Origin of the sequence: Streptosporangium vulgare (assembly GCF_042428775.1) — a bacterium.
Taxonomy (GTDB): Bacteria; Actinomycetota; Actinomycetes; order Streptosporangiales; family Streptosporangiaceae; genus Streptosporangium; species Streptosporangium vulgare.
Genome location: NZ_JBHMBS010000006.1, coordinates 282,626 through 469,846 on the forward strand (window position 1 = coordinate 282,626; position 187,221 = coordinate 469,846).

The 187,221-nt window shown below is 71.0% G+C and carries 159 protein-coding genes, 5 tRNA genes, 1 other RNA gene and 2 pseudogenes (1 of these 167 running past the window's edge); 80 read left to right on the forward strand and 87 right to left on the reverse strand.

The window, feature by feature from the left end; all coding sequences use genetic code 11:
• On the forward strand, positions 1-5 hold the final stretch of the coding sequence (locus ACFFRH_RS15525) for a ClpX C4-type zinc finger protein (RefSeq protein ID WP_344744205.1). 367 nt of this gene lie to the left of the window's left edge; the window shows 5 of its 372 coding nt (coding positions 368-372); the start codon falls outside the window, past its left edge; its stop codon occupies positions 3-5.
• 175 nt (positions 6-180) lie between these two features.
• On the opposite strand, the gene ACFFRH_RS15530 is transcribed toward ACFFRH_RS15525, so the two are convergent.
• Positions 181-441: a hypothetical protein gene (locus tag ACFFRH_RS15530; RefSeq protein WP_344744204.1), complete on the reverse strand. Its 261-nt coding sequence runs from the start codon at positions 439-441 to the stop codon at positions 181-183.
• Positions 442-760: 319 nt separating this feature from the next.
• Between ACFFRH_RS15530 and ACFFRH_RS15535 the strand changes: the two genes are divergently transcribed.
• The gene (locus tag ACFFRH_RS15535) at positions 761-1,354 is read left to right on the forward strand and encodes an NADPH-dependent FMN reductase (RefSeq protein WP_344744203.1); all 594 of its coding nucleotides are present in this window, start codon (positions 761-763) and stop codon (positions 1,352-1,354) included.
• A gap of 37 nt (positions 1,355-1,391) precedes the next feature.
• Here the strand turns inward: ACFFRH_RS15535 and ACFFRH_RS15540 are convergent, their stop codons facing one another.
• On the reverse strand, positions 1,392-2,324 hold the full coding sequence (locus ACFFRH_RS15540) for an NADP-dependent oxidoreductase (RefSeq protein WP_386157130.1): 933 nt from the start codon (positions 2,322-2,324) through the stop codon (positions 1,392-1,394).
• A 95-nt stretch (positions 2,325-2,419) separates the two neighbouring features.
• Between ACFFRH_RS15540 and ACFFRH_RS15545 the strand changes: the two genes are divergently transcribed.
• The gene (locus ACFFRH_RS15545; protein ID WP_386157133.1) at positions 2,420-2,836 is read left to right on the forward strand and encodes a winged helix-turn-helix transcriptional regulator; all 417 of its coding nucleotides are present in this window, start codon (positions 2,420-2,422) and stop codon (positions 2,834-2,836) included.
• A gap of 323 nt (positions 2,837-3,159) precedes the next feature.
• Here the strand turns inward: ACFFRH_RS15545 and ACFFRH_RS15550 are convergent, their stop codons facing one another.
• The 9 genes from ACFFRH_RS15550 to ACFFRH_RS15590 all read right to left on the reverse strand — a co-directional run bounded on the left by ACFFRH_RS15550 (position 3,160) and on the right by ACFFRH_RS15590 (position 10,401).
• Positions 3,160-4,185: a CHRD domain-containing protein gene (locus ACFFRH_RS15550; RefSeq protein WP_386157135.1), complete on the reverse strand. Its 1,026-nt coding sequence runs from the start codon at positions 4,183-4,185 to the stop codon at positions 3,160-3,162.
• A 118-nt stretch (positions 4,186-4,303) separates the two neighbouring features.
• On the reverse strand, positions 4,304-5,044 hold the full coding sequence (locus ACFFRH_RS15555; protein ID WP_386157138.1) for an anti-sigma factor family protein: 741 nt from the start codon (positions 5,042-5,044) through the stop codon (positions 4,304-4,306).
• A complete protein-coding gene (locus ACFFRH_RS15560; protein ID WP_386157141.1) occupies positions 5,041-5,613 on the reverse strand; it encodes a sigma-70 family RNA polymerase sigma factor in 573 nt (190 codons plus the stop codon). The genes ACFFRH_RS15555 and ACFFRH_RS15560 overlap by 4 nt, the downstream gene beginning before the upstream one ends.
• Before the next feature lie 59 nt (positions 5,614-5,672).
• On the reverse strand, positions 5,673-5,822 hold the full coding sequence (locus ACFFRH_RS15565) for a hypothetical protein (RefSeq protein ID WP_386157143.1): 150 nt from the start codon (positions 5,820-5,822) through the stop codon (positions 5,673-5,675).
• 396 nt (positions 5,823-6,218) lie between these two features.
• Positions 6,219-6,962 (reverse strand): phosphodiesterase, encoded by a 744-nt coding sequence (locus ACFFRH_RS15570; protein ID WP_386157145.1) that lies wholly within the window; start codon positions 6,960-6,962, stop codon positions 6,219-6,221.
• Positions 6,963-7,308: 346 nt separating this feature from the next.
• Complete coding sequence (locus ACFFRH_RS15575) at positions 7,309-8,061, reverse strand: SDR family NAD(P)-dependent oxidoreductase (protein ID WP_386157148.1); 753 nt, start codon at positions 8,059-8,061, stop codon at positions 7,309-7,311.
• A 21-nt stretch (positions 8,062-8,082) separates the two neighbouring features.
• Positions 8,083-8,664: a TetR/AcrR family transcriptional regulator gene (locus ACFFRH_RS15580; RefSeq protein ID WP_386157151.1), complete on the reverse strand. Its 582-nt coding sequence runs from the start codon at positions 8,662-8,664 to the stop codon at positions 8,083-8,085.
• A 106-nt stretch (positions 8,665-8,770) separates the two neighbouring features.
• Positions 8,771-9,505, reverse strand: a complete 735-nt coding sequence (locus ACFFRH_RS15585; protein WP_386157154.1) for an ABC transporter permease — start codon at positions 9,503-9,505, stop codon at positions 8,771-8,773.
• Positions 9,502-10,401 (reverse strand): ABC transporter ATP-binding protein, encoded by a 900-nt coding sequence (locus ACFFRH_RS15590; protein WP_386157157.1) that lies wholly within the window; start codon positions 10,399-10,401, stop codon positions 9,502-9,504. The genes ACFFRH_RS15585 and ACFFRH_RS15590 overlap by 4 nt, the downstream gene beginning before the upstream one ends.
• 156 nt (positions 10,402-10,557) lie before the next feature.
• On the opposite strand from ACFFRH_RS15590, the gene ACFFRH_RS15595 reads away from it, so the two are divergent.
• From ACFFRH_RS15595 to dnaN, 3 genes are all read left to right on the forward strand, one after another.
• On the forward strand, positions 10,558-12,093 hold the full coding sequence (locus ACFFRH_RS15595) for a sensor histidine kinase (protein ID WP_386157159.1): 1,536 nt from the start codon (positions 10,558-10,560) through the stop codon (positions 12,091-12,093).
• Between the two features lie 2 nt (positions 12,094-12,095).
• Entirely contained in the window at positions 12,096-12,749 is a 654-nt protein-coding gene (locus ACFFRH_RS15600; protein ID WP_344742930.1) for a LuxR C-terminal-related transcriptional regulator, read from the forward strand.
• A 130-nt stretch (positions 12,750-12,879) separates the two neighbouring features.
• A complete protein-coding gene (dnaN, locus tag ACFFRH_RS15605; protein ID WP_344742924.1) occupies positions 12,880-13,983 on the forward strand; it encodes a DNA polymerase III subunit beta in 1,104 nt (367 codons plus the stop codon).
• 94 nt (positions 13,984-14,077) lie between these two features.
• Here the strand turns inward: dnaN and ACFFRH_RS15610 are convergent, their stop codons facing one another.
• The 5 genes from ACFFRH_RS15610 to upp all read right to left on the reverse strand — a co-directional run bounded on the left by ACFFRH_RS15610 (position 14,078) and on the right by upp (position 18,324).
• The gene (locus tag ACFFRH_RS15610) at positions 14,078-14,779 is read right to left on the reverse strand and encodes a FadR/GntR family transcriptional regulator (protein WP_344742921.1); all 702 of its coding nucleotides are present in this window, start codon (positions 14,777-14,779) and stop codon (positions 14,078-14,080) included.
• Between the two features lie 107 nt (positions 14,780-14,886).
• Positions 14,887-16,248 carry a helix-turn-helix domain-containing protein gene (locus ACFFRH_RS15615; RefSeq protein WP_344742920.1) on the reverse strand — a complete coding sequence of 454 codons (1,362 nt, stop codon included), beginning with the start codon at positions 16,246-16,248 and terminating at the stop codon, positions 14,887-14,889.
• Between the two features lie 158 nt (positions 16,249-16,406).
• Complete coding sequence (locus ACFFRH_RS15620) at positions 16,407-16,937, reverse strand: PH domain-containing protein (RefSeq protein WP_344742919.1); 531 nt, start codon at positions 16,935-16,937, stop codon at positions 16,407-16,409.
• Positions 16,938-17,262: 325 nt separating this feature from the next.
• Positions 17,263-17,493: a hypothetical protein gene (locus ACFFRH_RS15625; RefSeq protein WP_329087977.1), complete on the reverse strand. Its 231-nt coding sequence runs from the start codon at positions 17,491-17,493 to the stop codon at positions 17,263-17,265.
• A gap of 192 nt (positions 17,494-17,685) precedes the next feature.
• Complete coding sequence (gene upp, locus ACFFRH_RS15630; RefSeq protein ID WP_344742929.1) at positions 17,686-18,324, reverse strand: uracil phosphoribosyltransferase; 639 nt, start codon at positions 18,322-18,324, stop codon at positions 17,686-17,688.
• Between the two features lie 179 nt (positions 18,325-18,503).
• Here upp and ACFFRH_RS15635 point away from each other — a divergent pair, with 179 nt between their 5' ends.
• From ACFFRH_RS15635 to ACFFRH_RS15650, 4 genes are all read left to right on the forward strand, one after another.
• Complete coding sequence (locus ACFFRH_RS15635; protein ID WP_344742916.1) at positions 18,504-19,013, forward strand: tRNA adenosine deaminase-associated protein; 510 nt, start codon at positions 18,504-18,506, stop codon at positions 19,011-19,013.
• A 16-nt stretch (positions 19,014-19,029) separates the two neighbouring features.
• Entirely contained in the window at positions 19,030-19,518 is a 489-nt protein-coding gene (locus ACFFRH_RS15640) for a tRNA adenosine deaminase-associated protein (RefSeq protein ID WP_344742915.1), read from the forward strand.
• A 232-nt stretch (positions 19,519-19,750) separates the two neighbouring features.
• Positions 19,751-20,194, forward strand: a complete 444-nt coding sequence (gene tadA / locus ACFFRH_RS15645; RefSeq protein ID WP_344742928.1) for a tRNA adenosine(34) deaminase TadA — start codon at positions 19,751-19,753, stop codon at positions 20,192-20,194.
• 24 nt (positions 20,195-20,218) lie between these two features.
• A tRNA-Ser gene (locus ACFFRH_RS15650) sits at positions 20,219-20,308 on the forward strand.
• Between the two features lie 144 nt (positions 20,309-20,452).
• Here ACFFRH_RS15650 and ACFFRH_RS15655 read toward each other — a convergent pair.
• From ACFFRH_RS15655 to ACFFRH_RS15665, 3 genes are all read right to left on the reverse strand, one after another.
• Positions 20,453-20,755 (reverse strand): type II toxin-antitoxin system VapB family antitoxin, encoded by a 303-nt coding sequence (locus ACFFRH_RS15655; RefSeq protein WP_344742913.1) that lies wholly within the window; start codon positions 20,753-20,755, stop codon positions 20,453-20,455.
• Positions 20,756-20,826: 71 nt separating this feature from the next.
• A complete protein-coding gene (gene ypfJ / locus ACFFRH_RS15660; protein WP_344742912.1) occupies positions 20,827-21,693 on the reverse strand; it encodes a KPN_02809 family neutral zinc metallopeptidase in 867 nt (288 codons plus the stop codon).
• A gap of 490 nt (positions 21,694-22,183) precedes the next feature.
• Positions 22,184-22,272: transfer RNA gene (locus ACFFRH_RS15665), tRNA-Ser, on the reverse strand.
• 108 nt (positions 22,273-22,380) lie between these two features.
• On the opposite strand from ACFFRH_RS15665, the gene ffs reads away from it, so the two are divergent.
• Positions 22,381-22,476: signal recognition particle sRNA small type (gene ffs, locus ACFFRH_RS15670), an RNA gene on the forward strand.
• Between the two features lie 29 nt (positions 22,477-22,505).
• Positions 22,506-24,740 (forward strand): DNA polymerase III subunit gamma and tau, encoded by a 2,235-nt coding sequence (locus ACFFRH_RS15675; RefSeq protein ID WP_386157169.1) that lies wholly within the window; start codon positions 22,506-22,508, stop codon positions 24,738-24,740.
• Between the two features lie 108 nt (positions 24,741-24,848).
• Here ACFFRH_RS15675 and ACFFRH_RS15680 read toward each other — a convergent pair whose 3' ends face one another.
• Positions 24,849-26,330 (reverse strand): helix-turn-helix domain-containing protein, encoded by a 1,482-nt coding sequence (locus tag ACFFRH_RS15680; protein ID WP_386157172.1) that lies wholly within the window; start codon positions 26,328-26,330, stop codon positions 24,849-24,851.
• 329 nt (positions 26,331-26,659) lie between these two features.
• On the opposite strand from ACFFRH_RS15680, the gene ACFFRH_RS15685 reads away from it, so the two are divergent.
• From ACFFRH_RS15685 to ACFFRH_RS15705, 5 genes are all read left to right on the forward strand, one after another.
• On the forward strand, positions 26,660-27,013 hold the full coding sequence (locus ACFFRH_RS15685; protein WP_350968708.1) for a YbaB/EbfC family nucleoid-associated protein: 354 nt from the start codon (positions 26,660-26,662) through the stop codon (positions 27,011-27,013).
• Positions 27,014-27,016: 3 nt separating this feature from the next.
• Positions 27,017-27,616: a recombination mediator RecR gene (gene recR, locus ACFFRH_RS15690; RefSeq protein ID WP_362688050.1), complete on the forward strand. Its 600-nt coding sequence runs from the start codon at positions 27,017-27,019 to the stop codon at positions 27,614-27,616.
• On the forward strand, positions 27,609-28,142 hold the full coding sequence (locus ACFFRH_RS15695) for a DUF5063 domain-containing protein (protein ID WP_344743938.1): 534 nt from the start codon (positions 27,609-27,611) through the stop codon (positions 28,140-28,142). Before recR ends, ACFFRH_RS15695 begins: the two co-directional genes overlap by 8 nt.
• Positions 28,143-28,232: 90 nt before the next feature.
• Entirely contained in the window at positions 28,233-29,507 is a 1,275-nt protein-coding gene (locus ACFFRH_RS15700) for an aspartate kinase (RefSeq protein ID WP_344743937.1), read from the forward strand.
• On the forward strand, positions 29,504-30,571 hold the full coding sequence (locus ACFFRH_RS15705; protein ID WP_344743936.1) for an aspartate-semialdehyde dehydrogenase: 1,068 nt from the start codon (positions 29,504-29,506) through the stop codon (positions 30,569-30,571). Before ACFFRH_RS15700 ends, ACFFRH_RS15705 begins: the two co-directional genes overlap by 4 nt.
• Before the next feature lie 240 nt (positions 30,572-30,811).
• On the opposite strand, the gene ACFFRH_RS15710 is transcribed toward ACFFRH_RS15705, so the two are convergent.
• Positions 30,812-31,339 (reverse strand): hypothetical protein, encoded by a 528-nt coding sequence (locus ACFFRH_RS15710; RefSeq protein WP_344743935.1) that lies wholly within the window; start codon positions 31,337-31,339, stop codon positions 30,812-30,814.
• A gap of 971 nt (positions 31,340-32,310) precedes the next feature.
• On the opposite strand from ACFFRH_RS15710, the gene ACFFRH_RS15715 reads away from it, so the two are divergent.
• Positions 32,311-33,045 carry a TetR/AcrR family transcriptional regulator gene (locus tag ACFFRH_RS15715; protein WP_386157180.1) on the forward strand — a complete coding sequence of 245 codons (735 nt, stop codon included), beginning with the start codon at positions 32,311-32,313 and terminating at the stop codon, positions 33,043-33,045.
• A gap of 81 nt (positions 33,046-33,126) precedes the next feature.
• Positions 33,127-33,894 (forward strand): bestrophin-like domain, encoded by a 768-nt coding sequence (locus ACFFRH_RS15720; RefSeq protein ID WP_344743933.1) that lies wholly within the window; start codon positions 33,127-33,129, stop codon positions 33,892-33,894.
• Between the two features lie 110 nt (positions 33,895-34,004).
• Here ACFFRH_RS15720 and ACFFRH_RS15725 read toward each other — a convergent pair whose 3' ends face one another.
• On the reverse strand, positions 34,005-34,154 hold the full coding sequence (locus ACFFRH_RS15725) for a hypothetical protein (protein ID WP_344743932.1): 150 nt from the start codon (positions 34,152-34,154) through the stop codon (positions 34,005-34,007).
• A gap of 838 nt (positions 34,155-34,992) precedes the next feature.
• On the opposite strand from ACFFRH_RS15725, the gene ACFFRH_RS15730 reads away from it, so the two are divergent.
• From ACFFRH_RS15730 to ACFFRH_RS15740, 3 genes are all read left to right on the forward strand, one after another.
• Positions 34,993-35,961, forward strand: a complete 969-nt coding sequence (locus ACFFRH_RS15730) for an LLM class F420-dependent oxidoreductase (RefSeq protein WP_344743931.1) — start codon at positions 34,993-34,995, stop codon at positions 35,959-35,961.
• A gap of 3 nt (positions 35,962-35,964) precedes the next feature.
• A complete protein-coding gene (locus ACFFRH_RS15735) occupies positions 35,965-37,389 on the forward strand; it encodes an amidase (protein WP_344743930.1) in 1,425 nt (474 codons plus the stop codon).
• 253 nt (positions 37,390-37,642) lie between these two features.
• A complete protein-coding gene (locus tag ACFFRH_RS15740; RefSeq protein WP_344743929.1) occupies positions 37,643-37,981 on the forward strand; it encodes a YkvA family protein in 339 nt (112 codons plus the stop codon).
• A 278-nt stretch (positions 37,982-38,259) separates the two neighbouring features.
• On the opposite strand, the gene ACFFRH_RS15745 is transcribed toward ACFFRH_RS15740, so the two are convergent.
• Positions 38,260-39,456, reverse strand: coding sequence for an amidohydrolase family protein (locus tag ACFFRH_RS15745; RefSeq protein WP_344743927.1), 1,197 nt, complete (start codon positions 39,454-39,456; stop codon positions 38,260-38,262).
• Between the two features lie 332 nt (positions 39,457-39,788).
• Positions 39,789-40,526 carry a tyrosine-protein phosphatase gene (locus tag ACFFRH_RS15750; protein WP_344743926.1) on the reverse strand — a complete coding sequence of 246 codons (738 nt, stop codon included), beginning with the start codon at positions 40,524-40,526 and terminating at the stop codon, positions 39,789-39,791.
• Between the two features lie 47 nt (positions 40,527-40,573).
• Here ACFFRH_RS15750 and ACFFRH_RS15755 point away from each other — a divergent pair, with 47 nt between their 5' ends.
• Positions 40,574-41,260, forward strand: a complete 687-nt coding sequence (locus ACFFRH_RS15755; protein WP_344743925.1) for a hypothetical protein — start codon at positions 40,574-40,576, stop codon at positions 41,258-41,260.
• Between the two features lie 159 nt (positions 41,261-41,419).
• Here ACFFRH_RS15755 and ACFFRH_RS15760 read toward each other — a convergent pair whose 3' ends face one another.
• Positions 41,420-42,319 carry an SURF1 family cytochrome oxidase biogenesis protein gene (locus tag ACFFRH_RS15760; RefSeq protein ID WP_344743924.1) on the reverse strand — a complete coding sequence of 300 codons (900 nt, stop codon included), beginning with the start codon at positions 42,317-42,319 and terminating at the stop codon, positions 41,420-41,422.
• Positions 42,320-42,507: 188 nt separating this feature from the next.
• Here ACFFRH_RS15760 and ACFFRH_RS15765 point away from each other — a divergent pair, with 188 nt between their 5' ends.
• Positions 42,508-43,230: a VC0807 family protein gene (locus ACFFRH_RS15765; protein ID WP_344743923.1), complete on the forward strand. Its 723-nt coding sequence runs from the start codon at positions 42,508-42,510 to the stop codon at positions 43,228-43,230.
• Here the strand turns inward: ACFFRH_RS15765 and ACFFRH_RS15770 are convergent.
• Positions 43,115-43,708, reverse strand: a complete 594-nt coding sequence (locus ACFFRH_RS15770) for a winged helix-turn-helix transcriptional regulator (RefSeq protein WP_344743921.1) — start codon at positions 43,706-43,708, stop codon at positions 43,115-43,117. The genes ACFFRH_RS15765 and ACFFRH_RS15770 overlap by 116 nt on opposite strands.
• A gap of 88 nt (positions 43,709-43,796) precedes the next feature.
• On the opposite strand from ACFFRH_RS15770, the gene ACFFRH_RS15775 reads away from it, so the two are divergent.
• Positions 43,797-44,498 carry a GNAT family N-acetyltransferase gene (locus ACFFRH_RS15775; RefSeq protein ID WP_386157189.1) on the forward strand — a complete coding sequence of 234 codons (702 nt, stop codon included), beginning with the start codon at positions 43,797-43,799 and terminating at the stop codon, positions 44,496-44,498.
• A 340-nt stretch (positions 44,499-44,838) separates the two neighbouring features.
• On the forward strand, positions 44,839-45,444 hold the full coding sequence (locus tag ACFFRH_RS15780; protein WP_386157192.1) for a TetR/AcrR family transcriptional regulator: 606 nt from the start codon (positions 44,839-44,841) through the stop codon (positions 45,442-45,444).
• 144 nt (positions 45,445-45,588) lie between these two features.
• Here the strand turns inward: ACFFRH_RS15780 and ACFFRH_RS15785 are convergent, their stop codons facing one another.
• Entirely contained in the window at positions 45,589-45,900 is a 312-nt protein-coding gene (locus ACFFRH_RS15785) for a hypothetical protein (RefSeq protein WP_344743918.1), read from the reverse strand.
• A 140-nt stretch (positions 45,901-46,040) separates the two neighbouring features.
• Between ACFFRH_RS15785 and ACFFRH_RS15790 the strand changes: the two genes are divergently transcribed.
• Positions 46,041-47,546, forward strand: a complete 1,506-nt coding sequence (locus ACFFRH_RS15790) for a DUF7059 domain-containing protein (RefSeq protein WP_344743917.1) — start codon at positions 46,041-46,043, stop codon at positions 47,544-47,546.
• Between the two features lie 314 nt (positions 47,547-47,860).
• Here the strand turns inward: ACFFRH_RS15790 and ACFFRH_RS15795 are convergent, their stop codons facing one another.
• On the reverse strand, positions 47,861-51,019 hold the full coding sequence (locus tag ACFFRH_RS15795; protein ID WP_344743915.1) for an AfsR/SARP family transcriptional regulator: 3,159 nt from the start codon (positions 51,017-51,019) through the stop codon (positions 47,861-47,863).
• Between the two features lie 303 nt (positions 51,020-51,322).
• Here ACFFRH_RS15795 and ACFFRH_RS15800 point away from each other — a divergent pair, with 303 nt between their 5' ends.
• Positions 51,323-51,811, forward strand: coding sequence for a hypothetical protein (locus ACFFRH_RS15800; RefSeq protein WP_344743914.1), 489 nt, complete (start codon positions 51,323-51,325; stop codon positions 51,809-51,811).
• A 303-nt stretch (positions 51,812-52,114) separates the two neighbouring features.
• Here ACFFRH_RS15800 and ACFFRH_RS15805 read toward each other — a convergent pair whose 3' ends face one another.
• Positions 52,115-52,759 carry a GNAT family N-acetyltransferase gene (locus ACFFRH_RS15805; RefSeq protein ID WP_344743913.1) on the reverse strand — a complete coding sequence of 215 codons (645 nt, stop codon included), beginning with the start codon at positions 52,757-52,759 and terminating at the stop codon, positions 52,115-52,117.
• Positions 52,760-52,932: 173 nt separating this feature from the next.
• Positions 52,933-54,213 (reverse strand): pyridoxal phosphate-dependent aminotransferase, encoded by a 1,281-nt coding sequence (locus ACFFRH_RS15810; protein WP_344743912.1) that lies wholly within the window; start codon positions 54,211-54,213, stop codon positions 52,933-52,935.
• A 200-nt stretch (positions 54,214-54,413) separates the two neighbouring features.
• Between ACFFRH_RS15810 and ACFFRH_RS15815 the strand changes: the two genes are divergently transcribed.
• Positions 54,414-55,397, forward strand: coding sequence for a LysR family transcriptional regulator (locus ACFFRH_RS15815; protein WP_386157198.1), 984 nt, complete (start codon positions 54,414-54,416; stop codon positions 55,395-55,397).
• A 73-nt stretch (positions 55,398-55,470) separates the two neighbouring features.
• Positions 55,471-56,139 carry a ribonuclease HII gene (rnhB, locus tag ACFFRH_RS15820; RefSeq protein WP_344743911.1) on the forward strand — a complete coding sequence of 223 codons (669 nt, stop codon included), beginning with the start codon at positions 55,471-55,473 and terminating at the stop codon, positions 56,137-56,139.
• 127 nt (positions 56,140-56,266) lie between these two features.
• On the opposite strand, the gene ACFFRH_RS15825 is transcribed toward rnhB, so the two are convergent.
• Together ACFFRH_RS15825 and ACFFRH_RS15830 are read right to left on the reverse strand one after the other, a co-directional pair.
• On the reverse strand, positions 56,267-56,653 hold the full coding sequence (locus ACFFRH_RS15825) for an SCO5389 family protein (protein ID WP_344743910.1): 387 nt from the start codon (positions 56,651-56,653) through the stop codon (positions 56,267-56,269).
• A gap of 63 nt (positions 56,654-56,716) precedes the next feature.
• Complete coding sequence (locus ACFFRH_RS15830; protein WP_344743909.1) at positions 56,717-57,682, reverse strand: ATP-binding protein; 966 nt, start codon at positions 57,680-57,682, stop codon at positions 56,717-56,719.
• A gap of 1,082 nt (positions 57,683-58,764) precedes the next feature.
• On the opposite strand from ACFFRH_RS15830, the gene ACFFRH_RS15835 reads away from it, so the two are divergent.
• A complete protein-coding gene (locus ACFFRH_RS15835) occupies positions 58,765-60,267 on the forward strand; it encodes a DUF7927 domain-containing protein (RefSeq protein ID WP_344743906.1) in 1,503 nt (500 codons plus the stop codon).
• 22 nt (positions 60,268-60,289) lie between these two features.
• Here ACFFRH_RS15835 and ACFFRH_RS15840 read toward each other — a convergent pair whose 3' ends face one another.
• Together ACFFRH_RS15840 and ACFFRH_RS15845 are read right to left on the reverse strand one after the other, a co-directional pair.
• The gene (locus ACFFRH_RS15840) at positions 60,290-60,850 is read right to left on the reverse strand and encodes a COG1361 family protein (protein WP_344743905.1); all 561 of its coding nucleotides are present in this window, start codon (positions 60,848-60,850) and stop codon (positions 60,290-60,292) included.
• Between the two features lie 211 nt (positions 60,851-61,061).
• Complete coding sequence (locus ACFFRH_RS15845) at positions 61,062-62,447, reverse strand: LCP family protein (protein WP_344743904.1); 1,386 nt, start codon at positions 62,445-62,447, stop codon at positions 61,062-61,064.
• A 229-nt stretch (positions 62,448-62,676) separates the two neighbouring features.
• On the opposite strand from ACFFRH_RS15845, the gene ACFFRH_RS15850 reads away from it, so the two are divergent.
• Positions 62,677-63,588 carry a hypothetical protein gene (locus tag ACFFRH_RS15850; protein WP_344743903.1) on the forward strand — a complete coding sequence of 304 codons (912 nt, stop codon included), beginning with the start codon at positions 62,677-62,679 and terminating at the stop codon, positions 63,586-63,588.
• On the opposite strand, the gene ACFFRH_RS15855 is transcribed toward ACFFRH_RS15850, so the two are convergent.
• The 5 genes from ACFFRH_RS15855 to ACFFRH_RS15875 form a co-directional block, all read right to left on the reverse strand.
• A complete protein-coding gene (locus tag ACFFRH_RS15855) occupies positions 63,546-64,478 on the reverse strand; it encodes an NAD-dependent epimerase/dehydratase family protein (protein ID WP_344743902.1) in 933 nt (310 codons plus the stop codon). The genes ACFFRH_RS15850 and ACFFRH_RS15855 overlap by 43 nt on opposite strands.
• A 79-nt stretch (positions 64,479-64,557) precedes the next feature.
• Entirely contained in the window at positions 64,558-66,339 is a 1,782-nt protein-coding gene (locus ACFFRH_RS15860) for a class I adenylate-forming enzyme family protein (protein ID WP_344743900.1), read from the reverse strand.
• Positions 66,336-67,466 carry a cytochrome P450 gene (locus ACFFRH_RS15865; protein ID WP_344743899.1) on the reverse strand — a complete coding sequence of 377 codons (1,131 nt, stop codon included), beginning with the start codon at positions 67,464-67,466 and terminating at the stop codon, positions 66,336-66,338. The genes ACFFRH_RS15860 and ACFFRH_RS15865 overlap by 4 nt, the downstream gene beginning before the upstream one ends.
• Positions 67,463-68,194: a glycosyltransferase gene (locus ACFFRH_RS15870; RefSeq protein WP_344743898.1), complete on the reverse strand. Its 732-nt coding sequence runs from the start codon at positions 68,192-68,194 to the stop codon at positions 67,463-67,465. Before ACFFRH_RS15870 ends, ACFFRH_RS15865 begins: the two co-directional genes overlap by 4 nt.
• Entirely contained in the window at positions 68,194-69,153 is a 960-nt protein-coding gene (locus ACFFRH_RS15875) for a 3-oxoacyl-ACP synthase III family protein (protein WP_344743896.1), read from the reverse strand. The genes ACFFRH_RS15870 and ACFFRH_RS15875 overlap by 1 nt, the downstream gene beginning before the upstream one ends.
• A 171-nt stretch (positions 69,154-69,324) precedes the next feature.
• Here ACFFRH_RS15875 and ACFFRH_RS15880 point away from each other — a divergent pair, with 171 nt between their 5' ends.
• Both ACFFRH_RS15880 and ACFFRH_RS15885 read left to right on the forward strand, forming a co-directional pair.
• Complete coding sequence (locus ACFFRH_RS15880) at positions 69,325-70,764, forward strand: MFS transporter (RefSeq protein ID WP_386157206.1); 1,440 nt, start codon at positions 69,325-69,327, stop codon at positions 70,762-70,764.
• Positions 70,765-70,911: 147 nt separating this feature from the next.
• Positions 70,912-72,270: an ABC transporter substrate-binding protein gene (locus ACFFRH_RS15885; RefSeq protein WP_344743894.1), complete on the forward strand. Its 1,359-nt coding sequence runs from the start codon at positions 70,912-70,914 to the stop codon at positions 72,268-72,270.
• A gap of 172 nt (positions 72,271-72,442) precedes the next feature.
• On the opposite strand, the gene ACFFRH_RS15890 is transcribed toward ACFFRH_RS15885, so the two are convergent.
• The 3 genes from ACFFRH_RS15890 to ACFFRH_RS15900 form a co-directional block, all read right to left on the reverse strand.
• Positions 72,443-73,408, reverse strand: a complete 966-nt coding sequence (locus tag ACFFRH_RS15890; protein ID WP_344743893.1) for a GlxA family transcriptional regulator — start codon at positions 73,406-73,408, stop codon at positions 72,443-72,445.
• A 93-nt stretch (positions 73,409-73,501) separates the two neighbouring features.
• Positions 73,502-74,836: a sensor histidine kinase gene (locus tag ACFFRH_RS15895; protein ID WP_344743891.1), complete on the reverse strand. Its 1,335-nt coding sequence runs from the start codon at positions 74,834-74,836 to the stop codon at positions 73,502-73,504.
• 331 nt (positions 74,837-75,167) lie between these two features.
• On the reverse strand, positions 75,168-76,598 hold the full coding sequence (locus ACFFRH_RS15900) for an LCP family protein (RefSeq protein WP_344743890.1): 1,431 nt from the start codon (positions 76,596-76,598) through the stop codon (positions 75,168-75,170).
• A 174-nt stretch (positions 76,599-76,772) separates the two neighbouring features.
• On the opposite strand from ACFFRH_RS15900, the gene ACFFRH_RS15905 reads away from it, so the two are divergent.
• On the forward strand, positions 76,773-77,285 hold the full coding sequence (locus ACFFRH_RS15905) for a GNAT family N-acetyltransferase (RefSeq protein ID WP_386157211.1): 513 nt from the start codon (positions 76,773-76,775) through the stop codon (positions 77,283-77,285).
• 158 nt (positions 77,286-77,443) lie between these two features.
• On the opposite strand, the gene ACFFRH_RS15910 is transcribed toward ACFFRH_RS15905, so the two are convergent.
• Complete coding sequence (locus ACFFRH_RS15910) at positions 77,444-78,226, reverse strand: glycoside hydrolase family 16 protein (protein WP_344743886.1); 783 nt, start codon at positions 78,224-78,226, stop codon at positions 77,444-77,446.
• 30 nt (positions 78,227-78,256) lie between these two features.
• On the opposite strand from ACFFRH_RS15910, the gene ACFFRH_RS15915 reads away from it, so the two are divergent.
• A complete protein-coding gene (locus ACFFRH_RS15915) occupies positions 78,257-78,601 on the forward strand; it encodes a hypothetical protein (protein WP_344743885.1) in 345 nt (114 codons plus the stop codon).
• A gap of 72 nt (positions 78,602-78,673) precedes the next feature.
• Positions 78,674-79,633, forward strand: coding sequence for a hypothetical protein (locus ACFFRH_RS15920; RefSeq protein WP_344743884.1), 960 nt, complete (start codon positions 78,674-78,676; stop codon positions 79,631-79,633).
• 143 nt (positions 79,634-79,776) lie between these two features.
• On the opposite strand, the gene ACFFRH_RS15925 is transcribed toward ACFFRH_RS15920, so the two are convergent.
• From ACFFRH_RS15925 to ACFFRH_RS15955, 7 genes are all read right to left on the reverse strand, one after another.
• The gene (locus tag ACFFRH_RS15925) at positions 79,777-80,535 is read right to left on the reverse strand and encodes a hypothetical protein (RefSeq protein WP_344743883.1); all 759 of its coding nucleotides are present in this window, start codon (positions 80,533-80,535) and stop codon (positions 79,777-79,779) included.
• Positions 80,535-81,533 carry a MinD/ParA family ATP-binding protein gene (locus tag ACFFRH_RS15930; RefSeq protein WP_344743882.1) on the reverse strand — a complete coding sequence of 333 codons (999 nt, stop codon included), beginning with the start codon at positions 81,531-81,533 and terminating at the stop codon, positions 80,535-80,537. Before ACFFRH_RS15930 ends, ACFFRH_RS15925 begins: the two co-directional genes overlap by 1 nt.
• A 38-nt stretch (positions 81,534-81,571) precedes the next feature.
• Positions 81,572-83,755: a hypothetical protein gene (locus ACFFRH_RS15935; RefSeq protein ID WP_386157217.1), complete on the reverse strand. Its 2,184-nt coding sequence runs from the start codon at positions 83,753-83,755 to the stop codon at positions 81,572-81,574.
• The gene (locus ACFFRH_RS15940) at positions 83,752-85,743 is read right to left on the reverse strand and encodes a hypothetical protein (protein ID WP_344743879.1); all 1,992 of its coding nucleotides are present in this window, start codon (positions 85,741-85,743) and stop codon (positions 83,752-83,754) included. The genes ACFFRH_RS15935 and ACFFRH_RS15940 overlap by 4 nt, the downstream gene beginning before the upstream one ends.
• Positions 85,744-85,806: 63 nt before the next feature.
• On the reverse strand, positions 85,807-86,949 hold the full coding sequence (locus ACFFRH_RS15945) for a DUF8094 domain-containing protein (RefSeq protein ID WP_386157220.1): 1,143 nt from the start codon (positions 86,947-86,949) through the stop codon (positions 85,807-85,809).
• A gap of 957 nt (positions 86,950-87,906) precedes the next feature.
• On the reverse strand, positions 87,907-88,140 hold the full coding sequence (locus ACFFRH_RS15950) for a hypothetical protein (protein ID WP_344743876.1): 234 nt from the start codon (positions 88,138-88,140) through the stop codon (positions 87,907-87,909).
• Positions 88,127-88,375: a DUF6400 family protein gene (locus ACFFRH_RS15955; protein ID WP_344743875.1), complete on the reverse strand. Its 249-nt coding sequence runs from the start codon at positions 88,373-88,375 to the stop codon at positions 88,127-88,129. Before ACFFRH_RS15955 ends, ACFFRH_RS15950 begins: the two co-directional genes overlap by 14 nt.
• Positions 88,376-88,801: 426 nt before the next feature.
• Here ACFFRH_RS15955 and ACFFRH_RS15960 point away from each other — a divergent pair, with 426 nt between their 5' ends.
• Positions 88,802-89,032 (forward strand): hypothetical protein, encoded by a 231-nt coding sequence (locus tag ACFFRH_RS15960; RefSeq protein ID WP_344743874.1) that lies wholly within the window; start codon positions 88,802-88,804, stop codon positions 89,030-89,032.
• Between the two features lie 237 nt (positions 89,033-89,269).
• Positions 89,270-91,675, forward strand: a complete 2,406-nt coding sequence (locus ACFFRH_RS15965) for a polysaccharide lyase 8 family protein (RefSeq protein WP_344743873.1) — start codon at positions 89,270-89,272, stop codon at positions 91,673-91,675.
• 186 nt (positions 91,676-91,861) lie between these two features.
• Here the strand turns inward: ACFFRH_RS15965 and ACFFRH_RS15970 are convergent, their stop codons facing one another.
• Entirely contained in the window at positions 91,862-93,472 is a 1,611-nt protein-coding gene (locus ACFFRH_RS15970; protein WP_344743872.1) for a pectate lyase family protein, read from the reverse strand.
• A 486-nt stretch (positions 93,473-93,958) separates the two neighbouring features.
• On the reverse strand, positions 93,959-94,528 hold the full coding sequence (locus ACFFRH_RS15975; protein WP_344743871.1) for a dihydrofolate reductase family protein: 570 nt from the start codon (positions 94,526-94,528) through the stop codon (positions 93,959-93,961).
• A 323-nt stretch (positions 94,529-94,851) separates the two neighbouring features.
• Between ACFFRH_RS15975 and ACFFRH_RS15980 the strand changes: the two genes are divergently transcribed.
• Both ACFFRH_RS15980 and ACFFRH_RS15985 read left to right on the forward strand, forming a co-directional pair.
• Entirely contained in the window at positions 94,852-95,712 is an 861-nt protein-coding gene (locus ACFFRH_RS15980) for a 3-methyladenine DNA glycosylase (protein WP_344743870.1), read from the forward strand.
• A gap of 481 nt (positions 95,713-96,193) precedes the next feature.
• Complete coding sequence (locus tag ACFFRH_RS15985) at positions 96,194-97,648, forward strand: glycoside hydrolase family 10 protein (RefSeq protein WP_344743869.1); 1,455 nt, start codon at positions 96,194-96,196, stop codon at positions 97,646-97,648.
• Between the two features lie 176 nt (positions 97,649-97,824).
• Here ACFFRH_RS15985 and ACFFRH_RS15990 read toward each other — a convergent pair whose 3' ends face one another.
• The gene (locus ACFFRH_RS15990; protein WP_344743868.1) at positions 97,825-99,012 is read right to left on the reverse strand and encodes an endo-1,4-beta-xylanase; all 1,188 of its coding nucleotides are present in this window, start codon (positions 99,010-99,012) and stop codon (positions 97,825-97,827) included.
• Positions 99,013-99,821: 809 nt separating this feature from the next.
• On the opposite strand from ACFFRH_RS15990, the gene ACFFRH_RS15995 reads away from it, so the two are divergent.
• The gene (locus ACFFRH_RS15995; RefSeq protein ID WP_344743867.1) at positions 99,822-101,615 is read left to right on the forward strand and encodes a cellulose binding domain-containing protein; all 1,794 of its coding nucleotides are present in this window, start codon (positions 99,822-99,824) and stop codon (positions 101,613-101,615) included.
• Between the two features lie 110 nt (positions 101,616-101,725).
• On the opposite strand, the gene ACFFRH_RS16000 is transcribed toward ACFFRH_RS15995, so the two are convergent.
• Positions 101,726-102,688: a polysaccharide deacetylase family protein gene (locus ACFFRH_RS16000; protein ID WP_386157230.1), complete on the reverse strand. Its 963-nt coding sequence runs from the start codon at positions 102,686-102,688 to the stop codon at positions 101,726-101,728.
• Between the two features lie 650 nt (positions 102,689-103,338).
• Between ACFFRH_RS16000 and xynA the strand changes: the two genes are divergently transcribed.
• Positions 103,339-104,328 carry an endo-1,4-beta-xylanase XynA gene (gene xynA, locus ACFFRH_RS16005; protein WP_386157233.1) on the forward strand — a complete coding sequence of 330 codons (990 nt, stop codon included), beginning with the start codon at positions 103,339-103,341 and terminating at the stop codon, positions 104,326-104,328.
• A gap of 286 nt (positions 104,329-104,614) precedes the next feature.
• Here xynA and ACFFRH_RS16010 read toward each other — a convergent pair whose 3' ends face one another.
• Entirely contained in the window at positions 104,615-104,812 is a 198-nt protein-coding gene (locus ACFFRH_RS16010) for a hypothetical protein (protein WP_386157235.1), read from the reverse strand.
• A gap of 121 nt (positions 104,813-104,933) precedes the next feature.
• Between ACFFRH_RS16010 and ACFFRH_RS16015 the strand changes: the two genes are divergently transcribed.
• Entirely contained in the window at positions 104,934-105,836 is a 903-nt protein-coding gene (locus ACFFRH_RS16015) for an aminoglycoside phosphotransferase family protein (protein ID WP_386157238.1), read from the forward strand.
• Positions 105,837-106,114: 278 nt separating this feature from the next.
• On the opposite strand, the gene ACFFRH_RS16020 is transcribed toward ACFFRH_RS16015, so the two are convergent.
• Positions 106,115-108,955: a carbohydrate-binding protein gene (locus ACFFRH_RS16020; protein ID WP_386157241.1), complete on the reverse strand. Its 2,841-nt coding sequence runs from the start codon at positions 108,953-108,955 to the stop codon at positions 106,115-106,117.
• Between the two features lie 691 nt (positions 108,956-109,646).
• Positions 109,647-111,317 (reverse strand): thiamine pyrophosphate-binding protein, encoded by a 1,671-nt coding sequence (locus tag ACFFRH_RS16025; RefSeq protein WP_344748222.1) that lies wholly within the window; start codon positions 111,315-111,317, stop codon positions 109,647-109,649.
• A 722-nt stretch (positions 111,318-112,039) separates the two neighbouring features.
• On the opposite strand from ACFFRH_RS16025, the gene ACFFRH_RS16030 reads away from it, so the two are divergent.
• The 6 genes from ACFFRH_RS16030 to ACFFRH_RS16055 are packed head-to-tail and all read left to right on the forward strand — an operon-like array spanning position 112,040 to position 117,169.
• Entirely contained in the window at positions 112,040-113,206 is a 1,167-nt protein-coding gene (locus ACFFRH_RS16030) for a glycosyltransferase (protein ID WP_344748223.1), read from the forward strand.
• Positions 113,203-114,522, forward strand: a complete 1,320-nt coding sequence (locus ACFFRH_RS16035; protein WP_344748224.1) for an aromatic ring-hydroxylating oxygenase subunit alpha — start codon at positions 113,203-113,205, stop codon at positions 114,520-114,522. The genes ACFFRH_RS16030 and ACFFRH_RS16035 overlap by 4 nt, the downstream gene beginning before the upstream one ends.
• Entirely contained in the window at positions 114,519-115,031 is a 513-nt protein-coding gene (locus tag ACFFRH_RS16040) for an aromatic-ring-hydroxylating dioxygenase subunit beta (RefSeq protein WP_344748225.1), read from the forward strand. The genes ACFFRH_RS16035 and ACFFRH_RS16040 overlap by 4 nt, the downstream gene beginning before the upstream one ends.
• 7 nt (positions 115,032-115,038) lie before the next feature.
• The gene (locus ACFFRH_RS16045) at positions 115,039-116,247 is read left to right on the forward strand and encodes an MFS transporter (protein WP_344748226.1); all 1,209 of its coding nucleotides are present in this window, start codon (positions 115,039-115,041) and stop codon (positions 116,245-116,247) included.
• 3 nt (positions 116,248-116,250) lie between these two features.
• Positions 116,251-116,643: a carboxymuconolactone decarboxylase family protein gene (locus tag ACFFRH_RS16050; RefSeq protein ID WP_344748227.1), complete on the forward strand. Its 393-nt coding sequence runs from the start codon at positions 116,251-116,253 to the stop codon at positions 116,641-116,643.
• Entirely contained in the window at positions 116,633-117,169 is a 537-nt protein-coding gene (locus ACFFRH_RS16055) for a hypothetical protein (RefSeq protein ID WP_344748228.1), read from the forward strand. Before ACFFRH_RS16050 ends, ACFFRH_RS16055 begins: the two co-directional genes overlap by 11 nt.
• Here ACFFRH_RS16055 and ACFFRH_RS16060 read toward each other — a convergent pair.
• Entirely contained in the window at positions 117,112-117,768 is a 657-nt protein-coding gene (locus ACFFRH_RS16060; protein ID WP_344748230.1) for a flavodoxin family protein, read from the reverse strand. The two genes, ACFFRH_RS16055 and ACFFRH_RS16060, sit on opposite strands and share 58 nt — an antisense overlap.
• A 535-nt stretch (positions 117,769-118,303) precedes the next feature.
• Between ACFFRH_RS16060 and ACFFRH_RS16065 the strand changes: the two genes are divergently transcribed.
• Positions 118,304-119,962 (forward strand): MFS transporter, encoded by a 1,659-nt coding sequence (locus tag ACFFRH_RS16065; protein WP_344748231.1) that lies wholly within the window; start codon positions 118,304-118,306, stop codon positions 119,960-119,962.
• Positions 119,963-119,993: 31 nt separating this feature from the next.
• Positions 119,994-120,191, forward strand: coding sequence for a tautomerase family protein (locus tag ACFFRH_RS16070; protein ID WP_344749865.1), 198 nt, complete (start codon positions 119,994-119,996; stop codon positions 120,189-120,191).
• 53 nt (positions 120,192-120,244) lie between these two features.
• Here ACFFRH_RS16070 and ACFFRH_RS16075 read toward each other — a convergent pair whose 3' ends face one another.
• Positions 120,245-121,009 (reverse strand): SDR family NAD(P)-dependent oxidoreductase, encoded by a 765-nt coding sequence (locus ACFFRH_RS16075; RefSeq protein ID WP_344749866.1) that lies wholly within the window; start codon positions 121,007-121,009, stop codon positions 120,245-120,247.
• A 154-nt stretch (positions 121,010-121,163) separates the two neighbouring features.
• Here ACFFRH_RS16075 and ACFFRH_RS16080 point away from each other — a divergent pair, with 154 nt between their 5' ends.
• The 7 genes from ACFFRH_RS16080 (at position 121,164) to ACFFRH_RS16110 (ending at position 128,597) form a co-directional block, all read left to right on the forward strand.
• Positions 121,164-121,937, forward strand: a complete 774-nt coding sequence (locus tag ACFFRH_RS16080; protein ID WP_386157251.1) for an enoyl-CoA hydratase/isomerase family protein — start codon at positions 121,164-121,166, stop codon at positions 121,935-121,937.
• 92 nt (positions 121,938-122,029) lie between these two features.
• Positions 122,030-123,460: an aldehyde dehydrogenase gene (locus ACFFRH_RS16085; protein WP_344749868.1), complete on the forward strand. Its 1,431-nt coding sequence runs from the start codon at positions 122,030-122,032 to the stop codon at positions 123,458-123,460.
• 49 nt (positions 123,461-123,509) lie between these two features.
• Positions 123,510-123,926, forward strand: a complete 417-nt coding sequence (locus tag ACFFRH_RS16090; protein ID WP_344749869.1) for a RidA family protein — start codon at positions 123,510-123,512, stop codon at positions 123,924-123,926.
• Positions 123,923-125,500 carry an amidohydrolase gene (locus ACFFRH_RS16095; RefSeq protein WP_344749870.1) on the forward strand — a complete coding sequence of 526 codons (1,578 nt, stop codon included), beginning with the start codon at positions 123,923-123,925 and terminating at the stop codon, positions 125,498-125,500. Before ACFFRH_RS16090 ends, ACFFRH_RS16095 begins: the two co-directional genes overlap by 4 nt.
• 21 nt (positions 125,501-125,521) lie before the next feature.
• Complete coding sequence (locus tag ACFFRH_RS16100) at positions 125,522-126,043, forward strand: 3-hydroxyanthranilate 3,4-dioxygenase (RefSeq protein WP_344749871.1); 522 nt, start codon at positions 125,522-125,524, stop codon at positions 126,041-126,043.
• Complete coding sequence (locus tag ACFFRH_RS16105; RefSeq protein WP_344749872.1) at positions 126,040-127,581, forward strand: class I adenylate-forming enzyme family protein; 1,542 nt, start codon at positions 126,040-126,042, stop codon at positions 127,579-127,581. Before ACFFRH_RS16100 ends, ACFFRH_RS16105 begins: the two co-directional genes overlap by 4 nt.
• The gene (locus ACFFRH_RS16110) at positions 127,578-128,597 is read left to right on the forward strand and encodes an amidohydrolase family protein (RefSeq protein WP_344749873.1); all 1,020 of its coding nucleotides are present in this window, start codon (positions 127,578-127,580) and stop codon (positions 128,595-128,597) included. Before ACFFRH_RS16105 ends, ACFFRH_RS16110 begins: the two co-directional genes overlap by 4 nt.
• Here the strand turns inward: ACFFRH_RS16110 and ACFFRH_RS16115 are convergent.
• From ACFFRH_RS16115 to ACFFRH_RS16130, 4 genes are read right to left on the reverse strand one after another with little or no spacing between them, the layout of a single operon-like run.
• Complete coding sequence (locus ACFFRH_RS16115; RefSeq protein ID WP_344749874.1) at positions 128,569-129,390, reverse strand: IclR family transcriptional regulator; 822 nt, start codon at positions 129,388-129,390, stop codon at positions 128,569-128,571. The genes ACFFRH_RS16110 and ACFFRH_RS16115 overlap by 29 nt on opposite strands.
• A 20-nt stretch (positions 129,391-129,410) precedes the next feature.
• On the reverse strand, positions 129,411-130,802 hold the full coding sequence (locus ACFFRH_RS16120) for an MFS transporter (RefSeq protein WP_344749875.1): 1,392 nt from the start codon (positions 130,800-130,802) through the stop codon (positions 129,411-129,413).
• Positions 130,799-131,806 carry an NADPH:quinone oxidoreductase family protein gene (locus ACFFRH_RS16125; RefSeq protein WP_344749876.1) on the reverse strand — a complete coding sequence of 336 codons (1,008 nt, stop codon included), beginning with the start codon at positions 131,804-131,806 and terminating at the stop codon, positions 130,799-130,801. Before ACFFRH_RS16125 ends, ACFFRH_RS16120 begins: the two co-directional genes overlap by 4 nt.
• Positions 131,803-132,990 (reverse strand): CaiB/BaiF CoA transferase family protein, encoded by a 1,188-nt coding sequence (locus ACFFRH_RS16130; protein ID WP_344749877.1) that lies wholly within the window; start codon positions 132,988-132,990, stop codon positions 131,803-131,805. Before ACFFRH_RS16130 ends, ACFFRH_RS16125 begins: the two co-directional genes overlap by 4 nt.
• A gap of 211 nt (positions 132,991-133,201) precedes the next feature.
• Between ACFFRH_RS16130 and ACFFRH_RS16135 the strand changes: the two genes are divergently transcribed.
• Both ACFFRH_RS16135 and ACFFRH_RS16140 read left to right on the forward strand, forming a co-directional pair.
• Positions 133,202-134,005, forward strand: coding sequence for an alpha/beta fold hydrolase (locus ACFFRH_RS16135; RefSeq protein ID WP_386157260.1), 804 nt, complete (start codon positions 133,202-133,204; stop codon positions 134,003-134,005).
• A complete protein-coding gene (locus ACFFRH_RS16140; RefSeq protein ID WP_386157262.1) occupies positions 133,989-134,831 on the forward strand; it encodes an alpha/beta hydrolase in 843 nt (280 codons plus the stop codon). The genes ACFFRH_RS16135 and ACFFRH_RS16140 overlap by 17 nt, the downstream gene beginning before the upstream one ends.
• Positions 134,832-134,843: 12 nt before the next feature.
• Here the strand turns inward: ACFFRH_RS16140 and ACFFRH_RS16145 are convergent, their stop codons facing one another.
• From ACFFRH_RS16145 to ACFFRH_RS16180, 8 genes and pseudogenes are all read right to left on the reverse strand, one after another.
• A complete protein-coding gene (locus tag ACFFRH_RS16145) occupies positions 134,844-136,430 on the reverse strand; it encodes an ATP-binding cassette domain-containing protein (protein WP_386157264.1) in 1,587 nt (528 codons plus the stop codon).
• Positions 136,427-137,233, reverse strand: a complete 807-nt coding sequence (locus tag ACFFRH_RS16150; RefSeq protein ID WP_344749881.1) for an ABC transporter permease — start codon at positions 137,231-137,233, stop codon at positions 136,427-136,429. Before ACFFRH_RS16150 ends, ACFFRH_RS16145 begins: the two co-directional genes overlap by 4 nt.
• Positions 137,230-138,162, reverse strand: coding sequence for an ABC transporter permease (locus ACFFRH_RS16155; RefSeq protein WP_386157268.1), 933 nt, complete (start codon positions 138,160-138,162; stop codon positions 137,230-137,232). Before ACFFRH_RS16155 ends, ACFFRH_RS16150 begins: the two co-directional genes overlap by 4 nt.
• A 1-nt stretch (position 138,163) precedes the next feature.
• The gene (locus ACFFRH_RS16160) at positions 138,164-139,348 is read right to left on the reverse strand and encodes a hypothetical protein (protein WP_344749883.1); all 1,185 of its coding nucleotides are present in this window, start codon (positions 139,346-139,348) and stop codon (positions 138,164-138,166) included.
• Positions 139,345-140,913, reverse strand: coding sequence for an ABC transporter substrate-binding protein (locus tag ACFFRH_RS16165; RefSeq protein WP_386157271.1), 1,569 nt, complete (start codon positions 140,911-140,913; stop codon positions 139,345-139,347). Before ACFFRH_RS16165 ends, ACFFRH_RS16160 begins: the two co-directional genes overlap by 4 nt.
• A gap of 372 nt (positions 140,914-141,285) precedes the next feature.
• Positions 141,286-142,143, reverse strand: coding sequence for an IS3 family transposase (locus tag ACFFRH_RS16170; protein ID WP_344749903.1), 858 nt, complete (start codon positions 142,141-142,143; stop codon positions 141,286-141,288).
• Positions 142,133-142,642: a transposase gene (locus ACFFRH_RS16175; RefSeq protein WP_344749885.1), complete on the reverse strand. Its 510-nt coding sequence runs from the start codon at positions 142,640-142,642 to the stop codon at positions 142,133-142,135. The genes ACFFRH_RS16170 and ACFFRH_RS16175 overlap by 11 nt, the downstream gene beginning before the upstream one ends.
• Positions 142,552-143,095: pseudogene (locus ACFFRH_RS16180) on the reverse strand (helix-turn-helix domain-containing protein). The gene ACFFRH_RS16175 and the pseudogene ACFFRH_RS16180 overlap by 91 nt, the downstream one beginning before the upstream one ends.
• 246 nt (positions 143,096-143,341) lie before the next feature.
• Between ACFFRH_RS16180 and ACFFRH_RS16185 the strand changes: the two are divergent.
• A complete protein-coding gene (locus ACFFRH_RS16185) occupies positions 143,342-143,488 on the forward strand; it encodes a hypothetical protein (protein ID WP_386157275.1) in 147 nt (48 codons plus the stop codon).
• Between the two features lie 15 nt (positions 143,489-143,503).
• On the opposite strand, the gene ACFFRH_RS16190 is transcribed toward ACFFRH_RS16185, so the two are convergent.
• From ACFFRH_RS16190 to ACFFRH_RS16205, 4 genes are all read right to left on the reverse strand, one after another.
• Positions 143,504-144,529, reverse strand: a complete 1,026-nt coding sequence (locus ACFFRH_RS16190; RefSeq protein WP_344749888.1) for a GNAT family N-acetyltransferase — start codon at positions 144,527-144,529, stop codon at positions 143,504-143,506.
• 3 nt (positions 144,530-144,532) lie between these two features.
• Positions 144,533-144,874: a hypothetical protein gene (locus ACFFRH_RS16195; RefSeq protein WP_344749889.1), complete on the reverse strand. Its 342-nt coding sequence runs from the start codon at positions 144,872-144,874 to the stop codon at positions 144,533-144,535.
• 98 nt (positions 144,875-144,972) lie between these two features.
• A complete protein-coding gene (locus ACFFRH_RS16200) occupies positions 144,973-146,073 on the reverse strand; it encodes a GTP-binding protein (RefSeq protein ID WP_344749890.1) in 1,101 nt (366 codons plus the stop codon).
• A 329-nt stretch (positions 146,074-146,402) separates the two neighbouring features.
• Positions 146,403-146,792, reverse strand: coding sequence for an ArsR/SmtB family transcription factor (locus ACFFRH_RS16205; protein ID WP_344749891.1), 390 nt, complete (start codon positions 146,790-146,792; stop codon positions 146,403-146,405).
• A gap of 94 nt (positions 146,793-146,886) precedes the next feature.
• Here ACFFRH_RS16205 and pepN point away from each other — a divergent pair, with 94 nt between their 5' ends.
• A complete protein-coding gene (pepN, locus tag ACFFRH_RS16210) occupies positions 146,887-149,388 on the forward strand; it encodes an aminopeptidase N (RefSeq protein WP_344749892.1) in 2,502 nt (833 codons plus the stop codon).
• 1,385 nt (positions 149,389-150,773) lie between these two features.
• Here pepN and ACFFRH_RS16215 read toward each other — a convergent pair.
• The 8 genes from ACFFRH_RS16215 to ACFFRH_RS16250 all read right to left on the reverse strand — a co-directional run bounded on the left by ACFFRH_RS16215 (position 150,774) and on the right by ACFFRH_RS16250 (position 160,123).
• Positions 150,774-151,997 (reverse strand): NAD(P)/FAD-dependent oxidoreductase, encoded by a 1,224-nt coding sequence (locus ACFFRH_RS16215; protein ID WP_344749893.1) that lies wholly within the window; start codon positions 151,995-151,997, stop codon positions 150,774-150,776.
• 15 nt (positions 151,998-152,012) lie between these two features.
• A complete protein-coding gene (locus tag ACFFRH_RS16220) occupies positions 152,013-153,359 on the reverse strand; it encodes a metallopeptidase TldD-related protein (RefSeq protein ID WP_344749894.1) in 1,347 nt (448 codons plus the stop codon).
• Positions 153,343-154,722 (reverse strand): TldD/PmbA family protein, encoded by a 1,380-nt coding sequence (locus ACFFRH_RS16225; protein WP_344749895.1) that lies wholly within the window; start codon positions 154,720-154,722, stop codon positions 153,343-153,345. Before ACFFRH_RS16225 ends, ACFFRH_RS16220 begins: the two co-directional genes overlap by 17 nt.
• On the reverse strand, positions 154,713-155,636 hold the full coding sequence (locus ACFFRH_RS16230; RefSeq protein WP_344749896.1) for a methyltransferase domain-containing protein: 924 nt from the start codon (positions 155,634-155,636) through the stop codon (positions 154,713-154,715). The genes ACFFRH_RS16225 and ACFFRH_RS16230 overlap by 10 nt, the downstream gene beginning before the upstream one ends.
• Positions 155,591-157,108, reverse strand: a complete 1,518-nt coding sequence (locus ACFFRH_RS16235; protein WP_344749897.1) for a radical SAM/SPASM domain-containing protein — start codon at positions 157,106-157,108, stop codon at positions 155,591-155,593. The genes ACFFRH_RS16230 and ACFFRH_RS16235 overlap by 46 nt, the downstream gene beginning before the upstream one ends.
• Positions 157,109-157,208: 100 nt before the next feature.
• Complete coding sequence (locus tag ACFFRH_RS16240; RefSeq protein ID WP_386157285.1) at positions 157,209-157,433, reverse strand: hypothetical protein; 225 nt, start codon at positions 157,431-157,433, stop codon at positions 157,209-157,211.
• Positions 157,434-157,454: 21 nt separating this feature from the next.
• Positions 157,455-159,155: an OPT/YSL family transporter gene (locus tag ACFFRH_RS16245; RefSeq protein WP_344749898.1), complete on the reverse strand. Its 1,701-nt coding sequence runs from the start codon at positions 159,153-159,155 to the stop codon at positions 157,455-157,457.
• A gap of 236 nt (positions 159,156-159,391) precedes the next feature.
• Complete coding sequence (locus ACFFRH_RS16250; protein ID WP_344749899.1) at positions 159,392-160,123, reverse strand: aquaporin; 732 nt, start codon at positions 160,121-160,123, stop codon at positions 159,392-159,394.
• A 586-nt stretch (positions 160,124-160,709) separates the two neighbouring features.
• On the opposite strand from ACFFRH_RS16250, the pseudogene ACFFRH_RS16255 reads away from it, so the two are divergent.
• A pseudogene (locus tag ACFFRH_RS16255) lies at positions 160,710-160,907 on the forward strand (IS5/IS1182 family transposase); the annotation flags it as partial.
• Between the two features lie 344 nt (positions 160,908-161,251).
• Here the strand turns inward: ACFFRH_RS16255 and ACFFRH_RS16260 are convergent.
• A tRNA-Leu gene (locus ACFFRH_RS16260) sits at positions 161,252-161,337 on the reverse strand.
• Positions 161,338-161,504: 167 nt separating this feature from the next.
• Here ACFFRH_RS16260 and ACFFRH_RS16265 point away from each other — a divergent pair.
• The 3 genes from ACFFRH_RS16265 (at position 161,505) to ACFFRH_RS16275 (ending at position 165,961) form a co-directional block, all read left to right on the forward strand.
• Complete coding sequence (locus ACFFRH_RS16265) at positions 161,505-162,812, forward strand: M20/M25/M40 family metallo-hydrolase (RefSeq protein WP_344749900.1); 1,308 nt, start codon at positions 161,505-161,507, stop codon at positions 162,810-162,812.
• A 110-nt stretch (positions 162,813-162,922) separates the two neighbouring features.
• On the forward strand, positions 162,923-163,543 hold the full coding sequence (locus ACFFRH_RS16270; protein ID WP_386157290.1) for a hypothetical protein: 621 nt from the start codon (positions 162,923-162,925) through the stop codon (positions 163,541-163,543).
• Positions 163,544-163,789: 246 nt separating this feature from the next.
• Positions 163,790-165,961: a chaplin family protein gene (locus ACFFRH_RS16275; RefSeq protein ID WP_344750094.1), complete on the forward strand. Its 2,172-nt coding sequence runs from the start codon at positions 163,790-163,792 to the stop codon at positions 165,959-165,961.
• A gap of 194 nt (positions 165,962-166,155) precedes the next feature.
• Here the strand turns inward: ACFFRH_RS16275 and ACFFRH_RS44755 are convergent, their stop codons facing one another.
• Positions 166,156-166,572, reverse strand: a complete 417-nt coding sequence (locus ACFFRH_RS44755; protein WP_425581893.1) for a DUF5703 family protein — start codon at positions 166,570-166,572, stop codon at positions 166,156-166,158.
• Here ACFFRH_RS44755 and topA point away from each other — a divergent pair.
• The 11 genes from topA (at position 166,499) to ACFFRH_RS16335 (ending at position 181,317) form a co-directional block, all read left to right on the forward strand.
• Positions 166,499-169,150, forward strand: coding sequence for a type I DNA topoisomerase (gene topA / locus ACFFRH_RS16285; RefSeq protein WP_344750095.1), 2,652 nt, complete (start codon positions 166,499-166,501; stop codon positions 169,148-169,150). The two genes, ACFFRH_RS44755 and topA, sit on opposite strands and share 74 nt — an antisense overlap.
• 241 nt (positions 169,151-169,391) lie before the next feature.
• Positions 169,392-170,822, forward strand: coding sequence for a metallophosphoesterase (locus ACFFRH_RS16290; RefSeq protein ID WP_344750096.1), 1,431 nt, complete (start codon positions 169,392-169,394; stop codon positions 170,820-170,822).
• Between the two features lie 257 nt (positions 170,823-171,079).
• Positions 171,080-173,140 carry a dTMP kinase gene (gene tmk, locus ACFFRH_RS16295; RefSeq protein ID WP_386157297.1) on the forward strand — a complete coding sequence of 687 codons (2,061 nt, stop codon included), beginning with the start codon at positions 171,080-171,082 and terminating at the stop codon, positions 173,138-173,140.
• A gap of 30 nt (positions 173,141-173,170) precedes the next feature.
• Positions 173,171-174,352 carry a DNA polymerase III subunit delta' gene (locus ACFFRH_RS16300; protein WP_386157300.1) on the forward strand — a complete coding sequence of 394 codons (1,182 nt, stop codon included), beginning with the start codon at positions 173,171-173,173 and terminating at the stop codon, positions 174,350-174,352.
• 792 nt (positions 174,353-175,144) lie between these two features.
• Positions 175,145-175,927: a hypothetical protein gene (locus tag ACFFRH_RS16305; RefSeq protein WP_386157303.1), complete on the forward strand. Its 783-nt coding sequence runs from the start codon at positions 175,145-175,147 to the stop codon at positions 175,925-175,927.
• The gene (locus ACFFRH_RS16310; protein ID WP_386157306.1) at positions 175,924-177,078 is read left to right on the forward strand and encodes a glycosyltransferase family 4 protein; all 1,155 of its coding nucleotides are present in this window, start codon (positions 175,924-175,926) and stop codon (positions 177,076-177,078) included. The genes ACFFRH_RS16305 and ACFFRH_RS16310 overlap by 4 nt, the downstream gene beginning before the upstream one ends.
• A gap of 65 nt (positions 177,079-177,143) precedes the next feature.
• Positions 177,144-177,671 carry a sigma-70 family RNA polymerase sigma factor gene (locus tag ACFFRH_RS16315; RefSeq protein WP_386157309.1) on the forward strand — a complete coding sequence of 176 codons (528 nt, stop codon included), beginning with the start codon at positions 177,144-177,146 and terminating at the stop codon, positions 177,669-177,671.
• Positions 177,668-178,333, forward strand: coding sequence for a permease-like cell division protein FtsX (locus ACFFRH_RS16320; RefSeq protein WP_344750100.1), 666 nt, complete (start codon positions 177,668-177,670; stop codon positions 178,331-178,333). The genes ACFFRH_RS16315 and ACFFRH_RS16320 overlap by 4 nt, the downstream gene beginning before the upstream one ends.
• A gap of 193 nt (positions 178,334-178,526) precedes the next feature.
• Positions 178,527-179,384: a PSP1 domain-containing protein gene (locus ACFFRH_RS16325; RefSeq protein WP_386157312.1), complete on the forward strand. Its 858-nt coding sequence runs from the start codon at positions 178,527-178,529 to the stop codon at positions 179,382-179,384.
• Between the two features lie 298 nt (positions 179,385-179,682).
• Entirely contained in the window at positions 179,683-181,176 is a 1,494-nt protein-coding gene (locus ACFFRH_RS16330; protein WP_386157315.1) for an alpha/beta hydrolase, read from the forward strand.
• Between the two features lie 64 nt (positions 181,177-181,240).
• Positions 181,241-181,317, forward strand: a tRNA-Thr gene (locus ACFFRH_RS16335).
• Between the two features lie 746 nt (positions 181,318-182,063).
• Here ACFFRH_RS16335 and ACFFRH_RS16340 read toward each other — a convergent pair.
• Positions 182,064-183,980, reverse strand: coding sequence for a multicopper oxidase family protein (locus ACFFRH_RS16340; RefSeq protein ID WP_344750103.1), 1,917 nt, complete (start codon positions 183,978-183,980; stop codon positions 182,064-182,066).
• A 940-nt stretch (positions 183,981-184,920) separates the two neighbouring features.
• Between ACFFRH_RS16340 and ACFFRH_RS16345 the strand changes: the two genes are divergently transcribed.
• A tRNA-Thr gene (locus tag ACFFRH_RS16345) sits at positions 184,921-184,992 on the forward strand.
• A gap of 407 nt (positions 184,993-185,399) precedes the next feature.
• On the opposite strand, the gene ACFFRH_RS16350 is transcribed toward ACFFRH_RS16345, so the two are convergent.
• Positions 185,400-185,945, reverse strand: coding sequence for a TetR/AcrR family transcriptional regulator (locus ACFFRH_RS16350; RefSeq protein ID WP_344750104.1), 546 nt, complete (start codon positions 185,943-185,945; stop codon positions 185,400-185,402).
• Positions 185,946-186,061: 116 nt separating this feature from the next.
• Between ACFFRH_RS16350 and ACFFRH_RS16355 the strand changes: the two genes are divergently transcribed.
• Positions 186,062-186,901, forward strand: coding sequence for an oxidoreductase (locus tag ACFFRH_RS16355; RefSeq protein WP_344750105.1), 840 nt, complete (start codon positions 186,062-186,064; stop codon positions 186,899-186,901).
• The last annotated feature ends 320 nt before the right edge of the window (positions 186,902-187,221 follow it).

Below are 187,221 nucleotides of genomic sequence, written 5' to 3' on the forward strand. Positions count from 1 at the left end.
AGTGACCCGCCGGCCGGGGCCTTCGACGCCGCCGCGGGCTTCGCCTCACGCCGCGGGCCGCATCCGGTGGCGCCGGGATCGGCGCGGGGAACCGGCGCGGGGGCGACACACCGAGCGAGGTCGTCGAGACCCGCGTCTGCGCGGACGCGCGCCCGTGGAACCCCGCCCTCCAGCAGTCTTCTAGTCGCCGCACCCGCACAGGCAGGGCGGGCCGGGCGGCTCGACGGGGTCGGCCCAGTGCAGGGCGACGAACGGCTCGGTGCGACAGGGGTGGTGCACCCGTTCGCGGGTGATGCGGTAGCGGGCGACGGCCTCGGGCTCCTCGGGCGAGCGGCGCGGGACGGGCACGGTGAGGGTGCCGATGTCCTGGTCGATGTGGGTGAGCATGCCGTGGCAGGGGCCGCCCAGGCAGATGGCGTTGCGCGGTGGCGCGGCGGTCATGACGGACCGCCCGGTGCCCGATCACCGGCGGGCGTGTCGGGGCTGACGCTCAACAGCGCGGCGGCCTCGCCGATCCGAAACGTCGTCACGAACCATCACGATACCTTCGCACATTCCGGCATCAAGAGCCGGTATGCCTGGTAAGCACGCATGATCTACTGCTTTGGCATCGCATCTGCCGGATCTAGAGGCGTCCGCGTCCCGCTGATTCCGGCGGGTGCGCGGTTCCGACTTGACGTGAACCTTGGTTGAGGTACGAACCTGTTCACACGGCGCCGCGAGGGCGCGGACAAGCCACTGTGACCAGCGGAGGACCGTCATGCCCGAGGAGCCGATCCGGTTAGCGGTGATCATCGGTAGCGTCCGGGAAGGCCGGCTCGGCTCGACCGTCGCGGAGTGGTTCGCGGGCCGGGCCCGCCGGCACGAGGGCCTCGACGTCGACGTCATCGACCTGGCCGAGATCCCCCTGCCGATGGTGTTGCCCCGGTTCGGGGCCGCGCCGGCCGTGGAGGCGTCGCGGGCCCTGGAAGCCCTGACGCCACGCCTGGCCAGGGCCGACGCGTTCGCCGTCGTGACGCCCGAGTACAACCACAGCTTTCCCGCCTCGTTGAAGAACGCCATCGACTGGCACGACCGGCAGTGGCACGCCAAGCCGGTCGGTTTCGTCTCCTACGGTGGCATCTCCGGAGGTCTGCGGGCGGTCGAGCAGCTCCGCCTGGTCTTCGCCGAGCTGCACGCGGTCACCGTCCGCGACACCGTCAGCTTCCACGGCGCCTGGAAGCACTTCGACGACGAGGGGGCGCCGACCAGCCCGCGGAGTTGCGACGGCGCGGCCGGGATCCTGCTCGACCAGCTGACCTGGTGGGCACGGACGCTGCGCGAGGGCAGGACCGTCCGCCCCTACACCACCTGACCCGGACGGGCGCCTCGACGGACACGCGGCGCCCCGGTCAGGGGATCAGGACGATCTTCCCGGTGGTGCGGCGGGTCGACAGGAGCTCGTGGGCCTTGGCCACCTCGGCCAGCGGCAGCACCTGGTCCAGGTGGACCCTGAGCCGGCCCGACTCCACCAGGGCCGTCAGCCGCGAGAGGTCGGCCGCCGAGGGGCGCACGCTCACCACCGCGAGCCGTACGCCCAGGTCGGCCGCGCGTTCCCGCGTGATGCCGAGGTTGCTCCCCAGCGCCCCCACGAGCAGGCCGCCCGGCTTGAGCGCGACGGCGGAACGTTCCCCGTACTCGCCGCCCACCAGGTCGAACACCACGTCCACCGGCGCGGTCTTCGCGACGAAGTCCGCGGTGGTGTGATCGATCAGGACGTCCGCGCCGAGCTCGCGCAGGAGGTCGTGCTTGGCGGTGCGGGCGGTACCGATGACGTGCGCCCCGAAGGACGCGGCGATCTGGACGGCGAGGTGGCCGACCCCTCCCGCGGCGGCGTGGACGAGAACCCGCTGCCCCTCGGTGACGCGGGCGATGCCGACCAGCGCCTGCCAGGCGGTCAGCCCGGCCAGCGGGAGCCCTCCCGCCTGCTCCACGGGTAGCACGGCGGGCCGGTGGACGATCTCGTTGGGCGAGGCGAGCACGTAGTCGGCGTAGGCGTTGCCGGCGCGGGGGAAGGCGAGCAGGCCCAGCACCTCGTCGCCCGGGGCGAACGCGGACACGCCGGGCCCGGTGGACTCGACCGTGCCCGCGACGTCCCAGCCGAGGGTGAAGGGCGGCGGGCCGAGCAGCGGGAAGAGGCCGGCGCGGACCGCTCCGTCGACCGGGTTGACCCCGGCGGCCCTGACCTTGATCAGGACCTGCCCGTGATCGGGCTCGGGCCGGTCGGCCTCGGCGACACCGAGCACGGAAGGGTCGCCGACGGCGGACTGGGTGATGACGCGCATCGTGATCTCCTCTGAGGGGAAGCTCTTCGGGACCAATCGTCGGCGATCTCGGTATCCCATTGAAAGAAGGCACCTTTTGGAGATATAGGTACCTTATGGAAACCACTTCCGGCCTGCGAGAGCACGGCGCCGCCAACGCGTACCTTCGGGAGTGCGGCTCGCGGAGGGTCCTGGAGGCGATCGCCAACAAGTGGACCTGCCTGCTGGTCGACGCCCTGCGGGACGGCCCGGTCCGGTTCGGCGTGCTCCGCCGCAGGATCGACGGGATCACCCAGAAGAGCCTCACCCAGACGCTGCGGAACATGGAACGCGACGGGATGGTGATCCGCACCGTCTACCCGACGATCCCGCCCCGCGTGGAGTACGAGCTCAGCGCGCTGGGATACAGCGTGGTCACGCTGATGGAGGGCATCAAGAGCTGGTCGGAGAAGCACGTACCCGAGATCATGGCCGCTCGCGAGCTCTACGACGTCCGCGCGGCCGAGGAACCCAGGCCCGTCCAGGTGAACTGAGCGGTCCCGAGCGCGTCGGCGGTCGTCATGTGCGGGTCCGAGCGTGCCATCGGTCGTTACGCGTGCGGGCCTGTCCCCGCGGCTTGAGCAGGCCGGAGCATGCGGGCCAGAGCATGCGGGCCAGAGCATGCGGGTCTGAGCATGCGGGTCTGAGCATGCGGGTCTGAGCGCGTCAGCGGCCGTCGCGCGCGACGGCGCCCGCCACCCGGAGTCGTGCTCCGGGTGGCGGGCGCCGTCGTCTCCAGGGTCACGGATGGCTCGTGGCCGTGGATCCCCTCCGCGTCCGGACGCTCACAGCCGCCGCGTGATCCCCGGACGTCCTTCTACCAGCCGTTGCCGGACCGGTAGAGCTGGCCGCGCACCGCGCCGCCGCCGAACTCGGTGGTGTGCAGGTTGGTGTACCAGTTCTTCGGGTTCTTCTTGATGCCCCGGGCGATGTCGGACTTCACCGACGCGGTGCCGGCGATGCCGGTGACGCCCTTGGGCAGGCCGTTCGTGTCGGCGAAGAAGTCGATCACGACATCGCCGTTCTTGCCCTTCTTGCCGCGGTGGATGTGCCCGTTGGTGGGAGCGGCGAGCTTCTCCCAGATGGTGGCGTAGTAGACCTTCGAGCCCTTGATGCCGACGAGCCACTCGGCGCGGCCGTTCGGGTCGCCGACCTTCTTGCCGGGGGCCGGGACCTCCTGGCGGCCGTCGGCGTTGGAGTGGTAGATGGGGTGCACGCCGCCGGCCAGCACGTTGGCCAGGTTGGTCGGGCTGATCCGGTGCATCTGGGCGCGCACCGCGCCACCCGGGAACTCGGCGGTGTGCAGGTTGAGGTACCAGTTCTTCGGGTTCCTCTTGATCCCGGACAGCAGGCCGCTGTCGTTGATCTTGACGCTGCCGAGGACGGCCTTGCTGCCGCCGGGCAGGGCCTCCATGAAGAAACCGACCTTCACGTCGCCGTTCTTGCCGGCCTTGCCCTGGTGGATGTGGAACGCGGTGGGGGTGGCCGTCCCCTCCCACCGTACGGCGTAGGAGACCTCGTTGCCGCGGATGCGGACGATGGCGATGGCCCTGCCGTTCTTGTCGCCGACGGCGGGACCGCCGCTGACCGGCACCTCGTTCCTCCCGAGCAGGGTGCCCGCGAAGTAGGCGTCGGCTGTGCCCGCGGTATCGGACCGCGTGACCGCGGCTGTGCCGGCCTGCGCGGCCGGGGCGAGGCCCGAGGAGAGCAGGGCCGCGGCGATGGCCACGCCGGAGACGGTGAGGGTGCGCTTGGACATCGTGAACCTCTCGTAGTTGTAAGGGGCTGCTGCGTTCTTCAGCCGGTTGTACGGCGCCCCGGTCACCAGAGGTTCAATGTTCAAATACGTAAAAATGCACATAAGGGAACGGCTCTCAAAAGGCCCTTCCGTTCCGGGGGAGGGCTAGGATGCCCCGCTCAGAGAGTGCTCAGACCGTGCTCTGAGCACGCTCAGACCATGCTCACACCGTGACGGTGAGCAGCGTGTCGCCGCCGGACGTGCGTACCTCGAAGCGGTCTATCCCGGCCCGCTCCCAGGCGACGCCGCCGTGCACGTAGAGCGGTTCGGGAGAGCCGGGAACCCCGTAGCCCCGCTCGGGCACCGCCCATCCGGTGACCACGCGCCGCTCGCCGGTCCGTGAGACGGCGACCAGTTCGCACTCCAGCGGTCCCTTGACGCCCCTGAGCTCCAGGGCCGCGTGGGTGCCCCAGCCCTTCGTCTCCAGCACCAGGCCGCCGGTGACACCGGAGGCGCCCGCGCCCGCGAGCGGCGTGCCGGCCCGGTAGGCGTCCTCGGCGGGGCCGTGCGCGGAGTGGCCGACGGGAACGCTCCCGCTCCCGCTCTCGCCGGAGATCGAGGTGCCCACCGCGATCCCACCGGCGACCAGGGTGACGGCCGCGGCGGCGCCGATCACGAACGTGCCCCTGCGGGCGCGCCGGTCGGCCGCCTTGCGGCGGCGCAGCAGGTTGACCACCTCGGCGGAACCCCGGTCGCCGCTGCCGGTGTCGGTGCCGATGTCGTCGCGTACGTCGTCCAGGGGCCCGATGCCGGCGAGCGCGCCCGCCACCCCGGACAGCTCCTGGAGCTCGGCGGTGCAGGACCGGCACGTGGCCAGGTGGTCCGAGAAGGCCGTCCGGTCGGGCTCTTCGAGGATGCCCAGGGCGTACGCGCCCACGTCGGTGTGCTCCACCCGCGAGGTCATGCCGTCACCCCTCTCTCCTCAAGGGCGACGCGCAGCGCGCGAAGGGCGTAGTACGCCCTCGATTTCACCGTGCCCACCGGGATGCCGAGCGCCTCGGCCGCGTCGTTCACCGACCGGTCGCGCAGGACCGTCTCGTTGAGGATCTCGCGGTGGGCGGGCGACAGCGAGTCGAGCGCGTCCGACACGACGACCTGCCGCAGAAGATCTTCCATCTGATCGGGCATGGGCACACTCTCCAGTGGTCCCTCACCCGCCTCGTGGGGACGCGCGTCCTTACGGCGTTGGTCGTCAATCACGATATGTCTGGCGACCGTCGCGAGCCAAGGCATCAGGGACGACGCGTCGGCGTCGAACCGGTCCGCGCTGCGCCACGCCCGGACCATGGTCTCCTGCACCACGTCCTCGGCCCACTGCACGTCGCCACGGGTGAGCCGTACGACGAAGGAGAGCAGCGGCCGGTGGTACGTCCTGTACAGTTCCGCGACGACCAGCTCGTCGTCGGGGGTGTCGACCGGTCGCAGACGGCGGGACCGGTCCGGCCGGTCACCGGGCCGGGATGAGGCTTTCACGCTGGGGTTCTCTCCGGGGAAATCGGCCGGCGGGGAGGGGCAGGCGCCCTGCCGCGTCATCACGCGCGTCCCGCGGTTCGCACCGGCCGGTCGTGACCGGTGCGCGGGACGGTGTCGCCCGCCTCGTCGTGGGCGCGGACGCCGGGTGGCGGCTCCGCGATCACGGCGGTGCCCGCTGGAGCGGGCCGCCGCAGGGCGTTCACGATCACGCTGTGCCCTCCGAAGGTCGGCCGCCGGACGATTTTCCGGTGTCGGCAGGCAGTACGGCGCCGGATCTCGGAGGGTTCAACAGATCGCGTGGATTTTCGATTATCAGCCGAACTAGCTTCCCATAAGGGGAAAGTATGGCTAATTCCGGGCGAAGGCACCTCTACGAACCGGCGAGCCACCATGGTGTCGCCCAGCCGGAAGCGGCGGGTACGGGATGCGGCGCCGTTCCCCACGCGGAGGCGCGACCGCTCCGCCGTTCCTCACACGAGAGGCGACCCGCCCGCCGGTACGGGGTGCGGCGCCGATCGTCGCGCGGTGTACGGATGTCGGGTGGCCGGTCTCGTGAGGCGTGTCGCTCGGGCCGCGGCACGCCGTGGGGGCGGGCCGCGGCGAGGTCACAGGACCGGGCGGACGTGGGTGATGAGGCGGCCGCCGTCGAAGACGTGCATGGCGATCTGCGGCGGCAGGTCGTAGTCGACGGGGATCGGGGTGTCGAGCTCCTGGTTGAGCCGCAACGTGGAGATGACCCCCGGGGCGACCGACAGCGGCAGGCCCGCGAAGGTGGTGCTCGCCGCGGTGTGGGCGTGACCGGTGATGACGGACACCACCTGCGGGTGCCGCCGCACGACCGCCTCCAGCCGCTCCGGGTTCCGCAGCCGGATCGCGTCCACGTACGGGGTGCCCAGCGACACCGGAGGGTGGTGCATGCCGACGATGACCGGGGTGTCGGGGTTCTCGGCGAGCACGCCGTTCAGCCAGGTGACCGTCTCGTCCTCCAGGAAGCCCTCCGGCCGCCCGGGGACGCTGGAGTCGCACAGCGCGACGATGAGCCCGTCGAGCCTGAGGACCTGGTTGATCGGCCCGTCGCCGTCCTCGTCGAGGTCGAGCAGCGCCTTGCGGAACGCCGAACGGACGTCGTGGTTGCCCGGGCAGATGATCGTCGGATGGCGCGTGGTCAGCAGCTCACGCGCGATCTCGTACTCCTCGATCAGACCGTTGTCGGCGATGTCGCCGGTCACCACGACCGCGTCCAGGGGGCCGGGCAGGTTCTCCAGGTGCCGCATGACGGATCGGGTCCTGTCGATGCTGCGGGGGGAACCGTCGATGTGGACGTCACTTACGTGCGCCAGGATCAGCATCAATCAAGAGTGACATATCCGGCTTCCTGTCGCCGGGCATCCGGGGCGGATGGCAGGAACGCACCGGTCGCGGAAAGCCGGTGTGAGAGGGAGCCGAACGGGACGGGGCGTGACGCCGGGGCGAACGGCGAAGCCGGACGACCGGGGGCGACGCGGAGCGGGCCGCGATGCCGCGACGCCGGGGCAGGCGGTGAACCGGCCGGGTGCACGCCCGCCTGGGGGATGCCGCGTCGAGGTGCACGCCCACTCGCGGGATGCCGCGTCGAGGTACACGCCGGTTCGGGGTGCACGCCTGCTCGAGGTGCATGCCTGCTCGAGGTGCACGCCGGTTCGGGGCGGCGCCGGGTCAGGCGGTGGAGCCGCCGTCCACCACGATGTCGGCGCCGACCACGAAGGCCGCCTCCTCCGAGGCCAGCCACAGGACGCTGCCGGTGATCTCGTCGAGGGAGCCGACCCTGCCGATCGGGAGCTGCCGGCTGATCCGCTCGGCCCGGTCGGCCTCCGTCTCGCCCGGCCGCATGGACATCGAGGTGTCGTGCGGCCCCGGGCTGATCGCGTTGATCCTGACCCCCCGGCCGATGTACTCCAGGGCGGCGGTGCGCGTCAGCGCCGTCACCCCGGCCTTGGAGGCCGCGTAGGCGCCGAGGCCCGGTATGCGCTTGTGCGTCCCCACCTGGGAGGCGACGTTGACGATGACCCCGCCGCCACCGGCCAGCATCGCCGGGATCTCGTGCTTCATCGCGAGGAAGACGCCGGTCAGGTTGACGCCGACGACCCGGGTGAAGTCCTCCTCCGGCAGGTCGGCGACCTCGCCCATGGCGAAGACGCCCGCGTTGTTGATCGCGACGTCCAGCCCGCCGTGCCGCGCGACGACCTGCTCGACCAGCCCGGCGACCGAGGCGGAGTCGGAGACGTCCGCGACGAGGGCGGAGGCCCGGCCGCCGTCCGACTCGACCAGCTTCACGGTCTGCTCCAGCGCCTCCAGGCCCCGGGCGGCCACCACGACGCGGGCGCCCTCGCGGGCGAACCCGCGTGCGACGGCCCTGCCGATGCCCGTCCCGCCCCCGGTCACCAGAACCACCTTGTCCTGAAATTTCATGACGTCTCCTTAGTAGATCGATCAGTCCAGAATGGTGAGAGCCTGGGCGGCGGCGTCGCGCAGCCGTACCGGGTCCGACGTCCCCTTGGCCGTGAGCCGCAACCCCTGGAGGAAGACCAGCAGGAAGCCCGCCAGCGCCCGCGGGTCGCGGTCGGCGGGCAGCTCCCCCTGCGCCCGCGCCCTGGTGAGCGCCGAGGCCAGCGCGGTCTCCAGTGCGGTCCAGTCCCCGTCCACGCACCGGGCCACCCGCTCGTCGCCGGGGAGCATCTCCGCCGCCGCGTTACCGATCATGCAGCCTCGCCGCCCCGCGTCCCCGACGGAGTCGCGGACGTAGCCCTCCACCAGCTCCCTTACCGCGGGAAGCGCGGGTCCCGGACGCGAGAGCGTCTCCATGTAGAGCGGGCGGCGGATCTCCCGGTAGCGCCGCAGCGCCCGGAGGTAGAGCTCGTGCTTGCCGCCGAACGTGGCGTACAGGCTGGCCCGGCCGACCCCCAGGTGCTCCACCAGGTCGCTCACCGACGTCGCCTCGTAGCCGCGCTCCCAGAACAGGTCGAGCGCCGCCTGGAGGGCGGCGTCCGGATCGAACTCCTTCGTCCTCGCCATGGAAGGAACGTAGAACAATCTGGAACGAACAGTCAAATAAGCCGGGGCCCGTCCCTGCCCCTTGTATAGGGACGGACCCCGGCGGCTCCGAGGGCACCCCCGCCCGTCACTCCCAGCGGAAGAACCGCGCGGCCAGCCCGCCCGTGACCAGCACGGTCACCGTCATCACCGCCAGGTGCAGCGGCTGCGGCGCGTGCCCGGCCCACGTGTCGCGGAGCGCGTCGGCGAACGGCGCCATCGGCAGGAAGTCCCCGATCCGCCGCACCAGGTCGGGCATGAGCTCCCGGGGGATCCACATCCCCGCCATGAACAGCAGCGGGAACATCAGCAGCGAGCCGATGCCCGGCGCCACCTTCGCGTTGGGCGCCACCGCGGCGATCAGCAACCCCAGGCCCAGCATCGAGGCCGTGCCGAGCACGAACACCCCCGCGAAGGCGAGCGGGCTCCTGGGCGGGACCGAGCCGAGGACGAGATAGCCCAGGCCGATCAGGAGGACGGTGGCGACGATCGCGACCGCGAGGTTGTTGGCGACCTGGGCGACCAGCAGCCGGACCGGGCTGACCGGGGTGGTGGACATCCGGCGCAGCACGCCGCTCTCCCGGTAGGTCACCAGCGTCGCAGGCAGGACGGTCAGCGCCATCGTCACCACCGCCAGGATCGCCATCATGCCGGGCAGCTGGGTGTCGACGATCCGTTCCCCGCCCAGCTCGGGGAGCGCCTCCCGGTAGCCGGGGATCTGCCCCAGCGCGAGCAGGAGGACGACGGGCAGCATCACCGCGAAGATCGGACCGGCCGGGTCCCGCAGGAAGAGCTTGGCCTCGGTCAGGAGCATCTTGTTCATGCGGAGATCTTCTTTCCGGTGAGGCTGAGGAAGGCGTCGTCGAGGGTCGCCTGCTCCATGCGCAGGTCGGTGGGCACCGCACCCGCGGCGGAGAGGACGGTCGTGATCGCGAGGAGCAGGTTGCCGGTGCCGGTGACCGTGACCTGCTCGCCGCTGCGGCTCACCTCGGTCACCTCGGGCAGGGCCTTGAGCCGGGAGTTGTCGAGCGGCCCGGACAGCCGGAACCTGACGGTCTGCTGCCCGCCCACCCTGGCGATCAGGCCGGACGGGCTGTCCATCGCGACCACCCGGCCGGAGTCGATCAGCGCGAGCCGGTCGCAGAGCCGCTCGGCCTCCTCCATGAAGTGCGTGACGAGCAGGATCGTCACGCCGTCCTCGCGGACCCGCTCGATGAGATCCCAGGTGTCGCGGCGGGCCTGGGGGTCCAGGCCGGTGGTCAGCTCGTCGAGGATCGCCACCCGGGGGCCGCCGACCAGGGCGAGCGCGATCGAGAGCCGCTGCTGCTGGCCGCCGGAGAGCTTGCCGTAGGGGGTGTCGCGCTTGTCGGCGAGTCCGACGCGCTCCAACAGCTCCACCCAGTTCGCCGGCTCGCGGTAGAAGGAGGCGTACAGGTCGAGCGCCTCCCACACCTTGAGCTTCTCCGGCAGCGTGGAGCTCTGCAGCTGGACTCCCAGCCGTTCCTTGAGCTCGGTGCGGTGCAGGCCCCCGAGCACGCTGACGGTGCCGGAGTCGGGGACGCGCAGACCGGCGACGCACTCCACGGTGGTCGTCTTGCCGGCGCCGTTGGGGCCGAGAACGCCGAAGATCTCGCCCTCTTCGACGGTGAACGAGACGTCGTCCACCGCCAGTTGGTCGCGGTACCGCTTGCGGAGGTTGCTGACCTCGATGACCTTCATGTCCACCGACGCTACGAGCCGCGCCGCGCCCGGAGAATCCGTCTACGTCCCCGGTGGGGACGGGCCAGGCACCCGCGGGGGGTGTGGCTACCTCCACCCCCCGGCGGCGTCCGCCACCACTGGGCACGCCCGGCCGTATCACCGACACTTGGACCCATGAGGACATACGCGGTGGCGGTGGGGAAGGCGCTGGCCCTGGGGGCGACGGCGCTGGTCGACGTCGTCCTGATGGCACTGACCCTGGTCGCGTTCGTGCTGGCGTTCGGCCTGGGGATGGTCTTCGTGTTCCCTCCGGCGGCCCAGCTGATCAGGCGCCGCACCGCGCTCGCCAGGAGGCTGAACGGCACGTGGTTCGGGACCGCCGTACCGGTGCCCTACCTGCCTCCGCCGCTGCCGACCCGGCCCCAGCCCGACGGCTGGTACCGCCACGAGCGTCAGCTCTACAGGACGCCGAAGTGGCCCGACTGGAACAACCGCTGGAAGTGGATCGTCGGCGACCCGGCCACCTGGCGGGACGGGCTGTGGCTCTTCCTCAACCCGCTCGCCGTCTGCGCGCTGCCGTTGCTCCCCCTCACCCTGGCCGGATGCGCCGTCCTGACGGCGTGGGCCGCGGCCCCGCCGGTGCTGCCCCTCGCCCTGGGGTGCGCCTCCGCCGTCGCGCTGGCCGCGACGCCGCACCTGCTGCGGGGGTACGCGTGGTGGAACCACCTGCTGCTGTCTCCCACGGCCAGGTCCGTGCTCGCGGCGCGGATCCAGCGACTCGACCAGGCACGCCTGGCGACGGTCGACTCCCAGGCCTCCGAGCTGCGGCGGATCGAGCGCGACCTGCACGACGGGGCGCAGGCGAGGCTCGTCGCGATGGGCATGACGCTCGGCGCGGTCGAGGAGCTGATGGACAAGGACCCTGCGGCGGCGAAGGCCCTGCTCGGCAAGGTCAGGGAGGCCTCCTCCACGGCGCTCGTCGAGCTGCGCGACCTCGTCAAGGGCATCCACCCGCCGGTCCTGGCCGAGCGCGGCCTCGGCGACGCCGTGCGCGCCCTCGCGCTGGACAGCCCGTTGAAGGTCACGGTCACCGTGGATCTGGACACCCGCCCCGACTCGCCCGTGGAGTCGGCCGCCTACTTCTCGATCAGCGAGCTCCTCACCAACGCGGCCCGCCACGGCGGCGCCGAGCGGGTGTGGATCGACATCAGCAGCAACGACCACGCGCTGCGCGTGGTGGTCACCGACGACGGCTCGGGGGGCGCCGACCCGTCCCTCGGCAGCGGCCTGCGCGGCATCGAGCGCAGGCTGGCGGCCTTCGACGGGGTGCTCGCGGTGAGCAGCCCGCGGGGCGGCCCGACCACCGCCACGTTCGACCTGCCCAACGCCCTCCTGAGCGACAAAGGGCCGGACTGCAGGCCGTCCCTGCCCCGTGGCAAGGCCATCATCGTCGGGATCTGCTGGGGGATCGGCTGGCTCCCGCTCTTCCCGCAGGGACTGGTGGCGATGTTCATGAAGATCTTCGGCGCCGAGCACCGCAGCTGGTTCCTCGCGCTCTACCTGCCCGAGCTCCTGCAGTGGCCGCTGATCGTCTTCAACATCCTCCTGGGCCTGTCCATGTACGCCGCGGGCATGCTCATCCCCGTCATGCACGCCCGCCGGCAGCGGCTGGCGGAGGTCCTGCCGGCCCGCCTATGGTTGGGCCGGTGAGCCTGAGAGTCGTCATCGCCGAAGACCTGTACCTCCTGCGGGACGGCCTGGTCCACCTGCTCCAGGCACACGACTTCGAGGTGGTGGCGGCCGTCGAGTCGGGGCCCGAGCTGCTGGGGGCGCTGACCGGGCTGCGGCCCGACGTGGCGGTGGTCGACGTACGCCTCCCGCCCACGTTCACCGACGAGGGGCTCCAGGCCGCGCTGGCGGCGCGCCGGGCCGTCCCCGGCCTGCCGGTGCTCGTGCTGTCCCAGCACGTCGAGCAGCTGTACGCGCGAGAACTCCTGGCCGACGGCTCGGGGGCGATCGGCTACCTCCTCAAGGACCGGGTCTTCAACGCCGAGCAGTTCGTCGACGCGGTCCGCCGGGTCGCCGCGGGTGGCACCGCGATGGACCCCGAGGTGATCGCCAAGCTGCTGGCCAGCACCGCCCGGCACCAGCCGCTCGGCGCGCTGACCCCGCGCGAGCGCGAGGTGCTGGAGCTGATGGCCGAGGGCCGCTCCAACGCGGCCATCTCCCAGCGCCTGTTCCTCAGCGAGAGCGCGGTCGGAAAGCACACGGCCAGCATCTTCTCCAAGCTCGACCTCGCCCCCTCCGACGACGACAACCGCCGCGTACTCGCCGTCCTGACCTACCTCAACGCCGCCCGCGGCTGACGCTCCCCGCCCCCTCCCCGGCCCCCTTTCTCCCCGGCCGCGTAACGGTTCTGTCGGTCTCAGCGGATAACGTGCTGTTGGAGTACGGCTTCCGCGTGTGGGGTGCCGTTCGGGACGAAGGGATGATCAGGTGAAGTTCCGGGTTAACCGTGATGTCCTGGCCGACGCGGTGGCCTGGGTGGCCCGGGTGCTGCCGAACCGGCCGGCCATTCCCGTCCTCTCCGGTCTCCTCCTGGAGGCCGACGACGGAGACCTCGTGCTGTCGGCCTTCGACTACGACGTCTCCGCTCGCGTCTCGATCGACGCGGTCGTGGCGGAGCCCGGCCGGGTGCTGATTCCGGGCCGGATCCTCGCGGAGATCACCCGCAGCCTGCCCGGCGAGGTGGTGGAGGTGCTCACCAGCGGTTCCGAGGCGGTCCTGACCTGCGGCAGCGCGGAGTTCGGCCTGCTGACCATGCCGGTCGAGGACTTCCCGTCCCTCCCCGAGATGCCACCGAAGATCGGCGCGGTCGGCGGCGTGGTCTTCGCGAGCGCGGTCGGCCAGGTGGCTCCGGCGGCCAGCCGTGACGAGAGCCTCCCCATGCTGACCGGCATCCGGGTCGACATCTCCGGTGACGACGTGACCATGGCCGCCACCGACCGCTACCGCATCGCGGCCAGGGAGTTCGGCTGGCGCCCCGAGACGGCCGGCGCCACGGCCGCCGCGATGGTGCCCGCGCGGGTGCTCGTCGACGTGGCCAGGTCGCTGCGCGGCGGCGAGGTGTCGGTGGCGCTGGGAGACGGCGTGGCCGGTTTCGAGAGCGTCGGCCGGGCCACCACGGTCCGCCTGCTCGACGAGCAGTTCATCGACTACCGCTCGCGGCTCACCGACGACTGGTCGATCCGGGCCGACCTGCCGGTGGCGCCGTTCATCGACGCGATCAAGCGGGTGACGCTGGTCGCCGAGCGCAACACCGCGGTCCGGCTCTCGTTCGGCCAGGGGCAGGTCCTCATCCAGGCGGGCGGCGGCGACATCGGCCGGGGCGCCGAGGTCGTCGACGCCGAGCTGTCCGGCGACGACATCCAGATCGCCTTCCAGTCCCAGTTCCTGCTCGACGGCCTGAGCGGGGTCGAGACCGAGCTCGTCCGGCTCAACATGGAGTCGCCGAGCCGCCCGGCCCTCATCACGGAGGTTCCCGGCGACGCCGGCCCCTCCTTCCGTTACCTCGTGATGTCCCTGCGCCTGACGACCTGATCGCCCGCGGCGCCGGACGGCGCTCTACACGACGTGGGCCCCCTCACCGGCCGGTGAGGGGGCCCACGTCATGAGAAGGCGAGGAAGGACAGGATCAGAGGGAGAGCTCCTGCTCCTCCGTCAGGGCGATCAGGATGTGCTCCATGCACGCGTGACCCGCGCGCTCGGCGGCGGCGGCGTCACCGACGGCGATGGCGCGGGCGATCGCCTCGTGCGGGATGTACGTGCTGTTCAGGGTGCTGTTCAGCGAGGTTCCCGCGGCGGTGATGCTGGCGCGCAGCGCCGCCGAGAAGTCCTCGTAGAGATCGATCAGCACGAGGTTGTGGGTGGCGCGGACGACCGCCATGTGGAAGGCGAGGTCGGCCTCGACGAACGCGTCGGGCTCTCCCCTCTCCCAGGCCCGCTCCCGCTCGGCCAGCGCCGCCTCGATCCCGGTGATGTCGGCGTCGGTGCGCCGGGTGGCGGCGAGCCTCGCGGCCTCCACCTCCAGCGCGCGCCGCACCTCCAGGATCTCGAGCTGCTCGGCGGTGCGCAGCCGCCGCAGCATGGCCCCGGAGAGCTCGCTCGTGGCACGGACGTAGGTCCCGTCGCCTTGGCGGCACTCCAGCAGTCCGGCGTGTGTGAGTGCGCGCACCGCCTCGCGCACGGTGTTGCGCCCCACGCCGAGCTGCTCGGCGAGCACGGTCTCGGTAGGAATCTTCGCGTGCATCTGCCAGGAGTTAGAGGTGATCTGCTCCTTGAGTTGATCGATCACTTGGTCGACGAGGGATGCTCGCTGCGCCGTACGCAGACTCACCGTCCGCCTCCTCCGGAGAAACCAATCATCCTACGAATCAATGACTGGTAGACCCTAGTTATTCCGGAGGTGCAAAAACAAATCTGGAACTCCAGAAGTGGGCTGCCCTAACGGACCAGAGCCGAGTCGACTGTCATGCCCACCATCGCGTCGCGCACTCCGGCAGTCTCAAGAGCCCTACGATACGCACTGGTCTGCTCGTCGACCACACCGACCTGGCCGTACAGGTCTCCCAGGTCACGCCAGATCCGCGCGGTCTCCCGGTCGGGACCGGAGAGCTCGTGCCGGACACCGCTCAGCGACTGCCTGGCGGCGTTCAGGACCGTCGTGGCCTCGTCGGCCTGGCCGCGGGCGAGCGCGGCACGGGCGAGGACCAGCCGCGCGGCGGCCCCCAGGGCGCTCGCCGGGTCGCCCAGCGTGTCGAGGGCGGTCTGGGCCAGGGCGGTCGCGCCCCGCTCGTCTCCGGCCCCCAGCTGGACCTGGGCGCGCACGACAAGACTCCTGACGTACTCGTGGACGTGCTCGGGGAACACGGCGAAGACCTCGCTCGCGGCGGTCGCGAACTCGCGGGCCTCGTCGAGCGGCTCGTCGCCGCCGGAGGCGGCGAGATGGGCCCAGTACATCGCGATGAGGGCGAGCTGTGAGGCCATCCGCGCCGGGCGCCCGGTCGCGATCGCGTCGTCGGCGAGGCGGACGGCCAGCGCCGAGTCCTCGCCGTCGGCGGCGGTGATGCTCGCCTGCCAGAGGGCGTGGATCTCCGCGGTGCGGTTGACCGCCGTGGGAACGCCGTTGACCGACAGGACGCTTCGAACGTAGGACAGGCTCGGCGAGCCGGACCCATGGGTGCCGCCGATCTCCATCAGGGAGGCGGCCAGCTCGATGGCGATCTCTCCCTGCGCCAGGGGCAGCCGGTTGACCTCGCCGAGCGCGTGGACGGCCAGGTCGCGGGCGCGAAGGATGTCTCCGGCGCGCTGGTAGCAGCGGCTCAGCGCCACCGCCAGCGGCAGGTCGGCCAGGCGCTCGGGGTGGGCGGCCGCCTCGCGGCGGAGGCGCTCGAACGCCTTCACCGCCGGGCCGACCTTGCCCTGGACCTCCAGGGCGCGGGCACGGCCGAACCGCGCGTGCGCGGCCAGCATCGCGTTCTCCTCGCCGGCGACCTTGACGATCTCGCCGAAGCGGTCCGCCGCGACGGACGGATCCCCGTGGAGGAGCTCCAGCTCCGCGTGGCGCAGCCCGAGTTCGGTGTCGATGCGCTGGCGCGGCTCGATCCCGTGCAGCAGGAACTCGGTGGTGCACCCCAGGCGCTCGGCCAGCAGGCGGGCGACCACGGGGGTCGGGGTCCGCTTGCCGGACTCGATGAGGGAGACGTAGCTGTCGGAAAGGTCCGGCCCTGCGAGCTGGGCCTGGGACATGCGCCTGCTCAGGCGCAGTCCACGGACGCGGTCACCGATGGTTCCCTGACTCGGCATCTGATCTCTCAGGGCGGGGGATGGTCAATGTTCTCGCCATGATTGCATGAAGCGGTCGAATCAGGTAACCCCGAGTGAAAAATCCTCACCGGAAAGTGTCAACGGTCCCTCGTGTCCTGCGGACACCATGATTCCTGTGCCATTACCGACACAGGGCACTAATCATCTGAATCGTTGCCCCCGGGGAAGAGCATCTGGCAGACCTCCAGATAGAGGGTCTCCGGGTAGGGGATGTAATTGACCCTCGACAGCGCCTGGTCCTGACCGGCCGACTCCAGGACGAACTCGCCGTAGCCCAGCATGCGGCCGAGGATCGAGCGCTGGAAGCTCATGTCGGTGACCTTGCCGAGCGGCATCATGTCGACCTTGCGGGTGATGAGCCCGGTGGTGAGCAGCATCCGCTTGGAAGTGACGACGAAGTAGTCGACGGACCACTCGGCGACCTTCCAGACGAAGCGGATCAGCAACAGCAGCCAGGCCCACCAGACGACGACGAGAACGCCGCCACCGCCCTGGTCGCCGAACCACTTGCTCAGCAGTCCGGCGAGGATCAGGCCGCCGAAGACCTCGGCGACCGCGCGAAGCAGCACGGCCGGGTGGCGCCGCACCATGATGACCTGGTGTTCGTGGGGGAGCAGGTAGCGGTTGACCGACGAGGGAGCGGAGTCCCCGTGGGTCACGAGCCTCATGACAGATGTGAGACGAATTGGGCCAGAGAATCGGCCGCCGTGTAAACCGTGTCCATGGCACCCCTCACAGCGTTGGCCGCGTCACCTGGTCGTGTGAACAGGAAAAACGCCACAAATCCGACAGCACCGTATGACAGCACCTTTTTGACCTGCACCTTGGCCTCCTACTACCGCTCACCCACTGCACCCGCCATATACATTACCCAGGGCCATGCCGAGGTAAAGCGCATCGGCTGATTCGGTCTCGTGCGCGTCGCGAGAAACCTGTCCGAGGCCCTCGCGGGGCACTTTCCGCCGGCGCGCCCGTCATCGTCCGCCGCCCGCGTCACCCGCGCTCGCTCGCGACCAGCGCGAGGACCTCGAGGTGCTTGCGGGCGATCCGCTCGACCAGTGCCGGATGGGCATGGCCGACCACCTCCAGCGCTCCGTAGTGGGCCGCCTCTATGCAACGGGTCACCGTGGTCGCCGGATGGATCTCCGAGAACTCGTCCCTGAGCGCGGCGCTGAAGTCCGCGTACGGGTCCGGCTCGGTGTCCGGGATGATTCGCTCGCTCATGGTTCTCCCTGGTGTGCGCCCGCGGCCTCGGCGGACCGGGGACACAGAAGAGATGTCTTCGCCACGCTTAGTACCCGGGGAACCACATTATGTAACGGTCGGCGGGTAGAAGAACCATCCTTTAAGGGAAAAGGATGGTGCGAGATCTCGGGAGGGAGCCGGTGGCATCCGTACGGGGATGCCGGGAGTGCCTCAGACGACGCCGTAGAGGCGGTCTCCCGCGTCGCCCAGGCCGGGGACGATGTAGCCGTGCTCGTTCAGCCGCTCGTCCAGGGCCGCGGTCACCAGGCGGATCGGCTTGCCGGTGCCGGCGAAGGACTCGTCGAGGTGGGCGATCCCCTCGGGCGCGGCCAGCAGGCACAGCGCGGTCACGTCGTCGGCGCCCCGGTCGAAGAGGAACTTGATCGCGGCCGCGAGGGTGCCGCCGGTGGCCAGCATCGGGTCGACCACGTATACCTGGCGGCCCGACAGGTCCTCGGGCAGGCGGGTGGCGTAGGTCTCCGCCTCCAGCGTCGACTCGTTGCGGATCATCCCGAGGAAACCCACCTCGGCCGTCGGCAGCAGCCGGGTCATGCCGTCCAGCATCCCCAGCCCCGCGCGCAGGATCGGGACCACCAGCGGGTACGGCTGCGCCAGCCGCACGCCCCTGGCGGGGGCCACGGGGGTCTCCACCGACCACTCGGTGACGCGGACCTGCCGGGTCGCCTCGTAGGCCAGCAGGGTCACCAACTCGTCGGCGAGACGCCGGAACGTGGGGGAGTCGGTGTTCACATCCCGCAGCGCGGTCAGCTTGTGGGCCACCAGGGGATGGTCGACGACCAGGGTTTCCATGGTGGTCAAAGGTATCCTGGGCCGGCGGGCGGCGATAAGCCGGGGGGAAGACGGGCCACACCTGTTCGACATCGCCCGCTCACTCGGATTTGATCACAATTTGGTCGGAGAGGCCCACGTCGGTGCCTCGCTTCTGAAAGCATTGACCTCCGTAGAGAAAGCATTCGGTGGGGATGGCCATGTCAGACGAAGACTCGCTGGACTTTGCCATCGTGATCTACCGGGAGGACGACCGCTGGGAGGCGGAGATGCTCCCGGTGTCACTCACCTCCGACCTCGAGGGTCTCATCCACGCCCTGCGCCAGCAGCCGAGCATGAGCGGCACGATTGGCCTGGTCGCCGTTGGGGATGAGTTCTTCGTGGCGCTACGGGTGTTCGGGGAGAGGGTCGAGGTGTTCCTCTCCGACATCGCCGCGTCCTGGGACTTCCCGCTCGCGCAGCAGGCGCTGGAATACCTGGACGTGCCGGTTCCCGACGAGGACGAACTCGACGCGATCCTCCAGGACGAGGAGACGGCGCTCCCCGCGGGCGACCTGTCCATCTTCGCGGACCTGGGCCTCGACGAGATGGAGCTCGGCATCCTGTCAGGGGATATCGACCTCCTCCCCGAGGACGTCCTGTCAAGCATCGCCGCGCGGCTGGGGTTCTCCGAGCCGTTCGAACGCGCCATCGACTCTGTGTTCGGCTGACCTCGGGAGATCGGCCATGCCCTCCAGACCATCCAACAGTGTGTTCTCCGCCGCCTTCGTCCGTACGACGGACGGTTGGAACGGTGCGGAGGTCGACCTCAGCGAGGCGGAGATCGCCGACGACCTCGGCGACGCCGTCCAGGAGCATCTGGGGCTCACCGGCGACGAACTGGCCCTGTTGTGCGTGGAGGTGGAGGACGAGTGGTTCGCGATCGTCCGCTACCAGGGCGACCTGGAGCCGCGCACGTTCCTGTCCGACGCCCACGCGGGTCTCTCCGACGACCTGGGTGAGCTCTTCACCGAGCTCGCCGGGGTGGCGGTCGACAAGGACACCCCCGACCTGGGCGTGCGGCCGGCGGGCGACTTCGAGCTGCTGGACGACCTCGGGCTGAGCTCCGAGGAGCTCGTCGAGCTCAGCATGGAGGAGGGCGCGCTCCCCGGGGACACCCTCTCGGTGATCGCCGAGCGGCTGGCGTTCGCCGACGAGCTCGACCGGCTGCGCTGACGGACGCGCCGTGACCAGCCCGACGCCGGCGAGTGCGCGCTGACCGGCCCGGCGCCGACGGACGTACGGTGACCGGCTCGGTGCCGGCGGACGCGCCGGTCGGCTCGGTCCCGGCGCTGGTGCCGGTGTCTGCCGGCGTACGGGTGACGGGTTCGGTGTCCGCGCCGGCGTTCACGTCGGCGTCGGCGGGCGTACGGTGACCGGCTCGGCGCCGGTGGGCTACGTCCGGGAGATGAGGCTCGCCCTGGCGCAGGCCGCCGAGGCCGGAGCCCGCGGGGAGGTACCCGTCGGCGCGGTCGTCCTCGGTCCCGACGGCTCCGTGCTGGCACTCGCGGGAAACGACAGGGAGGTCTCGGCCGACCCCACCGCGCACGCCGAGGTGCTCGCCCTGCGGCGGGCCGCGAGGGAGCGCGGTCAGTGGCGGTTGAGCGGCTGCACGCTGGTGGTCACCCTGGAACCCTGCACCATGTGCGCGGGGGCCGCCGTGCTCGCCCGGGTCGATCGCGTCGTCTACGGTGCGGCCGACCCCAAGGGCGGCGCCGCGGGGTCACTCTGGGACGTGATCAGGGACCGCCGCCTCAACCACCGGCCCGAGGTCCTCGGAGGGGTCCTGGCCGACGAGTGCGCGGCGGTTCTCACCGAGTTCTTCACCGCTCGACGGATGCGCGAGCAATAGCGGTTATCCGGTAAGCTGCTCCGCGGTGGAGTCGCCTAGTGGCCGAGGGCGCACGCCTCGAAAGCGTGTGATGGGGCAACCTATCCGTGGGTTCAAATCCCACCTCCACCGCCACCGGAAGAGCCCCCGATCCGCACATGCGGGCCGGGGGCTCTTCGCGTGTCACCGCCGTGCCGAGGCGACACCGATTCCGGCCGCGATCCCGAGGGAAGAGCTTGGCCTTCCGCGGGCAGGGTCAAGATCCGCGTCTGGTGGTGCTCAGTCTTCCGAGGGCAGGTCCAGGACCCGTGCGTGCAGCACCGAGCGCTGGTGCAGGGCCGAGCGCAGCGCCCGGTGCAGGCCGTCCTCCAGATAGAGGTCGCCGCGCCACTGGACCACGTGCGGGAACAGGTCGCCGTAGAACGTGGAGTCCTTGGCGAGCAGGGAATGCAGGTCGAGCACCGCTTTCGTGGTGATCAGGGTGTCGAGCCGGACCTGTCGCGGCGGTATCTGGGCCCACTCGCGATGAGAGAGACCGTGTTCGGGATAGGGCCGTTCGTCGCCGACCAACTTGAAGATCACGGTATGTAGTTTAGGAGAGAATCCCGCCGCTTGCCCGGCGGGATTCTCCCGTCGCAGCTCACCGGCCGTTTTCAGATGCTCCCGGCGAAGGTGTCGCACTTGCCGGGGTCGCCGCTCTCGTAACCGGTGGTGAACCACTTGACACGCTGCGCCGACGTTCCGTGGGTGAAGCCCTCGGGATTGACCCGGCCCTGGGTCCGCTCCTGGATGCTGTCGTCACCCACGGCCGAGGCGGCGCTGAGCGCCTCCTCGATGTCCGTCTTCGTGAACGGCTTCTCGAACAGGCCGGTCTCGTACGCGTTCTTGGCCCAGGCCCCCGAGAAGCAGTCGGCCTGCAGCTCCAGCCGGACCGAACCGCTCTCCGGGCCGCTCTCCGGCCCCTCCTGGGCCTTGGCGTTGGTGCCGAGAAGGTTCTGGACGTGGTGACCGTACTCGTGGCCGATCACGTAAGCCTGGGCGAAGGGGCCGCCCTTGGCGCCGAACTTGCTCTCCAGCTCCTTGAAGAAGCTGAGGTCCAGGTAGACCTGGCGGTCGGCCGGGCAGTAGAACGGGCCGACGGAGGCGTCGGCGGCGCCGCACGCCGTGTCGACCTGGCCGGAGAACATGACGGTCTTGGCCGGCTCGTACCCCTGGACCGCCTTCGGCCAGTAGTCCTGGATGCTGTTGACGACGCCGACCACCCGGCACTCCTCGTTCTGGTCGGCGTCCTGCCCGGTCTTGCACTGGGCGGTGAGGTCGGAGCTCGGACCCACCGGGGCCGGTTGGGAGGAGCCGCCGGTGATGTCACCGGGGTTGATCCCGAATATCAAGGCCACGATGAGCGCGATGATCCCCGCCGCGCCGCCGCCGATCGCGAGACCCCCACCGGGGATCCTCCCCCCACCGCCGCGACTCTCGACCTGCGAGCTGTCCAGCTGGGCGTCATCCTTGAAATCCATCGCCGACGTCCCTTCGATCCGCTTGGGGCGCTCTTCTGCCCAGAGAAAGCCATGACATGCCGGTGAGGAAGAGGAGTGGGGGAATCATTGGCCTTGCTGGGTTACGTACCCAAATGGCCTGGCGGGGATCCTGAGAGGTCCGTATTCGTGGGGGACCTCGCCGAGCCGTCCGGTCCCCGGTCGTCCCGAGCCGTCCGGTCCCCGGTCGTCCCGAGCCGTCACACGCTCCGGTCCCCGGCTCCCGTCGCGCATCGCGCCGACCGGCGCTCTCTCCTGGACTCGCGACCCCGGGTTCCACGATCGTGTCCCGCCGTGTCCCGGGGACGAGATGCCGGGCGACGGCCCGGCGAGCCGGACGGCCACGTGGGGTCCGGACCTGGCACGGTCGGCCCCGCACGCCGGACAGGGACGAGAAGCCGCCGACCAGGGCCCTGACGCACGAAAGCCCACTCCGGGACGGAGCGGGCTTTCGTTTCACGAGCGGTGAAGCTGGCGGAGGATAGGAGATTCGAACTCCTGAGGGGTTGCCCCCAACACGCTTTCCAAGCGTGCGCCCTAGGCCAACTAGGCGAATCCTCCGTGGAGAAGCTTACCCAACTTTCGGAGCGGCACGGACCACTAATTTCCGACACCGACCGCTCCGATCTTTTCCGATACCGACCACTCGGATCTGAGGTTAGACTGGGGGCCGACCCCTCGCGCGGCGTCATCCTGTGAACCTCCCCAGGGCCGGAAGGCAGCAAGGATAAGCGGGCTCTGGCGGGTGTGCGAGGGGTCTCTTCGTTGAGACCCCTCGCAGGTGGGATCGCCGCATGAGTCTTGCGCTGTACCGCAAGTACCGGCCCGGGACCTTCGCCGAGGTCAAGGGGCAGGAGCACGTCACCGATCCGCTGCGCCAGGCGCTGCGCAGCGGGCGCATCAACCACGCCTATCTGTTCAGCGGGCCCAGGGGATGCGGCAAGACGTCCAGCGCCCGCATCCTGGCTCGTTCCCTGAACTGTGAGAAGGGCCCGACCCCCGACCCGTGCGGGGAGTGCGAGTCCTGCGTGGCGCTGGCGCCCACCGGCCCCGGCCACCTCGACGTCATCGAGATCGACGCCGCCTCGCACGGTGGCGTGGACGACGCCCGCGACCTGCGCGAGCGGGCCTTCTTCGCGCCGGTGTCGTCGCGCTTCAAGATCTACATCATCGACGAGGCGCACATGGTGACCCGCGAGGGTTTCAACGCGCTGCTCAAGCTCGTCGAGGAGCCTCCCCCGCACCTGAAGTTCGTCTTCGCGACCACCGAGCCGGAGAAGGTCATCGGGACGATCAAGTCCCGGACCCACCACTACCCGTTCCGGCTGATCCCCCCGGCCGCGCTGCGCGCGCTCATGGAGGAGATCCTCACCTCGGAGAAGGTCCTGTTCGAGCCCGCCGCGCTCCCGCTGGTGGTCCGGGCGGGCGCCGGTTCGGCCCGCGACTCGCTGTCGATCCTCGACCAGCTGTTCGCCGGTTCCGACGAGGCGGGCATCACGTACGCCCGCGCGGTCTCCCTTCTCGGTTACACCGACGGCGACCTGCTCGACGACGTGGTCGCGGCCTTCGCCGGTCGTGACGGCGCGCTGGTGTTCCAGGTCGTGAACCGGGTGATCGAGGGCGGTCACGACCCCCGGCGGTTCGCGATGGACCTGCTGGAGCGCTTCCGCGACCTGGTGATCCTGGCCAACGTGCCTGAGGCGGCCACCAGCGGGCTGCTCGACCGGCCCGGCGACGAGCTGGAGCGGCTCCAGGTCCAGGCGGCCTCGATGGGCCCGGCCGAGCTGACCCGCGCGGCGGAGATCCTCAACGCCGGCCTGATCGAGATGCGCGGGGCGGCCTCGCCCCGGCTGTTGCTGGAGCTGATGTGCGCCAGGATCCTCCTCCCCGGCGCCGCCCAGGGGGAGGCGGCGCTGCTCGCCCGCCTGGAGCGGCTGGAGCGGGGGGGAGTCGTCGCGGCTCCCGCGCCCCTCTCACCCCAGGCTCCCGCGACCGTCCCCGTGATTCACGCGGCGCCCCCGCCACAGGCGGAGTCGCCGGTCGTGTCCGCCACGCCTGCCGCGCCCGCCGAGCGGTCCGGCGGCAAGGGTGACACCGGAGACGACTGGCCCGTGGCGGTCAGACCCGGCGCACCGGCTCAGGGACAGCAAGGGCAGCGGGGGCAGGAGGAGCGGCCACCGGCCCCGGCCCAGCAGGCTCCCGGCACGCCCGCGCCGGCCGACACGGCGACGGCGTCCGGTTCGGGTGCCGGGACCGTGCAGCAGGCCTGGCCCCAGGTGCTCGCGGCGCTCAAGCGGCGCAGCATCGTCGTGTGGGCCAACGTCAACACCAACGCCCAGGTCGTCGGGGTCGAAGGCAAGGTCGTCACCCTCGGGTTCGCCCAGGTCGGCGCGATGAGGAACTTCACCGGCGGCGGCAAGGACGCGGTCGTCGCGGCGGTGCTGCAGGAGGTCCTGGGCGGCACCTGGAAGGTCGAGGCCGTCGTCGGCGGCGGGCCCGCTCCTTCGGGCGGTGGCCGGCCGCCTGCCCCGAGGCAGCCCCCGGCTCCCCAGCACCCCGCGCCCCAGAACCAGGCCCCGCAGACCCAGGCGCAGCAGGCCCCGCAGGCACCGGCCCCGCAGTCTCCGTCCCAGTCACCCGCCCCCGGGCAGGCGCCCGCGGATTCGCGGGAGGCCCCACCCAGGCAGGCACCGCCCGCGACGGACGAGTCCTGGCCGGACGCCCCCCTGCCGGAGGACCCCGGCTCGCCTCCCCCGCCGAGTTCCATGCCGAGCCCCGGCCTGGCCGCGGCCCGCTCGGCGGCGAGGGCGGCGGCCCAGGCCGGGCCCAAGGCCGCGGTCAAGACCGGCGCCAAGGCGGTGGCCTGGCCCGACGCGATCCCGGACCGCGGCACCCGCGGCACCGCCCCCGACGCCGACGAGGTCGACCCGCTCAACGACGCGGACGCCGACGTCGACGCGCTCACCGGCATGGCCCTCCTCCAGCGGGAGCTGGGCGGCCAGGTCATCGGCGAGATCGACCACACCTGACGATCGGCACCACCTGACGCCTCACCAGGAGGCGCCGTCCGCCGAGGCCCCGCCCGGCGGGTCCCCGGACCCCCGGTACGGCGGTCCCCGGGTCCCGGTACGGCGGGCTCAGGGCAGGTCGACGCCGCTGAGGCGGATCCGGGCGGCCACCGCGCGGTGGTCGTGGCGGGGCAATGCCGTGACGAGGCGTTCGAGGATCTGGATGTCGTTCCTGCCGTGCTCGGTCTCCGCGTACGCCCACAGGTCCTCGGGACCTCCCCGCCGCAGCAGCCGGGCCCGCACCTGTCCCTCCAGCTCCTCGCGTTCGAGGCGCAGGGCGGGCGCCTCGGAGCGGGGCAGCAGGGGGCCGCGGTAGGCGCGGGCGACCGGGGCGGCCTCGTCGCCCGCGAGCAGCCGCTTGAGCTCCAGGAAGTCGGCCTCCACCACGCAGGCCAGGCGGTAAGGCCTGGCGGCGATCGTACGGCCGAGCTGGGCGCGGAGGCGGTGGATCTCGGCGCGGACGGTCACCGGGTTCCCCGCGTCGCCGTACAGGTGGAAGGAGAGCTGGGCGGCGGTCATCCCCCGGGGGTTGAGGGCGAGCATCGCGAGGATCTCGGCGTGACGCAGGGAGAGCGACAGACGGGTCCCGTCGAGGTGCGCCGAAGGATGCTCGGCGCCGAGGAAGGACAGGGCGAGCACGGGACCCCGGGCCGGGCCCGCGAGGCGGAGCAGGAAGCCGCCGTCGCCGAGGGCCTCGAGGAAGGCGCTCCGCCCGTCGGGCAGGACCACCCGGTCGCCCGACTCCGGCAGGCGGATGCGCGGAGCCCACTGCCGCGTGTCGTCACCGGCGATGATCCGGCCGGTCGCGGTGACGAGCGCGCCCGGCTCGCCGCGCAGCGCTCTCAGGTGGCGCTCGTGGCGACGCCTGAGCCGCTCGTCGCGTTCGAGCATGCGCAGCGTGAGGTGGCTCTCCGCCAGCCGCGCCGCGGCCTCGACGAGGGCGACGCTCGCCGGGTGCATGGAGCGCGTCGTGCCGCTGATGTCGACACAGCCCAGCAGGTCGCCGCTGTCGGGGTCGACGATCGGCGCGGCGGAGCACGACCAGAGGTGGAGCGCCCTGACCAGGTGTTCGGCGGAGAAGACGTGCAGGGGGCGCCGGGTCGCGAGCGCGGTGCCCGGCCCGTTGGTCCCGATCGCGTCCTCGCTCCAGTCGAAGCCGTCGGCCAGCCCCACCTCGTCGGCGCTCTCCATCGTCCGGTGGTTGCCGTCGCGCCAGAGCACCCTGCCGCGGGCGTCGGTGACGAGCAGGATCTGGTCGTCGGCGTCGACGGCCTCCAGGAGGGTCCCGGTGATGATCGGCAGGAGCCTGCTCATCGGGTGCGCCGAGCGGACCTCGCGGATGTCCTCGCCCTCGAAGGCGAGGGGGGCCGACCTGGCGTCGGGATCGACCCCGGCGTCCAGCGACCGCCGCCACGACGCGGAGATCACGCTCCTGGGGCCCTCGCCCGCCGGCCGCTCCCCCCTGATCAGCGCCTCGTGCAGGCGGCGCAGTCGTGACGAGTAGGAGCCGAGATCGGCCGCCTGGACAGCTCCCCGGTGGCCGTCGCGCACATATCCCCCCGGACTAGAGCCGATGGCCGAAGCATCGGTGGTCGGGACCCCCGCCCGCAACCCGTTCGGCCAAAGAGGGTGTGCGAAGGGTGAGTGAACGATCGCAACGTGTGTGCAACCTCCGGAGGGTTACCTTTCGATCACACGCCGTCGTGTGCGGCCGCTCCGGCGCGTGTCACGTCGGGTCTCGGACGTCTGGAGGGGGGCCCGGGGCCCGACGGGGGTTTAATCCCCATACTGGGGGAACGCGTGCTCGCCGCAGTACAACACCCGGCCCGAACCCCGTAGGCTCGTGACGACCGATGTCACGGACGAGGAGCACAACGACGGTGAACCCAGGGGATGTCAACCTGCAGCAGCTGCTGGAGCAGGCACAGCTCATGCAGCAGCAGCTTGTGAGCGCCCAGCAGGAGCTGAACGACGCGGAAGTCGAGGGCTCCGCGGGCGGCGGACTGGTCGTGGCCACGGTCAACGGCGGGGGCGAGCTGCTCGAACTCAAGATCAGTGCCGAGGCCGTGGATCCCGGCGATCCCCAGGAGACGGCGGACACCATCGCCGACCTGGTCATCGCCGCCATTCGCGACGCCGTGCGCGCCGCCGCCGACCTGCAGCAGGAGAAGCTCGGTCCCCTCGCGCAGGGGCTGGGCGGCGGGGGCGGGCTCGGCCAGCTTCCCGGGTTCTAGGTCATGTACGAGGGGGTCGTCCAGAACCTGATCGACGAGCTCGGGATGCTTCCCGGCGTCGGTCCCAAGAGCGCGCAGCGCATCGCGTTCCACCTGCTGGCCGCGGAGCCGGCCGACGTGAAGCGGCTCGCGCACGCTCTGCTGGAGGTGAAGGAGAAGGTCCGCTTCTGCCGGGTCTGCGGCAACGTCGCCGCGGAGGAGGAGTGCCGGATCTGCCGCGACACCAGGCGCGATCTTCACGTGATCTGCGTCGTCGAGGAGTCGAAGGACGTCGTGGCCATCGAGAAGACCCGCGAGTTCCGGGGCCGCTACCACGTGCTCGGCGGGGCGATCAGCCCGATCGACGGCGTCGGCCCCGACGACCTGAACATCCGAGAGCTCATGACCCGTCTGGCGGACGGCCAGGTCACCGAGCTGATCCTCGCCACCGACCCCAACCTCGAGGGGGAGGCGACGGCGACCTATCTGGCCCGTCTGGTCAAGCCGATGGGACTGAAAGTGACACGACTGGCCAGCGGTCTGCCCGTGGGCGGTGACCTCGAGTACGCGGACGAGGTCACCTTGGGCCGCGCGTTCGAAGGAAGAAGGCTCCTTGATGTCTGACGATGCGTGGAGCGCTCTCGCGGAGCGGATCGCGGAGCACGCGAAGAACTACATCGACGGCCTGACCCGCCTGGCGGGCGGTGAGGGCGGCGACGCCATCCTGCCGCTGCTGCTGGTGGAGGTCGCGCAGGTCAGCTCGGCCGGCGCGCAGCTCGGCGCGAGCCAGGACGTGATCCTGTCGGGCAACTGGGAGCCGCACCTGGGCGAGGACCCGGACGTCGACGCCGTCCGCACGGCCCTCGCCGAGCGGCTGGGGCCGGTCGACGACTACGCCGAGGTCTTCGACCCGTACAAGGACACCGTGGTCACCCCGTACCGCCTGTCGGACGACCTGACGGCGGTGGCCGCCGACCTCCTGCACGGCCTGCGGCACCACAGGGCGGGGCGCCCCCTGGAGGCGCTCTGGTGGTGGCAGTACTCCTACTTCAACACCTGGGGCAACCACGCCGGAGCGGCGATGCGGGCCCTTCAGGCGCTCGTCGCCCACACGCGGCTCGACGTCGCGGAGGAGCGCACAACGGTGTGATCGTCCACATACTGGTTTGACCAGAGGGCCTCAGCGAGGGCGCCAGTAGACTGTGAGCTCCACAGCCCTAGATTGCTTCGGAGACATCTCGTGGCGCTCGTTGTTCAGAAGTATGGTGGTTCGTCCGTCGCCGACGCGTCCTGCATCAAGCGGGTCGCGCAGCGGATCGTCGCGACGAAAAAAGCCGGCAACGACGTCGTGGTGATCGTTTCGGCCATGGGCGACACGACGGACGAGCTGCTCGACCTCGCCCAGCAGGTCTCGCCGCTCCCACCGGGCCGCGAGCTCGACATGCTGCTCACCTCGGGTGAGCGCATCTCGATGGCGCTGCTGGCGATGGCGATCGCCAACCTGGGCCAGGAGGCGCGCTCGTTCACCGGCTCCCAGGCCGGCGTGATCACCGACTCCTCGCACGGCCGCGCGCGCATCATCGACGTGACGCCCGGCCGGATCCGCGGGGCGCTCGACAGCGGCCAGATCGCGATCGTGGCCGGTTTCCAGGGCGTCTCCCAGGACACCAAGGACATCACCACGCTCGGCAGGGGCGGCTCCGACACCACCGCGGTCGCGCTCGCCGCCGCCCTGAGCGCCGACGTGTGCGAGATCTACACCGACGTGGACGGCGTCTTCACCGCCGATCCCCGCATCGTCCCGGCCGCCCGCAAGATCCCCAAGATCTCGTACGACGAGATGATGGAGATGGCGGCGTGCGGTGCGAAGATCCTGCACCTGCGCTGTGTCGAGTACGCTCGCCGTTTCAGCCTGCCGATCCACGTCAGAAGCTCGTTCAGCACCAAGGAAGGCACGTGGGTCGTCTCCGACCCCGACAGCGAAGGAACAGAGATGGAGCAGCCGATCATCTCCGGCGTCGCGCACGACCGGAGCGAGGCCAAGATCACCGTTGTCGGGGTGCCCGACAAGGTCGGTGAGGCTGCGACGATCTTCAAAACGCTCGCCGACGCCGAGATCAACATCGACATGATCGTGCAGAACGTGTCGGCGGCGACGACCGGCCGGACGGACATCTCCTTCACGCTGCCCACGAGTGACGGTTCGGCCGCGCTCACCGCGCTGAAGAAGATCCAGGAGCGCATCGGCTTCGAGTCGCTGCTCTTCGACGACCAGATCGGCAAGGTCTCGCTGATCGGGGCGGGCATGCGCTCGCACCCCGGCGTCACCGCGACGTTCTTCGCCGCCCTCGCCGACGCGGGGGTGAACATCGAGATGATCTCCACCTCGGAGATCCGCATCTCGGTGATCGTCGGGCAGGACGAGGTGGACACGGCGGTCAGCGCCGCGCACCGCGCGTTCGATCTCGACGCGGACCAGGTTGAAGCCGTGATCTACGGAGGTAGCGGGCGATGAGCCGCAAGCCCACCCTTGCCCTGATCGGCGCGACCGGTGCCGTCGGCACCGTGATGCGCGACATCATCTCCAACCGCGAGGACGTCTACGGCGACATCAAGCTCGTCGCGTCCGCCCGCTCGGCCGGCAAGGTCCTGCGGGTCCGCGGCGAGGACCTCGTCGTCCAGGAGCTGACCCCCGAGGTCTTCGACGGCGTCGACATCGCGATCTTCGACGTGCCGGACGAGGTCTCCGCGACCTGGGTGCCGATCGCCGCCGAGCGCGGTGCCGTCGTCATCGACAAGTCGGGCACCTTCCGGATGAACCCCGAGGTTCCGCTGGTCGTGCCGGAGGTCAACCCGCAGGACGCGCGCACCAGGCCGCTGGGGATCATCTCCACCCCCAACTGCACGACCCTGTCGATGATGGCCGCGATGGGCGCCCTGCACGAGGAGTACGGCCTGCGCGAGCTGGTCGTCGCCTCCTACCAGGCGGTCTCCGGCGCGGGCGTGGCGGGCTCGGCCCGCCTCTACGACGAGGTCGAAGCCCTGGCGGGTGACCGTACGGTCGGGCAGACCGCCGGTGACGTGCGCAAGGTTCTGCAGAACAAGCTCGGGGACGAGGAGTCGCCGTTCCCGGCGCCGGTGGCGTTCAACGTCGTGCCGTGGGCGGGTTCGCTCAAGGACGGCGGCTGGGCCTCCGAGGAGATCAAGCTCCGCAACGAGTCGCGGAAGATCCTCGGGATCCACGACCTGAAGGTCTCCGCGACCTGCGTCCGCGTCCCGGTGATCACCACCCACTCGCTGGCCGTGCACGCGACCTTCGAGCGCGAGATCACCGTCGCCGACGCCCACCGGATTCTTGAGGCCGCCCCGACCGTGGTCGTCATGGACGACCCGGCCAACGGCGTCTTCCCGACCCCGGCGGACGTCGTCGGGACCGACCCCACCTACGTGGGCCGGGTCCGCCAGGCGCTCGACTTCCCCAACACCCTCGACCTGTTCGTCTGCGGCGACAACCTCCGCAAGGGCGCCGCCCTGAACGCGGCGGAGATCGCCGAGCTGGTCGCGGCCGAGTTCGCGTAGTTCTTCCCGGGCCGTACGGCGGGGCGTGGTGTCCGATGACGCCACACCCCGCTACGGCCCTCGCCGTTCCGGGGGCTGGTCCCCGGGACCGCGGGATCCTCGCGGCGGTAGGGCGGGTGTGCCCTCCGGGGATCGGTGATCCCGCGTGGTCGTGGGGCGAGGGCCGGTGGTCTCGCGTGGTGGTGATGGTTCCGCGCGGTCGTGGACCGATGGTTCCTCGCGGTCGTGCGAGGCGCCGGGTCAGCGGAAGAGGATGTCCCAGTGGTCCGCCTCGCGGGCGAAGAGGGGTCCCGACGTCGCCGACTGGCCGTACAGGCGGGCTCCGTCCCCCCGCACTCCCTGCGGCGGATAGTTCTTCGTGATGTAGCGGTTGACGCAGGCGTTGGGCTTTATGTCCAGCTTGTAGCCCTCGTAGTGGCTGTAGGGCCCGGGGGCGTGGCCCACCTCGGTGCCACCGGTGACGACGAGGGGGCAGCCGCTGCGGCGCTTCAGGTCGATGGCGCTGGAGACGGTCGAGGACCGTACGGCCTCCAGCGAGGTGCAGTTCGGGCCCTGGCGGTTCGCGCACTTACCCGAGGAGGTCCAGCGCAGGCCCGCCGCCCGCAGGAGCCGCTTGGCGTCCGTCTGCTGGAGCCGCGTGGGATGCCGGGCCTGCTGCGCCTGGGGAGGGTGGGCCTCGGCCGGCTTTTCGAGGGCGACGGGAGCCTGTCCCTCCGAGGCGACGGGAGCCTGCTTCTCCGGGGCGGCGGCCGGGGGTGGGGCCTGCACGTTTCCCTGGGCCTGTAATGCCCGTGCCTTCCCGGGGGGCTGGGAGGTGGTCTCCGGGGCCCCGGGGGCCGCCGGTTCGCGGGGGGCGCCCGCCAGGGCGGCGGTTCGTGTTCGCGCGGTGGTTCCGGGGGGCTGGGGGGCCGCCTGTTCATGGTGTTCGCTCGCGAGGGGGGCGGTTCGTGTTCGCGCGGTGACCGTGGAGGGCCGCGGTGGCGTGTCCGAGGACGTGGCGTTCCGCGGCCAGAGGGGGAACGCGGTCTCCCGGCCCCGTTGGACGGTCGCCGGGTGACGCAGCTCCCACATGGGGCGCCGGGCGGTTTCCAGGGCGGCGATGTCGTACACTCCGATGATCGTGGACCGGCGGGCCTGCACCGGGCCGGCCGCGACGGGCCGGCTCACGATCATGGCGCCGGCCGAGGCGTTCCCGCTCTCCGCGGTCGCGCTGTGGTGCGGTGCCGATGCGATGAAAGACAGCTGCAGAGCGAGCAGTGCTCCGGCGGAAAACCGGGCAGCCCGCTTTCTACAGGGACATGTCCCCATTTACTCATCCCTTGTCGCGGGAGCCCTTCCGCCAGAAGGATCAATCCCACCCCCGAACCCGGATGATCCCTCACGAAGAGTGATTTTTGCCCGGTAGTGGGAATGATCGGGCGGCTCGATGACCTGCTGAGACGGCAGTTCCGGAGATTGGCGACATGTCGGTATTTGCCGCGTACGACACCATCGTCACGTCCTCGGCGGGCGGTGTACGGGTACACCGGGCACGGCGCGGAGCGGTGCGATGTCGAGAGCGATAACGAGGGCGAAGGCGATAACGAGGGCGAGGGCGAGATCGAGAGCGGGATCGAGAGCGGGATCGAGAGCGGCGGAGCAATCACGGATATGAGTGGCGGGTGCGATGCGGCGCGCTTAGGGTCGTTCACTGAGGCTCATCCCTGGTGGCGCGGGACGGATGATCTAGGCTTCGTCCAGTGGAGAAAGACCAGACGAGCCCGTTCTCCCAGCTCCAATCGACAGGTGACGAGCACCCCATGACCGAGCCGCCCCCGAGAACCCGTGGATCGGACAAGACCCGTGAGGTCATCGTGGAGACGGCCCTGCGGCTTTTCCGCGAGCGGGGATACGAGGCGACCACCATGCGGGCGATCGCCGCCGAGGCCGGGATGTCGGTGGGCAACGCCTACTACTACTTCGCCTCGAAGGAGGTCCTGGTCCAGGCGTACTACGACCGGGCCCAGGCCGAGCACGAGGCGGCGTGCGAGAAGCTGCTGGCCACCGAGCACCGGTTCGCCGCGAGGCTGGCGGGGGTGCTGCGGGAGTGGGTGCGGGTCTCCGAGCCGTACCACGAGTTCGCGGTGAAGTTCTTCAAGCACGCGGCCGAGCCGAGCAACCCGCTCAACCCGTTCAGCGCCGAGTCCTCGCCCTCCAGGGAGGCGTCGATCGCGATCTACCGGCGGGTCGTGGAGGGGTCCTCCGACCGCATGGACAGCGAGCTGCGGGCCGAGCTGCCCGAGTTGCTCTGGCTGATGTCGATGGGCGTCGTGCTGTTCTGGGTGCACGACGAGTCGGAGGGGTGCCGCAGGACACACCGGTTCATCGAGCTCACCGTGCCGCTGGTGGACCGCCTGGTGGGGCTCTCGCACCTGCCCGGCCTGCGCGGGGTCGCCCGTGACTTCATCGCGGGGGTTCACGAACTTCGCGAGTGAATCCCGCCGGAATCCCATGAGCCGCCGTATCGATCCGATTACCCTGAGTAGCTGATTCGATGACGGTTTCAAGGGAGTCCCATGGGCTGGGTAGCCGTGCTGGTGGTGGTGTCCGTCGCGATCGTGCTGATCGTGTTCCGTGTCCTCAGGAAGAAGGGGCGGGACGACGGTGATCACAGCTCGTCGTCCGTCGACTTCTCCGCCAATCTCGCCCTCGCCGTCTACCTGCTGGTGCTGGCCTACGCCGCGGTCCTGTGCCGGGACGCGCTCTCGGTGTCGGAGGCCGACGTCCAGGCCGAGGCCGAGAGCCTCACCGAGATGTACTGGTCGGTGGCGCCCGTCCCCGAGGCGGCGCCCGTCCGGTCCCAGATCCGGCAGTACACCGCGCAGAGCGTCGACCTCGACTGGCCGCTCATGGCCGGGCGCGAGATGTCTCCGCTCCCCGAGCAGACCCTCATGGACATGCGGGCCACGGTGCTCAGGCTCCGCCCGGTCGGCGAGGAGAGCAAGAACCTCCAGCAGGACGCGCTCGACCGGATCTCCGAGGTCTTCCACGCCCGCGTCGTACGGAGCGACGACGCGAGCACCGGCCTGGAGAGCACCTTCGTGATCCTGCTGATCCTCTCCGGGCTGCTGGTGATCGCGCTGCCCTGGACGCTGGGAGTGCGGCCCACCACCGCGTCGATCGTCGCCGACCTGGTCCGGGTGGGCGTGGTCCTCATCGGCGTGTGCTTCATCATCCTGATCAGCCACCCGTTCGGCGGGCTCGGCGCCGTCGAACCCGACGCGTTCAAGGCCGCGCAGCGGCAGTACGACCAGATCGACGGACAGTTTCCCGCCCAGCCGTAGCCCTCCCTGCGCCACTCCCCGGCGGTATGGCCGCGGCCTGGCGCACCCGGTGGCCGAAAAGCCCGCCGGTGGACCCCCACCGGCGGGCTTCGCCGTGCGTGCCGCCCGGGTCATCCGCGGCCCCTGCGGTTGAGGGCGGTGACCGCGGTGACCGAGATCACGCCGGTGAACATCACCACGAGGACCAGCTTCCTGTCGGTGCCCTTGCGCCGCTCGGCGTAGCGATCGAGCACCAGCCGCTGCCGTAGGAGAGGTGGCACGCGGGAGGGTGCCGCCCTGGGCCGGGGAACGCGGCTGCGAGCCGGCGTCGGCGTGGCGGTGACTTCGAGGGCGGGGACGGGGGCGGGTGGGGGCGCCGGGGCGCGGGGCCTGGGGGGCGCGGAAGGCTCCGGGGTGGGAGGAGAGGGGGACGGGGCGGACGGGGCGGACACGGTGGGTGTCGGCCGCTCGGGCGTGGGCTCGGGCTCCGGTTTCGGCTCGGGTTCGGGCTTCGGCTTCGGTTCTGGCTCTGGTTCCGGTTCGGGCTTCGGCTCTGGTTTCGGCTCTGGTTTCGGCTTGACCGGGACGTCCGCCGGATGGCCCGAGGCGGGCCCCCACCAGTGCCACCAGTGCCACCAGGGGACCTCCCGGTCACCGGTCACCGGCGGGGGCGCAGTCGGGTAGTCCGGCTCGGGTTTCGGTGCGGCAGGGTGGCCGGTCTCCGGCTTCGGCGACGGCTCGGCCTTCGGGAGCGCCGATCGGCCGGAGACCAGGGACACCCCGAGGTGGGAGGTGGGTGGTCCCGAGCCGCTTTCCGTCGCGAGGGGGTGTGTCCCGGCCAGAACGGGAACCGCCACGCAGGTCGCGAGGGTCACCGCGCCGAGCAGGCCCCGCCGTCGGTTCCTCCGTCGATGCTTCGTCACGTAAAGTTTCTAGCATCATACGGAAAGTGATTGGCCGTTAAACGATCGGCCAGCGTAGATCATTCTCATAGTGACATACCGTCCGGTTGGTACGGTTGGACTATTGACGGCACCCCGAGCGGGTGCGGCAAGCTACATCAGAACATCGTTCTGGGGAAAGGTCCCCGGCGGCGACCACCGACACGGAGGCGGCACGATGACCACGGGCCCACGCTGGGGTATGACGATTCCCTTCTACGACCGTTCACTGGCCGCCTCCAGGGATCTGATCGCCGAGCTTCCCGGACTCGGCTACACCGACGCCTGGTCCGCCGAGGTCAACGGTGTCGACGGTTTCGTCCCCCTGGCGATGGCCTCGGAATGGGCCCCGCAGATGCGGCTCGGCAGCGCGATCGTCCCGGTCTCCACCCGGGGGCCCGGCCTGCTCGCCATGTCCGCCGCCACGCTCGCCGACCTCGCCCCCGAGCGCTTCGTCCTGGGCATCGGCGCCTCCTCCCCGGCCATCGTGGAACGCTGGAACGCCGGGGAGTTCGTCAAGCCGTTCGCCAGGACCAGAGACACCCTGCGCTTCCTGCGCAAGGCCCTCGCGGGTGAGAAGGTCGGCGAGCGGTACGAGACCTTCGAGGTCAAGGGCTTCAAGCTGGAGCGCGCCCCCAAGATCCCGCCGAAGATCGTGCTCGCCGCGCTGCGCCCCCGCATGCTGCGCCTGGCCGCCGAGGAGGCCGACGGCGCGATCACCAACTGGCTCTCGCCCGGGGACGTGCGGAAGGTCAGGGCCGAGGTCGGCGAGGAGACCGAGCTGATCGCCCGGCTGTTCGTGTGCGTCAGCGAGGACGCGGCGAAGGTGCGCGAGCTCGGGCGCTGGATGCTCGCGAGCTACCTGACCGTCCCGGTCTACGCCGCCTTCCACGACTGGCTGGGGCGCGGCGAGGTGCTGCGGCCGATGCACGAGGCGTGGGCGGCCGGAGACCGGCAGGCGGCGCTCAAGGCCATCCCCGACGAGGTCGTGGACGAGCTCATCGTGCACGGCGACGCCGCCACGTGCCGGGCCAGGATCCGGGAGTATGTGCGCAACGGCCTGAACACCCCGATCCTCGCCCCCATCCCCGGGGGCGAGGTCCCGATCGCCCAGGCCGTACGAGATCTGGCCCCCGTCGAGGAGTGACCCTTGCACGACCTGTTGAAGCTCGACGCGCTCGGACAGGCGTGGGCCGTGAGGAAGGGGGAGGTCTCCCCGAGGGAGCTCGCCGAGGCGGCGATCGCGCGGATCGAGGCGTGTGACGGCACGATCAACGCGGTCGTCCACCGCAGGTTCGAGCGGGCGCTGGCCGAGGCGGGCGAGACCGACCCCGAGGCCCCCTTCGCGGGCGTGCCGACGCTGCTGAAGGACCTGGGCTGGGCCATGGCCGGGGAGCCGTACCGCGCGGGGTCGCGCACCCTTGACGGGATCTTCGCCGAGCGCGACGGCTACGCGGTGACCAAGCTGCGCCGGGCGGGGTTCACGATCCTGGGCCGGACCAACACCCCGGAGTTCGGCACCGCGATCACCACCGAGCCGGTGACGTCCGGCCCCACCCGCAACCCGTACGACCCGCGCTACAGCAGCGGAGGATCGAGCGGCGGGTCCGCGGCGGCGGTGGCGGCGGGCATGGTCGCGGTCGCCTCGGCCAGCGACGGCGGCGGGTCGATCCGGATCCCGGCGAGCATGTGCGGGCTGGTCGGGCTGAAGCCCGGCAGGGGCAGGGTCAGTTCCGGCCCCTCGGGAGGCGAGCCCTGGGCGGGCTTCTCGGCCGCGGGCCTGCTCTGCCGTACGGTCAGGGACAGCGCGGCGACCCTCGACGTGATCGCCGGGACGATGCCGGGCGATCCGTACGGCGCACCCGCCTGGAGGCGCCCGCTCGCCGAGGAGGTCGGGGCGGATCCCGGGCGGCTGCGGATCGGTTTCCTCACCGAGCACCCCGGCGGAGGCCTCCCGTCCGACCCGGACCTGGTGGCCGCGGTCACCGGGGCCGCCGGGCTGCTGGAGGCGCTGGGCCACGACGTCGAGCCGGGGGGGCCTGCCGCGCTCGCCGAGGACGGCTTCGCCACGCACTTCGGCACGATCGTCGCCGCCCACGTGGCCGCCGACCTGGAGGACATCGGGCGCTGGCGTGGCAGGCCCGTCGAACTCGACGAGCTGGAGACGCGCAACCGCATCCTCGGAGCGGCGGGCCGGAAGCTCGACGCGGTCGGTTACGTGACCTCGCGCGACTGGATCGACGGGTTCAGGCGGCGGATGGCCGCCTGGTGGGAGTCGCACGACCTGTTGCTCATGCCGTCCCTGGGGGTGGCGCCCTTCCGGCTCGGCTGGCTGCCTCCCGACGACGTCAGCACCTCGCGGGGCCGTACGAACCAGGCGGTGGCGTTCACCTCGCCCGTGAACGCCACCGGGCAGCCCGCGATCTCCCTGCCGCTGCACCACACCGCGGAGGGCCTGCCGGTGGGGGTGCAACTGGTCGCCGCGGCGGGGCGGGAGGACCTGCTCGTCCGGGTGGCCGCCCAGATCGAGGAGGAACGACCCTTCCGGCACGCGGCGATGCGCCGGCGCCTTTGAGGCGGCGGGAGCGTGGGCGGCCGACGCCCGTGGTGCGGGAGTGTGGTGGCCAGCACCCGTGGTGCGGGAGTGTGGGTGGCCGGTACCCGTGGGGCGGCGGGAGTGTGGGCGCGGCCTCGGCCGAGGCGGTGGAAGGTCGCGGTCCTGCGGGCCGTGAGCCGCGTTCGGGGAACCCTGCCGGGAAGTCACGCGTTATATCGTGAGGCGGTGGGGTAGTACGCCGCCAGGCGAACGTGGTTCCGAGGAGGATCCCATGGCGAAGGCGGCGCGCGCGGCGCAGGCGTGGCGGACGTACAGGGATGTGTCGAAGCCGGGCTCGCCCGGTCTCGGCGCCCGTCTGCGCGCCCTCCCCAGGATGGTCGGCGCGGTCATGCGCGGAGAGTATTCCGGCATGGGCAAGGGCAAGCTGGCCATGATGGGGCTCGGCGTGCTCTACATCATCTCGCCGGTCGACATCGTCCCCGACTTCCTGGTTCTCATCGGGGTGGCCGACGACTTCGGTGTGTTCCTGTGGCTGATGGGCTCCCTGCTCGGCGAGGGCGGGCGCTACGTCGACTGGGAGCGTGAGAAGGCCAGGCCCCTCCACTCCTGAGCCGAGGGCGCGAGCGGGTCGGATCCGCTCCGTCCTGAGCCGGGAGCGCGAAAGGGCAGACCTCGTCGCGGGGAGCGTGAAAGGGCAGACCTCGGCCTGAGCGGGGCAGATCCTTCCGGCCTGAACGGTGCCTGAACGGTGCCTGAACGGTGCCTGGACGGTGAACGCGAGCGGGTCCGCGTACGCCCCTTACCGATCGGGGCGCGAGGGGGTGGATCCGCTCCTCCGTCCTCCCGGGCGAGGTCCGTACGGCCTCCCGCTGAGCCAGGCGCGAACGGTCAGATCTGTTCCATCCTGAGCCAGGCGCGCGAGGGCAGCGGGTGGCCGAACAGGCGGGCGGCGTTGCCGTAGGCCACCCGGGCGATGTCGGCGGGCGGCAGGCTGCCCAGGTTCGTCGCGATGGCCTGCTGGGTGTCGGGCCAGGTGGAGTCGGAGTGTGGGTAGCCACTCTCCAGCAGCACGTGCTCCAGCCCGACGGCGAGCCGCACCCCGGAAAGGGCGTGGTCGTTGAGCGTGCCGAAGAAGAAGTTTCTCCGCAGCACCTCGCTGGGCTTCAGGCCGCCCTCCCACGAGGCCTCCCCCGCCACCGGGTGGTCGAGCGCGTAGTCGGCCCGCTCGGCCAGCATCGGCAGCCAGCCCACACCGCCCTCCACGATCAGGATCCGCAGCGCGGGGAAGCGCAGCGGGACGCCCGACCAGAGCCAGTCGGCGCACGCGAACATGGCACTCGCCGGCATCAGCGTGGTGATCGCCTCGATCGGCGTGTCCGGGGACGGGACCGGCGCCCAGGAACCGGCGCCGGCGTGCAGGCAGACGACCGTGCCGGTCTCCTCGCACGCCTGGAAGAACGGGTCCCAGTGATCGCTGTGGATGGACGGCAGGCGCAGCCGGGTCGGGAACTCGGGGAAGAGCACCGCCTTGAAACCGCGCGCCGCGTTGTCGCGGATCTCCTTGGCGGCCACCTCGGGGTCGGTCAGCCAGGGCAGCTGGAGGGCGATGATCCGCTCCGGGTAGGTGCCCGCCCAGACCTCCACGTGCCAGTCGTTCCACGCGCGCAGGACCGCCAGACCCAGCTCCTGGTCGCGGGTCTTGGCGAAGACCATGCCCGACTGCACGGCCAGCATGCCGGGGAAGCAGAGCGCGGCCCAGACGCCGGCGCGGTCCATGTCCTCGATCCGGGCCTCGACGTCGTGGCATCCGGGACGCATGTGCTCGAACCGCACCGGGTCGAGCGTCCACTGCTCGCGGGGCAGGCCGGCGCCCACGTCGAGCCCGGCACAGGGGTAGGTGGCCCCGCCGTAACGCCAGACCTGGTGACCTGAGTCGGTCTCGACCACCTTGGGCGCCTTGTCGGCGTATTTCTCCGGCAGCCGGTCGTCGAACATGTCGGGCGGCTCGATCAGGTGGTCGTCGGCTGAGATGATCACATAGTCCCGCCGCCTGGGCTCGGGGTCGGGGAGCAGCGGCGTAGTCACACGGTCAACCGTATTCCGCTGGAATAACACTCATCAAGCCGCAAGGTCTCCGCTTGGTATCTCTGTCTCTCACGACGCCTCTCACGACGTCTTTCGCGACGCTCGCCGCCGCGTCTTTCGCGACGTCTCCCGCCACGCTCGCCACCACGTCTCCCGCGACGTCTTTCTCGACGCTCGCCGTGAGGTCTCCCGCGACGCTCGCCGTGACCTCTCCCCGACGCCTCCCGCCGGGTGGGTGAGCGCGGGCCCCGGGGCCACCGGAGGGGGGTAGGGCGGCCCCGGGGGGCGGACCCGCCGGAGGGTGCTGCCCATGGCGGGTCCTGCGAGGGCGCCTACCCAGAGATCGCCTCAATATCAGGATTTTTCAAAAGATGATTCCTGAGAGCGGACACCACACTCTCGTCCACACCAAGGGTTCGCAGGCAGTAATCCCGTACCGGGCCCAGCTCCCCCAGGAAGAGGCGCATCGCCTCGGCGGGCGCCTGCCCGAACCCCGCCCACTGGGGCTCCCCCGGATGCTCCTTCTCCCAGTACGCGACCATCTGGGGCCTGGCCAGCCCGGTCAGCGCGTAGTCGGCGATCACGTCCTCCTCGGACACCCCCAGCAGCCGCAGGACCAGGGCGACCAGCAGCCCCGTGCGGTCCTTGCCCGCCGCGCAGTGGACCACCACGGGCGCGTTGCCCGCCTCGGCGATCACCTCCAGCGCGCTCCTGAGCTCGGCGTGCCCGTCCTGGGCCACCTCCAGGTAGCGGTCGGTGAAGAACCGCGCGACCCCGGCGTCGGGGTGGTAGTCGGCGGCGGTGTCCCACCTGCGGTGCTCGACCGGGAGGTTGTGGTAGCTCGGCCCCTGCGGGGCACGGCCGCGATGCGTCACCTCGTTGGGATGACGAAGGTCGATCACGGTGCGTACGCCGAGCGCGTGGAAACGGTCGAGGTCGTCGTCGGCGAGCATGTGCAGCGAGGCGGAGCGGTAGAGCCGCTGCCAGCGCACCTCCATTCCGCCGTCCGTCGGGTAGCCGCCCACGTCACGGAAGTTGTACAGCCGCGCGAACTCGATATGCCGGATCACGCCCTCTAACCTATCCAGCGGTGGGTCTCGCGCGATGGGGGCAGGGGATGCGAGTGGTGGTTCCGGCACGGGATGAGATCCCGTACGCCGTGCGGGTGGCGCTGCTGTTCGTGCTCGCGCTCTCCACGGTGATCGTCCACATCAACCAGGCCCCACCCCTGCGGCCCGCCTCGGAACTCGTGGCGGACCTGCGGGCGGGCGAGGTGACCAAGATCGTCTACGACCGCAACTGGCCCGCCTACGGCACGCTGACGTGGTCCCACGGACCGCTCTCCTGGAGTCAGGCCCGGTTCGACCAGCCCGACGACGTCTGGGATCCCCTGACCACCCGGCTGGTCCCCGAGGCCCTGGAGCGCCGCCAGGAGGCCTTCCTGGCCCAGGTGCGCGCCGCCGCCGATCCCTCCGTGGAGATCGTGCGCTCCGACGGCTCCGGGGCCCTGGCGGGCTCGCCCGCCTACGGGCGGTGGTGGGAGCCGTTCGGCCCGGTGGCGGTGGCGGCGGAGATCCTGGCCTGGCTGCTCATGCTGGCCCGGCCGAACCCCCGCTACGCCAGCCGCTGGGCGTGGTTCTGGATGTTCCTCACCGGTGGCTCGCTGCTCTACGTCCTGCTGGAGCCGAGACCCCTGTGGCGGGATCCGTACGAGGCACTGCCCGCCCCGGCCAAACTCGACGGGACACGCGGGTTCGCGATCGCGGTGGCGCTTCTTTTCGGCATGGCGATGGTGAACGCGTGATCATCTCGAACCCCGCCCGCTCTGGTTCGCGCCCGGGCGGCGTCCCAAGCCACGCGAGCGGCTGGGCGGCGGGTGGGGCTTCCTGGCGGCGATCGGGCTCGGTCTGCTCTCCTCCGGTCTGGCGCCGGCCGCCGGTTTCCTGCTGAACCTCGTCCGGAACTAGGCGCGGAGGTCGGCGGGGTCGCCGGACGCGGAGGGCTTCTCCGGCGTGGCGGGTTCGCGAGGCCCAGGACCTTCGCGGGGCCCGGGCTCAGGGCCGCCCGGTGCGGGGTCGCCGGGTGCGGCCGAGGCCGCGGCCCTGAGGTCGGCGGCCTCCCTGCGGATCAGGAGTGCCCAGCCGCCGATCGCGACGCCGATGAACAGCCACCACTGCACGCCGTAGGCCAGGTTGAGTCCGCCTCCCTCGCCGACGTCCGGCGTGGGGACGGGCGCGGGCGCGTCAGCGGCCGCCGGCGACTGCTCGATCAACTCGACGTGCCCGCCGAGGAGCTTGTACGGCAGGCGGCGCCCGATCGCCTCGGTGTTGATCAGCAGGATCTGTCCCGCGGGCAGGCCCGCCCGGTCGCGGATCCCCGAGGTCTCCTCGGTCTCGGAGGGGCGTAACCTGCCGGTGACAGTCACCTCACCCGAGGACGGCGCCGGGACCTCGGGGAGGGCGTCGGCGGTGCTGCCCGCCTTGACCCAGCCCCGGTTCACCAGCACGCCGGTGCCGTTCGCGGTGACCAGCGGGGTCACCACGTAGAAGCCGACCGCCTTGTCCTGGACGCGGCGCCGGACCAGGAGCTGGGCGCTCGCGTCGTATCTCCCCTTGGCGAGAACAGTGCGGTATTTGTCCTGCGTGGAGACGGTGCCGCCGGGTGAGGTGAGCTCCTCCACGGCGACGGGGGCGGCCTGAAGGTTGCCGGTGATCCGGTGGCTGCTGGTGGACCTCTCCTCGAAACGCCCGAACTGCCACTGGCCCAGCAGCACGAAAGCGGGGATGACCAGCAGCACCACCACGTGGAGGGCGAGCCATCGGGGAGTCAGCAGGAACCGGTACACGTCATCAAGGGTAGGCACCGGGGGCACCGCCCCGTCCTCCGACCACGCCTTTGGAAGTGGCCGGATATGCCTTTGGGCGTAGTAAGGTGCCCGGGACCGCCCGATCCTCGGATGTCATGGAAAAGCTCGCCGGACACTCCGGACATCACGTACGGTCGTGTGAGATTTCCCCCGGGATGTTCCACCACCTCCGGAGCCCGCCCCTGATGACTGTGCTCATGCCCGCCCCCCCGGCTCCGCTCGTACTCCCCCGCATCGGGGTCCTGCTGCGGCACGCCGCCCCCAGGGTGTTCGAGAGCATGATCCTTCCGGTTCTCGTCTTCTACGTCGCGCTGGTCTTCACCAACACCGACGTCGCGCTGGCGGTGGCGGCGGCCTGGGTCTACGGTGGCGTCGCCTGGCGGTTGGTCAAGGGTGGCGAGGCCCCCGGCACGCTGCTGCTGGCGGCGGGCACGATCACCGTCAGGGTGGTGCTGACGGTGGCGACGGGCAACCCCATCGTGTTCTTCCTGCAACCCTGTCTCGGGGTGTTCTGCGTGAGCATGGGCTTCCTGCTCACCGCGCCGCTGCAGAGGCCGCTGATGCGGCGGGTGGTGTCCGATCTCGTGCCGCTGCCCGACCAGGTGATGGAGCACCCGCGGATGCGTCGCTTCTTCGTGTCGCAGTCGGTGCTGTGGGGCTGCGCGCAACTGCTGAACGGGGCGCTGAGCCTCTGGCTGCTGCTCAGCCAGACCCTGGAGACCTACCTCCTCGTCCGCACCTCCGCGGTCGCGGTGCTGCTCGGCGGCGCGGCGCTGGTCTCGGTGCTCAGCTTCAGGCACTGCCTGCGGAGGTTGGAGACGCGAGGGACGGAGATCCCGGAGCGGGTGACGCCGGAACCGGTGATCCCGGAGCGGGTGACGCCGGACCTGCGGACGCCGAGGCCGTAGGGCCGAAGCGCATTCCGGGGCCGGGCACCGGGGTGACCTCTCTCGGGCCCTGCACCTCGTGCCCTTCCGCGCAGCGGAAGTGCTGCTCGACCAGGGCGCCGCAGTCGCGGTGGGTGATGAGCACCGGCGGTCCCTCGCGGTCGCTGAGATAGCGGTCGCCCCACTGCATCAGGGCCACCAGGGCCGGATAGAGGTCGAGGCCCATCTGGGTGAGCCGGTACTCGTCGCGCTGCCGCTGGCCGGGCTCGCGGTAGGGGACCTTGCGCAGCAGTCCCTCCTCCACCAGCCGGGTCAGCCGGGCGCTGAGCACCTGCCTGGGCGCTCCGGTGGCGACCTGCATGTCGGCGAAGCGCCGCACGCCGCCGAACGCCTCGCGCAGCACCAAAAACGTCCACTTCTCGCCGACGATGCCCAGGGCGCGTTCGATGGAGCAGTTTTCTATGTGCAGGGGCAGGTTGCCGGGGGCCGCCTCATTCATGTGCGAATCGTAAGTCGCCATCGCACCACCTCCAACGTTCCCCTAAGTCTAGTTGACATACTCAGCTGTCCCACGAGACTCTGAGTCCATGATGCGAACTCAGCTGGTGTCGCCGGACGGTGTCCCGGCGCCCGGGGACGCCCCGCCCGCGTGCGGGGACGTCGCGGTCGTACGGGGGGACATGGCGGTCGTACGCGGGGACGTCGCGCGGATGTCCGGGGACGTCGCGGTCGCGTGCGGGGGCCTCGCGCGGATGTCCGGGGACCTCGCGCCGATTCCCGAGGGCGCCGCGGCCGGGGCCGGGGATGTCGCGACCGTGCCCGGAGGCGCGGTCGAGATCCGGATCGCGCGACCGGACGACGACGAGGAGGCGGTCCGCCGCTTCCTCGAGGGACTGTCGCCTCGCACGCAGGCGCTGAGGTTCTTCGCCGGGATGGGCCGTCCGAGCGTGAGCTTCGTCAGAACGCTGCTCGCGGTGGACGAGCGGCGCGACGCCCTGCTCGCCGTGCACGGGAACCTTCTCGTCGGGCACGCGATGAGCTATCGGGGTGAGGAGACCGACGTCGAGATCGCCGTCGTGGTGGGCGACGAGTGGCAGGGGATGGGGCTGGGCTCCCGGCTCGTCCGCGCGCTGATGCGCCGTGCGGAGATCAAGGGGGCCAGGACGGTGGGGATGGACGTGCTCGGGGACAACCGCACGGTCCTGGCGATGGTCCGCAGGGCGTGGCCGGAGGCGACCATGCGCGTCTCCGCGGGCACGGTCGAGGTGACCGCGACGGTTCTCCGCTGAGCGTCACCCGGGCCGGTTCCCGTGCGGGGCCGGCCCGGGGTCACCGCATGTGCTCTCCGTCCGGGCTCGTCGCGTGGACTGTCCGTCCGGGCTCGTCGCGCAGGCTCCCCTCCCCGGTTCGGCGGACCGCCGCACGGGCTCGCCGGGAGGTCTCGTCGAGGGGTCCGGCCGGGGCGTACCGGGGGGAGGCTCCGGGCCGGAAGCCCGGAGGGCGCCGTCGCCGTACCGGGCGGACGGACATCCGGGGTGGCGATCCGACCCTCCGGATCAAGGCGGTACGATCGACGTGGTCCAAGCCGTTCCCCGGGCAGTTTGCGGAACAAGGTTCTGTTGCTCCACCATGGGATCCGTGAAGACTGCCAAGAGCGGACGCGACGGCCGCACCAGGATCGTCGAGGGTGCCCTGCGCCGATTCAGCCAGGACGGGGTCTCGGCCACCACGCTGGCCAGCCTCCGTGAGGAGAGCGGCGTCAGCGTCGGCAGCTTCTACCACCACTTCGCCAGCAAGGAACACGTCTTCGGCGTCCTGTACGCCGAGACCCTGCGCATGTACCAGGAAGCGTTCCTCGCCGAGCTCCAGCGCCACGAGAGCGCGCGGGGAGGCATCGAGGCCATCGTCGCGCTGCACATGTCCTGGTGCGGCGAGCACCGCGAGCGTGCCCACCTGCTGATCAGCGAGCGGCCGCCCAGGCGTGACGAGCCGGGCGGCACCGAGGTGTCGGAGTCGCGCAGGGCGTTCTTCAGGAAGGTCTCCGACTGGTGGCGCCCGCACATGAAGGACGGCCTGCTCCAGCCCGTCCACCCGACGATGTGCTACGTGCTCTGGCTGGGACCGGCCACCGAGATGTGCCGCCTGTGGTTCGCCGGCGCGCACCAGCCCACCCCCGACGAGATCGGCGGCCTCCGCGAGGCGGCCTGGCAGAGCCTGCGGCAGCAGACCTCCTGAAGCGGCGCCTCACCGTTCGACTCCCCGAGCGGCCGTGACCCTCCGCGCGGCCGTCCCCGTCCGGCCCTCCGAGCGTCGCCCGCTCGGCGGGTGTCACTGGTACTCCGGCCCGGATCACGGGGGCTTTTCCGGGCCGGAGCGGTCTCAGTGGGCTCCCACCAACTGGCGCGTCCGCGTCGACACCCGCCAGACGTCCTCGTCCAGCGAGATGTCCAACCGCAGGTCCTGACGCCGGCGCCGCAGGCCGGGCACCCGCACCCGGTCGGAGACGTCGAACCTGCCACGCCGGGCGTAGCCGAACCCCAGCTCTCCCGGAAAGACCCGTAACTCATCCTGGTTGCCACACCGCGGGCAGGTCCACGCGACCAGATCCTTGCCACGGTGGTAGTCGTGGCAGGCGCGGAAATACTCGTCAGGATGAAAACGGGACTCGCAGGCGAAGCAGGGGATCAGCATCATGGATCCTTTGAAGCGTGTGGTGCGGCTACCAAGAAGTACCGCTTTCCACTTGAAGTCCGCTTGCAGAACGCTTACCCCGATGGGTAACAGTCTCATCACCGGGAGCATCCGGACGTGCCCGGTGCGAGGATTGCCCGGTGAACGATCTGCTCGGCCGGCTCAGGGGGCTCCTGCTCGACACCGGCTACACCATCGACGGCGTCCGCGAGCGCCTCGGCGACGTCGCCGCCACCGCGCTCTCCCGCGAGGAGACGATCCCCGCCCTGCGCGCCACCGCGGACGGCGACCCGCTCGCCACCCTGATCCGGCTGTGGTGGCTCGGCGCCCCCGTGGAGGCGCGAGACGTGCCGGCGGGCCTTCCCGTGGAGGAACTGGCCGCCGCGGGCCTGGTGACCGTCGAGGGCGGCCGGGTCACCTCCGCGGTCCACCTGCAGCCCTGGGAGACCGACGGCTCCGGTGGCTCGGGTGGCTCCGGTGGCGTCGAAGGCTCCGGCGGCTCCGGTGGTTACGTCGTCTCCGACCGCAAGGTCAGGCCGGGCGACCCGGCCCTGCGCCCGGACCACGTCGTCGGCGCGGGCGGCGCCTCGGCGAACCTGGCCCAGCTCGCCTCCCGCCGCCCCGTCGGGCGTGCCCTGGACATCGGTACCGGGTGCGGGGTGCAGGTCCTCCACCTGCGCGGCAGGGCCGAGGAGATCACGGCCACCGACGTCAACCCGCGCGCGCTGGAGCTGGCCCGGCTCAGCTGGGCGCTGTCCGGGATCACCGGCGTCGACGCCCGGCAGGGCTCCCTGTTCGACCCCGTCGAGGACGACCGCTTCGACCTGATCGTCTCCAACCCGCCGTTCGTGATCTCCCCGGCCGGCCGGTTCACCTACCGCGAGTCGGGCTTCCACGCCGACGACTTCTGCCGTGACCTCGTACGCCGGGCACCCCGCCATCTCGCGCCCGGCGGCACCTGCCACCTGCTGGCCAACTGGCTGCACGTCGACGGCGAGGACTGGCGCGACCGGGTGGGCGGCTGGCTCGCCGGTACCGGCTGCGACGGCTGGGTGGTGCAGCGCGACGTCCAGGATCCCGCCGAGTACGTCGAGCTGTGGCTGCGGGACGCCGCCGAGCAGGGCACCCCGCGCCACCGCGAGCTCTACGACGACTGGCTCGGCTGGTTCGAGGCCGAGGGCGTCACCGGGATCGGCTTCGGCTGGATCACGCTGCACGACTCCGGGAGCCTCGACCCCGTCGTGCGGGTCGAGGAGTACGGGCGGCCGGTGGAGCTGCCCGTCGGCGGATACGTGGACGAGGTGCTCGGCGCGATCGCCACGGCGCACCGGCTGACCGACGCCGAGCTGCTCGGTTCCAGGCTCGTGGTGGCCGAGGGGGTGCTGGAGGAGCGGATCGGTCCGCCGGGTGCCGAGGACCCGGCGCGCATCGTGCTGCGGCAGACCTCGGGGCTGCGCCGCGGCGCGGCGGTCGGGACCGTGGAAGCCGCCCTCGCGGGGGTCTGCGACGGCGATTATCCACTGGATCCGCTGCTCGCCGCGATCGCGGAACTGACCGGCGAGGACCACGATGACCTGCGGACAAAGGCTCCCGCCGCCCTCCGTCCACTGATCGCGGAAGGGTTTTTCCACATATCCACAGGGTGATCGTCCACAGGCTGTGGATATCGCCGCTATCACTTGTCAATCGGATGGCAAACGCCGTGGGAGAAGCTCTGGTCGTGGGGCACGGACCCGGGGGGTGAAGGGTCCGTGCCACGTCCGGCCGACCGTCACAGTGAGGCGGCCGACCCGCGAGCGACGCACCGGATGACCGGGCCCCCTACGCGTCGCCCGGGTCAGACGGCCGGCCGGACCTCCACGCCCATCCCGAACCGCGGGGCCTGACTTCGAGGGGAACGCCGGTGATCAACCACGTCTGGATGACGCGTCTCGACGACGACCTGTACGACGGCCTGGGATCAGCTGTCGACCTGATCGCGCTCCAGCAGAAGACGCAGATCCTCGGCCTCGGGCGCCCCGAGCCTGCCGAACAGGTCGTGGGCGCGTTCGAGGCAGCCCCGGCCACGCTCGACGCTGCCGAGGCCGTTGAGCGCCTTGCCTAGCACCCACAGCGCCTGCGCCTCGCCGTACGGGTGGCTGATCTCCCGGCTCACGGTGAGCGCCTGTTCCGCGTGACGGGCCGCGTCCGTGAAGCGGCCCGCGTTGATGAACGTCTCGGCCAGCCGGGAGCAGACCCGCTGCTCCCAGACCCGCTGCCTGCTCGCCCTGAAGAAGGCGAGGCACTCGGCGTGGTGGTGGACCGCCTCGTTCAGCCGGCCGACCCGCGACAGGATCATCCCCAGGTGGTAGCGGGCCCTGGCGGTGCCCGCGCTGGAGCCCATCTCGATGAACAGGGCGAGCCCCTGCTCGGCGGCGGCGATCGCCTCCTTCGGCTGCTCCAGGAACAGGTGGTCGCGGGCGGAGTAGCTGAGCGTGAGGGCCTCCCCGCCCCGCGCCCCGACCTCCCTGAACGCCTCGCGCGCCGCGCCGAACCAGGCGAGGGCCTCCTCGTGTCGGCGTCGGCGCCCGGCCACGACGGCCAGCGCGTTGAGCACCTCGCCGGTGACGATGCCGTCCCCTCCGGCCGACAGCTCCAGCGACGTACGGAACTCCTCCTCCGCCTCGGCCAGCCGGTTGGCGCCGAACAGCACCCGCCCGAGCACGTACCGGCAGCGCAGCTCGCTGGAGACGGCGCCGAGCCGCCGCGCGACGGCGAGCATCTCCCTGGTCCGGCTCTCGAACTCGCGGACGTGGCTCCCCGACTCCAGCAGCGGCTCCATGGCGAGCAGCAGGTCGGCCCCCGGCAGCAGCTCGTCGGCCTTGTCCGCGCAGGTCACCTGGGCGATCGACGCGAACAGCGACTCCGCCTCCACCGAGAGCCAGGCCACCGCCTCGTCGGCGGAGGCGAAAGAGTGACCGGTCCCGGTGACTCCCAGCCGGTCGGCCATCGTGCTGCCCTCGTAGGCGAGGCGGTGCGCCGAGCGCGCGGACGCCAGGTAGAAGCCGAGCAGCCGGCGCAGTGCCGCCTCGCCCTCCCCGCCGATGGTCACGCTCACCCCGGACCCGCGCCGCTCGCCCCGCCTCGTCTCACCCGCGGCGCAGCTCTCCTCCGTCGCGTTCTCGGTCCGTTCCGCGACGCGGCGGGCGAAGAGCTTGAGCAGGTCGTGGAAGCGGTAACGGCCGGGGGCGGGGGCTTCGAGCAGGCTGGTGTCCACCAGGGACTCAAGGACGTCCTCGGTGTCCATCGGGCCCAGCGCGAGCAGCGCGGCGGCGGCCCCGATCGAGATGTCCGGGCCCCCGGGCAGCGAGAGCAGCCGGAACGCGCGGGCCTGGGCCGGGGTGAGCTGGCCGTACCCGAGGGCGAAGGTCGCCTCCACCGCGAGGTTGCCCACGCGCATCTCGTCCAGGCGGCGGCGCTCGTCGGCGAGCCGGGGCACCAGGGAGGCGACCGTCCAGGACGGCCTGGCGGCGAGGCGCGCCGCCACGATCCGTACCGCGAGCGGCAGGAAACCGCAGGCGGCGACCACGTCCATGGCGGCGGCGCGCTCGGCCTCCACCCTCTCCACACCGGCGACGATGCCGAACAGCACGAGGGCCTCTTCCGGCTCCATCACGTCCAGGTCGATCAGCCTGGCCGAGGCCAGGTCGGCGAGCTTGCCCCGGCTGGTCACGATCGCCGCGCATCCGGCCGAGCCGGGGAGCAGCTGGCTCACCTGGGCGGCGTCGCGCGCGTTGTCCAGCAGCACGAGCATCCGCCGGTCGGCGAGGAGCGAGCGGAACAGCGCCGACCGCTCGGCCAGGCCGTCGGGGATGGCGTCGGCGGGCAGGCCGAGCCCGCGCAGGAAGGCCGCGAGCGCCGACTCGGGCGCGGTCGGCTCCTCGCCGTACCCGCGCAGGTCCGCGTAGAGCTGGCCGTCGGGGAACAGGTCGTGCATGGCGTGGGCGACGTGTACGGCCAGGGCCGTCTTGCCCACGCCGCCGATGCCGGAGATGGCCGCCACCGGCACGCCCTCGGAGCCGTCCTGGACCGACAGCAGCCCGCGCAGCCGCGCGATGATCTGGCGGCGGCCGGTGAAGTCGTTCGCGGCGGCGGGGAGCTGCGCCGGTCGCGGCAGCTCCGGGCTCGTCGCCGTCGTGCGCCCCTCCGGCGCCCTCGCGGGCTCCGGGTCGGGGTCCGGGGACGGCTTCGCCTCGGCCCCTTCCCGCGCGGCCGGTTCCGTGCTCTCGGCGGCCTTGACGGCCTTGACTGCCTTGACGGTTTCGACGGGCCGCGCCGACGGGCCGGCCGGGGCCGTGAGGGCCGGGTCACCGGTGAGGATGCGCTGGTGCATGCTCGTCAGGTCGGGGCCAGGCTCGATGCCCAGCTCCTCGATCAGCGTGGCGCGGGTGTCGGCGAAGGCCGCCAGCGCCTCCGCCCTGCGCCCGCACCGGTAGTAGGCCAGCATCAGCTGGGCGCGGAGCCGCTCGCGCAGCGGGTGGTCGCCGGTCAGCGCGATCAGCTCGGACAGGACGTCGGCGTGCCTGCCCAGCTCCAGGTCCAGGTCCATCAGGACCTCGAGCACGCTCATCCGGCGCTCGGCGAGCCGTCCGCGCTGGTGTTCGGCGTACGGGCCGACGGCCCCGGCGAGCGGTTCGCCGGTGTGGAGCGCCAGGCTCGCGCGCAGGCTCTCCGCTGCCCGGGCCGGATCGCCCGCGCGGCGCGCGGCCTCCGCCTCCTGGACGCCGTGCTCGAAGGCGAGCAGGTCGAGGGAGCCGCCGTTCAGCCGCAGCGCGTACCCCCTGCCGACGGAGGTGAGCAGCTCGGGACGGGTGCGCGGGGACCTGCCCGGCTCCAGCACCGCGCGCAGCCGGGAGACGTACGTGCGCAGGGCGCCGAGCGCGCGGGGCGGGGCGTCCTCCCCCCAGATCGCGTCGATCATCTCGGCGGGCGTGACCGCCCGGCCCTCCCTCAGCAGGAGCATCGCCAGGATGGAACGTTGCAGCGGGGTGCCCAGATCGAGCTCGGAACCGTCGCGCCATGCCTGGACAGGACCGAGCACGGCGAACCGCAATCCGTCTCCGCTGCCCTGAACAGCCATTTCTCGAATCTCCGCCCAATGGGAAGTTTTATGGCCAAATGATAGATCCTCCCTTGCTTACCCCGTAGGTAGAGGCTTGCTTGTTCGCCGAGACGTTGATTACCCGTCAATCGGCTGTTGAGCCGTGTCCCCAATGCTGGTGTCGTCGGGCATGGCCCCATACGGGGGCGGCCATGCCCGACATGTCAGTGGATTGCAGGTGTGGATAAAGAGGCTGTAAGTGCGATGCAGGCACTCGGCCCTATCAATGAGCCATGGCTCCTCAGGAAGCCGGGAGCCGCACCCCTCAAGGAGAGAACCACCATGCGCCGCTCGATCAGCAGAATTCTCGGTCTCGCCGCCGCCACCGCCGTCATCGCGATCGGCGTTCCCGCCCTCGCCACCCCCGCCTCCGCGGCCACCGCCGCCCCCACTGCCTCGAACAGCTATGACGAGGAGCCCTGGGGCTACTACTACTCCAAGTACTACGACGACTCCCGCGCCAGCGCCCGGGGCAGCGTGTGGGTCGACGACGACGACCGCCTCCACGTCCGGGGCCGGCTCTACGACAAGTACTCGCCGAACTGGCTCTGCGGCTACGCCCAGTTCAAGTTCGAGACCCACGACGGCGACGAGAACTACTCCTGGGCCCGCAAGTGCGGCACCAGCGGCTACCAGAACTTCCACTACGTCGCGGACGAGATCGACAACCTGCAGGTCAGGGTCTGCTACTGGGACAAGCACGACGCCAAGAAGACGCTGTGCGGCAAGTGGCGCTACATCTACGAGGTCGAGTCCGACGACGACGAGTGACCTTGGGTCTCCGGCGAACTCACCGGATCCGGTGAGTTCGGTGGGTCCGCCCGGTGGTACCGATAGATGAATCTCCTCTCCTCACCCACGATCTCCGTTCGACCCGCCGACCACGACGCGAGCCGCGACTCGCGTGCGGCACCGGACGAACACCAGGCCCGCCCGGAACCCCGGGCGGGCCTTTTGTTCCGTTAAGTAATTAAAATACTGTTTTCACCATTATGTGCTTTATGTGTGATTTCTGGATTTCTATCCTTTTAACCGTCCGCTGCTCCTCGTAATGCCACACGTCGGGTGTCCGTCTCACGCGGCTTCGACCAGGCCCATCCGCGCGTGCATCCGTTCTCGGACGATCGGCCATTCGTCACTCAGGATGGAGTAGTACGCGGTATCTCGGACCGTGTCGTCGGCGCCTCGGCTCTCCGCCCGCCGCACACCGTCGAGGTGGGCGCCGAGGGCTTCGATGGCGGCCCGGGAGCGTACGTTCCGTATATCGGCCTTGAGGGTTATGCGGTGGACCTGCCAGGTCTCGAAGGCGAGGGAGAGCATCAGATACTTGCTCTCGCGGTTGACGCCGGTCCCCTGCGCGGAGGCGGAGAGCCAGGTGTAACCGATGTCCGCCACGGACGGGACATCGCCCACCGCCCCACGAGCGCCCGGCGGCCAGGGCATGGGGCCCTGCCAGTACTCCAGGTGCATGAGACGGGTGGCACCGACCACGCGATCGGTGTGAAGCCACCGGATGGCGAAGGGCATCGTGCGGCCCTCCGCCTGCTCAGCCAGAGCGGCCTCCACGTAGGAGACCATCTCGTCCCGGCCATCGGGGACGCGAGTGAAGGCGTAGGTAGAACGGTCTTCACTCGCCGCGGCGACGAGGTCGTCGACGACCGCGAGGCTGAGCGGTTCCAGGCGCACGAGGCGCCCGGACAGGGTGACAAAAGCGGGCATGAGCACATAATGAGGGCTCTTTCCCCTGCCTGATACCAAACGACACGAGACATCTTGGTGAGCATCGAGGAACGCACGTGACTTGTGAGCCTTCAGGGTAAGAGATACCAGGTCAGAGCCGCTGACGCCACTCCGGAAACCTCCGCCGCCCCGGCGGTTCCGGCGCGGGGCGATCACCCCGTCGCGGGGGCCGCGACGGGCGGGACGCGCACGGGAGGCGAAGGTGCTCCCCGGCTCGCGAACAGGCCGGTCAGCGCCTCGCCCAGCTGGTCCAGCGAGGCCGAGATCCAGGGCAGGGCCAGGGGGTCGGGAGCGTCGAGCGCGGCCAGCCGCAGCCGCGCCGTCTCGCCGTACAGGAGGCTGGTCGCCACCCGCACCCGCAGGGCCGCCGGGTCGTCGCCGAAGACGTGGCCGGGGAGCACCCCGACGCCGTGCCGGTCGAGCAGGTACGCGGCCAGGCCGGCGGAGGACGCGAAGTCGAGCCCGGTGAGGTCGGGGTAGAGGTAGAAACCACCCCGCGGAGCGTCCACCCGCACGCCCGCGCGGACGAACCGCTCGTACACCGCCCGCGCCACCGCGCCGTGCAGCTCGCGGCTCCGGCTCACCCGCTCGACGAGCTCCGGCGGCTCGGTGTAGGCGTACGCCGCCGCCTGCTGGACCGGCGCGGCGGGACTGGACCAGATCTCGCTCGCCACCGCCAGGAGCCGGTCGCGCAGGGCCGGTGACGGGAGCCGGGCCACGCCGATCCGCCAGCCGCCCAGGGCGAGGCTCTTGCTGAGGCCACTGGTGATCACGGTCCGCTCGGGAGCCACGTCGGCGGGACTGAGGAAACCGGCCTCCGGGGAGTGGACCAGGTCGCGGTAGATCTCGTCGGAGATGATCGTCAGGTCGAGTTCGCGGGCGACCTCGGCGATCCGCCGGATCGTCGCCGCCCCGGCCAGCGTTCCGCTGGGGTTGTCGGGAAGCGTGACCAGCAGCGAGCGCACGTCGCGCCCCTGGGCGCGGGCGCGCCTGACCGCCGCCGTCACGCGCTCGGGATCCGGCACCCCACCCTCGCCGGGGGGCGTCGGGACGAGCAGGGAACGCGCCCCGACCAGCTCGGCCTGGGCCGCGTAGCTGACCCAGCTCGGCATCGGCAGCACGATGTCGCCGCCGATCGCCGGCAGCAGGCCGTACAGCAGGGGCTTGCTCCCGGGACCGCAGACCACCAGGTCGGGGTCGGTGGGCAGGGCGCGCCGCGACCAGTAGCCGGAGGCCGCCTCGCGCAGCGCGAACGCGCCGGCGACGGGTCCGTAGCCGTTGAACCCGGACGCCGCGGCCAGCCGCTCGCTCAGAGCCGGATGCACGGGCAGACCGGCCTCGCCGAAGGCGAGGTTCAGCACGCGCTCACCGGCGCGCCGTCTTCGCTCGATGTCCTCGTTGGCCGCCAGGGTGGCGGAAAGTGTGACGCTCATCGCGGGGTCCCTACCTTGTCGCGGAGAAGTACGGAGAAGTGCTCAGCAGTGCCGGGAAGTACGGAATGTGTCGTGGCGCGGCGCGGACCGTTCGTGGTGTTCGTGGCGCGGTGCGGACCGTTGTGGAACGACTCCAAGCCTGGTGGGATGGGTGCATCAGGACAAGCTTCGGTTATCGTGGGTGGGCGTAAGGAAAACTGATGCTTGATTTGCGGAGACTCGTCCTGATCTGTGAGTTCGCTCGCCGGGGCAGCATCGCGGCCACCGCGACCTCCCTCGGCTACAGCCCCTCGGCGGTCTCGCAGCAGCTGGCCGCGCTGGAGCGCCAGGCGGGCGCCGTGCTGATCGACAGGACCGCCAGGAGCGCGGAGCTGACCGACGCGGGGCGCCGCCTGGTCGAGCACGCCGAGCGCATCCTGGCCATGGTGGAGAGCGCCGAGTCCGACCTGTCGGCCCAGGCCGCGACCCCCTCGGGGCGGGTCACCGTGACCGCCTTCCCGACCGCCGCGGTGGCCTTCGCGCCCGCGCTGGCCAGGACGCTGCGCCGGCACGGCGAGCTCACCCTGCGGATGGGACAGGGCCGCTCGGGGCGCGGAATGCGCGAGGTGCAGTCGGGCGAGGTGGACATCGCCCTGATCGACGACTGGCACGGCCGGATGCGCGAACCCGACACCATGCGGGTCTTCCCGCTGCTGCACGACCCGCTGGTGCTCGTGGTGCCGCGCAGGCACCGGCTCGCCTCCCCCGACGTCCCGGTCGACCTGTGGGAACTGCGCGACGAGCCCTGGATGGCCACCCCGGACGGCGAACCCTCCCGGCTGGCGGTGGACCGGCTGATGGCCGGAGTCGGCGGTCACCGGCCGGTGCCCTGGGAGTTCGAGGGGCTGGGCACGATCATCGGCCTGGTCGCCAAGGGGATCGGCATCGCGGCCGTCCCCGCCCTGGCGCTCGCCGCCGGGGTCCGCGGCATCGCCGTCCGCCGGTTTCCCGGACCGCAGGTGGGCCGGGTCGTGCACGCCGTCGCCCGATCGTCCAGCGTCCACCGCCCCGCCGTCTCCGTCACCCTCCGGGCCGTCCACGTCGCCGCCAGGCTCCTCGCCGCCGACCTGGAAGGGGTCGAACCGGCCTCCCGGGAACGCCCGGAGCCCCAGCCGGAGCCCCAGCCGGAGCTCGAAGCCCCGTAGCGGGGGCGCTTGGCCGGGCCGGGGTTCCGAGCGGGGCGACCCCCGGAGGCTCGCGGCCCGGTAACGTCGGCACGTGCCTCCCACCTACGCGCTCGAACGGTTGCTGAACGACGGCGGCTCCAAACTGGTCGCCGGGGTGGACGAGGTCGGGCGCGGAGCCTGGGCCGGTCCGGTGGCGGTCTGCGCCGTGGTCACCGACCTGTCGGAACCGCCCGCCGGGCTCACCGACTCGAAACTGCTCACCCCCGCCCGCCGCGTCGCCATGGTCTCCGAGATCACCGCCTGGGCGGCCGGGATCGGGTACGGCGAGGCGTCCCACGAGGAGATCGACGTGCTCGGGATGACCGAGGCCCTGCGCAGGGCGGCGAGGAGGGCACTGGCCGGGCTTCCCGTCCGGCCCGACGTGGTCGTCCTGGACGGGAAGCACGACTATCTGGGCGCGCCCTGGCCGGTGAGGTGCGAGGTCAAGGGCGACCTCTCCTGCGTCTCGGTGGCCGCGGCCTCCGTGATCGCCAAGGTTCGGCGGGACACCTACATGGCCTCGCTGGGTTTCGAGGAGTACGGGTTCGCCGACAACGCGGGTTACCCCTCACCGGTCCACCAGGCGGCGTTGGCCGCCCTCGGCCCGACGGAGCATCACCGCCTGTCCTGGTCCTATCTGGACGACCTTCCCCGGTGGCGCCACCTCAAGAGACATCGCAACCCGCTGGCCGGAGAGGGCCAGCTCGGGCTCTTCGGATAGACACCTTTCTCTGGTCCCTGATCTCTGGGGATCTCTGGGATTTTTGGGATCTTCGAGGATGTCCGGCTCTCCGGGGGCGTCCGCCCGGGAAGGCGGTCCGCCCCGGGACGAGGCCGTCAGCAGTCGATCAGCAGTCGATCAGCTCGGGCGTCTGGTTGAGGATCTGCGACCTGGCGGTGACGAACTCCGCGTGGGCGCCGGTGGCGGACGGGTCGAAGACGGCGACCCGGTGGCAGTTCTGGAAGGCCAGCCTCACCCCGAAGTGGCGCTCCAGGGCGCCGCGCATGGCGTCGCTGGCGAGAGCGCGCAGGAGTTGGCCACGAGCGGCCTCGTCCGGCGGGGGCACCGTGTTGTCGGCGAACTCGGCACCGGTGTGCTCGCGCTCCTTGACCAGGTCGCTGATGAGCGACCAGGCGTACGGAAGGGAGTCTCTGACACAGGTGACGAATGCCGCGTCGTCCACCTCACCGGCCTTGGCCTGGTCGAGAAGATCGTTCGAAACGGTCAGCGACATGCTGTGTTCTCCTCACGGAAGGGGATTCATCAGACACTAGGTCGGGCCTACGGAGCGCTCCATCTAGCGGGAGAGCGACACTCGTGTGGGCCCGAAGACGAAACCGGGATCGATCTGGGCCGCCAGATCCTCGCCGGTGGCCCTGTTCGCCCAGGCCTCCGCGTTGCGGAGGTGGAACTGCACCGCCTGGCGCCCGAAGCGGAACCAGTCCTTCTCCTGGGTGTCGAGATGGTCGAGAATCGTGCCCAGAGCCCGGGAGTTGGCCGGTTCGAGGTCCCGGAGGGTGAAGGGACGCCCCTGCTCCATCGCGCGGATCGCCGCGGAGTGCTCCAGGCAGACCAGCAGGTCGTCGCCGACCTGGTCGCGCAGGAACGCCACGTCTCCCGGACCGTGGATCTTGTTGCCCACGACCGCGACCGGCACGCCGTAGTCGGCGGCGTAGTCGCGGTACTGGCGGTAGACGCTCACGCCCTGGCGGGTCGGCTCGGCCACCAGGAAGGTCATGTCGAAGCGGGTGAACAGTCCCGAGGCGAAGGAGTCGGCCCCGGCCGTCATGTCGACCACGACGTACTCGCCCGCGCCGTCGAGCAGATGGTTCAGATAGAGCTCCACGGCGCCGACCTTGGAGTGGTAGCACGCCACCCCCAGGTCGTCCTCGCTGAACGGCCCGGTGACCATGAGCTGTGGCCCCTCGGGCGTGGGGACGGAGAATCCGGTGTGGATCGGGTCGTCCCGCTCGTCGAGGCGGAGCAGCCGCGAGCCGGACCCCGGCGGGGTGGTCTTGACCATCGCGGAGGCCGACGAGATGCGGGGGTTGTCGCCCCGCAGGTATTCCTTGATCTCGGTCAGATGCGAGCCCATCGGCCGCGGCAGCGCACCCTCGCCCAGCCCCAGCGCCATGCCCAGGTGCTGGTTGATGTCGGCGTCGACGGCCACGACGGGGCCGCCCCGGCTCGCGGTGTATCTCGCGAAAAGCGCCGACAGGGTCGTCTTGCCGCTCCCGCCCTTACCAACGAACGCCACCCTCATAACGACGATCCAATCTGATTATGAAAATCATTTCAATCCCTCTGGGGGCTCATCATGCCACGACGGGCGAGGACGCGGGGCGCGTATCGCGAGGAGGAGGGGAGACGCGCTCGTGCCGTGAACGCGGATGAGAGTGATCTCTCATGACGGGTGCGGGCGAAAGGGGCGAGGGAAAACATCTGTCATGTCGTGACCGGTGACAAAGATCCGCGGTTACCGCTTCGAGGTCTCCTGTGTGGACTCGACAACTCCCTTGGGGATCGGCGGGGCGGATGTTTACCACCGGTGCCGGTGAGATCCGGCCGGTCCGGGTATCCCACCCCGAGTCGGTTGATCTTGAGCCCCCCTGCGAGATCGTGGACAAGGGTCAGCAAGGGGCTTCGGTGGCACGTATCGGTACCTGGTCGCGTCGCGTTTCCGCGCGGCGGGTTCCTGAACGGCGGTTCTCCGGACGAGGTGTCTCCGGGCAGCGGTTCTCCGAGTGGGCCTGTGAACGGCGGTCCCCCGGGTGGGGGTTCCCCGGGGGGCGAGCCGGTGGGGTCGCCGCGTGCGGGGTCGCGCTCGCGATGCTCGTGACGTCGTCGCCCGCTCTCGCCGCACCCGGAGCGGGGGTGGCGGGGGCGTCCTCGCCATCCGTCCGGGCCGAGGCCGGAACTCCCTTGGCGACGGCCGCGAACGGGAGGTCCTCGTCGGTTCCGGTTCCGGTTCCGGTGGCGCGTGGGGAGTCCTCACCGGTGCCGGTGGCGGGGACGAAGAAGCCGGTGGCGGGGACGGAGAAGGGGAAGCGCTCGCTCGTACCCGTGGGGAAGGTGAGCGCGGGGGCGTCGCCCGCCGTGGCCGACACCGCCTTGGCGACGGGTGGGACCTCAGGTCCTGCCCCGGCAGAGGATGAGAGGTCCTCGCCCGCCCAAGGGGTGGCCGAGGTGCCCGCGCACGTGCCCGGGGACGGGGACGAGGTGCCCGCGTCCGTACTCGCGGAGGCGGGAGGAGCCGCGTCCGCGTCGGCGGGGAACGACGGGCCTTCGCCCGCGTCCGTGACGGGGAAGCGGGTCGCGTCCGTGACGGGACAGCGGAGTGCGTCTGTGACGGGGAAGCGGGTCGCGCGGGGCGTCTCCGGGGGGGAGAGCCGGGCGACGGCGGGGGGCGGGGAGCCGGAGGTCAGGGAGCCGAAGGTCGAGATCACCAAGACGGCCTCGCCTGTCCTCGCCAAGCCCGGTCAGAAGATCACTTACACCGTCAAGCTTCGCAACACCGGTGATACCGGCCGCTCGGACTTCACCTTCACCGACGACCTGTCGGGCCTGCTCGACGACGCGCGCTTCGACCACGACCAGTCGGCCACGTCGGGCACGGTCTCCTTCGCCGCGCCCGAGGTCACCTGGACCGGTGACGTGGCCGCCGGTCAGACGGTGACGGTCACCTACGGCGTCACGGTGGACGACCCTCCGGCCGGAGATCTGCGCCTCTCCGGCGAGCTGGTCGGTCCCGAGGGCTCCAACTGCGCGGCCGGGTCCCTCGATCCCGCCTGCGGGAACCTCGGCGCCCCCGGCCTGCCGCTGCTGTACGTCCTCATGACCGCCGACAGGGAGACCGCCGGTCCCGGCCAGGTGGTCACCTACACGATCACCGCGAGCAACGTCGGCAACGCCACCTATCCGGGGGCCACGCTCACCGGAGAGCTCTCCCGGGTCATCGACGACGCGGTCTACAACGGCGACGCGCGGGTCACGAGCGGCACGGTCTCGTACAGCGCGCCGAAGCTGGCCTGGAGCGGCGACATCCCGATGGCCGAGATCGTCACGATCACCTACAGCGTGACCGTCGGCCCCCCGGGCGCCGGGGACGGGATGCTGGACAGTGCCGTCCAGGCCCCGGGCGGCGGCACGAACTGCTCCGGCCCGGTGCCGTGGTCCGCCAGGCTCGCCGCCCCCGTGCCCGGTGCGGGTCTCGGCTGCGCGCAGCGGGTCGCCGTTGAGGGGGCGAGCCGCGAAACGCCCAAGGCGCCCGAGGTATCCGAAGGACCCGAGGCATCCTCCGAGGCGTCCGGGAAACCCGGGGGATCCGGGGGGTCCGAGCCGGGTGACGTCTCGGTGGACGCGAACCCCGGGGCCGACTGCCCGGCGGGGGCGGACGGTCCCGGCTGCGGGAGGCGGCCGGTGGAGACCACCTCCGCCCCGGCGTCCACTGACGCCTCCGCCCCGGCGTCCGCGACGGCGCCCGACCTGGATTCCGCGCCGATTCCCGCTCCCGGCTCGGTTCCCTCGGCTTCACCCGCACCCTCGTCGGTCCCCGGTCCCGCGTCGGCGTCCGCCTCTCCCTCGGGTCCCTCGGGGACAACGCCTGTTCCCGGCGCGGAGCGGACCCCGGTGCCCGCGCGGGTGCCGGAACGGCCTTTCGACCCGTCGTGCGTGCCGGGCCGGGGACGGTCCTTCTCGGTTCCCTGCCCCGCCGGTTGGTCTCGGGTGAAACCGGCCGGTCCCTCGCTGCCGTTCACGGGACTGCCGTTCTGGCCGGTCCTGGCGGGGCTCATGCTCTCCGGCCTCGGTCTGGTCCTGCGGCTGGGTGCCCGGCGGAGGAGAGCCTAGCCGGGCACCCGGCTCGGCCGGATCAGACGGTCTGGACCCGGCGGCGACGGCGGAACAGGAACGCGCCGGTGACCAGTCCAGCGACGGCGGCGGAGGCCAGCGAGACCGGCAGGACCCAGTCGGCCGTCTTCTCCGGTACGGCCACGGTGTTGATGTCCGTGGCGCAGACCAGCACGGGTCCGGCGGCGCTCCTGCGGGCGCAGGCCGTCGTCGCCAGGTTTCGCACCGCGGTCCCCGCGACCGCGCCGACCCGGGCGCTCACGTGGACGATGGCGTCCTTCTGGGGCGGGACGTTCACCGTCCACGCCACCTTGCCCTGCTTCGCCTGTCCACCGGCGTCGGCCTTCACGAAGGTCATCGACGGCGGCAGGGACTGCACCAGGAGGACACGCTTCAGCTGGGCGGTCCCCTGGTTGCTGATACGGAGCGTGTACGTGTTCTCCGCGCCCGGAGCGGTCTCCCTCGCCCCGTCGTCGAGGGAGATGGAGACCGAGGGGACCGGATCGGCCCAGGCGAGGGGCCATCCAACAGCGGGTGCGGCGATTGCGGCGAGCAGACCCACGCTCGCCAGATGACGTTTCATCCTCGAACCTCCATGATGACGCTAAGTAATCACTCCATAACAGCATTCCGACCCTCGTGGGCGCTCTCAACGCGCCGGACGTGCCGAGCGTGTCGTCCGTCGGTCCGTCGGTCCGTCGGTCCGTCGGTCCGTCGGTCCGCTGATCCGTCGATCCGTCGATCCGTCGATCCGTCGATCCTTCGGTCCGCTGGTCTGTCGGGGCGCCGGTTCGTCAGTGGCAGGCGGAGTCGAGGATGACGGCGTTCGTCTCGGCGTGCTCGCCCGCGTTCCTCCGGTTTCCGGCCTGCAGGGCGGGCACGGAGCGGGGCGGGGCGGGCGGCGCCGCCAGGGTGGCGGCGACCTCATGCCTGATCAGGTGGTAGTCGGGCGCGCCCGAGTAGATCAGCGGCGGGACGAACTGGAGGCTCCTGATCCTGGAGTGCTTCACCTTCTCCGCCAGCTCGACCAGGTCGGGCAGCAGCTGCCGCGGTATGTCGGTGGAGATCGCGTCGACGGCGGCGGCGGCCAGCTTCTCGAAGCTCTGGAAGACCGCCATCGGGTCGGCCTGTTTGGCGACGGCGTTCAGCAGGCACTTCTGGCGGCCCATCCGGACGTAGTCGTCGCTGTCGGTGCGGGACCTGCCGTACCAGAGCGCCTCCTCGCCCGAGAGTCTCCGCCTGCCCGCCTCTATCAGGCCCTCGTTCTGCCTGCCGTACACGATGGGCTCCTTGATGCGGACCCGTACGCCGCCTATCGCGTCGACGATCTCCACGAAGCCCCTCATGTCGACCATCGCGTAGTAGGGGATGTCGAGCCCGAGGATGCCGCCGATCGTTCTTTTCAGGAGCGTCGGGCCGCGGTGCCGCTTGTTCTGCCGGGGAACCATCTCGGGGTAGTCCTCGGCGTACTGGTAAACCTCGTTGAGCATGCCCGGCGTGTACGGCGGCTCGCCCTGGAAGCCGTAGGGGAAGCGGTCGCGGGCCGGGCCGGGCGGCATCGGGACGTCCTCCAGGTTCCTGGGCAGGCCGAACAGCACGGTGTCGCCGGTCCGGGTGTCGACGCTCGCCACGGTCATGCTGTCGGTGCGCACGCCGATCCGGTTGGCCGCCGCGTCCGCGCCGACGAGCAGGATGTTGAGCCGGTCCAGGCCCTTCCACGGGTCCACCGGGATCGGGGTGATGCTTTCGGCGAACACCGAGGTCACCACGTTGTGGGAGATGTAGGCCAGCCGGGCCGCGTAGATCATGGGGGCGACGACCAGCGCGCACAGCACGCCGACGGCGGCGGCGGAGAGGTATCTGGCCAAGGGGGCTGCCGACTCCGGCCGTACCAGCAGGTAGGAGTGGATGATCACGGCGACGGCCACGGCGGCGACCAGCATCGCGGTGAGCGCGAAGACCCAGAGCCAGGCGGGTTGCACGGCGAGGGAGAGCAGGGAGGGCCCGGCGGTCAGCAGGGCGGTCGCGACGGCTCCGGCGAGGGTGAGCTCGATGCCCATCAGGAAGGCGCCGGTCAGGCGGCGGCCCGTCCAGATGTGGGCCAGGCCCCACAGAACGGCCGAGCCCAGTGTCAGTGCCAGGCTCGATCCGACGCCTGTTCGCCCCGTATTGCCTGCCATAGCCGTGACATCTCCTGTCCGTCAGCCCAATACGTCGCAGGTTAGTAACGGTTTTCGGGTGAATCGGCTATGTGGTTGTTCGACGCGCTGGGGGTGGTGGGTCAAGGTTTGTAAACCAGATTTCGCCGTCGGGATGACGCTGACCTCCAAGTTCGCGTCAAAAAGAGCCTGTAACTGGTTTTGCCAGGCAAACGCGGGGATTTCCAGGTAAAGGCGGTTAGGGGGCCCCGTGCGTAGAGTGATCGGTTCGATTTTGATCGCGCTCGGGTGCCTGCTCGCTCCGTTCGCCCTCACCGCCCACTGGGCGGCGACCGACATCGCGGACCCCGGCCGCTACATCCGCAACGTGAGCCCGCTGGGCGCTCACCCGGCCGTCAAGAGCGCCATCACGAACCGCGTCACCGACGAGATCGTCCTGCGGTTGCGCGGGCTGGGGCTCTCGGTCGGCGGCGAACTCATCCGCGAGACGGTGAAGGACGGCGTCGACGACGACTTCGCCATCGCCTGGGTGGAGATCAACAAGGTGACGCACCGCCGGTTCCTCGCGATCCTGGGCCACGACCCGAATCCCAGCGTGCAGGAGGACGGCGTCGGCTACGACCTCGCCCCGGTGTACGAGCTGGTCAAGCGGAGGTTGCAGGTCGCCGGCATGGGGAACGCCTCGCGCCTGCCCGAGTCGCACCCCGTCAGCCTGCTGCTGCCCACCACCGCCATGACCGTGATCAACAGGACCTACGACGGGCTGATCGCGCTGAGATGGGTCCTGCTGGGCGTGTCGCCGGCCCTGATCGTCGCGGGGGTGCTCCTGATGCGTGACCGGTGCGTCGCGCTGATCGGCGCCGGGCTCGGCCTGGCCGCGAGCATGCTCGCGCTGGCGATCGCCATGTCCGCGGTCCGCAACGCCTACCTGCCCGGTGTCGTCGCCGGTGGCCTGTCGTACGCCGCCGTGGTCGCGATATTCGACGCGCTGACCGCCTTCCTGAGGAACGGCCTTCGGGTGATCTTCACGCTGGGTCTGCTCATGGCGGCGGCGGCCTTCTTCGCCAGGGGCAGGATCATCCGCTCCAGGCTCGCGGCGGCGGCGTTCGAGGCCCGCGCTCACCAGTCCGCGGAACCCTCGAAGGACGTTCCCGAGGGGTGATAGCCGAGCCGGGTGCGCGCGGCGGTGATGTCGAGGGTCCGCTCGACGGCCAGGTGGCCCGCCGCGTAGCGGGTCAGCAGGGGCGGGCGCGGGCGCCGGAGCAGCCGGGAGGCGGTCTCGGCGACGGCGGCGAGGGGGTCCACCAGCTTGAGCGGCAGGTAGTACGGTTCGGCGTCGATGCCGCGTTCCCCGAGGATCGCGCGCAGGGCGTCGTCGAGCACGACGGGCTCGGCGTCGGTCACGTTGAAGACTCCGTGGTCGACCGGGCCCTCGGCGGCGAGCAGGCAGGCCTGGACGAGGTTGTCCACCGAGGTCAGGCTGATCCGCTGACGCCCGTCGCCCACCGCGAGCAGCCTGCCGCCCCTGACCGCGCCGAGCACCCGGGGGAGCAGCGTGGTGTCGCCCCTGCCGTAGACCGCGTGCGGCCGCAGGACGACCGCCCGCTCCAGGCACCTCTCCGCGGCGGCCTTCGAGGCGCCGTACGCGTTGGCGTACCGCCCGACCGGGGCGGCGTCCTCGGTGGCCATCACGGTCGGCCGGAAGGGGTCGTAGACGCTCGCCGTGCTGACGTGCACGAACCTGGCGCCGGGGAAGGCGGTGGCGGCGTTGCGGGTGCCGTCCACGTTGGCGGCCCAGATGTCACGCGGCGGCCCCCAGTCCGTGACGCTCCCGGCGCAGTGGATCACCACGTCCACCTCTCCCGGGAACGCCGGTGACTCTCCCGGGAGCGGCACGGGCCGGGGGCCGAGAAGGTCCCACGAGGTGTACGGGGCGCCGCCGACGTGCCCGTCGTCCACCCGGGGCCGCCTGCCGAAGGCCGACACCGTCCAGCCCCGGGCCACGGCCGCGCGGCAGACCGCGCCGCCCACGAATCCCGAGGCTCCCGTCACCGCGATCCTCGGTCCCCGCCCAACGGGCCCGGCGGGTCGTGCGGGTTGTACGGGCACGGGTCGTGCGGGCACCGGTCGCTCAGGCACGGCGGGTGACCAGGTCTCGCAGGGCGGCCCGGTCGAGTTTGTCGGCCCGGCCCGAGCGGGGGAAGGCGTCGAGCGACTCGATCCGGTCGGGCAGGGCCGCGGCGTCCACGATCTCGGGAAGCGCCTTGCGCAGCAGGTTCTCGTCGTAGCCGTCCGTGGGAACGACGGCCAGCACGACCTCCTCGTCCCCGGTCTCGGGGTCGGGGAGCCCGACGATCGCGGCCTCGGCCACCCCGGGCAGCGCCGCGACACCGGACTCGTACAGGCCCGGGTAGATGTTGACCCCGTCGCGGAGGATCATGTCCTTCTTCCGGCCGAGCAGCACCAGCCGGTCGCCTTCGAGCCGGACCAGGTCGCCGGTGGCGATCTCCCGCAGCGGCTCCTCGCCGAGATAGCGCTGGGCGAGGTGGGGGCCGGAGACGAACAGCTCGCCGTCCTCGGCGATCCGGACGCCGACGCCCGGCAGGGGCACCCCGAGCAGGTCCCCTCCGGCCTGGGCCAGCTTCTCCTCGGCGGACGCGATCGCGATGGGGAGCGCCTCGGTCATCGCGTAGACCGACAGGATCTCGGGCCCGGCCTCGATCGCCCGTCGGAGCACGCCTGGCGGGGCGGGGGCGGCGCCGAGCAGGAGGTAGCGGAGGGTTCCGGGGAGCCTGGGGGTCTCACGCAGCAGCCTGTCCAGGTGGACCGGCACGGCGAAGGTGTGGGTGGCCCGCCGCGCGGCCAGTTCGGCGGCGAGGTCGCCGCCCCCGGGCAGGGACCAGGTCGCCCCGGCCAGCAGGGCGGGGAGTCCGAGCATCAGCTGGTCGGTGTGCACGACGTCACCGGGTCCCAGCGGGAACGCGCTCCTGAACATCTCCAGCCCGGCCGCGAGGGATCTCCGGGTGTGCACCACCCCTCGGGGGCGTGCCGTGGTCCCGGAGGTGAAGATCACCGCCGCCGGCTGGTCGGGATTTGTCCCGTACGCCTCCAGGCCGGTTCCCGGACCCGTTCCCGGACCCGTTCCCGGACCCGTTTCCGGAGTGGTCTCCCGGTTGACGGCCTCGCTGTCCCGAAGACTCTCCCGGCCGGTTTCTCGGCGGCCCTTCCGGCCGACTTCTCGATCGGCTTCTCGACCGGCCGGGACGGTGGAGCCGTTGGACGCTCGGAGGATCCGGGAGAGCCGCAGCGACCCGCGGGGCACCCCGGGCAGCCACGGGCCCGCGTACAGGTGGCGGACGGGGTGGCCGGGAAGCGGGTTCGCGAGGTCCGGCAGGAGCAGGCCCCGGCGACGGGCCAGGCCCCTGAGCGGACCGCTCAGGGTGTAGAGCAGGGACTCGCTGACCACCCACGCGGGCCGGGTCGCGGTCATCCGGGCCGCGAGCACGTCGGGCGCCAGGCCGGGGTCGGCGAGGACGAGTGTCCCGCCCGCCGCCACCGCTCCCAGCGCCAGTGCCACCGCGTCCACGCCGGGACGCACCGCGAACAGCACCCCGTCCCCCGGCCGCATCCCGCCTCCGGGCCGTGTGCGGTCCTTCTCCCGAGCCTCGCCTCCGGGCCGCGTCCGGTCCTCCTCCCGGGCCCCGCCTCCCGGGTGTGCTCGGCCGTCCGGTCGCGTCTCGTCGTCCGGACGCGCTCGGCCTTGTGGCGGTGGTCCGCCCATCGCGTCGCGGACCGCCGACACCCGGCGGGCCAGCTCGCCGTAGGTGATCTCGCGGCCCCGGCCGTCGACGATGGCGGTACGCCCCGGCTCCCGCGCGGCGACCGCCATGATCCCGCTGACGATGTCGTTCACGCGGCACCGGCCCGGCCGACCCACAGGTGCTCGTAGGTGGGGATGAGGACTCCCCTGGCCGCGCGTCGCCGTATGACGCGCACCCGGTGGGAGAGCAGGACCGAGGCCACCGCGCGGATCTCCGCCAGGGCGAGCGGGTAGCCGATGCAGAAGTGCGGGCCCGCGCCGAACCAGAGCCTGCGCAGCTCGGGCGGGTGGGTGCGGGAGGGGTCGAACGGGCCGTACGCCCTGGCGCAGTTGTGGGTGACGATCAGCACCCGGTCGCCGGGGCGCACCCGCGTCCCGCCCACGCGCGCCGGGGCGGCCACCGAGCGCAGCATCACCGGGGTCGGTGTGGTGACCCGCATGGCCTCCTCGATGACCGTGTCCAGGTCGCCGACCGGGGTCCGGTGGTCGTGCAGGAGGGCGACGAGCCGGGGGACGAACGTGGCGACGGTCTCGGTACCGGTCAGGAAGAACGCCCCGGCCGCGCCCCTGGCCTCGGCCACGGACAGTCCCTGCGCCCGCATCCGGCCCATGACCGTGGACTCGTCCCCGGTCTCGTAGGCGGCCTGCGCGATGTCCCCGATCCGGTCGAGCACCCGCCTGGCGACGGCCACCTGCCGGTCCGACAGCCGCCGCGAGCGCAGCGAGACCATCGAGACGACCCGCTCCCCGTCCGCGAACAGCTCCCTGGCCCGCGCCTCGGAGACCTCGCCCAGCCCGATCACCCGGCAGATCACCGCCCCGGCCATCAGCCGCATCGCGTCCACCAGGTCGACCGTCTCGCCCCGCTCCAGGCGCGCGGAGAGGTCGTCGAGCGGTCCGCGGAGCACGTCGTCCACCAGCGCGGACACGTACCCGGTGGTGAACAGCGGCATCAGCTTCCTGCGGAGCGCGAGATGGCCGGATCCCTCCATGTTGAGCAGCACGGAGGGGCCGAGCACGGGCGTCCACAGGTCGCCGGGCGAGCCGGGGCCGTCCTTGCGGAACCGCTCGTCCATCAGCACGGTCCGCGCGAGGGCGGCGTCGTTGACCACGACCCCCAGCCCGGGGACGCGCACCACGGGCCCGAGCCGGGCCAGCAGCCGCATGAGCGGGTAGGCGAAGGGGTGGGCGGCCAGGTGGAGGCGGGTCTCGTGGTTCACCGGACGTCGATCACTTCTGGCCGGTAGTGGTGGTCGGCGTACCAGGCGAGGGTGCCCGCGAGGCCGTACGCCCGCAGCCTGCGCACCGAGCCGAAGACCACCACGTCGCGCCGCGAGGCGTACGCGGGGGTGAGGGTACGCACCCGGTTGACCAGGGCACGGTCCTCGTGGACCTCCTCGATCGCGGTCCTGGGGAAGCCGCCCGCACGCTCGTAGAGGTCCGCGGTGATGGCCAGCGTGGCGCCGGGCATCATCACGTACGGGCCAAGGTAGCGCGGGTCCCTGTTGCCCGGCCGGAAGCGGCCGAAGGTCGCCGCCACCTCCACCACGAACGGGATGAGGTGGCGCTCCCAGAACTTCAGCCGGAACTCGTCGGTCCGGGGCCGCAACTGGCCGCCGACCATCTCCAGCCCGTCGCCGAAGGCCCGCCGGATGTTGCGCACCCAGTCGGGGCGGGGCAGGCAGTCGGCGTCGGTCCTGGCCAGGTGGGTCGCCCCGTGCGCGATGGCGTGGCGCATGCCGGTGTCGGACGCGGCGCCGGTGCCCTTCCTCGTCTCGACGATCACCTGGACGCCGTGCCGCCGTACGATCTCGGCGGTGCCGTCGGTGCTCGCGTTGTCCACCACGAGCAGCGTGAAGTCCCGGTCGTCCTGCTCGGCCAGCGCCCGCAGCGTCGCCTCGATGCCGGGGGCCTCGTTGTAGGCGGGGACGATCACCCAGAGGTTCATCACATCTCCGCCAGCATCACGCCGGTGCTGATCCCGCCGCCGAGCCCGAGCAGCGCCACCCGGTCACCCGGCCGCCAGCCGCCCAGCGTGAGCTGGAGCGGCAGCGTCGTCGAGGCGCAGTTGCCGTGCTCGGGCAGGCTGACCACGAGCCTGTCCTCGGGGATGTCGAGCACCTGGGCCAGGAAGCGCAGGTAGGGCAGCGCCACCTGGTGCACGGCCACGATGGCGAAGTCGTCCCAGGTCAGGCCGGTGCGCTTGAGCGCGTTGAGGAAGATGTCCGGGCCGATCGCCTCGAAGGCCTCCTTCAGCCTGCGCCCGTCGCCGCGGAAGTAGGAGTACTCGGGGTCACGGGGGTGCGCCGAACCGCCTCCGGGCAGGGTGCCGACCGCCCAGGCCGTTGAGTCGGCCGCGAAGTCGCGGTAGAAAATGCCACGTTCCATATCGGCGGCGACCGTGACCGCGGCCCCGGTGTCCGACAGCGTGTAGCCCGCGAACGAGTCGACGAACTGCGCGCGGTCCCTGACCCGCCACCGGATCGCCCGCGACGGGATCTCACCCGAGCAGACCAGTACCTTGCGGTGCGCGCCGGTCAGGATCAGCGCCTCGGCGATCTGGATCCCGTTGAGCATGCTGTTGCAGGCGTTCTTGACGTCGAACACCGGGCACGAGAGTCCCAGCTTGGCCGCGACGATGTGCGCGGTGGCGGGCTCGACCATGTCCTGGGAGGCCGATGCGAAGACGAGCAGGTCGACGTCGGAGTGGTCGAGCTCGCGGGCCGCCTCCACGGCCAGGTCCGACGCCTGCTGGTCGTCGCGGGCCACGTGACGACGCCGGATTCCCGTCATCCGCTCGACGACGCCTCTGTGGGGCGCGTAGCCCTCGATCCGCCGTTCGACGTCCGCGCTGGAGACGGTCCGCTCCGGCAGATACGTCGCGACGCCCGTGATCCGGGCTTTCATTGAACTCCCTAAACAGCGTCAAGTCTCCCCATGCTCGCGCAATGTATCTAAAACACGGCGATTTGTCCTGATCGCGCGGAAGTGGAGGGGGCAAATGGGATGGAGGAGAACACCAAAACGATGAGACCCACCCCGGTATGAGCCGGTCGTGAGGGGGTAGCAGGTGCCGCCATGAGCGACGTTCGGACGGGACCGGTGACCACGAAGGTCCCCGCGCGGTTGGACCGGTTGCCATGGTCACGATGGCACTGGATGGTCATCATCGGACTCGGCACCGTCTGGATCCTCGACGGTCTCGAAGTGACGATCGTCGGAAACCTCTCCGCCCAGCTGGCCAAGGAGGGCAGCGGCCTGGCGATCACCCAGGCCCAGGTCGCGGGCACCGCCGCCGCCCTCTACGTGGCGGGGGCGTGCATGGGGGCGCTGTTCTTCGGCTGGCTCACCGACAGGTTCGGCCGCAAGAAGATGTTCATCATCACGATGGTCGTCTACCTGGTCGCCACCGCCGCGACGGCGTTCTCGTTCTCCGCCTGGTGGTTCTTCCTGTTCCGGTTCCTGACCGGGTTCGGCATCGGCGGCGAGTACGCCGCCATCAACTCGGCCATCGACGAGCTCATCCCGAGCCGGCACCGGGGCAGGATCGACATCATCATCAACGGCAGCTACTGGCTCGGCGCCGCGGGCGGCGCGCTGCTGACGGTGCCGCTGCTCAACCACCTGCCGCTGAACATCGGCTGGCGCGTCGCGTTCGGCATGGGCGTGGTGCTCGGCCTGGTCATCCTGCTGGTACGCAGGCACGTGCCGGAGAGTCCCCGCTGGCTGTTCATCCACGGCCGGGACGAGGAGGCCGAGGGGCTGGTCGACGGGGTGGAGAAGCGGATCGAGCGTGAGAAGGGCGTCGAGCTCGACGAGCCCTCGCAGTCGATGACGATCCACCAGCGCAAGTCCATCGGGTTCGGCAGGATCGCGCACACCATGGTCGCCCGCTACCCCAAACGGACGGTCCTCGGCTTGTCGCTCTTCATCGGCCAGGCGTTCCTCTACAACGCCATCACCTTCGGGTACGCGCAGATCCTGTCGACCTTCTTCGGCATCCAGACCGAGACCGGCTACTACTTCGCCGTCATCGCGGTCGGCAACTTCCTCGGCCCGCTCCTGCTCGGGCGGTTCTTCGACACGATCGGCCGCATCCCGATGATCTCCGGCACCTACATCCTGTCCGGGGTGCTCCTTTTCGGCACGGCCTGGCTGTTCGACCAGGAGGTGCTGACCGCGACCACGCTCACCGCCTGCTGGTGCGTCGTGCTCTTCTTCGCCTCCGCCGGGGCGAGCGCGGCCTATCTGACCGTCAGCGAGATCTTCCCGATGGAGACCCGTGCCATGGCCATCGCGTTCTTCTACTCGATCGGCACCTTCGTCGGCGGCGTGTCCGGGCCGCTGATCTTCGCCAATCTCGTCGAGAGCGGCAGGCCCGGTGACACCGCGCTGGCCTTCTGCATCGGCGCGAGCCTCATGGTCGCCGCCGGGCTGGTGGAGCTCTTCCTCGGGGTGAAGGCCGAGGGCAGGGGGCTGGAGGACATCGCCGAGCCACTGAGCACCGCTCCCAGCTGAGGGGTGCGGGTCCGGTGGGAGTTTGACGATCCGCTGTCGCGGCAGATGACCCCATAAGATCATTTTTCGTGATCGACCGGATTGACCGTGCTCGACCTCGCCGGGCTGAACACAGTCACCCGCACCGTGATTCCGCTGGAGGTATGCATGCCTGGTACAGCTCGTGCGTTCGCCCTGACCACCGCGGCCCTCGCCCTCGGGCTGACCGCCTGTAGCGCGGGCGGGGCGGTCGACGGCCGTCCGGTCGCGCAGTCCGTCCCCGACGCCGGTGAGAAGACCAAGAAGCCCGAGAAGCCGGCCGGGCCCGTCACCCTGAAGTACTGGACCTTCTCCCCGCCCGCGCCCGCGCTGAAGAGGGCGATCACCGCGTTCGAGGAGGCGAACCCCGGCATCGAGGTCGAGCTGCGCACCTTCTCCGCGGCCGAGTACCGCAAGCGGCTTCCCGGAGCGCTCGACGGCGACGAGGCACTCGACGTCGTCGGCCTCCCGACCCCGACGATGACCCGCGCGGTCGCGAACCGGCTCCGCCCGGTCGCCGACTGGAAGGACAAGGTCTCCGGCGGCTGGGTCGAGGAGCTCGACGAGGGCGCGGTGGAGCAGACGAGGAAGGCCGCCAAGAACGGCGAGCTCTACTCCGTCCCGATGGGGTCCAGCGGCGGCGCGGTCATGTACTACAACGCCTCCCTCCTGGCCGAGCTCGGCGAGTCCTTCCCCAAGACCGCCGCCGATCTGGAGTCCATCGTCATGCGGGTCAAGAAGGAGATCCCCGACCTGCGGCCGGTCGTCTTCTCCGGGGAGCCGCGCCGGCAGGAGGAGCTGCTGTTCACCGTCGCGAGCCAGACCCACCCGACCCTCTCCGACGACCTGCTGGCCGGTGACAAGCCGTGGAACGGCCCCGAGGCGGTCTCGGCCCTGACCGCCTACCGGTCGCTGTTCGATCGGGGTGTGCTGGCGAAGTCGGCGCTCACCCTCAAGGGCGACCGCCCGGCCGAGCTGTTCCGCGACGGGAAGGCCCTGTTCCTGGTGGACGGCTCGGGCCGGAGCTCGATGCTGTCCACGTCCTACCGCAAGACCACGAAGGTCTCCGTCAAGAAGATCGGCGCGGGTCCCTTCCCGACCGTCCTGTCGGGTGCCAAGCCCGCCGTCCGCAGCGCGGTCGAGGTGGGCCTGGCCGTCCCCAAGAGCTCCAAGCACGTGGCCGAGGCGGCCACGCTGATCGAGTTCCTCACCGCGGGCGACGGCGTCTCCATCTGGGCCGGAGACCTGACGATGGTCCCCTCGCGCGGGGACTTCCGGATGGAGTCGTCCGTCTTCGCCACCCCGGAGGGCAAGGACGGCTACGCCGCGATCCAGGAGCTCGTCAGGGACGGCGCTTCCCTGAACGTCCCCGACGAGGTCTTCCTGGAGCGCGCCGAGGGTGACGCCATCCTCGACGTCGCCCACGGCCGGACCACCGCGAAGAAGGCGGCCGACCGCCTGCAGGAGGAGTGGACCCGCGGCCAGTGACGTCTTCCCGCGCGGGGTGACGGGTTCCCGTGCGGGCTGATGTCTTCCCGTACGGGCTGATGGGGTTCACACACGGCTGGCGGTTTCCCGTACGCGTGCGGCCGGTGACGGCGTCTCCGCGGCCACTCCCGTGGTGCCTGGCCGGATCGGGGCCAGGCACCACGAGCGGGGATCAGGCGTCCACGGGCCGGAAGGTACGGCGGTAGGCCATCGGCGAGACGCCGATGGCCACCTGCAGGTGCTGGCGGAGCGAGGCGGCGGTGCCGAACCCCGAGCGCAGGGCGACGCCCTCCACCGGCAGGTCGCTGGTCTCCAGGAGCCGCCGGGCCAGCTCGATCCGCTGCAGGATGAGCCACTGCCCGGGGCTGAGGCCCATCTCGTCGCGGAAGCGCCGGGTGAAGGTACGGCGGCTCATCCGGGCGTGGGCCGCCAGCTCGCTGAGGGGGAGCGGCTCGTGCAGCCGCTCCAGCGCCCAGGTCCTGGTCGCCGCGGTCGTCGCGGCGGTCGGGGCGGGAAGCGGATGCTCGATGAACTGGGCCTGGCCGCCGTCGCGCCACGGGGGGACGACGCATCGCCTGGCCACCCGGTTGGCCACCTCGGTGCCGTGGTCGCGCCGGACGATGTGCAGGCAGAGATCGACCCCCGCGGCCACCCCGGCCGAGGTGAGCACGTCCCCGTCGTCCACGAACAGCACGCTCGGGTTGACCTTGACCTGGGGGAACAGCTTCTGGAAGTGGTCGGTGCTGCTCCAGTGGGTGGTCGCGGGACGGCCGTCGAGCAGCCCGGCCGCCGCGAGCACGTAGGCGGCGGTGCAGATCGAGACCAGGCGGGTACCCGGCCGGATGCGCGCGATCGCGGCGGCCAGGGGCTCGGGGAGCCGCCCCTCGCCGGCGATCGTGCCGAGGGCGTGGGTGGCCGGGATCACCACGGTGTCCGCGCTCTCCAGGGCCTCGGCTCCGTGCTCCACCGCGATCGAGAAGTCGGCGTCGGTGCGTACGGGGGTGCCGTCGACGGTGCAGGTGAGCACCTCGTAGAGCGGTTTGCCCTCCGAGTCCTTGGCGCCGCCGAAGATCCGTGGCGGGATGCCCAGCTCGAAGGGGATCACACCGTCCATGGCGAGCATGACGATCCTGTGCATGACCCGATTCTCACACATGAAAGATACGGGCCACCCTCGTCGGGGCCGCTTCCCACCTGTTCCTCGCGGTGCCGCCCTCGACGTGAGACGAGCTCAGGAGCGGAGCGCGGTCGACAGCGGCAGGCGGAGGACGAGCCGGGCGCCGCGGCCGGTGGTGCTGTCGGCGGCGTAGAGCCGGCCGCGATGCGCCACCGCGATGTCCCTGGCGATGGGCAGGCCCAGGCCGGTTCCCCCGGCGTCGCGGCTGCGCGCCGAGTCCAGCCTGGTGAACCGCTGGAAGACTCGCTCCCGATCTTCCGCCGGGATGCCGAGCCCGTCGTCGGTGACCTCCACCACGGCCTCGCCGCCCTCGCTCCCGACGCGGACCCGCACCTCGCTCACCGCGTGCCGGTCGGCGTTGGTCAGCAGGTTGCCCAGCAGCCGGCCCAGTTGGATCCTGCTGCCCCGCACCACGACGCCGGGTTCGAGCTTCAGCAGCACCTCGTGCCTGGCCCGCCGATGTTCGACCTCGGAGGTGACCAGGTCGGCGAGGTCGATCAGCTCCGGCGGGCCTCGTACACCGGCGTCGAGGCGGGCGAGCAGCAGCAGGTCCTCGATGAGGGCCTGGAGCCGTTCCGCGTCCGCCAGCGCGGAGCGCATCGTCGCCTGCGGGTCCTCCGAGCCCGGATCGGAGATCGCGAGTTCGAGCTTGGTGCGCAGCCCGGTCAGGGGGGTGCGAAGTTCGTGGGAGGCGTCGGAGGTGAAGCGGCGCTGGTTCTCCACGGCCTGCTCCAGCCTTTCGAGGGTCGCGTTGATGGTCTCGGTGAGCTGCGCCATCTCGTCCTCGGAGTCGGGGACGGGCATCCGGCGGCTGAGGTCGGAGGCGGTGATCTCGGCCATCTCGGTGCGGATCCGCTCCACCGGGGCGAGCGTACGGCCGGCGAGATGCCAGGTGCCCCAGCCGAGCAGCCCGAGGAGCGCCGAGGAGAAGAGCGCCAGCGTGATCTCGAGGAAGTTGGTGCGGATCGCCTGGGGTTCCGGTGTCGCGGTGTAGACCATGACGTCGCCGTAGACGGTGCGGTCGGCGTGGATGCCCACGGTGATGTAGCACGTCCGTTCCCCCGGGGAGGAGCTCACGCACGACGTCCCGTCCACGCGCATCTCTCCGGGGGCCGGACGCATCCGGGTGATCGGCGGCCTTCCCTTCATGGCCGGGCTGGCGGCGACCACCCTGCCGTCGTTCGCGACGACCTGGATGCGGTTGATGCGGGTGGCCGGGATGACGACGGCGTCCGCGGGTCCCCTCTCGATGGCCTGGACCGTCTTCTCGGCCGCCTCGGCGGCCGAGTTGACGAGGTCGGCCGACAGCTTGGTCTCCACGACCTGCCAGGTGGCGAACGCGCCGATTCCCAGCACCACGGCGAACACGATGATCGCTATGAGTGTCACCCGGCCCCGGATCGAACGCGGATGTCGCAAGACGGCTACCCCCCGAAAAGCGGCTTTCGTCCCTTAAAGACATGCTTTTGACCATTTATAGGCGATCGGCATTAATCCACGGGCAAAGCCAGACCAAGCTCTCACGCCGTTCGGAGGTGAAGGGCAATGGTTCTCACCCGCCCGGAGCCCGGAGGAACGCGCGCCTTCCGGCTCGGGAGGCGGGCACACGTTCCCGTACGGATTCCCGCCGATCCCCGCCGAGCCTCCCTTGCGGGGACGCCGCCCTCACGGCGGGAGCGACACCCTCACGGCGGGGACGATGCCTTCTCGGCGGGGACGGTCAGGCGCCGGCGCACGAGTCGTGGGTCGCGTCGAAACCCTTCAGGCTCTCGGTGTCGTCGCGGGGAAGCGGCTTCAGCCCCTTCCAGTCGTCGCCGATCGTCAGGACGAGCCTGCCGGTGGTCGCCCGGCGGACGGACAGCGGCCTGGAGGCGAGCAGGTCGCGGCTGAGGGTGGGCGCCTTGGCGGCGCCGTTCGGCGAGTAGGCGATCGTGGTCGTCGGGTACGGCTTGCGCGGCGCGTCGCCGATCCTGGCGACGTGGTAACCGCGTTCCTCCAGCTGGACGGCGACCAGGGTGGCCAGGCCGGACCGCGTGGTCCCGTTGCGCACCTCGACCTGGATCTTCGACCGGGGCACCCTGGTCTGGCCGCCCTTGACCCCGGAGCCGCTGATCGCCCGGTCCGTCGCGACGATCTTGAACAGCCTGCCGCTCTGCGGCTGGACCCACTCCACCCGGCCGGGGTGGACCAGCGAGTAGCGCCACGGGGTGGTGATGAAGTGGATCTGCCCCGCGGCGAGTCCCTGCGCGCTGGTCGCCAGGTCCCTCATGACGCCCGGGGTGAGGCCGGGGTCGGTGGTGACCGACTTCGTCGCCGCGTCGAGGAAGCCGAAGAGCCGGGCGGGGTCGGTGAGCGTCTCGCCGCTCATGACCTTCTTGACCATGGAGGCGATGAACATCTGCTGGCGCTGGATGCGCCCGATGTCCGATCCGTCACCCAGGCTGTAGCGGGCCCGGACGTAGCCGAGGGCCTGCTCGCCCCCGAGGTTCTGCCGCCCGGCGGCCAGGTGGAGGAGGGCCTTCTTGTCGTTGATCGCCTCGGGTACGCAGATCTCCACGCCGCCGACCGCGTCGACCATGCCCTTGAAGCCGGTGAAGTCGACCTTCACGAAGTGGTCGATGTGGATGCCGGTGAGCGACTCGACGGTCTTCCAGGTGCAGGTGATGCCGCCGGAGTTGAACGACTCGTTGATCATGCCCACGTGCGGTCGCTGTCCGGGCAGCCCCTGCTTGGCCCGGCAGGCGGGAAGCTGGACCATCGAGTCGCGGGGGAAGCTGACGACCATCGCGTTGTCCCGCTTCGGCGAGATGTGCGCGAGCATGATCGTGTCGGTCCGTTCACCCGCCACCCGGCCGTATCTCGCGTTCTTGCCGCCTCGCTGGTCCGAGCCGACGACCAGGACGTTCATCGCCTTGCCCGCGGCCTTGACCGGGCGTCGCCCGAGGTCCTCCGCCGAGACCTCGACATGCTTGACGTTGCCGGTCAGCTTGACGTACGCGCCCGCCACCGTCCCCGCCGCCACGAGCACCACGGCGGTGACGGCGGCCACCAGCCACCACAGCCACCTGCGGCGCGGCCGCCACGAACGCCGGCCGGGCGGCGCCGACGGCTCGGGGGACTCGGGGAATGCGTCGATCAACCCGCTGCTCACGTGACTCCCGGGGGGGAAACGATCACGGTGTGCGCCCGTGACCGAGGAGCCGTACTCCGGCCGTCGCAGAGTTTACTAACCTCCCGGTACGGCTGGTCCGGTGCGGGTCTGCCCTGCGTGAGGGTACATACGTCTGTCCTGTATGGGGGTACGCATCCCTGTTACGATCCGCCGGTGATTATCCGTCACGGGTATCTCGGCGACGTACCGGCCGTTCTGGCGATGTTCGACGGCGCGGTGGCCTGGCTGTCCTCCCTGGGCCGCACCGGCCAGTGGGGCAGCGAGCCGTTCTCCCTCAACGCGGCCCGTGTCGAGAACATCACCTCGTGGGCGATGTCCGGCGGGATGCGCATCGCCGAACTCGACGGCCGGCCCGCGGGCTGCCTGGTGGTGGGGGCCGCGATGCCCTACGTCCCTCCCGCCTCCGAGCCGGAGCTGTACGTCCAGGGTCTGGTCGTCGACCGGAGGCACCACGGCCGGGGGGTCGGGGCCGTCCTGCTGGAGCACGCCCGCGCGGAGGCCGCCTCGCTGGGGGTCGCGCTGCTGCGGGTCGACTGCTACGCCGGCGACGACGGCCGGCTGGTGGCGTACTACGAGAGCCGGGGCTTCACCAGGACCGAGAGCTTCAGGGTCGGAGACTGGCCGGGCCAGATCCTGGAGGCGAGGCTTCCCGCCGCCACGGGCTGAACGGCCCGCACCGGGCGGCCCGCGCCGGGTGGTCCGTGCTGAACGGCCCGCGCCGGGCGGTCCGTGGCGGCGGGAGGGCCCGGAACGCGAGGAGGGCGCGGGACCCGTTCGCACGGATCCCGCACCCTCCTGTCCTGCTTCTGTCCTACCTGGTGGACTCAGCCCGCGGTGCCCGTCGAGGACGGGTAGATGCGGAGCCAGTCGACCTCCATCCACGCCTCTCCCGCGCTGCTCTGGCCGGGGAACCAGTCCAGCTGCAGGCAGACCGACATCGAGCTGCTGGTGGCGTTGCCGGAGCGGAACCACTCCTGCCCGTCGATGTAGCCGACGACGCTGTCGGGGGTGACCTCCACGGCGTAGGTGTGCCAGGTGGTCATGTCGATGTTGGCGTGGGCCTGCTCCTGCCCCTGAGGGGTGTGCAGGAAGAAGTTCGGCCGCTGCCTCTCCGGGTCGTCGATGACCTCCAGGAAGTCGATCTCCTCACCGGTGGAGCTCTGGACGTTGCCGCCGCCCTCCTTGGGCCACAGCAGGGCGACGGGGTGGTACGACCCGGCGCCCGGGTACAGGCGGATACGGGTCTCCCAGCGCCCGTAGGCCTGGTCGTGACGGGCGGCCAGACCGGCCGTGGTCCCGTCCTCGCGGCCGTACAGGTAGAGCGCCCCGTTGCCGAGGTAGAGCTGTTGCGGGGAACGGCGGCCGTTCCCGGCGTGCCCGGCCGAGTCGTAGAACATCCAGTCGGACTCGTCGAGGTAGTCGTCGAACTCCGCGCACCAGGACGGTGCGCCCCAGTTGAGGGCTTGCGCGGCGCTGGCCTCGCCGGTGGCGGCGGGGGCGCAGGGCGCCGCCGAGACCACCTCTCCCTGGGCCGCGCTGAGGGTGCTCACCGTCAGCGCGGCCACCATGCTGAGTACGGCCACCCGCACGTGGGATCTGGTGATCATGGTTACTCCTCCCAGGATCTGGCGCAGAGTGTGGAGGGACTGAAGCTCCAGCAGCCGGTGCTCGTCGGGCTGGGGACCGGCGACGCGATCGGGTTCGTAGGCGGCTGGGCGGGGGACGCGGGCGGCCCGAACACCCAACGCGGTGCGCCCGCCGGCTCCTGGTTCGCGATCAGCAGGACGGGGGACTCCGCGGTGCGGCCCCGCCAGGGCGCGAGGCTCCAGCACGAGGCGAGGTCCTCCGGCTTGCAGAAGTCGGAGGTGGAGCGCTTGAGCGGGGGCAGGGGCAGGAAGGTGGGGATCGAGGGCGCCGGGGACGGGGCCGCCATCGGGGATCGGGTGTTCTGGGCCGGTTCGGTCAGGAGGGAGGGCTCGTAGACGCCGGTCCGCGTGCGCGCGGGCCGGGGCGCGTGTGTCGCCCAGCTCGGCGGACCGGTGCGCGGAGGGGCGGTGAGGGTCGAGGTCGGGGTGGCCGCGGGCTTCGAGGGCTTCTGCGTCCCCTTCGGAGGAGTGGTGGGCCGCTGGGACGTCGATCGGGTGGGCTTGGGCGCGGCGGTGGCGGTGGCGGTCGGCACCGGCTTGGTCGCCGTGGGCGTCGCCGTCGCGCCGGGATCCGAGGGCTTGGGAGCCGGGGGCGTGGGGGTCGGGTCCGGTGCGGGCCTGGTGGCCGTGGCGGAGGGGGCGGGTGCGGGCTTGGTGGCCGTGGCGGTGGCCGAGGGTTTGGGAGCGGGGGGCTCGGGCGTCGCCTTCGGCGGTTGCGGTTTCCCGGTCGCCGTGGCCGACGGCGCGGGGGTGGCCGGGGCGGAGGTCGCCGTGGACGTCGCCGACGGCTTCGTGTCGCCGGGCGGCGCCTGGGTGGCCTTCCTGGTCTGCGGGGGTGCCTCGGTGGTGGGCCTGGCGTTCCTCGGGGCCGCCGGCGGCGCCTCGGTGGGCCGGGTGTTCCTCGTGCTGGTCGGCGGTGTCTCGGCGGGGCGCGACCTCCTCGACGGCTGGTCCGCCGGTACCTCGTTCCTGGACCGTGTGGTCTCCCGCGCGGGGGCGGAGAACTGCTCGGCGGGAACGTCCTCCTCCGTACGGGGTGCGGCGTTCCGCTCGCCGGGACTGCTACGGGACGTGGGAGGGGAGCTGCGGCTCTCGGGGGGTGACGCGTCCTCGATGGGCGGGTTCTCGTTCCGTGTCGAGCGGGAGTCGCCGTCCGAGGGCGGGTTCTCGTTCCGTGTCGAGCGGGAGTCGCCGTCCGAGGGCGGGTTCTCGTTCCGTGTCGAGCGGGAGTCGCCGTCCGAGGGGGGACGCCTGTCCGGTCCGGAGGTGTTCGCGGTCTCGGGGACGGTCTCCTCGGAGGGGAGCTCCTCCCGTGCGGAGGGAGGCCCGGCGGGGGGGACGGCGGACTCCTGCGACGGTGAGTCGTAACTCACGCCGGGATCCGCCACGGCGGCCCACGGCTGGGCGATGACCGCGCTTGTCGTCGCGGAGACCGCGGCCAGCAGAAGGCCGGAGAGTAAGGTGACACGCCGGGACGAGCTGCGTGGGGGCATTGATCGCTCTTCCTGGATCTATTGGGTGGGCTCTGGGCCGGAGATGGGTCTCCAGCCCGCGGCGGTGAATTCGGGGGTGCCCGGGAGGGCCACCGGCGGCACGGAGGTGGCGAGGGGGTCGGGGACGTTGACCCAGTCCCCCTGGTTCGCACCGCGCATGCCGGGTTGCCAGACCATGAGCAGGCTCATGGCGTATGGGCTCGAATAGGTGGGATCGGTGTCGCCGACGCCCTTGGTCGCGGTCACCTGGACCAGTACCGAGACCAGCACCTGGTCCTGGCCGCGGGCCTTCCACTGGACGCCTATCGTCCGGGTCCGCATGGCGGCGCCGTCGGGGAGCGCCCCGTCCTTGGGAAGGCCGAGGATCTCCCGCCATCCGGCGACGGCCTCGCGTGCGCCGGCCCGTGCCGCGTCGTGCTGCTCGGGCCGCGCGTACAGCACCGCGGCCTGCTCGGCCTGCTCGGCGTCCAGGGTCCACGCCGCCTCCAGGGCCGCGGCGGCGGCCGAGGCCGCGCCCAGCTCGGTGCGGGGGAACCCGACGGGGTAACCGGCCGCGCCCTCGTAGCCGGAGGGCGCGGAGAGGAGAACGGTGTCCCCGACGGCCTTCGGCGCGGAGGCGTTCACGGGGGTGGAATCGGTTCGAAGGAGCTGCCATGCCCCGGCCGCCAGCAGGATCGTCCCCACGATCGAGACGACCACGATGAGCATCCGCCGCCGGGCGCTTGGTGGCGGGCCCAGATCCCAGTTCAGCGTGGGATCGTCGGCGACCGGCCGCACTAGTGACTCCGGTCGGGGCGCTGCCCGAAGGTCTGCCCGGCCGCCGCGGCCAGGCGGAGGTACGCGCCCCGGGTCGTGGGCCGCAGGCGGACCAGGTCAACCTCGGCACCCTCCTTGAGGTGCGGGTCGTAGGGGATACGGATCACCGCGCGGCAGCGGGAGGTGAAGTGACGCTCCAGCAGGTCCAGATCCACGTCGGACTTGGCCTCTACCGCGTTCAGCACGACGATGGCGTTCCTGACCAGGTCGGCGTGGCCGTGGGCGGTCAGCCAGTCCAGCGTCGCGGCGGCGGAGCTCGCCCCGTCCACCGCGACCAGGCTGACCAGCACGATCTGGTCGGCCAGCTCCAGCGTCGCGCCCATCGCCCCGTGAAGCAGGCCGGTACCACAGTCGGTGATGCAGATGGAGTAGTAACGCTCGATGAGACCGGCGACCGTGCGGTAGTCCTCGGCGTTGAAGGCCTCGCTCACGGCCGGGTCGGTGTCGGAGGCGAGGACCTCAAGCCGGGCGGGGGACTGCGAGGTGAAGGCACGCGCGTCGGCGTAGCGCAGGATGTGGGGGGCCTCGGCGAGCATGGTGCGGATGGTCGCGGCCGTCTCGGACTTGACCTTGAGGCCCAGGGTCCCGCGGTCGGGGTTGGCGTCGATCGCGATCACCCGGTCGCCGCGCAGGGAGGCCAGAGTGTTGCCGAGGGCGACGGTCGTCGTGGTCTTGCCGACGCCGCCCTTGAGGCTCATCACCGCGATCCGGTGGTGCCCGCTCGCGACGGGGGTCTGGGCCTGCGCCATCAGCGTGCGCCGTTCCAGCTCCGCCGCCGACTCCGCGGGGATGATGCGCTTGCCGGAGAGCTGCCAGACCAGCCGCCGCCACCCTCCGGCGGGCTCGGGGCGGCGGTTGGTGAGCAGGTGTTCCGCGGTGAGCGGGACCGTTTCGTGGAACTGCTCGGGAGGGGTGGTTGGCGATGTATGGATGTGAGGGGAGGTATCCGTCACTGCCATGGTCCTTTCTCGAATGGCGATCGTGGGGGGATGGAAGGTCAGCAGGTCCGCCAGCGCACCGTCGTGCCGACCGAGTCGTCGAGGCCGTGAACGGTCATCGGGGCGGTGACCGAGGCGGGGGCGCCGCACCAGTTGCGGACCCGGTGGGCGCGCAGGTTGATCACCTGCGTCACCCCTTCCCGCAACGTGCCGCTGGACGGGCTCACGGCCAGGCCGGGAGCCGATATCCGCCATTTCAACGGCTCTCCCGAGATGGTGAGGACCATGCTTCCCAGGCCGAACTCGTCCAGCGTCACCACGGGCGGGACCCGCAGGCGCGAGGCGAGCCCGTCCTGCCGCGCCGGCGCGCCGGCGGAGGGAGGCGGGGACCGGGTGGCCTGGCTGGTGGACGCCTGCAGCGAGCTCGCGGGCTCCTCGGACCCGATCGCGGGACCGAGGAGGTTCATCCCGGTCAGGGTGCCCGCCGCGCCCGCCACGACGATGATGACGAGCTTGATCGTCGTGTTCCTGATCCGTGCGCCCGCCCAGCTGAGCGCCTCCAGCACGCGGATCCCCATCTCGATCCGCTCCTCGTCGGGGCGGTCGTCGGGTTCGGTGTGGAAGCGCAGCGCGGGAATCTGGGAGTCGTCACGTATCGCGGTCTCGCGGGTCGCCGTGTCGCGTACTCCGGTGTCACGTGTCCGGGGGGCGCGTACTCCGGTCTCGCGCGTCCCGGTGTCGCGTACTCCGGTCTCGCGCGTCCCGGTGTCACGTACTCCGGTGTCACGTACTCCGGTGTCGCGCATCTCGACGGAGGCCTGCCCGGCGATGACGATGGGCTCGGCCTTGGCGACGGGTTTGGGAACGGGCGGAGCCTGCCGGGGGATGGTGCCGGTGAGCTCCTCGCTCTGGGCGAGGACCTCGCGCGCCCATGCCTGGGTGAGCAGGGCGTCGTAGAGCGGGGTGTCGTGCCCGGGTACGGGCGGCGGGGACGGCGGGCGGGACGGCCGGGTCCTGCGGGGCGGCAGGGCGGGCAGCGGGGGCAGCCCCGAGGGGGCGGCGGGATCGGAGGAGCCCGTCGCGGGCCCGTCTCCCGGTGCCGTGACCGGCGGCACCGCACCCGACGCCGTACCCGGCACCGCACCCGACGGCGTCGCGGCCGGTGGCTTCGCGGGGGGCTTCGACGCCACCGGAGGGTAGGGAGGCGTGCCGACCCTGGGCGAGGGCGTCGGCGGTGCCCCGGCCGACGGCGCCGAGGCGGCCGGGACGCCGCTCCCGGCCGGGGAGGCGGGCGAGGCGGGGGACCGGTGCCCGGGTGAGGAGGGCGTCCGGTGACCGGGTGGGGCGGAGGTCCGGCCCCCCGGCGGGGGCGCGGGAAGGACCGGGGACCGCCCCCCTCCCGGAGGGGCGGACAGGACGGGAGACCCGCCACGGGACGGACGCGCGGGCGGGATCACCTCGGGGCCCGCCTCCGCGGCCGCGCCGGTGGCGACCTCGGGAGGCAGCGCGTCCGTGAGCCTCCGCCGTTCCTCCGCGGAGAGCGGCGCGACCGGAGGGTAGGAGATCATCTGCGGCACGGTGTAGCGGATGTTGATCGGCCGCGTGCACACGGAACACCTGATCATGTGGGAGAGCAGGCGCGCCTGGGCACCCTCCGGATCGGAGGGCGGGACCGCCCCCTCGACGGCCGGGCCGGCGGGGAAGACGCCGGGAAAGACGGCCTCCACCAGCGGGGCGAGCTCCGGGCAGGTACGCCGCCCGTGGGCGAGCGCGTCCAGCCCGCTCACCAGGGTCTCGATCAGGTCCTGGGTACGGGTGGCGAGCCTGCCGACCTCGTCGACGGGCATCGCCAGCACGTGGGCGAGATCCTCCATGCCGAGCGCGTGGCGGTACGTCAGCCTGAGCGTCTCCGTGCCCAGGGGGTCGACGATCGTCCACACCCGCTCGATCAGCGAGGCGTCGGGCATGCCGGGCCCCGAACCCGGCACGTACCGCTCCCGGTACCCCGGAGAGGTGCGGCAGTCACGTCGCAGCGCGGCCAGCAGCCGCCCCCGGGCCGTGACGTTCCCGGGAGCGGCCTCGACCCGGCCGGCCACCAGCGCGGAGACGACCGCCGCACGCGCCCGGCCGGATTCGAGGTGGGAGGCGGCGTAGTCCATCAGGTGCGCGCCATGCTCACGCACCCAGGCCGCCCCCTGGCCGGGGCCGGGCGTGAGACGCCCGGTTCCGGTAGGTGTGCTCATCGGCCGTCGTACTCGACCGGGTCCGGCTCGGACCGGCCTTGGTCGGACCGGCCTTGGTCGGACTGGAAGGGAACGGTGTTCTCGCCCGGCCACTGCTGGGGGACGTCGTCCCCGCCGCCTCCGGGATCCCTGGGGGCCACCGCGTCCTCGGGTCCCGGCTGGGCGGGGTTCAGCCCGCCCGTGTCCGGCTCCCAGGGCTCCTCCTCGCCGGGGACGCCCTGCCGCTGGTCGGTCCGTCCCTGGTCGGGCTGTCCCTGGTCGGGCTGCGGGACGGCGTTGTCGCTGGGGATCGGGCTGGGAAGCGGGACGGGAGGGACATCGGTCACCACGAGCTCCAGGTTCCGCTGGGGCAGTCCGGTGAACTTGGTCCAGTTGCTGATCTGACCGGGTGCGGGCTCCGCGTAGAGCCAGCGGATGAAGGCGGGCCACAGGCACGAGTCGCGGGGGATCATCGCCTGGGCGCCCGGGGACGGGCTCGGGCCCTGGGACGCGCTGAGCGCCTGGATCTCCTCGGTGGTGTAGTTGCGGCACGGCGGGGTGCCCGGCGGGGCGATGTTGAGGTCCCACACGCCGTTCTCGTCCGTGTAGCGCATGCCCCTGTCCAGCCCGAGGGCCTCGTAGGCGCGACGCAGGAGCTCGGGGTTCTCGAAGACCGGCAGCGAGACACCGCCGTCCGGGCCGCCGCCGGGAAGCCGCGGGTCGGCCGGCATGAGCACGGTCCCGTCGGGACCCCGCGACGCGTTCTCACCGGGGCCGACGGACGGCTGCGGCTGCACGGGACGGGACGGCCCGGCCGAGGTCCGCGACGGGCTCGGCGCCTGCGAGCGCTTCTGGCCGCCGGGCGGCTGGACCGGGTCCACGTCGCCGGTCGGCCTGGTCCCGGGGGGCGCCGTGGTCCGGGTGGACTCGCCCGAGGGCACGAGCGGCCGGCCGGTGCCCGACCGGATCGCCGGCCTCAGGGTGCCCGTCGGCCGGGGGTTCCTGGCGTTGTCCCCGGGCTGCGGGGGCCTGGCGGTGGTGGTGGGCTGCTGCCTGTTCCCTCCGGTCGGCTGGGGCTGCGGGGGCTTGAGACCGGTGGGCTGGGGCTGCGACTGCCTGTTCCCTCCGGTCGGCTGAGGCTGGGGCTGCTGCCTGTCGCCGTTGTTGTTCGCCGGGGGCTGTGACCGCCTGTTCCCCTCGTTGGGCTGCTGCTGCCTGTCGCCGTTGTTGGCCGCCGGGGGCTGCGATCGCCCGTTACCCCCCTCGGGCTGCGACGACCGCGAGGGAGCCGAGGACCTCGTCCCACCGGACTCGGGAGCCGGCTTGGGCGGCGAGACGACCTCGACCTTCTTCTCCTCGGGGCGCTGGATGACGCTGCCGTTCTCGTTCTCGCTCTCCGAGATGTTGCCGCTGATCTTCTTCGTCGGGGTCGGAGGCGGTGGGGCGGGAGGTTGGACGGGCTGGTTGTTCACCGGAGGGGGCTGGGCGGGGGGTTGCGCCGGCCCGGGGTTGGGAGCGGGCTGCACCGGCGCCGGGTTGGGCGCGGCGGGCGGGTCGGCCTTCTTGGTCGTCGCGGGCTTCGTCGGCGGGTTCGTCTTGGGGGCCGAGGGCGGGGTCGGCGTGCTCTTGGGGTTTCCCGGACGCTGGAGGGGCGCGGCCGCGGCGGCGGCCACGCCCAGGACGGGAAGGGCGACGCAGCCTTCCGCGGAGCCTCCGAGCGCGTGCCCGTCGGTGGTGGCCGTCAGGCAGACCCGCTGGTCCCCGGCGGCGGCCGCCCGTCTGGCACCGTCCGCGATCGTGCTGCCCGCGTCGGCGCCGGAGAGCGGGAGCGGCTGGTCACCGCCGGGCGCCGAGTTCGACGTCCAGGCGCCCGCCTGGTCGTCGAGGAGGTACGTCCCCGCGGCCAGTTTCATCACCTGCCCCTCGCCGGGGTCGGGGCGCATGGCGATGACGGTTCCCAGTCCGGCGCCGGCACCGAAGACGCCGATCGCGACACTCGCAGTGATCACCGTCGCGCGCGATGGCTTACGTGAGGGTGTCATTAGAATGTTCCTTTTCTTCCGGTGAAAACGTCAGTCGCCGTGGCTCTCCAGGACGTCGCTCCACTCGCCCAGCACGCGAGCGGGCTCGTTCGAGCCGGCGGGGGGGACATGTGTCACATACATGCGGCCGTATGTGGCGCTCACCGAGTGGGCGAAGGACTTGTTACGGGTACGGACGGCGGCCGAGCCCTTCAGCTTGACCTTCGCCCCTTCCCGCACCGCCTCGCGGAGCTCGGTGGATCGGGCTCCGTACCAGACCAGAGCGCCCCCGTCACTGGTCCTGAGCGCGCGTACCGGTCCCTCAAGCCGGTACGACAGCGTGAGCCTCCAGTCGGCCTGTTCCAGCCGGCCGCGTTCCTGCTGCCAGAACAGCGCGGCCTCGCTGGTCCACGGCCCGTCGTCGAAACGCGGGTCGACCTCGGCGTTCTGCAGGCTCGCCAGATGCGCGCGGGCGATCTGCCGAGGGGTCGCGCTCAGCCCGGTGGCGTTCTCCGGGAGACTCGTCGCGTACCCCTCGCCGTCGGTCGCTATCTTGGGGAACCGCGCCGGGGTGGCGCGCGTGTCGGCGGCCGAGGCGACGAGCCGCCAGCCGCCGGGTGCCGAGCTCATCACGTCGACGATCCGCGCGACGCCGGGCTCGTGCGAGACCGCCACGAACCAGTCGGCGACGCCCTCCACGTGACGCGGGATCCACACCTGGGGGTTGGGCCATATCCCCGTCGCGAGTGAGGTCCCCTGCATCTCGGCGGTCTTGAAACCCGCCCTCGTCATCTCCAGCGCGAGTCCGTGCTCCAGCTTCGCCATGGCCGCCTGGTCCTTCCTGGCCTGGGCCACCGACAGCCCCCGCTGGTAGCGGCCGTGGATGCCGTACGCCTCCTTCGCGGTGAGCTGGGGCGAGCGGGTCCCGGCCGGCGGGTCGGCGGGTGGTGGGGTGGTCCTGGTCTCGGCCCGTGGCTTCTTCGCGGGGGTGGACTCGGGGCGGGGGGACTTGTCCGTGCCGCCCTTGGTTCCGGTGCCGGTGGGTTTCGGGGTCGATTTGGGAGTGGAGCGGGAGGAGGCCGGCGTCGGCGAAGGCGAGGAAGGGGCCTTCTCCCAGCCGGTGTCCGAAGGGTCGGGGGTGGGGTTCGCCGCCAGGGACGGACCGGAGGGTGTTCTGGTCGCGAGCCAGAACACCGCCACGGCGATGATCGCTAAAACCGCCGTGAACAGAATAACCTTCCGCCAATCGAATGACAGGAGGCGTTCGGGATGCCAGTCGGATGCGTGTTCGGAATCGTGCCTAGAGGAAGCACTGCCACGGCCAGAGGACCCAGCCTGTCCATCTGGGAAATCTGATGCACGCCATGACATAGGTCCAAATATTAGACTGACCGTGATCTATTTGGAAGGTAAAGGGCTCAGTAATTGACACTTATGGTTATTGGGTTATAAATAACACTTAACTGGATATATGGGCCGTCCGAAACAGGCAATGCCCCCACCTGCTGCCATCCTGTGGGTGGACCGTGCCACAAGTTCTCTAGAGAAGTACGGCCGATCCGAGGTTTCGGATGATCCTTCACGTTTCTTGTTGAACTGCCATTTCCCTGGCGCGGGCCGGTCGTTCGTCTCCCGTTGGGCTTTCCGTCGGCCGTCCGTGCTCTCGCCGCGTAGGGGAGATCGCGCCGACGTTTCCCACTCCGGATTGTTGCAAGCCGTCATAGCAACTTGATATGTATACGTTTCCTCTGTTTGGCGGTTCGGCTCCCTACCCGCGTTCGGCTAATTGGAACCCCCGCTTTTCCAGGGGGTGCGCGGACGACGACCCTCCGCCCTCGGGCGCCCGCCGGCCGGGGCGCGTGGGCCCGCGATCGCCCGGGACGGGGACGAACGGGAACGTCGTCATCCGGGGACCGCGCGGCGTCCGAGATGACCGTCGCCCGGCCTCGCCCTTCGGGAGCGGCGGGGCGTGGCCCTTCCCGTCCGTTCGGCGCCTTCGGGGGTCGGCGGAGATGACCGGTCTTGCCCGCCCGGCGCCTTCGGAGGGGCGGCGGAGCGTGGCCGATCGGCGCTTTCGGAGGGGCGGCGTGAGATGGCCGGTCGGTGCCTTCGGAAGGCGGTGGGGTGTGGTCGGTCGATGCCTTCGGAAAGTCAGCGGGGCGTGGTCCCGCCGCCCGCGCCGAAGCCCGTCTCGTGGTTCCACAGGTGGGCGCATCCCGGGCACTGCAGGTGCAGCAGGCTCCCGGTGTTGCCCAGGAGATAGCGCCAGTGCTCCCCGCAGCCGCGCCCGCCGAGGCAGTCGTCGCAGTCGCGGTGGTCCCGGCAGGAGGGACAGGGCACCCACGCCCTGCGCCCGAGGTCGGCGTACGGGTCAATCGGCAGCACGGCCGGACTTCCTGCGGGGGAGCACGCCGGTGGCCACGAGCATGTCGTAGGTCTCCCGCTGTCGCTCGTCGAGACCGGAGTAGAGGAGGTCGTACGCCGCCTCCTCGGCCCGCATCGCCGCCATCGGGTCCCAGCCCGGCTCCAGCGCCGCCATGACCGCGGCGCGGCGGCGAGTCTCCTCAAGGGTGAGGTCGATCTCGAAATCGACGTGCGGGCCGGTGCCGTCCTGGCTCATCTCATGTCTTTCCGGTCGGCCGGCGAGCGTGCCGGGGAGGGGAGGGGCTTCCCGGGTGGCGTCGGGTGCGGTCGGCCCGGGACGAGCGGTCGTACGTGCCCTGGGGGAGCGCCGCACGAAGAGAAGATATGACCGCTATACACCTTATGTGGCTTTTGTCGCATCTTCGTGTGATGCGTATTACACCCAGCTGGCACGGCATCGCCGAACCCCTCCCTATATAAGAAGGCCAGACCGCGCCCCCGCGCCCCCGCGGCCCCCGGGCCCTCGCCCCGCCCCCGCATCCGCGAGAACGGATCATCCCTTCGAGCATTCAGGGAACCGGGCCCGGCACCGACGACCGTCAACGGATATCGCCAGGTCAGGGGAGCGTTGTCGCCCTCGGGGTATGACCCTGCCGAGGACGACCAGCGCCCGGAGGCCGCCATGACCGCGTACACCCTGTCGATCGTCGAGGGCGACCCCGTTAGCACCTCGTCCGGTGACGACATCTTCTCGCCCTCCTCCCCGGTCGACTTCAGCCAACTCGACCCGTACATCCTGCTGTGGCTGACCGAGCACGGCTACGAGGACGAGGGAAGGCGGGTCGTGGTCACCCCCGCGGGCCACGAACCCGAGGGAGTTCGCGTGGTCGCCTCCCGCGACGTGGATCTCTGACCCCCGAGGGCGGCTCCCGCCCGGACGGTGTGACCGGCCAGGACCCGGCCGCCGTCCCCGAAGACGGCCCCCGCGAACCGGGACACGCGAGCGCCGGGACGGGCACCGGCGGGGACACGCGAGGATGGTCCCCGGCCGAGGAGACCGGCCTACCTGAGAGCGACAGAACGCCGACCATATGGGAGCAACGCGGCGTGGTACCCGCGGTGAGGGCGACTTCCACCCGACAATCTAGGCGTGAACCGACATTCCCGGAGATCGTTTCTTCGGCTCGGTGGTGTCGCCGCCGCTGGAGCGCTGATCCCGGCGTATGCCGCGCACACAGGGGCCGCGCAAACAAAGACCGCGCAAACAGGGACCGCGTACACGGAGAGCGCGCACCCCGAAGCCGCGCACGCGGATGCCGCGCCGAGCACGTCGGCCGACCCCCTCGCCCAGCTGCGCCACCGGTGGCGGGACGTGACGGCGGGGTCGGGGTTCGACGCGACGGCCGAGCCGTACCGGACCCGGCTGGCGAGGCTCGGGACGAGGGCGGCCGGGTACCGGGACGCCATGGCACCGGCCGGCGCGTCGCTCTGGCCCGACCTGGCGTTCCCCTCGCTCGGTGCCACCCCCGCCCGGCTGCGGACCATGGCCCGCGCGTACGCCCTGCCGGGGACCGGCCTGACCGGCGACGCGAACCTGGCCGCGGCCGTCGCGGGCGGCATCGACCACTACCGGCGGCGGGTGTACGCCGCGGACGCCGACCAGGTCGGCAACTGGTGGCACTGGCAGATCGGCGCCCCCAGGAACCTCCTCGACGCGGCCCTGCTGATCGGCCCGCACCTGACGGAGCCGCGGAGCGGGGCGCTGCGGGAGGCGGTGGACCACTTCGTCCCCGAGTGCCGCCTGGACGACTACGGCGGGACCAGCACCGGGGCCAACCGGGTGGACCTGTGCGTGGTGACGCTGCTGCGGGCCGTCCTCGGCTCCGACCCGGCGAAGGCCGCGCTGGCCGTCTCCGCGCTCTCCCCGGTCTTCCCCTACGTCTCCGAGGGCGACGGGTTCTACCGGGACGGCTCCTTCGTCCAGCACACGACCATCCCCTACCAGGGGACGTACGGAGCGTCGCTGCTGTCCGGTCTCGCGACGCTGTTCGCGGTGTTGCGCGGCTCGCCGTGGGAGGTCACCGACCCGAACAGGCAGGTCGTCTTCGACAGCGTCGAGAGGACGTTCGCGCCGTTCGTCCACGACGGCTTCTGCATGGACCTGGTCAGCGGACGGGCGATCGGCAGGCAGCCGTACGGCGACCACGGCAGGGGGCGCGCGATCGCCTCCGCGGTCCTGCTGCTGGGGGAGACGGCCTCCGCCGCCGAGCGGTCCCGCTGGCAGGGCATGGTGAAGGGATGGGCGCTGCGGGACACCCACCGGCCCATGCTCGACGCGGCCGAGGACGACGACCTGGGGTTCCACGCCCGCCTCGCCGCGATCCTGGACGACGACGCCGTCCCCGCGGCCGAGGAACCCGCCGGGCACCGGCTGCTCGCGATGAGCGCCCGCGCCGTGCACCGCGGCCCGTCCACCGGCCCGTCCACCGGCCCGGCTCGCGGTGCGCGGCGCGGGCCGGGCTGGTGCGCGGGCCTCAGCATGGCCTCCCACCGCGTCGGCCACTACGAGCACGGCAACGGCGAGAACCTCCGTGGCTGGCACACCGGCTCGGGGATGCTCTACTGGTGGGCCGGCGACCACGGAGACCAGTACTCCGACTCCTTCTGGGCCACCGTCGACCCCTACCGCCTGCCGGGCACGACCGTCTCCACCCGGCGGCTGGCCGACGGCGCCGGTGAGGCGTGGGGCGACACCTGCCCGCCGGGCCGCTGGGTGGGCGGCGCCACCGACGGCGTGTACGCGACGGTCGGCCAGCACCTGAACGGCTTCGAGAGCACCCTGGACGCGTTCAAGTCGTGGTTCTTCCTCGACGACGCGGTGGTCTGCCTCGGTGCCGGGATCACCGCCGAGGACGGCGTACCCGTCGAGACCATCGTGGACAACCGCAGGACCGACGCGCCTCTCACCGTGGACGAGGCGAAGGGCTGGGCGCACCTGGAGGGGCACGGCGGCTACGTCCTGCCCTGCGGCACCCGGCTGCGCACGCTGCGCGAGGAACGCGCCGGCGGCCGGGACCCGGTGACCCGGAGCTACGCGACCCTCTGGCTCGACCACGGGGTCGATCCCGTCTCGGCGGGCTACGTCTACCTGCTGCTGCCGGGCGCGAGCCTCGCGAAGACCCGGGCCCGCGCCGCCGACGTCGGCTGGGCGCGCGTGCTCGCCAACACCGCCCGGCAGCAGGGTGTCCGGGTACCGTCGCTCGGGATCACCGCCGTCAACTTCTGGAACGACGGAGCCGCGGGAGACCTCGCCGCCTCCGCCCCGTGCGCGGTCCTCGTCAGGGAGGGCGGAGACGGCACGGCCACGCTGACCGTGTCGGATCCCCGGCGCGACCTGAGCGAGCTGACCGTGACCTGGAACCGGCCGGTGACCGAGGTGCTCCGCGGGCACCCCCTCCTGGCGGGCGCCACGACCGGCACGGGACTCACGCTCACCTTCGGACGCCTGGCGGGCCGGGGCGGCGGCTCGAACACGGTCACCGTACGCCTCGGTTGACGGAGGCCGGACGCAGGACGCCCGAACGCTCAGACACCCGGACGCCCGGAGGCCCGGCCGCCGCGGTGAGGACCGAGCGGGACGGTCTCACCGCGGCGGGAGCCGGGTCCCGGCGGGCGCCGTAGTGAGCCGCCCGCCGGGACCCGGTTCAACGGGTCTCACGGAACCCCGGGGTGTCCCGGGGGGTCAGGTGCCGATCTTGCCGACCCCGGCCCCCGCGCTGACGATCGCCTTCACGGAGTTCGGGTCGTCCAGGGTGTAGGCGTAGTACGAGCTCGCCTCCTGCACGCTGCCGCTGCACTCGGGCGGACCGGAGTCGTCGAGCACGTTGTTCCGCGCGACGCACCTGCCCGCGGTACCGGCGTAGGTGTTCGTCGCCGGGACCTCGACCCGCTCGAAGTAGTTGCCCTCGATCAGGCATCCGGCGTTCAGCTGGCAGGCCACCCCGACGTCGGTGTTGTAGACGTAGTAGTTGTTGAACACGTGCACCGGCTCGCCGAACCGCACCCGCGGGTTGCGTTGCGGGGTCTGGTCGAACCAGTTGTGGTGGTAGCTCACCTTCAGCCGGCCGACGTCCTGCGCGCTGTTGCCGTCGTCGTGGCCGAGCAGCATGTTCTTGGTGTGGTCGTGCGTGTGGTTCCACGAGACGGTGACGTACGACGAGCCGCGCTTGATGTCGATGAGCCCGTCGTACCCGTCGGCCAGGTCGTTGTGGTCGATCCAGACGTGGTGGGAGAACATCTGCACGTTGATCGAGTCGTCGCTGGCGTTCCGGAACGACAGGTTGCGGATGATGACGTTGTTCACGGCGTTCGCGGGCGGCGAGGTGACCGAGTTGTCGAGGGGGAGGCCGATGTTGAGGCCGCCGCCGCTGATGCCGCCGGTGGAGCCGATGCCCACGATCGACTTGTCCGAGGTGACGTTGTACATGCCGGCCGGAACGGTGATCATCCCGCGTACGCAGATGTTCAGGGGCCCGCTCTGGCCGATGGCGGAGATCAGCTCGCTCGCGGTGTCGACCTCGACGGTCGGTCCGCCCGCGCCACCCGTGGTCCCGTTACGGCCCCAGGCGTTCACCGCGGCGAACCCGACGGGCGTCCCCGAGGTGGGGCAGGAGCCCGGGGGCGGCGGGGTGATCGTGGGCGTGACCGGCGGCTCGCTCGGCCCGCCGGCGTCGGTCACCAGCACGTCGTCGAACGAGGCGCTCGCGTAGTAACCGGCGAGACCCACCTTGCCCGCGGAGAAGGTGGAGTCCGTCGCCGACACGACCTCCACGTTGTTCACGAAGCCGCGCAGCGTCGTGCCGAACGCCTCAAGCCTGAGGGTGTACCAGGTGCCCGGGGTCACCGTCGCGGCGGCCGAGCCGAGGGTCGTGGGGGCGCCGCCGGTCCGCTTGCCCAGGACGACCGAGCCCGAGTTGCTCAACCCGAGGAAGTAGTAGTTGCTGGTGCTCTGCGCCCTGGCCAGCACCGCGACGTACCGCCCGCCGCCGTTGAACGCGATCGGCTTCACCCGCGCCTGCACCGCCTGGCCGGACCAGCCCGTGCCGACCACCGTCCTGGCGTCCGCGCCGGTCCCGGACTGCCGGTACGCCTGGGAGCCGTCGGCCACCACCGACCAGCTTCCCCCGGACTTCGACCAGCCGTTGGAGTTGCCGTCCTCGAAGTCGTCGGCGAACAACGACGCGGCGAACGCGCTGGGCATCGCCACGAGCACCAGTGCCCCGATCACCGCGAGAGCGAGACTCGTCGCGAGCGCGGTGAACGGCGAGCCGCCGAGCCCTTTCCTTCTTCGCACCGTGGAACCTCCAAGTTCCGTCAGCGCCGACCGGCCGTGCTCCCGGTCCGGTCGGCCATGGCCTCGCGCCGGGACCGAACCGGCGACGCGGGCGTGCCGCGTTCCGCGGTCACGCGCCGACGCCGCCGGGGTCCCGGCGAGCGATGTCCGCCGGGCGGCGTGCGCGCCCGCCCGCGACCCCCTGGATGAGGGCTGCGGGCATGGCTGACCTGCGGCGGAGTACGCCGAACAGACCCGTCACGTCGCTCTTGGACGAAGGGTGGGAAAGCGCTATCCAACTCTTTTCGCACTTTTACGCCCGGAGAAAGGTGCAGTCAAGCACCCGGTTCGCCCTGGGGCCCCGAGGCCCGGTCCTCCACCCGGCCGGGACGCCGTTCTCCCAGGTGGGAACCCGTCGAGGACGGTCCGGACACGGCGCGGAAGTCTCCCCGCGAACGCGCGGGGGTTTCCGGGCGCCTCCGGCCGACGGCCGCCGCCGGGCGGTGATCACCCCCGCGGGTCTTCACGCCGGTGCCGGAGCAGCACGACCTGGGAGCCGAACGTCCTCGACTCGACGAGTTCGAGACCGACCCGGTGGCTCTGCTCCTGGAAGAGCGGCTTGCCGCCGCCCAGGATCACCGGGTGGACGAAGACCTGGTACTCGTCGATCACGCCCCGCTCGGTGAGGAAGGAGGCGAGCACGGACCCGCCGAACAGCAGCAGCCTGGAGCTGGACCTCTTGAGCGCGGTCAGCTCCTCGACGACGTTCTCGGAGATCACCCGGGCGTCCCAGTCGGCCTTCTCCAGCGTGCGGGAGACCACGACCTTGGACGCCTTGCGCCAGAGCGGGGCGAAAGCCAGGTCGTGCTCGTGCGTCGAGTGCTGCTCGGCCTGCGGCCAGAAGCTCGACATCATCTCCCACACCACGCGTCCGTAGAGGAACACCGCGTCGCCGCTCATCAGCTCCTGCGAGTAGGCGGACAGTTCCGAATCCATCCGCGGCCAGTCGAACTCGCCGTTCGGCCCCTCGATGAAGCCGTCCAGGGACTGGTGTACGAAGTGGATGAGCTCGCCCATGACGACATCCTGTCTTTGTGGATCTTCCGCGCCCTCGGGGCGCGCTGTCACCCGGGAGTCGGAGCCGTCCCCGGGTTCTCGACACCCGGCGAGGTACTCTCTCGCTTTCCCACCCGGAGACGGCCTTCCCCCGCGCGGCGACGGCCTTTCCCCACCCGGAGCCGCAGCCCCTCCCCGCCCGGAGACGACCTTCTCCCGTCCGGCGCGACGGCCTTCCCGCCCGGAGACGGCCTCCCCAAGGGCCGCGAGGCCGAGGTGGCCCCCAGGCCTTGGCCCCGCGGGCCGCTCGCCGGGCACCATCGGCCCGCGCGTACCATTCAGCGGTGGAGGTTCTGGAACCGGAGGAGTGGCGGGCGCGGGCGGAGGCCCACGCCCGGAGGGTCGAGGTGTGGGCGGAGCCGCACCTGGCGCGCAGGGCGCGGGGCGAGGCCCATCCCATCGAGGACTTCCTGTTCACCTACTACGGGCATCGGCCGGCGCGGCTGCGGAAGTGGCATCCGGGCGCCGGAGTGATCCTGAAGGGGGCACGCGACTTCGGCCGCGACTACCTCGACACCCCCGAGGGGGCGACGCTCGACACCGCGGCGTTGCTGGACAGGCGCGGTTCCTCCATCGAGTGGATCACGCGACTGCTGGCCGCCACCGCGGCACGGCCGGGGTATTTCGGCTGTTTCGGCCTGCACGAGTGGGCGATGGTCTACAAGGCCGCGGAGGTGCGGCACGGGGCCTGGCCGCTGCGGCTCAGCGGGGAGGAGATCGCGGAGGTCGTGGAGCAGCGGGGCGTGCGGTGCGGCCATTTCGACGCGTTCCGCTTCTTCACCCCCGAGGCGCGCCCGCTCAACGTGCTGCGGCCGACGCGGGAGCGGCAGCCGGAGCTGGAGCAGCCGGGCTGCCTGCACGCCAACATGGACCTGTACAAGTGGGCGTACAAGCTGTCACCGCTGGTGAGCGGTGAGCTGGTCGCCGACTGCTTCACGCTCGCCCGCGACATCCGCGCCGTGGACATGCGGGCCAGCCCGTACGACCTGAGCTCGCTCGGTCATCGGGCGATCCGGATCGAGACGCCCGAGGGCCGGGCCGAGTACGCCGCCGAGCAGCGGGGGTTCGCCGAGCGGGCGAGGCCGCTGCGGCAGCGCCTGCTCGACTCCTGCGAACGGCTGCTCGCCGGCGCCCGCCTCTCCTGACCGGCCCGCCCCGAGGTCCCTCCCGACCCACCCCGGGGCGGGGAGTCGCCGTCAGGGCCTCGACACGTGGTGCGCCGGGGCGCGCGTCCGGCCACGCGCGGAGAGATCGCCGCCCCTCGCCGCCCCTCGTCGATCAGGCGCCGATCAGGCGTCGTGCTGAAACTTACATCGGTCGTGTCTCGCCTCGGCATGACGAGTCCGCAAGGTTTCAGGAGGCAGGGACAAAGGTTGGGGTATGTGCCGGGCGGGCGCGTCTGTGCAGGGCAGCCGAAAGTTTCTGAGCCACCTTGACGTATTTCGGGGAGGTTTCCAAACTGAGTCCCCAAGGCGTCCTCCTACGGCCGGGTCGGTGGTGCGCAGCAGGGCCGTCGTCTGCGACGCCCCGGTGGTGTGCCTTCCCGGCAATGGGCGCGGCGTCGAACTCGCGGGGGTGTTCCCCCCGTCCCCCGCTTTCCCGTGACGCAGTTATGGAGGCTCAGGCATGGGCACAAACGCCATACCCCCGCCCGGCACCCGGCGACCCCTCGGCGGTCTTCGCCGGGCTCTGATCACCGGTGCCCTCGGCACTCTCGTGCTCGGCACGATCGCGGCGGTGACCGTTCCGGTCTCCGCCGGAGCCGCCGCCGGTGCCGCTTCCGCCAGTGCCGCCGCGTCCACGCTCGGTGCGGCGGCCCAGCAGAGCGGGCGCTACTTCGGCACCGCGATCGCCGGGGGCAGGCTCGGCGACTCGGCGTACACCACGATCGCGAACCGCGAGTTCGACATGGTGACGGCCGAGAACGAGATGAAGATCGACGCCACCGAACCCAACCGGGGCCAGTTCAACTTCACCAACGGCGACCGCGTCTACAACTGGGCGGTGCAGAACGGCAAGCGGGTGCGCGGGCACACCCTGGCCTGGCACGGTCAGCAGCCGGGCTGGATGCAGTCGCTGGAAGGCAGCACGCTGCGCCAGGCGATGATCAACCACATCAACGGGGTGATGGCCCACTACAAGGGCAAGATCTACGCCTGGGACGTGGTGAACGAGGCGTTCGCCGACGGCAACTCCGGCGGGCGGCGCGACTCCAACCTGCAGCGCACCGGCAACGACTGGATCGAGGTCGCCTTCCGCACCGCGCGGGCCGCCGACCCGGCCGCCAAGCTCTGCTACAACGACTACAACATCGACAACTGGTCGTGGGCCAAGACGCAGGGCGTCTACAACATGGTCCGCGACTTCAAGTCGCGTGGCGTGCCGATCGACTGCGTGGGCCTGCAGTCGCACTTCAACAGCGGCAGCGCCTACAACAGCAACTACCGCACCACGATCTCCAGCTTCGCCGCCCTCGGCGTCGACGTGCAGATCACCGAGCTGGACATCCAGGGCGCCTCGCCCACGACCTACGCCGCGGTGACCAACGACTGCCTGGCGGTGCCGCGCTGCACCGGCATCACCGTCTGGGGCGTCCGCGACCAGGACTCCTGGCGTTCGGGTGACACCCCGCTGCTGTTCAGCGGCAGCAACAAGAAGCCGGCCTACACCGCCGTCCTGGACGCCCTCAACGCGGCCGACCCGAACCCGAACCCGACGCCGACACCCACCCCGACCATCACCCCGACCCCGACGCCCACGCCGACCATCACCCCGACTCCGGTCCCGGGGGCGTGCGCGGCGACGGTCACGACGACCAACAGCTGGCCGGGCGGCTTCCAGTCGACGGTGACGGTCAGCGCGGGCAGCGCGCCGGTCAACGGCTGGACCGTGCAGTGGACCTGGCCCGGCGGGCAGAGCATCAGCAGCCTGTGGAGCGGCCAGCACACCGTGTCCGGCTCCAGCGTGAGCGTCCGCAACGCCTCGTACAACGGCTCCATCGCGGCGGGTCAGTCGACCACCTTCGGCTTCACCGCCAACGGCACCGCGGCCACCCCCACGGCCACCTGCACCAGTCCCTGATCCGATTCGGACCGGGCCGGGCCGTGGTTCCCACGGCCCGGCCCGTGTGCCACGTCATGTTCATGTCTCCGGCTCATCCCCACCCTCCGTGGGGGTGAGCCGTTTTCCACGTCAACGGTGGTCTTCCCGGGAGGGGAGCGACGGGGCGCCCGAGTCGGCGGACGCCCCGCCGCCGCTCATCGCCGGGGCTTCTGCGGAATCCTCGGCAGGACGTTGGGCGGCCCGGAGAAGGCCAGGTCCGCCTTGACGGTGTTGTAGGCGCGCTTGGGCCGGTAGGACTCGTCGTACAGGGTGGCCAGGCCCTCCGGAGGGTCGGTGAACCAGCCCGGCACCCAGGAGTGCCTGTCGGTGAACCCCCAGACGGTGTAGGACAGGCAGTGCCGGTTGGCCAGGCACGCCTGCAGGAGCACGCTGTAGTTCGACGCCGACGCCTGGAGGCGGGGGTTGATCTCGTTGGAGTCGCCCGCGCGCACGCCGTCGGTCATCTGGCTGCGCGCGTCCACCTCGGTGAACGCCGTGGCGAGTCCGAGGTCGGAGAAGGCGTCGAGCACCTCGAGCGCCTGGAAGGCGTCGAAGTTGCCGTACTGGGTGCCGAGGTGCCCCTGGCTGCCCACGCCGTCGATGGGGACGCCGCTCGCGCGCAGCTGCCTGACCATGTTGTAGACGTACCAGGTCTTGTCGGAGGCGCCGCGGTCACCGAACGCCTCGATGTTGTAGTCGTTGTAGAACAACAGGGCGTTCGGGTCGGCGGCGCGGGCCCAGCGGAAGGCGTCGGCGAGGTAACCGGGGCCGAGGTGCTGCGCCCAGAAGCCTTTCAGGTGGATCGACGACGGGGTGTCCCACGGGTCGCTGGCCGCCTCGTTGACGACGTCCCACTGCGAGATCTTGCCCTTGAAGTGCTTGACGACGGCGGTGATGTGGTCGCGCAGGATGTCGCGGAGCTGCGCCTTGCTGATCGTCCCGTCGCCGACGCCCTGGGTGAGCCAGGTCGGCAACTGGTTCTGCCAGACCAGCACGTGCCCGCGGACCTGCTGTTTGTTCTTGCGGGCGAAGTCGATCAGCTCGTCGGCCGGGCCCCAGTTGTACGTGCCACGGGTGGGTTCGAGCGACTCCCACTTCATGGCGTTCTCGGCGGTGACGGAGGAGAACTGCGAGGCGGCGAGCGCGCGGTACTGCGGATCGGACGCGTCGCGCAGTACGTCCACGTCGACCGCGGTGCCGATCGCGAGACCGTGGCGGGCGGCGAGCGCGCGCAGGCTCTGCTCGGCGACCGTGGGGTGCCGCTCCTCCGCGTTGACGGGCACGACGTTCGACACGCCGGCCAGTACGAGCACGGTGGTACCGACGGTCAGGAAACGTTTCATCGAACTCCCTAGGGATCGGCCCCCCGAAACTTTCGGTTAAATGGCGAAAACGATCGTATTAAACATCTCTTCGAGAGGAAAGGCCGATATCGGAACCCTGAAACATTTCAAAACCACTCGGCGGCCGGATGGACGCCCGGTCGAGAGGGTCCGGCGGAATCCCGGTCGCCCGGTCCTGGATGGCCGGTGGCGTCATGACCGGGCCGTACTCCAGGACGTCATCGCCGGCTCCTCCTTCCCGCGCCGCGATCGCGGGCGCGCCTTCGTCGGCGAACCCGGCTCGCCGCCCACCCATCGGGCCTGGACTTACCTCAACGGGCCGGGGCCCGGGCGTCGGGGGAGTGAAACTTTCAGAACCGCCGGTCTTCCGGCGGTCAAGCGGCACCACCGGGCGACCTCGATCCCGCGGGCCGGGTTTTCGCTGATGGAGAGGCGGATATCTCCCGTGGCGGGAATGCGGTGTTCGCGGCTCACCGCATCCGCGCGGAAGCGAGTCACCCGAAACTTTCTCGCCATGTTCTTGACACCTTTCTGGGCCTTTCCCAAACTGGGGTGCCGGGCGGGGCGCACCGCACTTCTCAATTGTTAGCGCAAACACTCTGTGATCGCCCTCCTCGGGCCGGCGACGGCCGTCGCGGCGATCACGCTCGGGGCGGTGGGCGGCCGGGAGGGGAACCCTCGTCGGCGAGCCGAGTACGCAGCGGGACGAACAGCCGTGGAAACCGTTGAGCCGCCTCAGTCAGACCAGCGTCACCTGCTCACAGCATCCGGATGGCACGATCTCGGGAGGGTCCGTGATACGGATCGTCATGGCAGTCGCTCTTCTCGGCACGTCACTGGTGGCCGTGGCCGGGCAGGCCACGGCCGGACAGGCCACGGCCGCGCCTGTCATCACCGTTTCGGACGGTGTGCGTTATCAGGAGATGGACGGCTTCGGTGTCTCCACGGCGTTCCGCCGGGGTGAGCTGCTGCGCAACCTGTCGACGGCGCAGCAGAACGACGTCTTCCGCCTGTGGTTCGACCGGGAGACCGGCGCGGGGCTCAGCATCCTGCGCCTGGGCATCGGCGCCTCGCCGGTCGGCAGCCCGTACGACAAGATGATCTCCATTCAGCCGCAGAACCCGGGGGGCCCCGACGCGCCGCCGAGATACGTGTGGGACGGCGACGACGGCGCCCAGGTGTGGGTGGCCAAGGTCGCGCAGTCGTACGGCCTGAAGCGTTTCTACGCCGACGCCTGGAGCGCCCCCGGCTACATGAAGGACAACGGGAGCGAGAACAACGGCGGCACCCTCAAGTCCGAGTGGAGCGCGGCCTATGCCCGGTACCTGATGCAGTACACGAAGTTCTACGCGCAGGAAGGTATCAAGATCACGGACCTGGGGTTCACCAACGAACCCGACTACACGGCGACCTACGAGTCCATGCGCTTCACCCCGGCCCAGGCCGCCGCCTTCGTCAAGGTCCTCGGCCCGATCGCGACCGACGTCAAGATCGCGTGTTGTGACTCCTTCGGCTGGGACCAGGCCAAGGCGTACACCAACGCCATCGAGGCGGACCCCGAGGCCCGCCGCTGGGTGTCCACCTACACGGGTCACACCTACGCCAGCCAGATAACGAGCCCGCAACCGGGGAACAAGCGCACCTGGATGTCGGAGTGGGGCCCCGACGGGAGCACCTGGAACGAGAACTGGGACGACGGGAGCGGCCAGGACGGCTTCACCATCGCCCAGAGCATCCATCAGGCTCTCACCGTCGGCAACGTCAGCGGCTACGTCTACTGGCTGGGGGGCTCCTCGGGAGCCACCCGGGCGCTGATCCAGATCGACCCGACCGCGCGGACCTATCGCGTGTCCAAGCGGCTGTGGGCTATGGCGGCGTACAGCCGGTTCATCCGGCCGGGCGCGGTCCGGCTCGGCACGTCGACGAGCAACTCGGCGCTGAGGGTGTCGGCGTTCCTCAACTCCGACGGGTCGAAGGTCGTCGGGGTGCTGAACACCGGCAACTCGGCCGTCACCTGGGACGGCCTGCAGGGCGGCACCACCGCCTACGTCACCGACAACTCCAACTCGCTCACGCGCGCCACGGTCACGGGCGGCGCCGTCACCCTCAGGCCGCGCTCCCTCACGACCGTCGTGATCGGCGGACCCACGCCCACGCCCACGCCGACTCCTACCCCCACGCCGACTCCTACCCCCACGCCGACCCCGACCCCCACGCCGACTCCTACGCCCACTCCCACTCCCACTCCTACGCCGACCCCGACCCCGACGCCGACTCCCACGCCCACCCCGACTCCCACGCCCGTCCCCGGTGGGTGCACGGCGACGATCCAGACGGTGAACGACTGGGGCAGTGGCTTCCAGTCCAACGTCACCGTGCGCGCCGGCTCCAGCGCGGTCAACGGCTGGACGGTGAGCTGGACCTGGCCCGGCTCACAGTCCGTCAACCAGCTGTGGGGAGGCGTACGGTCCGGCTCGGGAGCGGCCGTCACCGTCCGGAACGAGACCTGGAACGGCAGCCTCGCCGCCGACGCCACCACCACGTTCGGATTCACCGCCAACGGAACCGTCGCCACACCGGTACTGACATGTAAGGCCGCCTGACCCGACGACGGGCGCGCCCCGCTCCCCCGCGTGAGGGGGAGCGGGGCGCCTTCGTCCGGTTCGCGGCACCGGGGTGCCACCGTGACGCGGGACCGGACGAAAGCGAGGTGTCAGCCCACCCGGCAGGAGACCGTCGGCCAGGTCCAGTCACCACCGTGCATGACGGTGAAGCCGAAGGTGTTGCCGCTGCCGTTGGGGCGCATCGTCATGACCTTGCCGCTGCCGTCCCAGGTCGGGCTGCCGTTCCAGGTGGCGGTGACCCGCTGGGCGTTGCGCAGGGTCACCGTGACGATCCAGCTGTTGCTTCCCGAGACGTTGACCGACAGGTTGAACCGGTCGCTCCACTGCTGGCCGGCGGTGATGGTGGCCGTGCAGCTGCCGCCCGGCGTGTTCGTCGGCGTCGGCGAGGCGGTCGGGGTGCCGCCGTCAGGTGCCACGGCCCTGCCGGTGGACGGCGAGATCATGCCGGCGCACAGGTTGCGGCTCCTCAGGTTCGCGGCGATCTGCGGGATCGCGTTGAGAGTGGTCGCGTACTGGTCGTGCATCAGGATGATCTGACCGTTCTGCAGCCGTCCGGCGGCCTGCACGATCTGGGCGGTGCTCGCGCCGTTCCAGTCCTGGGAGTCGACGTCCCAGATGATCTCGGTGAGACCGAGCTGCTGCGCGACCGACTTCAGGGTGGCGTTGGTCTCCCCGTACGGAGGCCGGAAGAGCCTGGGTGCGGTCCCCGTGGCCTGCTGGACGGCCTGCTGGGTCCGCTGGAGCTCCGACTGGATCTGGGAGCTGCTCATGTTGACCAGGTGGGGGTGGGTGTAGCTGTGGTTGCCGATCCACATGCCGGCGTCTCGCTGGGCGCGGACCAGGGCCTGGTTGTTCTGGGCGTTCTGCCCGGTGTTGAACATGGTGGCCCGCAGGCCGTTCTGCTGCAGCGCGTTCAGCAGGTTGGCGGTGTTGCCGGGGTTGGGGCCGTCGTCATAGGTGAGTCCGACATATCCGGCACTACAGTCGGCGGCCTGTGCCGCGGGTGACGAGGTCACGGCGAGCGCCGCGCCGAGGACGGTGAGAAGACCCATCACGAGTGAACTCCGGATGCGTGAGCGGCGTATCCGGCTTCCGCCGGTGATGGTTGCGTTGTCGATCACTCTGTTCCTCCACTGGAACACCGATCGGTAGGGACGGACGCACGTACGGTCGCGGCGTAACGCGTACGGAATGCGCAGAACCGCGTTGAGCTGCGGTTCTGTCGCCGGTTACCCGGGTGAGGCGAGCAGGCCTGCCTGGTGAGTCATTCTGTGTATTGTCACGAAACCTGTCAAGAAAGCATCGAAATCTTTCGGTAACATCGGCCCGGTCTTGGTCGCGCCAAAGAAGCTTTCATTGACCAGCCTGAATCCTGATTGACCAGCCAAGGTCGGCGACCAGGCGAAATGCCCTCCTGGGGAATCGCAATCAAGATCATATTTCCGATATATTTCTGAAAGTTGTTGACAGTCCGGCCCGCCAAACCCACACTCTCACCATCGACAGGCCCCGACCGCTGTCGATCCGGGTCACCCGCCGCGCGGCCTGGTCCTCCGGTCGTCGACCGCACGACGCCCGGTCCGCCCTGCCGTGTTGTACGACTCCAACGCGCGGTGGACGTCATCACCACGGCCATCGCCGGCCCCGCCGGGTCGTATCACGCTGCCTGCCCCCACCGGCCTTCACCAGGAGGAAGCACGCAATGAACGATGCCCCCGCCCCCCCGACGAGCCGCGGGCGTGGCCGCGCCAGATCGCTCGTCGGCCGTGTCTGCGCCGTGGCGCTGGCCATGGCCCTCGTGGTGCTGCCCGGTCCCGCCTACGCGGCCGTCACCACCAACCAGACCGGCACCAACAACGGCTACTTCTTCTCGTTCTGGACCGACAGCCAGGGCACGGTCTCCATGGAGCTGGGATCCGGCGGCAACTACAGCACCTCGTGGAGGAACACCGGGAACTTCGTCGCCGGTAAGGGCTGGAGCACCGGCGGGCGCAGGAGCGTGAACTACTCGGGCAGCTTCAACCCGTCCGGCAACGCGTATCTCACCCTCTACGGGTGGACGAGAAACCCGCTGGTGGAGTACTACATCGTCGACAACTGGGGCAACTACCGGCCCACCGGGACCTACAAGGGCACGGTCACCAGCGACGGCGGCACGTACGACATCTACCAGACGACGCGATACAACGCTCCGTCCATCGAGGGAAACAGGACGTTCAACCAGTACTGGAGCGTCCGCCAGTCGAAGAAGACCGGCGGCACCATAACCTCCGGCAACCACTTCGACGCCTGGGCCCGCAACGGCATGAGCCTGGGCAACCACGACTACATGATCCTCGCGACAGAGGGCTACCAGAGCAGCGGGAACTCCAACATCACGATCGGTGGCTCCTCCGGCGGAGACGGCGGTGGTGGAGGCGGTGGCGGTGGCTGCACCGCTACCCTCTCCGCGGGCGAGCAGTGGAGCGACCGGTACAACCTCAACGTCGCGGTCAGCGGATCGAGCAACTGGACCGTGACGATGAACGTCCCGTCCCCCGCGAAGATCCTCTCCACGTGGAACATCAGCGCGAGCTACCCCAGCGCCCAGGTGCTGACCGCCAGACCCAACGGCAGCGGCAACAACTGGGGTGTGACGATCCAGCGCAACGGCAACTCGACCTGGCCGACGGTCTCCTGCAGCACGAGCTGACCTCGGCACGCCCGGAACACCACCTCGACGGGGCGGCGGCCCACCACCGCCGCGCCGTCGAGGACGACGCCGTTCGATCCGGGACACGCGACGGGTGTCCCGGATGCGTCCAGGCGTCGGAACGCCTCGGACAGGGCAAACCCTCGCCCTTGTCCCGACCCCCTGGTCTTCCGACCGGATAAGCGCTCGCCCGCCTGCCAGTCGGGACCCGGTCGGAAACGGTGGCCACGCTCTTCTGGGGAGTGGAGCGTGGCCACCACCGTTTTCGGAAGTCGGCACCACTTCCCTAGTCGCGGAACGATCCGTCCGCCCGGCGCAGATGATTGCCGAGCAGATGCCTGCAGTCGGGACAGTGCCGCATGAACCCGCGCTTCACCACGAAAGCGATGCCGACGGTGCACAGGTACAGGAGCCCGACCATCCACTTCTGCCCCACACGGGGAACGGCCGGCTTGGTGCAGGTCTCGCAGTCTCGACAGCTCACTGTTCCCCCGTCACCGTGATGGACGACCACCTGCCTTGTAGATCGTACGTGGGGACGATCCGTAACAAGTGTGTGAGCCCGTTCCACTTCTGCGGGCTCCGCCTCAGTAGCGTGACTTCGCATGACCGACACCGAGATCGAGATCACCGCGGACCTGGTCCGCGACCTGCTGCAGGAGCAACATCCAGACCTGGCGGGGCTGGCCATCCGCGAGGTGGCGGGCGGCTGGGGCAACCAGATGTGGCGCCTCGGGGACGAGTTGGCCGTACGCGTGCAGCGCATGGACCCCACCCCGGAGCTCCAGCTCAAGGAGCGGCGGTGGCTACCCGTCCTGGCCCCGCGCCTGCCGCTCCCGGTGCCGCTCCCGGTGCGGTTCGGCGAACCGTCCGAGCGCTTCCCCAAGCACTGGACCGTGATGACGTGGGTTCCCGGCGAGCCGCTGGACCACGGCTCGATCAGTCGCGGCGCCCACGCGGCCGACACGCTGGCGAGCTTTCTCCGGGCGCTCCATGTGGAGGCGCCCGCCGAGGCCCCGGCCGGTTCGGACCTCGGCGCTCACCCCAAGGGGTGCACGGGCGGTTTCGAGCAGTTCTTGCAGGCCATCGACCCCGACGCCGTCGGCGACGTCCACGCCGTCCGGGCCGTCTGGGCCGATGCCGTCGCGGCCCCCGAGTGGGAGGGCCGGCCGGTGTGGGTGCACGGCGACCTCCATCCCGCGAACGTCGTCGTCTCGGACGGAACGCTCTCGGGCGTGATCGACTTCGGTGCCTTGTTCGCCGGCGATCCCGCGTGGGACCTCGGCGCCGCGTGGGTGCTGCTCCCCGCGGGCGCGGCCGCACGGTTCTTCGACGCGTACGCGCACGCGGACGAGGCGGCGATCCGGCGTGCCCGCGGGCTGGCCGCTATGAAGAGCCTCTTTCTGCTGCTCATGGGGCAGAACGGACATCGGGGCCTCCCCGGCGGCAAACCGAACTGGGGACCTGCGGGCCGGGCGGCACTTGATCGTGTTCTGAAGGGCGTTTGACGCACACTTCTTGAACTTGTTCTCGATCTCGGTTGAGGCCCGTGCGGCAGCCCGCCTTCGCGGGGTTCATCGGTTTTCTTCGCGGCCGCGAGAAGCAAACGCGCCAAGCTCGTCCTGGACGCTCGGGACACGGGCTTGTGGCGGCGTGATCGAGCGGTTGGAGTACCGACCTTGACCGGGTGCGGAGAAGCAGGGACGGGCGAAACCGCGGGGCGTCCGTTGCCCGGACGCCCCGCGGCGGCGCTACCTGAGACGGCGGACCGGGTCCGCCCTGGTGATCAGCTTCCGTAGACCTCGAAACCGAACAGCGAGTACCCGTACGCCGAGCCCCGGGCGGTGCCGTAGATACGCACGTACCGGGTGGAGGCGCTCAGGCCGGTGTTGTCGTCCTCACCGCCGTTGCCGCCGGTCACCGACCGGGCGTTCGTCCAGGTCGTGCCGTTGGGCGAGGTCTGGATCTGGTACGCCGACGCGTAGGCCGCCTCCCAGACCAGGCGCACCCGGTTGACCGTGTACGTGGCGCCCAGGTCGACCTGGATCCACTGCGGGTCGGAGAACGCGCTGGACCACCGGGTCGTCGCCGACGCGTCCACCGCGGCCGAGGCCGGGTAGGTGGCCGACTCCACGCTGGACGCCGTCGCCGGCTTGTTCAGCGCGAGGTTCGACGTCGGCGGTGTGCCGCCGGCGAAGGTGAAGGAGTCGATGTCGAACAGCGAGCCCGCGCCACCGGTGAAGACGAGGAACAGGTTGGTCGTCCCCGACGGAGGCGTCACGGTGCCGGTGACGTTGGCCCAGGTCTCCCAGCCGCCGGTCGGCGCGACCGTGGCCGTGCCGATCACCGTCCCGGTCGCCGAACCGGCCCGCAGGGTGAGCGTGCCACCGGCGCCGGCCGACGCGACCCGGGCCGTGAACGACGTGACCCCGGTCAGGTTGTACGGCGTGAACGAGATCCAGTCGCCGTTCTCGACGTAGCCGATCGCGTTGCCGCCGTTGGCCGACGGCTTCGCCACGACCTGCACGCCCTGCTGGGCGCTGTAGTGCTCGGCCTGGCGGGTCCGCGGCTGCAGGACGGCCTGCGGCGCGTGGACGGCCGTGGTCGAGCCGACCGGGGTGTACTCCGCGTCGAAGACGCCGAAGATGTTCGCGTTGGCGTCGTGCTCACCGTCCACGGGGGTCTGGATGGTGCCCGAGCAGCCGGTCGCGCTGGTCATCTGGTGACCGTGGCTGTCGTGGCCGAGGATGTAGTTGATCTTCACCCGGCTGCAGTCGACGGTCGGGGCGTTGGGGTCGGCGACGCTGATCTGGAACGGGACCGCGTCGCCGAAGTTGAACACCCGGCCGTTGAGCGGCAGGTTGAGGGTGACCGTCGGTTGCCCGACGCTGATGGTGGTGCTCGCCGTGGCGCTGCGGCCGGTGTTGTCGCTCACCGTCAACGTCGCCGTGTACGTGCCGTTGGCCGTGTAGGTGAACGACGGGTTGGCCGCGGTCGAGTCGGTGCTGCCGTTCGTCGTGAAGTCCCACGCGTACGTGATCGGGTCGCCGTCCGGGTCGGTGCTCCCCGCCGAGCTGAACTGCACGGCGAGCGGCGCGTTGCCGGCCTTCGGGGTGGCGTTGATCGCCGCGATCGGGGCCTGGCCGGTGCCCGAGTTGTACTCGATCCTGTACACGGCCGAGTTGGCGTCGCCGCCGAACCAGCCGGTGCCGTAGTCGAGCACGTACAGCGCGCCGTCAGGCCCGAACTCCGAGTCCATCACCTGCGTGCCGGTCCAGGTGGGGAAGGGCTCGATCGTGCCCACCCCGCCGCTGCCGTTCAGGGTGACCGTCTTGATCCACCGCCGGCCGAACTCGCTGATGAACACCTTGCCGTTCATCGACGCCGGGAACTTCACGTCCGAGACGAGCCCGGCGTCGTAGTTGTAGACCGGGGCGCCCATCGGCGACCAGCTTCCGCAGCACAGCTCCGACCGGTCCTGGCCGACCCCGTACGGCAGCCAGGCCGCGCGCGAGGCCGGGAGCTGGGTGATGCCGGTGTTGTTGCGCGAGTTGTTCACCGGCCCGCCGGCGCAGTTGAACGCGGCGCCCGAGGGCCCGGACGGGAACGTGAAGTCCACGTACGGCACGTTGAACTGCGAGCAGTACGGCCAGCCGTAGAAGCCGGGCTGGGTGATGCGCTCGAACGAGACCGACGCCGCCGGGCCCCGGGTGGAGCTGGCGGTGCCCGAGTCCGGCCCGTAGTCACCCAGGTAGACCGTGCCGGTGGCCTTGTCCACGTTCATCCGGAACGGGTTGCGGAAGCCCATCGCGTAGATCTCGGGCCGGGTGTTCGCGGTGCCGGGCGCGAACATGTTGCCCGTCGGGATGGTGTAGCCGCCGCCCGCGCTCGGCTTGATCCGCAGCACCTTGCCCCGCAGGTCGTTGCTGTTGCCGGAGGTGCGCTGCGCGTCGTAGGCCGGGTTGCGGTCGGTCCGCTCGTCGATCGGCGTGTAGCCGCTGGAGTCGAACGGGTTCGTGTCGTCACCGGTGGAGAGGTAGAGGTTGCCGGCCGCGTCGAAGTCCATGTCGCCGCCGACGTGGCAGCACATGCCGCGGCTGGTGGGGACGTCGAGGATGGTGACCGCGGAGGCCGCGTTGAGGGTGTGGTCCGCGTTGACCGTGTACCTGGCCAGCCGGTTCACCCCGTTGAACGGGGCGAACTGGGCCGCCGTCCCGGAGGCCGGGGCGTCACCGCCCGGGGTGGACAGCGGCGGAGCGTAGTAGACGTACACCCATCGGTTCGACGCGAAGTTCGGGTCGGCCTTGATGCTCTGCAGGCCCTCTTCGTCGTGCGTGTACACCGGGATGGTGAGCGCCACCTTGGTGTTGCCCAGCACGTCGGTGTAGCGGATCACGCCGTCGCGCGAGGTGTGCAGCACGCCCCGGTTGGGCAGGACGGTGAGGCCCATCGGCTCGCCGGTCTCCGCCACGCCCTTGGCCAGCGTCACCTGGGTGTAGCCGGGCGCCGCGAGCGCCGCCGGCGCTGCCGCCTTCGACGCGGTGCTCGGCGCGGCCTGTGCCGCTGGAGGGCCCAGGCTGAGTGCGGTCGCCAGTACGGCGACGCATGCGACTAGTTTTCTCAACATGATCGGTGGTGCTCGCTTCCTGTAGTACGAGTCCATACAGGCGTGCGCCGATCACGCCAACGACGCGTAGGGGTGGGGGGAAATCCGTCAGCGACGTCGCTCGGACAAACTGTGACCGTTATGAGTAAAACAGTCAACAGGTCTCAGTCAGGAGTTGTGAGTCACCTCGCCTTCGAGCCCGCGGGGGCGGGCGGGCCGTCAGACGGCCATGGTCGGGGGAGCTGCGTGGTCGGATGCGGTGGGGTGGACGCGGAGTGGTCCGGGGTCGTGGGAACCCGGTGGCCGGTACGGTCGACATGCCTGCCCCAGCCGTCGCCGTACGATGCCGAGTCCTGTGGGTGAGGGGGTTCGCTGCCGGCCGCTCAGGCTCGACGGCCGCGCGCACGCGCGGCGATCCGAGCCGGTCGCCGATCTCGGCCTCGAATGGCGGCCCTCGTCGCACGGGAGACGAAGAGTGAGGTGCTGCAATCGCAAATCGCCGCACCTCCTGAACTTTCGCCACCTTTGCGGCTCATTCTGTAAATCTGGTGCGATCTTAAAATGTTACGTACGGACTGTCTAGATGTTACGGCTGAATCCATAGAACTTTTGCTGACTTTGAGCGAAAGTCCAGCAGTGTCAGTCGAAACTTCCCCTGTCCGGCACGGGAAACGGCACAGGGAACGCATCGCCGTGGCCGGGTGGGCGCGGGTCAGTGACCCCTGAACGCCTCCTCCAGCCACCAGGAGCCGTGCTCACGGGTGATCTTGGCGTGGACGAGCAGCGGCCGGTCGCGCGGCCCCTCCAGCCAGGCGGCCACGCCGTCGAGGTCCGGCACGGCGGAGACGGTGACGGCGGCGCAGCCGTGACCGCGCGCGATGGAGGCGAGGTCGGTGGGCGGGAAGGTGACGGTGTCCAGGCGGTGGCCGGTGAAGTGGTGCACCTCCGCGCCGTACGCCTCGTCGTCGTAGACCACGATCACCATCGGCAGCCCGAGCCGGACGACCGTCTCCAGCTCCGCGATGCCCATCAGCGCGCCGCCGTCGCCGAGGGCGGCGACCGGCAGGCGGTCGGGGCGGGCCAGCGCGGCGCCCACGGCGGTGGCCAGGCCGAGGCCGACGGCCTGGAAGCCCTGGGTGAAGCAGAAGCCGTTCTCGTCGGGGACGTCCAGGAACATCGCCGGAAATCCCATGAAGTTCCCGGAGTCGGTGGCGACGACGCGCTCGTCCGGAAGCAGGTCGTCCAGGGCGATGGTGAGCGTTCGGGGGTCGATCCGGCCGTCGCCGCTCTCGTCCTCGTACGGCACGTTCCGCCACGCGCGCTCGGCCGCGATCCGGTCGGCCAGCGCGGGCGTCCGGTAGCCGCGCGGCACCGGGTTCGACGGGCGCGAACCCGCGGGACGCAGCGCGTCGGCGACGGCGGCGGCCACCTCGGGGACGTCGCCGACCAGGCCCAGGGAGACCCTCTGGTGGACGGCGACGGACTCCTCGTCCAGGTCGATCTGGACGACCTCGGTGCCGGGCCCGATCAGCGCTCCGTGCCGGGTGGTCCACGCGTTGAGCGAGCAGCCCCAGGCCACCAGGACGTCGGCGTCGCGGATGAGCCGGGCGGCCAGCGGGGAGGCGAACCCTCCGCTGACGTCGAGGTCCCACGGGTTGCCGCGGAAGAGCCCCTTGGCCACCGCCGAGGTGGCCAGCAGCGCCCCGACGAGATCGGCCAGCTCCTCAAGCCGGCGCCGTGCGCGCCGGGCGCCGCGTCCGGCGACGAACACCGGCCTCTCCGCCCGCGTCAGCATCCAGGCCAGGGCCTCGGCGCCGCCGTCCGGCCACACGCGGGCCAGGGTGCCGGCCCTCCGCTCCGGGAGGGCCGGGAGGGCCGGGGCCGCGCCCGGGGCGGGCCCGGCGTCGGCCCGCTGCACGTCGAGCGGCAGGTTGAGGAGCACGGCCCGGCGGTCGCGGAGCGCCGTCGCGTACGCCTGGACGGCGGTCTCGACCGCGGAGCCGGCGTCGTCCACCCGCATCGGCACCGCGCCGACCGCCGTGGCCAGGGCGTCCTGGTCGATGTGGAAGTTGGAGCGCGTGTCGGTGGCCTCGCCGGCCAGCACCACCAGCGGGGTGCCGCTCTTGGCGGCCTCGGCGAGCCCGGTCAGTGCGTTGGTCAGCCCCGGCCCCTGGTGCACGCTCACCACGCCGACCCTGCCGCTCACCCGGGCGTACGCGTCGGCCATCGTGGCGGCCCCGGCCTCGTGACGGGCGGCGACGAACCGGGCGCCACCGTCCACCAGCGCGTTGGTCACGTGGAAGTTGCCGCTGCCCACCACGCCGAAGACCGTGTCGACGCCGAGCGCGGCCAGCGTGCGGCCCACCACCTCGGCGACGATCATCGTCCCGCCCGGGGGCCGGTGGCGCCGCGGATCCGGCCCGTGGTCCGCGACGACGAGCGGGTGATGAGGCCGGCGGCCTCGATCGCATCCATAACGTTTCACGGTAACGGCATATCGCCGTTCCCGGTGATCGAAGTGCCGCCCGTCAGGCCGGGCCGGAAGCGACGCGCCCGGTGGGCGGCGCCTGCGACGACACCCTGAACTCCGGAGCCTCCACCACGTCCGGCTTCACCGGCACCGTCGACGAGACCCGCGGCGTCCCGATCCCCGTCACCCGCACCGCCGCCTGACCCGGTCGCGGCAGGCCGGGCCCGCCTTGGGACCTTCGAGGCGGGCCCGGCCTGCGGCGTCCAGCAAAGTGGTGAAAACTAACAATTGCCAGGCTTTGACATTTATTGCGCATCCCGGCAGGTTTTGCGAAACTGCCTGAGGCGGGTGGTGAACCCGATTGTTTCGAGATTGTTCCAAGTAGCGTCGATTGATTTGTCCCCTCAACGATGACGGGGAATGCGTAGAGCCTCATAGCAGTACCCGGACGTCGACGGTCCCTTTCGCCTGCCGGGCGTTCTCGCCTGCCCGGGGGCGGGGTTCCGCCGTTCATGCGTCGCCGTTTCGACTCGTTTCCGAAGGCAGGAGGGTGTCGCGGTCTTGGCTGCTGTGGTGCATCCAGAGCCAGATCCTGAGTCGGCCTGGTCTTCTTCTTTCGATGGATCGGAGATTTGATGCGCGTCGCCCTCCTCACCACGACTCAGCATGGTCACCTGAACCCGTATATTCCGGTGGTCAACGCACTCCAAACCGCCGGCAGTGAGGTCGCGCTGCTGTTGTTGTCCGCGGACGGTGGCGCGCTCGACGAGCGGCGTCGCGAGGCCCTGGGCAAGGCGGAGGTCCACGCGATCGGGCAGGTCGAGATGGCGCCGTGGAGCGGCGACCCGGAGAAGATCGGCCCGATGCTCCGGTCGTCGCCGGTGGCGGACCAGACCGCCGACGCGCTCCGTGCGACGGCGCCGGACTTCGTGCTCGTCGATTCGCTGCCGGTCACGGCGTCGGCCATGGTCGGGGCACAGGCGTCCGGCGTGCCGTACGGGATGATCTGGGCCAACCTGGGCGGAGTATGCCCGAGGGAGCATCGACGAGGTCGCTGGCCGTACGACGAGCAGGTCGGCGACTATCTGACCGGGCACGGGGTGCTGTGGTCGACCCGGACTCACTCGGCGCGTTCGCCGATTCTCAATCTGATGCCGACGATTCCCGCCCTCGTCGGCGACGACGCGGTCACCGACGACGGTGTGCGGCTGGTCGGGCTGCCGGGGGCGGCGGGGACCCGCGGCGACGAGGTCGCCTTCTCGGGCCTGGACCGGATCGACCCCGACCGCCCGGTGGTGTACGTCTCCTTCGGCACGATCTTCTACCGGCGGCCGGACCTGCTGCGCACGGTGATCACCGGGGCGGCGGCGACCGGTGCGCAGGTGATCGCCGCGGTGGGAGATCTCGCCGAGGAGCTCGCACTGCCCGACGAGGTGCTCACCGCCCCGTATCTGCCGCAACGTGAGGTGCTCGAACGCGCCGACGTGTTCATCACCCATGGCGGCTACAACTCCGTGGCGGAGTCGATCCGGGCGGCGACACCGATGCTGGTGATCCCGCTGGCCGTGGATCAGCCGATCCAGGCGTACTTCGTGGGCAGGGCGGGCTTCGGGACGGCGCTGGAGCCGGCCGGCGTCACCGGGCAGGCGGTCGCCGACGCTGCCACCGAGCTGCTCGACCCCGCCCGGGACTACCGGGCCCGGCTGCGCGCCGCGCGGCCGGAGTGCGGCGATTCCGCCGCGCGCACGGCCGAGCTGGTCATCGGCACGGTCGAGACGCTACAGCGAAAGGGTGAGCGGTGACGATCGAACTGCAGCGGCCGGTGAGCGACCCGATCGTGATCGATGACCTCGAACGCCTCTCGTTCCGGGTGGATCGCCGCGCCTACACCGACGACGACCTGGCCGCACGGGAGATGACAAAGATCTTCGATCGCTGCTGGTTGTACGTCGGGCACGAATCGGAGGTGCCCGAGCCGGGCTCCTACGTGGCACGCGACGTCGGCGGGCGCCCGGTGGTCATGGCGCGCGGGTCCGACGGGGTGATCCGGGTGTTCGCGAACAGCTGCACCCACCGCGGGGCTCTGATCTGCTCGCAGCCGGCCGGGCAGGCCAGGTCGTTCCGATGCCCGTATCACGACTGGACGTTCTCCAACCAGGGCGAACTGGTCGGGGTCCCGATCCCGGACGGGTACGGACCGGGCTTCCGGAAGGCGGACTTCGGCCTGGCGCGGCACCGTAGCGACGGTTACCGCGGTTTCGTGTTCGTCACCTTCGATCCGGAACAGCCGCGCACCCTGACCGAGTACCTGGCCGGCGCGACGGAGTACCTCGACCTGATCGACGACCAGTCCGAGGTCGGGATGGAGGTGATCCAAGGCGCGCAACTCCACGGAGCCCGGGCCAACTGGAAGCTCATGATGGAGAACAGCGTCGACATCTACCACTTCCGGGCCCTGCACAAGCGTTACGTCGGCTACATGGAGTCGCTGGGGTCGGTGCCACCGCGACGACGAGGGGGCTTCGGCTGCGCCCTCGGACTGGGGCACGGAGCCAACGAGCTGCCACCGGCGGCGGCCCGCCCGCTCGCCTACTGGACGCCGATGTTCGGCGACGAGGTCCGGCCGCGGATCGAGGCGACGGCCGCCCGGTTCGTCGAACGGTTCGGCGCCGAACGCGCCGAACGGATCACCGGCACCAACCGCGCGGTGCTGATCTTCCCCAACCTGATGATCATCGACGCGATCGCGATCACGATCCGCAAGATCGACCCGGTCGGCGCCGGCCAGATGGCCATCACCTCGGTCGCCCTCGCCCCCAAGGACGAGGACCCCGACATCCGGGAGCTCCGCAAGAGTCACTACCTGACGTTCCTCGGCCCCGCCGGCTTCGCCACCCCCGACGACATCGAGATCGTCGAGTCGTGCCAGCGGGGCTATCTCAACCGCACGGTCCGCTACTCGGACCTGTCACGCGGCATGAACAAGGAGGTCCCGGAGACGACCGACGAGCTTCCCGCCCGCGAGTTCTGGCGGCAGTGGGACCGGCTGATGCACGACGACGACGGTCACCTCCAGGTCGCTCACCGGGCCGAGACGCGAGGGGCGGAACCACGATGACCACCGAGCTGACGGTCGAAGAAACGGCCCAGGTGCGGTTGTGGCACCGGGTGAGCCAGTTCCTTTTCCGCGAGGCGCGGCTGCTCGACGAGTGGCGCCTGCTCGAGTGGTACGACGAGATGCTGACCGGCGACATCCGCTACTCGGTGCCGGCCACCGACGTCCGCGGCGAGGTGGCCGACGCGCTCGGGCTCATCGACGACGACGCCGCCCGGCTACGCCAGCGGATCGAACAACTCCTCAACGGTGAGGTGTGGTGCGAGAACCCTCGGTCGCGGACGAATCGGATGATCGGCAACGTGGAGATCCTGACCGATCGGGGCACGCACCTCGACGTGGCGGCGAACGTCGTCGTGCACCGGTTCGGGCACGGGCGCTCTGACGCCTACGTCGGGAAATGCCGGTTCGAGCTAGTCGTCGAGGGCGAGTCGTTCCGGATCCGGAGACGGGTCGTGGTGCTCGACCACGAGACGCTGTACGAGCACGGAAAGCTCAGCATCATCCTGTGACCGGACAGTGACGACGGCCGGCCCTGGCAGCGTCCCACCCGTTGCCGCCGCCCAGCCGAGTCTCCCCCGCGAGGTCTACGTCCTCAGCGTCGTCGGTGGTTGCGTCATGCTGGGCCTGGGACTGGTGCTCCCGGTGCTCCCGGTGTACGCGGCGACGTTCGGGGCCGGGCCCACCCAGATCGGAGCGCTCGTCGCCCTGTTCGCGTTGATGCGGCTGGCCGCCAGCCCGTTCTGCGGCCGGCTCGGAGCCCGTTTCGGGGAGCGGCGGGTCCTGGTCGCCGGCCTGCTGCTGTGCGCGGTCTCCTCGGCCCTGACGGCGTTCGCCGGGTCCTACGGGCAGCTGCTCGTCTTCCGCGGCCTCGGCGGCGTCGGCTCGGTGCTGTTCTCGGTGTCCGCGCTGGCGACACTCCTGGCGATCGCGCCGGCCGACCGGCGGGGCCGGGCCGGCGCCGTGTTCGAAGCGGGCTTCCTGCTCGGCGGGATCTGCGGACCGGCACTGAGCGGGCTCCTCGCTCTCATCTCCCTGTCCGCGCCGTTCCTGGCGTACGCCGTGCTGTTGCTGGTCGCCGCGGTGCTGACACTGGCGGTGCTGCGCACCGGCCGGACCGCCGGCGCGGAGGCCGGCCGTGACGTGGTCCGGTTGCCGGTCCTGCTGTGGGATCGGCGCTACCTGGTGGCCTGCCTCGCGGGGTTGGCGCAGGGCTGGGTCCTGTTCGGGCTGCGCGGCGCGCTGGTCCCCACGGTGGTCGTGGCGTGGGGACATGACGTGACGTGGGTCGGGTGGGCGTTCACGATATCCGCCCTCGTCCAGACGCTGCTGATCATGCCGGCCGGCCGGGTCGTCGATCGGGCCGGCCGGCGGCCCGCCATGATCGCCGGCACCGGTGTGGCCGCGGCGGCGATCACAGCCTTGGCGTTCGCGGACGAATACGCCTGGCTCGTCGTCCTGCTCAGTGTGTACGCGGCGGGATCGGCACTGCTCAACGCCGCACCGGCCGCGCTGGTCGGTGACGTCGTCGCCGGCCGGGCCGGCAGCGGCGTGGCCGTCTTCTCGATGTGCACCGATGCCGGCGCCGTGGTCGGACCGGTCGTCGTCGGGCTCATCGCCGAGCGGGTGGGTGTTCCGGCCGCCTTCGGCAGCGGCGCCGCGCTGCTGGTCGTCGCCTTCGCGGCGTCGTGGACGTTGACAACTGTTCGGCCAACACGAAGGAGTTGATCGATGAATCAGCCGTCTGACCGGCACGAGCGGGGTGAGGCCATGTTCCAGCAGGTCTTCGGCCGCGAACCGCGCCCGGGTTCCTACCCGGAGTTCCTCCAGATCACCGTCGACCACCTGTTCGGTGAGATCTGGACCCGCCCGCACCTGAGCGTCGAGGAGCGCGAACTGGTCGCGCTGACCGCGGTCACGCTGGCGCGGACCGACTGGGAGCTGCGCGGCCACATCGGTGCCGCCCTGCACCTCGGGATGTCGCGAGAGAAGATCGTCGAGGTCATCATCCAGCTCGCCTACTACGGTGGCTGGCCGGTCGCCAACAACGGGCTGCGCGTCGCCCAGGAGGTCTTCGCCGAGCTGGACGGCGCCACCGGGGGGGACGCGGACCATGAGCGGTGAACCGTCCCCCCTCGACCCGGACGAGAAGGCCGACCTGTGGCGCCAGCGGTTCTTCGAGGCCCAGGCGGCCGCGGAGGAGTTCATCCTGGGAGAGCACGGCGAAGAGGGCCTGGCCGCGTGGATCCAGGCGAACTCCCGCATCACCGCGGAACTGCTGCGGGCGCAACGGCCCGCCGGGGTGTCCGCCACCGATCACTTCATGACCCGGCTGCGGTGTCAGCTGCAGCTGTACGACTCGGCGGTGACCAGTGAGCCCCAGCCCTCGGGCACCGTCCTGCGCAACGCCGACTGCGGGATCCTCCGGTACCGCAAACGGGCCGCCCGCGCCGGCGTCGTACTGACGTTCTCGTCACCGTGCCCGTACTGCCAGGAGCTCAACACCGCCATCGCCGCCCGCTACGTGGAACCGGACGTCACGGTGTCGTGCGAACAGTCGGGCGACGGGTGCACCTGGCGCGCGGAGTCTCCTCACGCTTCAGGAGAGGACGCGGCCGGGTCACCGCACCGCGGACGGGCCGGTGGTTGAACCAGCGGCAGTGCCGTGCGGCCGTCGGCCGGCGACCGGCTGCCGTCGAGCGTCATGCCGAGTTGCCGGCCCACGGCCACACACAGGTCGAGCGCCGCGGTGCGGGTCAGGTCCTGGTGATCGTTCTGGGTGAAGCACGCCGACGCCACGTTCTTGTTCCGTAGGCGCAGGTACCACGGGAACAACGATCCCAGGGCGGGCTCGGTCAGCATCGTGCGCGAATGCACGATCGTCCCCACCAGCAGGTTGCCGAACGGGCGTTCCCTGGCGTTCATGAAGCTCTTCAGGCGTTCCTGGAAGATCTTCAGCACCGCGGGTACGTTCCCCGCGTACACCGGCATGGCGAGCAGCATCGCCTGCGCGCCCTCGGCCAGGTCGACGACATGCTCGAAGTCGTCGTCGAGCGTGCACCGGCCCACCTCGGGATCAAGGCAGGTGTCCTCGCCCTCGCACATCGCGATGCGATGGTCGATCAACCGAATCCGCTGGATCTCCGCGTCACCGACCTCCCGGACGAAGCCGGTGATCGCCGCCTCGAGCAGCGCGTCGGTCAGCGACGGGAGACGCTTCTGCGTGCACGACAACGCAACGATCTTCATCCGGAGGGGCTCCCCTGTCCGCTCGGCGCCACCCAGGACCGGCCACCTGACGAAGCCCCCGTGGCGGCACGTTGAGGAGCCTCAACCTACCCACAATTGGGCAACACCGAAACGGGTCTCGAAAAAACCACGAACAGGCGCCTTTACCGCCCCGCACGCACCGCGAGACGGGAGCGTCCCCGCAGGCGCGGAGCCGACCGTTTCGGTGGCCACCTCGCGTGGAGCGTCCCCGCGGTCGCGGGGCCGACGTCGGACCGCACAGCTCCTCGCGGACCACTACCGGCACAGCGCCTGCTGACCGGCGTTCAAGCGACGGCTCGAACCCGTGCTCGCCGCGTTCGAGACAGCTCGATGACGTGGCCGTCGGGGTCTCGGAGGTAGCGGTAGTGGACCTTGGCGGGCACGACTTTCATCTGGTATTCCCACACACCGGAAATCGGGTAGTTGCTTCCGTCGTCGCTGGTCCTACGGTCGCCCCAACCCGCCGTCATGCCCCCGAGGCGGAGGGAAACATCCCAGCTGGAGGAAACCGTCGATGAACAGACAGGAACTCAAGGTCGTCGGCGCGTCGGCCGTCGGCACGGCGTTCGAGTGGTATGACTTCTTCCTATATGGCGCACTCATCCCCGTGATCGGCAGCAAGTTCTTCAGCGACTACGGCTCGGCGGCGCAGACCGTGTTCGCGCTGCTGACCTTCGCCGCCGGGTTCATCGTCCGCCCGATCGGCGCGCTGGTGTTCGCGCGGATCACCGATCTGGTCGGCCGCAAGATCGTGTTCTTGATGACGCTGGTGCTGATGGGCGTCTCGACGGTCGCCGTCGGGCTGCTGCCCACCGCGGACGAGATCGGTATCCTGGCCCCGATCCTGCTGGTGACCTGCCGCATCCTGCAGGGACTCGCGGTCAGCGGCGAGTTCGGCGCCGCGGTCACCTACGTCTCCGAGTACGCCCCCGCGCGGCAGCGCGGCTTCTTCGTCGGCTGGCTGACCGGCACCACGGCGCTCGCCTTCAGTATGTCTCTGGGTGTGCAACTGCTGGTGCAGGCCATCGTGGGTGTGGAGGCATTCGAGGCGTGGGGCTGGCGGGTGCCGTTCCTCATCTCTGTCGTGCCGCTCGCGCTTTCTGTGTGGATCCGCACCAAGCTGCACGAGAGCCCGCTGTTCTTGAAGATGAAGGAGGAGGGCACTCAGACCAAGGCGCCGCTGCGCGAGGCGTTCGGTTCGCGGGCGCGGGTGCGCATGGTGGCGATCGTGTTCGTGATGGCCGCGACGCAGTCGTTCATCGGCTACCTGTCCACCGTGTACATGGTGACCACGATGAAGACCTACCTCAAGGCCGACTCGTTCACGATCAACGCGATCTTCATGGTGGTCATGCTGATCGGGTTCTTCCTGTGTGTCCTCGCCGGCTGGGTGTCCGACCGGGTCGGGCGGCGACCCGTGCTGTTCGCCGGGCTCGGGCTGGCCGCGTTGCTCACGTTCCCGGTCACCGGCGCCATCGTCTCGACCACGAACCCGGATCTCGCCCGGGCGCAGGAGAACGTGTCGGTCACCATCCAGGCCGACCCTGCCGAGTGTTCCTTCCAGTTCAACCCCGCGGGCACCGCCACCTTCACCTCCGACTGCGACCGGGCACGGAACGTGCTCCAGAGCAACTCGGTCGTCTTCGACCGGCAGGACACCAGCGGCCCCACCAAGGTCCTCGTGAACGACACCCAGGTCTCCGGCGGTCCGCAACTGACGGACGACCTGTTGGCGGTGCTCAAGACAGCCGGGTACCCGGCTGACGGATCGGGCGGCACGCTCAAGATCTCCGGTATCGGGGACTTCTTCGGCGGGCCCGTCATCACCGTTGCGCTGCTGCTCCTCACACTGGTCGCGTTCGCGCAGATGGCCCAGGGGCCGGCCGCGACGGCGATGGCGGAGGTGTTCCCGACCAGGGTGCGCGCCACAGCCCTCTCGATCCCCTACCAGCTCGGCGTCGGTGTGTTCGGCGGGCTGCTGCCGGCGACGATGGTCGCGATCGGGGCCGAGGTGGGCAGCATCACCACCGCCCTGTGGTATCCGGTCGGCGCGATGGCGCTGGGCCTGCTGATCCTGGTGTTCACCCTGCCGGAGACCAAGGGTGTGGACCTCGCCGACGTGCGACTGGCCGGTGACACGGCCGAGGAACCCGTCGCACGCAAGGACGGCTGACCATCCCATTCCGACCAGAAGGGAAACCATCATGCCGATCATCGACATCTCACTGTTGACCGGCCGTACCGAGCCCGAACTCCGCGAGATGATCTCGGCTGTCCACGACGCCGTCGTGCGCAGCCTCGGGGTCCCGTCCGAGTCGGTGCGGGTCCTGGTGCGCGAGCTGCCGCCGACCCACTGGGCCGTGGACGGCGAGACGATCGCGGAGCGCAGGGCGCGCTCGTAGAAAACCGGAACGGGCCGGGGCCGATGTCGGCCCCGGCCCGTTCCGCGTCCTCGTCAGTCGCGGAAGTGCGTGCTGCTCCAGCCGCCGTCCACCGGGATGGTGAGGCCGGTGACGAACGCGGCCTCGTCGGATGCCAGGAACGCGACGACCCGTGCGACGTCGATCGGCTGCCCGACCCTGGACAGCGGGCGCGACCGGGTCACCAGATCGTCGAAGACGCCTGCGGCGATCTTCGCGCGGGTGGCCGGGGTCTCGATCAGACCCGGTGCCACCGCGTTGACCCGGATGTCGCGCCGGCCGTACTCGGCCGCCATCTGGCGGGTGAGGCTGGAGACCGCGCCCTTGGCCGCCGAGTACGGCGCGGACCCGGCGACCCCGATCAGCGCGAACGCCGAGGACGTGTTGACGATCGCCCCGCCCGCGGCACCGAACGCGATCACCGCACGGCGGCTGAGCGCGAACGTCGTGCCGAGGTTGGTTCGCAGGAAGAACTCGAAGTCCTCGTCCGTGGTGTCGGCCGCAGAGCGGTCCCCGGCCTTGCCCGCGATGTTGGCGAGCACGTTCGGCGCGCCGACGGCCTCGGCGCAGTGGTCGAAGATCCGCTCCGCCGCGCCCACCGCGGTGAGGTCGACGGCCAGCACGGCCAGCTCGTCGCCCGCCGCCGTCACCTCGTCCCGCAGTTCCAGCAGGCCCTTCTCGTCGCGGTCCACGGCGAGCACCGCCGCGCCGCGGGCGGCGAACAGCGCGGCGGTCGCGCGTCCGATGCCCGACGCCGCCCCGGTGACGATCGCCGTCTTGCCGCGCAACTGCTCGTTCACGAATTTCCTCCCGAACCTCGATGTGCACCCGGTGTGCACGGAGCGTCATGCGCTCCGATCATGCGTGGTGGCACGGTGCCCAGCCACCTGCGGAGTTCCGCTCAATGAGAACCGGTCCTGGTCACCGGGCCCTTCGTCCGGTCAGCTCTGAGCCATGGACGTACGTGGACTGCGGGTGACCTTCCCCGTTGAGGGAGTCGCGCTGCTGGAACTGGACCGGCCGCACCGCCGGAACGCGCTGGACCGCACGCTGCTCGACGGGCTGCCCGAGGTGCTGCGCGAGCTGGACGGCGACGCCGCCGTCCGGGTCCTGGTGGTGACCGGGCGCGGCGGCGCGTTCTGCGCGGGCGGTGACCTGGACGCGATCGGCGACCTGGGGAACGAGACGCCGCAGGACGCGCGGGAGCGCATGACCCGAGAGTTTCGCACTGCCGAACTGCTGCTGGAGTTCCACGCGCCGACCGTCGCTGCCGTGGACGGCGCGGCCGTCGGCGCGGGGATGGCCCTCGCCCTCGCGTGCGACCTGCGGATCGGCTCGTTTGGCGCGGTGTTCGCCAGCCCGTTCATCAAAATGGCGCTGGTCCCCGACTTCGGCGTGTCGTGGCTGCTGGCGCGGGCGGTCGGCGCGGCGCGGGCGACGGAGCTGGCGGTGTCCGGACGCAAGGTCGCGGCGGAGGAGGCCGTACGGATCGGCCTGCTCGACGTCGTCGTGGCCGACCCGCTCGCGCAGGCGCTCGATCGCGCCGAGCAGCTCGCGGCGGCGCCCCCCGAGGCGGCGAGGGCGACCAAGCGCCTGATAGCCGCGGCGGTCAACGACGGATTCGCGGAGGCGGTCGACCGGGAGGTCGCCGAGCAGATCCGGGCGGTGCGCTCGCCCGAGTTCGGGCGGCGGTGGGCGGAGTGGTCGCGCGCGGTGCGTGGCCGCTGACCGTGTTTCCCACCGAATGGAAAGCACCTGTTGAGCGTGCGCCGGTCGCACGCCGAGAGTTTACGACACAACGAGAAAGAGGAGGACCGGCAGTGGAATCGTTCGGGCACGTCATCGCGGGTGAGGAGGTCGCCTCGGCCGATGGGACGACGTTCGAGTCCGTGGACCCGTGGACGCGGGAGTCGTGGGCCACGGTGGCGCTCGGCTCGGCCGACGACGCCGGGCGCGCCGTACGCGCCGCGCGGTCGGCCTTCGACGAGGGCCCGTGGCCGCGGATGAGCTTCGCCGATCGCGGCGCGATCCTGCACCGCCTCGCCGACCTGCTGGAGAAGCACGTCGACGAGCTGGCGTCGGCCGACACCACGGACATGGGCAAGCCGATCACCCAGACCGCGGGCCACGACGTCCCCCGCGCGGCGCGGAACTTCCGGTTCTTCGCCGACCACGCGCGGCTCACCCCCGCCGAGACCTTTCCCATGCCGACCGGGCACCACGCCTACACCCAGTACGACCCGGTGGGTGTCGCGGCCGCCATCGCGCCATGGAACTTTCCGCTCATGATGGCGAGCTGGAAGGTCGCGCCCGCGCTCGCATGGGGCAACACGGTCGTGCTCAAGCCCGCCGAGCAGTCGCCCGCCTCGGCCACCATCCTGGCCCGGCTGGCGATCGAGGCGGGCCTGCCGCCCGGCGTGTTCAACGTCGTCCACGGGTTCGGACCGAACTCGGTGGGCCAGGCGCTGACCGAGTCGCCGCTGGTCGACCGGATCACCTTCACCGGCGAGTCGGCCACCGGCCGGCTGATCTCCAGGGCCGCGGCGGCCAACCTCACCCCGGTGAGCCTGGAAATGGGCGGAAAGGGGGCGAACATCGTCTTCGCCGACGCGGATCTCGACCAGGCGGTCAGCTGGTCCATCCAGGCGATCTACAGCAACAGCGGGCAGGTGTGCCTGGCAGGGAGCCGGCTGTACGTACAGCGCGCGGTGTACGACGAGTTCCTGGCCAGGTTCACCGCCGCGGCCGAGGCGCTCGTGATCGGCGACCCGAAGGACCGGGCGACGCAGATCGGCCCGCTGTCCTCGCGCGAGCACTTCACGAAGGTGACCGGATACCTCGACATCGCGACCGCGGCAGGCGGGCGGCTGCACACGGGCGGCGTGGGCGAGGGGTGGACCGTACGGCCGACCGTGGTGGTCGACGTGGGGCAGCGCGACCGGGTCACCCAGGAGGAGATCTTCGGGCCGGTCGTGGTCGTGCTCCCGTTCGACGACGAGGCGGAAGCGGTGGCGGCGGCCAACGACACGCCGTACGGCCTGAACGCGATGCTGTTCACCCAGGACCTCTCCCGTGCCCACCGCGTCGCACGCGCGCTGCGGGTCGGTACCGTCTGGGTGAACTGCTTCTTCGTCAGGGACCTTCGCGCCCCCTTCGGCGGCGCGAAGAGCTCCGGCGTCGGCCGCGAGGGCGGGACGTACAGTCGGGAGTTCTTCACAGAACCCAAGGCCGTCATCATGGAGATCTCGTGACGGGGGTCGCCGCACCGCGACCACACGTCCGACTCGCAAGGAGCAGATCATGACCGATATCCGACCCGTCAGCACCCGCAACGCCCCCACCGTGGGCTTTTCCACGGGGACGGCCGCGCCGCTGTCCCAGGCGATCGTGCACGGCGACACCATCTACTGCTCGGGCACCGGGCCGCTGGACCCGGAGACCCGCACCATCGTCTCCGACGACTTCGCCGAGCAGGCCAAGCAGACGCTCACCAACCTGGTCGCGGTCGTCGAGGCGGCGGGCGGCAGCCGGGAGACCATCCTCAAGTGCACCTGTTTCGTGCGCGACGTGGCGAACTTCCCGGTGTTCAACGCCGTCTACCGCGAGTTCTTCGAGGGCAATCCGCACTTCCCCGCACGGACCACGGTCATCGCGACCCCGCACCGCACCGGCGTGCAGGTCGAGGTCGAGTGCATCGCCGCCGTGAACCGGCCATGACCTCGGTGACCGACCTGATCCTGCTCGGTGGCAGGGTGCGCACGCTGGACACGCACGGCACGGTCGCCGAGGCGGTCGCGGTCACCGGTGGCCGGGTGTCCGCGACCGGGCCGGCCACCGAGATCGCACGCCTGGCCGGCCCGTCCACCAGGGTGGTACACCTGGCGGGCCGGACCGTGATCCCAGGTCTGGTCGACTCGCACTGCCACTTCGAGAACGCGGGCATGGACGGGCACACCGTGTCGTTCGCGGGCGTCCGCACGCTCGACGCCGCGCTGGACCGGATCTCCGCGCTGGCCGCCACCCGCGAGCCCGGCGCGTGGGTGCAGGGACAGCCGTGGAACCCCGCGCTCCAACTCGTCGAGGGCCGCGGACCTGATCGGTCTGAGCTGGACCGTGCGGCGGGCGGGCGCCCGGTGTACCTGCCGGAGGGCCACGCCGCGACGGCCAGCACCGCCGCGCTGGAACGCTCCGGCATCGACCCCGGCGGGCACGACGGCAGGCTGGTCGAGGGCGCCATGCACACCGTCGCGCGGGTGGTCCCCGACTGGACCCGCGAGGAGCGGGCCGCCCAGCTCACCGCCGCCATGCGGGCGCTCAACCGGCGCGGCATCACCTCCGTCGTGGCGGGCGCGCTGCGGCCGGAGGACGTCTCGGCGGTGCTCGAGCTGGCCGTGGACGGACGATCCACGCTCCGTGTGGCCGCGATGATCACGCCGACCGGCGAGCTCAATCCGTCGGTCCCGCTCGCGGACTGGGAGACGGCGCTGGCCTCGGGTCCGCCCGCGCCCGTCGGTCGGCACTACCTCACCCGGGGTATAAAGCTCCAGGTGGACGGCGGTATGACACTCGGTACGGCGGCCACGCGCGAGCCGTACCTCACCCGGCCCGGTTATCACGGCGAGCTGTTCGCCGACCGGGGCCGGCTGGCCGAGCTGGTCGGCGCGGCGCACCGCGCGGGCTGGCCGGTCGGCACGCACGTGGTGGGTGACGCCGCGATCGACGTCGCGCTCGACGTCTACGAGGCCACCCGGCACCGGGGCCTCCTGCCGGACGTGCTCATCCACGCCAGTCTGATCCAGCGTGACCAGATCGCCCGCGCCCGCGCGCTGGGCGTCCAGGTGGCCGCGCAGACCCCGTTCCTGTGGCGCAACCGGGCGGCCATCGCCGGTCACCTCGGCGACGCCCGCACCGAGGCCGCCGTGCCGCTGCGCGACCTCGTGGACGGCCTCGGGCTCGACGGGGTCGCGGCCGGCACCGACTATCCGATCAACGCCCTCGACCCGTTCCAGAACATCTACGCCATGACGACCAGGCGCGACGCGGCGGGTGACGTCGTGGGGGGTGCGCAGGCGGTCACCCGGGCGGAGGCCCTGCGTCTCTACACCACGTCCGGCGCCGCGCACACCGGTGAGCAGGAGGTGAAGGGCCGGCTCACCGTGGGCGCGCTCGCCGACCTGGCCGTGCTCGGCGCCGACCCGCTCACCGCGCCCGACGACGAACTCCGCGCGACCGAGGTGCTGATGACCGTCGTCGGCGGCCAGATCGTGTACGACACCGGCCTGCTCGGCTGAGCAGCACACCAGGAGGTAACCATGCATCCCAGCCAGATGCCCATCGTCGAGCTGCGGAAGGCGGCCGACGAGCTGCGGGAGAGCGGCAAACGGGTCAAGGTGCTGTGGCAGGAGAGTGAGTCGCTCGCCTTCCTCGCCCGTGGCCGCGAATACCGCAGCGAGTTCCACCTCAACCCGAGCGACGAGGTGATGTTCATGGTGCGGGGCTCAATGGACCTGCACTACCGCAAGCCGGAGGGCGGCTCGGACATCGCGGTGATCCCCGAGGGCGGGACCATTTTCACGCCGACCGGCATCGCCCACTCGCCCCGGTTCGCGCCGGACGCGTTCGTACTGGTCATCGAACGGCTGCGGCGGCCGGGCGAGCTGGACCGCTTCCGCTGGTTCTGTCCCGCCTGCGATGAGTTCCTCCACGAGGAGGCCGTCCACGTGAGCGACTACCGCACCGATCCGGTGGCAGGCGCATACCAGCGGTTCTACGGCGACGTCGCGGCGAGGACCTGCAAATCCTGCGGCACGGTCATGCCGGACGAGCGGCTGTGACGGCGATCGGCGGGCTGGTGCTCGACGCGCTGCGCGCGCGACCCGACCACGTCGCGTTCCGGCACGGAAGCGCCGAGGTGACCTACCGTGAGGCGGAGCGGCTGGTGCTGGGCGTGGCGGACGCGCTGGCCGGAGCCGGCCTGCGGCCGGGCGACACGGTGCTGCAGATCCGGCCCAACGACCCGCTGCAGTGGCTGGTGAACGCCGCCTGCTATGTGGCGGGCCACCGTTCGGCCGCGCTGTCGCCGGGGGCGCTGCGCGGCGCGGCACTGGCCGAGCGGCTGGACCTCGTCGCGCCGGACGCCGTGCTCGCCGAGCCGGGCGACCCGGATCTGGACGCGTGGTCGCGGGCACATCCGGGGGTTCGCGTGCTGACCGACCGCGACCTGATGGCCGCGGGGGAGCCCGGCACCGCCGTACGCGCGCCCGCGAGCGCGGTGGTACGGCTGGCGTTCACCTCCGGCACCACCGGGCCTGTCAAGGGCGTCGAGCTGTCCGGCGGTGCGCTGGGCACGGTGGCGACCGTGCTGCGCGACACCCTTCCGTGGCCGGAACGGCCGCGCGTGCTGTGCCCGGAGTCGGTGTCCGGAGGCTTCGGCAACATGGTGCTCCCGACGCTGATGCTGGGCGGGACGTTCGTCGTCCCGGAACGTCCCGGCCCTGACGCGCTGCTGGAGGCCGCCGTCCGGCACCGTCCGACCGTGCTGATGGCGATGCCGCCCGCGTTGCGCGCGCTGCTGGCCCACCCCGGTGCCGCCGGGCACGACTGGTCGTCCCTGGCACTGGTGGTCTACAGCGGGGCCTCGTTCACCGACGAGGAGATCGACCGTGCGCACGCGCTGTTCGGCGAGGTGCTGTGCGGGGTGTTCGGCCAGGTCGAGGTGCCCAAGACGATCGCGTGGACCTGCCCGGCCGACCACCTGGACCCGCGCTTTCGCTCCTCGCTCGGCGTGCCGTTCCCCGGGACCGAGATCCGCGTGTGCGGTCCCGGCGGCCGTGACCTCCCGGCGGGGCAGGCGGGGGAGCTGTGGGTACGGGGCCCGACCACCGCGTGCGCCTACGCCTTCCCAGCGGGCACGCCGGTCGAGAACGGGTGGCTACGCACCGGTGACGTCTGCCGGCGCGACGCCCACGGCCGCCTTCACCACGTCAACCGTGTCCAGGACGTGCTGCGGATCGGAGACATCTACGTGTGTCCGAACGATCTGGAGGCCGCCGTGTCGCGACACGTCGGGCATCTGGCGGCGGTCGTCCCGACCGGCCCCGCGAGCGTCGCCGTTCTCGTCGAGGGCGTCGCGTCGCCGGACACGGCATCGCGAGATGCGGTGTCGCGGGGGACGGTGTCAAGGGAGCGGGAGACGGCGTCGCGGGACACAGTGTCGCGGGACACGGGGTCCTGGGACACGATGGAGAAGGCCGTGCGCGACGCGCTGCGCGACGCCCCCGTCGTGATCGACGCGGTCGTCCCGGTCGAGCGGCTGCTGCGCGACGTCATGGGACGGCTCGACCGCGCCCGGCTCGCCGAGGTGGCCGGATGAGCGACATTTCGCCGGTGTCCGCCCCGGTGATCGACGTGCACGCCCATGCGCTGCCGATGTCCTTGCTGACCTGGCTGTCCGACCGCGGCCTCGCCGACCTGTCCGACCTCGCCGCAGGCGTGGTCAGGATCGACCCGTTGGTGTCCGGGATACCGAAGGACGCGCCGATCCCGCTGCCACCCGCCCAGTACGACGTCGCCGAGCGGCTGGAGGACATGCGCCGCATGGGCGTCACCCGCCAGCTCGTGTCGGTGCCGCCGTTCGTTACATGCGCCGACGTCGCCGACGAGCGGGACGTCCTCGCCGTGGTCCGCCGCGGCAACGACGCGCTCGCCGACCTTCTCACCGGGCACCGCGGGGTGCTCGACCCGCTCGGGTACGTGCCGCTCGGCACGCCGGCCGCGCCGGACGAGGCCCGCCGCTGCCTGGACGAGCTGGGGTGCGCGGGCATCGCCATCGGCACCCGCGGCCTGGGCAGGGAACTGGACGATCCCGTGCACGAGCCGCTGTGGGAGCTCCTCGCGGACCGCCGGGCGTTCGTCTTCCTTCACCCCAACAGCGCCCCCGGCGGCCCGCGGCTCGCCGACTACTGGCTACCTCAGCTCGCGGGCTTTCCGATGGAGACCGCGCTCGCCGTCTCGCGGCTCGTGCTCGGTGGCGTCCTGGAAAGGCACGACCTGTCGTTGTGCCTGGCGCACGGCGGCGGGTGCCTGCCGTCCCTGCTCGGCAGGCTGGATCTCGGCTGGTCGCGCAAACCGGTCGCCCGGATCACGTCGCGTCCGCCGAGCGACTATCTGCGCCGCCTCTACTACGACACCGCCACCTTCTCGACCCCGCTGCTGCGACGGCTCGTCGAGGACTTCGGGGTGGACCACGTGCTCGTCGGTACGGACTATCCGTTCGAACTCGCCGACACCGACCCGCTCGGTACGGTCGCGGCGCTGGGGCTCGCGCCGGGGAACGCCGCGGCCGTCCTGGCGGGGACGGCTACCGCGCTGCTGACCGGATCGGAATGACGGTGCCGGGCGCCCCGCTCGTGTAGCCCTTGACCAGCTCACGGGAGATCGACTTCGCCGCCAGCCGCAGCGCGGGCTCCACCGCCGCCAGCGACCGCGTGCGGGTGACGGTGTGCGAGACGACGGAGAGCGCCGCCACGACCTGGCCGTCGGGCCCGTGGATGGGAGTCGCCACGGACACGGTGCCCAGCGACAGCTCCTCGGCGCACCGGGCGATGCCGGTCACGCGGATCTCCTGGAGCACCCGCATCAGCAGACCGGGCATGACGATCGTGTGCGGGGTGTAGCGCTTCAGCCCGGCTGTCAGCACGGCCTGCTGCAGCTCGCGCGACGCGTAGGCCAGCAGTATCTTGCCGACCCCCGTGGCGTGCAGCGGAGAGCGCCCGCCGACGCGGCTGACCACGTCGACCGAACGGTGCCCCCACACGCGTTCGACGTAGAGGACCTCGTCGCCGTCGAGCACCGCGAGGTGGACGTTCTCCGCCGTGGTCTCGTAGAGATCATGGATGAACGGCAGCGACACGTCCCGCAGCGTGCGCGGTTGCGGGCACAGCGACCCCAGCTCCCACATGCGCAGACCGATCCGGTAGACCCCGTCGCGATCCTTCTTCAACGCCCCCAGCTCGACCAGTTCGGCCGCGATGCGGTGCACCGTCGAGACCGGCAGCCCGGTGACGGCGGTCAGCTCGACGAGGCGGAGCGCGGGCCGCTCCGGTGAGAAGGCGTTGAGCAGGGCGAAAACCCGGCTGGACACCGTCCGGCCGGGTTTGTGGGCGTCTCGGGGTGTGCTCATGGGGACAATCGTGGGTCGAGTCATCGCGGATCAGCCGTCCGGTGCATGGATAGTACCTCATCATTTCGAGATCGCCGCAGGTCACGGGCGAGTATGGCGATCACGGCCGCCGCGACGGCGGTCATCGCCACCGCGAGCCCGCGCGGGTCGGTGGGCATGGCGGGGTCGCCGGGGGCGGACGCGCCGACCAGCCCGACCGCGAGGATCGCGCCGACATAGCGGGCCGACTGGAACAGGCCGCCGACCACGCCGGACATGCCGACGGGCGCGCGCTCGTACATCAGCCGCTGCAACCCGAGGTTGCACAACCCGTACGGCACGCCGAGCACCACGCCGTCGACCACGATGACCCAGGCGGGCGTCGCCGCATCGAACGTGGTGATCGCGGCGACGCCGGCCAGCAGCAGCCCGCCGCCGGCCAGCAGGGTCCTTCCGATGCCGAGCCGGCGCATGACGGGACCGCCGAGCACGGTCGCCACGACGCTGGTGGCCGCGATCGGCATGATCAACAGCCCGGTGTGCGCCGCGTCGAACCCGAGCGCGGTCTGCAACCACGGCGGCAGCCCGTAGAACGCGCCGTAATAGGCCAGGTTGAACAGCACGAACGTGCCGAGCACCGACACCAGCCCGGGTGCCGCGCCGAGCGCGCGGACGTCCACGAACGGCTCGGCGGCACGCCGTTCCCAGTACAGGAACGCGGTCCCGGCGACGATCACGACGGCCAGGCCGGGAACCGAGACCTTCGGGAGGGCGAGCATCAGATCCAGCAGGCCGATCGCCGTCCCCGCGAACAGGACGACCCCCGCCGGATCGATCGCGCGGACCAGGCCCCCGCGTGCGGGCCGCCGCTCCTCGGGGCCGAGCGCGCGCCACGCGAGCACCAGCGCCCCCAGCATGACCGGCAGGTTGACCCAGAAGATGGCCTGCCACCCGGCCCAGGAGGTCAGTAGCCCGCCGAGTACCGGGCCGACCGCACCCGCGGTCGTGTTGACCGTCGCGACGGTGGACAGCCGCGTCGCGTCACCGTGCCGCCTGATGACGACCATCGCGCACGGGAACGCGGCGGACACGCCGGCGGCCTGCACGCACCGGCACAGCACGAGCAGTGGCAGCGACGTGGCCGTGGCCGCCACCGCGGAGGCGACAGCCGCCACCGCCATCCCGACCACGAACAGCCTGCGCGGGCCGACGCGGTCCGCCACCCGGCCGAGCACCGGCTGGCAGACACACGCGGTCAGGTAGAAGACGGTGACGACCCACGTCGTCGTGGCGAGCGGCTGGGCGAGATCGCGTTGGATGGGCGCGAGCGCCACCGCGACCATCGAGGAGTTGAGCGGAGCGAGCAGGGTGCCCGCGAGCAGCGCCGCCAGCGCCATCCTCGCCCTGCGGTCCGGCCGGACGGCGCCTGTCATCCCGGCGGATCGCCCGCCCGCAGCAGCAGCTTGCCTTGTACCCGGCCGTCGGCCAGCTCGCGCAGGGCACGCGGCCCCTCCTGGAGCGGGAGCACGTCGTGCACGTGGTGGCGCAGCCGACCGGCCGCGGCCCAGTCGAAGATCTGGCGCAGGTTCCGCTCCTGGGCCGCCCGGTCCCGCCGGACGAACTCGCCCCAGAACACCCCGACCACCGAGGAGCCCTTGACCAGCGGGATGTTCAGCCCGACGCGCGGGATGCCGCCGGAGGCGAACCCGACCACGAGGTACCGGCCGTCCCACGCGACGGCGCGCACCGCCGCCTCCGCCACCGCGCCGCCCACCGGATCGAACACCACGTCCGCGCCCGCTCCGCCGGTCAGCTCCTTGATCGCGGCCTTGGCGTCGCCGGAGGAGCCGGAGTCGCCGTAGGAGAAGGTCTCGTGCGCGCCGTGTCGGCGGGCCGACTCCGCCCGCTCCGGTGTGGAGGCGCCCGCGATCACCCGGGCGCCGAGCAGGTTTCCCACGTCCACGGCGGCGGAGCCGACCCCGCCCGCGGCGCCGAGCACGGCGAGCGTCTCGCCCGCGCGCAGCCCGGCCCGCTGGACGAGCGCGTGGTAGGCGGTCGAGTAGGCCACCAGGATCGCCGCGGCCTGCCGGTCGGTGACGTGGCCGGGCACCACGGTGACCCGGTCCGCCCGGACCAGTACGGCGTCGCGGGCGCATCCGTACTCCTCGTTGCCCGCGACGCGGTCGCCAGGCCGCACGGACGTGACCCCCTCGCCGACGGCCACGACCGTCCCGGCGTACTCGCTGCCGGGAGAGAACGGCGGCTCCGGCCTCACCACGTGCGTGCCCGCGATGATCAGCGTGTCGTGGAAGTTCAGCCCCACGTGGCTCACCGCGACCACCACCTCGCCCGGTCCCGGGCTCGGTGTCGCCACATCGGCCAGCTCAAGATCCTCGGGCGCACCGAGCCGGGCGCAGATCAGCGCGCGCCCGTTCACTCGCCGCCCCCGGGGGCGGACACGACGCCCGCGGACAGGAAGCCGTCCACCTCGGCCTCAGAGAACCCTGCCGCGCGCAGCACCTCCACGGTGTCCGCGCCGAGTTCGGGGGGCGCCGTGCGCAGTCCGGGCAACTCGCCGTCGTAGCGGACCGGGTGCCGCAGCACGGTCGCCCGCTCCTCGCCCACCGGGAACTCGGCGAGCAGTCCCTCCGCGGTCACCTGGGGGTCCTCACGCACGTCGTCGTAGGTGGCCACCCGCTCGAACCAGAACCCGCGCGGCTCCAGCCGGGAGGCCACCTGCGCGTAGGTCATCCCGGCGAGCACCCCCGCCACCGCCGTGGTGTACTCCTCCCGCTTGGCCCGCCTGGCCTCCTGGTCGTAGCCGGCCAGCTCGGGGGAGCCGAGCGTGTCGCCGAGATCGTCCTCCGACCCGTTCAGCGCGATCACCATCGACGCGTCCAGCAGCCGGTACACGCCGTAGGGGGCGTCGATCGACCAGCACGCCAGCTCCGTGGGGCGGCGGACGTCCTTCTCGGTCCTGCGGCCGGAGTAGTACAGCGCGAGCGACTCCGCCTGAAGGTCGAGCCCCGCGCCGAGCAGGCTCGACTCGACCCGCGTGCCCTCGCCGGTGGCGAGCCTTCGCGCGTAGGCGGCGAGCACTCCCATCGCGAGCAGTGCCGCGCCGTGCTGGTCCACGACGGGCGTGCCGGCCGCGGTGGGCTGGTCGCCGGTGACGTTCACCAGTCCGGTGCGCGCCTGCACGAGCAGATCCACCCCCGGCCGTCCGGCCATCGGGCCGCGAGAGCCCCAGCCGGTGGCCGAGGCGTAAATGATGTCCGGCTTGATCGCGCGCACCGCCTCGTACCCGAGGCCGAGCCTGTCCAGAGCGCCGCCCCGATAGTTCTCCAGCAGCACGTCGGCCCGTTCGATGAGCGGGCGGAGCACGGTGTGGGCGCCCGGGTGCTTGAGGTCGACGGCGATCGAGCGCTTGTTCCGGTTGACCGACAGGAAGGTCACGCTGCGCCCGGCGACCCGGATTCCGGCGCTGCCGACCCTGCGCTCCCACGCCCCGCCGGGCGGCTCGACCTTGACGACATCGGCGCCGAGGTCGGCCAGGTACTGCGAGGCCGCGGGCCCCTGAACGAAGTGCGAGAAACTCAGCACCCTCATCGAGTCGATCATGTACCCTCCCAGCAGCGGTTACCCGGCGGTGCGATCGTAGGAACGCGCGGCTCCAGCACCCAACGTCACGTTCCCGCTGGGTGGAAACGCGCCCCTGCCGGGCGGGCCTCGGTCCGGCACCATGGGCGCCATGGCAAGAGGGTTATCTCCGACACGCCTTCGGCTTCCGGGCCACGTGATCAACTGCGTGGTCGCGGGGCGGGGACCAGCGGTGCTCCTCCTTCACGGGTGGCCGCAGACCGCCCACGCGTGGCGCGAGGTGGTGCCGCTGCTCGCCGACCGGTACACCGTCGTCGCCCCCGACCTGCCCGGCTTCGGGGCCAGTTCACGACCGGACGGCGGGTACGACAAACGCACGGTGGCGAGCACCCTGGCCCGGCTCATGGCCGCCCTCGGGCTGACCCGCTACCACCTCGTCGGCCATGACGTCGGCGGCCAGGTCGCCTACCCGCTCGCCGCGCTGTACCCGGAGGCGGTACGCAGCCTGACGTTCGTCGAGGCGGGCGTCCCCGGGCTCGGCGAGAGCCTCGCGGCGGCGAACCCGCTGACCGGCGGGTCCTGGCACTTCGGCTTCAACATGGTGCCCGACCTGCCGGAGTTCCTGCTCGCCGGTCGCGAGCGCGGCTATCTGGAGTTCATGTTCCGCCGCGACGCGGTGGGCCTGTACGTGACGGAGGCGATCGACGACGCGGCCGTGGACGTCTACGCGCGCGCACTGGCCGCCCCCGGAGCGGTGCGTGCCACCATGGGCTACTACCGGGCGCTGCCGATCGACATCGCCGACAACCGGGAACTGTGCGCCACCGGGCGACTACGGGTCCCCACGCTGGTCGTGGGCGCGCGCCACGGCGTCGGGCTCGGCTGGCTGGACACCGTCCAGGAGGCCGTGGCGGACGTGTCGGCGCGCTGGGTGGAAGAGTGCGGACACTACGTTCCGGAAGAACGCCCCGCAGAGCTGGCGCGGCTGCTGACGGAGATGTGGCAGGAGGTCGAGTCGCGTGACGGACACGAGTGACGTGGTGCTGATCCACGGGGCCTGGCACGGGGCCGGGCACCTCGTGGCCCTCGCCGGGGCGCTGACCGCGAGGGGCCACCGCGTCCTGGCGCTCGACCTGGTGGGCCACGGCACCCGGGCCCGCTTCCCCGCGAGCTACCTCACCAGGGACGTTGCCGCGCTGCGCACGGAGGTGTCCCCGCTCGCGGGCCTGAGCCTCGACGACGTGGCGGCGGACGTGGTGGCAGGGTTGCGTCGGTTCGCCGCCCCGCCGATCGTCGCCGCGCACAGCATGGGCGGGACGGTGGCCACCCGGGTCGCCGAACTGGCCCCCGAACTGGTGGCCGGGCTGGTGTACGTCACCGCGTTCGTCCCCACCTCGCTGGGGCCGGCGGGCGCGTACCTGGCCCTGCCGGAGGCGCGGACCGCGCTCGGCGGCGGGCTCTACCTGGGTGACCCCACGGCAGTCGGCGCGGTGCGGATCGACCCGCGCAGTACCGATCCCGCCTACCAGGACGAGCTGCACGCGGCCTACTTCAGCGACCTCGACCGCCCCGGCTTCCAGGCCATGGCCGCCTCCCTCACCCCCGAGCAGCCGATGGCGTTCCTCACCACTCCGACCGGGGCCACGGCCGAGCGCTGGGGGACCGTGCCCCGGACCTACATCCGCACCACCCGCGACCGCGCGCTGCCCCTCGCACTCCAGGACGTGATGATCCGGCACGCCGACGAGCTGGCCCCCGCGACCGCGTTCGCCCAGGTGACCCTCGACGCGGGGCACGCCGTCTTCGCGGGCGCCCCGGCCGAGGTGGCGGACATCGTCCACCACGCCCCGGTACGACGGTGACGACCATCCTGATCACGCCGGGGGCGGCCCACCGGTGTGATCAGGACGATCACGCCGGGAGCGACCCACCGGCAGCCCACCGGGGATGGCTGCCAGCAGCTCGCGGGTGAACGGCGCCTCGGGGGCGGCGAGTACCTCGGAGGTCGGGCCGGACTCGATGATCCTGCCGTTCCGTATCACCGCGAGCCGTCCCGCGGCGGCGGCCACCACGGAGAGGTCGTGCGAGATGAGCAGATAGGCCGTCCCGTGCCTGTCCTGGAGCCGGCGCAGCAGCGCGAGGATCTGGGCCCGCGTCACCGCGTCCAGGGCGGACACCGGCTCGTCGAGCACGATCAGGTCGGGCGACGGCGCCAGCGCGCGGGCGATGGCGACGCGCTGGCGCTGCCCGCCGGAGAGCGTCGAGGGCCGCCGCCGAGCCACCTCGGGGGGCAGGGCGACGTCCTCCAGCAGCCGTCGCACCCTTTCCCTGCGCTCCGCCCATGTGCCCGTGCGCAGCGCCCGCAGCGGTTCGGCGATGATCCGGCCCACGCTCATCAGCGGGTCGAGCGACGCGTACGGGTTCTGCGCGACGAACTGCACGCGACCGGCCCTGGCGGGCGCGTCGTCAAGCAGTACGCTTCCGCCCGTCGGCTCGACGAGTCCGGTGATCATGCGGGCGATGGTGGACTTGCCCGACCCCGACGCGCCGACCAGCCCGAGCGTGCCGGCGCGGTCCAACGTGAACGAGGCGCCCTCGACCGCGACCGTGCCGCCCGGGTACACCTTGCGTAGATCGCGGACCGTGAGCAGCCGATCTCCCGTGATCGGTGACGGCCCGGTCGCCGGCCGGGGGACCGAGTCGAGCAACAGCCGGGTGTAGGCGGCCTCCGGACTGCCGATCACCCGCTCGGCCGGGCCTTCCTCCACGACGCGGCCCTCGGTCATGACGACCACGCGGTCCGCGCGTTCCGCGGCGACGCCGAGGTCGTGGGTGATCAGGAGAATGCTGGTGCCGTCCCTGGCCACGACCTTCCGAATGAGATCGAGCACGGTCTTCTGCACAGTGGTGTCGAGTGCGGAGGTCGGCTCGTCGGCGATCAGCAGCGCGGGCCGTCCGGCGAGCGCCATGCCCAGCAGCACCCGCTGCCGGAAGCCTCCGGAGAGTTGGTGCGGGTGGCGGTCGAGCACCGCCGCCGGGTCGGGGACCCCCACGCGGCCGAGAACGTCCTCAAGGGTGGCCTCGCCGGGCCGAGGGGTCCCGGTCAGCCGCAGGGCCTCGGCGAGCTGGGCGCGCACGGTCATCAGCGGGTTGAGCGCGGTCCCCGGATCCTGGGGCACGAACGCGATCCGCCGTCCGCGCAGCCGCCGCCATGCCCGCTCCCGCAGACCGTCCACCCGCTCGCCGCCGAAGGTGATCCCGCCGCCGGTCACCCTGGCCGTGTCCGGCAGCAGACCGGCCAGTGCGTGCGCGAGCGTGGACTTGCCCGATCCAGACTCGCCGACCACCGCCACGATCTGCCCGGCCTCCACTGTCAGATCGACGTTGTCCACGGCCGCCCGGCCGCGCCCGGACGGCCCGTAGCGGATGGTCAGGTCGCGTACCGCCAGCAGGGGTGTCATCGTTTCTCCGATCGCGTGCGCAGCACGTGTCCAAGGTGGTTGACCGCGAGCACCACGGTGACGATGACGAGACCGGGCACGGTCGTCAGCCACCACGCCGAGGCGAGGAACGGGCGCCCCGCAGCGATGAGCGAGCCCCACTCGGGCGCCGGCGGCGGGGCACCGAAGCCGAGGAAGCTCACGGCGGCGACGGTGAGGACGGCGTTGCCCAGTTCGAGCGTCGCCAGCGCGGTGAGCGGTCCCGCGGCATTGGGCAGGATGTGGGTCAGCAGCACGGTGGGACGCCCTGTCCCGCACACCGCGGCGGCCTCGACGTACCCGGACCCGCGGACCCTGATGACCTCGGCGCGCATGATCCGGGAGAACACCGCCGCGGCCGACACGCCGACCGCGACGGCCACCTCGCGCGTCCCCGGCCCGAGCACGGCCACGACCACGAGGACCAGCAGGAACGACGGCACGGCGAGCAGCACCTCCACCACGCGCATGACCAGGTCGTCCAGCCGCCCCCGTGCGGTTCCCGCCACCAACCCGATCGCCGAGCCGGCGATGACGGCGATGCCCACCGCGATGACGGCGGCCTGCAGTGAGGGGGCCGATCCGTGCACGACTCTGGACAACACGTCCCTGCCCAGCTCGTCCGTGCCGAACAAATGCCCGTCCCCCGGCGGGAGCAATCGTCGCGTGAGATCGCCGCGCAGCGGGTCGGCGGGGGAGAACAGGGCGGGCGCGAACGCGGCGGCCACGGCCGCCAGCAGCACGAGCGCCGACGGTACGACGCCGAGCCGCCGCGCGAACGTCATGCGGCACGCTCCCGCAGCCGAGGGTCCACCAGCGGATGCGCCACATCCACCGCGAGCGTCAGCAGCGTGACGACCGCCGTGGCCACCACGACCAGGCCCTGCAACATGGGCAGGTCCCTGGTCGTGACCGCGGACTCGATCAACCGGCCGAGCCCGTTGCGCGCGAAGACCGTCTCCACCACGACCGCCCCGGACACCAGCCAGCCGACCAGCAGCGCGATCATTGTCAGCGCGGGCATGGCGGCGTTGCGAAGCGCGTGCGCCGTCACCGCCCGCGCCCGCGACGCGCCCTTGGCTCGCGCGGTGTCAACGTAGGGCTGCCGCATCTCGACGGTCAGCCGTTCGAGGAGCACCTGCGCCACGAAAGCCGACGACGGCACCGCCAGCGTCACGGCGGGCAACACCAGACCGGCGATCCCGTCCTCGCCTCGGGCGGGGAACAGTGGCAGGCCGAACGAGAACGCCTGCAACAGCACCAGGCCGAGCCAGAAGGTCGGGACGGACAACGACAGGCCGGGCAGCGCGCCGAGCAGGCGACGCAGCCACAGGTGCCGGGTGTGCGCGGCCGACCAGGCGATCAGGAAACCGAGCGGGAGCGCCACCAGCAGCGCGCCGCCCGCCAGCGCCAAGGTACGCGGCGCCGCCTCGGCGATCGTCGTGCCGACATCCCGCCCGGTCTGGAACGACGTGCCGAGATCGCCGCGCAGGGCGCCGAGCAACCCGTCGAGATAGCGCTCGACCGCCGGGCGGTCCAGACCGTATTCGGCCCGCAACGCGGCCACCCGAGCCTCGTCCCCCCCGTTCTCCGGCCCCATCATGATCCGCACGGGATCGGCCGGGAGGACGTTGAAGGCCGCGAAGGTGAGCGTGTAGGCCGCCAGCACCACGGCCGCCGCCTGCGTGAGGCGCCGCGCCACGAACCGGGTCATGTCAGCTCCGGATGTCCAGGAGGATCCGCTGCCCGCCGACCTCCTGGCCGCTGTAGAGCACCACATTGCCCGGCCGGAGCCTGCCGAGCAGCGCGAGGGTCAGCGCGCGCTGCCCTCCGGTCGGGATGACGCCGCCCTCGGGCACCGCCACCTCCCCGTCCTGCCGCAGCACCGCGCACCCCGACCAGGCGTCGATCGCCGTGGCCGGTGTGTCTTCCGAGGCGGCCGGCCGGGCGGCGTAGCGGTGGCCGCGCAGCGCGCGCCCGAGGTCGGCCGTCCACTCGTGGCCGTCGAAGCCCACCACCAGGCTGAGTGTGCGGGTCGCATCGGGACCCGGCGGGCCGGGCACCAGCCGGTCGGTCAGACCGACCACCTCGATGTCGCCGATCGCACGTGCCGGGGCGGACAGCGCACCCGAGGACTCCCCGTCCTCCCGCCTCTGGACGAAGTACGCGGTGTCCTCGGCGACCAGCGTCCCCTCGCGCAGGCCGAGCAGGTACGCCGGGCCGAGCAGGTCGCCGTCTAGGGCCACCGGAGGCAGGACCACCGTGCCCCCGTGCTGGAACCCGTAGGCCCCCTCGGCGTGCCCGCCCGTCACGGCCTCGGCGGCGAACCGCACGATCGCCGCGTGGGCGATCCGCCGGGTCATCACCTGGACGGCGAACCAGTCGCGAGCGTCCTGGAGCCTGGTCAGACCGTCGGCGTCGGCGAGCACCCGCACCCGCGACGGGTCGGTGAACGGGATGAGGGCGTCACGCAGCAGCACGAGCTGCCACAGCCACTCGTTGTAGAGGTTGCGCGCGGCGTGCAGACCGGGACCGGCGATGAGCCGTTCGACCACCGGTGGAATCCAGGCATACCCCACGCAACTGCTGTGAATGTCCGACGGGCCGGGCGCTCCCGTGCCGGGCACGGTTCTCACCAGGTCCAGGACCACCTCGGACACCGCGATGGCGTTCTCCCGCAGCTCGCCCCTCACGTCCTGGTCGGCGAGCCCGGCGTCCAGCCGCAGCGTCCCATAGGGGCCGGACGTGCTCAGGCCGGCCTGGAGTCCGGCGATGAAGTCGGCCCTGGTGGCCTCGCCGCCGCCCGCGGCGGCGACCGCCGACTCCAGCAGCGTGCTCGCGGCGGCGACGAAGGTCGCGGGATCCACCGCACGGCCTCCGGCGAAGTCGTTCCATGTCATGCGCCTACCTCCGCGTCCTGGAAGATCGGCCGTCCCGACGCGTCGAGACGGACCCCTGTCACCCGCTCCGCGAGCCCCACCGACGACGCCTGCTCGAAGAGCGGGATGCCGTGGCCGCCGGAAAGGATCGCCTTCGCCGCGGCCTCCACGGCGTCGCCGCGCTCGGCGGGATCGAGCACCGTGGCGATCCGGCCGATCGTGCTGTCCACCTTGTCCGGCCGAGTGCGCCGCAGTGGGTTCGCGCTCTCCACCGGGTACACGCTGGCGAGGACCGAGGGGTCTCCCCTGGTCACCGCCCAGGAGACGAAGTCGTAGTCGCCCGAGCCCTGCCGCGCGCTGTTGGTGGCGTCGTCGAGCGGCGTCGGTCGCAGCTCGATCCCGGCCTCGGCGAGCTGCTGGGCCATGAGCTGGTACACCGAGCCGTAGGGTTCGTTGGCCGAGTAGACCAGGTCGAAAGACAGTCTTTGCGACCCCTTGGCACGAACACCGTCCGGGCCGCGCCGCCAGCCCGCCGCGTCGGCCAGCCGGGCCGCCTCGTCAGGCGCGAACGCCAGGTCGGCGGAGCGGTCGGCATGGCCGGGCGTTGTGCTGGCGAGCACGTCGGTCGCCGGTCGTTCGCCCGCCGCGAGCAGCGGCGCGAACCGCGACCGATCGAGGGCGGCGCTGATCGTCCGCCGCACGGCGGGATCGCCCAGCGCGGGCCGTGACTCGTTGGGCAGCAGCGTGAACACGATGCCGGGCCGGGTGGCGGACAGCAGCCGGGGGCCATGGCCGCCGAAGGACCGCTGGTCCTGCTGGAGCACCTGCAGGTCGGCGTCGAGCTGCCCGGAGAACAGGCTGCCGTGCCTGGCGCTCGGGTCGGTGACGATGGCGAAGGTCAGCGCGCGTACGCGCGGGGCGCCCCGGTGGGCGGCCAGTCGGCTCGCCCAGGCGTATCCGGTGCGTGAGAAGAGCCGTACCTCTTCGTTGAGCGCGACCTGGCCGAGCACGAACGGTCCGGAACCGGCGAGCGCGCCCGCGCAGCGCTGCTCAGGGGTCTTACCGAGCGTGACCGGGGAGAGCATACCGAGCGTCGCCGTCGAGGTGGCCTGGAGGAACTGCGCGCTCGAGGTGCGGAACCGCACCTCGACGGTCTTCGCGTCGGGCGCGGAGGCTCCCTCGTACCCGGCGAGGTAGCCCGAGCCGAGCGGGGACCGCGCGCCGAGCTTGGAGACGTCGTCGAGGTTGGCGACGACCGCGGCGGCGTCCAGCGGAGCGCCGTCGCTGAACGTGGCGCCGTCACGCAAGGTGAAGGTGAACCGCTTGGCCTGCTTGTCGACCTTCCATGACGTCGCGAGCCACGGCACGATCTCTCCGGTGCGCGGGTCCTGGTCGGTGAGCGAGTCCACGAGCTGGCGCGACACCTGGAGGTTGGAGGTCTGAGGGGTCTGGTGCGGGTCGAGGCAGCTCACCGGCGCGGCGAGCCCCACGGTGAGGGAGTCCTTGGCGGGCCGTTCGGCGTCCGCGGTCGCGCAGGCGGCGAGCAGTACGGCGCAGCACGCGAGTACAGAGGTCAATCGAAGCACGGGCACCAGTCTGGGAGCCCGCACTCGAAATCCCGGGGTTCACGTTCTCACTGTGTGGAAAGCGGCAACAGGTTTCCGCTCAGCGAAATCCGGGTGTTGAGCCCCCTGCGAAGCAACGTCGGTCGTGAACCGCGAGGCAGGTAGGTCCACCACAGAACAGGAAGAAGGACGCCGTAAGCAAAATCACCCGAGATCAGCTGAAGCTGATCTCGGGTGATCACTGGCCGTGCCCGGAATCATCCGGAAATCAAGAACTTGTGTCCGAGGGCCGACACCAACCAAATCCCAATGGGCCGTCTCGACCGGGTTCCTCGTCGGCCGGGCAGGGTGAGCTGGGATGGGGGGTTCACCCCGAAGTGTGGACACCGGCTGTCATGCGGCGAGCAGCACTTTATCGGTGGCCTGCTGCTCGTAGCCGATCGGGCTGAGGTAGTCGAGGGTGGAATGCCTTCTGCGGGTGTTGTAACGGGTGATCCATTTGAAGACCGCCAGGCGGGCCTCACGCGGCGAGGACCAGCGCTTGGCGCCCCGGAGGGTCTCGCGTTTGAGGGTCGCGTTGAACGCCTCCGCGGCGGCGTTGTCGGCGCTGGTGCCGACCGCGCCCATGGACTGGCGCACGCCGAGCTCGGCGCAGACCTTGGCGAATCCACCATGGCAGTCGTGATCGGAATGCAGAATGGTCGATCCACTGTCCGGAGTACGGCGGGTGACGGCCATGGAAAGCGCGTTGACGACCAGTTCTGTCGTCTGGCGTTCCTCCATCGACCAGCCGATGATCCGGCGTGAATAGGCGTCCATGACCGCCGCGCAATACAGTTTCCCCTCCTCTGTGGGATGTTCGGTGATATCGGTCGGCCAGAGCCGGTCGGGGGCTTCGACGGTGAACGCCCGGCCGACGAGGTCGTCCTCGGTCGCGACGTTGACCAGGTTGCGGCGGCCTCGCCGCCGGTAGGCGCCCGGCAGTCCAGCTTGGCGCATGAGCCGATCGACGCGTTTGCGGTTCACCGCCAGGCCCAGGCCGAGCGTCAGTTCGGTGTGCACGCGCGGCGCGCCGTAGCTACCGCGGGACTCGGCGTGAATCTCGCGGATGTTTTTCGCCAGTTCGGTATTCGTTTGCTCCCTGGCGGAGGTCGGCCGGCCGAGCCAATCGTGGTATCCGGAGCGCGATACCTTCAGCACTCGGCAGGCCACCGCGATAGGGACATCGTCGTCGGCGAGTTCACGGACCAGCGAGGAAGTTGAACAGCTTGGTGCGCAGGTTGGACCACACGCCCTCGGCCGGGTTCAGCTCCGGGGCGTAGGCCGGGAGCCGGTAGACCGGCAACCAGTCCTGCCGGGCGGCGATCCACGCGCGCATCTGGGCGCTGACGTGCTCGGGCAGGCTGTCCCATACCAGCGAGATCGGGCCGTCCAGCTGGGTGTGCGCGGCCTGGAGCAGCGTCTGGAGGTCGGCCACCGTGAAGCCCTTCGGCTCGTTCTTGCGGTGGTGGTAGGTGCGGGCGCGGTAGATCAGCCGCGTCCACATCCCGGGTTTGACGCGGATCAGTGCGGCGATCGAGACCCGCCCATGGCCGCGGTAGGCCACCGGCAACGCCGGGGTCCTGCCCTTGCGGGCCCAGGTCCTGCCCTTGGGCGGCTTCAGGTTCTGGCCGGACTCGTCGGCGAAGACGAGCCAGGAGCCCCAGGCCGCCCAGGTGTTTCTAAAGCGGGCAACACCCGCCGCCTCCAACTGGCGATCTGTTCATCGTCGCGCCGGGCCGCCCGGTGCGCCGGCACCTGGAAGGACCACCCCAGCCGCTCCATCAGGTAGGCCACCCCGCGGGGGGTAGCGGACGTGGAATCTTTCGGCGATCAAAGCGGCGATCCGCGCGCTCGTCCAGCGCTGATCGTCGCACCCGTACGCGACCGCGCCTTCGTCCAAGAGCGCCTCCAGCCGTGCCAGTCGCTCATCGGTGAGCTTGCAGCCGGTTCCGGCGGCGCCCTTGGAGAACAGCGCGGCCTTGCCGCCCTTGAGCCAGGCTCGATGCCACTCACAGGCGGATTTACGCGTCACGCCCAGCAGGTGGGCCACCCGTGGTGGAGGGATTCCTCCGCAGAACATGTCGGCCGCTTGAAGTCGCAGCGTCTCACGCCGTTCGCGCTCCGTGCCGGCCAGTCCTCCGCTTCTGTCCGAGTACCTCATATCTCCAGGCTGTCACCTGGTCAAACAGCATGGATAAGCGTCCTGGACAACTCGTGACGCCCAGACTTCTTCGTCAGTAGTCCAAGGCTGGTCTAGGTTGACCGATGTCAGCGGCCCGAGCTCAGCTCGGGCGATCACTGTTCTCCGGCCGGGTTCGTGGGTCAGATGCAACCCGAGCCGTGGAGGCGGTGCGCGAGATCCGGGATTAGATCGAAAGCCGCGTCCGACCGGGCCCACCATCTCAAGGTGTTGCGCACGGCCGGGCTCGTCGACGGCGAGCGGCGTGGCACGTGGATCTACTACTGGATCGTCCCGGAGACGGTGGCTCGGCTCGGCGCGCTGTTCAGCCCGCTGGGTGAGCCGGCGCCCGAGGCGCAGGCCGTCACCGGCTGAGCACACCCCCTGCGGTCACCCGACGGTGGTGCTGCGTCGTTCGATCATGAGGACGTCGCGCCAGACGCCGTGATGCCGCCCGACGCGTTCGCGAGTGCCGAGGACACGGAACCCGACCGCCTCGTGCAGGGCCAGGCTGGCGGTGTTCTCGGGGAAGATCCCCGACTGGACGGTCCAGATCCCGGAGTCCTCGCCCGCTTCGATGAAGGCGGTCAGCAGGGCGCGGCCGATGCCGCAGGCGCGGTAGCCGGGATGGACGTAGACGCTGTGCTCGATCACTCCCGCGTAGACGGGGCGGGTGGACACCCGTGAGGCGGCCACCCAGGCGACGACCTGGCCGGTCGCCGTGTCGGAGACGACATAGCGGAGATTGTGGAGCTTGCCGGCGCTGAACCGCTCCCAGCTCGGCGCGGTGGTCTCGAAACTCGCCTGTCCGCTGTCCAGCCCCAACTGGTACACCTCCAGGACCTGCTCGGCATCGGTGTCGCGCATCGGGCGGAACTCCAGGCCGGGGCCGATCCGCGGCTTGCGGGCCTTGACGACGGCCGAGTGGACGCCGTCGCCGTGGTCGGCGGTCAGGGTGACACCGACGCCCACGAAGCCGGCCTCCAGCAGCAGGTCGCGGTACCGAGGGATGGTCAGTGATGCGGCGGTGCAGCCGATGCGCCGCTCGGTCGCCGCCCGGCGTCGCAGTTCCTCGGCCGTGCCGGTGTCGCCGTCGTCGGTGACGATGTCGCTGACGCCGAACCTGCCGCCTGGTCGCAGAACCCGGAACGCCTCGGCCAGCGTGGCGGCCTTGTCGTCGGACAGGTTGATGACGCGGTTGGAGATGACGACGTCCACCGAGCGCGCGGGCAGCGGCACGTGCTCGATGGTGCCGTGCAGGAACTCGACGTTGGTCACGCCCGCCTCCTCGGCGTTGCGGCGGGCGAGTTCCAGCATGTCGGTGCCGGCGTCCAGGTCGTACGCCCGGCCGCGCGGTCCGACGCGGCGCGCCGACAGGAGCACGTCGATTCCTCCGCCGGAGCCGAGGTCGAGCACGCTCTACCCCTCGCGCAGGTCGGCGACCGCGACGGGGTTGCCGCAGCCGAGGCTTGCCTGCACCGCGCCCTCGGGGAGCGTCGCGGTGTCGTCGTAACCGGCGGCTCCGAGGCATCCCCGATCGGCGGCTTCGCCGGCCATCGCGGTCCTGGCCAGCCTGGAATGGCGGTCGACGATCTCTTCATGGGCCACGGCGGCCTCCTTGGTCGCATGCCGGGGCGGCGGGGCCGGGTTGCCCATCACGACGTCCGCGGCGGTGGGGAAGCAGCGCACGCACGTCTCGTCGATCCGGTGGAACCCCGCGGTCCCGCGTCGCTCGCCCCGGACGAAAACGACCTCCGCCAAGAGCTTCAAATGGTGGGGGCCGTCGACCGTCCATCGTCGGGGGCCGGACGCGAACGCTCCGGCCCCCGACGATGGCATCGGTGACGGGCCCAGAGGGCTCAGCTCGCGGTGACCGGGATCCGGTAGGTGGGGCGCGGGTAGCCCGGCTTGAACGAGGGGACGCCCGCGCTCTGCACGGCGGAGGTCCCGGTCGCCACGGCCACCTCCTTCACCGCCTCGGCGACGGCGGCGTCGAGTTCGGCCGGTTCGCAGGCGACCCGGGCGTTGATCCGAACCTCCGCCTCGGTGAACGACGTCCCCGCCACCGCGTCCGCGGACGGTCCGGCGCCGGTGGCGGTGAGGCTCATCTTGGCCAGGACGCCGGCGGACTCCAGGCTGACCTTCACGTGGCCGATCATCCAATCGTGACGCGCGGTCGTGGCCGACAGGTGGTCGAGGAGTGAGCGGGCCCAGGCGTCGGGGCCGAAACCGTCCACCGCCGTCACGGTCAGGCTGAGGTTCAGCCACGCCAGCGCGGCCTCGGCATTGGCGTAGCGGTCGTAGTCGATTTCCAGCCCGCGTTCGGCGGTCTCCGCTCCCAGCCAATGGGATACGAGCCGATCGATCCCCTCGCCGGATCTGGCCGAGTAGCCGAGCACGGTGGCCGTCGGGTATCGCTCGCTCAATTCCGCCAGGATGGCGGCGACCCGGTCAGCGTCGAGAGTGTCGATTTTGTTGAGGGCGATTACATCGGCTTCTTGTAGCTGCTTGCCGAACAAATAAGACATGTCCGAATCTGTATCGTCCAGCGGCAGCGCGGTGCGGAGCGCCTGAAGCCTTTCCGGTTCCACGACCACGACGAGAGGCGCGGGAGCGAACCGCTCACCATAGTGAGCGCTCAGCGGACGGATGACGGTCGCCTGCAGATCGGTGCAGCTGCCGACCGCCTCGGCGAGCAGTGTGTCGACCCCGTGCTCGTCGACCAGGCGCTGCGCCACGGTCAGCAGGTCTTCGAAACGGCAGCAGAAACAACCGCCGGTCACCTCACCGGCCTCGGCGATGGCGGAGCGGGCGAGCTGGGTGTCCACGAGCTCGGTCCCTTGGTCGTTGGTGATGACCGCCACCCTGCGCCCCATCTCCTGGAGATGTTTGGCGACCGCGACCAACGTGGTGGTCTTACCCGCGCCGAGGAAACCGCTCAAGGTCATGAAGGTGATCAACCGACGTTCGCCTCACTTCTGGTAACGATGGTCCGTTGGGATATCACGGCACGATTCGACGTGAGCGTGGTTTCTCGGCAATGGATTTCATGTGGCCATCGAGGCTCGCCACCTTCTACCGAACGCAAGCTAACAAGGCACATTCGGGAAGGTCAAGAGGTTGCTCTAGAAAATCATTGATTAACAATTCCCACTATTTGAGATGCGCATTGATGGCCATCAATGCGGGTGCTAGGCTCCATCACAGGATGGCCACAGGCGCCTTATCGGCGCATTTGTTTCGCGCTGCTCGGCATCAGTGAACCAGGAAGAACCGGCTGATGGTTTTCTTACCGGGCGGCGACGGAGGGCACGGCGATGATGCCCGTCAGCGCGGTGAGCGCCTCGGGGACCACACGGTAATAGACCCAGGTCCCCCGGCGGGTCGATGTGACGAGCCCGGCGTCACGCAGAACCCTGAGGTGATGGCTGATGGTCGGCTGCGTGAGGTCGAACGCTCCGACGAGATCGCACACGCATGCCTCGCCGTCGAGGTGGGAGGCCACGAGCGAAAGCAGGCGCAGCCGAACCGGATCGGCGAGCGCCTTGAACCCCGCGGCGAGCTTGATGCTCTGCTCCCGGGTCAGCGGCTCCGTCACCCGGGCGGGACGCGGGACGCCCGGCGCGACGGGCGGCAGCTCCTCGCCCGGCAGCAGCACGGGCTCGTCGCGCTCGGCCATGACGATCAGACCCCTTCCCGAGGCGCCCCGGGCGCGACCCACCCGGCGGTCTCTCTCCCAAGTCTAGACAACCCTCTGGTTCAGGAGGTTCTTCATGCCTCGCGCATCGCTGACCCGTGCAGAGGCCACGGAGCGCGCCGTCCTGCTGGACGTGCGTTCCTATCGGATAAGCCTGGATCTGAGCCGTATGGAGGAGCCGACATTCCGGTCCAGGAGCAGGATTCGCTTCACCTGCCACAGCCCCGGGGCTTCGAGCTGGGTGGACGCCCTCCCTCGACGGGTGCGGTCGGTCCTGCTCAATGGACGTCCGCTCGACCACGAAGGCGCCGGACGGATCCGCCTGTCCGGTCTGGCGGCCGAGAACGAGCTGGTCGTGGACGGAGACTACGACTACTCCACCTGCGGCGAGGGCCTGCACCGATTCGTGGATCCCGAGGATCGGCGGGTGTACCTCTACAGCCATCTGCAGCCCGGCCACGCGCCGGCCGTTTTCGCCTGCTTCGACCAGCCCGACCTCAAGGCTCCCTTCGAGCTCGACGTGCGGGCGCCGGCCGACTGGGGCGTGCTGTCCAACGCCCCCCTCGCGAGCCCTCCCTCGCCCGGCCACGGCGGCCGGATCGACGTCCGCCGGTTCGCGCCGACCCGGCCGATCAGCACCTACCTGGTTGCCGTCGCGGCAGGCCCGTGGGCCTCGTGGACGGCGGACCAGGGTGGGCCGGTGCCCCTCGGTGTGCACGCCCGGCGATCTCTGGCGAAGCACGTCGACGCGGCCGCGTTGCTCGATCGGCTCCGTGCCGGGATCGAGTTCTTCTCCGGGGCGTTCGCGACGCCCTACCCGTTCGGGAAACTCGACCTGTGCTTCGCCCCCGAGTTCAACTTCGGGGCGATGGAGAACGCCGGCTGCGTCATCGCGGCGGAGACGTTCGTCTTCGACCGGACCGTCACCCGGCACGCGCACCGCCGCCGAGCCGAAATGATCTTCCATGAGCTCTCCCACCAGTGGTTCGGGGACCTCGTCACGTTCCGGTGGTGGGACGACCTGTGGCTGAACGAGGCGTTCGCCACCTGGGCCGGCATCCACGCGGTGACGCGGCTCACCGACCACACCGACGCGTGGGCCGACTTCACCGCGGGCAAGAAGGCCCGCGCCTACGCTCTGGACCAGTCGCCGTCCACCCACCCCGTCGTGGCCGATGTCCCCGACCTGGGCGCGGCCGGCTCGGCGTTCGACGCGCTCACGTATCACAAGGGCGCGAGCGTGCTGCGCCAGCTCGTGGCCCGCCTCGGCCTCGACCGGTTCCTCGCGGGCATGCGGCACCACTTCGCGGACCACGCCTTCGGCGTCGCAGGCAGAGCCGAGATGATCGCCGCCCTTCAGGAGGCCGGTGACCGCGACCTGACCGCGTGGGCGGACGCCTGGCTGTACACGGCCGGACTGACCGAGATACGTGCGGACTTCAGCCTCGACGAGTACGGACGCTTCACCCGGTTCGACCTGCTCCACGCGCCAGCCGGGTCGCTCAGGCCACACCGCCTCGCGGTCGGTGTCTACGCCGAGGACCGGCACGGTGACCTGACGCGCGTCGCGCGGCACGAGGTCGACGTCGAAGGGCCGCGCACCCGGGTGGAGGGGCTCGTCGGAACCAGGTGCGGCCCGCTCGTGCTTCCCAACGACGACGACCTGACCTACTGCCGGATCGTCCTGGACGACCGCTCCGCCGAGGAGATCGTGCACCGGGTCGGCCGCCTGCGTGACCCCATGGCCCGCTCGCTCTGCTGGACCGCGGCATGGGAGATGGTGCGGCACCGGGAGCTCCCGCCACGCCGGTTTCTGACGATGGTCATCGGCGGGGCCGCGGCGGAGACGCAGATCGGCGTGGTGCAACGCCTGTTCGGCCAGGCGGCGACCGTCCTCGCCTCCTACACCGACCAGGACTGGGCCCGCGCCCAAGGCTGGCCGGCTCTCGCCGACCTCCTGCTGGAGCTCGCCACGAGCCGTGACGCCGGCCCCGACCACCGGCTGGTGGCGGCCCGGGCGGCCGCGGACGCCGTCCTGACGACCACCCAGTGCGCCCGGCTACGGGACTGGACGCACGGGGCGGCCCCGATCGCGATGGACGACGACCTGCGCTGGCGCCTGGCTCGCGCGCTGGTCGCGCACGGGGAGTCCCCGGAGGAGATCGCCCACGGCCTCACCGGCGTGCGAGAGCGGCGAGTCGAGCGGCTCAGGGCGTCGGCGCCCGCCGCGGCGGCCAAGGAGTGGGCGTGGCGGGCCATCCTGGACAGCACGAGCACCGCCCAGGTCCGCGCGCTGGCGAGCGGCTTCGTCCACCCCGGCCAGCACGACGTGCTCGCGCCGTACGCCGGGCGCTACGTACAGGACGTGCCGCCGCTGGTGACCGATGCCGGCGACGCGGAGCCGGCCCGGACCATCGCGATCCGGATGTTCCCCGCCTGGTCGGTCTCACCCCGGACGCTGACCGAGGTCGACCGCCTTCTGGACGGCGGCCCGCCCGTGCTGCCCAGGCTGATCGGCTCGGCCAGGGCCGAACTCACCCTCGCCGTGGACCTGACCGCGCTCGACCGCGCAGGGTGAGCGATCGAACCACTCCCGCAGGTCGGTGGTGGCGCCGAACCGGCCGAACAGCGTACGCAGAGCGGGGCCCGCGTCCGCTCCCAGGTACCAGCGCTCCCCCGCGAGCTGTACCAGATCGTCCTGCAACACCCCCGCCAGCGCGAACGCCTGGTGGTACACCAGCGGGTAGCAGGGCTTGCCCTCCAGGTACGTCTGCAGTCGATCCCACGCGGCCCGGCCGTCGACCGTGACCCCGAACTCGGTCTCGTACACTCGCACGTACTCGGCGGCCGGATCGGGGTGGCCGTCGTGTACGGCCATCTCGTAGCAAAGGCCTGCCGCGACTACGCGCCGCACGTGCTCCCGGGCGAACGAGGCGCGCTCGACGGCCTCGGCGCCCACCATGACCCCGAGGTGGTGCCGCTGCCAGTCCGGCCGCCGCACCACCCGTTCCACGGCGAAGCCGAACGCCTCGGTCAGCGCCGGGGGAGTGCGCCACAGGTCGGCGGGGTGCCGGGTGCCCGCGGTGAAGTGGAGGGCGTGCCCCATCTCGTGCAGCACCGTGACGTAGTGTCCGAGCGTCCTGCCCGGAGCGATCGACACCCGCACGTCGGCCGGCGGCGCCACCGGCGAGCAGAAGGCGGTCCCCGACTTGCCCGGCCGTTCGGCGTCGTCGACACGGATGCGCGCCAGGTGCTCGCCCAGCCCCCACGCGCGGACGGCCGAGCGGACGCTTTCGAGCGGTCCGGCCGCGCCTTCGGGCACGACGGCGCGGGCGGCGACCAGGCGGGCATCGCCCAGTGCCGGCGCGGACAGCCCGTCGTGCTCGCGCCAGCCGCGCGACCGCTCCAGGAACCCGGCGCGGGTGGCGTCCAGCCAGTCCCGGGCGTGCGCGACGAACCGGTCCACCTCCGGATGCAGCGCCCGGACCAGCTCGGCGTGCGTCGTGAAGCCCAGCCCGGCGCGCGCCTCGGCGTAGTCGTCGAGCCATCGCCGCCGGGCGTCGCGGAGCCGCTCACCGACGTCCGCCAGCGCGGATCGCACCTGGCCGCGGAGCCGCCTGTCGGTGGCGGTCCGGGAGAGCGCGGCCAGCTCTCCGTGAGTGAGCGCCCGGCCGCCGACGTCGGCGGTGACGGTGCGCTGGAGCGCCCGCAGGCGCGCGGTCGCGCCGATCAGCCGAACCCGGAAGTACCACAGGACGAGTTCCTCGGCGTAGTGCAGATCTCCGCACTCCAGCGCCCGCGCGACGAGCTCGCCGCCGGTCAGCCAGGCGTGACCCTCCTCGGACGGGATCGGGTCGTCCGCGCCCTGCCCCGTGGCGGCCAGCCAGCGGGCGTGCGCCACCCGCGCCTGCAGGGCCACGAGGTCGTCGACGTGCCCGGACAGGTAACCGGGCACGGCCAGGTTCACGACGGGTCCACCCGGGCCGCGGGCGGCAGGTCCAGAATGTCGGCGGCGCCGTCGGCGACCCGCTGCCAAAAGGCCCGGCGGTCCTCCGGCAGCCCGGCGAACAGCTCCGAGCAGCGGCGGGCCATCTCCAGGGCCAGGCCGGGGTGGGCGAGCACTCCGCGGATCCAGGCGAGCTGGCCGGGCTGGGGCGGGTCGACGCGCAGTCCCGCCAGGCCTGTGCGGACTTTCTGTCCCACGTGGTCGTCCAGGGCCGCCGCGTAGCTCTCCCGCGCCTCCCGCGAGTCGCCGTCGGGCGGCAGCGTGTCGGCCAGAGCCCGCGCCGCCGCGCACCCGTCGGCGATGCCTGCGCCGAACAGCGGATCCTTGTGGCAGTAGGCGTCACCGGCCAGGCGCCACCCTGGCCCCGCGGGATCGCGATGGAAGTTGCGCAGGGTCTTGGACCCGTACACGGGCGACACCCGGCACGCGCCGCGCAGCCGGTCGGCCATGGCGGGGATCGCACGGAGCCGGGCTTCGTACCCGGTGCTCGCGCCGCTGCGGAGCATGTCGTACTGCTCGATGGGGGCGGACAGCATCACCATCCAGCGGCCGCCGTCGCACGGGCCGACCTGGAGCACGTGCCCGCCGTCGTGCCACAGCTCCAGGGCCGGCGCGGGCAACGGGACGACGCCTTCCCAGTAGGCGTGGAAGGTGCAGCGCATGACCCCGGCGTCGAAGGTGGTGGCGGCCCCGGTCCGGCGGGCGACCTGGGACCCGCGTCCGTCGGCGCCGACGACGATCCTGGCCTTCTCCGACCAGCCGTCCCCCTCCACCCCGGTGACCTGGTCGCCGTCCCGGCGTAGCGACCGGACCGGGCTGCGTTCCCTGATCTCGGCTCCGTGCCGGCTCGCGGCGCGCAGCAGGATCGCGCTCAGCGTCTCGCGGCGCACGCACAGGTTGTAGTGGTACGGCGAGCGGGGCAGCATGGGCGCCCCGTAGTAGCCGCCCTCGACCTCCAGATGCCAGCGCCGCAGCGGTGGCGCCCCGGTCTCGAGCACCTCGTCCAGCACCCCGAGGCCGTCCAGGAAGGAAAGCACGGAGGGGCCGAAGAAGTGGGTGGAAACGGCGGGCGCGGGCAGGCCGGTGCGGTCGCAGAGCATGACCCGCAGACCTCGCCGAGCCAGCAGGGCGGCGCTCGCGGCACCGGTCACGCCGCCACCGACCACGATGACGTCATACATCGGTCCCTCCTCGCCTCATGTTCCGCCGGCCAGCACGAACGGCAGTCGGCCCGTCCAGACACGGCTCACGGCCCATGGGCGGTCGCCGGCCGCGCGGAAGCGGGTGCCGAGCACTTCACGCAGGTCCAGGGCGATCGGATACGGACGCAGGACGCCGGCCACCCGGCCGTTCCTGATCAGGAAGCCGAGCCGCACCCTGGCCTCGACGACCGGGGACGACCCGGCGCGCTGCTGGCCGCCCATGAGCGATTCGATCAGCACCCCGTCGCGCACGCCGCCGAGCAATTCGTCGAAGGAGCCGGTGTCGGCGGGTCCGGCGGACAGCGTGGCCCCGTTCAGCACTGGTGTCACCGGTTTCAGCACCGTGCGGCGCAGCGCGTTCCCACGGAAACCGTGCCCGGTGGGCGCCTCCCCGCACGCGGCCGCCGTCCGGCGGCTGTGGTAGATCCCGACCGGGACGCCTCGGTCGACCAGCGTCAGCCCGGCGCAGGGCACGCCGTCGTCGTCGCCGACCGGCCAGGCCAGCCCTCCCGTTCCCTCCGCGTCTCCGTCTCCGTCCGCGGAGGGGTGGTCGCACAGGCTGATCGAGGGGTGCAGGAGGCGCTCCCCCAGGCGCCCGGCGGCGAAGGACCGGCCGGCCGTGACGGCGGTGCCGCTCAGCGCGGTGACCAGCGGAGTGAGCAGGGTGTGCACCGCCGAGGGCGCCAGCAGCACATCGTGACCCCGCTGCGGCGCCTCGGCGGACGGCAGTCCATCCCACTCGGCCGCCGCGCGCAACCACGCGGTGAGCGCGGCCGGCAGCGTCGCAGAGCGGGTCCAACCGGTCCAGGGCAACTGCGCGACGGCGCCTTCGGCCAAGGCGGCGATGTGGAAGAAGCCGTCGCCGGTCTCCGTCCGTCCCTCCGGAGCCGCGCGGTGGACCGTTTGCTCGGTTCTCGTCACCGTGCCGTGCACCATCAGCCCCACGGCGTGTTGCAGCGCTCCCAATCGCTCGGCGAGCAGACGAACGGATCGCCCGTCGCCGTCGAAGACGGCGACGGGCGCCGCGGGCGGCGCGGGTGGCGCGAAGCCGTGCGGGGCGATATCCGCGGGCGCGGGGGGCCCGTGCGCCGCGTTCCGCACCGCATCGCCGACCAGTTCCTCCACGTCGCCGGGACGCGTCGTGCAGGCGGTGCCCACCCTGCCGTCGCGGTACACGCGCAGGCACAGCGCGATCTCATGGGACGACCTGACCGCGTCCGGTACCCCCGAGCCGACCTCCACCACGGTGTCGTCGCGCTCGACGCCGAGCACTACCCAGCGCTCGGCGCGCGCCGCGACGGCCTCGCCGATCCGTTCCACCCCCTCAGCCAGGGTGGACACGTATACCCCGCAACCGGAGCGGAGGCGCCCAGGAGCTGACCGGCAAGGGATGCTGCCCCTGCTTGCCGCAGCTCGCCGAGGTGTCGCCGCGCCACTGCTCCCTGCCGACCGAGTCGATGGCCTCGAAGGCGCCGAGCACCTCTCCGGACAGCACCACGCCCCTGACCAGCCGGCCGACCTCACCGTCACGGATCTCCCGGCATTCGGCCGGCATGAACGTGAACCCGGCCCTGTCGGTCTGGCCGCCGAGGACGCCGCGCGCCAGCAGCCCGCGGCCCACTCCGCCGATCAGTTCCTCTTCGGACGCGGCACCCGGGGCGACGGCGATGGTCCGCAGCCGGGGCAGCGGCGGGTGGCGGAAGCTCAGGGCGCGCGCGTTCCCGGTGGGCGTCTCACCGAAGGCGGCAGCGGTCGAGCGGTCGTGCAGCCGGGGACGGGCCACGACTCCCTCGCGCAGCAGGTCGACCGGCTCTCCACCGGTTCCCTCGTCGTCCACGGGGACGAACCCCCGCGCGCCCGGCCGTCCCGGGTGATCGGTGATGGTGAGGACGGGCGGGCCGAGCCTGCGGCCGGCGGCCAGCGACCGCTGCAGGCCGGCGTCCCCGAGCTGATGGTCGGCCTCGGCCAGGTGCCCGATCGTCTCGTGCGCCCAGATGCCGGACAGCGGGCCGTCGCAGACGACGTCGTAGGTCCCGGCTTCGACGACGGGCGCGTCGCGCAGGTCCACGGCGGTCGCGACGGCTGACTCCACGCGGGCGGCGAGGTCGCGCACCACGGAGAAGTCGCCGCCGCTGCCCACGGACACCGACCCCGCGGTCCGCGCGGCACCTCCGTCGGCGTAGACCGTGATCTGCAGGGTCAGGTCCCTGCGCCGGTAGCCGATGCCGGTTCCCTCGCTGGTGACGAGCTCGACGTCCGTTACGCGTTCCCGGTAGTAGACCAGCGCCCCGGTGACGGACGGGTGCGCGGCCAATGCCATCGCGTGGTAGGAACCGAGCAGTTCGGTCTTCTCCGCCACGCCGACCCGCTCCGCCGGCTCGCCGAACTCCACGACGGGTTCTTCCCGGTAGGGCCGGTGTCCGGCGAGGCGTCCCGTCGCGGCACCCAGCGCAGAGGCGTCGCGTTCGGCCCGGCGCAGCACCGCCGCCGCGTCCAGCACGGTGGACGACGCGAACGAGGACCCGGCCGGGCCGATCACCCGGGCGCAGCAGCCCTCGTCCCGGCTGGTCACGCTGCTTTCCAGGCCGTCGCCGCGCCACACCAGGTCGGTCGTCCGGGCCCGTTCGACACGGATCTCCGCGTAGTCGGCGGCGCGCAGACCCGCGACCCGGAAGGCCGCGGGCGAGCCGTCGGTCAGCAGCACGGTTGCGCGGGGCTGTCGTCCCGGTAGGCGAAGATCATCGCACTGGTGACCTCCGCGCCGTCCCGGTAGGGAACGAGCCCGTCGCTGCGCATCTCCACACGCCCGAAGCCCGCGCCGAGGACCAGGTCCCGGTACTGGCTCTCGGTCATGCCGACCACGCATCTGGCGAAGTCCTCGGCCCCAGCCGACTCGCCGACCGCCACGTCCGGCGGGGGCGGGCCGCCGTCGGAGTAGACGACGTCGGAGATCACGGCGACGCCGCCCGGGCGCAGGACCCCGGCAACGGCCCTCAGCACCTCCTGCTTGTCCGGGAACATGCCGAGGACGCAGTTGCTCATCACCACGTCCACGGTGGCCTCGCGCACCGGCGGCCGGCGGATGTCGCCGACGCGCACGTCGACGTTGGACAGCCCCATCTCCCTGGCCGCGCGGCGTGCCGTCCTGACCATCTGCGTCGACGCGTCGACCCCGATGACCCGGCCCGTCTCGCCCACCCTGCGCGCGGCGATCAGCAGATCCAGCCCGGCGCCGCAGCCGAAGTCCACGACCGTCTGGCCCGGCCGCAGAGCGATCGCGTTCATCGGCGAACCGCAGCCGCTGGACAGCTCCAGGACCCACTCGGGAACCGCGGCCAGCTCCTCGGGTGTGTACACCGAGGTGGGAGAGCAGCACAGCGTGCTCGCGCCCTGCACCGCCAGCGCGTCATAGCGTTGCTTGACATGCGTCTCGACGGGCACGAACGCGGCGGCGGGCGCGGGCGCGCAGCACCCGGCGTCCTGTTCCGCGGACCCCGGGGCACAGCACCCGGAGTCCGCGGACTCCGGGGCGCACCCGCAGGCGTCCGGCTCGGCGGCGGTCCGCGGCCGGATCAGCTCATCCAGGGAAATGAACCCACGCGCGTCATCTGCTCCCACGTTCCCTCTTCTCCTTCGGATCTCGTGACCTGGTCCCGCCGCTGGCGCAGAGCCATCGGCAGCAGGTAGGAAAGCTCGGTCTCGACCCGCGTCCTGATGCTGGACACCTTCGGGCAGAAGCACGTGTTGAAGTCGCCGCCACTGGCCGCCCAGGCCTTGATGGGGCAGCCACCGCCCCCGCAGAACAACTTGACGTTGCACTCGCGGCACATGGGCACGGTGTCCACGTGGCGGTGCCGCCAGGGGTCGCGATACCCGCCCGCGTAGCGGAACTCGGGGAAGAACGTCCCGCACGAGTGCTGCGGGCGCCCCACGGTCTCCGGGCAGCCATAGACCTTGCCGTTGGGGTCGAAGGCGACGACGCTGGTACCCGCGCTGCATCCCTGCAGGTTGGGCCGCACACGGTCGCCTTCGAGGACGGCCGCCCGGATCCGGGCCGGGTCCGGCCTGAGCATCCGGTCCACCAGCGGGTTCGCCTTCAGCATCTCGAAGAACGCGTCCTGGAGGCCTGGCTTCACGTCACCCCTGACCATGCGCCGGCGCTTCTCCTCGGGATGGTCCGGCGTCACGTACAGAAAGGTCGTCGCCTTGGTGAAGCCGTTGAACAGCCGGATCCTCGGATGGTCGATCCACCCCTTGGCCTGCGCGAACTCGGCGAAGCGCGGCATGGATTCCACGCTGTGCTCGTCGACCAGCACCCGGATCAGCACCCGCAGGCCCGCCTCGGCGGCCACGTCGATGCCGCGCTCGATGAGCTCGAAGGTCGGCTTGCCGTTGCGGAAGACGCGGCGGCTGTCGTGGATCTCGGGGGTGCCGTCCAGACTGACCTGGACCTCCTCGCAGCCGTACCGCAACAGCATCGGCACGTACGTGTCCAGTGCCACGCCGTTGGTGATCGCCGTGACCGGGTAGCCACGGTCGTACGACCCGCGCAGGATCTGCTCGACCGCGCCGCGCTGGTAGGCCGTGTCCAGCAGCGGCTCCCCGCCGAACAGCGTGATGTACGGAGGGCCGGAGTTCTCGTGCAGGTCCTGGATCATCGGGATCGCGTCGAACGCGGCCTCGATCATCTCCTCGTCCATGCGCGGGCTCTTGGTGGTCAGCTCGCCCTCGAAGCAGTACGGGCAGGCGAGGTTGCACACGTACGACGGAATGAACATGAACTGGAACGGCGCCTGCTGGATCGCCTCGAAGTAGCCGTCGACGATCGAGCGGTACCTGCGCTCCTCCTCGGCCGCGTCCGTGCAGACGTACCCGCGTTCGAGCAGGCCGGTCACGATGTCGCCGTCCACGGCGTCTCCCGCACGCAGCCGTTCCAGCACGGCGACCTCTGCGGGGGTGACGATGTCCATGGAGCCGGACACCGCGTTGGCCAGGACGCTGACGTTTCCGCTCTCGTCGAGGTAAGCGGGGTCCAGGGTGCCTTCAGGGAGCGCCACCGAGAAGGTGACGGTGTTCGGGCTGACTAGCATGGGGTCTCTCCCAGAAACGGTGTCCATGGGGTTGCCGGGAATTGGAGAGCGCGGCAGGTGGCACCCATGTGGAACGGGTTCTTCGGTATGTCCAGGGCTGTCAGTCGCAGCCGTCCGGATCGTCCACCATCACGCTGGTCAGGACGTCGAGGTTCTTCCGGCCGCGCATGGCGGTGCAGCAGTCGGGCTGCTTCTCGGACACATCGGCGCTTTCGATCATGGAAATCGCGATCATAGGTATCACCTCCTCCACTGTGATCTCTGCCGCGCTCTCCGGCCCGCTCCCCACCGCGAGGCGGAAGGGAGAGTCGATGGTGGGGCGCACGCCCCGGGAAAAGGTTTCGGATCACCGCAGGACCTCCCGCACGACAAGCACCGCCACGGTGATCAGGCCCTCTCCGATGATCAGACCGGAGGCGACGATCTCCGTCGCGCTGCGCCGGCCGGGATTACGGCGGGTGAGCAGCCACTGCGTCAGCCCTCCGGCGGCGAGGGTCAGCGAGTAGGCCGGGGGCAGCAGGACGCCGAGGCCGATCATCGTGGGCATGGCCGAGGTGAAGGCCAGCCCCACCCCCAGCGGACCCGTGATGGCCATGGCGAGGGCCACGGTGGCCGGGTAGTCCGACGAACCGCGCACGGTGGCGTCCACGAACCGGACCGCGGTGGCGACCGGGGCCGGGAACGCGCCGCCGCCGATCACACCCGCGCGGGTGAGGACGGCGATCACCAGCACGCCGATCGCAGCGCCGGCCAGCCCGCCGACGAGCTGCGTCCACCCCGTCAAACGCCTGGGCGGCTCTGTCAGGGTCTCCGGGCGATCGTGCACCACCTTCGCCGAATAGGTGAAGTACACCGCCGCGATGGCGGCGCAACAGATGGTCGACGCCACGAGCACCGCCGTCGCCGAGTCGGCCCCGGCTACCGCGAACACCACGACACTGAAGTAGAGGGCCGGCGCCAGCGGCACCAGGCCGATCTCCCCTCCGGCCCGGGTGAGGAACACGGTCACCACGACCAGCAACGCCAGGCCGAGCACTCCGAATCCGAGATACCGAAGCACCGGGGGGTACAGCACCGAGAGCAGAACCAGCGCGATGACGGCGCCCGCGACCCACCATCGTGCGTGCCCGCCTGTCAGGCGTCTCGCGAAGTCGCCGCGGAGCGCTCGCAGCAGCGGGCCGCGTACCCGCGCGATCGCGGCGAGCGAGTAGCCGAGAATGAGGCCGACACCGGCGGCAAGCACCCATGGATAGGAGAGATGGGCGGTGTAATCCGCGGGCTGGGCCGACGAGCGGTCCTGCAGGAACCACACGACGACGGTGTACGCCGACCCGACCGCCAGCCACGCGCACGCGCGCGGGCCGATGAGAAAACCCACCCCGTACAGCAGGGGCGACAGTGCCAGGGCCACATGCGTGCCCGAGCCGAAAAGCTCCGGCGTGGCCTCATGGCCCCACAGAGCCACTCCAAGGGCACAGGCGGCACCCACGGCCGCGGCCACCGGCAGCGTCCGGCCGAGCCGGTTGCCCTCCTGTCCCGCCCTGGTGCTGAGCGACGCCATCAAGGTGATGGCCGGCTTCAGGGTCGGATAGGGCAGCCTCTCGGCGACCACCAGCGCCCGCGCGACGAGCCCGCCGAGGCCGATCCCCACGGCGTTCGAGGCCATCGCCAGCAGTACCAGGATCCCCCAGGCCGGCAGGTCACCGCCGTCCAGCACCACGGCCCCGATGCCGGTGTCGAGCGCGGCGGTCGCCACGTAGCCGCTGGAGGCGATGGAGAAGACCACGAAGAGCGCCTGCCAGCTCAACGCTCCGGTGACCCGCAGCAACGCGGCGCCCAGCGCGGCGACCAGAGCCGACCCGCCGAAGGACGTGCCCGTCCTGAACAGGACCAGAACGTTGAGCACGCACAGCAGCACACCGATCGCCAAGCCGATGAGCGTGGCGGAAACGTAGGACTCCCGCCAGTCGCCCAGCGGTTCTGTCGTCTCATTCGAGGTCTCGGCGGAATCGTACGAGGAGGAGACGGTGCGCTCATTTCCTCCCACAGAGCGCCCTCCATCTCGTTCGAGGCGCTACATCGATAGTTATCAATGTAGCTGTCGAGAGTTCACACTAAAATGGCCGTCGATGTCAGTCAATACCCTTTACAAGATCTTGCGGCGACGCGAAACACAGGCACGCGACAAGCAGGGACGTCATGTTTCATCTGCGTGACGACGCTTTATCCGCCTTCACGGCGACATTATGCGTGCCCGCGGATTCCGCGGGCACGGCCTTCTCCTCACGTCAACGTGCGGTCCGCCAGAAGTGGTTCGGCGTCCGCGCGACCGGTCGCCACGACTTTGGGCTTCCTGCCGTACAAGCCGACGACGAGGACAAGCCCGATCACCCCGCCGACCAGTTGAGCGGCGATGAAACCCGGTACAGAGGACGGAGCAATCCCGGCAAACGTGTCGGAGAAAGCGCGTCCGATGGTGACGGCGGGGTTGGCGAAGCTGGTGGAGGAGGTGAACCAGTAGGCGGCACCGATATAGGAGGCGACCGCGACCGGCGCCACGTGCGCGTTTCCGGCCCGAGTGAGCAGGAAGACGACCAGCGCCAGCCCGGCCGTGGCCACGACCTCCCCGAGCAGCAGATGTCCGGACGAACGATCGTGCGCCGACCAGGCGACGGCGGGCTTGTCGAACATCGCGTTGGCCAAGATCGCCCCGCCGATGGCGCCGGCGGTCTGTGAGACGAGGTACACACCCACGTCAGACGCGGTCAGCTTCCGATGCAGGAACCAGTCGGCCAGTGTCACCACAGGATTGAAGTGGGCGCCCGAGATGGGGCCGAGCATGACGATCAACACGCCCAACCCGAAAACGGTCGCCGTGGAGTTCTCCAGGAGCTGGAGTCCGACGTCATCGGGCGAGAGCTCCTGCGCCATGATCCCCGACCCGACCACCACCGTCACCAGCAGCAGCGTGCCCAGAAACTCGGCCAGCGCGCGACGCGGCAGCGCCGCACTCATCGCGGGCCCCCGATCCCTACGCAGGACGTCCGGCCGGCGCCTTCCGGCACGTGGATTTCGTGATCGATCGTGGACCGGAAAAGACCGCGGCAGACCGCCGAACCGTGCACGCATTCCTCCTGATTGACGTGGCCGGCACCATCACCATGAACGTGTGACGGACGGGATCGACAGGCCTCGTCACCGGCGAAAGCAGCGACGCCAATACCCCCGCGAGCAGCGGGCCCGCCATGACCTGGGAAATAATGGCGCGCTCGCCTCCTCCCGCTACCGTCTGGACTGATATTGACAGATATCAATGCACTTGGATAGCAGAAGGATTATGCCTAATCTCGATCTTTCGCGCTCATCCGGTGGCCGGCTGAGCGGCTCGGCTGGAGTTTGAATCACGGCCGTGGTCAGCCTGGTGTCCTGGCTGTCGCGCCGGGTGAGCGGGGTTCCACGGGTCGGCGGGGTGTCCTTACTCGGTCTGAGCTTCCCCCGTAGCGACTCTGCTGGCGAATTTACTAATCTGCCGGACTGCTCGATTGTGCGGTGTCACGGTGGATGGGTAGGCGAGGAACTAACGCGGGCGGGGTGATCGGCGATGTCGATGTGGCCGAAGCAGGAGTCGGGGATTCCAGCCACGACGGCCGCGGTCGCTCGGGCGGCATTCTCGAAGGGCTGCCTGGCGATCCGGATCCGCGATGCCCTGGGAGAACCGTATGCCGATGAGGCTTTCGCTGACTTGTTCGCCGCACGCGGTCGTCCGGCGTTGTCGCTGGCGCGGCTGGCAGCGGCGTCAACTGGCTGAATGCGATCGAAAGCTCGCCCAGCATCGCGCCGCGCTGGAGGCGGGCGCGGACCCTGCCGTGGTCGCCGGCTGGATCCGAGAGGAACAAGCCAAGAAGATCCGAGCCGAGGCACAGCTACGCCGTGAACCGAACCGCAGGCGGCAGCTCACCCGAGACGACCTTGCGAAGGTGAATGAACACCATGGGTGCCGCAGTACGGCTTCCGGGAAAGGCCGAGCCGGTCAGGAAGGTCCGGCTGTACGCCGGGCTCGCGTTCGGCTGACCTATCACCCCAGCAAACGAAAAGTCCTGGTCAGCTCTACGTCTGACCAGGACCTCACAGGCGAATCGAACGTGTCCGAGGGGGGACTTGAACCCCCATGCCCCGCAAAGGGCACTAGCACCTCAAGCTAGCGCGTCTGCCTATTCCGCCACCCGGACGTGGTGCCTGCACGTGGGACCGTCATCCCGCGTCGGCGGACTCAGGTTAGCAAACTCTTGAGCCGGCGTCATATCGGTAAGAGGGCGGGCACGGGCGGGGTGCCGGGAAGGGGAGGCCGACGGCAGGATGGGAGGTGGAAGCCGTACCGAACCCCAAGGAGTCCCACATGACGGCGATCAACGCTGAGGACGAGGTCGTCGGGCTGTGCCGCGACCTGATCCGGATCGACTCGACCAACGCGGGGGACAACTCCGGGCCCGGTGAGCGGGCCGCCGCCGAGTACGTGGCCGAGAAGCTGTCCGAGGTCGGGCTGGAGCCGCGGATCCTGGAGTCGGACAGCCGCCGGGCCAACGTGGTCGCCCGCGTCGCGGGTGAAGACCCCTCCCGTGACGCCCTGCTGCTGCACGGGCACCTGGACGTCGTCCCCTTCGACGCGGCCGACTGGACCCGGCACCCGCTCAGCGGGGAGATCGCCGACGGCTGCGTCTGGGGGCGCGGCGCGGTCGACATGAAGAACATGGACGCGATGATCCTCGCGGTGGTGCGGCAGCGGCTCGGCGAGGGCCGCCGCCCGCCGAGGGACGTGGTGCTGGCCTTCACCGCCGACGAGGAGGCGGGCGGCAAGTACGGCGCGCAGTGGCTGGCCGACGAGCACAAGGACCTGTTCGACGGGTGCTCCGAGGCGATCGGCGAGGTGGGCGGGTTCAGCGTCTCGATCGACGAGGCGCGCAGGCTCTATCTGATCGAGGCCGCCGAGAAGGGCATCGCCTGGATGCGCCTCACCGCCACCGGCAGGGCCGGGCACGGTTCGATGCTCAACGCCGAGAACGCGGTCACCGAGCTGGCCGAGGCGGTGGGCCGCATCGGGCGCTACGAGTGGCCGGTGCGGATGACGCGGACGGTCAGGACGTTCCTGGAGGAGACCTCCAGGGCCCTGGAGCTGGAGCTCGACCTGGACGACGCCGAGAAGACCGTCGCCAAGCTGGGGCCGCTCGCCCGGATGATCGGCGCCACGCTGCGCAACACCGCCAACCCCACGATGCTGGAGGCCGGTTACAAGGCCAACGTGATCCCCCAGACCGCGACCGCCCACGTGGACGGCCGTTTCCTGCCGGGGTACGAGGACGAGTTCTTCGAGACGCTCGACGGGCTGCTCGGCCCCAACGTGACCAGGGAGTTCGTCTACCACGACATCGCCATCGAGACCGGCTTCGACGGGCCGCTGGTGCGCGCGATGGCCGACGCCCTCCTCGCCGAGGACCCGGGCGCGCTGGCCGTGCCGTACACGCTGTCGGGAGGCACCGACCTCAAGGCGTTCAGCAGGCTGGGCATCCGGGGATTCGGGTTCGCGCCGCTGAGGCTGCCCGCGGACCTGGACTTCTCCGGGATGTTCCATGGCATCGACGAGAGGGTTCCGGTGGATTCGCTCCGGTTCGGGGTGCGGGTCCTTGACCGCTTCCTGGACGGCTGCTGAGCCGTTCCAGGGAAATCCGTTGCGTTCACTCGATGTGGTGCTAGCGTAACTCTCCGTCGAGGGATGGCTCGTGTCCGAACGGGCCCGTCCAGGAGCTTTGGGGAGGTCACGTGGCACGTGTGCCGCACGGGCAGTGGAGGGCGTCCTCGCCCGCTGCCCGACGCGCGCCCGTGGCCCTTCCCGTCGACGACACGATCCCCGACCGGGCTGACCGGATGGCGCGGTTCGCGGCCGGCACTCGGCGGGGCGTCAGGCGAGCCCTCGCTGTCGGCGGTCTCCTGGCCGCCGCATGGCTGCTCGCGGTCGTCTTCGGGCTCCTCGGTGCCGCTCCCGCGGTCGCGGACACCACCGCGACGACAGGGGAGGCGGGCTCCCAGACCCCTCACACAGCCGCTTCCGGATCGGCTCCCAGAGCCGATGTCTTCCCCACGGTCAGCGGCGGGCTGTCGGCGACGCACAACGCCGAGGCCATGGCGGGGCGAGGTGTGGACGGGCTCACCAGCCAGTCCAAGCCGGGGTTCCCGGCACCCTCCACCGCCGAACACGGCTCTGGCGCCAATGGATTCGTGCCCCAGAGCGGTGCTGGATCCGGCCTCTCAGGACCGGGTCCGGGGGATGTCGCGTGGTTCGCCTACGACCCGCGGCAGATGACGCAGCGGGTCCCGCCGGCGTTCGTGCTCCCCCCTGTCGTCCGCACAGCGGCGGACGACCCTTCTTTCTCTCCTGACTGATCTCGTCTCGCCGACCGGCCCATCCCCTCCCCGGGTGATCCGCCGGTCGCGGAGCCTGCCTTCATCCTCCGTCCCCAGGAGAGCCGCTCCGTCCGGTGAGCGACCAGCAGGCAGCGGAAAAGGCATTTCCCATTCCTCGTGACGGCCCGTCGGGGCCTCCGCTGTGCGGGCCTGTCCGGCCTTCGCATGGCCTCCGTGCCCCTCACGAGGGTCAGGTCCCCCCCGAAACTGCTAGGAGCTTCAATCATGCGTACGTGGGTTACGGGCACGGCCCCCGCGGCACTGCTCGCACTGGGCGTCATGGCCATGGGCGGCGGTACGGCCTTCGCCGACACCGACGGCGACCACTCGGTCGCCGGAGGCAACCAGGTCAACCTTCCGATCACCCTGCCGATCGACATCAGCGGCAACGCCGTCGGGGTGGCCGGGGAGTCGGCCGCGTCCTCGGAGGGCGGCGCCTCCGTCGAGCCCGGCGGCGGCGACGCGGGCGCCGGTGGCAACACCACGTCCGGCCGGGGCAGCATCCTGGGCGGCAACCAGGTCGTTGCTCCCATCACCGCGCCCGTCAACGCCTGTGGCAACGCGGTGTCGGTCTTCGGCCGCTCCGAGGCGGGCTGCCGGGGCGGCTCCTCGGTGCGGAACCAGGGCGGGGGCGGCGGCGGAGCCGGGGGCAACCGCACGAACGGTGAGCACAGCATCGGCGGCGGCAACCAGGTGGTGGCGCCGATCACCGCGCCGATCAACGCCTGTGGCAACTCCTTCGCGATCTTCGGCGGGGCCGCCGCCGGTTGCCGTGGCGGGGCCTCGGTGAGCAACCAGGGCGGTGGTGGGGGCGCCGGTGGCAACACCACGTCCGGCCGGGGTTCGGTGCTGGGCGGCAACCAGGTGGTGGCGCCGATCACCGCGCCGATCAACATCTGCGGCAACTCGGTCGCCGTCGTCGGCGAGGCCTTCTCCGGCTGCCAGGGCGGCTCCGAGGTCGTCGGCGGCACCCCCGGCGGTCCTGGCGGTCCGAGGCACCCCGGCGGTCCGGGGCACCCCGGCGGCCCGGGGCACCCTGGCGGGCCTGGGCACCCTGGCGGTCCGGGGTGGCCCGGTAAGCCCGGAGAGCACGGCGGACCCGGCCGGCCCGGCAAGCCCGGTTACGGTGACCACGGCGACCGTGGGAAGCAGTGGCCGCGTCCCGGTGGCGGCTGGGAGCACGGCCCGCGTCCGGGTGGTCCCGGAGGCCCCGGTGGTTACGGCCGACCCGGAAACGACACCGACGGGCGCTTCGGCGCCGGCAGCGGCAACCAGGTGGTGGCGCCGATCACCGCGCCCGCCGAGGTCTGCGGCAGCGCCGTCGGCAACGGCCAGGCGGGTTGCCCCGGAGGGGTGTCGGTGCCGGCGGGCCGGGGCGGCGGTGCGGGTGCCGGTGGCAACACCACGTCCGGCCGGGGCAGCATCCTGGGTGGCAACCAGGTGGTCGCGCCGATCACCGCGCCGGTCAACGTCTGCGGCAACGCGGTCGCCGTCCTGGGCGGTGCGTTCGCCGGTTGCCAGGGCGGTGCCTCCGTCGCGGGCGGCGGTGCCGGTGGTGGCGGTGGCGCGGGTGGCAACACCACGTCCGGCCGGGGCAGCATCCTGGGTGGCAACCAGGTGGTCGCGCCGATCACCGCGCCGGTCAACGTCTGCGGCAACGCGGTGGGCGTGCTCGGCCAGGCCGCGGCCGCGTGCAGGGGCGGCGCCTCGGTCGCGGGCGGTGCGGGCGCGGGTACGGGTGCCGGTGGCAACACCACGTCCGGCCGGGGCAGCATCCTGGGTGGCAACCAGGTGGTCGCGCCGATCACCGCGCCGATCAACATCTGCGGCAACGCGGTCGCCGTCCTGGGTGACGCCGCCGCGGGCTGCCTCGGCGGCTCCCGCGTCGGCGGCCCGTCCGGGCGCCCCGGCAGTGGTCCCGGCGGCCCCGGTGGCCCCGGCGGTCACGGCGGCTACGACAACGGCCACGGTCACTGGGACTCCAAGCCCGGCAGGCACAAGACCAGCGGTCTGCTGCCCGCCCTCCCGGCCGTCCCGGCTCTCGGCGGCGCGGCCGGACAGGCGTCCGCCTCCGACATGTCGGCGCCCGCGGACCAGGCGCGGTTCGCGGCCCCCGCGAGGCTGCCCGAGCTCCCCGCCGTGCCCGCCGCTCCGGCGGGCGACCGGGCCGCGGCGGCCGGGAACGGCTCGCCGCTGGCTCCCGTCACCGGCCTGGCCTCCTCGACCCCGGTGGGCTCCCTGCCGGTCGGTGACCTGGGCCTGATGAGTGCCGCCCAGCCCGTGGGGGTGACCGGGATGAATGTCGGTTCCCTGGTCACCCTGATGATCGGTGCGATGGCCGCGGTCGCCGCGACCATCTTCGGCACCACCCGCCGGATCCGTTTCGGCAAGAAGTAAGGCGTAGGAAGTAAGACATTAGTCACCCATTAGACACGCTTTCCCAGATCCACTGAGGAAGGCCCGCAGACGCCTCGACGGCGGTGAGACAGGACGACAGCACCCCATGGTGCGGTGTCCGCTCGGTCGGCGGGGCATGGAAGCTTTGCCCGTTCCGGGGGCGCGGCCCGGAGCGGGCAAAGCCATGTCCGGGATCACATCGTCCTGGTCACACGTATGATCTTCCGGCGCAGTCGGACGTCCCGGCGGCCGTCGGGATACAGTCGCAGGCGGTCGAGTTCCCAGTCGCCGTATTCTGCATGTTCGGTCAGTATCCGCCGGGCTGCGTCCCGGGATGTGCCACGCGGAAGGTGGAGAACCAAGTAGGAGTAGTCGAGCACAGCGATTAGTCTCCGAGGGTGAGCTGGGGGACGTCGACACTCATAGGGCTTTATTCTGCGTCCTTGCGGCTTCTCTTGGGAGTGTCCCCGGCTGAGACCGGGTAACCCGAGGGGAAGAAAACGGGGAACGAATGCGAACAGCGAGGTAGGAAGCAGCGTGCCAGCCAAGAACGGCAACGCCGACGGAACCCGCCTGGTGATCGTCGAGTCGCCTTCCAAGGCGAAGACCATCGCCGGGTACCTCGGCCGCGGCTACGTCGTGGAGTCCAGCATCGGACATATTCGCGACCTCCCCGAGAAGGCCGACGACATCCCCGAGAAGTACAAGGGGGAGTCATGGGCGCGCCTCGGTGTCAACGTGGATCACGAGTTCGAGCCGCTCTACGTCGTCAACCACGACAAGAAGGCGCAGGTGAGCAAGCTCAAGCAGCTGCTCAAGGACGCCGACGAGCTCTATCTCGCCACTGACGAGGACCGCGAGGGCGAGGCGATCGCCTGGCATCTGCGCGAGGTGCTCAACCCCAAGGTCCCGGTCCACCGCATGGTGTTCCACGAGATCACGCAGAGGGCGATCCAGGACGCGGTGGCCAACCCCCGCACCCTGAACCTGCGGCTGGTCGACGCCCAGGAGACCCGGCGCATCCTCGACCGCCTCTACGGCTACGAGGTCAGCCCGGTCCTGTGGAAGAAGGTCAAGCCCAAGCTGTCCGCCGGGCGCGTGCAGTCCGTGGCGACCCGGCTGGTCGTGGAGCGCGAGCGCGAGCGCCTCGCGTTCACCAGCGCGAGTTACTGGGACCTGCAGGCACTGCTCGACACCGGCCGCGACGAGGTCCCGCACGAGTTCACCGCCACGCTGACCGGCGTGGACGGCAGGCGCGTCGCCCAGGGCCGCGACTTCGCGAGCAACGGCACCCTCAAGAACGCCGACGTGCTCCACCTCGACGAGCAGGCCGCCCACGCCCTGGCCGGGCGCCTGGCCGGTGTCTCGTACAAGGTCAAGTCCGTCGAGCGCAAGCCGTACACCCGCAAGCCGTACGCGCCGTTCAGGACGACCACGTTGCAGCAGGAGGCGAGCCGCAAGCTGGGCTTCTCCGCGAAGTCGACCATGCAGGTCGCCCAGCGCCTGTACGAGAACGGCTTCATCACCTACATGCGGACCGACAGCATCACCCTGTCGGAGACCGCCGTCGCGGCGGCCCGCAGCCAGGCGATCAAGCTGTACGGCGCCGCGTACGTGCCCGACAAGCCGCGCGTCTACGCCAGCAAGGTCAAGAACGCGCAGGAGGCGCACGAGGCGATCCGTCCCTCGGGCGAGGAGTTCCGCACGCCGGGCGAGACCGGGCTGAGCGGCGACATGTTCCGCCTGTACGAGCTGATCTGGCAGCGGACCGTGGCCTCCCAGATGAAGGACGCGGTCGGCGAGTCGGTCACCGTCAAGGTGGACGGCACGTCCAGCTCCGGCGAGCGGGTCGAGTTCACCGCCTCCGGGCGGACGATCACCTTCCACGGCTTCCTGAAGGCCTACGTCGAGGGCGCGGACGACCCGTCCACCGACCGGGACGACTCCGAGAAGCGCCTTCCGAACCTGACCGAGAACGACCCGCTCACCGCGTCCGCCCTCAACGTGCTCGCGCACGCCACCAAGCCGCCCGCGCGGTACACCGAGGCGTCGCTGATCAAGGAGCTGGAGGACCGGGAGATCGGCCGCCCGTCGACGTACGCGTCGATCATCGGGACGATTCTCGACCGAGGCTACGTCTTCAAGAAGGGCACGGCCCTGGTGCCGTCCTTCCTGGCGTTCGCGGTGGTCAACCTGCTGGAGCAGCACTTCGGCCACCTCGTCGACTACGACTTCACCGCCGACATGGAGAAGGTCCTCGACGACATCGCCAACGACAGGGCGGAGCGGGTGCCGGAGCTGCGCCGGTTCTACTTCGGCGTGGACGGCGACGAGGGCCTGAAGGAGATGGTCACCGATCTCGACGAGATCGACGCCAAGGAGATCAGCTCGTTCTCGATCAGGGGCACCGACATCATGATCCGGGTGGGCCGCTACGGCCCGTACCTGGACCGCGACGGCGCCCGGGTGAACGTGCCGGAGGACCTGGCTCCCGACGAGCTCACCGCCGAGATGGCCGAGGAGCTGTTCTCCCGCCCGACGGGTGACCGGGAGCTGGGCAAGGACCCGGTGACCGGGCACGTGATCGTGGCCAAGGACGGTCGCTACGGCCCGTACGTCACCGAGATCCTGCCCGAGGAGGCGCCGCCGGCCGAGGGCGCCAAGAAGAGGACCAAGAAGGCCGACGTCCCCAAGCCGCGCACCGGGTCGCTGCTCAAGACGATGTCCCTGGACACCATCACCCTTGAGGACGCCCTGCTCCTGCTCTCGCTGCCCAGGGTGCTCGGGGTGATCGACGACCAGGAGGTCACCGCCCAGAACGGCAAGTTCGGGCCCTACATCAAGAAGGGCACCGACTCGCGCTCCCTGGCGTCGGAGGAGGAGCTGTTCACGGTCACCCTCGATCGGGCCAAGGAGCTGTTCGCCCAGCCCAAGGCGAGGGGCAGGCGGGCCGCGGCCGCGCCGCCGCTGCGCGAGCTGGGTGAGGATCCCGTCTCCAAGAAGCCGATCGTGGTGAAGGAGGGACGGTTCGGGCCCTACGTCACCGACGGGGAGACCAACGCCTCCCTGCGCAAGGGGGACGAGGTCGAGCAGATCACCACCGAGCGCGCCGCCGAGCTCCTCGCCGACCGCCGTGCCCGCGGTCCGGCACCCAAGCGCACCACCACCAGGGCCAAGGCGAAGGCCTGACGTTCTGCTCCCGGGGTTTCCGGGGACCTCCGGGATTCCGGGGACGCGTGAGGCGAGAGGTCTGACGCCCTGTTTCCGGGCTCTGGAACCTCCAGGGTTCCGGGGACGCGAGGCTCGACGCCCTGTTTCCGGGGCTCTGGGAATTTCCAGGGTTCTTTCCAGTGTCCTGGGAACGCATCCGCCGTCCCGGGCGTTCTTCGGAACGCGCCGGGAACGGCCGGTGGGCGAGCGGGAGGGGCGAGTGACGATCGTGGGCTTCGTGTCGCTGGTCGTCTGCGCGGTCACGCTGGTCCACTGCTACCTGTGGCATCGCCTGATCCGCTCGACCACGCGGCCCGGCCGGACCCGCCGGGTGCTGACGCGGATCCTCGTCGCCCTGGCCGTGCTCGCCCCGGTGACGTTGATCGCCTCCCGCAGCGAGTGGGGTCACTTCCTGGCGTGGCCCGGGTTCTTCTGGATCGCGGTGATGTTCTACCTCTTCGTGTTCCTGGTGATCCTGGAGATTCCCCGGGCCGTGGCCCTGACGGTCCTGCGCACGGTCGAGCGGCGGGCGGAGCGCCGCAGGGTTCCGCCGGGGGTGGCCGCCCGCAGGGCGGAGCGAGCCGCGCTCCTCGCAGCCCGGCCGGAGCCGGTGCCCGCCGTCGAGCCCGTGCCCGCGGTTAGGCCGGTGCCCGCCGCTGAGCCGGTGTCCGCCGTTCGGTCCGAGGTCGTCGGCCTGGCCGAGCCCGAGGCGGGTTCCGCGGTCGGCGGCGTGATCGTCGTTCCGGGCGCCGGGGAGGCCCGGCGCGGCGGAGGTGCCACGGGCGGGACGAACGATCCGGCCGGGATGAGCAGGAGGCTGTTCATCGCCCGTACGGCCGCGGTCGCCGCCGGGGCGGGGGCGCTGGGCACGGTCGGTTTCGGGGTGAGGACGGCTCTCGGCGACCCGGTGGTCGAGCCGGTCAGGGTCGTGCTGCCCAGGCTGGACCCGCGCCTGAGCGGCCTGCGGTTCGCGGTGGTCAGCGACATCCACCTGGGCCCGCTCACCGGTACGGCGCACACCCGGCGCATCGTCCGCATGATCAATTCCCTGAGGGCCGACGTGGTCGCCGTCGTCGGTGACCTGGTCGACGGCACGGTGGCCGAGCTCGGCCCGCTGGCCAGGCCGCTGGAGGACCTCGAATCCCGCTACGGCGCCTACTTCGTCACCGGGAACCACGAGTACTACACCGCCAACGGCCCGCAGGAGTGGGTGGAGGAGCTGCGCGGGCTCGGCATCCGCCCGCTCGGCAACGAGCGCGTCGAGATCGCCCACGGGGGAGCGGTGCTCGACCTCGCCGGGGTCAACGACCTCGGCGGCGTCGCCTCGGGGGACGGCCCCGACTTCGAGCGGGCGCTGGGCGGCGGCCGCGACCGCTCCCGGTCCACCGTCCTGCTCGCCCACCAGCCGGTCCAGGCCGTCCAGGCGGCCACGTACGGCGTGGACCTCCAGCTGTCCGGCCACACGCACGGGGGCCAGATGGTCCCCTTCAACCTGGTCGTCCCGATGCAGCAGCCGGTCGTGTCCGGCCTCGGCGAGGTGGACGGCACCCAGGTGTACGTGACGCGGGGCGCGGGCTTCTGGGGGCCGCCGGTCCGGGTGGGCGCTCCCCCCGAGATCACCTTTCTGGAAGTCAGCCACGAGCGCTCCTAGGAACCCCGCCACGAGTTCCTGGGAACAGGGCGGTGCACCTCTGGGAACCAGGGGTGGAGCACACCGGGGAACGCCGGGGAACGCCGGGGAACGCCGCCACGAGCACCTCTGGAAACAGCGGCACCTGGCGCTTCTTTTCGCGAGGGTGACCTGCGAGGTACGGGGCGGACGTATTACCCTCGTGCGACGGGCAGCCGGGCATTTCCGCCTGGCTCGTGTTTTCCCCAGCCCGGCGAGCATCTGGATACGCTGACACTATGACCACCCTTGGCCGGAGCACCGCGCGACGCAAGCCCCCCCACGTGCTGGCCAACGCCCCGTTCCGCAAGCTGTGGACGGCGATGTCGGTGTGCAGCCTGGGAGACTGGCTCAACCTCCTGGCGCTGACCGCCCTGGCGGGCAATCTCACCGCGGCGTCGGGCTACAAGGCCCAGAGCCTGGCCATCGGCGGCGTCTTCGTGGCGAAGATGCTCCCGGCCATCCTGCTGGGCCCGCTGGCGGGCGCGTTCGCCGACCGGTTCGACCGGCGGCTGACGATGTTCTTCTGCGACCTGCTGCGCTTCGCGCTGGTGCTGTCGATCCCGCTGATCGGCAGCTACCAGTGGGTGATCATCGCCACGTTCCTGGTCGAGTGCGTCAACCTCTTCTGGGTCCCGGCCAAGGACGCCACGGTGCCCAACCTGGTGCCCAAGGAGCGGCTGGAGGAGGCCAACCAGCTCAACCTCCTGGTCACGTACGGCACCGCGCCCATCGCGGCGCTGCTGTTCGCGCTGCTGTCGGTCGCCGACGACTTCCTGGGCAGGCTGGTGCCCTTCCTCGCCCAGCGCGAGACCTACCTGGCCTTGTTCATCAACGCCCTCGCGTACCTGGTCTCGGCCGTCATCATCTTCTCGCTCAAGGACATCCCGAGGACGGTCGCGCGGGCGGCCTCCGCGCCGTCGGTGCTGCGGCAGATCTTCGAGGGCTGGCGGTTCGTCGGCGGCAACCGGCTGATCCGCGGCCTGATCATCGGCATGCTGGGCGCGTTCGCCGCCGGTGGCGCGGTGGTCGGGGTGGCCAAGATCTACGTGGACGCGCTGGGCGGCGGCGACGCGGCGTACGGCGTGGTCTTCGGCGCGGTCTTCGTCGGTATGGCGTCCGGCATGTTCTTCGGGCCCAAGCTGCTGAGGGAGCTGTCGCGGCGGAGGCTGTTCGGCCTGTCGATCGTGGTGGCCGGGGTGGTCCTCGTCACGATCGCGCTCGTCCACAACCTGGTGATCGTCGTCCTGCTGACCGTGCTGCTCGGCGCGTGCGCCGGGATCGCCTGGATCATCGGCTACACCATGATCGGGCTGGAGGTGGACGACAGCCTGCGGGGCCGTACGTTCTCCTTCCTGCAGTCGCTCGCCCGGGTGACCCTGCTGCTGGTGGTCGCGGTCGCGCCGACGCTGGCGGGTCTGTTCGGCGAGCACCAGATCAGGGTCGGCCCGGAGCCGGTCTACCGGTTCGACGGCTCCAACCTGGTGCTGCTGGTCGGCGGGCTGCTCGCGGTGATCGTCGGGATCGTCGCGCTGCGGCAGATGGACGACCGCAGGGGCGTCTCGATCATCACCGACCTGGTCGCCGCGGTGCGTGGCGAGCGGTTCGCCCCCGAGAGCGCCGAGCAGGGGCGCGGGATGTTCGTCGCGTTCGAGGGCGGCGAGGGGTCGGGGAAGACCACCCAGTCCAGGCTGCTCGCGATCTGGCTGCGTGACCAGGGCTTCGACGTCGTGCAGACCCGCGAGCCCGGCTCGACCAAGGTGGGGATGCGGCTGCGCGCGATCCTGCTCGACGCGGTCCACCAGGGGCTGTCCGCGAGGTCGGAGGCGCTGCTGTACGCGGCCGACCGGGCCGAGCACGTGGAGAAGGTCATCCGCCCGGCTCTGTACCGGGGGTCGATGGTGATCTCCGACCGCTACGTCGACTCGTCGCTCGCCTACCAGGGCGCGGGCCGGGCCCTGGACACCGAGGACGTCACGAGGATCAACAGCTGGGCGACCGGCGGGCTCGTCCCCGACCTCACGGTGCTCATCGACACCCCGCCGTCGGTGGGGCTGGCCCGGCTGGGCGGGGCCGCCGACCGCATCGAGTCGGAGCCCCTGGAGTTCCACGAGCGCGTCCGCCGCGAGTTCCGGGCGCTGGCCGCCGCCGAGCCCGACCGCTACCTGGTCGTCGACGGGACCCTGCCCCAGAACCAGATCTCCTCGATCATCCACGACCGGGTCCGCGAGATCCTGCCCGACCCGGTGCCGAGGGAGTCGGAGGACGTCACCGGGACCATGCCCGCCATCCGCGACTGAGTCCGCGTCCCCGGCGGTAGGTTGGGGGACGTGGGAGTCTTCGATGATCTTGTGGGGCAGGAGCGGGCCGCCGCGACGCTTCGCCGCGCGGCGGCGGCCGGGGCCGACCTGCTGGCCGGGGGACGCGGCACCGGGATGACCCACGCGTGGCTGTTCACCGGTCCGCCCGGGTCCGGGCGCGAGGAGGCCGCGCGGGCGTTCACCGCCGCGCTGTTCTGCCCCGACCAGGGGTGCGGCCACTGCGACATGTGCCACCAGGTGGAGGTCGGCTCCCATCCCGACCTGGAGATCGTCCGCCCGCAGGGGCTGTCGTACGGCATCAAGGACACCCGGCGGCTCATCCTGCGCGCGGCCGGGGCGCCGACGCTGGGCCGCTGGCGGGTCGTGCTGTTCGAGGACGCCGACCGGGCGACCGAGGGGGCGTCCAACGCGCTGCTCAAGGCGATCGAGGAGCCGCCGCCGAAGACGGTGTGGCTGCTCTGCGCGCCCTCCCCGGACGACATGATGATCACCATCAGGTCCCGCTGCCGGCTCGTCACGCTCGTCACCCCGCCCACCGCGGCGGTCGCCCACGTGCTGGCCACGCGCGAGAACGTGCCGCCGGCGATGGCGGAGTTCGCCGCCAGGGCCGCCCAGGGGCACATCGACCGCGCCCGCAGGCTCGCGCTGGACGCGGAGGCGCGGGCGCGCCGCGAGGCGGTGCTGTCCATCCCCCGGTCGCTCACCGGCGTCGGGGAGTGCGTGATGGCCGCCGAGCGGCTGGTGAAGACCGCCGAGGACGAGGCCGCCGCGGTCACCGCGGTGCTGAACGAGTCGGAGATCACCGAGCTGCGCCAGGCCTACGGCGAGGGCTCCACCGGCAAGGGGCTCAACAGGGGCCTGATCCGCGGCGGTGCCGGGGCGCTCAAGGATCTCGAGGACCGGCAGAAGTCCCGGGCGACCCGCACCAAGCGCGACGTCATCGACGCGTCCCTGCTCGACCTGGTGGCGTTCTACCGCGACGTGCTGGCGGTGCAGTTCGGGGCGCACGTGGAGCTGGCCAGCGAGGACCGCCGCGCCGACCTGGACGAGCTGGCCCGTGCCTCCACACCGGAGGACACCCTGCGCAGGATCGACGCGATCATGCGCTGCCGCAGGCGGCTGGCGTCCAACGTCAGCCCGCAGATGGCCGTCGAGTCGATGACCATCTCGCTGCACCGGCCTCGGCTCTGAGGCCGCATCGGCCCCCGCCCCGCACCGGTCCTGGCTCCGAAGCCCGCACCGGTCCCGGCTTCGAAGCCCACATCGGCCCCGGCCCTGCACTCGTCCCGGCCTTGAGCCGATCCTGAACCGGGCCCCCGCCCCGCACCGGTCGCGGTTTCGCGGTTCCGGCTCGTGACGGGAGGCAACCCGGAGGTGGTTTCCGCGTCTCCTGGACACGCGACCCGAGACGTTGGACGTGGGCAGACCCGGGCCCGCTGAGACGATCAGCGGACTCTACGCCGGGCACGCGCTCGGGCTGACCCGGTCGGCCCCGCTCATGGTCGGGGATCGCGAGTCCGTGCCGAGTCCGATGGTCACTTCGGCGCCGGGCCCGGTGGTGACGGACGTCCCGGTACCCGCCGCCACCGAGGTGCCGGAGCGGAACGGGGCCACGGCGATCCTCGAGACCGATCCTGATTCCCCGGAGGTTTCCGGCTGGTCGACGCGGGCGGTTCGGGCGGGCATCTCGTGGTCCACCGGGGGACGGAGTTCGGGGTGGTCAACGCTGGCCGGTATCGGACGCTTCGGAATTTTCCCAGAACCGATGGGCTGGATATCGGCTGGTGAGAAGCGGGTAGTGACCGTCACCAAGTGGTCACTACTCGTCTGTTTCCGATTAGATGGAACCATTCACTGCTAAGTCACCTCAAAGTATGAGTGTGAGTCGTTAAGATTAACAGGCAAAAATAAGCTATTTCGTTATAAATCGGCGGGCTGTGTCCTGCTCAACGGGGATGAGCAGAGAAGACCGGGGGACTCTTGGTGAGTATTGGGGCACGCTACGAGGTGATACCGCCGACGAGCGGGCGGGCTGTCACGAGCCGTGTGGGCAACGACGACGTGCTGAGGATCGAATGGCCCGATCCGGTCGGCGACGGCGACGGCGGGAATGACGGGAACGGCGCCGAGATCATCCTGCGGCACGTGGAGACCGGCGAGGAGTGCGGGGCCGCGGATCTGACGGCACTGTCCGCGGGTGTCTGGATGGCGTCGCGCGGCGGTGAGCCCATCGTCACCGACGACCCGGGGTTCTCGCTCGACGGGCTGTGGTCGTACGCGGAGACTCGCCGAAACCGGGAGATCAGGGCGTTCCGCACCTCCCTCGGCACGCTGGGCCTTCAGGTCCGCGAGGTCGAGCCGTACGTCGAGGTGATCCGCGTCACCGCGGAGGACGGCGTGATCCAGGTGGAGGGTGCCATCGCGTACGGCGAGCCCATCCGGGGAGCGGCCAGGCTCGTGGCGGTGGCCCGCCGGGGGCCGGAGCCCGTGAGCGGGCCCGCGAGCTTCCAGGGGCGGTGGTTCGAGGGGGGCGTGGAGATCGCGCCGATGGCCGAGGCGCAGGTGCGGCGCCGGGTCTTCTGGGACCTCTACGCGGAGATCTCCGGGACGCGGCTGCCGCTGGCGACCCGACTTGATGACATAACGGATAAAAAGACCAAAGTTCGTTTTCCTGCCCAGCGTGTCGGGCAGGTGAGGGTCCGGCCGTACTACACCGAGACCGACAGCCTCGCCGTCGCGCTCAGCATCGAGGAGGGGAGCTCGTGAAGATCTCCTTTCTCATCCTCAACGCCTACGGCATGGGCGGCACCATCCGTGCAACCTTCGACCTCGCCACCGCCCTGTCCGAGCGGCACGAGGTCGAGGTCGTCAGTGTCTTCCAGCACGCCGACAGCCCCTTTCTGCCGCTGGGCTCCCAGGTTCGCCTGCGCTCGCTGGTGGACCTGAGGGAGGGGGCCAGGGTCCGCTGGCCGTACACGAAGAAGGCCGAGCGGCTGGGCGCGCAGGAGAGCGCGCTGATCCACCCCGAGGAGCGCGCGTACGCCTCCTTCAGCGCCTGGAGCGACGAGGTTCTCGTCCGCGAGCTGCGCAGACTCCGCAGTGACGTGCTGATCACCACCCGCGCGGGACTCAACATCATGGCCGCGAGGTACACCCGCAAACGGGTCGTCACGATCGCCCAGGAGCACCTGCACTTCGAGGCCCACCAGCCCGGGATCTTCGAGGAGATCCGGACGTGGTACCCGAAGCTCGACGCCGTCGTGACCCTCACCGAGGCCGACGAGCACGACTACCGGAAGATGCTCAACGGGTCGTCCACCCGGGTGTTCACCATCGGCAACGGGCTGCCCGGCGGCCCGCGTCCGCGCTCCAGGCAGGAGAACCGGATCGTGCTGGCCGCGGGCAGGCTGGTGCCGGTCAAGGGGTACGACCGGCTGCTGAAGGCGTTCGTCCGGGTGGCCAGGGAACGCCCGGACTGGAAGCTGCGGATCTACGGTGAGGGCCGGGTCGGCGACAAGCTGGTCAAGCAGGCCGTGAAGCTGCGCCTGCACAACAACGTCACGTTCATGGGCTCCACCGGGGACATCGAGGGCGAGCTCGCCAAGGCCTCGATCCACGCGGTCAGTTCCCGGTTCGAGGGCTTCGGCATGACCATCATCGAGGCGTTCGCCTCCGGGGTGCCGGTGGTCAGCTTCGACTGCCCCCGGGGCCCCCGCGAGATCATCACCTCGGGTGTGAACGGGCTCCTCGTCCCCGCCGACGACGTGGACGCCCTGGCCGGCGGGCTGATCCAGATGATCGACGACGAGGAGGGACGCCGCCGGATGGCCGAGAACGCCCTCCAGACGGCGAGGAACTACGACATCTCCATGATCGTCAATCGCTGGGAGAAGTGCTTCGCCGAACTCGGCCGCTGACCGGGCGGGGAGAAACTCGTGGGTTGAGGGGAGCAGCGGACGGTCCGGCACGGCGTCTCTGTGATGTGGAAGTCGAACTGCTCTCTCACGGAGAGCCATTAGCCAGGGACCGTGTCGACATCGCGACACTGTTCGCTGAACATCACCTCGGGCTGGTACGGCTGGCGCTGCTCATGGTGGGAGACCAGGCCACCGCCGAGGACGTGGTGCAGGAGGCGTTCGCCCGGACCCACGCGAGGCGGCGCGGCCTGCGTGACCCAGCCCGCGCGCTGACCTACATCCGCTCGGCGGTGCTCAACGGGTCACGTTCGGTGCTGCGCCGTCGCGCGGTCGCCTTCCGGCGCGCCGTGCCGTACGAGCCGCCCGTCTGGTCGGCCGAGCACGCGGCGCTGCTCGGGGAGGAGCGCCGCGAGGTGCTCGTGGCCCTGCGCGCGCTGCCCAGACGGCAGCGAGAGGCGCTGACGCTCCGCTACTACCTGGAACTGCCCGACCTGGAGATCGCCCAGACGATGGGTATCGCCGCCAGCACCGCCCGTTCCACCCTCGCGCGCGGGCTGGCCGCCCTCGCTCGGACGCTCAAGGAGGAGTCATGACCGACATCGAGAACCGCCTCCGCGACGCCTTGTCCGCCGCCTCCGCGACCGCCGCGGACGTCCGCCCGCTCGTCGTTCCCGTCCGCCGCTCCAGGGCTCCCCTCAGGATCTCCGCCGTGGCCCTGGCCGTCGCCGTGACGGTCTTCGGAGTCGTACGGCTCAGCACGTCCTTCACCCTGTCGAGGGAGAACGTCGTCGCCATGGCGATGAGCGGCCCCGAGCAGTCGGGATACGCCGATGTGTTGGTCTTCCTCTGCAAACAGGACGATGCCTTCCCCACGTGCGACCATGCGATGACCGAGGACGAGAAGGCGGAGATCCGACGGGCACTTGAGACCCGGCCCGAGGTGGAAAGGATCTTTTTCGAGGATCGTCGTCAGGTATGGGAGAAATTCCGGAGCCAGAACGCGGACGACTCCATGCTGCTGAAGGAGCTAACCGTCGAGGACATGCCGGAGTCCTTCCGGGCCTTGCTCAAGCCGGGGGCGGATTCCAAGGCCGTCGCCCGTGCCATGGGGGAACTGCCGGGGGTGTCCAACGCGCTCGATACGCCCTGCGTGCTGAGAAAAGTGTCGCTGCGGTCGCTCGTCGAGTACGTCCTTCCGTGGTCGGAGCCGGAGCAGTGCTCGTTCCCGGCGTTCGAGGTGCCGAAGCCGGGCTGAGCCGGTGACGGGGGTAGGGGCGGGTCGCGAACGTGGCCCATGACCGGTGCCGGACGAGCCTGGTGTGCGGCACCGTCAGGTTCGTCCGGCGCTGTCGGGGGGGCTTGTCCATGATCGCCCTCGGATGGCACCGCACATCCGAGGGCATGACGCATAAGGTGAGCACGAGCCGTACCCCCAGGTTTGGAGCCATATGGGCATGATCATGGCGGTGAGTTTCACCCGCTACGGCAGGCTGTACTACCTCGACCCCGGTGAGCACAGTCCCAAGGTCGGAGACAAGGTGCTGGTTCCCACCGAAGCCGGGCCCGAGGTGGCCGAGTGTGTGTGGGCGCCCCAGTGGACGAGCGAGGAGGTCGGCGGGCTGCCGGTCTGCGCGGGCATCGCGAACGAGGAGCACCTGACCCGCGACGAGGGCAACAAACGGCGGCGCGCCGAGGCCCGCAGCGTCTCCAAGCGCCTGATCAAGCGGCACACGCTGCCCATGAAGGTCGTCGGCGTCGACTACACGGACGCCGAGAACGTCTACACGGTCTATTTCTCCGCCCCCCAGCGCGTCGACTTCCGCGCCCTCGTCCGCGACCTGGCCCGCAACCTGCGCGCCCGGGTGGAACTGCGCCAGATCGGTCCCCGCGACGAGGCCCGACTCCAGGGGGGCATCGGCCCCTGCGGCCGTGACCTGTGCTGCGCCACCTTCCTCAAGGACTTCGAACCGGTCTCCGTCCGCATGGCCAAGGACCAGGACCTGCCGGTCAACCCGCTGCGCATCGCGGGGGCGTGCGGGCGGCTGATGTGCTGCCTGAAGTACGAGCACCCTCTCTATCTCGACGCGCACAGCAGGATGCCCCGCGTCGGGCTGAAGGTCGACACCCCCGAGGGGGCGGGAACCGTCGTGGGCCGCAACGTCCCCTCCGACTCCGTCGTGGTCCGCCTGGAGGACGGCGGACGCCGCTGCGCGTGCCCGTCGGCGTCGGTGTGCTCCCCACGCAAGCAGCACGACGCGGCGTACGGGGACGCGGTGCAGGTCGCCGACGGCGGGCCTGAGGGGTGACCGGGGGCGCGGTGCAGGTCACCCTCGGCAGGCCGGATGGGTGACCGGGCCGCGGCCCGCTCGGGGTGTGGTGCCTTCTGGGCCCGTGGGGATTTTCCGGCTGCTGTGAAAGGTGGGGCGCGGCCTCCCGGGGCCGTGCCACGTGGCCGCTCACGGTCGGCGTGTTCGCCTGGGCGATGCGCGGTCGCGGGGCCCGGCGCGGGCGTAGGATGCGAGCGGTCAGCCTCTCCGCGCGCGTCGGCTCCCCTCGCCGGACCCGCGTGCGATCCCGGCCCACGGACTACGGAGCGGACAAGGCGTGAGATCCCATGTGGTCGCCGTACTGGCGGCGGTGGCCCTGCTGGCGAGCGCGTGCACCGGAACCGACGCCAACGCCGGTTCCGGCAGTGGTACGGCCGGTGGTGAGGCGGGGGGGACGTCGCTCGGCTGGGAGGAGTGCGGGGGCGGTTTCGAGTGCGCGAAGCTCCCCGTGCCCCTCGATCATGCCAAGCCGGACGGCGAGAAGATCGAGCTCAGCGTGATCCGGCTACCCGCCTCGGGTGACCGGATCGGCTCGATCCTGCTCAACCCCGGCGGCCCCGGCGCCTCCGGGGTCAAGTACGCGCGAAGTGCCCGCACGGCGGTGAGCGCGGCCGTACGGGACCGCTTCGACGTCGTGGGCTTCGACCCGCGAGGGGTCGGCGAGTCCGCGCCCGTCCGCTGCCTGTCGACGAGCGAGCTGGACACCTACGTCGGCCTCGACAGCTCGCCCGACTCGCCGGGGGAGATCACCATGCTGGAGGAGGGCTCGCGGCGGTTCGCCTCCGGCTGCCAGGCCCGCTCGGGCAGGCTCCTGCCGCACGTCGGCACGGCCGACGCCGCCCGGGACATGGACCTGCTGCGCGCCGCGGTCGGAGACTCCCGCCTCACCTACCTCGGCAAGTCGTACGGCACCCAGCTGGGCGCCGCCTACGCGGACCTCTTCCCCAGCCACGTACGCGCCCTCGTCCTGGACGGGGCCGTGGACCCCTCGCTCGGCCCGCTGGAGCTGAACACCGCGCAGGCCCGTGGTTTCGAGGTCGCCCTCGACGCGTTCCTCGGGGACTGCCTCACCGCCACCGACTGCCCCTTCAGCGGTTCTGTCAGCTCCGCCCGCGCGGAGATCGCCGCCCTGCTCCGCCGCGCGGACGCGGCCCCCCTGACCAACAGGACGGGCGACGGCCGTACGGTGACCGAGGCCTGGACCACCCTCGGCCTGATCACCCCGCTCTACGACCGGCAGGCCTGGCCGGTTCTCCGCCAGGCGCTCGGCCAGGCGCTGAAGGGCGACGGCACCACCCTGCTCCGCCTGGCCGACCTGCTGATCGACCGCGAGCCGAACGGCGAGTACACCAACCAGACCGAGTCCAACCTGGCCGTCAACTGCGTCGACGTCCCCTATCCCCGCGACTCCGCCGCCTATGCCACGGCGGCCCGCGAGTCGGCCAAGGACGCCCCGCTCTTCGGCGCGTACGTCATGTGGAGCTCGCTGCCCTGCGCGTACTGGCCGGCCAAGGGAGGCCCCCGGGCGAAGATCGACGCCCCCGGAGCCCCGCCCATCATGGTCGTCGGCACCGAACGCGACCCGGCCACGCCCTACGAGTGGTCCGAGGCCCTCGCCTCCCAGCTCTCCTCCGGCGTCCTCGTCGGTTTCGACGGCGACGGGCACACCGCCTACCTGACGGGTTCGACGTGCGTGGACCGCCTGGTGGACGACTACCTGATCGATCTGACCGTTCCCAAGGACGGAACCCGCTGTCCCAAGATCAGCTGATTCCAGGGCGCGGGAAGGCCCCGGGAGCCTGTAGACTGCCGTAGGCCGTGGTGAAACACGGCACGCCGCCTTAGCTCAGTCGGCCAGAGCACTTCACTCGTAATGAAGGGGTCTGGGGTTCGATTCCCCAAGGCGGCTCCAAGGTAGAAGGCCCTCTCGGATGATCCGAGAGGGCCTTTTCGGTCTTGTAGAGCTGGAAAATACGGCAACGCGGTCAGTCACTGGATGGAAATGTCGCCCGATCTTGAACGGGGTGGAGGTCCCGGCCACTGCGCCGCCGTGGCGTACTTCGATCGCCGTCAGGTCGAAGTGGTCGAAGGCGAGTTCGACGTAGCGTCCGTCCACGACGTGGTCTACCTGGTAGAGCTTGTTGGGCATCCTGATCGTGTCGACCTTGGACACTTTGCGGCGTTCGGTCCATTAGAACGCCTCGGCGAGCTGGGAGGGGAGGCGGCCGCACGTGGCTCCGATAGGCCCTGCTGCCAGCGGCTGGGCGCCCGTTCGCTCCCGCCATTGCCGCAGCCGGCCCCGCACGGTCGCCTCCGGACGCTCCAGCGTCCGCGCGATCGACCGGAAGCCCTGGACCAGTACCGACCTGCCGGATGCCTCCCCGATCACCGAGACGTATGAAGACGCTGTTCCTCAACCGCAGCTCGACGTCGAGAGCGTCCTTGCCTACCGTGAGCATTGCCTCGGTTCCTCCGGCGCACCGTGAGTCACGGCCCTTCCCGGTGTTCGGTCCAGACAGCAGGGGAGGGCCGTTCCGCTGCCTGGACATGCTCACGCTGATATCGCCCACCAAGGAGAGCAAGGAGAACCTCATGACCTGCGGGTGTCCCCGTCAGCGATGACGCGAAGGTCCCCCTTATGGCCAAGAGGAATAACGCCTAACACCCGATCTGATAGGGCCGCATCATCTCGTTGTCCTCATGTCCGAGAATATGGCAGTGCCAGACGTATCGGCCGGGCAGATCGAACTTCGCCTTCACCCGCGTGATCTCTCCGGGAGGCGCGATGACGGTGTCCTTGAAGCCCCGCTCCCATGGTTCCGGCGGTCGCGGGCTACCGCCGACCGGCTGCCGGTCGACGACCTGGAACTGCACCTCATGGATATGGATCGGATGTGCATCCGTCGTGAAGTTGTACAGTTCCCAGACTTCGATGGAGTTCAGGACCGGATTCTCGGTGATCGGATCGTCCCACCGCAATGGGTTCGGTTTGCCGTTCTGCACTGTGCCGAGCTGAACGATAACGGGACTGACACCCGGGAAGTCGGCCGAGCCCTGCTCAGAGAGTGAGAGCTGTCGGTGTTTGATCGCCGGGCCGAGCGGCTGGAACTGCGGCAAGGTCAGCCGGCACGGCGGAGTGCTGGTGTCGTGGGAGACGAGCCGCACGACCTTGAACTTCATGACCTGGCCGGTGGTGGCGGGGTCGGCGAACGAGTCAGGTGGCCCGGGGAAAGGCGCGTCGGGCGCCTCGTTGATCAGGAAGATCTCCGTGCCCACCGGCAGGCCGGTGAAGTCCACGATCACGTCGGCCCGCTCCGCCGGTGCCACCAGCAGTTGGTCGAGCTCGACCGGCGCGGGCAGGAAGCCGCCTTCTGCGCCGATCACCCAGATGGGCAACGCCGTCTTGACAGGGCGTGGCGCCAATGGGTTCGACACCAGCTTGAAGACGAGGAAGCGCGAGTCGCATCCGTTGAGGATGCGGAAGCGGTACCGTCGCGGCTCCACCTCCTGCACCGGCCACGTCTTCCCGTTGACCACGATCGTGTTGCCGAAGAACTCTGGGTTCCAGATCGGCGGTACGTCGCTGTTCGGAGCGTACGGGCCGGTAAACCCGTCAAAGAAGGTCCGGCTGTTGGGGTAGAACAGCGAACCGTCGTCGTTGAACGAACGGTCCTGGACGGCCAGGGGGATCTCGTAATAACGCTTGCCCGGCCGGTCACCGACCTGCGGCGCGGGGCCAGGTAGGCGGCCTTCCGGCAGGTCGCCGGGGCCGCCGCGGAGCAGGTAGAAGCCGGCCGGTCCGGCGTAGACGTTGACCCTGGTCATCCCCAGGGTGTGGTCGTGGTACCACTGCGTGTTGGCCGGCTGGTTGTTGGCGTATTGGAAGACCGCATTTCCGGGGCCCCAGCGGTCGCCGATCGGCGACTTCGCTTTGAAGACGTCGTAGAAAGAGCCATCGCGTGCGAACCCCGCCGGAATATTGCGGGCTTTCGGCAGATACCACGCCTCGGGATAGCCGTCGCTGAAGTCGAACGTATGGTTGCCGTGAACGTGAGTGACAATGGGCACCGGCCCTCGGTAAGGGTTCTGATCGGTGCCGTTCGAGTCGCGGCCCTGTATGCCCCCTGGCGGGTTCGCCCAGTGCAGGGTCTGGTCGATCGGCAGGAGGTGTGGCAGGAAGTCGCCGTTCCGGTCAACGAGGCCGTTGATCCACTTGACCCGAACCGGCCGTCGATAATGAGCGTTTATCGTGAAAGCCGGATAGTTGAACGTGCCTCGATGGCTGACTGATCCGTAGCTCCATACGGTCGTCGCCGGGAGAGTCGGGGGTAGGATCTGCTGCCCGAACTGGCGTACGGCGATCTCGTAGTAGTCGAGTTCGTGGCCTTTCCAGGTCGGTGGCATTGCTGGCGGTATGACCAGCTGTGTCACGTACTTGCTGATGGTGGCCGGGTCGAGCGTTCCTCTCGGCGAGGCTTGCGCCAAGGCCGTGCCGAGGAACCGGACCGGAGTCACCGTGGCGGCTCCGGTAATCGCGGCGATCTGCAGAAAGCGCCGACGCATCAATTCGGACATATCCCCCCCTAAGGCATACAATTGGAGAAAATCGCGGATTTGACCATTTTGTGCGACGCCTAAATGTAGACATTTGCGCCGCGTTACAGGAAAGGTGAGCATTAATTCAAATCCGGCTTTCCTGTATTGGGACTCTATCTGGGGGGGTGACGACCAAGAAAATAATGCGTCTTGTGTTTGGTAAATGGCTCATTATTTGCGGTCAAGTAATTTAATGTCAGGCGGCGATGGCGACCAGTGAACCGCTTTGTCGGCTGGACAGGCCTCGATGGCTAACTCGCGACACGCGGGTCAGGATCCGTGATCTGCCGGGTGCGTCCCGGATCGTGTCGTGCGTGGTCGTCTCCCCCTCACGTCGGCTGTGGATGGAGTTGACTGGTGTCGATGCAGCCAAGGTCGTGGCTGGAGCCCGCACCTGAGGTCGCCCGAGCGATCCGGGCGATGTATCGAGGTAAGCGTGAGGCTCCGTTGCCCGTCCGGGTCCGTGATGAGCTGGGCGAACTCTTCGCGGACGCATTCGGGGCCGAGGGCAAACCGGACTGGCCACCCAGCGGGTGGCGCTGATCACCGTGTTCCAGCCGGAAAGTGGCTGCTGCGCGAAATAGCAGGACGTTGACCGCGACCTGCCTGAGCGATGGATCGCCGCCCATGATGGCCAGCCGCCACAGGCAGGTTCATCCAAGAGGTGCTTAACCGCTTGCCGGAGGATCCCTCTTCGCCGATCATCATGTTCGCGCAGAGCACCCGGTTGCTTGATCGGCGCGTGCCCGGCTCGCGACGCGGCATGGACGCCCTTCGCTCGTAAGGCGCCCACGAGCTGTCGCTGGTTCATGAAGGCAGACGCGGACCGCGCATACGCTCTACAGCAGCGCCGTACAGCGACACATCCTTACGCGGTCACACGCCACCGGTCCGCATCCACCACCTGACCGGGGCGGGAGCCCGCCCGCCTGGGCTGCGCCGTTCACTCGTAATGAAGGGGTCTGGGGTTCGATTCCCCAAGGCGGCTCCAGGTCAGAGGCCCTTCCGGATCATCCGGGAGGGCCTTTGTCGTATCTGCAGCAGCAGCCATATGCGGCAACGGCGTCAGTCGTCTCCGAAACTGCTGTGATCCAGTCGAGTGCCTCGCGAATCTCCGAAGGCAGCTGTTGGGTTCTTGGCCGAGAGTCTGAGTGGTGCCAAGGAACTCGATGGGCTCGTGCGGGGTGTCGTTGGTGAGTGGATGTTCCAGCAGCCCGGTCAGGCGGAGCGGGATGCCCCGTCTGCCGGTGCTCGGAAGCTCGGGTGGTGACCACCGGCGGGGGCAGGCTGTCACCGTGGTTCGTGGTTCGACCGGCTCGGGCCGGAGGGGCGTTTCCGCCGGGTGCGGCCCCCGTCCTGTCCGGATCTGTTTCGCCGGGGACCTGTAAGAATCCCCGGCTATCGCCGTCCGACGCCGTTGAGCAGCGTGTCGACGACGAGATCGGCCGCCTGCGGGGGTTCGAGCAGGGGGAACCGGTGGGCGGCTGTGTCGACGAGGTGGTCCAGCATGGCGCGGGCCCATTCTGCGGGCACGTCGGCGCGTAACAGGCCCTCGTCGGCCGCCCGCTGGACGAACCTGTCGAGCCGCGCGCTCTGCTCCTCTCTGCGGGCACTCGCGTCCGGATTCGCGTGCATCATCCGGCGTACGTCCACCGGCCACTCCCGGCTGACCGGGACGATGCCCTCCACGTATCGGTGCAGCGCCACCGCCACCTGTGCCTCGACGAGCCTGGCCTGGTCCAGCACCCGCTGGGAGGAGTCGAGCTTCGCCTGGAAGATGGCCGCGAGCAGGGCCTCCTTGGTGGGGAAGCGCCGGTAGACGGTCCGCCGGTCGACTCCGGCCTCGGCGGCGATCGCGCCGATGCTGGTCGACGGATCCTCGGCCAGCAGGCGGGCCCCCGTGCGCAGGACCGCTTCGAGGTTGCGGACGGCATCAGCTCTCATGATCTCGCCAGTGTACCGAGGTGTGACACCTGTCCGTTTGACATACACAGCCTTGAGGCACAAAATCCTATTACTGTCACATTGACGTGACAGATGCGTTGCCTGAAGGAGGCACAGTGATCAGGACCTGGCTCATCACCGGAAGTTCGCGCGGCTTCGGACGCGAGCTCGCGGCGGCCGCACTCGAACGCGGAAACCGGGTGGTCGCCACCGCCCGCCGGCCGGGACAGCTCGACGATCTCGTACGGAAGTACGGCGACCTCGTGCGCGCGTTCGCCCTCGACGTCACCGACGCCGGGGCCGCACACGCCGCCGTGCGGCTCGCCGTCGACGAGTTCGGCGGGCTCGACGTGGTGGTGAACAACGCCGGCTACGCCGACTCCTCCCCGATCGAGGAGACCCGGGACGAGGACTTCCGCGCGCAGGTCGAGGCCAACTTCTTCGGCGTCGTCAACGTCACGAAGGCCGCCCTGCCGGTGCTGCGCGCCCAGCGTTCCGGGCACGTCCTGCAGTTCTCCTCCATCGGCGGGCGGGTGGGCGGGTCTCCCGGCCTGGCCGCCTACCAGTCGGCGAAGTTCGCGGTCGAGGGCTTCTCGGAGGTGCTCAGCAACGAGGTGAAGCCGCTGGGCGTCAAGGTGACCATCATCGAGCCCGGCGCGTTCCGTACCGACTGGGCAGGGTCGTCCATGCGTATCCCGGCTGTCGGGCCTGACTACGAGGAGACCGTCGGCGCCATGAACCGGCGGCGCGTGGGCTTCGACCGGACGGCCCCGGGCGACCCCGCGCGAGCGGCGCGCGTCATTCTCGACACCGTGGACCTCGACGAGCCGCCGCTGCGCCTGCTGCTCGGGTCGGACGCGGTGGACCTGGCCGAGAAGTCGTCCCGCGTCCGCGCCGCCGAGGCCGCGCGGTGGGCGGAGGTGAGCCGCTCGGCGGACTTCCCGCCCGGTGAGTGAACCTTCTCCGTCGTACGGATGCCGTAGGTGGTCGCGGCCGACCGTGCTTTGCCGTCCCGCCGGAGTGCCCGGGGCGCCCCGGAGAATGACCTGAGGTCTGGTATACGTGCGATGAGCACCTGGAAAACCCCATAATCTATGGCTTATGTCTGAACGGGGTGAGGGACAGTCAGGGGTCGCGTCCAAGATCGGGCGTCTGGTGGCGATCGGGGCGGCGGCGGGCCTGCTGGTCGCGGGGATCGCGTTGCCGGCCGTGGGAGGCGCGGGCCTGGGCTTCGTGTCGGCGACCAACGAGCTGAATCTCAAACCCACCGACCTCG

What these genes read in the sequence shown, in the direction of transcription:
- ACFFRH_RS15530 (WP_344744204.1), bottom strand. Translation starts at nt 441, where the DNA reads ATGACCGCCGCGCCACCGCGCAACGCCATCTGCCTGGGCGGCCCCTGC.
- ACFFRH_RS15535 (WP_344744203.1), top strand. Translation starts at nt 761, where the DNA reads ATGCCCGAGGAGCCGATCCGGTTAGCGGTGATCATCGGTAGCGTCCGG.
- ACFFRH_RS15540 (WP_386157130.1), bottom strand. Translation starts at nt 2,324, where the DNA reads ATGCGCGTCATCACCCAGTCCGCCGTCGGCGACCCTTCCGTGCTCGGT.
- ACFFRH_RS15545 (WP_386157133.1), top strand. Translation starts at nt 2,420, where the DNA reads ATGGAAACCACTTCCGGCCTGCGAGAGCACGGCGCCGCCAACGCGTAC.
- ACFFRH_RS15555 (WP_386157138.1), bottom strand. Translation starts at nt 5,044, where the DNA reads ATGACCTCGCGGGTGGAGCACACCGACGTGGGCGCGTACGCCCTGGGC.
- ACFFRH_RS15570 (WP_386157145.1), bottom strand. Translation starts at nt 6,962, where the DNA reads ATGCTGATCCTGGCGCACGTAAGTGACGTCCACATCGACGGTTCCCCC.
- ACFFRH_RS15575 (WP_386157148.1), bottom strand. Translation starts at nt 8,061, where the DNA reads ATGAAATTTCAGGACAAGGTGGTTCTGGTGACCGGGGGCGGGACGGGC.
- ACFFRH_RS15580 (WP_386157151.1), bottom strand. Translation starts at nt 8,664, where the DNA reads ATGGCGAGGACGAAGGAGTTCGATCCGGACGCCGCCCTCCAGGCGGCG.
- ACFFRH_RS15585 (WP_386157154.1), bottom strand. Translation starts at nt 9,505, where the DNA reads ATGAACAAGATGCTCCTGACCGAGGCCAAGCTCTTCCTGCGGGACCCG.
- ACFFRH_RS15590 (WP_386157157.1), bottom strand. Translation starts at nt 10,401, where the DNA reads ATGAAGGTCATCGAGGTCAGCAACCTCCGCAAGCGGTACCGCGACCAA.
- ACFFRH_RS15595 (WP_386157159.1), top strand. Translation starts at nt 10,558, where the DNA reads ATGAGGACATACGCGGTGGCGGTGGGGAAGGCGCTGGCCCTGGGGGCG.
- ACFFRH_RS15615 (WP_344742920.1), bottom strand. Translation starts at nt 16,248, where the DNA reads ATGCCGAGTCAGGGAACCATCGGTGACCGCGTCCGTGGACTGCGCCTG.
- ACFFRH_RS15620 (WP_344742919.1), bottom strand. Translation starts at nt 16,937, where the DNA reads ATGAGGCTCGTGACCCACGGGGACTCCGCTCCCTCGTCGGTCAACCGC.
- ACFFRH_RS15625 (WP_329087977.1), bottom strand. Translation starts at nt 17,493, where the DNA reads ATGAGCGAGCGAATCATCCCGGACACCGAGCCGGACCCGTACGCGGAC.
- upp (WP_344742929.1), bottom strand. Translation starts at nt 18,324, where the DNA reads ATGGAAACCCTGGTCGTCGACCATCCCCTGGTGGCCCACAAGCTGACC.
- ACFFRH_RS15635 (WP_344742916.1), top strand. Translation starts at nt 18,504, where the DNA reads ATGTCAGACGAAGACTCGCTGGACTTTGCCATCGTGATCTACCGGGAG.
- ACFFRH_RS15640 (WP_344742915.1), top strand. Translation starts at nt 19,030, where the DNA reads ATGCCCTCCAGACCATCCAACAGTGTGTTCTCCGCCGCCTTCGTCCGT.
- tadA (WP_344742928.1), top strand. Translation starts at nt 19,751, where the DNA reads ATGAGGCTCGCCCTGGCGCAGGCCGCCGAGGCCGGAGCCCGCGGGGAG.
- ypfJ (WP_344742912.1), bottom strand. Translation starts at nt 21,693, where the DNA reads ATGGATTTCAAGGATGACGCCCAGCTGGACAGCTCGCAGGTCGAGAGT.
- ACFFRH_RS15675 (WP_386157169.1), top strand. Translation starts at nt 22,506, where the DNA reads ATGAGTCTTGCGCTGTACCGCAAGTACCGGCCCGGGACCTTCGCCGAG.
- recR (WP_362688050.1), top strand. Translation starts at nt 27,017, where the DNA reads ATGTACGAGGGGGTCGTCCAGAACCTGATCGACGAGCTCGGGATGCTT.
- ACFFRH_RS15695 (WP_344743938.1), top strand. Translation starts at nt 27,609, where the DNA reads ATGTCTGACGATGCGTGGAGCGCTCTCGCGGAGCGGATCGCGGAGCAC.
- ACFFRH_RS15705 (WP_344743936.1), top strand. Translation starts at nt 29,504, where the DNA reads ATGAGCCGCAAGCCCACCCTTGCCCTGATCGGCGCGACCGGTGCCGTC.
- ACFFRH_RS15720 (WP_344743933.1), top strand. Translation starts at nt 33,127, where the DNA reads ATGGGCTGGGTAGCCGTGCTGGTGGTGGTGTCCGTCGCGATCGTGCTG.
- ACFFRH_RS15730 (WP_344743931.1), top strand. Translation starts at nt 34,993, where the DNA reads ATGACCACGGGCCCACGCTGGGGTATGACGATTCCCTTCTACGACCGT.
- ACFFRH_RS15740 (WP_344743929.1), top strand. Translation starts at nt 37,643, where the DNA reads ATGGCGAAGGCGGCGCGCGCGGCGCAGGCGTGGCGGACGTACAGGGAT.
- ACFFRH_RS15755 (WP_344743925.1), top strand. Translation starts at nt 40,574, where the DNA reads ATGCGAGTGGTGGTTCCGGCACGGGATGAGATCCCGTACGCCGTGCGG.
- ACFFRH_RS15765 (WP_344743923.1), top strand. Translation starts at nt 42,508, where the DNA reads ATGACTGTGCTCATGCCCGCCCCCCCGGCTCCGCTCGTACTCCCCCGC.
- ACFFRH_RS15770 (WP_344743921.1), bottom strand. Translation starts at nt 43,708, where the DNA reads ATGAATGAGGCGGCCCCCGGCAACCTGCCCCTGCACATAGAAAACTGC.
- ACFFRH_RS15775 (WP_386157189.1), top strand. Translation starts at nt 43,797, where the DNA reads ATGATGCGAACTCAGCTGGTGTCGCCGGACGGTGTCCCGGCGCCCGGG.
- ACFFRH_RS15780 (WP_386157192.1), top strand. Translation starts at nt 44,839, where the DNA reads ATGGGATCCGTGAAGACTGCCAAGAGCGGACGCGACGGCCGCACCAGG.
- ACFFRH_RS15785 (WP_344743918.1), bottom strand. Translation starts at nt 45,900, where the DNA reads ATGCTGATCCCCTGCTTCGCCTGCGAGTCCCGTTTTCATCCTGACGAG.
- ACFFRH_RS15795 (WP_344743915.1), bottom strand. Translation starts at nt 51,019, where the DNA reads ATGGCTGTTCAGGGCAGCGGAGACGGATTGCGGTTCGCCGTGCTCGGT.
- ACFFRH_RS15800 (WP_344743914.1), top strand. Translation starts at nt 51,323, where the DNA reads ATGCGCCGCTCGATCAGCAGAATTCTCGGTCTCGCCGCCGCCACCGCC.
- ACFFRH_RS15805 (WP_344743913.1), bottom strand. Translation starts at nt 52,759, where the DNA reads ATGCCCGCTTTTGTCACCCTGTCCGGGCGCCTCGTGCGCCTGGAACCG.
- ACFFRH_RS15810 (WP_344743912.1), bottom strand. Translation starts at nt 54,213, where the DNA reads ATGAGCGTCACACTTTCCGCCACCCTGGCGGCCAACGAGGACATCGAG.
- ACFFRH_RS15815 (WP_386157198.1), top strand. Translation starts at nt 54,414, where the DNA reads ATGCTTGATTTGCGGAGACTCGTCCTGATCTGTGAGTTCGCTCGCCGG.
- ACFFRH_RS15825 (WP_344743910.1), bottom strand. Translation starts at nt 56,653, where the DNA reads ATGTCGCTGACCGTTTCGAACGATCTTCTCGACCAGGCCAAGGCCGGT.
- ACFFRH_RS15830 (WP_344743909.1), bottom strand. Translation starts at nt 57,682, where the DNA reads ATGAGGGTGGCGTTCGTTGGTAAGGGCGGGAGCGGCAAGACGACCCTG.
- ACFFRH_RS15840 (WP_344743905.1), bottom strand. Translation starts at nt 60,850, where the DNA reads ATGAAACGTCATCTGGCGAGCGTGGGTCTGCTCGCCGCAATCGCCGCA.
- ACFFRH_RS15845 (WP_344743904.1), bottom strand. Translation starts at nt 62,447, where the DNA reads ATGGCAGGCAATACGGGGCGAACAGGCGTCGGATCGAGCCTGGCACTG.
- ACFFRH_RS15870 (WP_344743898.1), bottom strand. Translation starts at nt 68,194, where the DNA reads ATGAACCTCTGGGTGATCGTCCCCGCCTACAACGAGGCCCCCGGCATC.
- ACFFRH_RS15875 (WP_344743896.1), bottom strand. Translation starts at nt 69,153, where the DNA reads ATGAAAGCCCGGATCACGGGCGTCGCGACGTATCTGCCGGAGCGGACC.
- ACFFRH_RS15880 (WP_386157206.1), top strand. Translation starts at nt 69,325, where the DNA reads ATGAGCGACGTTCGGACGGGACCGGTGACCACGAAGGTCCCCGCGCGG.
- ACFFRH_RS15885 (WP_344743894.1), top strand. Translation starts at nt 70,912, where the DNA reads ATGCCTGGTACAGCTCGTGCGTTCGCCCTGACCACCGCGGCCCTCGCC.
- ACFFRH_RS15890 (WP_344743893.1), bottom strand. Translation starts at nt 73,408, where the DNA reads ATGCACAGGATCGTCATGCTCGCCATGGACGGTGTGATCCCCTTCGAG.
- ACFFRH_RS15910 (WP_344743886.1), bottom strand. Translation starts at nt 78,226, where the DNA reads ATGATCACCAGATCCCACGTGCGGGTGGCCGTACTCAGCATGGTGGCC.
- ACFFRH_RS15930 (WP_344743882.1), bottom strand. Translation starts at nt 81,533, where the DNA reads ATGGCAGTGACGGATACCTCCCCTCACATCCATACATCGCCAACCACC.
- ACFFRH_RS15935 (WP_386157217.1), bottom strand. Translation starts at nt 83,755, where the DNA reads ATGAGCACACCTACCGGAACCGGGCGTCTCACGCCCGGCCCCGGCCAG.
- ACFFRH_RS15955 (WP_344743875.1), bottom strand. Translation starts at nt 88,375, where the DNA reads ATGAGCCAGGACGGCACCGGCCCGCACGTCGATTTCGAGATCGACCTC.
- ACFFRH_RS15960 (WP_344743874.1), top strand. Translation starts at nt 88,802, where the DNA reads ATGACCGCGTACACCCTGTCGATCGTCGAGGGCGACCCCGTTAGCACC.
- ACFFRH_RS15975 (WP_344743871.1), bottom strand. Translation starts at nt 94,528, where the DNA reads ATGGGCGAGCTCATCCACTTCGTACACCAGTCCCTGGACGGCTTCATC.
- ACFFRH_RS15985 (WP_344743869.1), top strand. Translation starts at nt 96,194, where the DNA reads ATGGGCACAAACGCCATACCCCCGCCCGGCACCCGGCGACCCCTCGGC.
- ACFFRH_RS15990 (WP_344743868.1), bottom strand. Translation starts at nt 99,012, where the DNA reads ATGAAACGTTTCCTGACCGTCGGTACCACCGTGCTCGTACTGGCCGGC.
- ACFFRH_RS15995 (WP_344743867.1), top strand. Translation starts at nt 99,822, where the DNA reads ATGGCAGTCGCTCTTCTCGGCACGTCACTGGTGGCCGTGGCCGGGCAG.
- ACFFRH_RS16000 (WP_386157230.1), bottom strand. Translation starts at nt 102,688, where the DNA reads ATGGGTCTTCTCACCGTCCTCGGCGCGGCGCTCGCCGTGACCTCGTCA.
- xynA (WP_386157233.1), top strand. Translation starts at nt 103,339, where the DNA reads ATGAACGATGCCCCCGCCCCCCCGACGAGCCGCGGGCGTGGCCGCGCC.
- ACFFRH_RS16015 (WP_386157238.1), top strand. Translation starts at nt 104,934, where the DNA reads ATGACCGACACCGAGATCGAGATCACCGCGGACCTGGTCCGCGACCTG.
- ACFFRH_RS16020 (WP_386157241.1), bottom strand. Translation starts at nt 108,955, where the DNA reads ATGTTGAGAAAACTAGTCGCATGCGTCGCCGTACTGGCGACCGCACTC.
- ACFFRH_RS16025 (WP_344748222.1), bottom strand. Translation starts at nt 111,317, where the DNA reads ATGATCGTCGCCGAGGTGGTGGGCCGCACGCTGGCCGCGCTCGGCGTC.
- ACFFRH_RS16030 (WP_344748223.1), top strand. Translation starts at nt 112,040, where the DNA reads ATGCGCGTCGCCCTCCTCACCACGACTCAGCATGGTCACCTGAACCCG.
- ACFFRH_RS16040 (WP_344748225.1), top strand. Translation starts at nt 114,519, where the DNA reads ATGACCACCGAGCTGACGGTCGAAGAAACGGCCCAGGTGCGGTTGTGG.
- ACFFRH_RS16050 (WP_344748227.1), top strand. Translation starts at nt 116,251, where the DNA reads ATGAATCAGCCGTCTGACCGGCACGAGCGGGGTGAGGCCATGTTCCAG.
- ACFFRH_RS16055 (WP_344748228.1), top strand. Translation starts at nt 116,633, where the DNA reads ATGAGCGGTGAACCGTCCCCCCTCGACCCGGACGAGAAGGCCGACCTG.
- ACFFRH_RS16060 (WP_344748230.1), bottom strand. Translation starts at nt 117,768, where the DNA reads ATGAAGATCGTTGCGTTGTCGTGCACGCAGAAGCGTCTCCCGTCGCTG.
- ACFFRH_RS16065 (WP_344748231.1), top strand. Translation starts at nt 118,304, where the DNA reads ATGAACAGACAGGAACTCAAGGTCGTCGGCGCGTCGGCCGTCGGCACG.
- ACFFRH_RS16070 (WP_344749865.1), top strand. Translation starts at nt 119,994, where the DNA reads ATGCCGATCATCGACATCTCACTGTTGACCGGCCGTACCGAGCCCGAA.
- ACFFRH_RS16080 (WP_386157251.1), top strand. Translation starts at nt 121,164, where the DNA reads ATGGACGTACGTGGACTGCGGGTGACCTTCCCCGTTGAGGGAGTCGCG.
- ACFFRH_RS16090 (WP_344749869.1), top strand. Translation starts at nt 123,510, where the DNA reads ATGACCGATATCCGACCCGTCAGCACCCGCAACGCCCCCACCGTGGGC.
- ACFFRH_RS16095 (WP_344749870.1), top strand. Translation starts at nt 123,923, where the DNA reads ATGACCTCGGTGACCGACCTGATCCTGCTCGGTGGCAGGGTGCGCACG.
- ACFFRH_RS16100 (WP_344749871.1), top strand. Translation starts at nt 125,522, where the DNA reads ATGCATCCCAGCCAGATGCCCATCGTCGAGCTGCGGAAGGCGGCCGAC.
- ACFFRH_RS16110 (WP_344749873.1), top strand. Translation starts at nt 127,578, where the DNA reads ATGAGCGACATTTCGCCGGTGTCCGCCCCGGTGATCGACGTGCACGCC.
- ACFFRH_RS16115 (WP_344749874.1), bottom strand. Translation starts at nt 129,390, where the DNA reads ATGAGCACACCCCGAGACGCCCACAAACCCGGCCGGACGGTGTCCAGC.
- ACFFRH_RS16120 (WP_344749875.1), bottom strand. Translation starts at nt 130,802, where the DNA reads ATGACAGGCGCCGTCCGGCCGGACCGCAGGGCGAGGATGGCGCTGGCG.
- ACFFRH_RS16130 (WP_344749877.1), bottom strand. Translation starts at nt 132,990, where the DNA reads ATGATCGACTCGATGAGGGTGCTGAGTTTCTCGCACTTCGTTCAGGGG.
- ACFFRH_RS16145 (WP_386157264.1), bottom strand. Translation starts at nt 136,430, where the DNA reads ATGACACCCCTGCTGGCGGTACGCGACCTGACCATCCGCTACGGGCCG.
- ACFFRH_RS16150 (WP_344749881.1), bottom strand. Translation starts at nt 137,233, where the DNA reads ATGACGTTCGCGCGGCGGCTCGGCGTCGTACCGTCGGCGCTCGTGCTG.
- ACFFRH_RS16155 (WP_386157268.1), bottom strand. Translation starts at nt 138,162, where the DNA reads ATGACCCGGTTCGTGGCGCGGCGCCTCACGCAGGCGGCGGCCGTGGTG.
- ACFFRH_RS16160 (WP_344749883.1), bottom strand. Translation starts at nt 139,348, where the DNA reads ATGACATGGAACGACTTCGCCGGAGGCCGTGCGGTGGATCCCGCGACC.
- ACFFRH_RS16205 (WP_344749891.1), bottom strand. Translation starts at nt 146,792, where the DNA reads ATGGCCGAGCGCGACGAGCCCGTGCTGCTGCCGGGCGAGGAGCTGCCG.
- pepN (WP_344749892.1), top strand. Translation starts at nt 146,887, where the DNA reads ATGCCTCGCGCATCGCTGACCCGTGCAGAGGCCACGGAGCGCGCCGTC.
- ACFFRH_RS16215 (WP_344749893.1), bottom strand. Translation starts at nt 151,997, where the DNA reads ATGTATGACGTCATCGTGGTCGGTGGCGGCGTGACCGGTGCCGCGAGC.
- ACFFRH_RS16235 (WP_344749897.1), bottom strand. Translation starts at nt 157,108, where the DNA reads ATGCTAGTCAGCCCGAACACCGTCACCTTCTCGGTGGCGCTCCCTGAA.
- ACFFRH_RS16250 (WP_344749899.1), bottom strand. Translation starts at nt 160,123, where the DNA reads ATGAGTGCGGCGCTGCCGCGTCGCGCGCTGGCCGAGTTTCTGGGCACG.
- ACFFRH_RS16265 (WP_344749900.1), top strand. Translation starts at nt 161,505, where the DNA reads ATGACGGCGATCAACGCTGAGGACGAGGTCGTCGGGCTGTGCCGCGAC.
- ACFFRH_RS16275 (WP_344750094.1), top strand. Translation starts at nt 163,790, where the DNA reads ATGCGTACGTGGGTTACGGGCACGGCCCCCGCGGCACTGCTCGCACTG.
- ACFFRH_RS44755 (WP_425581893.1), bottom strand. Translation starts at nt 166,572, where the DNA reads ATGGTCTTCGCCTTGGAAGGCGACTCGACGATCACCAGGCGGGTTCCG.
- tmk (WP_386157297.1), top strand. Translation starts at nt 171,080, where the DNA reads ATGACCACCCTTGGCCGGAGCACCGCGCGACGCAAGCCCCCCCACGTG.
- ACFFRH_RS16320 (WP_344750100.1), top strand. Translation starts at nt 177,668, where the DNA reads ATGACCGACATCGAGAACCGCCTCCGCGACGCCTTGTCCGCCGCCTCC.
- ACFFRH_RS16325 (WP_386157312.1), top strand. Translation starts at nt 178,527, where the DNA reads ATGGGCATGATCATGGCGGTGAGTTTCACCCGCTACGGCAGGCTGTAC.
- ACFFRH_RS16340 (WP_344750103.1), bottom strand. Translation starts at nt 183,980, where the DNA reads ATGTCCGAATTGATGCGTCGGCGCTTTCTGCAGATCGCCGCGATTACC.
- ACFFRH_RS16350 (WP_344750104.1), bottom strand. Translation starts at nt 185,945, where the DNA reads ATGAGAGCTGATGCCGTCCGCAACCTCGAAGCGGTCCTGCGCACGGGG.